The organism is Micromonospora sp. CA-240977, from assembly GCF_050942285.1.
GTDB lineage: Bacteria > Actinomycetota > Actinomycetes > Mycobacteriales > Micromonosporaceae > Micromonospora.
Genome location: NZ_CP192055.1, coordinates 5751919 through 5976465, shown reverse-complemented (window position 1 = coordinate 5976465; position 224547 = coordinate 5751919). Strand labels below are relative to the sequence as shown.

At 71.9% G+C, this 224547-nt stretch carries 220 protein-coding genes, 3 tRNA genes, 1 other RNA gene, 1 pseudogene and 1 riboswitch (2 of these 226 cut by a window edge); of the genes and pseudogenes, 126 read left to right on the top strand and 99 right to left on the bottom strand.

Going from position 1 to position 224547, the window contains the following annotated elements:
- From ACQPWW_RS26975 to ACQPWW_RS26930, 10 genes are all read left to right on the top strand, one after another.
- Window positions 1-856, top strand: the 3' portion of a protein-coding gene (locus tag ACQPWW_RS26975; RefSeq protein ID WP_433126403.1) for a sugar phosphate isomerase/epimerase family protein. It extends 47 nt beyond the left edge of the window; only the last 856 of its 903 coding nucleotides appear in the window; its start codon lies beyond the left edge, outside the window; the stop codon is at window positions 854-856.
- Between the two features lie 55 nt (window positions 857-911).
- Window positions 912-1520, top strand: a complete 609-nt coding sequence (locus tag ACQPWW_RS26970; RefSeq protein ID WP_433126401.1) for an EboA domain-containing protein — start codon at window positions 912-914, stop codon at window positions 1518-1520.
- 1 nt (window position 1521) lies between these two features.
- Window positions 1522-2379, top strand: a complete 858-nt coding sequence (locus ACQPWW_RS26965; protein WP_433126399.1) for a TatD family hydrolase — start codon at window positions 1522-1524, stop codon at window positions 2377-2379.
- Window positions 2379-3578: a metabolite traffic protein EboE gene (eboE, locus tag ACQPWW_RS26960; RefSeq protein ID WP_433126398.1), complete on the top strand. Its 1200-nt coding sequence runs from the start codon at window positions 2379-2381 to the stop codon at window positions 3576-3578. Before ACQPWW_RS26965 ends, eboE begins: the two co-directional genes overlap by 1 nt.
- On the top strand, window positions 3575-4981 hold the full coding sequence (locus ACQPWW_RS26955; RefSeq protein ID WP_433126396.1) for an alkaline phosphatase family protein: 1407 nt from the start codon (window positions 3575-3577) through the stop codon (window positions 4979-4981). Before eboE ends, ACQPWW_RS26955 begins: the two co-directional genes overlap by 4 nt.
- Window positions 4978-6045 (top strand): polyprenyl synthetase family protein, encoded by a 1068-nt coding sequence (locus ACQPWW_RS26950; RefSeq protein ID WP_433126394.1) that lies wholly within the window; start codon window positions 4978-4980, stop codon window positions 6043-6045. The genes ACQPWW_RS26955 and ACQPWW_RS26950 overlap by 4 nt, the downstream gene beginning before the upstream one ends.
- A 220-nt stretch (window positions 6046-6265) precedes the next feature.
- Window positions 6266-9118 (top strand): PQQ-dependent sugar dehydrogenase, encoded by a 2853-nt coding sequence (locus tag ACQPWW_RS26945; RefSeq protein WP_433126392.1) that lies wholly within the window; start codon window positions 6266-6268, stop codon window positions 9116-9118.
- 75 nt (window positions 9119-9193) lie between these two features.
- A complete protein-coding gene (locus ACQPWW_RS26940) occupies window positions 9194-11302 on the top strand; it encodes a ThuA domain-containing protein (protein WP_433126391.1) in 2109 nt (702 codons plus the stop codon).
- A 205-nt stretch (window positions 11303-11507) separates the two neighbouring features.
- Window positions 11508-12011, top strand: a complete 504-nt coding sequence (locus ACQPWW_RS26935) for a sensor histidine kinase (RefSeq protein ID WP_433126389.1) — start codon at window positions 11508-11510, stop codon at window positions 12009-12011.
- Between the two features lie 211 nt (window positions 12012-12222).
- Entirely contained in the window at window positions 12223-13230 is a 1008-nt protein-coding gene (locus tag ACQPWW_RS26930) for a sugar phosphate isomerase/epimerase family protein (RefSeq protein WP_357815653.1), read from the top strand.
- Between the two features lie 64 nt (window positions 13231-13294).
- On the opposite strand, the gene ACQPWW_RS26925 is transcribed toward ACQPWW_RS26930, so the two are convergent.
- Window positions 13295-13702 (bottom strand): hypothetical protein, encoded by a 408-nt coding sequence (locus tag ACQPWW_RS26925; RefSeq protein ID WP_433126388.1) that lies wholly within the window; start codon window positions 13700-13702, stop codon window positions 13295-13297.
- Between the two features lie 294 nt (window positions 13703-13996).
- Here ACQPWW_RS26925 and ACQPWW_RS26920 point away from each other — a divergent pair.
- The 4 genes from ACQPWW_RS26920 (at window position 13997) to ACQPWW_RS26905 (ending at window position 17771) form a co-directional block, all read left to right on the top strand.
- Window positions 13997-14069: transfer RNA gene (locus ACQPWW_RS26920), tRNA-Asn, on the top strand.
- A 156-nt stretch (window positions 14070-14225) separates the two neighbouring features.
- Window positions 14226-16337, top strand: a complete 2112-nt coding sequence (locus tag ACQPWW_RS26915) for an MMPL family transporter (protein WP_433126386.1) — start codon at window positions 14226-14228, stop codon at window positions 16335-16337.
- Window positions 16327-17565: an NAD(P)/FAD-dependent oxidoreductase gene (locus tag ACQPWW_RS26910; protein ID WP_433126385.1), complete on the top strand. Its 1239-nt coding sequence runs from the start codon at window positions 16327-16329 to the stop codon at window positions 17563-17565. Before ACQPWW_RS26915 ends, ACQPWW_RS26910 begins: the two co-directional genes overlap by 11 nt.
- A gap of 132 nt (window positions 17566-17697) precedes the next feature.
- Window positions 17698-17771 (top strand) — tRNA-Ile (locus tag ACQPWW_RS26905).
- Window positions 17772-17788: 17 nt separating this feature from the next.
- Here the strand turns inward: ACQPWW_RS26905 and ACQPWW_RS26900 are convergent.
- Entirely contained in the window at window positions 17789-17992 is a 204-nt protein-coding gene (locus ACQPWW_RS26900) for a hypothetical protein (protein WP_433126384.1), read from the bottom strand.
- A complete protein-coding gene (locus ACQPWW_RS26895) occupies window positions 17989-18135 on the bottom strand; it encodes a hypothetical protein (RefSeq protein WP_433126382.1) in 147 nt (48 codons plus the stop codon). Before ACQPWW_RS26895 ends, ACQPWW_RS26900 begins: the two co-directional genes overlap by 4 nt.
- A 207-nt stretch (window positions 18136-18342) precedes the next feature.
- Here ACQPWW_RS26895 and ACQPWW_RS26890 point away from each other — a divergent pair, with 207 nt between their 5' ends.
- The 4 genes from ACQPWW_RS26890 to ACQPWW_RS26875 all read left to right on the top strand — a co-directional run bounded on the left by ACQPWW_RS26890 (window position 18343) and on the right by ACQPWW_RS26875 (window position 21907).
- Window positions 18343-18753: a hypothetical protein gene (locus tag ACQPWW_RS26890; protein ID WP_433126381.1), complete on the top strand. Its 411-nt coding sequence runs from the start codon at window positions 18343-18345 to the stop codon at window positions 18751-18753.
- Between the two features lie 191 nt (window positions 18754-18944).
- Window positions 18945-19583 (top strand): VOC family protein, encoded by a 639-nt coding sequence (locus tag ACQPWW_RS26885; protein ID WP_433126379.1) that lies wholly within the window; start codon window positions 18945-18947, stop codon window positions 19581-19583.
- A 236-nt stretch (window positions 19584-19819) separates the two neighbouring features.
- Entirely contained in the window at window positions 19820-20518 is a 699-nt protein-coding gene (locus tag ACQPWW_RS26880) for a hypothetical protein (RefSeq protein WP_433126378.1), read from the top strand.
- Between the two features lie 228 nt (window positions 20519-20746).
- Entirely contained in the window at window positions 20747-21907 is a 1161-nt protein-coding gene (locus ACQPWW_RS26875) for a radical SAM protein (RefSeq protein WP_433126376.1), read from the top strand.
- Here the strand turns inward: ACQPWW_RS26875 and ACQPWW_RS26870 are convergent.
- The 9 genes from ACQPWW_RS26870 to ACQPWW_RS26830 all read right to left on the bottom strand — a co-directional run bounded on the left by ACQPWW_RS26870 (window position 21888) and on the right by ACQPWW_RS26830 (window position 31495).
- Window positions 21888-22775 carry a PfkB family carbohydrate kinase gene (locus ACQPWW_RS26870; RefSeq protein ID WP_433126374.1) on the bottom strand — a complete coding sequence of 296 codons (888 nt, stop codon included), beginning with the start codon at window positions 22773-22775 and terminating at the stop codon, window positions 21888-21890. The genes ACQPWW_RS26875 and ACQPWW_RS26870 overlap by 20 nt on opposite strands.
- Entirely contained in the window at window positions 22772-23212 is a 441-nt protein-coding gene (locus ACQPWW_RS26865; protein WP_355028206.1) for an NUDIX hydrolase, read from the bottom strand. The genes ACQPWW_RS26870 and ACQPWW_RS26865 overlap by 4 nt, the downstream gene beginning before the upstream one ends.
- A gap of 9 nt (window positions 23213-23221) precedes the next feature.
- Window positions 23222-25762, bottom strand: a complete 2541-nt coding sequence (locus ACQPWW_RS26860; RefSeq protein ID WP_433126372.1) for a phosphotransferase — start codon at window positions 25760-25762, stop codon at window positions 23222-23224.
- A gap of 49 nt (window positions 25763-25811) precedes the next feature.
- Complete coding sequence (locus ACQPWW_RS26855) at window positions 25812-25958, bottom strand: hypothetical protein (protein WP_433126370.1); 147 nt, start codon at window positions 25956-25958, stop codon at window positions 25812-25814.
- A 148-nt stretch (window positions 25959-26106) separates the two neighbouring features.
- Window positions 26107-27291, bottom strand: coding sequence for a methionine adenosyltransferase (gene metK, locus ACQPWW_RS26850; RefSeq protein WP_433126368.1), 1185 nt, complete (start codon window positions 27289-27291; stop codon window positions 26107-26109).
- Window positions 27292-27359: 68 nt separating this feature from the next.
- On the bottom strand, window positions 27360-28415 hold the full coding sequence (locus tag ACQPWW_RS26845) for a methyltransferase (RefSeq protein WP_433126367.1): 1056 nt from the start codon (window positions 28413-28415) through the stop codon (window positions 27360-27362).
- Window positions 28412-29101, bottom strand: a complete 690-nt coding sequence (locus ACQPWW_RS26840; RefSeq protein ID WP_433126365.1) for an HAD family hydrolase — start codon at window positions 29099-29101, stop codon at window positions 28412-28414. Before ACQPWW_RS26840 ends, ACQPWW_RS26845 begins: the two co-directional genes overlap by 4 nt.
- Window positions 29102-29105: 4 nt before the next feature.
- Window positions 29106-30023, bottom strand: coding sequence for a pseudouridine-5'-phosphate glycosidase (locus tag ACQPWW_RS26835; RefSeq protein ID WP_433126364.1), 918 nt, complete (start codon window positions 30021-30023; stop codon window positions 29106-29108).
- 41 nt (window positions 30024-30064) lie between these two features.
- Window positions 30065-31495 (bottom strand): hypothetical protein, encoded by a 1431-nt coding sequence (locus ACQPWW_RS26830; protein WP_433126363.1) that lies wholly within the window; start codon window positions 31493-31495, stop codon window positions 30065-30067.
- A gap of 125 nt (window positions 31496-31620) precedes the next feature.
- On the opposite strand from ACQPWW_RS26830, the gene ACQPWW_RS26825 reads away from it, so the two are divergent.
- The 6 genes from ACQPWW_RS26825 to ACQPWW_RS26800 all read left to right on the top strand — a co-directional run bounded on the left by ACQPWW_RS26825 (window position 31621) and on the right by ACQPWW_RS26800 (window position 40903).
- Window positions 31621-32661, top strand: a complete 1041-nt coding sequence (locus tag ACQPWW_RS26825; protein WP_433126362.1) for an aldo/keto reductase — start codon at window positions 31621-31623, stop codon at window positions 32659-32661.
- Window positions 32658-34028 (top strand): FAD-binding oxidoreductase, encoded by a 1371-nt coding sequence (locus tag ACQPWW_RS26820; protein WP_433126361.1) that lies wholly within the window; start codon window positions 32658-32660, stop codon window positions 34026-34028. The genes ACQPWW_RS26825 and ACQPWW_RS26820 overlap by 4 nt, the downstream gene beginning before the upstream one ends.
- A gap of 30 nt (window positions 34029-34058) precedes the next feature.
- Window positions 34059-36023 (top strand): anthranilate synthase family protein, encoded by a 1965-nt coding sequence (locus ACQPWW_RS26815; protein ID WP_433126360.1) that lies wholly within the window; start codon window positions 34059-34061, stop codon window positions 36021-36023.
- Window positions 36020-36703 carry a DsbA family protein gene (locus ACQPWW_RS26810; RefSeq protein ID WP_433126358.1) on the top strand — a complete coding sequence of 228 codons (684 nt, stop codon included), beginning with the start codon at window positions 36020-36022 and terminating at the stop codon, window positions 36701-36703. Before ACQPWW_RS26815 ends, ACQPWW_RS26810 begins: the two co-directional genes overlap by 4 nt.
- 266 nt (window positions 36704-36969) lie before the next feature.
- Window positions 36970-39684, top strand: coding sequence for an AAA family ATPase (locus tag ACQPWW_RS26805; RefSeq protein ID WP_433126357.1), 2715 nt, complete (start codon window positions 36970-36972; stop codon window positions 39682-39684).
- Window positions 39685-39754: 70 nt separating this feature from the next.
- Window positions 39755-40903, top strand: a complete 1149-nt coding sequence (locus ACQPWW_RS26800; RefSeq protein WP_433126355.1) for a 3-deoxy-7-phosphoheptulonate synthase — start codon at window positions 39755-39757, stop codon at window positions 40901-40903.
- A 64-nt stretch (window positions 40904-40967) separates the two neighbouring features.
- On the opposite strand, the gene ACQPWW_RS26795 is transcribed toward ACQPWW_RS26800, so the two are convergent.
- The 3 genes from ACQPWW_RS26795 to ACQPWW_RS26785 are packed head-to-tail and all read right to left on the bottom strand — an operon-like array spanning window position 40968 to window position 44805.
- Window positions 40968-42665 (bottom strand): non-oxidative hydroxyarylic acid decarboxylases subunit C, encoded by a 1698-nt coding sequence (locus ACQPWW_RS26795; protein ID WP_433126353.1) that lies wholly within the window; start codon window positions 42663-42665, stop codon window positions 40968-40970.
- Between the two features lie 26 nt (window positions 42666-42691).
- The gene (locus ACQPWW_RS26790; protein ID WP_433126351.1) at window positions 42692-43291 is read right to left on the bottom strand and encodes a UbiX family flavin prenyltransferase; all 600 of its coding nucleotides are present in this window, start codon (window positions 43289-43291) and stop codon (window positions 42692-42694) included.
- On the bottom strand, window positions 43288-44805 hold the full coding sequence (locus tag ACQPWW_RS26785; RefSeq protein ID WP_433126350.1) for an FAD-binding oxidoreductase: 1518 nt from the start codon (window positions 44803-44805) through the stop codon (window positions 43288-43290). Before ACQPWW_RS26785 ends, ACQPWW_RS26790 begins: the two co-directional genes overlap by 4 nt.
- A gap of 131 nt (window positions 44806-44936) precedes the next feature.
- Between ACQPWW_RS26785 and ACQPWW_RS26780 the strand changes: the two genes are divergently transcribed.
- From ACQPWW_RS26780 to ACQPWW_RS26745, 8 genes are all read left to right on the top strand, one after another.
- Window positions 44937-46529, top strand: a complete 1593-nt coding sequence (locus tag ACQPWW_RS26780) for an FAD-dependent monooxygenase (protein ID WP_433126348.1) — start codon at window positions 44937-44939, stop codon at window positions 46527-46529.
- A 119-nt stretch (window positions 46530-46648) separates the two neighbouring features.
- The gene (locus tag ACQPWW_RS26775) at window positions 46649-47881 is read left to right on the top strand and encodes an aspartate kinase (RefSeq protein ID WP_433126346.1); all 1233 of its coding nucleotides are present in this window, start codon (window positions 46649-46651) and stop codon (window positions 47879-47881) included.
- 26 nt (window positions 47882-47907) lie between these two features.
- Window positions 47908-48768 (top strand): 2-amino-3,7-dideoxy-D-threo-hept-6-ulosonate synthase, encoded by an 861-nt coding sequence (locus ACQPWW_RS26770; RefSeq protein ID WP_433126344.1) that lies wholly within the window; start codon window positions 47908-47910, stop codon window positions 48766-48768.
- A gap of 25 nt (window positions 48769-48793) precedes the next feature.
- Window positions 48794-49894 carry a 3-dehydroquinate synthase II family protein gene (locus tag ACQPWW_RS26765; protein WP_433126342.1) on the top strand — a complete coding sequence of 367 codons (1101 nt, stop codon included), beginning with the start codon at window positions 48794-48796 and terminating at the stop codon, window positions 49892-49894.
- A gap of 74 nt (window positions 49895-49968) precedes the next feature.
- A complete protein-coding gene (locus ACQPWW_RS26760; RefSeq protein WP_433126340.1) occupies window positions 49969-50736 on the top strand; it encodes an amidohydrolase family protein in 768 nt (255 codons plus the stop codon).
- On the top strand, window positions 50699-51997 hold the full coding sequence (locus ACQPWW_RS26755; protein WP_433126339.1) for an AMP-binding protein: 1299 nt from the start codon (window positions 50699-50701) through the stop codon (window positions 51995-51997). The genes ACQPWW_RS26760 and ACQPWW_RS26755 overlap by 38 nt, the downstream gene beginning before the upstream one ends.
- A 12-nt stretch (window positions 51998-52009) precedes the next feature.
- Window positions 52010-52786 (top strand): 2,3-dihydro-2,3-dihydroxybenzoate dehydrogenase, encoded by a 777-nt coding sequence (locus ACQPWW_RS26750; protein ID WP_433126337.1) that lies wholly within the window; start codon window positions 52010-52012, stop codon window positions 52784-52786.
- A 33-nt stretch (window positions 52787-52819) separates the two neighbouring features.
- The gene (locus ACQPWW_RS26745) at window positions 52820-53467 is read left to right on the top strand and encodes an isochorismatase family protein (protein WP_433126335.1); all 648 of its coding nucleotides are present in this window, start codon (window positions 52820-52822) and stop codon (window positions 53465-53467) included.
- Window positions 53468-53510: 43 nt separating this feature from the next.
- Here the strand turns inward: ACQPWW_RS26745 and ACQPWW_RS26740 are convergent, their stop codons facing one another.
- Window positions 53511-53999, bottom strand: coding sequence for a MarR family winged helix-turn-helix transcriptional regulator (locus tag ACQPWW_RS26740; protein WP_433126333.1), 489 nt, complete (start codon window positions 53997-53999; stop codon window positions 53511-53513).
- Between the two features lie 119 nt (window positions 54000-54118).
- On the opposite strand from ACQPWW_RS26740, the gene ACQPWW_RS26735 reads away from it, so the two are divergent.
- Window positions 54119-55549 (top strand): MFS transporter, encoded by a 1431-nt coding sequence (locus ACQPWW_RS26735; RefSeq protein WP_433126331.1) that lies wholly within the window; start codon window positions 54119-54121, stop codon window positions 55547-55549.
- Window positions 55550-55741: 192 nt separating this feature from the next.
- On the opposite strand, the gene ACQPWW_RS26730 is transcribed toward ACQPWW_RS26735, so the two are convergent.
- The 6 genes from ACQPWW_RS26730 to ACQPWW_RS26705 form a co-directional block, all read right to left on the bottom strand.
- The gene (locus ACQPWW_RS26730) at window positions 55742-56062 is read right to left on the bottom strand and encodes a DUF6331 family protein (RefSeq protein ID WP_433126329.1); all 321 of its coding nucleotides are present in this window, start codon (window positions 56060-56062) and stop codon (window positions 55742-55744) included.
- A 108-nt stretch (window positions 56063-56170) separates the two neighbouring features.
- Window positions 56171-56626 carry a hypothetical protein gene (locus ACQPWW_RS26725; protein WP_433126327.1) on the bottom strand — a complete coding sequence of 152 codons (456 nt, stop codon included), beginning with the start codon at window positions 56624-56626 and terminating at the stop codon, window positions 56171-56173.
- A gap of 56 nt (window positions 56627-56682) precedes the next feature.
- Window positions 56683-57534, bottom strand: coding sequence for a PhzF family phenazine biosynthesis protein (locus ACQPWW_RS26720; RefSeq protein WP_433126325.1), 852 nt, complete (start codon window positions 57532-57534; stop codon window positions 56683-56685).
- 23 nt (window positions 57535-57557) lie between these two features.
- A complete protein-coding gene (locus tag ACQPWW_RS26715; RefSeq protein WP_433126324.1) occupies window positions 57558-58121 on the bottom strand; it encodes a carboxymuconolactone decarboxylase family protein in 564 nt (187 codons plus the stop codon).
- 77 nt (window positions 58122-58198) lie between these two features.
- Window positions 58199-58543: a winged helix-turn-helix transcriptional regulator gene (locus ACQPWW_RS26710; protein ID WP_433126321.1), complete on the bottom strand. Its 345-nt coding sequence runs from the start codon at window positions 58541-58543 to the stop codon at window positions 58199-58201.
- 110 nt (window positions 58544-58653) lie between these two features.
- Window positions 58654-59412 carry a TetR/AcrR family transcriptional regulator gene (locus ACQPWW_RS26705; protein ID WP_433126320.1) on the bottom strand — a complete coding sequence of 253 codons (759 nt, stop codon included), beginning with the start codon at window positions 59410-59412 and terminating at the stop codon, window positions 58654-58656.
- A 112-nt stretch (window positions 59413-59524) separates the two neighbouring features.
- Between ACQPWW_RS26705 and ACQPWW_RS26700 the strand changes: the two genes are divergently transcribed.
- Together ACQPWW_RS26700 and ACQPWW_RS26695 are read left to right on the top strand one after the other, a co-directional pair.
- Window positions 59525-60724, top strand: a complete 1200-nt coding sequence (locus tag ACQPWW_RS26700; protein WP_433126318.1) for a DUF418 domain-containing protein — start codon at window positions 59525-59527, stop codon at window positions 60722-60724.
- A gap of 149 nt (window positions 60725-60873) precedes the next feature.
- Entirely contained in the window at window positions 60874-61569 is a 696-nt protein-coding gene (locus ACQPWW_RS26695; RefSeq protein WP_433126317.1) for a cytidylate kinase family protein, read from the top strand.
- On the opposite strand, the gene ACQPWW_RS26690 is transcribed toward ACQPWW_RS26695, so the two are convergent.
- Both ACQPWW_RS26690 and ACQPWW_RS26685 read right to left on the bottom strand, forming a co-directional pair.
- Window positions 61554-62258 carry a TMEM175 family protein gene (locus ACQPWW_RS26690; RefSeq protein WP_433126316.1) on the bottom strand — a complete coding sequence of 235 codons (705 nt, stop codon included), beginning with the start codon at window positions 62256-62258 and terminating at the stop codon, window positions 61554-61556. The genes ACQPWW_RS26695 and ACQPWW_RS26690 overlap by 16 nt on opposite strands.
- Window positions 62259-62387: 129 nt before the next feature.
- Window positions 62388-63008: a dihydrofolate reductase family protein gene (locus ACQPWW_RS26685; RefSeq protein ID WP_433126315.1), complete on the bottom strand. Its 621-nt coding sequence runs from the start codon at window positions 63006-63008 to the stop codon at window positions 62388-62390.
- A gap of 137 nt (window positions 63009-63145) precedes the next feature.
- On the opposite strand from ACQPWW_RS26685, the gene ACQPWW_RS26680 reads away from it, so the two are divergent.
- Together ACQPWW_RS26680 and ACQPWW_RS26675 are read left to right on the top strand one after the other, a co-directional pair.
- Entirely contained in the window at window positions 63146-63706 is a 561-nt protein-coding gene (locus ACQPWW_RS26680; protein WP_433126314.1) for a hypothetical protein, read from the top strand.
- Window positions 63707-63836: 130 nt separating this feature from the next.
- The gene (locus tag ACQPWW_RS26675) at window positions 63837-64211 is read left to right on the top strand and encodes a YciI family protein (protein WP_433126313.1); all 375 of its coding nucleotides are present in this window, start codon (window positions 63837-63839) and stop codon (window positions 64209-64211) included.
- Between the two features lie 150 nt (window positions 64212-64361).
- Here the strand turns inward: ACQPWW_RS26675 and ACQPWW_RS26670 are convergent, their stop codons facing one another.
- The gene (locus tag ACQPWW_RS26670) at window positions 64362-67460 is read right to left on the bottom strand and encodes a BTAD domain-containing putative transcriptional regulator (RefSeq protein ID WP_433126312.1); all 3099 of its coding nucleotides are present in this window, start codon (window positions 67458-67460) and stop codon (window positions 64362-64364) included.
- A gap of 215 nt (window positions 67461-67675) precedes the next feature.
- Here ACQPWW_RS26670 and ACQPWW_RS26665 point away from each other — a divergent pair, with 215 nt between their 5' ends.
- The 5 genes from ACQPWW_RS26665 to ACQPWW_RS26645 all read left to right on the top strand — a co-directional run bounded on the left by ACQPWW_RS26665 (window position 67676) and on the right by ACQPWW_RS26645 (window position 73750).
- Entirely contained in the window at window positions 67676-68470 is a 795-nt protein-coding gene (locus ACQPWW_RS26665) for a hypothetical protein (protein ID WP_433126311.1), read from the top strand.
- Window positions 68471-68550: 80 nt separating this feature from the next.
- Window positions 68551-71331: a BTAD domain-containing putative transcriptional regulator gene (locus tag ACQPWW_RS26660; protein WP_433126310.1), complete on the top strand. Its 2781-nt coding sequence runs from the start codon at window positions 68551-68553 to the stop codon at window positions 71329-71331.
- A 92-nt stretch (window positions 71332-71423) separates the two neighbouring features.
- On the top strand, window positions 71424-72143 hold the full coding sequence (locus tag ACQPWW_RS26655; RefSeq protein ID WP_433126308.1) for a hypothetical protein: 720 nt from the start codon (window positions 71424-71426) through the stop codon (window positions 72141-72143).
- A gap of 43 nt (window positions 72144-72186) precedes the next feature.
- Window positions 72187-73074: a hypothetical protein gene (locus ACQPWW_RS26650; RefSeq protein ID WP_433126307.1), complete on the top strand. Its 888-nt coding sequence runs from the start codon at window positions 72187-72189 to the stop codon at window positions 73072-73074.
- A 277-nt stretch (window positions 73075-73351) separates the two neighbouring features.
- Window positions 73352-73750 carry a lasso peptide biosynthesis protein gene (locus tag ACQPWW_RS26645; protein ID WP_433126306.1) on the top strand — a complete coding sequence of 133 codons (399 nt, stop codon included), beginning with the start codon at window positions 73352-73354 and terminating at the stop codon, window positions 73748-73750.
- 100 nt (window positions 73751-73850) lie between these two features.
- On the opposite strand, the gene ACQPWW_RS26640 is transcribed toward ACQPWW_RS26645, so the two are convergent.
- From ACQPWW_RS26640 to ACQPWW_RS26630, 3 genes are all read right to left on the bottom strand, one after another.
- Entirely contained in the window at window positions 73851-74441 is a 591-nt protein-coding gene (locus ACQPWW_RS26640) for a DinB family protein (RefSeq protein WP_433126305.1), read from the bottom strand.
- A gap of 82 nt (window positions 74442-74523) precedes the next feature.
- Window positions 74524-75834: a vanadium-dependent haloperoxidase gene (locus tag ACQPWW_RS26635; RefSeq protein ID WP_433126304.1), complete on the bottom strand. Its 1311-nt coding sequence runs from the start codon at window positions 75832-75834 to the stop codon at window positions 74524-74526.
- A gap of 112 nt (window positions 75835-75946) precedes the next feature.
- On the bottom strand, window positions 75947-76408 hold the full coding sequence (locus ACQPWW_RS26630; RefSeq protein ID WP_433126303.1) for a GNAT family N-acetyltransferase: 462 nt from the start codon (window positions 76406-76408) through the stop codon (window positions 75947-75949).
- 33 nt (window positions 76409-76441) lie between these two features.
- On the opposite strand from ACQPWW_RS26630, the gene ACQPWW_RS26625 reads away from it, so the two are divergent.
- Complete coding sequence (locus ACQPWW_RS26625) at window positions 76442-76933, top strand: YcxB family protein (protein WP_433126302.1); 492 nt, start codon at window positions 76442-76444, stop codon at window positions 76931-76933.
- A 47-nt stretch (window positions 76934-76980) separates the two neighbouring features.
- A complete protein-coding gene (locus ACQPWW_RS26620) occupies window positions 76981-77379 on the top strand; it encodes a hypothetical protein (protein ID WP_433126301.1) in 399 nt (132 codons plus the stop codon).
- Window positions 77380-77401: 22 nt separating this feature from the next.
- On the opposite strand, the gene ACQPWW_RS26615 is transcribed toward ACQPWW_RS26620, so the two are convergent.
- A complete protein-coding gene (locus ACQPWW_RS26615; RefSeq protein ID WP_433126300.1) occupies window positions 77402-78346 on the bottom strand; it encodes a GlxA family transcriptional regulator in 945 nt (314 codons plus the stop codon).
- Between the two features lie 53 nt (window positions 78347-78399).
- On the opposite strand from ACQPWW_RS26615, the gene ACQPWW_RS26610 reads away from it, so the two are divergent.
- Genes ACQPWW_RS26610 through ACQPWW_RS26600 form a run of 3 tightly spaced genes read left to right on the top strand, consistent with a single transcriptional unit; the run spans window position 78400 to window position 79451 of the window.
- Window positions 78400-78987 (top strand): DJ-1/PfpI family protein, encoded by a 588-nt coding sequence (locus ACQPWW_RS26610; RefSeq protein WP_433126299.1) that lies wholly within the window; start codon window positions 78400-78402, stop codon window positions 78985-78987.
- Window positions 78988-79034: 47 nt separating this feature from the next.
- On the top strand, window positions 79035-79235 hold the full coding sequence (locus tag ACQPWW_RS26605; RefSeq protein WP_433126298.1) for a Scr1 family TA system antitoxin-like transcriptional regulator: 201 nt from the start codon (window positions 79035-79037) through the stop codon (window positions 79233-79235).
- Between the two features lie 24 nt (window positions 79236-79259).
- On the top strand, window positions 79260-79451 hold the full coding sequence (locus tag ACQPWW_RS26600) for a DUF397 domain-containing protein (RefSeq protein ID WP_433126296.1): 192 nt from the start codon (window positions 79260-79262) through the stop codon (window positions 79449-79451).
- Between the two features lie 105 nt (window positions 79452-79556).
- On the opposite strand, the gene ACQPWW_RS26595 is transcribed toward ACQPWW_RS26600, so the two are convergent.
- The 10 genes from ACQPWW_RS26595 to ACQPWW_RS26550 all read right to left on the bottom strand — a co-directional run bounded on the left by ACQPWW_RS26595 (window position 79557) and on the right by ACQPWW_RS26550 (window position 86476).
- Window positions 79557-79985 (bottom strand): hypothetical protein, encoded by a 429-nt coding sequence (locus ACQPWW_RS26595; RefSeq protein ID WP_433126295.1) that lies wholly within the window; start codon window positions 79983-79985, stop codon window positions 79557-79559.
- Window positions 79936-80631 (bottom strand): hypothetical protein, encoded by a 696-nt coding sequence (locus ACQPWW_RS26590; protein ID WP_433126293.1) that lies wholly within the window; start codon window positions 80629-80631, stop codon window positions 79936-79938. Before ACQPWW_RS26590 ends, ACQPWW_RS26595 begins: the two co-directional genes overlap by 50 nt.
- Window positions 80628-80888, bottom strand: a complete 261-nt coding sequence (locus tag ACQPWW_RS26585; protein WP_433126292.1) for a hypothetical protein — start codon at window positions 80886-80888, stop codon at window positions 80628-80630. The genes ACQPWW_RS26590 and ACQPWW_RS26585 overlap by 4 nt, the downstream gene beginning before the upstream one ends.
- 3 nt (window positions 80889-80891) lie before the next feature.
- Entirely contained in the window at window positions 80892-81155 is a 264-nt protein-coding gene (locus ACQPWW_RS26580) for a hypothetical protein (RefSeq protein WP_433126291.1), read from the bottom strand.
- Between the two features lie 128 nt (window positions 81156-81283).
- Window positions 81284-82459: an NAD(P)/FAD-dependent oxidoreductase gene (locus ACQPWW_RS26575; RefSeq protein WP_433126289.1), complete on the bottom strand. Its 1176-nt coding sequence runs from the start codon at window positions 82457-82459 to the stop codon at window positions 81284-81286.
- Window positions 82460-82541: 82 nt separating this feature from the next.
- Complete coding sequence (locus ACQPWW_RS26570) at window positions 82542-83486, bottom strand: RNA polymerase sigma-70 factor (protein WP_433126287.1); 945 nt, start codon at window positions 83484-83486, stop codon at window positions 82542-82544.
- 54 nt (window positions 83487-83540) lie between these two features.
- Window positions 83541-84758, bottom strand: a complete 1218-nt coding sequence (locus tag ACQPWW_RS26565) for an MFS transporter (RefSeq protein WP_433126286.1) — start codon at window positions 84756-84758, stop codon at window positions 83541-83543.
- Window positions 84759-84833: 75 nt separating this feature from the next.
- Window positions 84834-85313 (bottom strand): hypothetical protein, encoded by a 480-nt coding sequence (locus ACQPWW_RS26560; RefSeq protein ID WP_433126285.1) that lies wholly within the window; start codon window positions 85311-85313, stop codon window positions 84834-84836.
- 3 nt (window positions 85314-85316) lie between these two features.
- Entirely contained in the window at window positions 85317-85778 is a 462-nt protein-coding gene (locus tag ACQPWW_RS26555; protein ID WP_433126284.1) for an N-acetyltransferase family protein, read from the bottom strand.
- A 104-nt stretch (window positions 85779-85882) separates the two neighbouring features.
- The gene (locus ACQPWW_RS26550; RefSeq protein ID WP_433134585.1) at window positions 85883-86476 is read right to left on the bottom strand and encodes a TetR/AcrR family transcriptional regulator; all 594 of its coding nucleotides are present in this window, start codon (window positions 86474-86476) and stop codon (window positions 85883-85885) included.
- Window positions 86477-86628: 152 nt separating this feature from the next.
- Between ACQPWW_RS26550 and ACQPWW_RS26545 the strand changes: the two genes are divergently transcribed.
- The 5 genes from ACQPWW_RS26545 to ACQPWW_RS26525 all read left to right on the top strand — a co-directional run bounded on the left by ACQPWW_RS26545 (window position 86629) and on the right by ACQPWW_RS26525 (window position 90621).
- A complete protein-coding gene (locus ACQPWW_RS26545; RefSeq protein WP_433126282.1) occupies window positions 86629-87648 on the top strand; it encodes an aldo/keto reductase in 1020 nt (339 codons plus the stop codon).
- A gap of 170 nt (window positions 87649-87818) precedes the next feature.
- Window positions 87819-88025 (top strand): hypothetical protein, encoded by a 207-nt coding sequence (locus ACQPWW_RS26540; RefSeq protein ID WP_433126280.1) that lies wholly within the window; start codon window positions 87819-87821, stop codon window positions 88023-88025.
- A 289-nt stretch (window positions 88026-88314) separates the two neighbouring features.
- Window positions 88315-88584 (top strand): hypothetical protein, encoded by a 270-nt coding sequence (locus ACQPWW_RS26535; protein ID WP_433126279.1) that lies wholly within the window; start codon window positions 88315-88317, stop codon window positions 88582-88584.
- Window positions 88584-89624, top strand: a complete 1041-nt coding sequence (locus ACQPWW_RS26530; RefSeq protein ID WP_433126278.1) for a hypothetical protein — start codon at window positions 88584-88586, stop codon at window positions 89622-89624. The genes ACQPWW_RS26535 and ACQPWW_RS26530 overlap by 1 nt, the downstream gene beginning before the upstream one ends.
- 67 nt (window positions 89625-89691) lie before the next feature.
- On the top strand, window positions 89692-90621 hold the full coding sequence (locus ACQPWW_RS26525) for an LLM class F420-dependent oxidoreductase (RefSeq protein ID WP_433126277.1): 930 nt from the start codon (window positions 89692-89694) through the stop codon (window positions 90619-90621).
- A 31-nt stretch (window positions 90622-90652) separates the two neighbouring features.
- Here the strand turns inward: ACQPWW_RS26525 and ACQPWW_RS26520 are convergent, their stop codons facing one another.
- Window positions 90653-91090, bottom strand: a complete 438-nt coding sequence (locus ACQPWW_RS26520; protein WP_433126276.1) for a hypothetical protein — start codon at window positions 91088-91090, stop codon at window positions 90653-90655.
- Between the two features lie 119 nt (window positions 91091-91209).
- Here ACQPWW_RS26520 and ACQPWW_RS26515 point away from each other — a divergent pair, with 119 nt between their 5' ends.
- Window positions 91210-91962, top strand: a complete 753-nt coding sequence (locus ACQPWW_RS26515) for a hypothetical protein (protein ID WP_433126275.1) — start codon at window positions 91210-91212, stop codon at window positions 91960-91962.
- Complete coding sequence (locus ACQPWW_RS26510) at window positions 91959-93233, top strand: FAD-binding protein (protein ID WP_433126274.1); 1275 nt, start codon at window positions 91959-91961, stop codon at window positions 93231-93233. Before ACQPWW_RS26515 ends, ACQPWW_RS26510 begins: the two co-directional genes overlap by 4 nt.
- Here ACQPWW_RS26510 and ACQPWW_RS26505 read toward each other — a convergent pair.
- Window positions 93218-94360 (bottom strand): site-2 protease family protein, encoded by a 1143-nt coding sequence (locus ACQPWW_RS26505; RefSeq protein WP_433126273.1) that lies wholly within the window; start codon window positions 94358-94360, stop codon window positions 93218-93220. The two genes, ACQPWW_RS26510 and ACQPWW_RS26505, sit on opposite strands and share 16 nt — an antisense overlap.
- 78 nt (window positions 94361-94438) lie before the next feature.
- Window positions 94439-95236 (bottom strand): alpha/beta hydrolase, encoded by a 798-nt coding sequence (locus tag ACQPWW_RS26500; protein WP_433126272.1) that lies wholly within the window; start codon window positions 95234-95236, stop codon window positions 94439-94441.
- Window positions 95237-95455: 219 nt separating this feature from the next.
- On the opposite strand from ACQPWW_RS26500, the gene ACQPWW_RS26495 reads away from it, so the two are divergent.
- The 4 genes from ACQPWW_RS26495 to ACQPWW_RS26480 are packed head-to-tail and all read left to right on the top strand — an operon-like array spanning window position 95456 to window position 98961.
- Entirely contained in the window at window positions 95456-96355 is a 900-nt protein-coding gene (locus tag ACQPWW_RS26495) for an ABC transporter ATP-binding protein (RefSeq protein ID WP_433126270.1), read from the top strand.
- A gap of 1 nt (window position 96356) precedes the next feature.
- On the top strand, window positions 96357-97163 hold the full coding sequence (locus ACQPWW_RS26490) for an ABC transporter permease (RefSeq protein ID WP_433126269.1): 807 nt from the start codon (window positions 96357-96359) through the stop codon (window positions 97161-97163).
- Window positions 97164-97189: 26 nt separating this feature from the next.
- On the top strand, window positions 97190-98320 hold the full coding sequence (locus ACQPWW_RS26485) for a sensor histidine kinase (protein ID WP_433126268.1): 1131 nt from the start codon (window positions 97190-97192) through the stop codon (window positions 98318-98320).
- Window positions 98317-98961, top strand: coding sequence for a response regulator transcription factor (locus tag ACQPWW_RS26480; protein WP_433126267.1), 645 nt, complete (start codon window positions 98317-98319; stop codon window positions 98959-98961). Before ACQPWW_RS26485 ends, ACQPWW_RS26480 begins: the two co-directional genes overlap by 4 nt.
- Window positions 98962-98971: 10 nt before the next feature.
- Here the strand turns inward: ACQPWW_RS26480 and ACQPWW_RS26475 are convergent, their stop codons facing one another.
- Entirely contained in the window at window positions 98972-99880 is a 909-nt protein-coding gene (locus ACQPWW_RS26475) for a L,D-transpeptidase (RefSeq protein WP_433126265.1), read from the bottom strand.
- Window positions 99881-100088: 208 nt separating this feature from the next.
- Between ACQPWW_RS26475 and ACQPWW_RS26470 the strand changes: the two genes are divergently transcribed.
- The 5 genes from ACQPWW_RS26470 (at window position 100089) to ACQPWW_RS26450 (ending at window position 108002) form a co-directional block, all read left to right on the top strand.
- On the top strand, window positions 100089-101735 hold the full coding sequence (locus tag ACQPWW_RS26470) for a hypothetical protein (RefSeq protein WP_433126264.1): 1647 nt from the start codon (window positions 100089-100091) through the stop codon (window positions 101733-101735).
- Window positions 101732-103198, top strand: coding sequence for an NADH-ubiquinone oxidoreductase-F iron-sulfur binding region domain-containing protein (locus tag ACQPWW_RS26465; protein ID WP_433126263.1), 1467 nt, complete (start codon window positions 101732-101734; stop codon window positions 103196-103198). The genes ACQPWW_RS26470 and ACQPWW_RS26465 overlap by 4 nt, the downstream gene beginning before the upstream one ends.
- A gap of 37 nt (window positions 103199-103235) precedes the next feature.
- Window positions 103236-103856 (top strand): TlpA family protein disulfide reductase, encoded by a 621-nt coding sequence (locus ACQPWW_RS26460; protein WP_433126261.1) that lies wholly within the window; start codon window positions 103236-103238, stop codon window positions 103854-103856.
- Window positions 103853-104743, top strand: a complete 891-nt coding sequence (locus ACQPWW_RS26455; protein WP_433126260.1) for a cytochrome c biogenesis CcdA family protein — start codon at window positions 103853-103855, stop codon at window positions 104741-104743. Before ACQPWW_RS26460 ends, ACQPWW_RS26455 begins: the two co-directional genes overlap by 4 nt.
- Window positions 104744-104858: 115 nt before the next feature.
- Entirely contained in the window at window positions 104859-108002 is a 3144-nt protein-coding gene (locus ACQPWW_RS26450) for a discoidin domain-containing protein (RefSeq protein WP_433126259.1), read from the top strand.
- Between the two features lie 113 nt (window positions 108003-108115).
- On the opposite strand, the gene serS is transcribed toward ACQPWW_RS26450, so the two are convergent.
- From serS to ACQPWW_RS26425, 5 genes are all read right to left on the bottom strand, one after another.
- Window positions 108116-109399, bottom strand: a complete 1284-nt coding sequence (gene serS / locus ACQPWW_RS26445; RefSeq protein ID WP_433134583.1) for a serine--tRNA ligase — start codon at window positions 109397-109399, stop codon at window positions 108116-108118.
- A gap of 96 nt (window positions 109400-109495) precedes the next feature.
- Window positions 109496-110560, bottom strand: coding sequence for a MerR family transcriptional regulator (locus tag ACQPWW_RS26440; protein WP_433134581.1), 1065 nt, complete (start codon window positions 110558-110560; stop codon window positions 109496-109498).
- Window positions 110561-110603: 43 nt separating this feature from the next.
- Window positions 110604-111800 (bottom strand): saccharopine dehydrogenase family protein, encoded by a 1197-nt coding sequence (locus tag ACQPWW_RS26435; RefSeq protein ID WP_433126258.1) that lies wholly within the window; start codon window positions 111798-111800, stop codon window positions 110604-110606.
- Window positions 111801-111850: 50 nt separating this feature from the next.
- Complete coding sequence (locus tag ACQPWW_RS26430) at window positions 111851-112984, bottom strand: alcohol dehydrogenase catalytic domain-containing protein (protein ID WP_433126256.1); 1134 nt, start codon at window positions 112982-112984, stop codon at window positions 111851-111853.
- Entirely contained in the window at window positions 112981-113418 is a 438-nt protein-coding gene (locus ACQPWW_RS26425; RefSeq protein ID WP_433134579.1) for a hypothetical protein, read from the bottom strand. Before ACQPWW_RS26425 ends, ACQPWW_RS26430 begins: the two co-directional genes overlap by 4 nt.
- An 83-nt stretch (window positions 113419-113501) precedes the next feature.
- Here ACQPWW_RS26425 and ACQPWW_RS26420 point away from each other — a divergent pair, with 83 nt between their 5' ends.
- Window positions 113502-116441, top strand: coding sequence for a LuxR C-terminal-related transcriptional regulator (locus ACQPWW_RS26420; protein ID WP_433134577.1), 2940 nt, complete (start codon window positions 113502-113504; stop codon window positions 116439-116441).
- A gap of 16 nt (window positions 116442-116457) precedes the next feature.
- Here ACQPWW_RS26420 and ACQPWW_RS26415 read toward each other — a convergent pair whose 3' ends face one another.
- From ACQPWW_RS26415 to ACQPWW_RS26395, 5 genes are all read right to left on the bottom strand, one after another.
- Window positions 116458-117006: a DsbA family protein gene (locus ACQPWW_RS26415; protein WP_433126255.1), complete on the bottom strand. Its 549-nt coding sequence runs from the start codon at window positions 117004-117006 to the stop codon at window positions 116458-116460.
- Complete coding sequence (locus ACQPWW_RS26410) at window positions 117003-117500, bottom strand: redoxin domain-containing protein (protein ID WP_433126254.1); 498 nt, start codon at window positions 117498-117500, stop codon at window positions 117003-117005. The genes ACQPWW_RS26415 and ACQPWW_RS26410 overlap by 4 nt, the downstream gene beginning before the upstream one ends.
- Window positions 117501-117564: 64 nt before the next feature.
- On the bottom strand, window positions 117565-118251 hold the full coding sequence (locus ACQPWW_RS26405) for a BON domain-containing protein (protein WP_433126253.1): 687 nt from the start codon (window positions 118249-118251) through the stop codon (window positions 117565-117567).
- A gap of 599 nt (window positions 118252-118850) precedes the next feature.
- Window positions 118851-119249, bottom strand: coding sequence for a hypothetical protein (locus ACQPWW_RS26400; protein WP_433126252.1), 399 nt, complete (start codon window positions 119247-119249; stop codon window positions 118851-118853).
- Window positions 119250-119390: 141 nt separating this feature from the next.
- Window positions 119391-119531: a hypothetical protein gene (locus tag ACQPWW_RS26395; protein ID WP_204941479.1), complete on the bottom strand. Its 141-nt coding sequence runs from the start codon at window positions 119529-119531 to the stop codon at window positions 119391-119393.
- A gap of 383 nt (window positions 119532-119914) precedes the next feature.
- Between ACQPWW_RS26395 and ACQPWW_RS26390 the strand changes: the two genes are divergently transcribed.
- Window positions 119915-120277, top strand: a complete 363-nt coding sequence (locus ACQPWW_RS26390) for an STAS domain-containing protein (protein WP_357244821.1) — start codon at window positions 119915-119917, stop codon at window positions 120275-120277.
- A gap of 19 nt (window positions 120278-120296) precedes the next feature.
- On the opposite strand, the gene surE is transcribed toward ACQPWW_RS26390, so the two are convergent.
- Together surE and ACQPWW_RS26380 are read right to left on the bottom strand one after the other, a co-directional pair.
- On the bottom strand, window positions 120297-121124 hold the full coding sequence (surE, locus tag ACQPWW_RS26385; protein WP_433126251.1) for a 5'/3'-nucleotidase SurE: 828 nt from the start codon (window positions 121122-121124) through the stop codon (window positions 120297-120299).
- Entirely contained in the window at window positions 121121-122098 is a 978-nt protein-coding gene (locus tag ACQPWW_RS26380; RefSeq protein ID WP_433126249.1) for a PfkB family carbohydrate kinase, read from the bottom strand. Before ACQPWW_RS26380 ends, surE begins: the two co-directional genes overlap by 4 nt.
- A 188-nt stretch (window positions 122099-122286) precedes the next feature.
- Between ACQPWW_RS26380 and ACQPWW_RS26375 the strand changes: the two genes are divergently transcribed.
- Complete coding sequence (locus ACQPWW_RS26375) at window positions 122287-122754, top strand: SRPBCC family protein (protein ID WP_433126248.1); 468 nt, start codon at window positions 122287-122289, stop codon at window positions 122752-122754.
- Between the two features lie 194 nt (window positions 122755-122948).
- On the opposite strand, the gene ACQPWW_RS26370 is transcribed toward ACQPWW_RS26375, so the two are convergent.
- The 5 genes from ACQPWW_RS26370 to ACQPWW_RS26350 all read right to left on the bottom strand — a co-directional run bounded on the left by ACQPWW_RS26370 (window position 122949) and on the right by ACQPWW_RS26350 (window position 129150).
- Complete coding sequence (locus ACQPWW_RS26370; RefSeq protein WP_433126247.1) at window positions 122949-123449, bottom strand: hypothetical protein; 501 nt, start codon at window positions 123447-123449, stop codon at window positions 122949-122951.
- A gap of 189 nt (window positions 123450-123638) precedes the next feature.
- Window positions 123639-124706 (bottom strand): coiled-coil domain-containing protein, encoded by a 1068-nt coding sequence (locus tag ACQPWW_RS26365; protein WP_433126246.1) that lies wholly within the window; start codon window positions 124704-124706, stop codon window positions 123639-123641.
- Window positions 124707-124711: 5 nt separating this feature from the next.
- A riboswitch (cyclic di-AMP (ydaO/yuaA leader) is annotated at window positions 124712-124843 on the bottom strand.
- 111 nt (window positions 124844-124954) lie between these two features.
- The gene (locus ACQPWW_RS26360; RefSeq protein ID WP_433126245.1) at window positions 124955-125872 is read right to left on the bottom strand and encodes a cation diffusion facilitator family transporter; all 918 of its coding nucleotides are present in this window, start codon (window positions 125870-125872) and stop codon (window positions 124955-124957) included.
- Between the two features lie 107 nt (window positions 125873-125979).
- On the bottom strand, window positions 125980-128094 hold the full coding sequence (locus tag ACQPWW_RS26355; protein WP_433126244.1) for a HelD family protein: 2115 nt from the start codon (window positions 128092-128094) through the stop codon (window positions 125980-125982).
- A 108-nt stretch (window positions 128095-128202) separates the two neighbouring features.
- Window positions 128203-129150 (bottom strand): alpha/beta fold hydrolase, encoded by a 948-nt coding sequence (locus tag ACQPWW_RS26350; RefSeq protein WP_433134575.1) that lies wholly within the window; start codon window positions 129148-129150, stop codon window positions 128203-128205.
- A 170-nt stretch (window positions 129151-129320) separates the two neighbouring features.
- Here ACQPWW_RS26350 and ACQPWW_RS26345 point away from each other — a divergent pair, with 170 nt between their 5' ends.
- Window positions 129321-129947 (top strand): carbonic anhydrase, encoded by a 627-nt coding sequence (locus tag ACQPWW_RS26345; protein ID WP_433126243.1) that lies wholly within the window; start codon window positions 129321-129323, stop codon window positions 129945-129947.
- A 175-nt stretch (window positions 129948-130122) separates the two neighbouring features.
- Here the strand turns inward: ACQPWW_RS26345 and ACQPWW_RS26340 are convergent, their stop codons facing one another.
- Window positions 130123-130452 (bottom strand): hypothetical protein, encoded by a 330-nt coding sequence (locus tag ACQPWW_RS26340; RefSeq protein ID WP_030330285.1) that lies wholly within the window; start codon window positions 130450-130452, stop codon window positions 130123-130125.
- 308 nt (window positions 130453-130760) lie between these two features.
- Here ACQPWW_RS26340 and ACQPWW_RS26335 point away from each other — a divergent pair, with 308 nt between their 5' ends.
- Together ACQPWW_RS26335 and ACQPWW_RS26330 are read left to right on the top strand one after the other, a co-directional pair.
- Window positions 130761-131252 (top strand): DUF3145 domain-containing protein, encoded by a 492-nt coding sequence (locus ACQPWW_RS26335; RefSeq protein ID WP_112700027.1) that lies wholly within the window; start codon window positions 130761-130763, stop codon window positions 131250-131252.
- Between the two features lie 87 nt (window positions 131253-131339).
- Window positions 131340-133076: a glycoside hydrolase family 3 protein gene (locus ACQPWW_RS26330; protein ID WP_433126242.1), complete on the top strand. Its 1737-nt coding sequence runs from the start codon at window positions 131340-131342 to the stop codon at window positions 133074-133076.
- Window positions 133077-133080: 4 nt separating this feature from the next.
- Here ACQPWW_RS26330 and ACQPWW_RS26325 read toward each other — a convergent pair whose 3' ends face one another.
- Window positions 133081-134967, bottom strand: coding sequence for a potassium channel family protein (locus tag ACQPWW_RS26325; protein ID WP_433126241.1), 1887 nt, complete (start codon window positions 134965-134967; stop codon window positions 133081-133083).
- A 127-nt stretch (window positions 134968-135094) separates the two neighbouring features.
- On the opposite strand from ACQPWW_RS26325, the gene ACQPWW_RS26320 reads away from it, so the two are divergent.
- On the top strand, window positions 135095-135313 hold the full coding sequence (locus ACQPWW_RS26320) for a hypothetical protein (RefSeq protein WP_433126240.1): 219 nt from the start codon (window positions 135095-135097) through the stop codon (window positions 135311-135313).
- A gap of 78 nt (window positions 135314-135391) precedes the next feature.
- Here the strand turns inward: ACQPWW_RS26320 and fabF are convergent, their stop codons facing one another.
- The 8 genes from fabF to ACQPWW_RS26280 all read right to left on the bottom strand — a co-directional run bounded on the left by fabF (window position 135392) and on the right by ACQPWW_RS26280 (window position 143023).
- Window positions 135392-136618, bottom strand: coding sequence for a beta-ketoacyl-ACP synthase II (fabF, locus tag ACQPWW_RS26315; RefSeq protein ID WP_433126238.1), 1227 nt, complete (start codon window positions 136616-136618; stop codon window positions 135392-135394).
- 2 nt (window positions 136619-136620) lie between these two features.
- The gene (locus ACQPWW_RS26310) at window positions 136621-136860 is read right to left on the bottom strand and encodes an acyl carrier protein (RefSeq protein WP_030330276.1); all 240 of its coding nucleotides are present in this window, start codon (window positions 136858-136860) and stop codon (window positions 136621-136623) included.
- Window positions 136861-136945: 85 nt separating this feature from the next.
- Window positions 136946-137890, bottom strand: coding sequence for a beta-ketoacyl-ACP synthase III (locus tag ACQPWW_RS26305; RefSeq protein WP_110565639.1), 945 nt, complete (start codon window positions 137888-137890; stop codon window positions 136946-136948).
- On the bottom strand, window positions 137887-138813 hold the full coding sequence (locus ACQPWW_RS26300; RefSeq protein WP_433126235.1) for an ACP S-malonyltransferase: 927 nt from the start codon (window positions 138811-138813) through the stop codon (window positions 137887-137889). The genes ACQPWW_RS26305 and ACQPWW_RS26300 overlap by 4 nt, the downstream gene beginning before the upstream one ends.
- A gap of 78 nt (window positions 138814-138891) precedes the next feature.
- Window positions 138892-140193: a PucR family transcriptional regulator gene (locus tag ACQPWW_RS26295; RefSeq protein WP_433126234.1), complete on the bottom strand. Its 1302-nt coding sequence runs from the start codon at window positions 140191-140193 to the stop codon at window positions 138892-138894.
- 11 nt (window positions 140194-140204) lie between these two features.
- Window positions 140205-141053 carry a septum formation family protein gene (locus tag ACQPWW_RS26290; protein ID WP_433126233.1) on the bottom strand — a complete coding sequence of 283 codons (849 nt, stop codon included), beginning with the start codon at window positions 141051-141053 and terminating at the stop codon, window positions 140205-140207.
- Between the two features lie 84 nt (window positions 141054-141137).
- Entirely contained in the window at window positions 141138-141821 is a 684-nt protein-coding gene (locus ACQPWW_RS26285) for a response regulator (protein ID WP_433126232.1), read from the bottom strand.
- Window positions 141818-143023 (bottom strand): sensor histidine kinase, encoded by a 1206-nt coding sequence (locus ACQPWW_RS26280; RefSeq protein WP_433126230.1) that lies wholly within the window; start codon window positions 143021-143023, stop codon window positions 141818-141820. Before ACQPWW_RS26280 ends, ACQPWW_RS26285 begins: the two co-directional genes overlap by 4 nt.
- A 120-nt stretch (window positions 143024-143143) precedes the next feature.
- Between ACQPWW_RS26280 and ACQPWW_RS26275 the strand changes: the two genes are divergently transcribed.
- Both ACQPWW_RS26275 and ACQPWW_RS26270 read left to right on the top strand, forming a co-directional pair.
- The gene (locus ACQPWW_RS26275; protein ID WP_433126228.1) at window positions 143144-143686 is read left to right on the top strand and encodes an orotate phosphoribosyltransferase; all 543 of its coding nucleotides are present in this window, start codon (window positions 143144-143146) and stop codon (window positions 143684-143686) included.
- A gap of 212 nt (window positions 143687-143898) precedes the next feature.
- A complete protein-coding gene (locus ACQPWW_RS26270) occupies window positions 143899-144219 on the top strand; it encodes a hypothetical protein (RefSeq protein WP_433126227.1) in 321 nt (106 codons plus the stop codon).
- Between the two features lie 31 nt (window positions 144220-144250).
- On the opposite strand, the gene ACQPWW_RS26265 is transcribed toward ACQPWW_RS26270, so the two are convergent.
- Window positions 144251-144901, bottom strand: coding sequence for a hypothetical protein (locus tag ACQPWW_RS26265; RefSeq protein WP_433126225.1), 651 nt, complete (start codon window positions 144899-144901; stop codon window positions 144251-144253).
- Between the two features lie 252 nt (window positions 144902-145153).
- On the opposite strand from ACQPWW_RS26265, the gene ACQPWW_RS26260 reads away from it, so the two are divergent.
- Window positions 145154-145768 carry a copper resistance CopC family protein gene (locus ACQPWW_RS26260; RefSeq protein ID WP_433126224.1) on the top strand — a complete coding sequence of 205 codons (615 nt, stop codon included), beginning with the start codon at window positions 145154-145156 and terminating at the stop codon, window positions 145766-145768.
- A 69-nt stretch (window positions 145769-145837) separates the two neighbouring features.
- On the opposite strand, the gene gltX is transcribed toward ACQPWW_RS26260, so the two are convergent.
- The 3 genes from gltX to ACQPWW_RS26245 form a co-directional block, all read right to left on the bottom strand.
- Window positions 145838-147208: a glutamate--tRNA ligase gene (gene gltX / locus ACQPWW_RS26255; protein WP_433134573.1), complete on the bottom strand. Its 1371-nt coding sequence runs from the start codon at window positions 147206-147208 to the stop codon at window positions 145838-145840.
- A gap of 90 nt (window positions 147209-147298) precedes the next feature.
- Window positions 147299-148576, bottom strand: a complete 1278-nt coding sequence (locus ACQPWW_RS26250) for an MFS transporter (protein WP_433126222.1) — start codon at window positions 148574-148576, stop codon at window positions 147299-147301.
- Window positions 148573-149922 carry a GH1 family beta-glucosidase gene (locus tag ACQPWW_RS26245; RefSeq protein WP_433126220.1) on the bottom strand — a complete coding sequence of 450 codons (1350 nt, stop codon included), beginning with the start codon at window positions 149920-149922 and terminating at the stop codon, window positions 148573-148575. Before ACQPWW_RS26245 ends, ACQPWW_RS26250 begins: the two co-directional genes overlap by 4 nt.
- Window positions 149923-150110: 188 nt before the next feature.
- Here ACQPWW_RS26245 and ACQPWW_RS26240 point away from each other — a divergent pair, with 188 nt between their 5' ends.
- Entirely contained in the window at window positions 150111-150557 is a 447-nt protein-coding gene (locus ACQPWW_RS26240) for an SRPBCC family protein (RefSeq protein WP_433126218.1), read from the top strand.
- Between the two features lie 155 nt (window positions 150558-150712).
- Here the strand turns inward: ACQPWW_RS26240 and aceE are convergent, their stop codons facing one another.
- On the bottom strand, window positions 150713-153451 hold the full coding sequence (gene aceE / locus ACQPWW_RS26235; RefSeq protein WP_433126216.1) for a pyruvate dehydrogenase (acetyl-transferring), homodimeric type: 2739 nt from the start codon (window positions 153449-153451) through the stop codon (window positions 150713-150715).
- Between the two features lie 170 nt (window positions 153452-153621).
- On the opposite strand from aceE, the gene ACQPWW_RS26230 reads away from it, so the two are divergent.
- The 7 genes from ACQPWW_RS26230 (at window position 153622) to ACQPWW_RS26200 (ending at window position 159646) form a co-directional block, all read left to right on the top strand.
- The gene (locus ACQPWW_RS26230; RefSeq protein ID WP_433126215.1) at window positions 153622-154131 is read left to right on the top strand and encodes a hypothetical protein; all 510 of its coding nucleotides are present in this window, start codon (window positions 153622-153624) and stop codon (window positions 154129-154131) included.
- A 26-nt stretch (window positions 154132-154157) separates the two neighbouring features.
- Window positions 154158-154562, top strand: coding sequence for a YjbQ family protein (locus tag ACQPWW_RS26225; protein WP_433126213.1), 405 nt, complete (start codon window positions 154158-154160; stop codon window positions 154560-154562).
- Between the two features lie 656 nt (window positions 154563-155218).
- The gene (locus tag ACQPWW_RS26220; protein ID WP_433134571.1) at window positions 155219-155623 is read left to right on the top strand and encodes a MarR family winged helix-turn-helix transcriptional regulator; all 405 of its coding nucleotides are present in this window, start codon (window positions 155219-155221) and stop codon (window positions 155621-155623) included.
- Between the two features lie 210 nt (window positions 155624-155833).
- Entirely contained in the window at window positions 155834-158398 is a 2565-nt protein-coding gene (locus tag ACQPWW_RS26215) for a thiamine pyrophosphate-dependent enzyme (RefSeq protein WP_433134569.1), read from the top strand.
- 112 nt (window positions 158399-158510) lie between these two features.
- On the top strand, window positions 158511-158948 hold the full coding sequence (locus tag ACQPWW_RS26210; protein ID WP_110565654.1) for a DUF3052 domain-containing protein: 438 nt from the start codon (window positions 158511-158513) through the stop codon (window positions 158946-158948).
- An 84-nt stretch (window positions 158949-159032) separates the two neighbouring features.
- On the top strand, window positions 159033-159497 hold the full coding sequence (locus ACQPWW_RS26205) for a peroxiredoxin (protein WP_433126212.1): 465 nt from the start codon (window positions 159033-159035) through the stop codon (window positions 159495-159497).
- A gap of 77 nt (window positions 159498-159574) precedes the next feature.
- Window positions 159575-159646 (top strand) — tRNA-Val (locus tag ACQPWW_RS26200).
- Between the two features lie 32 nt (window positions 159647-159678).
- Here the strand turns inward: ACQPWW_RS26200 and ACQPWW_RS26195 are convergent.
- The 5 genes from ACQPWW_RS26195 to ACQPWW_RS26175 all read right to left on the bottom strand — a co-directional run bounded on the left by ACQPWW_RS26195 (window position 159679) and on the right by ACQPWW_RS26175 (window position 163774).
- Window positions 159679-161094, bottom strand: a complete 1416-nt coding sequence (locus tag ACQPWW_RS26195; RefSeq protein WP_433126211.1) for an RICIN domain-containing protein — start codon at window positions 161092-161094, stop codon at window positions 159679-159681.
- 787 nt (window positions 161095-161881) lie between these two features.
- A complete protein-coding gene (locus ACQPWW_RS26190; RefSeq protein ID WP_433126210.1) occupies window positions 161882-162454 on the bottom strand; it encodes a GNAT family N-acetyltransferase in 573 nt (190 codons plus the stop codon).
- 139 nt (window positions 162455-162593) lie between these two features.
- The gene (locus ACQPWW_RS26185; protein WP_433126209.1) at window positions 162594-162995 is read right to left on the bottom strand and encodes a hypothetical protein; all 402 of its coding nucleotides are present in this window, start codon (window positions 162993-162995) and stop codon (window positions 162594-162596) included.
- Entirely contained in the window at window positions 162995-163168 is a 174-nt protein-coding gene (locus tag ACQPWW_RS26180) for a hypothetical protein (protein ID WP_433126207.1), read from the bottom strand. The genes ACQPWW_RS26185 and ACQPWW_RS26180 overlap by 1 nt, the downstream gene beginning before the upstream one ends.
- Before the next feature lie 15 nt (window positions 163169-163183).
- Window positions 163184-163774, bottom strand: a complete 591-nt coding sequence (locus tag ACQPWW_RS26175; protein ID WP_433126206.1) for a TetR/AcrR family transcriptional regulator — start codon at window positions 163772-163774, stop codon at window positions 163184-163186.
- Between the two features lie 88 nt (window positions 163775-163862).
- On the opposite strand from ACQPWW_RS26175, the gene ACQPWW_RS26170 reads away from it, so the two are divergent.
- Genes ACQPWW_RS26170 through ACQPWW_RS26160 form a run of 3 tightly spaced genes read left to right on the top strand, consistent with a single transcriptional unit; the run spans window position 163863 to window position 165116 of the window.
- On the top strand, window positions 163863-164306 hold the full coding sequence (locus tag ACQPWW_RS26170) for a nuclear transport factor 2 family protein (protein ID WP_433126205.1): 444 nt from the start codon (window positions 163863-163865) through the stop codon (window positions 164304-164306).
- A complete protein-coding gene (locus ACQPWW_RS26165) occupies window positions 164303-164506 on the top strand; it encodes a heavy-metal-associated domain-containing protein (RefSeq protein ID WP_433126204.1) in 204 nt (67 codons plus the stop codon). Before ACQPWW_RS26170 ends, ACQPWW_RS26165 begins: the two co-directional genes overlap by 4 nt.
- 58 nt (window positions 164507-164564) lie before the next feature.
- On the top strand, window positions 164565-165116 hold the full coding sequence (locus ACQPWW_RS26160) for a DinB family protein (protein WP_433126203.1): 552 nt from the start codon (window positions 164565-164567) through the stop codon (window positions 165114-165116).
- Window positions 165117-165152: 36 nt separating this feature from the next.
- Here ACQPWW_RS26160 and ACQPWW_RS26155 read toward each other — a convergent pair whose 3' ends face one another.
- Window positions 165153-165893, bottom strand: coding sequence for an SDR family NAD(P)-dependent oxidoreductase (locus tag ACQPWW_RS26155; protein WP_433126201.1), 741 nt, complete (start codon window positions 165891-165893; stop codon window positions 165153-165155).
- Between the two features lie 234 nt (window positions 165894-166127).
- Here ACQPWW_RS26155 and ACQPWW_RS26150 point away from each other — a divergent pair, with 234 nt between their 5' ends.
- The 3 genes from ACQPWW_RS26150 (at window position 166128) to ACQPWW_RS26140 (ending at window position 168556) form a co-directional block, all read left to right on the top strand.
- Complete coding sequence (locus ACQPWW_RS26150; RefSeq protein WP_433126200.1) at window positions 166128-166763, top strand: HAD-IA family hydrolase; 636 nt, start codon at window positions 166128-166130, stop codon at window positions 166761-166763.
- Window positions 166764-166830: 67 nt separating this feature from the next.
- Window positions 166831-167310 carry a GNAT family N-acetyltransferase gene (locus ACQPWW_RS26145; protein WP_433126198.1) on the top strand — a complete coding sequence of 160 codons (480 nt, stop codon included), beginning with the start codon at window positions 166831-166833 and terminating at the stop codon, window positions 167308-167310.
- Between the two features lie 103 nt (window positions 167311-167413).
- Window positions 167414-168556, top strand: a complete 1143-nt coding sequence (locus tag ACQPWW_RS26140) for a polysaccharide pyruvyl transferase family protein (RefSeq protein ID WP_433126196.1) — start codon at window positions 167414-167416, stop codon at window positions 168554-168556.
- A gap of 8 nt (window positions 168557-168564) precedes the next feature.
- Here ACQPWW_RS26140 and ACQPWW_RS26135 read toward each other — a convergent pair whose 3' ends face one another.
- Complete coding sequence (locus ACQPWW_RS26135; RefSeq protein WP_355028066.1) at window positions 168565-168771, bottom strand: hypothetical protein; 207 nt, start codon at window positions 168769-168771, stop codon at window positions 168565-168567.
- Between the two features lie 82 nt (window positions 168772-168853).
- On the opposite strand from ACQPWW_RS26135, the gene ACQPWW_RS26130 reads away from it, so the two are divergent.
- From ACQPWW_RS26130 to ACQPWW_RS26120, 3 genes are all read left to right on the top strand, one after another.
- Window positions 168854-169372, top strand: a complete 519-nt coding sequence (locus ACQPWW_RS26130) for a DinB family protein (RefSeq protein ID WP_433126194.1) — start codon at window positions 168854-168856, stop codon at window positions 169370-169372.
- 157 nt (window positions 169373-169529) lie between these two features.
- The gene (locus tag ACQPWW_RS26125; protein ID WP_433126192.1) at window positions 169530-173183 is read left to right on the top strand and encodes an SNF2-related protein; all 3654 of its coding nucleotides are present in this window, start codon (window positions 169530-169532) and stop codon (window positions 173181-173183) included.
- Entirely contained in the window at window positions 173183-174112 is a 930-nt protein-coding gene (locus ACQPWW_RS26120) for an SWIM zinc finger family protein (protein WP_433126191.1), read from the top strand. The genes ACQPWW_RS26125 and ACQPWW_RS26120 overlap by 1 nt, the downstream gene beginning before the upstream one ends.
- 4 nt (window positions 174113-174116) lie before the next feature.
- Here the strand turns inward: ACQPWW_RS26120 and ACQPWW_RS26115 are convergent, their stop codons facing one another.
- Window positions 174117-174374: a DUF3040 domain-containing protein gene (locus tag ACQPWW_RS26115; protein WP_355028062.1), complete on the bottom strand. Its 258-nt coding sequence runs from the start codon at window positions 174372-174374 to the stop codon at window positions 174117-174119.
- A gap of 431 nt (window positions 174375-174805) precedes the next feature.
- Between ACQPWW_RS26115 and ACQPWW_RS26110 the strand changes: the two genes are divergently transcribed.
- From ACQPWW_RS26110 to ACQPWW_RS26090, 5 genes are read left to right on the top strand one after another with little or no spacing between them, the layout of a single operon-like run.
- Complete coding sequence (locus ACQPWW_RS26110) at window positions 174806-176905, top strand: DUF1800 family protein (RefSeq protein WP_433126189.1); 2100 nt, start codon at window positions 174806-174808, stop codon at window positions 176903-176905.
- Window positions 176906-176913: 8 nt separating this feature from the next.
- A complete protein-coding gene (locus ACQPWW_RS26105) occupies window positions 176914-178296 on the top strand; it encodes a DUF1501 domain-containing protein (RefSeq protein WP_433126188.1) in 1383 nt (460 codons plus the stop codon).
- Window positions 178293-179711 carry a ferredoxin reductase family protein gene (locus tag ACQPWW_RS26100; RefSeq protein ID WP_433126185.1) on the top strand — a complete coding sequence of 473 codons (1419 nt, stop codon included), beginning with the start codon at window positions 178293-178295 and terminating at the stop codon, window positions 179709-179711. The genes ACQPWW_RS26105 and ACQPWW_RS26100 overlap by 4 nt, the downstream gene beginning before the upstream one ends.
- A 12-nt stretch (window positions 179712-179723) precedes the next feature.
- Complete coding sequence (locus ACQPWW_RS26095; protein ID WP_433126183.1) at window positions 179724-180323, top strand: FMN-binding protein; 600 nt, start codon at window positions 179724-179726, stop codon at window positions 180321-180323.
- A gap of 49 nt (window positions 180324-180372) precedes the next feature.
- Window positions 180373-181098, top strand: coding sequence for an FAD:protein FMN transferase (locus tag ACQPWW_RS26090; RefSeq protein ID WP_433134567.1), 726 nt, complete (start codon window positions 180373-180375; stop codon window positions 181096-181098).
- Window positions 181099-181363: 265 nt separating this feature from the next.
- Here the strand turns inward: ACQPWW_RS26090 and ACQPWW_RS26085 are convergent, their stop codons facing one another.
- Window positions 181364-182035 (bottom strand): bifunctional DNA primase/polymerase, encoded by a 672-nt coding sequence (locus ACQPWW_RS26085; protein WP_433126181.1) that lies wholly within the window; start codon window positions 182033-182035, stop codon window positions 181364-181366.
- 248 nt (window positions 182036-182283) lie between these two features.
- Here ACQPWW_RS26085 and ACQPWW_RS26080 point away from each other — a divergent pair, with 248 nt between their 5' ends.
- The 7 genes from ACQPWW_RS26080 to mctP all read left to right on the top strand — a co-directional run bounded on the left by ACQPWW_RS26080 (window position 182284) and on the right by mctP (window position 188979).
- Window positions 182284-183513: a helix-turn-helix domain-containing protein gene (locus ACQPWW_RS26080; protein WP_433126179.1), complete on the top strand. Its 1230-nt coding sequence runs from the start codon at window positions 182284-182286 to the stop codon at window positions 183511-183513.
- Between the two features lie 16 nt (window positions 183514-183529).
- Window positions 183530-184102 (top strand): flavoprotein, encoded by a 573-nt coding sequence (locus ACQPWW_RS26075; RefSeq protein WP_433126177.1) that lies wholly within the window; start codon window positions 183530-183532, stop codon window positions 184100-184102.
- A gap of 119 nt (window positions 184103-184221) precedes the next feature.
- Window positions 184222-185058 carry a Nif3-like dinuclear metal center hexameric protein gene (locus tag ACQPWW_RS26070; protein ID WP_387201307.1) on the top strand — a complete coding sequence of 279 codons (837 nt, stop codon included), beginning with the start codon at window positions 184222-184224 and terminating at the stop codon, window positions 185056-185058.
- Entirely contained in the window at window positions 185048-185785 is a 738-nt protein-coding gene (locus ACQPWW_RS26065) for a zinc ribbon domain-containing protein (protein ID WP_433126175.1), read from the top strand. Before ACQPWW_RS26070 ends, ACQPWW_RS26065 begins: the two co-directional genes overlap by 11 nt.
- 3 nt (window positions 185786-185788) lie before the next feature.
- Window positions 185789-186931, top strand: a complete 1143-nt coding sequence (locus tag ACQPWW_RS26060) for a bifunctional RNase H/acid phosphatase (protein WP_433126172.1) — start codon at window positions 185789-185791, stop codon at window positions 186929-186931.
- A gap of 156 nt (window positions 186932-187087) precedes the next feature.
- Window positions 187088-187330, top strand: coding sequence for a DUF3311 domain-containing protein (locus ACQPWW_RS26055; protein WP_357809713.1), 243 nt, complete (start codon window positions 187088-187090; stop codon window positions 187328-187330).
- Window positions 187330-188979, top strand: a complete 1650-nt coding sequence (gene mctP, locus ACQPWW_RS26050) for a monocarboxylate uptake permease MctP (RefSeq protein ID WP_433126169.1) — start codon at window positions 187330-187332, stop codon at window positions 188977-188979. Before ACQPWW_RS26055 ends, mctP begins: the two co-directional genes overlap by 1 nt.
- Window positions 188980-189168: 189 nt before the next feature.
- Here mctP and ACQPWW_RS26045 read toward each other — a convergent pair whose 3' ends face one another.
- Window positions 189169-189630, bottom strand: coding sequence for a MarR family winged helix-turn-helix transcriptional regulator (locus ACQPWW_RS26045; protein WP_433126167.1), 462 nt, complete (start codon window positions 189628-189630; stop codon window positions 189169-189171).
- A 54-nt stretch (window positions 189631-189684) separates the two neighbouring features.
- Between ACQPWW_RS26045 and ACQPWW_RS26040 the strand changes: the two genes are divergently transcribed.
- Entirely contained in the window at window positions 189685-190917 is a 1233-nt protein-coding gene (locus ACQPWW_RS26040; RefSeq protein WP_433126166.1) for an MFS transporter, read from the top strand.
- Between the two features lie 109 nt (window positions 190918-191026).
- On the opposite strand, the gene ACQPWW_RS26035 is transcribed toward ACQPWW_RS26040, so the two are convergent.
- Window positions 191027-191788 carry a sulfite exporter TauE/SafE family protein gene (locus tag ACQPWW_RS26035; protein WP_433126165.1) on the bottom strand — a complete coding sequence of 254 codons (762 nt, stop codon included), beginning with the start codon at window positions 191786-191788 and terminating at the stop codon, window positions 191027-191029.
- A gap of 208 nt (window positions 191789-191996) precedes the next feature.
- Between ACQPWW_RS26035 and ACQPWW_RS26030 the strand changes: the two genes are divergently transcribed.
- Window positions 191997-192953 (top strand): threonine ammonia-lyase, encoded by a 957-nt coding sequence (locus ACQPWW_RS26030; protein ID WP_433126163.1) that lies wholly within the window; start codon window positions 191997-191999, stop codon window positions 192951-192953.
- A gap of 110 nt (window positions 192954-193063) precedes the next feature.
- Window positions 193064-193479, top strand: an RNA gene (gene rnpB / locus ACQPWW_RS26025) — RNase P RNA component class A.
- Between the two features lie 195 nt (window positions 193480-193674).
- Here rnpB and ACQPWW_RS26020 read toward each other — a convergent pair.
- The gene (locus tag ACQPWW_RS26020) at window positions 193675-194013 is read right to left on the bottom strand and encodes a hypothetical protein (RefSeq protein ID WP_433126161.1); all 339 of its coding nucleotides are present in this window, start codon (window positions 194011-194013) and stop codon (window positions 193675-193677) included.
- Between the two features lie 284 nt (window positions 194014-194297).
- Between ACQPWW_RS26020 and ACQPWW_RS26015 the strand changes: the two genes are divergently transcribed.
- Entirely contained in the window at window positions 194298-194552 is a 255-nt protein-coding gene (locus ACQPWW_RS26015) for a hypothetical protein (protein ID WP_433126159.1), read from the top strand.
- Window positions 194553-195484: 932 nt separating this feature from the next.
- Here the strand turns inward: ACQPWW_RS26015 and ACQPWW_RS26010 are convergent.
- Window positions 195485-195782 (bottom strand): annotated as a pseudogene (locus ACQPWW_RS26010) (transposase); the annotation flags it as partial.
- Between the two features lie 63 nt (window positions 195783-195845).
- On the opposite strand from ACQPWW_RS26010, the gene ACQPWW_RS26005 reads away from it, so the two are divergent.
- Complete coding sequence (locus ACQPWW_RS26005) at window positions 195846-196385, top strand: RBBP9/YdeN family alpha/beta hydrolase (RefSeq protein WP_433126158.1); 540 nt, start codon at window positions 195846-195848, stop codon at window positions 196383-196385.
- A gap of 339 nt (window positions 196386-196724) precedes the next feature.
- Here the strand turns inward: ACQPWW_RS26005 and ACQPWW_RS26000 are convergent, their stop codons facing one another.
- A complete protein-coding gene (locus ACQPWW_RS26000) occupies window positions 196725-196916 on the bottom strand; it encodes a DUF397 domain-containing protein (RefSeq protein ID WP_433126157.1) in 192 nt (63 codons plus the stop codon).
- Window positions 196903-197709 carry a helix-turn-helix domain-containing protein gene (locus tag ACQPWW_RS25995; RefSeq protein WP_433126156.1) on the bottom strand — a complete coding sequence of 269 codons (807 nt, stop codon included), beginning with the start codon at window positions 197707-197709 and terminating at the stop codon, window positions 196903-196905. The genes ACQPWW_RS26000 and ACQPWW_RS25995 overlap by 14 nt, the downstream gene beginning before the upstream one ends.
- A gap of 328 nt (window positions 197710-198037) precedes the next feature.
- Here ACQPWW_RS25995 and ACQPWW_RS25990 point away from each other — a divergent pair, with 328 nt between their 5' ends.
- The gene (locus ACQPWW_RS25990; RefSeq protein WP_433126155.1) at window positions 198038-198304 is read left to right on the top strand and encodes a hypothetical protein; all 267 of its coding nucleotides are present in this window, start codon (window positions 198038-198040) and stop codon (window positions 198302-198304) included.
- Window positions 198301-198564 (top strand): hypothetical protein, encoded by a 264-nt coding sequence (locus ACQPWW_RS25985; RefSeq protein ID WP_433126154.1) that lies wholly within the window; start codon window positions 198301-198303, stop codon window positions 198562-198564. Before ACQPWW_RS25990 ends, ACQPWW_RS25985 begins: the two co-directional genes overlap by 4 nt.
- Before the next feature lie 61 nt (window positions 198565-198625).
- Here the strand turns inward: ACQPWW_RS25985 and ACQPWW_RS25980 are convergent, their stop codons facing one another.
- A complete protein-coding gene (locus ACQPWW_RS25980) occupies window positions 198626-201265 on the bottom strand; it encodes a TIM-barrel domain-containing protein (RefSeq protein ID WP_433126152.1) in 2640 nt (879 codons plus the stop codon).
- A gap of 435 nt (window positions 201266-201700) precedes the next feature.
- On the opposite strand from ACQPWW_RS25980, the gene ACQPWW_RS25975 reads away from it, so the two are divergent.
- Genes ACQPWW_RS25975 through ACQPWW_RS25965 form a run of 3 tightly spaced genes read left to right on the top strand, consistent with a single transcriptional unit; the run spans window position 201701 to window position 203126 of the window.
- Window positions 201701-202057 (top strand): hypothetical protein, encoded by a 357-nt coding sequence (locus ACQPWW_RS25975; protein WP_433126151.1) that lies wholly within the window; start codon window positions 201701-201703, stop codon window positions 202055-202057.
- On the top strand, window positions 202054-202491 hold the full coding sequence (locus ACQPWW_RS25970; protein WP_433126150.1) for a MerR family transcriptional regulator: 438 nt from the start codon (window positions 202054-202056) through the stop codon (window positions 202489-202491). Before ACQPWW_RS25975 ends, ACQPWW_RS25970 begins: the two co-directional genes overlap by 4 nt.
- Window positions 202488-203126: an SAM-dependent methyltransferase gene (locus tag ACQPWW_RS25965; RefSeq protein WP_433126149.1), complete on the top strand. Its 639-nt coding sequence runs from the start codon at window positions 202488-202490 to the stop codon at window positions 203124-203126. The genes ACQPWW_RS25970 and ACQPWW_RS25965 overlap by 4 nt, the downstream gene beginning before the upstream one ends.
- 188 nt (window positions 203127-203314) lie before the next feature.
- Here the strand turns inward: ACQPWW_RS25965 and ACQPWW_RS25960 are convergent, their stop codons facing one another.
- The 3 genes from ACQPWW_RS25960 to ACQPWW_RS25950 all read right to left on the bottom strand — a co-directional run bounded on the left by ACQPWW_RS25960 (window position 203315) and on the right by ACQPWW_RS25950 (window position 205654).
- Entirely contained in the window at window positions 203315-203809 is a 495-nt protein-coding gene (locus ACQPWW_RS25960) for a nuclear transport factor 2 family protein (RefSeq protein WP_433126148.1), read from the bottom strand.
- A 214-nt stretch (window positions 203810-204023) separates the two neighbouring features.
- Entirely contained in the window at window positions 204024-204944 is a 921-nt protein-coding gene (locus ACQPWW_RS25955; protein ID WP_433126147.1) for an expansin EXLX1 family cellulose-binding protein, read from the bottom strand.
- Between the two features lie 116 nt (window positions 204945-205060).
- Window positions 205061-205654: a TetR/AcrR family transcriptional regulator gene (locus ACQPWW_RS25950; RefSeq protein ID WP_433126145.1), complete on the bottom strand. Its 594-nt coding sequence runs from the start codon at window positions 205652-205654 to the stop codon at window positions 205061-205063.
- Between the two features lie 109 nt (window positions 205655-205763).
- Here ACQPWW_RS25950 and ACQPWW_RS25945 point away from each other — a divergent pair, with 109 nt between their 5' ends.
- The 4 genes from ACQPWW_RS25945 (at window position 205764) to ACQPWW_RS25930 (ending at window position 209650) form a co-directional block, all read left to right on the top strand.
- A complete protein-coding gene (locus ACQPWW_RS25945) occupies window positions 205764-206612 on the top strand; it encodes an SDR family oxidoreductase (protein ID WP_433126144.1) in 849 nt (282 codons plus the stop codon).
- A 159-nt stretch (window positions 206613-206771) separates the two neighbouring features.
- Entirely contained in the window at window positions 206772-207995 is a 1224-nt protein-coding gene (locus tag ACQPWW_RS25940; RefSeq protein WP_433126143.1) for an epoxide hydrolase family protein, read from the top strand.
- Window positions 207996-208937 (top strand): redoxin domain-containing protein, encoded by a 942-nt coding sequence (locus tag ACQPWW_RS25935; RefSeq protein ID WP_433126142.1) that lies wholly within the window; start codon window positions 207996-207998, stop codon window positions 208935-208937.
- Window positions 208938-209038: 101 nt separating this feature from the next.
- Window positions 209039-209650 (top strand): GNAT family N-acetyltransferase, encoded by a 612-nt coding sequence (locus tag ACQPWW_RS25930; protein WP_433126140.1) that lies wholly within the window; start codon window positions 209039-209041, stop codon window positions 209648-209650.
- Between the two features lie 42 nt (window positions 209651-209692).
- Here ACQPWW_RS25930 and ACQPWW_RS25925 read toward each other — a convergent pair whose 3' ends face one another.
- Complete coding sequence (locus ACQPWW_RS25925) at window positions 209693-210283, bottom strand: GrpB family protein (protein WP_433126138.1); 591 nt, start codon at window positions 210281-210283, stop codon at window positions 209693-209695.
- Window positions 210284-210425: 142 nt separating this feature from the next.
- Between ACQPWW_RS25925 and ACQPWW_RS25920 the strand changes: the two genes are divergently transcribed.
- From ACQPWW_RS25920 to ACQPWW_RS25910, 3 genes are read left to right on the top strand one after another with little or no spacing between them, the layout of a single operon-like run.
- Window positions 210426-211298 carry an AraC family transcriptional regulator gene (locus ACQPWW_RS25920; protein ID WP_433126137.1) on the top strand — a complete coding sequence of 291 codons (873 nt, stop codon included), beginning with the start codon at window positions 210426-210428 and terminating at the stop codon, window positions 211296-211298.
- Between the two features lie 20 nt (window positions 211299-211318).
- Window positions 211319-211651: a PadR family transcriptional regulator gene (locus ACQPWW_RS25915; protein ID WP_433126135.1), complete on the top strand. Its 333-nt coding sequence runs from the start codon at window positions 211319-211321 to the stop codon at window positions 211649-211651.
- Window positions 211645-212625, top strand: coding sequence for a hypothetical protein (locus ACQPWW_RS25910; protein WP_433126133.1), 981 nt, complete (start codon window positions 211645-211647; stop codon window positions 212623-212625). The genes ACQPWW_RS25915 and ACQPWW_RS25910 overlap by 7 nt, the downstream gene beginning before the upstream one ends.
- A gap of 10 nt (window positions 212626-212635) precedes the next feature.
- On the opposite strand, the gene ACQPWW_RS25905 is transcribed toward ACQPWW_RS25910, so the two are convergent.
- The gene (locus ACQPWW_RS25905; protein ID WP_433126132.1) at window positions 212636-213133 is read right to left on the bottom strand and encodes an NUDIX hydrolase; all 498 of its coding nucleotides are present in this window, start codon (window positions 213131-213133) and stop codon (window positions 212636-212638) included.
- 318 nt (window positions 213134-213451) lie between these two features.
- On the opposite strand from ACQPWW_RS25905, the gene ACQPWW_RS25900 reads away from it, so the two are divergent.
- The 4 genes from ACQPWW_RS25900 (at window position 213452) to npdG (ending at window position 217118) form a co-directional block, all read left to right on the top strand.
- Window positions 213452-213655, top strand: a complete 204-nt coding sequence (locus tag ACQPWW_RS25900) for a hypothetical protein (RefSeq protein ID WP_238647524.1) — start codon at window positions 213452-213454, stop codon at window positions 213653-213655.
- Between the two features lie 82 nt (window positions 213656-213737).
- Window positions 213738-214580 carry a histone gene (locus ACQPWW_RS25895; protein WP_433126130.1) on the top strand — a complete coding sequence of 281 codons (843 nt, stop codon included), beginning with the start codon at window positions 213738-213740 and terminating at the stop codon, window positions 214578-214580.
- Between the two features lie 306 nt (window positions 214581-214886).
- The gene (locus tag ACQPWW_RS25890; RefSeq protein ID WP_433126129.1) at window positions 214887-216317 is read left to right on the top strand and encodes an RNB domain-containing ribonuclease; all 1431 of its coding nucleotides are present in this window, start codon (window positions 214887-214889) and stop codon (window positions 216315-216317) included.
- 102 nt (window positions 216318-216419) lie between these two features.
- Entirely contained in the window at window positions 216420-217118 is a 699-nt protein-coding gene (npdG, locus tag ACQPWW_RS25885; protein WP_433126128.1) for an NADPH-dependent F420 reductase, read from the top strand.
- Between the two features lie 377 nt (window positions 217119-217495).
- Here the strand turns inward: npdG and ACQPWW_RS25880 are convergent, their stop codons facing one another.
- From ACQPWW_RS25880 to ACQPWW_RS25870, 3 genes are all read right to left on the bottom strand, one after another.
- Window positions 217496-218746, bottom strand: a complete 1251-nt coding sequence (locus ACQPWW_RS25880; RefSeq protein ID WP_433126126.1) for a DUF222 domain-containing protein — start codon at window positions 218744-218746, stop codon at window positions 217496-217498.
- A gap of 176 nt (window positions 218747-218922) precedes the next feature.
- The gene (gene panB / locus ACQPWW_RS25875) at window positions 218923-219768 is read right to left on the bottom strand and encodes a 3-methyl-2-oxobutanoate hydroxymethyltransferase (RefSeq protein WP_433126125.1); all 846 of its coding nucleotides are present in this window, start codon (window positions 219766-219768) and stop codon (window positions 218923-218925) included.
- A gap of 273 nt (window positions 219769-220041) precedes the next feature.
- Window positions 220042-221799 (bottom strand): NAD+ synthase, encoded by a 1758-nt coding sequence (locus tag ACQPWW_RS25870; RefSeq protein WP_433126123.1) that lies wholly within the window; start codon window positions 221797-221799, stop codon window positions 220042-220044.
- 259 nt (window positions 221800-222058) lie between these two features.
- On the opposite strand from ACQPWW_RS25870, the gene glnA reads away from it, so the two are divergent.
- From glnA to ACQPWW_RS25855, 3 genes are all read left to right on the top strand, one after another.
- Complete coding sequence (gene glnA / locus ACQPWW_RS25865) at window positions 222059-223408, top strand: type I glutamate--ammonia ligase (protein ID WP_393324420.1); 1350 nt, start codon at window positions 222059-222061, stop codon at window positions 223406-223408.
- A 60-nt stretch (window positions 223409-223468) separates the two neighbouring features.
- Complete coding sequence (locus ACQPWW_RS25860; protein ID WP_433126122.1) at window positions 223469-224161, top strand: helix-turn-helix transcriptional regulator; 693 nt, start codon at window positions 223469-223471, stop codon at window positions 224159-224161.
- Between the two features lie 148 nt (window positions 224162-224309).
- A protein-coding gene (locus tag ACQPWW_RS25855) for a VOC family protein (protein WP_433126121.1) crosses the window boundary here: on the top strand, window positions 224310-224547 show its 5' portion. 134 nt of this gene lie beyond the right edge of the window; the window shows 238 of its 372 coding nt (coding positions 1-238); the start codon lies at window positions 224310-224312; the stop codon falls past the right edge of the window.

Genomic DNA, 224547 nt, shown 5'->3' with positions numbered 1-224547 from the left:
GACGTTGCGCCTCGGGTACGGCACGAACGGCTTCGCCAACCACCGACTCGACGACGCGCTCGCCGTCCTCGCCGACCTCGGTTACGACGGGGTGGCGCTCACCCTCGACCACGACCACCTGGACCCGTTCGCGCCCGGGCTCGCGCGCCGGGTCGCCGTCCTCGGCCGGCGGTTGGACGAGCTGGGCCTGGCGGTGGTGATCGAGACCGGGGCCCGGTACCTGCTCGACCCGTGGCACAAGCACGCCCCGACGTTGCTGCACGACGACCCGACGCGGCGGATCGAGTTCCTGCGCCGGGCCGTCCGGATCGGCGCCGACCTGGGCGCGGAGGCGGTCTCGTTCTGGGCCGGTGTCCGACCCGAGACGGTGTCGCCGCAGGGCGCCTGGGACCGGCTGGTCGCCGGCTGCGCCACAGTGGTCGACGCGGCCGACGCCGCCGACGTCACCCTCGGCTTCGAGCCCGAGCCGGGCATGCTGGTGCAGGACATCGCCGACTGGCGGCGGCTGCGCACGGCCCTCGGCGACCCGGCCCGCTTCGGCATCACCCTCGACATCGGCCACTGCCGCTGCCTGGAGCCGTGGCCGGTGCCGCAGTGCGTCGCCGAGGTGGCCGAGCACCTGGTCAACGTGCAGATCGACGACATGCGCCGAGGCGTGCACGAACACCTGGAGTTCGGTGTTGGCGAGATCGACTTTCCGCCGGTGCTGAGCGCCCTGGCCGAGGCCGGCTACCGCGGCCTGGTCGCCGTGGAACTGCCCCGCGACTCGCACGCCGCGCCGGACGTGGCCGCGCGGTCCATCGAGTTCCTGCGCGCCGCGGCGACATCCGTCCAAGAGGCCCCGGCGCACAGATAGGTGCAGAGCACAGGGTGTGACGGGCGCCTGGGAGCAGCACGAGGGAGGAGACGGGATGACACCGGATTCACTACGGGCCGCGCTGCGGGGCGTACCCGATCCCGATTGGTTGGACACGGCGCTGCGCCGGGTCACGACCGAGCCGACCGCGATCACCCGGCTCTTTCCCGCCGCCGGTCGGCGGTGCGGTCGGGCCGCGCTGCCCGACGCCCCCGGCTGGACCGCCGACGACGCGGCCCGGGTGCTGCTGCTCACCAGCCTGCCCGGCGACCACGCGGCGTACGCCGAGAGCCTCTACCAGCACGGCGACGCGGCCGAGCGGCGAGCCGTGCTGCGGGCCCTGCCGCTGCTGCCGATCGGCGCCGCCGGGGTGCCGCTGCTGCACGACGCGATTCGCACCAACGACACCCGGCTGGTCGGCGCGGCCCTCGGCCCGTACGCCCGGCACCTCGACCCGGCCGCCTGGCGGCAGGCGGTGCTCAAGTGCGTGTTCAGCGGTGTGCCGTTGGCCGTGGTCGCCGACCTGGAGACCCGCGCCGACGGGGAGTTGGCCGCGATGCTGGCGGCGCTGGCCGCCGAGCGGCACGCCGCCGGCCGGGAGTTGCCCGCCGACGCCACCGACCTGCTCGACCGGCTCACCGCCGCACTGCCCCGAGAGGCGTGACATGCGTATCTTCGACCCGCACATCCACATGACCTCCCGCACCACCGACGACTACGAACGGATGGCCGCCGCCGGCGTACGCGCCGTGGTGGAGCCGGCGTTCTGGCTGGGTCAGCCGCGCACCAGCGCCGCCTCGTTCACCGACTACTTCGACTCGCTGATCGGCTGGGAGCCGTTCCGGGCCGGGCAGTTCGGGGTGCGGCACTTCGCGACGATCGCGCTGAACCCCAAGGAGGCCAACGACCCGCGCTGCCGGCCGGTGCTCGACCTGCTGCCCCGCTACCTGGACAAGGACGCGGTGGTGGCGGTCGGCGAGATCGGGTACGACTCGATGACGCCGGAGGAGGACGAGGCGTTCGCCGCGCAGCTCGCCCTCGCCGTGGCGTACGACCTGCCGGCGCTTGTGCACACCCCGCACCGGGACAAGGCGCGCGGATGCGAGCGGACCCTCGCCGTGGTCGCCGAGTCCGGCATCGAGGCCGGTCGCGTGGTGGTCGACCACCTCAACGAGGTGACCGTCAAGCTGGTCCGGGACAGCGGCTGCTGGCTGGGTTTCTCGATCTACCCGGACACCAAGATGACGCCGTCGCGGATGGTCGAGCTGCTGCGGGAGTACGGCACGGAACGGATGCTCGTCAACTCGGCGGCCGACTGGGGGCGCTCCGACCCGCTGCTGACCCGGGCGACCGGTGAGGCGATGCTGCTGGCCGGGTTCAGCGACGACGACGTCGACAAGGTGCTGTGGCGCAACCCGGTGGAGTTCTACGGGCAGTCCGGCCGGCTCGACCTCAGCGACCTGGACGTCGCCGCCACTGTGGACCCGCAGACGGGCAACTCGATCCTGCGCGGCGGCAGCTGATGCGGCTGCGACACGCGAGCGGCGACACCGTCCACCTCGGCTACTGCACAAACGTGCATCCCGCCGAGGACCTCGCCGGCATCCTCGGTCAACTGGACACCTACGCCGTGCCGGTCCGCGAGGCCCTCGGCAGTGACCTGCTCGGCCTCGGCCTGTGGCTGGCCGCCCCGGTCGCCGCCGAGCTGGCCGCCGACCCGACCCTGCGTCGCCGGCTGCGCACCGAGCTGACCGCGCGCGGGCTGGAGGTGGTCACCCTCAACGGCTTCCCGTACGCGGCCTTCCAGGCCCCGGTGGTCAAGCAGGACGTCTACCACCCGGACTGGACCACCGAGCGGCGCCTCGCGTACACCCTCGACCTGGCCCGGGTGCTCGCCGACCTGCTGCCCGACGACGCCGCCCGGGGCTCGATCTCCACCCTGCCACTGGCCTGGCGTGAACCCTGGGACACCGCTCGGGCCGACGCGGCCCGGGGCCGGTTGGACCAGCTGGCCGCCGGCCTGGCCGCCGTGCAGAGCGACACCGGCCGCGAGGTGCGGGTGGCCTTCGAACCGGAGCCCGGCTGCGTCGTGGAGAGCACCGGCCAGGCGGCCGAGCTGCTGTCCGGGATGGACACCGAGCGGCTGGGCGTCTGCGTCGACCTGGCCCACCTGGCCTGCGCCTGGGAGGAGCCGGCCGAGGCGTTGGAACGACTGCGGGTGGCCGGGCTGCCCGTGGTGAAGGTGCAGGTCTCCGCCGCCGTCGAGGCGGCCGACCCGGCCGGCGGCGCCGACGCGTTGCGCCGCTGGGTGGAGCCGCGCTTCCTGCACCAGACCCGGGGCGCCGGCTGCGCGGGTCTGGGTGACCCGGCCGACCCGGCGTACGCCGCCGACGACCTGGACGAGGCGCTGGACCGGGCACTGCCCGGCCCGTGGCGGGTGCACTACCACGTGCCCCTGCACGCCCCACCCGAGGAGCCGCTCGGCTCCACACTGCCGGTGCTGCGCGCCGCGTTGAGAGCGCTCTTCGACGGCCCGGCCGCCGGCTGCGACCACCTCGACGTCGAGACGTACACCTGGGGGGTGCTGCCGGCCGCACGACGGCCCGGCACCGACGCGGAGCTGGCCGCCGGCATCGCCGCGGAGCTGGCCTTCGCCCGAGACGAACTGGTCGGCCTCGGCCTGACCGCAGAGCGAACCGTGAGCATGGGGGTGACGCGATGAGCCGGCGACTGGTGGTCCTCGACGTGGTGGGGCTTACCCCACGACTACTGGCGCACATGCCCCGGCTGCGCGGGGTCGCCGACGGCGGCTTCCGGGCCGAGTTGGGCACCGTGCTGCCCGCGGTGACCTGCTCGGTGCAGTCCACCTTCCTCACCGGCGAGCCGCCCAGCGGGCACGGGATCGTCGGCAACGGGTGGTACTTCCGGGAACTGGGCGAGGTGCTGCTGTGGCGGCAGCACAACGCGCTTGTCGGTGGGGAGAAGCTCTGGCAGGCGGCCCGCCGGGCCGAGCCCGGCTACACCGTCGCCAACGTCTGCTGGTGGTACGCCATGGGCGCGGACGTCGACTGGACGGTCACCCCGCGCCCGGTGTACTACGCCGACGGGCGCAAGGAGCCGGACTGCTACACCGACCCGCCGGAGCTGCACGACGCGCTCACCGGGCGGTTGGGCACCTTCCCGCTGTTCACCTACTGGGGGCCGACGGCCGGGCTGCCGTCGTCGCGGTGGATCTGCCAGGCGGCCGAGCAGATCCTGGCCGACGTGTCACCCGACCTCACCCTGGTCTACGTCCCCCACCTGGACTACGACCTGCAACGGTTCGGCCCGTCCTCGGCCCAGGCCGCCGCCGCCGCGGCCGAGCTGGACACGGTGCTCGGGCCCCTGCTGGACGCCGCCCGCGCCCGGGACGCCACGGTGGTGGTGCTCTCGGAGTACGGCATCACCGACGTGTCCCGGCCGGTGGACGTCAACCGGCTGCTGCGCGCCGAGGGGCTGCTGCGGGTGCACACGCAGGCCGGCATGGAATACCTCGACCCGTGGACGTCGAAGGCGTTCGCGGTCGCCGACCACCAGGTCGCGCACGTCTACGTCAAGGACCCGGCCGACGTGCCGGCGGTGGCGAAGCTCTGCGCCGGTCTGCCCGGCGTGGCCGAGGTGCTCGACGCCGACGGCAAGGCCGCGCACGGGCTGGACCACCCGCGCGCCGGTGAGCTGGTGCTGGTGGCCGAGCCGGACGCCTGGTTCACGTACTACTACTGGCTGGACGACGCCAACGCACCGGACTTCGCCCGGCTTGTGGAAATTCATCGGAAGCCGGGTTACGACCCGGCGGAGCTGTTCTTCGACCCGGCCAACCCGGGTGCCGCGAAGGCCCGCGCCGGGGTGGCCCTGGCCCGCAAGAAACTCGGCATGCGGTACCTGATGAGCGCGGTCGGCCTGGACGCCGGAGCGCGGGCGGTGCGCGGGTCGCACGGGCGGCTGCCGGACGACCCGGCGGACGCCCCGGTGCTGCTCTGCTCCGACCCGGCCGCGGCTCGGGACAAGATCGCGGCGACCGAGGTCAAGGCGTTGCTGCTGGAGTTGGCCGGGCTGTCTGGCGGCGGGCCGGGGGAGGGGTCGTGACGGTGACCGTCGCGCCCGCCGATGCCAGCGGGCTGCGGGCACGGTTCGACGCGGAGTTGGCGGGGTTCCTCGAACGGCAGGGCCCGGACTGGCCGGACGGCGCGCCGCGCGGGGTGTTCACCGCCCTGCAACGGTTCGTGCTGGCCGGCGGGAAGCGGTTACGTCCGCTGTTCTGCTACTGGGGCTGGCGCGGCGCGGGGGCGGCCGACGGCACGCCGATCGTGGTGGCCGCGGCGGCGCTGGAGCTGTTCCACGCGTTCGCGCTGATCCACGACGACATCCTGGACGGCAGTGACCGCCGCCGGGGCGAGCCGTCGGTGCACCGCCTCTTCGCCGACCTGCACGCCCGCTCGGCGTGGCGCGGTGACCCGGAGGCGTACGGGCGCAACACCGCACTGCTCTGTGGGGACCTCTGCGCGGCCTGGTCGGATCAGATGTTCCACGAGTGCGGGCTGAGCACCGAACAGGTGCACCGGGGGTACGGCGTGTTCGCGCTGATGCGGACCGAGGTGATCGCGGGGGAGTACCTGGACCTGGTCTCGGGGGTGGGGGACGGCTCGGTGGCCAGCGCGCTCACCGTGATCCGGATGAAGGCTGCCCGCTACACGGTGACCAGGCCGTTGCAGATCGGGGCGGCCCTGGCCGGCGCGGAGCCGGAGTTGATCGCCGCGCTTGGCGAGTTCGGCGACCCGTTGGGCGACGCGTTCCAGCTCCGCGACGACGTGCTTGGTGTCTTCGGTGACCCGGCGATCACCGGTAAGTCGGTCCTGGACGACCTGCGTGAGGGCAAGCCCACGGTGATGATGGCGTTGGCCCGCAGTGCCGCCGACCGGTCGCAGACCACCCGGCTGCGGGAGTTGTTCGGCAACCCGGCGTTGGACTCCGACGGCGCGGCGGAGCTGCGCGAGATCATCGAGGCGACCGGCGCCCTGGAACGGATCGAGCAGATGATCCGGGTCCGCACCGAGGCCGCGCTGGGCGCCCTCCAGAACGCCATGGTGGCGGACGAGGCGCGCGCGGCGCTTGTCGCGCTGGCCGGGCAGGCGATCGACCGCCACGCGTGATCGCCAACTTTCGAACGGATCGACGAAAGTTGGCGCTGAATCACCGGAAGGTGTAGACACATCGACACCTGCAACTTAGTGTCGTGACCAACACGACAATGTTTCGTCGAGGTGAACCGGCGGCGCGGTAACCCATCGACCCCCACCATCACCGCTACGGCATCCGGCGCGACGGCGCGCGCCCGCCTGGCAGTCACACGTCAGGAAGGGGCAGCACAACATGTCCATGAAGGACGCTCCACAACATCGATCCCGACGATGGTCCTCCGCCGGATCGGCGCTGCTGCTGGCGGTCGCCGCCGGCACTGTCGCATTCGCCGCCGGCTCGGCCCCCGCACAGGCGCACACGATCGTCGCCACCGACTTCCAGCAGGTCGAACTCGCCCGCGGCGTCACCGACATGGGCGAGCCGATGTCACTGGCCGTGCTGCCGGACCGCTCCGTCCTGCACACCGCCCGCAACGGCACCCTGCGCCGCACCGACGCGAGCGGCACCACCTCCGTGATCGGCACCCTGTCGGTCTACAACCACGACGAGGAGGGCTTGCAGGGCGTCGGGGTCGACCCCAACTTCGCCAGCAACCGGCAGATCTTCCTCTACTACGCGCCGCCGCTCTCCACCCCCGCCGGTGACGCGCCGGCCACCGGCACCGACTTCTCCGCCTGGCAGGGAGTGAACCGCCTCTCCCGGTTCACCCTCAACTCGGACTTCACAGTCAACCAGTCGAGCAAGGTCGACGTGCTCGACGTGCCTGCCAACCGCGGCCTGTGCTGCCACGTCGGCGGGGACATCGACTTCGACGCCGCCGGCAACCTCTACCTCTCCACCGGCGACGACACCAACCCGTTCGAGTCCGCCGGCTACTCGCCGCTGGACGAGCGGACCAACCGCAACCCGGCGTACGACGCACAGCGCAGCGCCGGCAACACCAACGACCTGCGCGGCAAGATCCTGCGGATCAAGGTGAACGCCGACGGCACGTACTCCATCCCCTCGGGCAACCTGTTCGCGCCCGGCACGGCCAAGACCCGGCCGGAGATCTACGCGATGGGGTTCCGCAACCCGTTCCGGATCAGCGTGGACAAGGCCACCGGTGTCGTCTACGTCGGTGACTACGGGCCGGACGCCGGCACCACAAGCTCCACCCGCGGACCGTCCGGCCAGGTGGAGTTCAACCGGGTCGCGGCACCGGGCAACTTCGGCTGGCCGTACTGCACCGGCACCAACACCAGCACCGAGACGTACAACGAGTGGGACTTCGCCACCAACGCCAGCGGGGCGAAGTACAACTGCGCCGGCGGGCCGACGAACAACTCGTTCCGCAACACCGGCCTGACCACCCTGCCGCCGGCCCAGCCGGCCTGGATCCGGTACGCCGGCGACGCCGGCACCCCGACCGAGTTCGGCGGCGGCTCCGAGTCGCCGATGGGCGGCCCGGTCTACCGGTACAACGCCTCGTCGACCTCCACCACCAAGTTCCCGCAGTCCTTCGACGGGCAGTTCTTCGCCACCGAGTTCGGCCGGGGCTGGATCAAGCCGATCCACGTCAACTCCGACGGCTCCCGAGGCACCATCGACACCTTCCCCTGGGTCGGCAAGCAGGTGATGGACTCGGCGTTCGGCCCGGACGGCGCGTACTACGTGCTCGACTACGGCACCGGCTACTTCAACGGCGACGCCAACTCGGCGCTCTACCGCTTCGACTACGTCGGCAGCGGCAACCGGGCACCGACGGCGGCGGCCAGCGCCAACCGGACCTCCGGTGCCGCGCCGCTCGCTGTGACCTTCTCCTCGGCGGGCTCGTCCGACCCCGAGGGCGGCGCGCTGACGTACTCGTGGGCCTTCGGTGACGGGACCACCTCGACCGCCGCCAACCCGACGAAGACGTACTCCACTAACGGCACCTACACCGCCACGTTGACGGTGCGCGACCTGCAGGGCGCCACCGGCAGCAGCAGCGTCCGGATCAGTGTCGGCAACACCGCGCCCACCGTCACCATCAACAACCCCGGCAACGGCCAGCTGTTCAGCTTCGGCGACACGGTGCCGTACAGCATCACGGTGACCGACCCGGAGGACGGCACCATCGACTGCGCGAAGGTCAAGATGACCTACGTGCTCGGGCACGACCAGCACGGGCACCAGATCACCTCGAAGACCGGGTGCTCCGGCTCGATCACCATCCCGGTCGACGGTGAGCACGACGACGCGGCGAACATCTTCGCGATCTTCGACGCCGAGTACACCGACGCCGGTGGCCTGACCACCCACACCCAGCACACGCTGCCGCCGCGGCACCGGCAGGCCGAGTTCTTCGGCACCTCGTCCGGGATCAACGTGTTCAGCAAGACCACGGCCGAGGGCGGCAAGACCGTCGGCGACATCAACAACGGCGACTGGATCGCGTTCCAGCCGTACCGGCTGGGCAACGTGACATCGTTCAACGCCCGGGTCTCCTCGGCGGGCGCCGGTGGCACCCTCCAGGTGCGGGCCGGCTCGGCCACCGGCACGGTGCTCGGCTCGGCCACGGTCCCGGTGACCGGCGGCTGGGAGACCTTCGCCACGGTGACCGGCACGATCACCAGCCCGCCGACCGGCACGACCACGCTGTACCTGACCTTCGCCGGGTCGGGCACCGGGGCGCTCTACGACCTGGACGCGTTCACGTTCGTCACCGGCACCGCCACCAGCGGAACTGGCCCGATCAAGGGGCTGGGTGGCAAGTGCCTGGACGTCCGCAACGCCGCCACCGCCGACGGCACGCAGATCCAGATCTACACCTGCAACGGCAGTGCGGCGCAGACCTGGGCGGTCACCCCGAACTCCACGATCAAGTCGTTGGGTAAGTGCCTGGACGTCTCCGGTGCCGGCACCGCCGACGGCACCAAGATCCAGCTCTACACCTGCAACGGGACCGGGGCGCAGAACTGGGCCGGGCAGGCCGACGGCACGGTACGCAACGCGGCGTCCAGCAAGTGCCTGGACGTCTCCGGCAACAGTTCCGCCGACAGCACCGTGGTCCACCTCTGGACCTGCAACGCCGCCGCCAACCAACAGTGGATCCTGCCCTGAGTTGACAGGTGGGGGCCCCTCGCAACGCCTACGGTTGGGCTTGGGGCCCCTCCTAACCGCAGTTAGGAGAGCGATATGCGCAGACTCCTGCGACCCGTCCTCGGTGCGGGCCTGGCCGCCCTCGCCGTCATCGCCTGCACCACCCCGGCCAGCCCGGCCAGCGCCGCCGACGCCCCGTACGACGTGCTGGTCTTCTCCAAGACCGCCGGTTTCCGGCACGACGCGATCCCGGTCGGCATCCAGACCATCCGGGACCTGGGCGCGGCGAACAACTTCACAGTCACCGCCACGGAGGACGCTAACGCGTTCACCACCTCCAACCTCGCCCAGTACGAGGCTGTCGTCTTCCTCAACACCACAGGCGACGTGCTCAACGCCAGCCAGCAGACCGCCTTCGAGTCGTACATCGGCTCGGGTCGCGGGTACGTGGGTGTGCACGCGGCCGCGGACACCGAGTACGACTGGCCGTTCTACGGCAACCTGGTGGGCGCGTGGTTCGCCTCGCACCCGGCGATCCAGCAGGCCAACATGAAGGTGGAGGACCGGGGGCACGCCGCGACCGGCCACCTGCCGCAGACCTGGACCCGCACCGACGAGTGGTACAACTACCGGACCAACGCCCGGTCGACCGCCCACGTGCTGGCCACGCTCGACGAGTCGTCGTACTCCGGTGGCGGCATGGGCGCCGACCACCCGCTGAGCTGGTGCAAGAGCTACAGCGGTGGCCGGTCCTTCTACACCGGCGCCGGGCACACCCAGGCGTCGTACGCGGAGCCGGCGTTCCGGTCCCACCTGCTCGGTGGCATCCGGTACGCCTCCGGCCGGAGCAAGGCCGACTGCCGGCCGGAGACCGGGTACACCCCGCTCTACAACGGCTCGACGACCGGTTGGTCGCAGGCGGGTCCGGGCAGCTTCACCAACTCCGACGCCACCCTGACGTCGGTGGGTGGCATGGGGCTGTTCTGGTACAACGCCAAGCAGTTCACCAACTACTCGCTGAAGATGGACTGGAAGCTGGCCGGGGACGACAACTCCGGCATCTTCATCGGCTTCCCGCCGTCCAGTGATCCGTGGTCGGCGGTGGACAACGGCTACGAGATCCAGATCGACGCCACCGACGCGGCCGACCGCACCACCGGCTCGGTCTACACGTTCAAGTCGGCCGACACCGCGGCCCGCGACGCGGCGTTGAACGCGCCGGGGGAGTGGAACACCTACGAGCTGCTTGTCGAGGGCGAGCGGCTGCAGATCTTCCTCAACGGGGTGAAGATCAACGACTTCACCAACACGAACCCGGTCCGCTCGCTGGCCGGCCACATCGGCATCCAGAACCACGGCACCGGTGACGACGCCTCGTTCCGCAACATCCGGATCAAGGAGTTGGGCACCACCCCGCCACCCACCGGCACGATCCAGGCCGAGGCGTTCAGCTCGGCCAACGGGGTGTCCGCGTTCACCAAGGCGGGCGCCAACGGTGGGCAGACCGTCGGCTACATCGACCCGGGCGACTGGGCGGCGTACAACGGCGTCGACCTGACCGGGGTCACCTCCTTCACGGCCCGGGTCGTCTCCGGCGGGGCGGGTGGCACCATCCAGGTGCGCACCGGCTCGGCAACCGGCCCGGTGCTCGGCTCGGTCGCGGTGCCGAACACCGGCAGTTGGACCACGTTCGCCAACGTCTCCACCGCCCTGTCCGGCGTCCCTTCCGGCACCCAGAACCTCTATCTCACCTTCACCGGTAGTGGCACCGGGCTCTTCGACCTGGACGACTTCACACTGGTCAAGGGCGGTGGCGGCACTCCCGGGGTCGGCCCGATCAAGGGGCTGGCCGGCAAGTGCCTGGACGTGCGCAACAGTGGCACCGCCGACGGCACCCAGATCCAGATCTACACCTGCAACGGCAGTACGGCGCAGACCTGGACCGTGACGTCCGGCTCGACGATCAGGGCGCTCGGCAAGTGCCTGGACGTCAACGGCGGCGGCACCGCCGACGGCACCAAGATCCAACTCTGGACCTGCAACGGCACTGGCGCGCAGAACTGGGCGGCCCAGTCCGACGGCAGCCTGCGCAACACGTCGTCGGGCAAGTGCCTCGACGTCTCCGGCAACAACTCGGCGGACAGCACCGTCGTGCACCTCTGGACCTGCCTCGGCGCGGCCAACCAGAAGTGGACCCTGCCCTGACCGACTGAGCCTGGAGGGGTCGACGCCCACGGCGTGGGCCCCTCCAGATCCGGCGCCGACCCTGCCGGGCCGGGTGTGCCCGACTCGGGGATCTCGCCGTCGTCCGCGGCCCGTCGACGCCCTGCCGTCGAGAGCGCTGACCGGGTGGCCGCGTTCCGGTGACGCCGCGGACCGGCGCGCAGCCGACTGCCGTACCTTGACCTGCATGGGGCGGTTCGCGCAGTGGCGCGAGATGGTGCTGGCGCAGGGGCACCGGCTGGGTGATGCGCTGCGTCGGCCCGACGATCCGGACGACCCGTTCGAGCCGACGGGCAGTCTGAACCGGCTCGACGCGCTGGTGGAGGGCTTCGCCGCCGGTCAGCCGGTGCGGTGGAGCCTGGCCGGTCAACCCCGGCCGCTGCCGGGCCCGGTCGACGCGGTGGCGTACCGGATCATCGAGGAATCGCTTACCAACGCGTGCCGGCACGCCCCGGGCGCGCCGGTCGCGGTCCGGCTGCGCTACGACGCCACGGGCATCACCATCGAGGTCCGCGACGAGGGCGGTGGCCCGCTGCCGTCAGGCGGTGGCACCCAGGGTGCCGGGCGGGGTCTGCTCGGGGTACGCCGGCGCGCGGAACGCCTCGGCGGCACCCTTTCCGCCGGCCCGCGCGCCGGTGGCGGCTACACCGTGTCGGCCGCCCTGCCGGCGCCCGAGGAGGTGGCCGAATGATCATCGGCCCGCAGGGCTTTCGCAATGGGGTGCCCCGGAAATAGGGTGGGGGCGGCGACCGTGCTGGTGGCCGGTGACCCGGTGGGAGGCGCAACCCGCCGGGCCCAGGTGTGCTCCGCACCCACCGGTGACCGCTCGGTGCCGCGTACGTCCGGTCACCCTCGCCCCGGTCCGCACCTGGAATCCCCCATGACAACAGGGGAGAAGAACAATGGCGCGACCCATCACGCTCTTCACCGGCCAGTGGGCCGACCTACCTTTCGAGGAGGTCTGCCGGCTCGCCTCCGAGTGGGGCTACGACGGTCTGGAGATCGCCTGCTGGGGCGACCACTTCGAGGTCGACAAGGCGCTCGCCGACGACTCGTACGTCGAGCGCAAGCGGGAGACCCTCGCGAAGCACAACCTTGAGGTCTTCACGATCTCCAACCACCTGGTCGGTCAGGCGGTCTGCGACCACCCGATCGACGAGCGGCACCAGGACATCCTGCCCGCCCGGATCTGGGGCGACGGGGAGCCCGAGGGGGTCCGCCAGCGGGCCGCCGAGGAGATCAAGGACACCGCGCGGGCGGCGGCGAAGCTCGGAGTGAAGACGGTCGTCGGCTTCACCGGCTCGTCGATCTGGCACACCCTGGCGATGTTCCCGCCGGTGCCGCCGTCGATGATCGAGCGCGGTTACCAGGACTTCGCCGACCGGTGGAACCCGATCCTCGACGTGTTCGACGAGGTGGGGGTGCGGTTCGCGCACGAGGTCCACCCCAGCGAGATCGCGTACGACTACTGGACGACGAAGCGGACGCTGGAGGCGATCGGCAACCGGCCCGCGTTCGGGCTGAACTGGGACCCGTCGCACTTCGTCTGGCAGGAGCTGGACCCGGTGAACTTCATCTTCGACTTCGCCGACCGGATCTACCACGTGGACTGCAAGGACGCCAAGGTGCGCACCGGCGACGGCCGGCGTGGCCGGCTCGCCTCGCACCTGCCCTGGGCCGACCTGCGCCGCGGGTGGGACTTCGTCTCCACCGGGCACGGCGACGTGCCCTGGGAGGACTGCTTCCGCGCGTTGAACGCGATCGGCTACACCGGCCCGATCTCGGTCGAGTGGGAGGACGCCGGGATGGACCGGCTCGTTGGCGCCCCGGAGGCGTTGCAGTTCGTCCGCCGGCTGGCCTTCGACGCGCCGAGCGCGGCCTTCGACGCGGCGTTCAGCAGCAAGGACTGACCGCAGCTCGGACAGACCACGGGCCGGTCGCCCTGCGGCGACCGGCCCGTCGACGTGCGATTGGTCAGAGCGTGCTGGCGTTCGTGCCCGAGCCGGACGGCTTGGTGCGGGGGGTGTTGGTGGACGACGGCGACCCGGAGGTCGTGCCGACCGTGCTGGTGCCCGCCTTGGCGCCCACTGTGGCGGGCGTGCCGGCGAAGGCGTCGTCGGCGGCGGTCAGCTCCTGCTTGCCGGTGCTGCCGTTACCGCTGCCCAGCTTCTCGCCCAGCCTGGTCTGGCCGAGCTTGTCCTTGCCCTCGCTGTAGAGCTTGTTGGCCTGGGCCTGCGCGACCCCGGCCGCCTCCTGGACGGTCGGGTGGTCGAGCACCTTGCGGCCCTGGACCACGAGCTCCTCGTACTTTTCCCGGCCGGCACGGGCGCCCAGGACGAATCCCGCAGCCAGCCCGCCAAGAAACATGATCTTTCCGCGCATGGCGGCTCCTTCCGTACCTGACGCGCCGTCACCCCGGCGAGTTGCCCCGTCGGAAGGCGACCTGTTCGCGCCTGCGTCCTCTGTCCGCAGCTAACTACCCATCCTGCTCTCCGCTCAAGCATGCTTGTGCCGGGATGGCGATTTACCCTAATTGTCGATGTGTTGCGGACCCTGACCTGCGGGCCTTGATCATCGGTGGTTGGGGCGGAACCCACTGGACCGCCACCGGGGGATGTCCTGTATTCTTTTCCCGTCGCACGGCACCGGCGTGATCCGGGGGCGCGCGATGCACGATCCCCTGTAGCTCAATTGGCAGAGCAGCCGGCTGTTAACCGGCAGGTTATTGGTTCGAGTCCAATCGGGGGAGCTTCTCCACCCAGCGCCCGTCGGCCACTCGCCGACGGGCGTTTTCGTGTGCCTGCCACCGGTTTCGCCCTCCCTCGGCCGGCTCGCCCGGCAGGATGGTCGATGTCGACCTGGACTCCCGCTGCGTCGATTGATGCGTCGATTGGGGTGAGAGCGGATGTCGGGACGCAGGGCCACGCTGATCGCGGTGGCGGTCGTGCTGGCCTGGCTGGTGATCGGCGGCGTGGCCGGGCCGTACGCCGGGCGGCTCAGCGAGGTCGCCACCAACGACAACGCCGCCTTCCTGCCCACCGACGCCGAGGCGACCCGCGCCCAGGACCTCACCGGCGACTTCGTCGACCGACAGACCATCCCGGCCCTTGTCGTCTACGAGCGGCCAGCCGGAATCACCGACGCCGACCGGCAGCGGGTCAGCGCCGACGCCGCCCGGTTCGCCCAGGTGCCCGGCGTACTCACCCCGCTGCCCCCACCCATTCCGAGCGCGGACGGCCAGGCCCTCCAGGTCGTCGTGCCGGTGGACGACGCCGAGGGAGAGCAGATCGGCTCGGTCGTCGAACAACTACGCGACATCACCGGCGGTGACCGGGACGGGCTCACCGTGGACGTCTCCGGACCCGCCGGCCTGCTCGCCGACCTGATCGAGGTCTTCTCCGCCATCGACGGACCACTGCTGCTCGTCACACTGGTGGTGGTGCTGATCATCCTGCTGGTGGTCTACCGCAGCCCGGTGCTCTGGATCTTCCCGCTGCTCGCCGCCGGCATGTCGTACGCCCTGGCCTCGGTCTTCGTCTACCTGCTCGCCGACGCCGACGTGGTGAAGCTCAACGGACAGGCCCAGGGCATCCTCACCGTGCTGGTCTTCGGCGCCGGCACCGACTACGCGCTGCTGATGATCGCCCGCTACCGGGAGGAGCTGCACCGCCACGATCGACAGTGGGACGCCATGCGGACCGCGTGGAAGGGCGCCGCGCCCGCCATCATCGCCTCCGGCGGCACTGTCATCGTCAGCCTGCTCTGCCTGCTGCTGTCGAGCCTCAACTCCAACCGGGCCCTCGGCCCGGTCGCCGCCATCGGCATCGCCGCCACCCTGCTGGTGATGCTCACCTTCCTGCCCGCGCTGCTGGTGCTCGGCGGCCGGTGGGCGTTCTGGCCCCGACGGCCCCGGGCGGACCAGGCCGACCCCCGCGCCGAGCACGGCATCTGGAGCCGCATCGCCGGTTTCGTGGCCCGCCACGCCCGACCGATCTGGCTGACCACCGCCGCCGTGCTGGCCCTCCTCACGCTGGGCCTCACCCAGCTCGGCGCCACCACCCTCGGGCAGTCCGACCTGTTCACCAAGCGCACCGACTCGGTGGACGGCCAGGAGGTGATCTCCCGGCACTTCCCGGCCGGCACGGGCAGCCCGGCCACCATCTTCACCACCCAGCAGACCGCCCGGCAGGTCGCCCAGGTGGCGAAGGACGTGCCCGGCGTCGCCGACGTCCGACCCCTCACCGCCGGCCCGCAGACCGGCCCACCCGACCCGAACGCCCCACCCAAGGTCGTCGACGGGCGGGTGCAACTGGACGCCACCCTGGCCGACCCGCCCGACAGCGACGGCGCCGAGCGGACCATCCGGGAGCTGCGGGTGGCCGTACACCGGGTGCCCGGCGCGGACGCGGTGGTCGGCGGCTTCACGGCGATCAACGTGGACACCTCCGACGCCGCGAAGCGCGACCAGAACGTCATCATCCCGGTGGTGCTGGTGGTCATCGCTGTCATCCTGGCCCTGCTGCTGAGAGCGCTGCTCGCCCCGATCCTGCTGATCGGCACCGTGCTGCTCAGCTTCGCGGCCACCCTCGGGCTCTGCGCGCTGCTGTTCCGGTACGTGTTCGACTTTCCCGGGGTGGACTCGTCGTTCCCGCTGTTCGCGTTCGTCTTCCTGGTCGCCCTCGGCATCGACTACAACATCTTCCTGATGAGCCGGGTGCGGGAGGAGTCGGTCAGGCGCGGCACCCGCGCCGGGGTGCTCGTCGGCCTCGCCGTCACCGGCGGGGTGATCACCTCCGCCGGCATCGTGCTCGCCGCGACCTTCTCCGCCCTCGCCGTGCTGCCACTCGTGGTGCTCGTCGAGTTGGGTACGGCTGTCGCGATCGGGGTACTGATCGACACCATCATCGTCCGGTCGCTGCTGGTGCCCGCCCTCGCGTACGACATCGGGCCGAAAATCTGGTGGCCCGGCCGGTTGTCCCGGGCGAACGGTGAGCGGGAGGCGCGCGATGCTGGCTGAGACGGACGTGGTCATCGTCGGCGGTGGCCTGGCCGGCCTCGCCGCCGCGCGCCGGCTGCACCGCGCCGGCGTGCCCTGGCGGCTGCTGGAGGCCAGCGGCCGACCCGGCGGCCGGGTCGCCACCGACGTCGTCGACGGCTACCTCATCGACCGCGGCTTCCAGGTGCTCAACACCGCCTACCCGCAGCTCGGCACGCTGCTCGACACCGACCGGCTGCACCTCGGGTACTTCACCTCCGGCGTCCTGGTGCGAAAGGGCGACGACCTGCTGCGGCTGGTCAACCCGTTGCGCGAGCCGACCGGCGGTCCGCGCACCGCCCTCGCCGGCATCGGCACCCTGCTCGACCGGCTGCGCTTCGCCGCGCTCGCCACCGGCTGCGCCACCCTGCCGGTGTCCCGGCTGCTCACCGCGCCGGAGACCACCGCCGAGACCGCGCTACGCCGGGCGGGCCTCTCCGACGCGATCATCGAGGAACTGCTGCGGCCCTTCCTCTCCGGTGTGTTCATCGACCGGGAGCTGGCCACCTCCAGCCACGTACTCGCGATGGTGTTGAGATCCTTCGCCCGCGGCCGGATCGGGCTGCCCGCCGAAGGCATGGCCGCGCTGCCCCGGGCCATCGCCGCCCCACTCCCCGCCGACCTGCTCGACCTGGACACCCCGGTCGCGGAGGTCGCGCCCGGCCGGGTCCGCACCCAGGCCGGCGACATCCGCTGCCGGGCCGTCGTGGTCGCCGTCGACCCACCCGCCGCGCCCGCGCTGCTGCCGGCCCTGACGACGGTACGCATGCACAGCTACACCACCTACTACCACAGCGCGCCGGAACCGCCGCTCACCGAACCGATCCTGCTCGTCGACGGCGACCGGCGGGAGATCGTGGCGAACACGGTGGTGCTCAGCAACGCCGTCTCGACGTACGCCCCGACCGGACGGCACCTGATCGCCACCTCCGTGGTCGGCCCGACCGCGCCACCCGAGCCGACCATCCGGACCGAGTTGACCCGGCTGTACGGCCGATCCACCGCCGACTGGACCCACCTCACCACGGTGGCCGTGCCGCAGGCGCTGCCCGCCGCACCGCCGCCGCAGGGACGGCTGCAAAAGCCCGTGTCGTTGGGAGAGGGCCTGTTCGTGGCCGGTGACCACCGGGACAGCCCATCGATCCAGGGCGCTCTCGCCAGCGGATGGCGCACGGCCGGGACGGTGCTGGAGGAGCTGCGCGCCGGCTGACCGCCGTCCCCGAGCCGACCGGAGCGCGCTGTTATATTCCTGTAGCCCATCGTGCTGGTGCAGACGTGGGCGCCGGCCGGCGCGGTGCTGGCTGCTGATCGCCGAGCGGGATAAGATCCGGCGCGGTGTTTCGGGGCGGTAGCTCAGCCGGTTAGAGCAGGGGACTCATAATCCCTCGGTCGCGGGTTCGAGTCCCGCCCGCCCCACAAGCCATTTTCCCTGGTCAGCCATGCTGCCGGTGGCCAGGGCGGACCGCGTCGAGGTCTGGACCGACGCTCTCAGTCCGCACTGAGTCCGCAGCAGCACGACCCGCCGCCCGGTCAAGGCGGTCCGCCACCTGGTCCAGGTCGTCCTCGAACAGGTCCGCGTACACGTCCAGCGTCATGGCCGCCGAGGCGTGCCCGAGCATCCGCTGCACCGCCTTCACGTTGGCACCGTCAGACTGGCTGCCGTGTGCCGCAGCTCGTGCGGCGTCAGGCCGGCGAGCCCGATCGACTCCGCAGCCCGGTCGAACACCCGGCGACGGAAGTTGTTGTTGCGCAGCACCTCGCCGGCCGGGGAGGTGAACATCAGCTCGTCACCGGAACGGCCGGCGATCTGCGCGGCGATCGGCTCGACCAGGAACCGGGGGAGCAGGCCCGTTCCACGATGTGCGGACTCACGGCGGAGATGGGCTTGAGGCAGAGGAACGGTTGGCGGCAGTGCCGCCTACGCTGCCGGGATGAACGCGGACAGGGTGCCGGCCAAGCTGACGGTGGACATCGACAGGAGACGGGCATGAGTAGGCGAAAGATCGTGCTTGTGACCGTCGGCCTCCTGATAGCGCTGTTGCCAGGTGCCCTTGCCTGGCGCGCACTGTGGCCGGTTCGCATCGACGCTCTGTGCGGCGTCTTCCAGTCCCGGCAAGGTGGGGTCATCAAGATCGCGCCAGATCACGCCTTCACGGTGTCTGAGGCCATGTTCGGTTTCAACGCGGACGGATCTACGGACACGGTTTCCGGGAGCGGCCAGCTGCGCCCGGGCGACTTGGCAGCGGACGGACAGCTAGTCCTGAGCATGAAGGATGCCAAAGCAAGCCTTGAGTTGAACACTCAGCGCAGCTGGCGGGGGGACGTGAGCCTGTGGCAGTGGGCCGACGACTCGGACACCGGGGAACGCGAGACCTTCGTCCAGAAGTCTGCCTGCTAGCTGTGGACGGTCCGCATCTAGTCCGCAAGAGGTCCACCGAAGGTAGGGGAGTGGTGAGAGATATCGGAAGGGTATTTCCGCTGCTAGGAGCCCACTCGGGCTGGTCGCCGGGCCGCCCATCTTGATCTCATAATCCCTCGGTCGCGGGTTCGAGTCCCGCCCGCCCCACCAACCGTTTTGCCTGGTCAAGCATGCTGCCGACGATCCGGGCGCACCGCGTCGAGGTCCGGACTGACGCCCTCAGTCCGCAGCAGCACGACCCGCCGCCCGGACGGGTCTTCCGGCAGCTCTACGACGAGTACATCGGTGCGGACAACGAGACGCCGCCGACACCGCGCAGCCGGGCCGATCATCTACTTCGCCATGCGGTACAGCATGTGCGACGAGGTATCCGCCGAGGCAGCGAAGATGGCGGCGGAGCCGTACAAGACGGGGCAGGCCTGGTCGACGAGGCTGCCGCGAGGCACCATGCCCTCATGGCCATAAAGCGCACAGTGCCCAATCTTGCAACCGAAGACATCGCGGCGGCCACCGCCTTTTACGTCGAGGTACTTGGCTTCGAGGTCGTCATGGACATGGGCTGGATCGTCACCCTGAGCGATCGCGCCAACCCGAAGGCCCAGCTGAGTCTCATGACCCACGACGCCACCGCACCGGTCGTCCCCGACGTGTCCGTGGAGGTCGATGATGTCGACGCCGCGCATCAGGCCGCCCGAAACGCCGGCGCTGAGATCGTGCACCCACTCACCGACGAACCATGGGGAGTCCGACGCTTCTTCATGCGTGACCCCAGCGGCAGGGTCATCAACGTCCTCACCCACAGGACCTGACGGCTCTTGAGCGATGCCCGTCCGCCGACGTCTCTGCGACCGGGCTGACAGCAACCGTTGACAGCAACAGCCTTGGACCATGAGGTACGGGCAGAGACACCTAAAGGAGCAGGGCCAGCCACGGACGCCGGGGGGCGCCACCGCAGGGATACTCGGAACCGGAGTCGGGTCGGCACCGCCGATTAAACTCGCGAGGCATAGACCCGAAACGAAGTGCCGCGTCTCGTCGCCTGTCGGTGACGATCTTCGTCGCTGTCCTGGTCAGCCTCGCGCTGGCGGCCGTGCTGGTGCTGCGGCACGATGCCGCGACTCGGGTGGTGGGCGTGGAGGCCTACAAGATCCTGCTGCAGTTCATCCTGGTCGCCGTTCTGGGTGGCGCGGTGTCCCTCACTTACCAGGCGTTCAACCGGGACGCCGACCAGCGCGCCCAGGATGTCCGCCGCGCGGAGGACCTGACCCTCGCCCGCCGGGAAGCCCGGCAGCGGTACCTGCGCGATCTCGTCGAGCAGTACAACGCGGTCAAGCGTGCTCGGCGGATGCTGCGTGCCCAGGCGCTGGTGCGCCGGCCTGGCAACGAGAACGCGCCGCGGCTGCGTGCCGGCCGATACGACGAGTTCCTTCAGGTGGTTCTCGACGCGCAGCTGTCATTGGAGGCGCACTCCTTCGCGGTGCGCGCCGACAACGAGCTGTTCCCGGAGCGGGAGCAGCTGGCCGTGGCCATCAGTCGTGCCGAGACCTACCTGCGCGAGCTGGTGACCGAGTACGAGGAGACGATGCCCGCGCTGGAGGACGAGCAGGCGCTCGTCGAGCTGTCGGCACTGCCGTTGGTCGCGAGCTTCATCGGTCCGTACGGGGAGGCCGCCGACTTTCGGGAGCGATTCGTCGCGCCGATGCAGCAGGCGTTGAGCACGATTCAGCGGCTTCTGCTGATCTAAGCCGAGATTGACATCTGTGAAAGTCGGCGTAACGCTGGGCCGGTGATCCCTCCGGTGGCGCCGACAGCACCACCGTATGCCGTGTTGGCCGAGAACCGTGGTGGCCACAGCTTTCTGATCCGGCCCCCGGGCGGCGGGGAACCGGTCGACCTGGGGTCGGGACGGGTGGTCGAAGGCAACGACAACGTGACCTTTGGCCACTGGACCGCACTGGTGGCGTGGTCACCCATGACCCGGTCGTTCCGGATGATCCCGGCGCACGGCGGCGAGATCGTGCCGGGCCGACTGGCCGACCACATCGCGGCGCTGTCGGCGGGCATCCGGGACGGCAGGCCGCACCCGGTCCAACTGGACCTGGACATCACGATGGCGTGCGCGTCGGCGTGCACCTTCTGCTTCTCCGCCGATTACCGCGCGGTCGGTGGCTCGGGCCTGCACCTGTCCTGGCCCGCCCTCGAACGCACCCTGCGGTCGGCGGCCGGGATGGGTGTGCGCGTGGTCCGCTTCGACGGCGGCGGTGATCCGCTCGTCAGCCCGCACTTCGCCGCGGCCGTCGACCTGTGCCGGCAGCTCGGCCTGACCTCCGCCGTGTTGACCGCCGGCGACCTGCTGCGGCCCGAGCTGCTGCTGACGCTGGTGCGGGCCGGCACCTATGTGCGGGTCAGCCTCAACGCGGCCACCGACCAGACGAGGATGCTCCTGCACCGGACCCCGCGACTGGGCGTGACGTCCCTGCTGCGGACGCTCGCCGAGCTCGACCGGCTGCGCCGTGCCGAACACGGCCCCGCTCCGCTGGCGGTGATGCCACTCGGCGGCACGTCGATGATCCATCCGACGAACGTCGCGGAGGTGTACGCCATCGCCGCGGCCGCCAAGACCGCCGGGCTGGACCACGTGTCCTTCCGGGTGGTCCTCGGCGACCGCCTGCGGGTGGCGTTCACTGCCGAGCAGGAGGACGACTACCGCCGCCAGGTCGACCGGGTACGCACCGAACTGCTCGACGACGAGTTCCAGGCGTTCTTCCCGACCCGGTCGCTCACCGACACCGGTTACGTCCCGCGCGAGTACTTCTCGACCTGCCTGGCGTCGACCCACCGGGCACTGGTCGAGGTCGGGTCGTCCCCGTCCGAGCCGGCCCTGGTGCCCTGCGGACGCTACCGGGGGCAGGGCTTCGCCGGCGGCGCGGAAGGCACTGTGTTCGGCCGGATGACCGGCGACGACGGCCTGGACGACATCTGGTGGACACCCCGGATGACGTCTCTGGTCCAGCGATTCCCCGGCGCATGCGGTGACTGCATCGACCGGTCGGCGAACATCATGTTCAACGGCATCCACGAGGCGCTGACCGCCGACCCCGACACGGCGTTCTTCAGGTTCGCCGACCCCTGAGCAACGTAGCCAACTCGGAGGCCAGCAGCCGGTCGCCGAAGCCACGCGGCTCGTCGCTCTCCGCGTAACCCGTCGCCATGATCTCCACATCGCCGTCCGGCGACAGCGTCAGGGTACGGTCGGCGTTGCCGAGGCCGAACCGGACGTGCAGGCGGCGACCCGGAAACGTTCGGGCGCCGAACGTCGCGGCCCGGTGTGCGGCCTGTTCGCCGGTGTCCGCGTCGGTCCAGTCCTCGCCGGCCAGGGCGTTCAACGTCCGGGCCTCGGCGACGATGATTGTCGCCGACCGGCCGTATCGCCGGACCTCGGCGATGCCTGTGGACCGGAACACGTCGTGCGGGACGATGTCGTAGACGACCTCGGCACCCGAGGCGCGGGCCTGTGCCATGAGAGTGAGCGTGGCGGCCCGGCGCGGCTCGGCCCGAAGCGCGTAACCGTCGACGACCAGGACGTCGGCGTCGACGAGCTCGGATCGCAGGGTCTCCGCGTCCCCGGTGTCCCACTGCCCCAGTGCGGCCGGCTCCCCGACCAGCAAAAGGCGAGCGCCCTTGGCCCGGTGCTCGGCCTCGTCCCGGACATAGATCGCAACGGCCGACGGAAGGTCCGGTTTCACCGCCAGCCGGGCGCGGACGCCGCGGTGCTCGAGTTGCGCGCGGATCACCTCGCCCACCGCGTCGCCGCCCACCGCGGCTACCGCGACGACCTCGTCGAACAGTGCCGTGGCCGCCAACGCGAAGTTAGCCGCCGAGCCGCCGACCACGGCGGCGACATCACCGTAGAAGAGCCGGTCCGTGAGGAGGGACGGAAACGTCGCCCGAAGATGTCCGTTCACCTCGAAGAGGACATCTCCCGCGACGACCGCCTTCACTGGAGGATGAAGTCGCTGTGCGGGTAGGTGTCCAGTAGCCGCCGGGTCTCCTCGTTGGCGAGCGAGACGGTGTACTTGTTGGTGTCGTACTCCTCGCGGGTGACCCAGCAGTGGCCGGCGTGTTCCGTCGAGAGCTGCACCGAGCTCGATGCCGCCTGAGCCACATAGAACGCCACCAGGATGGGCTGGCCGCTGTCGTGCACATCGTATTTCAGGTGGCAGAGTGGGGAGACGCCACCGATCTCGATGCCGGTTTCCTCCCGCACCTCGCGGCGCAGTCCCGCGATCGGGTCCTCGAACGGCTGTAGCGTGCCGCCCGGCAGGTCGAACATGTATTTCCGCCGGTCGGCCCGCTCCTCCAGCAACAGGAAGCGGCCGGATTGGTCGAAGAGGAACGCGAAAGCTCCCGCGAGGTACTGGCCGCGTTCTTCGGGCACGGCGGACTCCTAGATGAGAGGGGTGAGGGCGTCGGGATCCACTCGGCCCAGCGGATCGGCCGTCAACGCCCCGATCGACGACTGGATCGCCATGAGCTTGCGGTACTCGAAGCGGGGACCCAGCTCCACCCGACTGACATAGGCCGCCAGCACGACGGAGAGCGCCTTCTCGGCCTCGCGCAGGCACTCCTGCATCTGCTGCGGCCAGTGGTCCGGCTGCAACACGGCCAGCCAGCGCGCCTGCGCCAACTTGACCGAGGCGAGAGCGGCGCGCCCGGCGATGACGCCCACCGGCTTACGGTCGAACTCGGGCTCGAAACCATGCCGAGCGTCGGCGGCGGCCCTGGACCACGCCTCGTCGTCGAGCGTCGCCGGCTCGACAACGGAGCGCACCACCGTCATGTACGCCATTGTGCCAGCCAATCGGCCCTCGTAGTGGGACGGTCGGCCACCACTGCGCCAGTACTCCTCATAGGACTGCCGCGCCGATTCCAGCGCGGAGAGGGTGAGGCGCACGGTGGCCTGACGAGCGACCAGCCCGGCCTCGGGCGCGACCGCGTTGTCGAAACGCGGGTGCGCGCTCAACACGTACGCGTCGGCGAGGGCGAGGTGGACGAGGGCCGACTCGGAACGCGAGGCGAGCAGCGCGAGCTGTGCCACGGCGTCGTCCAGGCATGCCTGCGCAAGGCTGAGCTCGCCGCGGTGCCGGTGGGCCACCCCGGCGATGAGGAGCCGCTCCGCCTCCAACTCCGGGCAGACGTCGACGCAGAAGACGCGGTACGGACCGTCGAGGAGCCGGTTGAGGCTGCTGTACATGTTCAGCTTCAGCAGGCACTTGGACAGGAAGTAGAAGAACAGCGTGAGCTCGCTGCGTGTGATCGACAGATCGCCGCTCAACCGGGCCGCCAGCCGACGGAACTGCGTCAGAGAGGCCTGGTAGGAACCGGCCTCGTAAAGGTCGCAGGCGGCGCGTAGCAACGGCTCGAAGATCTGCAACTCGCGCGTCGAGTGCGACAGCAGGGCGGCCACGTCGGGGATCTGGATCACCAATGCCTCGCCCTGTCGCACCACCCGAGCCTCGATCATGCGGTTGGTGTCCGCCCGGGCCAGCACGTGATTGACCATCTCCGGATCGGTGTCCGGATCGGGCAGCGGCTCCGGGTACACGTCGGTCAAGGCCCGGAACACCTCCGCGAGGCGACGTTCCCGCTCCGGCAGCCGTCGCCGTACCTCCTCGGCGATCGCCGGCAACTCGGCTTCGATCGCGCCGATCGCGGTGGGCCGCCAGGATTCGGACAGTTGCCCGAGGACCACCTCGACCTCGGACTCCAGATCGAGGTAGGCGGCCACCGGCTCCTCAGCCGGCGGCCCGGGCACCCGTTCGCGGACCTGGTCGCCGCTCACCGGCATCGGCAGCTCCGCCGAGCGCCCGCCGCGGGCCAGCTCGGCGGTCTGTGCCGACACCAGACGGGCGGCGATCCAGCGCTGGAAGTCTGTCAGGCGGCTGTCGCCACGTACGACCATTTTGACCATGCGGCGGATCACGGCGATGAGGTAGCCGGGTATCTGCTCCGCGTCGTGCTCGGACCGGCCCCAGACCGCCGACCGCAGGCAGCGCACCACGTTCTGCAGTGGCAACCACGCCCCCTGTCCCAGGGCATCGTGCTGTGCGGACGTGGTGAACGCCGCCGTCGTGTAGTACGGCTCCAGCAGGGCCACCAGCCGCTGGGCCTGCTCCGCCGTCGCCTCCGGCGGACAGAGCACCCGCAGGACCAGGTCGGCTTCGAGCGTCGCCAGGTCACGCAGGAAGTGGTGCCTGCCGGTGTGCAGAAAGTCGATGATGCCGAACGAGCCGTTCGGCCCCACCAGTACGTTGTCGGCGTGCAGATCGCCGTGTCCGATGGTGGTGAGCTGCGGCTTGCGCAGGCTCTCCGGCGGTTGTGACCAGACGTCGCGGACGAGCTTCGGCTCGGCGATCTCACCCCACTGACGCTTGACGGCGGCGTACTGCTCGAAGCGCTCCAGGGTCTCCGCCTCGAGCGGGTACTCCTCGGCGATCAGGTCGAAGTAGGTCGAGGACCGAGAACGATGCCACACGTGCACGATGGTCAGCAGGGTCTGCACCGCGTCCACGATGCCGATCGAGTCGTCGGCCCCCGCCAGATCCCGGATCATGTCGGCAAGCGTCCGGGCGGCGTAGAACTTGTAGACCAGCGCCGCGTGGTTGCCGACGATCACCGCGGTGGAGAGCACGTCCGGCATCTCCCCGTGGCCCAGGTACGGCTGCACATACTGCTGCCACCGCTCGTACTCGGTGTGAATGTCGCCGACCGGCCCAATCTTCACGACGCACGGATGCTGGGCCGAGCCGTCCTGCTCCGGTCGTACGTGGAGGACCGCGGCACCGGAGATTCCTGGGGTGAGGGCGCCGACGTGCAGCACGGTCCGCCGGGGAAAGGCACGCCGGAGCAGTTCGTCGAGAGCGTCGGCGCCGAAGGCTTCCCGTACCCGCGACACCAGGTCGTCGTTCTTCTGCCACAGGATGTCCACGGGGTGCTCCCAGTGCAGTCGCGCCGGTCGATGACCGTTTCGATTCAGCCTACGTCGACCTTCGTGAGCCCACCTCGATTACGGTGCGGGGGTTGCGCCGAGTCAATGGGTACGGCACCACCCCGACGATCACCCGTGCCTTGCGCGCCACCTGACCCAGCTCGTCGAGCATCACCAGCAGCTCGTTCTGCGGCACGACCGGTGCACCCCGTGTCCCGCCCGCCCGGCACACCCCGGGCCAACGGCGGCACCGTCGCCGCGGGCGGCCGTCGGCCGGAGCCGAGTCGCCCAGTGGAACCGGTCGGCAGACCGCTGACCCCTTGACGAACCCACCGGGCAAACGGTTAGACCAGGTTTCGCAGGTCCGTGGCCCGGTCGGTGTTCTCCCAGCGCAGGTCGGGCACGTCGCGGCCGAAGTGGCCGTAGGCGGCGGTCTGCTGGTAGATGGGTCGGAGCAGATCGAGGTCGCGGATGATCGCGGCCGGCCGCAGGTCGAAGACCTCCTTGATCAGTTTCTCGATCTTGTCGACGGGGATGGTCTCGGTGCCGAACGTCTCCACGAACAGCGACACCGGGTGGGCCTTGCCGATCGCGTAGGCGACCTGGATCTCGCAGCGTTCGGCGAGGCCGGCGGCGACGACGTTCTTGGCGACCCAGCGCGTGGCGTACGCGCCGGAGCGGTCGACTTTGGACGGGTCCTTGCCGGAGAAGGCGCCGCCGCCGTGGCGGGCGTAGCCGCCGTAGGTGTCAACGATGATCTTGCGGCCGGTGAGGCCGGCGTCGCCCATCGGGCCGCCGATCTCGAAGCGGCCGGTCGGGTTGACGAGCAGCCGGTATCCGTCGGTGCTCAGACCGAGGTCGGCGAGTTCCGGTTCGACAACGTGCTCCCGGATGTCCGGGGCCAGCAGGTTCTCCAGGGAGATGTCGGCGGCGTGCTGCGACGAGATCACCACCGTGTCGAGACGGGCGGGACGCAGGCCGTCGTACTCGATGGTGACCTGGGTTTTGCCGTCGGGGCGCAGGTACGGGATGGTCAGATCCTTGCGGACGGCGGCCAGCCGCCGGGCCAGCCGGTGGGCCAGCGCGATCGGCAGCGGCATCAGCTCGGGCGTTTCCGAGCAGGCGAAACCGAACATCATGCCCTGGTCACCAGCGCCCTGCTGGTCGAGGAGATGGCCGGAGTCGCCGTTACGGAGCTCGAGGGCCGTGTCGACGCCCTGGGCGATGTCCGGCGACTGGGACCCGATCGACACGCTGACGCCACAGGACGCGCCGTCGAAGCCCTTCTTCGACGAGTCGTAGCCGATCCCCAGGATGGTGTCCCGCACGATGGCGGGGATGTCCGCGTAGGTGTTGGTGGTGACCTCACCCGCGACGTGCACCTGCCCGGTGGTGATCAGGGTTTCCACGGCGACGCGGCTGCCCGGATCCTGGGCGAGCAGGGCGTCGAGCACAGCGTCGCTGATCTGGTCAGCGATCTTGTCGGGGTGGCCTTCGGTGACCGACTCCGAGGTGAACAACCGTTTCATCGCAGCATCCTTGGACGCGTAGGGCAGGCCCGTGGCGGCCGGGGGGTGCCGCCACGGGCCTGGGAGGGTCAGATCGGTTCGGCCTCGATCACGCGGAAGTCGGTCGCGGCGATGGTCGCGGAGATCGCGCCCAGCGTGTAGCCCGCGGCGTCGAGGATTCGGCGGAAGGTGTCCTCGGTACGCTCGAACCCGCCGGCCGTCAGCGCGAGCATGTTGATGTCGCTGAGCACGGACTCCACACACGTCTGCGACTGCATCGGCGTCGGCAGGACCGGCTCCAGCAGCAGCAGCCGACCACCCGGACGGATCGCCGGACGGCAGTTGCGCAGGATCGTGACACAGCGCTCGTCGTCCCAGTTGTGCATGACGCTCTTGAGCAGGACCGCGTCGGCTTGCGCCGGCACCCCGACGAAGAAGTCGCCCTCGATCACCCGGCAGCGCTCCGCCAGCCCGGCCGTCACTGTCGCGGCCCGGGCCTGCTCGGCCACCGTCGGGGTCTCGAAGATGATGCCCCGGCTGTCCGGGTGGGCCGCGAGGATCGCGTGCAGCAGCGCGCCGTTGCCGCCACCGACGTCGAGAAGCTCCGGGTAGCGGCCGAAGTCGTACCCGGACACGAAGCGGGGCGCCTCGAACCGGGCGTTCTCCGCCATCGCCTCGTTGAACACCTCCAGCAGGGCCGGGTGCTCGTCGAGGTACGCGAAGAAGGGGCGGCCGTGCACGTTGTCGAACGCGGCCCTGCCGGTCCGGATGCTGTGTTCCAGGTTCTGCCAGGAGTCCCAGAACTCGGCGGACAGGAACAGTTCGGTCAGCGCCGTGGTGCGGTGCTCGGCTCGGCGGGACAACGGCGCGCCCAGCGTCGCCAGGCGGAACCGGCCCGGCTCGGTCTCGGCCAGCAGGCCGAGGCCGGCCAGCGCACGCAGCAACCGGTGCAGCGAGGGCGCGTGGGCGCCGATCCGCTCGGCGAGCTCCACACTGTCGCGGGCGACGCCGTCGAGCAGGTCCGGCAGCCCCAGCCGCACCGCGGTGTGGATCATGCGGGACGCCATGTAGCCGTACGTGAGGCGGATGAGCTGCGCCCTGGTCTCCGGCTCGATCCGGACGGCCGGCTCGGCAGCGGCGGTCATCGGGCCACCACGCTGCCGTGCAACCGCTGCACCACGAGGTCGACGGCCTCGGTGAAGGAGTCCGCGACCAGGTCGGCGCCGGCCGCGCGCAACTCGTCGGCGCTGCCCACCCCGTACGTGACGGCGATGTTCAGCATCCCGGCGGCGCGTCCCATCGCCATGTCGCCGGGCCCGTCACCGATGTTCACGCAGATATCCGGCGGCACGCCCAGCAGCTCGGCCGCGTGTAGCGCGAGGTCGGGCGCGGGTTTGCCGTTCGCCACCGAGTCGTGCCCGGCGACCGCGTCGAACAGGTCGGCGATGCCGGTGGCGGTGACCGTCTTCACCGCTGCCTCCTGCACCTTCGAGGTGGCGATGGCCAGCGGCAGGCCGCGTTCCCGCAGCGTCCGCAGCCCGGTCAGGACGCCGGGGTAGAGCAGGTCCGGGCCGTGTTCCTTCACGTGCTTGCCGAACCGCTGCTTGTACAGCCCGATCGCGGTGGCAACGTCCGCGTGGTCGGCGGGGACGTCGAGCAGTTCGGCGAAGTTGCTGTCCAGCGGCCGGCCCACCAGCGGCCGGATCCGCTCCGGCGGCGCCGGCCGGCCGAGTTCGGCCAGGATGTCCGCGGTGATCGCGGCGATGGCCTGCGGGGTATCGACAAGGGTGCCGTCCAGGTCGAGGACGACGGCTTCGATCATCTCGGTCATCGCGTCACTCCGCCCGTAGTGCGGTCATCGCGACCGCGAACTCGCCGGCCAGCGCGGCCGTGCTGATCAGCACCGAGCGGGTCGCCGCGCCGCTGCGCCCCTTGGTGGCCGCGCCGACCGCCTTCATCAGGAACGGGCTGACCGCGTTGCCGGTGACCCCGGCCCGCTTGGCCTCGGCGATCGCGGCCTCGATGGCGGCGTCGATCTCCGCGCCGTCGAGCGCGTCCTCCTCGTTGATCGGCGCGGTGAGCAGGACGGTGCCGCCGTTGGTGAGCTGCCAGTGCAGGTCCACCGCGCGGGCCGCCTCGGTGAGGTCGTCGACGCGGGGCACCGGGATTCCCGAGGTGCGGGCGTAGAAGGCGGGCAACTCGTCGCAGCGGTACCCGAGGATCGGCACGCCTGCGGTCTCCAGATACTCGGCGGTCCGGTTCAGGTCCAGGATGCTCTTCGCGCCGGCGCACACCACGGTGATCCGTGTCCGGGTGAACTGGAGCAGGTCCGGCGAGATGTCGAAGGACTCCTCGGCGCCGCGGTGCACGCCGCCGATCCCGGCGGTCGAGAAGACCCGGATGCCGGCGAGCTCGGCCGCCACGATGGTGGAGGCGACAGTGGTCGCGCCGGGTCCGCCGCCGGCCACCACCCGGCCGAGGTCGCGGGCGCTGACCTTCGGGATGCCGCGCTGCTCACCGAAGCGGGCCACCTCGGCCTCGTCCAACCCGATGACGATCCGGCCGTCGATGATGCCGATGGTGGCCGGCACCGCGCCGGCGTCCCGGACCGCCTTCTCGATCGCCGTCGCGATCTCCACGTTCATCGGGTACGCCGGTCCGTGTGCGATCAGCGAGGACTCCAGCGCCACCACCGGCCGGTGGTCGGCCAGCGCCGCGGCGACCTCGTCACTGAGCCTCAGAAGGTCTTCCATGACAGGGTTTCCTTTCTGCGTTGGGCATTGCGGTGCGTCCGTCAGCCACGAGCAGCGTGTCCGCGCATGATCACCACGTCGCCCTCGGTGCCGTAGCCGAGCACGTCCTCGTGGAACTGCACGTTGGCGAAGGTGACAAGCAGCCAGTCGCGGCCGTCGTCATCGAGCGGGACGACCTGGGGGTGCGGGCCGCCCGGCAGGAACGGGGCGGCCAGGGTGCCGACCTGGCGCAGCGCCAGGTCGTAGACGCGGTACTCGCGCTGGGCGTCGTCGGTGGCCAGCAGGTGCCAGCCGGTGGCGAAACGGTGCAGCACGCAGCCCTCGGTACGTCGCACGTCCGGGTCGGCGGCCCGGACGGTCAACCCCTCGTGGTAGTCGCCATCCTCGGCCGCTGCCACCAGCACCGGGTGGAACTCCAGCTCCGGGCTGAGCTGGACCACGTTGGCGTACGCGATGTGCCAGCGCCCGTCGACAAGGCCGATCGCCGGCTCCCACGAGCTGAGGTCGACAGGCGCGGCCAGCTGCTCGTTGGCGATGACGTGGACGCCGGAGAGGATGTCCGCGCCGGTCTGGGCGTGCCGGACGTAGACGCCGGGCTCCGGCAGGTTGCCGCCGCAGACCACGAGGACGAACCGGTCGCGGTCCTCGTCGTAGACGATCTGCCCGGCGTTGTCGCCGGTGACCAGCCCGTCGTGGGTGAAGAAGAGCTTGGCGACCTGCTCCATCCGCTCCGGCGCGTCCGGGTCGAGCGCCCACACCGACCAGTGCGCCTCCTGGGAGAAGCCCATGCCGGCGGCGCCGAAGGTGAACAGCAGCCGGCCGTCGCGACGGTACGGCCGCCCGTCCGCATAGGTCACCAGGTGCCCGTCCCGGAGCCCGACCTGGCCGAAGTATCCGGCGCGGACCCGGGAGAGGCGGGCGCTGCGGCCGCCGTACGTGTGCCGGTAGCCGCGCAGCGTCTCCGGCCGGCGCGGGTCGACGAGCGGAAGCGAGTCCCCGGTGACCAGCGGTCGCCAGCCCTCGGTGCCGTCGTCGGCGGCCACCGCGGTGACACGGGTCCCGGTCAGGGTCGCGGCGAGGCGGTACGGCGTCCGCAGCGTGACAGGCGTGCGCGCCACCACTTCGGTGACGCCCTCGGTCGTGACAGTGATGGTGACCTCGCGCTGGAAGGCGTCGTAGTGGACCATCAGCGCGTCGCCGTCGGCGGTGCTCCACCCGGCGCTGACCGCGCTGTCCGCCTGCTGCTCGGCGACCTCGCAGACGACCGCGCCGAACGGCGCGACCAGGCCCTGACCGGTCCGGAAGCACTCGTGGACCGGGGGTAGCGGGCTCGGCAGCGGAGGCTCGTCCGCCGTCTCGCCGGCGGAGTCGAACTGCGTGAAGCGGGGCGCGATCATGTCGACCGGGCGGAACTGCTGAGCCACGGTGAACCGCAGGTCGAGTGGGCCCACTGCGGTGCCGGTGCTGCTCATCGGGCCTCCCTTGGGCTGACTGACCGGCACAGGCTGACATGGCCGCGGCGGCCCGGTCATGGCGCGATCACGCCACGGGTTCACGTGATGTGCGGGTCGCGGCGACGCTGCCACTGTCGGGCGTCATGGAGCTACGAAACCTGGGACGCACCGGAATGAAGGTGAGCCCGCTCTGCCTGGGCACGATGATGTTCGGCGCCTGGGGGGAGTGCGGCTACGACGAGTCCGCTCCGGTGATCTCCGCAGCCCTGGACGCGGGGATCAACTTCGTGGACACGGCCGACGTGTACTCGTGGGGCGGGTGTGAGGAGATCGTCGGGCGGGCACTGGAGAAGCGGCGTGACGAGGTCATCCTCGCCTCGAAGGCGCACTATCCGATGCACCCCTCGGGGCACGCGCCGAACCGGTCGGGCAACTCGCGCCGTTGGATCATGCGGGCCGTCGAGGACAGCCTGCGCCGGTTGCGCACCGACTATCTGGACATCTATCAGGTGCACCGGCCGGATCCGGACACCGACCTGGAAGAAACCCTGCAGGCCATGTCGGATCTGGTCCGGTCCGGCAAGGTCCGCGTCGTCGGCACCTCCACCTTCCCGGCGGACCACCTGGTGGAGGCACAGTGGATCGCCGAGCGCCACGGCCTGGTGCGGCCGCGGACCGAGCAGCCGCCGTACTCGATCCTCAACCGGTCCGCCGAGGCCGCGGTCCTGCCCACCTGCGTGAAGTACGGCATCGGTGTGATGACCTGGAGCCCGCTCAGTGAGGGCTGGCTGACCGGCCGCTACCAGGGTGACATCGACCTGACCGCGGGACGGCAGCGCGCCCACCGTGCGCAGTTCGACCCGGCGCTGGCCGGCAACATCCGCAAGCGGGAGGCTGTGGAGCAGCTCACCAAGCTGGCCGCGGAGACCGGTTGCTCGCTGACGCACCTGGCGCTCGCGTTCGCCCGCAACCACCCCGCGGTCACCTCGGTGATCATCGGACCACGCCGGCTCGACCAGCTCGAGGACCTGCTGGCCGGCGCGGACCTGCGTCTGGAGGACTCGGTGCTGGACCGGATCGACGAGATCGTCGCCCCGGGCACGATGCTGAACCACGAGGACTCGCACTACCTGCCGCCGGCGCTCACCGATCCCGCGCTGCGCCGGCGCGGTGCCGCGGCATGACCGCCGCCGGGACGACGACGATCCGGTCCCTGCGGGACCACCTGCACGGGGCGCTGCACCTGCCCGGCGAGCCAGAATACGACCGGATTCGGCTGCCGTGGCGGCGCAACGTGGATCCCCGGCCGCTGGCTGTCGCCGAGGCGGTCGACGTCACCGACGTGCGCCGGATCCTGTCCGCGGCCCGGGAGTTGGACGTGCCGCTGGCGGTCCAGGCGACCGGGCACGGCGCGCTCACCCCGGCCGACGGTGGGCTGATCCTGAGCACGGCCCGGCTGCGCGGGGTCGAGGTGGACCCGGTCCGGCGGACGGTACGGGCCGGCGGGGGAGCGGTCTGGGGTGACGTGGTGGCGGCTGCGGCCGAGCACGGCCTGGCGCCGCTCTCCGGCTCGTCCGGGGAGGTGGGCGTCGCCGGCTACACCCTGGGCGGCGGCCTCGGCTGGCTGTCGCGGCGACACGGGTACGCCGCGAACAGCCTGCTGCGCGCCGAGGTGGTCACCGCGGACGGAGCGCACGTGGTCGCCGGGCCGGACGACGACGCGCGCCTGTGGTGGGCGCTACGCGGCGGCAGCGGCAACTTCGGCGTGGTCACCGAGCTCGAGCTGGCGCTGTTCCCGGTGACCGAGGTGTTCGGCGGGGTGGTGTTCTTCCCCGGTGAGCGGGCCGCGGACGTGCTGCGGGCCTACGGGGAGTTCGCCGCGTCCGAGCCGGACGCGCTGACCACCGTCTGCATCCTGCTGCGCCTGCCGCCCGTGCCCGAGGTCCCGGAGCCGCTGCGCGACCGGGTCGTGCTCGCGGTGCGCGCGGTGTACGTCGGCCCGGCGGAGGACGGCGCCCGGGCGCTGGCACCGTTGCTGGCCACGGGCGGGACGCCGCTGCTCGGCGGGTTCGGCCCGATGCCCTTTGCGCACACGCCGCGGCTCAACGATCCACAGCCGGGCGCGCAGGTCAGCGAGGAGCACACCGACCTCTTCCGCACTGTCGAGGCCGGCCTCGTCGACGTGCTGCTCGACGAGGTGGCCGCCGGGGAGGCGGTCCGCGTCATCGAGCTGCGGCACTGGGGTGGCGCGGTGGCCGTACGCCCGGAGTCGGGTGGCCCGGCCGGTCCGGACGACCCCGAGTTCTCGCTTATCGCGATCGCGCCCGAGCTGGACGAGGAGAGTCTGCCCGGCGCGCGGGCGCAGATGCGGCGGCTGGCTGGACGGCTGCGGCCGTACGCCACAGGTGGGGTTTTCCTGAACTTCCTCAGCGATCCGGGCCGGACGGCGGCGGCGTACACGCCGGCCGACCACGCCCGGCTGCGCGAGCTGAAGCGGGTCTACGACCCGGAGAACGTGTTCCGGCAGAACCATCACATCCCGGCGGCGTGAGCTGCTGTCCGCACTGAGGGGAGGTCCTCGATGGGGGACTGGTACGAGAGGGTGACCGGACCTGATCCGGCGCCGTTCGCGTTGCTGGCCCGCCCGGACGCTGGCGGGCCCGACGTCGAGCTGCTGGAGGGCCGGATCCGGCTGACCGACACCCTGGCCGGGCTGCCGCTGCCGGCGGACGGCCCGCCGGGCGCGCACGAGGTGCTGGCGTTGCTGCCGTACCGGCAGCTCACCGAGCGGGGCTTCGCCTGCGTCGACGACGGCGAGCCGATCCGGGCGCTGATCGTGGACCGGCACCGGGGGCTGTCGCTGCCGGAGGTGCTGCGCCGGCTGCCCGCGGAGCCGGTCGCGTGGACCGAGGCCGGCTTCGACGTCGACGACGACCGTTACGGGGAGATGGCGGCGAGTGTGATCGCGGAGGAGATCGGGTCCGGCGCCGGCTCGAACTTCGTGCTCCGGCGCGACTTCCGGGCCCGCGTCGAGGGGGGTCCGGTTCCGGCGGCGCTGGCCCTGTTCGCGCGGCTGCTGCGCGCCGAGGCGGGCGCGTACTGGACGTTCCTGGTGCACTGCGGCGACCGGACGCTTGTCGGCGCCACCCCGGAGCGGCACGTCAGCCTGGACGCGGGCCGGGTCGCGATGACCCCGATCAGCGGCACGTACCGCTATCAGGCCGGCGGCGCGGAGGTGTCCGGGCTGCTCGGCTTCCTCGCCGACACGAAGGAGACCGACGAGCTGTACATGGTGGTGGACGAGGAACTGAAGATGATGGCCCGGCTCTGCCCCGACGGCGGCCGGGTGGTCGGCCCGTTCCTGCGCGAGATGGCCCACCTCGCGCACACCGAGTACCGGATCGAGGGGGACGGGCCGGAGGACGTGCGGCGGATCCTGCGGGAGACGATGTTCGCGCCGACGGTCACCGGCAGCCCGCTGGAGAACGCCTGCCGGGTCATCGCGGCCCGGGAGGCCAGCGGGCGCGGCTACTACGCCGGGGTGGCCGCGCTGATCGGACGGGACGACGCGGGGCGGCATCGGATGGACTCGGCGATCCTGATCCGGACCGCCGACCTGGACCGGACCGGCGGGGTGCGGATCGGGGTGGGGGCCACGCTCGTGCGGCACTCGGATCCGGCGGCGGAGGCCGCGGAGACCCGGGCGAAGGTGTCCGGCCTGCTGGGCGCGGCCACCACCACCACCGCCGCGGGCGCGGGTGCCGGGCCGGGCGGGCGGGGCGCGGCACGCTCCGGTCTGGCCGAGGATTCCCGGGTACGGGCCAGCCTGCGCGCGCGTAACAGCGGGCTGAGCGACTTCTGGTTCGCCGGGCCGTCCCGCCGGGAGCTGTCACGCCCGGCGCTGACCGGGATGCCGACGCTGGTGGTCGACGCCGAGGACACGTTCACGGCGATGCTGGCGACGCAGTTGCGGTCGCTGGGTCTGCGGGTCCGGCTCCGGTCCTGCGAGCGGGTCGACGACGACGTGCTGCGGGACTCGGCGTTCGTGGTGCTCGGGCCGGGTCCCGGCGACCCGCGCGACAGTCGCGACCCCCGGATCGTGTGGATGCGTCACCTGACCCGGCGGGTCTTCGACTCCGGCCGGCCGTTCCTGTCGGTCTGCCTGAGCCACCAGCTCGTCGCCGGGATCCTGGGCCTGCCGCTGGCCCGCGGGCAGAGGCCGGACCAGGGCCGGCGCCGCACCGTGGACCTGTTCGGGCGGGACCGTCGGGTCGGTTTCTACAACACGTTCGCCGCGTACGCCGATGCCGACCTGCTGCCCGGCGTCACCCGGCGAGGTGCGGTCCTGGTCAGCCGGGACGCCGGCACCGGCCGGGTGCACGCGCTGCGCGGCAGGGGTTTCACGTCGTTGCAGTTCCATCCGGAGTCGCTGCTGACCGAGGACGGGCCGGACATCCTCGCCGAGTCGGTGGAGTGGGCGATCAGTCGTGCGGCGGTCCGTCCCGGCGTGCCGGCGGCCGCCCGGAACGTGGAGGTGACGCGGTGACGGCGATCGTGACGGTCTGGTCGGACGTGCACTGCCCGTGGGCGCTGGTGGCCGTGCACCGGCTGCGGGCCGCGCGGGCGGCGCGCGGCCTGGACGTGGTCCTCGACCAGCGCGCCTGGCCGCTGGAGCTGATCAACAAGGGCGGCATCCCGCGGCACATCGTGCAGCCGGAGATGGCGGTGCTGTCCAATCACGAGCCGGACCTGTTCGGGGTGTACGACGCGCCGTCGTACCCGTCGACGTCGATGCCGGCGTTCGAGCTTGTCGCGGCGGCGCGCCGGGCCGGTGGCCCGGCGGTCGCGGAGGAGGTGGACTACCAGGTACGGCTGGCGTTCTTCCGGGACTCGGTCGACATCAGTGTGCGGTCCGGGCTGGAGCGGGTGCTCGACGCGGCGGCCGAGGCGCTTCCGGCGGTGGACCCGGCGAAGATCTTCGAGGTGTGGGAGTCCGAGCCGGTGCGTGCCGACGTGCTGGCCGACTACCGGCGCAGCAGGGACCTGCCGATCCAGGGCAGCCCGCAGATTTTCTGGCCGGACCGGACGACGACACACAATCCCGGTATGACCGATCACGAATGGTTGCGGGGCATTCCCCGGCTGCGCTCGGCCGACCCCGGCGCCGCCGGGCGGCTGCTCGACGCGAGTGTGACTCGCGTCACTTCCGGGCGGCTCGACGCCTGAATGCCCACGTCGACGCCGGCCCGCCCACCAGGGGCGGAGCCGGCGCTTCGGCATGTCCGCACTCGATGAGCAGCGGTTTCGCTGGGTAGTCGCGCAATCACAGTATTCGTCTAATGTTCCCTGTGGGACAGCGGAGGCCGCCGCAATACGTCGATTAGCATCGATGAGCCGGGCAATGCCGCGCGTGCTCGCCAGTGGCCCGTCGTGCTGCCCGTGAACGTCTGACAACCGTCATCGGATCTGCAACGGGGGCAGATGTGGATCGAGTGTTGGTAGGCCGTGACCATGAACTGTCGATCGTCCGCGCGGCCACCGCCGCCGTGGCCGCCGGCGACAGTCGGTGCCTGATCGTCGAAGGGGTCGCCGGCTCCGGCAAGAGCGCGATGGTGGCCGCCGCCGCCCGCACCGGCCGCGCTGGCGGTCTGGTCGTCGCGGCCGGCGAGGTCACCCTCGCCGACCAGGTGGCGCCGCTCGGTGGCCTGCTCACAGCCCTGCGCGCCGACATTCCCGACATCGCCATCGACCACCTGATGGCCGCCGACCCGGCCCGGCTCAATTTCGTGGAGCGGCTGCGTGACCGGCTCGCCGAGCTTGCCCGGCAGCGGCCCGTCATGATCGCCCTGGACGACGTGCACCGCGCCGGCGACCTCACCGCGCTCGCCCTGCGCCTGCTCGTCCCGTCCCTCGCCGACAGCCCGATCCTGTGGCTGCTCACCCGGCGCTCCCGGCGCGGCGGGACCGGAGTGCGCGAGCTGCTTGCCGACCTCGGCCGCGCCGGGGCGGAGACGCTGACGCTCGGCCCGCTCGACGATGACGCGGCGCTCACCATCTGCGTCGGCCTGCTCGGCGGGCGGCCGGACGCCGCGTTGCGTCGGGCGGTGCTGCGCTGTGAGGGCGATCCCGCGTTGCTCTCCGGTCACCTCAGCGCGGTACGCGAGGTCGCGGCGGTCGAGGTCCGCGACGGCGTCGCCGCGCTGACCGACGCGATGCTGCCCCGGCCCTTCCTGGACGCGGTCGAGCGACAGCTCGCCGCGCTGCCCGCGGAGACCCGCCGGCTCATCGAGGCCGCGTCGATCCTGCCGCGGCCGTGCACGGCGTACGAGCTCGCGGCCATCCAGGGCCGCAACGTGACAGAGCTGCTGCCGGCCGTGGCCTCCGTGCTGGACGAGGAGATCCTCGTCGAGGTCGGCGCGGCGCTGTCGTTCCGGCACGAGCTGTTCCGCGAGGCGGTGCACGAGAGGCTGCCCGGGCCGGCGCGCGTGGTCCTGCACCGGGAGGCCGCCACCGTCCTCAAGCACGCCCCGCCGGTCACCGCCGAGGAACTGGCCGGGCACATCCTGGAGGGCGGCTGGTCCGGCGAGGAACTCAGCTGCCGCCTGCTCGACCTGATCACCGCCGACGAGCAGGAGGCGCCGCACGGGCTCATCACCCGAATCTTCCGGCAGCTCATCGTCCGCGGCCAGTACAGCGAGGCCCGCCGGATCGTGGACCGCACCTCCACCCTGCGACTGGACGCGTACCGGCGGGCCGGGCTGCTGATGGAGCTCGCCGAGGCGGTGACGCACGCCGGCCTCGACATCGACCTGAACAATTCGATCATGGCGGCGCGCAACACCGGCCAGGTGACCGAGCCGACGCTGGCCCGACTGCTCGCCGCGCAGGCGCACGCCCTGCTCCAGGCGCACAACTTCGTGGCGGCCGAGAGCGCCGCCATTGAGGCGATCGAGGTGGCCGACCGGCACGGCGAGCGGGCCGCGCACGCCGTCGCCGCCCTGGCCCGGGCCGTGATGGCCAGCGCCGACGGCGAACTCGACAACGCGGTTCGCCACGCCCGCGAGGCGGTCGCCGCACTCGACGGGGTCGACCCGAACCAGCACCCGCACCGACCGCAACTCTGGCTGGCCCGCACGCTGATCGCGGTGGACCGGCTGGCCGAGGCGGAGGAGGTGCTCGACGCCGGCAACCGCGCCGACCGGCTGCGGCCGGGCGCCTGGTCCGGCCCCCTCTGGCAGTACAACCGAGCGCTGCTGCGGTTGGCGCGCGGTCAGCTCACCCAGGCCCGCGCCGAGGCGGAGGAGGTGGTGGCCGCCGCCCGGCCGCTCACCATGGCCCACGTACGCCCCCTGGCCCTGCTCGGCCACCTGGCGATGCTCTGCAACGACATGCCCGCGGCCCGCCTGCACCTGCGGCACGCCGCCGAGCTCGCGCCCGACCACGGCTGTGGCGCGCTCGAGCTGTCCTGGCGCACCGCGCTGTTGTACGACTCGGACGACCAGCCCCGGGCGGCCGTCGCCGCGCTGGAGACGATGTACCAGGTGCTGCCCGAACGGCCGCTGTTCCTGGCCGAGGAGCCGCAGGCGGCGGCCGCGCTGGTCCGCATCGCGCGTCGCGCCGACGAGCCGGACAAGGCCGCCGCGGCGGCCGCGGTGGCGCGGCGGCTGGTCAGCCGCAACCGGCCGCACCGGGCGATCGTGGCGGGCGCGCGGCACGCCGAGGCGCTGGTCCGCGGTGACGCCCGGATGCTGCGCTCGGCCGTCGAGGAATACTCCGCCACCTCCCGCCCGCTGGCCCGGGCCGCCGCGGTCGAGGACACGGCCACGGCCGAGGGCGCCCGTGGCAATCCCGCCGCGGCGGTGCCGCTGCTGCGCGAGGCGTACGACGAGTACACCGCGGCGGGCGCCAAGCGCGACGCCGCCCGGGTGAAGCTGATGCTGGACCGGTACCGGTCGACGTCCGGGCCGGCGACGCCCGCCGCGCCGGCAGTGCCGGGCTGGGCCGACCTGACCGAGTCCGAGCTGCGGGTGGTGACGCTGGTGGCCGAGGGGCTGACCAACCGGGAGGTCGCGGCGCGGCTCTTCCTCTCCCCGCACACCGTCGACAGTCACCTGCGCAGCAGCTTCGCGAAGTTGGGCGTCTGCAGCCGGGTGCAGCTCACCCGCCTGGCGATGATGCACAACGCGCGGCATCCCGAGAAGACGTGATGCGGGGCGCGGCCGGGGAGCGGCAGGCTGACACCGACGGCCCCTCTCCGGCTGTGCGAAGGGAATTCTCGTGTATGACCTGATGGCGCGGCCCGCGCCACACCAGCCACAGTGGACCGACGATCCCGACTATCCCGCCGTGCGCGGCGTGCTCGCCGCCGCGCCGCCGCTGGTCTCCGCGGCCGAGCTGTGGACGCTGCGCGCCCGGCTGGCCCGGGTGGCCGCCGGCCAGGACGTGGTGTTGCAGGCCGGCGACTGTGTGGAGACGTTCTCCGACTGCACGCCACCGGCGGTCGCCGCCAAGCTCGCCACCCTCGACGACCTGGGCGCCCGGCTGTCCCGGCGGACCGGTGCGCCGGTCGTGCGGGTGGGCCGGCTGGGCGGCCAGTTCGCCAAGCCGCGGTCCCGGCCGGCCGAGCCGTACAACGGCCGGGATCTGCCGACCTTCCGCGGTCCGATGATCAACTCGACGCTGGCGACCGAGGCCGCCCGGCGTCCCGACCCCCGACGGATGCTGCGGGCGTACGCGGCCGCCGACGAGGTGACGACGCTTGTCGGCGCGCACCGGGACACCCCCGGCGGGCCGTGGACCAGCCACGAGGCGCTCGTGCTCGACTACGAGGAGAGCCTGGCGCGCACCGACCCGGAAACCGGTGCGGCGTACCTGGCCTCCACGCACCTGCCGTGGATCGGCGAGCGCACCCGGCATCCGGACGGCGCCCACGTGGCCCTGCTCGCCGCGGTCGCCAACCCGGTGGCCTGCAAGGTCGGTCCGTCCGCGGCGGTCGAGGACGTGCTGCGCGTGTGCGACCTGCTGGATCCGGACCGGGTGCCGGGCCGACTGGTGCTGATCGCCCGGATGGGCCGCCGCCACATCGGCGCGGTGCTTCCCGGCGTGGTCAACGCGGTACGCCGGGCCGGGCATCCGGTGGTGTGGCTCAGCGACCCGATGCACGGCAACACCGTACGGACCAGCACCGGCCTCAAGACCCGGCTGCTCGTCGACGTGGTCGCCGAGGCGACCGCCTTCCGGGACATCCTGCTGCGCGAGGGCGTCCACCCCGGTGGCCTGCACCTGGAGGTGGCCGCCGGAGACGTCACCGAGTGCGTCGGCGGGCCGGTGCCGGACGAGGCCGGGCTGCGGCTGCGCTACACGAGCCTCTGCGACCCGCGGCTCAACCCCCGCCAGGCAGGCGCGCTGATCGACGCGTGGTGCTGACGGACGCCAGATCGACACCGGGGCCCGGCGCTGTCAAGCGCCGGGCCCCGCTGTCGTCTCGCGCTCAGTCGCGTCGCAGCGGTGGCAGGGGCGGCAGGACAGGCGCCTGGTCGATCTTCTCGGCCGACCAGCGCAGCGACTCCGGGAAAGCATCCGGGCGGGTACGGTGCTCCGGCTCGGTGGTGCGCCAGCCGTACCAGCAGCGGGCGCACATCTGCACCTCCCAGGCGCCCGGCACCGACGACGACGCCACGTCCAGCGGCTCGCCCGTGCCGCAGCGCGGGCACTCGGCCGACCGCACGGCGGGACGCTCCGGCCGTACCTCGGCATCGCCGGAGGCGTCCCCGTCGCGCAGCCGGCGCAGGCGGCGGGCCCACCGCCCGACCTCCGGCGAGTCCCGGACCGGGTGCCCGTGCCGGCCGCGGACGTCCGGCGCGACCGGAGTTGTCGCGTCGATCAGCAGCTTGTTGCTGATGCCCGGCGGGTCGGCGCCCGGATCCAGCGGCAGGATCGACATGGCCGGGACGTTGACCACGTCGTCCGGGCCGTTCACCTTCGTCGACAGCGCCCACATCACCTGCGGCAGGTCGAACGGGTCCACCTCGGCGTCCACCACGATGACCACCTTGCAGTAGCCGAGCCCGTGCGCGGTGGTCATGGCCCGCAGGCCGACCGCCTTGGCGAAGCCGCCGTAGCGGGCGGCGGTGGAGACGATCACCAGCAGGCCGTGTGTGTACATCGCGTTGACCGCCCGGACCTCGGGGAAGTCGGCGCGCAGCGCGGCCAGCAGGGGTACGCAGGTGGCCGGCCCCATCAGGTAGTCGATCTCGGTCCACGGCATGCCCAGGTGCAGGTGCTCGAAGATCGGCCGGCTGCGGTACGAGATCCGGTCGATGCGTACCACCGCCATCCGCCGCCCGCCCGAGTAGTGCCCGGTGAACTCACCGAACGGACCCTCGATCTCCCGGACCCGCCCCTCGATCACGCCTTCCAGCAGCACCTCGGTGCCCCACGGCACGTCCAGCCCGGTGAGCGGGGCGGTGGCGACCGGCGCCGGCGACCCGCGAAGCGCCCCGGCCATCTCGTACTCGGAGTCCTCGTAGCGCATCGGCGTCGCGGCCACGATCGACGTGATCGGGTCGGTGCCGACCGCGATCGCCACCGGCAGGTCCACGCCGCGCTCCTCGGCGTGCCGCAGGTGCCCGGCGATGTCGTGGATCGAGCCCGGCTGCATGCCCAGCCGGTTGCGGCCCTTGACCTGGAGGCGGTAGATGCCGACGTTCTGCTTCCCGAAGTGCTCCGGGTCGGCCGGGTCGCGGCTGACCACCGCGGCCTTGTCGAGGTAGAAGCCACCGTCGGCGTCGTTGAGCCGGAACAGCGGCAGCACCTGGAACAGGTCCACGTCGTCGCCGGTCAGGGTGTTCTCCAGAAACGGCGGGTCGGCGCGGCGCTCGACCGGCACCGGGAAGTCGGCCCACCGGCGGGCGAACTCGGTGACCTGGTCACGGGCCGAGGTGTCCGGCGGCAGGCCCATGGCGAGGGCGTGGTTGGCCCACGAGCCGTGCACGTTCATCGCCACCCGGGCGTCGGTGAAGCCGCGCAGCCGGTCGAAGTGCAGCGCGGGCGCCCGGTCGCCCATCCGCGCGGCAGCGGTGGCGGCCGCTGTCACATCCACGTCCGGGTCCACCTCTTCGCCGACGTGCAGCAACTGCCCGTGCTTGGCCAGGGCGTCCAGGAAGGTACGCAGGTCGTCGTAAGCCACGGGTCTCCTCGAAGAGTCGGGACGGTTCAACGGGCGGCCCGCGCCGGAACCATGCCGTTCCAGCGCGGCGCGGGCACGGACAGCCCGACCTGGTCGAGCACCCGGGCCACCAGGTGGTCGACCAGGTCGTCAAGGGTCCGCGGGTGGGTGTAGAACGACACCACGGGCGGGACGATGCTGACGCCCATCCGGGCCAGCGCCAGCAGGTTCTCCAGGTGGATCTCACTGAGCGGGGCCTCGCGTGCCACAAGCACGAGCCGGCGGCGCTCCTTGAGCACGACGTCCGCAGCGCGGCCGAGCAGGCCGTCGCCGACACCGGCGCGGATGCCCGCGGCGGTGCGCATGCTGCACGGGATGACGATCATGCCATCGGTACGGAAGGAGCCACTCGCGATCGGCGCGCCGACGTCGTCCGGCTTGTGCGCCACGTCGGCGAGCGCCGCTACCTCCGCGCCGGTACGCCCGGTCTCCAACTCAACTGTGGCCCGCGCCCAGCGGGTCATCACCAGATGGGTCTGCACGCCGGGCATCCGGCGCAGCGTCTCCAGCAGCCGGACGCCGAGGATCGCCCCGGTGGCGCCGGTCATCCCCACGATCAGCCGGCGGGGCTCCACCGGCGCGCTCATCGGCCGATCGCGTGCGGGTGGTCGAAGAAGCGCTGCGGGTCGTAGCGGCGCTTGACCCGGGTCAGCCGACCGTAGTTGCCGCCGTAGTAGGCCGACCGCCAGTCCCGCAGCTCCGGGTCGGTGTAGTTCTGGTACGCCTCACCGGAGGCCCACGGCCGCATCGCCCGCCAGGCCCGGCGCGCCCACTCGTCGACAGCGGCCTTCTGCCCGTCGCTCGCCGTGGTCGGCACCTGCGCCAGGTACTGCAACAGGAACCGCTGCCGGCGGTGCACGAACGCGGTGTGCCCCGGCGACGGCCGGTTGTACGCGCCGCCGAACGCGTGGAACTCCAGACCGCGCAGCTCGCCGGCCGGCTGGTCGGCGACGATCGCGGCGAGCAGCCGTTCGATGCCCTCGCGGGGCAGCGAGCGGGCGAAGAAGTCGGACTTGGTCAGGGCGTACTCCAGCCGCGCCAACCGGCCGTCCGGCGTCTGACCCGGCGCGTGGCACTGCGACACCGACAGCTCGGAGCAGCCCGCCCAGTACAGCACCGAGTCCAGGTAGGGCACCCTGCGGATGTCGGAGACCGTGGGGGAGTGCCCGACCCGGGCGGAGAACCGGCCCAGCACCGCGTCCAGGTCGCCGTGCGAGCCGGCCCACTGACCGAAGGCGAAGACCTGCGGCTCCGCCGACGGGTCGAAGGTGCGCACGAACAGCCCGGCGCTGAGCTCGTCCGGGGTCTCCGGCGCCCACTCCTGCCAGGCCGCGACCACGTCGGCCGCCGCCGACCAGGGGAAGAAGATCTGGAACACGGTGGGCTCGTGGGCGGCGTACGGCACGAAGTCGAACTCGGTGACGATGCCGAAACTGCCGGCGCCGCCGCCGCGCAGCGCCCAGAACAGGTCGGGGTGGTGGTGCTCGTCGCAGGTGATCAGCCGGCCGTCGGCGAGGACCAGACGCACCGCGGAGAGGCGGTCGGAGGTCAGGCCGTACCGGCGGCCGGCCATGCCGAAGCCGCCCCCCAGCGTGAGGCCGGAGACCCCGACCGTCGGGCACATCCCGCCGGTGATGGCCACCTGCTCGCGCAGCAGATCCTGCTGAAAGTCCACGATCTTGGAGCCGGCCTGGATCCGGGCGATCCCACCCGTCACCCGGGTCCGGTGCAGCGAGGACGTGTCGACCACCAGGCCGGTGCCCGTGGAGTAGCCGCCGAAGCTGTGCCCGCCGGAGCGGGCGACGGTGCGTACGCGGTGGCGCCGGGCGAACCGCACGGCCTCGGCGACGTCCTCGGCGCGGGCCGGGCGCAGCACCGCGGCGGGCCGGATCGTGTCGTAGCGGGCGAGGTAGGTGCCGTACGCGGCCTCGTACCCCGGCTCGCCGGGCAGCAGCAGGTCGCCGTCGATGCCGTCGCGCAGTGCCGACCACCGCGGCCCGCGGCGGGGCGCTCCCGCGGCCGCCGAGGCCGCGGGCGCCCCGGTCGCGGTGGCCGCGGCGGCCAGTCCGCCGAGCGCGAGGAACTTCCTGCGGTCGATCATCCGTGCCTCCTGAGCAAGGTCCATTTCGGACGGGTCCGGCGGTCCGCGGTCAAGCTACCGCCGCGCGGTGGCCCGGCGAATCACGAGAACACGTGATGAGCGGGAGGGCCGCCAATGGCGAGGGTGAAGACATGCAGACCTCGCAGGAGAACGTGGACGTGCTGGTGGTGGGCGCGGGGCCGGTCGGCACCACGCTCGCGTTGGAGCTGGTCCGGCAGGGTGTCGGCTGTCGTCTGATCGACAGGCATCGGCAGCCCTCGCCGCATCCGAAGATGGACTACCTCAACGCGCGCAGCATGGAGCTGCTGCGCCGGCTGGACGTGGTCGACGAGATCCGTCGCCGTGGCATCGGGGCCGAGCACTCGTTCAACTTCCTCTGGGCCCGGTCGCTTGCCGAGGCCCCGCTTGCCGAGTGGAGTTCCGCCTCGGTCGCCGAGGTGGAGCGGCGGATCGCCACCGTCAACGACGGCACCAGCCCGCTCGAGCCGTACCAGCGGCTGCCCGGCAACGTGCTGGAGGAGATCCTGCGCGAGCGCGCCGCGGTGACCGAGGGCGTGGACCTGCGGCTGGGCACCGCGTTCGTCGACCTGATCAGCAACACCCCGGACGGCGTGGTGGCCCTGGTGCGCGACACCGCGACCGGCGCCGAGCAGCGGATCGCCGCCCGGCACCTGGTCGCCTGCGACGGCGCGGGCAGCGCGGTACGGGCGGCGACCGGCATCCGCGCTGTGGAGTCCGGCCCGGTCGGCGAGTTCCGCGACGTCTACTTCCGCAGCGGCGACCCGGCGCTGCGCAAGCACGGACGCTTCTTCCTGATGGTGCTGGCCAGCGGGATCACCCTGGTCTCCCGCGACGAGCACCAGGTGTGGACCGGGTTCTTCCCGCTCTTCGACGAGAGCGAGGCGGAGATCGACCCGGCCGAGCTGATGTGCCAGCGGCTCGGCACCCAGATCGCCGTGGACGAGGTGCTCAACGTGGCCCGCTGGCGGGGCGCGATGGCGGTGGCCGAGGCGTACCGCAGCGGTTCGGTGTTCCTTGCCGGCGACGCGGCGCACCAGTTCTATCCGACCGGCGGGCACGGCGCGAACACCGGCCTCGGTGACGCCGTCGACCTGGCGTGGAAGCTGGCCGCGGCGGTCCGCGGCTGGGCCGGGTCCGGGCTGCTGGACAGCTACCACGCCGAGCGCCGGCCGGTGGCGCTGTTCAACCGGGAGATGTGCTTCAACCTGCTGGAGGTGTGGCAGCGGTTCCCGCAGCTGGCGGCGGACGGCGCGTCCCGCGAGCACCTGGCCGGGTACCTGGAGCAGGACGCCTACCAGGTGGAGAACACCGGCATCCACCTCGACTACCGCTACCTCGACTCGCCGATCACGTGGGCCGAGCCCGGCGACCCGCCGCCGTGGCGCTGGAAGGCGATCACCCCCTCCACCCGGCCCGGCCACCGGGTGCCGAGCGTGCTGCTCGACGGCGGCGACGCGCTCTTCGACAGGTTCGGCACCGGCTTCACGCTCGTCGACTTCACCGGCGCGGGCGACGGTGTGGTAGCGGCGGCCGCGCAGCGCGGCATGCCGGTCGCGCACCTGCGCCTTGACGATCCGGCCGCCCGCGCGGTCTGGGGACACGACCTGGTGCTGGTCCGGCCCGACCAGCACGCGGCCTGGCGGGGCACCGCCGCACCGGAGGACTGGGGCGTGGTGCTCGACCGGGTCCGCGGCGGCCGGTGACGGCGTGACCACGCGGTCACGCCATCACGGTCCGGTCACGTGAGTTCGGGATGCCCGCACGGCCGGTGCGCGACGACGCTGGTGCACACACGACAGCACGACGGGTGAGGGAGGCGGCAGTGCCCACCACAGTGCACAAGTACGGCGGCAGCTCGCTGGCGGACATGGCCGCGCTCGAGCGGGTGGCCGCCAACGTCGCCCGCGGCCACCGTTCCGGCGAACGCACAGTGGTGGTGGTGTCGGCGCGCGGCAACACCACCGACGACCTGCTGCGGCTGGCCGGCCGCGTCCATGCCGGCGCGCCCGCCCGCGAGCTGGACCAGCTGCTGGCGACCGGGGAGAACCAGTCCGCGGCCCTGCTGGCGATGGTCCTGCACCGGCTCGGCGTGCCGGCGGTGTCGTTCACCGGGCCGCAGGCCGGGATCCGCGCCGAGGGCGTGCACGGCGCCGGCCTGGTGGCCGACGTCGACCCCGCGCCGATGCGCCGCCGCCTCGCCGCGGGTGAGGTGGTCGTCGTCGCCGGCTTCCAGGGCCTGGGCGCCGACGGCGACGTGCGCACCCTCGGGCGCGGCGGTTCGGACACCACCGCCGTGGCGCTGGCCGCGGCGCTGGCGGCCGAGCGCTGCGACATCTACACCGACGTCTCCGGCGTGCTGACCGCCGACCCGCGGGTCGTGCCACAGGCCCGGGTGCTGGCACGCGTCGATCCGGCCGTGATGGCGGAGATGGCCTTCGCCGGCGCCCGCGTCCTGCACTCGCGTGCCGTCGAGCTCGCCGCCGTGCGCGCGATCCGGGTCCGGGTGCTCAGTTCCCTGCGGCCCGGCGGGGGGACCGTCATTCCAGAAAGGTCGGATCCGCACATGCTCGAGACCAGCAGCACAGTGACCGCGATCGCCCACGACGCCGACGTCGCCCGGGTGCTCGTCGACACCCCGAGCGGTCATCCGGACCCGGCGACCGAGGTCCTGGCCGTACTCGCCGAGCACGCGGTGCCTGTCGATCTGGTCGCCCGGTCCGGGCCGCAGGAGGAGGAGTTCCGGATCGGCTTCACCGTCCGCAGCAGCGAGCTCGGCCGCCTGACCGGGCCACTGCGGGACACCGTGGCGGCGCTCGGCGGGCAGGTCCGGGTCGACGACAACGTCGGCAAGGTGTCGGTGATCGGGATGGGCCTGCTCAACCGGCCCGAGTACACCGCCCGGATGCTCGCCGCGCTGCGCGGCGCCGGCATACCCACCAGCTGGATCTCGATCTCCCAGCTCCGCACCTCGGCGGTGATCCCCCGGGACCGGCTGACCGAGGCGGTCGGCCTGCTGCACGCCGCGTTCGGACTGGCCGAACTGGTCCCCGCCTGATTCTCGCCTGACCCCGGTGGCCGTGCGTGGCCGCCACGACGAAGGGACCCGAGAACGACATGCCGCCGATCAACAACTCGTTCGCCCGCAGCGTACGGCTGCGGCGGCTCTACCGGCACGATGACGAGCGGCTGCTCGTCATCCCGATGGACCACTCGGTCACCGATGGCTCGATCAGCGGCGGCGAGCGGCTGAACCGTACGGTCGCGGCGCTGTCGGGCGCCGGCGCCGACGCGGTGGTGCTGCACAAGGGCGCGCTGCGCTACGTCGACGGCGCGGCCTTCGCCGACATGTCGCTGATCGTGCACCTCAGCGCCGGCACCACCCGCGCTCCGGACCCGGACCTGAAGTACCTGGTCACCAGCGTGGAGGAAGCGGTCCGGCTGGGCGCGGACGCGGTAAGCGTGCACGTGAACCTGGGCGCGGACGCCGAGTCCCGGCAGATCGTCGACCTGGCCGAGGTGGCCCGGGCCTGCGACGCGTGGAACGTGCCGCTGCTGGCCATGATGTACCCGCGCGGTCCCCGGATCAGCGACCCGCGTGACCCGGAGCTGATCGCGCACGCGGTCGCGCTCGCCGTGGACCTGGGCGCCGACATCGTCAAGACGGTAGCGCCGGCCACCGCCGCCGAGCTGCGCGACGTGACCCGCGGCTGCCCGGTGCCGGTGATCGTGGCCGGCGGGCCGCTGCGGGAGTCCGCCGCCGAGCTGGCCGCCTTCACCGAGCAGGTGCTCGCCGGCGGCGCGGCCGGGGTGGCGATGGGCCGCAACATCTTCCTGCACGACGACCCCGGTGCGGCGGCCCGCCAGGTCTGCCAGATCGTGCACCGTCCCGTCCTCGCTGTGCCGGCCGGTGCGGCCGGCCGGCTCGAACCGTCCGTCGCGTGAGCGCCTACCAGGCAAGGAGATCGTCATGAAGCTGTGCTGGCTGGATGTCCGGGAGAGTGGCCCGGCCCGGGACGCGATCGTGGAGGAGGCGGTACACCAGCGCGTCGACGCGATCGTCGCCGCCGACCCGGCCGAGCTGGAGGGACTGCCGCCGACCGTCCGCAAGGTGCTGTTCCCCGGCGGTGGGGACCTGCCCGCGGACCTGGGCAGTGTCGACCTGGTCGTGGTGGACGGCGACCGGGGCCGGGTGGCCGCGCTCGCTCAGGAGCACCCGGACGTGGAGTTCGGCCGCTTCGTCGAGGTGGTCGACGCGGACACCCTCGAGGAGGCCTGCACCGCGGCGCGCACCGAGCGGTGGACGGTGCTGCTGTTCCGCGACCCGACCAAGATCCCGTTGGAGATCGTGCTGGCGGCCGCGGCGCAGAGCACCGGCAACATCATCACGGTGGCACAGGACGTCACCGAGGCAGAGATCATCTTCGGCGTGCTGGAACACGGCTCGGAGGGCGTGATGCTCGCGCCGAGCGCCGTCGGCGACGCCACCGCGCTCAAGACCGCCGCCGACGACCGTCCACCCGCGCTCGACCTGGTCGAGCTGAAGGTCACCGGGATCGCGCACGTCGGCATGGGCGAGCGGGCCTGCGTGGACACCTGCACGTACTTCCGGCAGGACGAGGGCATCCTGGTCGGCTCGCACTCCAAGGGCATGGTGCTCTGCGTCAGCGAGACGCACCCGCTGCCGTACATGCCGACCCGGCCGTTCCGGGTCAACGCGGGCGCGATCATGTCGTACACGCTCGCCTCCGGGGAGCGTACGCAGTACCTGAGCGAGCTGCGGGCCGGAAGCAAGGTGCTGGCCGTCGACGTGAAGGGGCAGACCCGGGTGGCGACGGTCGGGCGGGTGAAGATCGAGAAGCGCCCGCTGCTGTCGGTCGACGCGGTGGCGCCCGACGGCACCGAGGTCAACCTGATCCTGCAGGACGACTGGCACGTGCGGGTGCTCGGCCCGGGCGGGACGGTGCTCAACAGCACCGAGCTGCGTGAGGGTGATCGGCTGCTGGGCTACCTGCCCACCGAGGACCGGCACGTCGGCTACCCCATCGACGAGTTCTGCCGGGAACAGTGAGCCTGCCGGGAACGGCGCGGCGGTCCCGCGGCCCGGTCTGCGACTTCCATGCGCGGTTCCCGCCGCGGCCGGACATGCTCGGGCGTCTGCTCTCCACGATGGACGACTGCGGCCTGGACCGGGCCGTGGTCTGCGCGGGCGGGACGCTCTCCCTCGATCAACTGTCCCGGCAGTTGATCGAGGGCGGGCACGTGGAGACCGACGCCGACAACGAGGCGGTGCTGCGGGCGGCGGACGCGGCCGACGGCCGGTTGGTGCCGTTCTACTTCGGCAACCCGCACGCGCCGGCTGCCCGCTACCGGGCCGTCGCGGACCAGTACACCGGCCTGGAGATCTCACCCGCCGTGCACGGCGTGCCGCTGACCGACGAGCGCAACCTGCGCCTGCTCGCGATCGCGGCCGAGGCCGGACACCCGGCGTACGTGGTCTGCCTGGAACGCCCCGGCGCCCGGGTGACCGACCTGGTCGAGCTGGCCCGGCGCTTTCCCGGTCTGTCCCTGGTGCTCGGGCACAGCGGCGTCGGCAACATCGACTACTACGCGGTCGACCTGATCGCGCCGTACCCGTCCATCGCGCTGGAGACCTCCGGCGGTTACAGCAGCGTGGTGCGCCGCGCCCTGGACCGGCTCGGCCCCGGCCGGGTGCTGTTCGGCAGCGAGTTCCCGTTGCAGGACCCGCGCGTCGAGCTCGCCAAGTACGCGGCCCTGGACCTGCCACCGGCCCAGTGGGCGCAGGTGGCCTGGGACAACGCCGACCGGCTGCTCGGCGGACACCCCCGTTGGCAACAGTGGAGGAGAGACGACAATGACCGCAGCACTGACCCGGCGGCCACGGCTGGGTGACTGGCGCAGCCACGAGGAACTGGCCGCGTCCCGGCGCGCCCGCCTGCCCGAGGTGCTGAGCCAGGCCGCCCGCACGCCGTTCTACGCGCGTCGGCTCACCGAGGGCGCCACGCTGGACGACCTGGCGCTGACGACCAAGCAGGACCTCCGCGACAACTATCCGTACGGGCTGCTGGCCGTCCCGAAGGAGGAGTTGGCGACCTACCACGAGTCCAGTGGAACGGCCGGTCGACCGACGGCGTCGTACTACACCGCCGACGACTGGCACGACCTCAGTGAGCGGTACGCCCGCAAGTGGGTCGGCATCACGGCCTCGGACACGTTCCTGGTACGCACCCCGTACGCCCTGATGATCACCGGCCATCTGGCGCACGCGGCGGCCCGGCTGCACGGCGCGACAGTGGTGCCCGGCGACAACCGCTCGCTGGCGATGCCGTACTCCCGGGTGGTGCGGGTGTTGCACGACCTGGGGGTGACGCTGACCTGGTCGATGCCGACCGAGACGCTGCTGTGGGCGGCCGCCGCCCGGGCGCAGGGCCACGAGCCGGGCCGCGACTTCCCGAACCTGCGCGCCCTGTTCGTCGGCGGGGAGCCGCTGAGCCCGGCCCGGCGGCGGCGGATCGCCGAGCTGTGGGGCGTGCCGGTGGTGGAGGAGTACGGGTCGACCGAGACCGGCAGCCTCGCCGGCGAGTGCGAGCACGGCCGGATGCACCTGTGGGCCGACCGCGCCGTCTTCGAGGTGTACGACCCGGCCACCGGCCGTCTCGGCGTCGAGGGCAGCGGACAACTCGTGGTCACGCCGCTGTACCGGGAGGCCATGCCACTGCTGCGCTACAACCTGGAGGACGCGGTCGAGGTGTCCTACGACGACTGCCCGTGCGGCTGGGTGCTGCCCACCGTCCGGGTGCTGGGACGCTCCGCCTTCGGCTACCCGGTCGCGGGGCGGGCCGTCACCCAGGCCGTGCTGGAGGACCTGGTCTTCCGGCTGCCGGTCGGCGACGAGGTGCTGTTCTGGCGGGCCCGCGCCCACGCCGACCTGCTGCGGGTGGAGATCGAGGTGCCGGACGCGCGACGTGAGCCGGCGACGCGCGCGCTGCGTGCCGCGATCGACGAGGTGCTGCGGGTGCCGTGCGAGGTGGCCGGGGTGAGTCCGGGCACGCTCGTGCCGCGGAGCGTGCTGACCGGCGTGCACGACGTGGTGAAGCCGCGCAGCCTGTTCGGCGCGGACGAGGACTGGGACAAGGCGCTGCTCTACTACTGAGGAGGAACACCCATGTCCGTCATGTCGAGCGATGACCGGGTCGTGCTGGTCACCGGGGCAGCGCAGGGGATCGGGGCGGCGGTGGCCCGGATGATGGCCGCCGACGGCGCGCTGGTGGCGGCGGTCGACGTCGACGCCGGCGGGCTGGCCGCGACGGTCGCGGACCTGCCCGGCGCGGCCCAGGCCTACCCGGCCGACGTGCGCGACAGCGCTGCGGTGGAGGCGCTGGTCAAGCAGGTCGAGGAGGATCTGGGCCCGGTACGGGTGCTTGTCAACGTGGCCGGGGTGCTGCGGACCGGGCCGGTGACCGAGCTGAGCGACAGTGACTGGAATGCCGTGTTCGCGGTCAACACCGACGGCGTCTTCCACTGCTGCCGCGCGGTGGCCCGGCGCATGGTGCGGCGTCGGTCCGGCACGATCGTCACGGTCAGCTCGAACGTGACAGGGGTGCCGCGGACCAGCATGGCCGCCTACGCCGCGTCGAAGGCGGCGAGTTCGCTGTTCACCAAGTGCCTGGGGCTGGAGCTGGCCGAGTTCGGGATCCGCTGCAACGTGGTCTCGCCCGGCTCCACCGACACGCCGATGCAGCGGGCGTTCTGGACCGGCGCCAGCGGCCCGGAGTTCAGCATCCGGGGCTCGCTGGACGCGTACCGCGTCGGCATCCCGCTGGGCCGGATCGGCACCCCGGAGGATGTCGCGGCGGCGGTCCGCTTCCTCGCGTCGCCCGAGGCCGGGCACATCACCATGCAGGAGCTCTTCGTCGACGGAGGCGCCGCGCTCGTCGCGTGAGCGCGGGCCGGCTCGCAGGAGGAGGACAGTCAGGTGGGTATCCCGCCGATCGTGCCGTACCCGATGCCGGGGGAGAGCGATCTGCCTCCGGCCGCAGTGCCGTGGCAGCTCGATCCGGCCCGCGCGGCGTTGCTCGTGCACGACATGCAGCGCTATTTCGTCGATTTCTTCCCGGACGCGTCACCGCGCCGCGAGCTGGTGCACAACGTGTCCCGGCTGCTCGGCTGGGCGCGCGCGGAGGGGGTGCCGGTCGCGTACACGGCGCAGCCGGGAGCGATGACCCCGGCCGAGCGAGGGCTGCTGCGTGACTTCTGGGGTCCGGGGATGAGCGCCGACCGGGACAGCCGGGAGATCATCGCGGAGCTGGCGCCGGAACCGGGGGACGAGGTGTTCACCAAGTGGCGGTACAGCGCGTTCGCCCGCACGTCCCTGGGGTCCTGGCTCGCCCGTAACGGGTGCGCCCAGCTGGTGGTCTGCGGGGTGTACGCCCACGTGGGCGTGCTGATGACCGCGGTGGACGCGTTCTCCGCCGACGTGCAGCCGTTCCTGGTGGGTGACGCGGTCGCCGACTTCACCGAGCGTGATCACCACGAGGCGTTGCGGTACGCCGCGCGCCGGTGCGCGATGACAGTGACCACCAACACCGTGCTGGCGCGGCGGCGGATGCCGGCACCGGCGTAGGAGCGGAGATCGCTGGCGGGCCCGCCAGGTGGCGGGCCCGTCGTCATGCCGGCAGCTGCTCGGCGCCCTGCAACGTGGCGGTGTGCCGGTCGAGGATCGCGGTGGAGCGGCGGGAGAACTCGGTGAGCAGACGCAGCTGCTCGTCGGAGTACTCCTCGATGAGGGCCAGGTACTCGCGGCTGAACTCGTCGAGGGTCTGTTGCAGGCGCTCGTACGCCTCGCCGCGCACCAGCTCGATTGTCACCTTCCGTCGATCGCCGGGATCGCGCTGCCGGCGCAGGAAGCCGGCCTGCTCCAGCCGGTCCAGCGCCGCGGTGATGGCGCCGCCGCGGGTGAGGCCGATCTGGCGGGCGAGGCGGCCCGCGGGCATGGGCCCGTCCTTGTCGAGCACGCCGAGGCAGCTGATGTCGGTCACGGTGATGCCGGCCCGCGCGGCGAGGGCGCCGTGGAACAGGACCGCGGCCTGGGCCGACGCGCGCTCGAGGTGGTACAGGTCGGCGACCAGCGAAACCCGTGGCAACGGCGTTGACACTCGGCATCCCTCCCCATAAAGTCTCGGAATTAGAGACAATCTAAAACCGAGCAGATCGCCGCGCGAGAAGCTCCATCTCGTGCATCTGCTCCGACCGTAGCAAAAGTCGGAGGACTGACATGATTACCGACGTCGCGCCCCGGCGGAGTGACACCCGCCCGTGGCTGGCCTTCGCCGTCGTACTCACCGCCGCCTTCATGGACCTGGTCGACGGCACGATCGTCAGCATCGCCCTGCCGCGGATCCAAGCCGACCTGGGCGCCGGCTACGCCGCCGCGCAGTGGATCCTGGTCGGCTACTCGGTCACGTTCGCCCTGGTCCTGATCCCGGGCGGGCGTCTCGGCGACATCTACGGCCGACGCCGGGTCTTCCTGATCGGCATCGCGGCGTTCACCGTCGCCTCGATCGTCTGCGGCGCCGCCACGACCGCCCCGGTCCTGGTCGTCGCGCGCCTGATCCAGGGAGTCGCCGCCGGCCTGATGGTCCCGCAGGTGATGTCCGTGGTGGTCATCCTGTTCCAGAACGCCGAACGGGCCAAGGCCTTCGCCCTGTACGGCGTCACGCTCAGCCTCGCCAACGTCAGCGGCCCGCTGCTCGGGGCGCTGTTCACCGAGTACAGCGTCTTCGACCTGGGCTGGCGGGCGATCTTCTACGTGAACGTGCCGATCGGCGTCCTCGCGCTGCTCGGCGCGCTGCGCTGGCTGCCGGAGTCGCGCTCGGAGACGCCGCTGCGCGTCGACGTGGCCGGCATCGTGCTGATCAGCCTCGCCTCGTTCGCCCTGATGTTCCCGGTGATCCAGGGCCGGGAGGCGGGCTGGCCGATCGGCATGATCGTGCTGCTGGTCGCCGCGGTGCCGCTGCTCTGGGCGTTCGGCCTTGTGGAACGGCGGCGGGACAGCCGCGACGGCTCCGCTCTGGTGCCGCCGGACCTGTTGCGGCAGCGCTCGTTCGTGATCGGCCTGATCGTGCTGCTTGTTGTCTTCTCCACGCTGGCGTCGCTGTTCCTGGTGCTCAACTACACGCTGCTGACCGGGTACGGCTGGAGCCCGATCCGTACCGCCCTGACCGGTATCGGCTTCCCCGTCGGCATCTTCCTCACCACCGGCGTGGCCCAGCGGTTCGCCACCACCCATGGCCGCAGGCTCATCCAGATCGGGCTGACCGTCATGGCTGTCGGCATGGTCCTGCTCATCCTCATGTTCACCCGCGAGGGCATGAGCGTCACCTACTGGCAGCTCGCCGCGCCGATCCTGGTGATGGGCCTGGGCATGGGCCTGTGCGTCTCCATCGTGACAACCGTCGTGCTCGCCGACGTTCCGCCGCACAATGCCGGCGCCGGCTCCGGCGTGACAAACGCGGTGCTGCAACTGGGCGCGGCCGTCGGTGTGGCCATCGTCGGTGCCATCTTCTTCTCGCTGCTCGAGTCGCGGGACTTCCCGGACTCCGCAGCAACGGCGCTGTGGTACAACGCGGCAGTCATCGCCCTTGCCGTCCTGCTCACCCCCTTCCTGCCCGCGGCCGCCCGCGCCCCGCAGGACGTGGAGGCGTAGGCGCGTCGGGATTCGTAGCGGGCCGGGGGACGGCCGGGGGAGTGGTGAGCGGCGCCGAGCCGCCCGCCCCGATCTCACCGTCCCTCGGTCCGCTCCCGTGCGTTGGCGTGCCCGTTCTGATCCGGCAGACCATGGCGGCCTCGGTGGGCAAGCCGTGCCGCGCCGGCAGCGGACCGCGGCGTCCTCGACCGCTCACGAGGCATCGCAGGCTGCCAGGCCCGCTGCGAAGGCGGCCAGGAAGTCGAGCAACTGACGCCGTGCGGCGTCATTGGGGGTGCGGTGGTTCAAGAAGGTGGACGTGACTCGATGGGAGCGGTCCTCGACCACCTCGATCAGCTCGGCGAGTTGGAGCCGGGCGTCGACCACCGCAGCCGGCCCGACGCGACGACACCACTCCTCGATGAGGGCTGGTTCGGTGGAGACGGCGTCGATCCCGCAGCACGCGCGGACACACTCGACCTCGCAGAAGATGATGGCCTTGCGCAGCGGCGACGGGACCGAAACCTCCATCATGGGCGCTCCTTCGGGCGAGCCGGGTGAGAGGGCCCTGGCCGGCCAACGACAGCACATCGTCGCCCCGGTGCGCCACCTCGATAGCTGACACCGCCCGTCGAGTCGGTCTCAGCCGAGGTGCAGCAGGAGGACCTGATCGTCGTGGAGGTCGGAGATGCTGTCGCGCAACAGCGTCAGCCCGTCCAGACCGGCCGTGCCGCTCTCCTCGAAGTCCATCCCCATCTCGTCGAAGTGGGCGGTCAACTCCTCCGCGCGGTGCCCGGCCGGGTCGAGCTGATCCAGGAACCGCCGGTGGGCCGGGGTGATGAGCACGGTCAGGCCGAGCGCGCTGTTGATGGCGTCCGACTCGGCATCGAACTCCGACTGCTGCAGGTCGACGCCGCGCTCCTCCAGGTAGGTCAGGACGTACAGCAGGCAGTACCCGGACCAGTCGTACTCCTGCCGGGCCGTGCCACCGTGCTCCGCCAGGTACGAGCGGAGCGACGATGACGACGTGGCGGCCAGGCGGGCCAACTCGGTGACGCTGTCCCTGGGGACCACTGTCAGTGACGCGATCGCAGACATCCCACACCCTCCACACGACTCCAGCGCCACACCTGTCGGTCGGCTCGCCGGGCAGGCTACGGGGAGGGGGTGACACCACTTCGGACACGGCCGAGGTGGCGCACCAGTCCGCCGATCCTGGCCGCGATGCCGTCTCGGGTCCGTGTCGCGGTGGCGAGGACGGATGACGGGCGGCCGAGCGCGTCGCCCTGGTGGACGTCGAGGTCGCTGGTGCCGGCCGTGTCGAGGAGGTGGGCGGCGAGGCAGCCGACGCTGTTGGCGTTGACGATGTCCTCGTCGACACCGATCGCGGGTGCGAACATGCGGGCGGTGGCCGGGCCTGCCGTCGGTGGGAGCGCGTAGGCGAAGCAGCCGAGATAGCCGAGCCGGCGACACTCGGCCGCCAGCCGGGCGAAGTCGGGCCGCATTGCCAACAGCGTCCGGCGTTCGCGGACCCGGACGAGGAGCCGGGGCGTGCCGGGCGAGGCGACCCGCAGGTCGTCGGCGGCGACGTCGCCGGGCGTCAGACCGAGGGCCGCGACGATGGCACCGCTGGCCGGCTCGGTGCGGTCCCGCAGCGCGATGACGCCTTGCTCGAACCAGACTTCGATGCCGTCGCGCCGGCGGGTGGCGGTCACGGCGACGGTCCGGTCGCCGGTGCGTTGGTGGCCGTGGTGCTCGGTGGCGCCGCTGCGGTGCAGCAGGACGGCCTGCGCGGCGATGGTGCCGTGGCCGCAGTTGCGGAGTTCTCCCTCGGCGGTGAAGAACCGTACGCCGGGAAGGACGCCGCTGCTGCCGTCGACGAACGCAGTGTGCGAGGTGCGGACCGTCGACGCGACAGCGCGCCGTTCGTCGTCGGTGCGGGTGGCGTCGTCGATCACGACCGCGGTGGGGCTGCCACCTCGCCCACCGCGAGTGCAGGCATCCACCACGATCACCTGCGGGCGGCGCATCAGCCCGTGGCGTCGGCGAAGCGAGGGGCGCCCGGCTCGAGGTCGACCCGGGCGGCCCGAGCGGCGAAGCTGATCGCGTGGTACCACCCGCAGAGCAGGAGCAGGTCGAGCAACTGCGGCTCGTCCAGAGCCTCCCGGGCGGACTGCCACAGACTGTCGTCGATGTCCGACGAGTCGTGCAGGGCGTCCACCACCTGGATGAGCGTTCGTTCGCGGCCGGTGGTCCAGCACGGATCGTCCGGCGTGCCGTGGGTGACCGAGGCGATCTCGGGCCGGGTGAGTCCGGCGCGGTGGGCGAAGAACATCAGATGGACGCCCCACTCGTACTCGCAGCCGCAGCGCGCGCAGGTGCGAAGGATGACGATCTCCCGCTCGCGGATCGTCAGGGACAGGTGCCGGCCGAGTTCGTAACTGCCCCAGTGACTCATCGCGGTGGTCATCGGCAGGTTCCTGGCGTACGTCCGGAACAAGCCGATCGGTGGCACGCCGCTCGGCATCATCGTGGCGAGTTGGGCTGCCACGTCCGCCGGGAACGGCGCTTCGAGCGGAGCTATGCGGGCCATTGTCGCCTCCCGTGCTGCGGGTTCCACCGCACCATAGCGATTCGGTTTTAGAAGCGCCAGGGGTACGCTGTGCTGCGCTACTGCGTACCGTCGTCGGTCAGCACGGAAGACCAGGTGTCGGACCAGCGGACGAGGGGGCGCAGGGCCTGGTGGGCACCGTGGCCGAGCTCGGTGAGAGCGTAGGTCGTGTCCGGTTGCTGTGCGACGAGCTGGGCGTCGAGCAGTTCCGTGAGCCGTTGCCGCAGGACGCTGGAGGACATGTTGTCGCAGCGCTGCTGGAGCGCGCGGAAGCCGACCGGCCCCTGCCGCAACTCCCAGATGATTCGGAGGTTCCAGCGGCGCCCGAACAGGTCGAGGGCGGCCATCAGTGGACGTCCGGTGCTCGACCCTCGTACCTGTCGACCCGGCCTGGGCGTCGTCATCGCCTGTGCCGCCCCTCTTGACGCTTCGATTTCCGACACGGTAACCCCGAGCCGTGCCGGTGCCGAGCGCGCCCACCGCCGGTGAGGTGATCGGACCCCACGGATGGGGTTCAGGAACCCGAGCGTTCGATCCGGACGGCGATTCCGTCGAGGATCAACTCCAGCCCGAGGGAGAAGTCCGCGTCGGCGATCGTCGCGTCGGGAGTGTCGGACGGTGGCGCCTCGAACAGGGGTGAGGAGAACAGGCGGGCTGTCTCGGGGAAGCGGGCGGGGTCGACGAGCCGCGCCAGCGCCCTGCCGTATTCGCGTTCGGCGTCGGCCTGCCCCTGGCCCTCGGCCCTACCCTCGGCGAGTTCGCTGTACTGGCGTACCGACTGGACCGTGTAGCCGCTGATCAGGGACAGTGCGCCGATCTTGTGGGCCCAGTCCAGGCCGGTGCCGGACATGATCGCCAGCGCGCTCTCCATCCAGGCGATCTGGTTCGGCCCGGCGGGCGGGCCGGAGGACGGCACGCGGGTCAGCCAGGGCCGACGCTGGTACACCACGCGCTGCGCGAATGCCCAACTGCGCAGCCCTTCCCGCCAGTCGCTGGTGTCGATTGTCGGTGGCTGACCCAGCGCGGCGTTGGCCATGAGGGTGAGCAGTTCGTCCTTGGACCCGACGTGCCGGTAGAGCGACATGCTCGTGAAGCCGAGGCTCTCGGCGACCTTGGGGAGCGTCACGCCGCCCAGTCCGTCGCGGTCGGCGATCTTCACGGCCGCGGCGACGACCACGTTGACGTCGAGGGTCGCGGGCCGCCCGAGACGCGACGACTCTGGCATCCCCCACAGCCGGCGCAGTGGCGCCGGGACGAAGTCCTCGCTGGTCATGGGCTCCCACGTTCGCCCCGGACAGTTACCGCACCATCATGCCAGACCCTATTAGTTTGCCTGTGATACTTTCTCTACGAAACTAAAACTGGGACAGCGGGGAGAGGCGACAATGAGCATGGACACCGCAGTGCGGACATCGAGAGGGCCGGTGCTGCGCACCGAACGCGCCCTCGCGCCGGACCTGGCCCGGGGAGCGATGTTGCTGATCATCGCGCTGGCCAACGTCGCCGGAGTCGTCTTCGCCGGCGAGCCCGGCCTCGACGCCACGCCCGAAGGCGTCGACAGGGGCCTCAACCTCCTGCTCTTCGAGCTCGTCCACGCCCGCGGCTATCCGGTCTTCGCCGTGATGTTCGGCTACGGACTCGTCCAGCTGGCCCGCCGCCAGGACGCCTCCGGTGCCACGCCCCAGCAGGTCCGGTCCGTGCTGCTCCGTCGCAACCTCTGGCTCGTCGTGTTCGGTTTCGCGCACGCCGCACTGTTGTACTACGGCGACTTCCTCGGCGCGTACGGGATCGTCGGGATCGCGATGACCCTGCTGCTCCTGCGCCGCGGCGACAGGTTCCACCGGATCGCGCTGGTGCTCTGGGCGCTAGCGACAGTCGAGGTGCTTGTCCTCGGCGCCGTCGTGGTCAGCACCATCCTCGGCGGTCCGGGCGGGTCGGTGCCGCTGCCGTCGACCCACGTCGACTCCCTCGCCGCGCCCGGGTACGCCACGTCGATGCTGGACCGCCTCGGCGAATGGCCGATGCACACGTTGACCGTCCTGCCCTTCATCATGATCGCCTGGTTGGGCATGTGGGCCGCTCGCCGCCGCGTCCTCGAAGAGCCGGCCCGCCACCGGACAGTGCTCACCTGGACCGCCGTCCTGGGCCTCGGTGTCGCCATCGCCGGAGGCCTCCCGGCCGCCCTGATCAGCGCCGGATGGCTGCACGTCGACGAGTCGACAGCCAGCCTGGCGCTGCTGCTCCACGGCGCCAGCGGCATGTTCGCCGGGCCCGGCTACGTGGCTGTCTTCGGCCTGATCGCCATGCGGGCCACGCGGTCCGGCCGTGTCGTCGGCGCACTCTCCGCCCTGGGCCAGCGCTCCCTGTCGGGATACCTGTTCCAGTCCGTGGCCTGGCTCGTCCTCCTGGCACCCTTCACGCTCGCCCTCGGCGACCGTTTCGGCAGCCCCACGGTGACCGGCCTGATCATCGCGGTGGCCGTCTGGCTCGCCACCGTGCTGATGGCCCGTCAGCTCGACAGGCGCGGCCGGCCCGGTCCCGCCGAGATCGTCCTGCGCCGCCTGACCTACGGGCCGCGGACGTGATCGCGGAGCCTCTGCCGAGGTCGGGCCGTCTGGCGCGACCGTCGGCGGCGGACGACAATCCGAGGACGCCGGCGCGGCGCCCACGCCCGACGGCCCGACCACGGAAGGCCCGTTTCGAGGGCGCCGACCCGACCCGGTAGGACTGTGACATGGTTCGAGGCACCCGCGACGAGTTGCTCGGACGCCTGGCTGAGGAGGTCGGATCCGTCGCCGTCGCGCATCCGACGCGGGTTGCCATCGACGGGCCACCCGCCGCCGGTAAGACCACCCTCGCGGACGAGTTGGCCGCCGTCCTCCGCGAACAGGGCCGCGACGTCATCCGCGCCACGATCGACGACTTCCTCTTCCCCCGCGCGCAGCGCTATCCGCGCGGCGAGTACTCGGCCGAAGGTTGTTACCACGACACCCACGACTACGACGCGCTGAACCGGGTCCTGCTCGACCCGCTCGGCCCGGGTGGAGATCGACGCTTCCAACACGCGATCTACGACCGCGTCGCGGATGCCGCTATGTCTCCGTCGGTCACGACTGCCGCGGCCGACGCCGTGCTCCTCTTCGACGGCGTCTTCCTCCTGCGTCCGGAGCTGATCGATAGGTGGGAACTGCGCGTCTTCGTGTCGATACCGCTGGAGAAGACAGTGGATCGTGCCGTGGTCCGCGAGCGCCGGGTGTCGACGCGGGCGGACGTCGAACGACGCTGGCGCGAGCGTTACATCCCGTCCCAGCAGCTCTACTTCGCCACGGTGCGCCCGACCCGGCACGCGAACATCGTCGTGCACAACGACGAGCCCGAACTGCCGGTCTGGGAGCTTCCATCCCGACCGCACGGCTACGGGTCACCCTGACCCTGCTCCCGGGTGCGTTTGATGCTGGCGACCTCGCCCTTGATCGGCAGCCAGTAGAACGGGATGAACGCGGTGACCACCACGAGGCCCACGACCGGGTGAAGGGCGCCCAGCGCGGTCCCGGCGGCGATCCAGATGGGCGCGGGGCGGAACCGGCTGCTGATCGCCCGGGCGGTGTCGTTGTCGGTGGCCGTTGTCAGCAGGCGGCGGCCATGTCTGGCGTACTCCCAGATCACATTGAAGAGGACGGCGGCCACCTCGTAGGTGGCCCCGTAGAAGATGAGGGCGGTCCGTTGGCCGTGGCCGGACTCGAACGCGCGCGCCAGCAGGGACGAGGCGAACGGCAGGAACGCGATCACCATCAGCAGCAGGGTGTTGAGCAGGAGCAGCATGCGGTCGGCGGAGCGGATGTGGTCGAACATGACGTGGTGGTTCACCCACATCTGCCCGATCAGCAGAAAGGTGATGGCGTAGGCCACGTACGAGGGCCACAGTTCGATGAGGCCGTGGAGCAGGTGCTCGGTGTCCTCCGGCGGCTGGATCTCCAGGACGAGCAGGGTGACGGCGATGGCGATGACGGCGTCGCTGAAGGTGACTGCCCGCTTCGGGTCCCGTTCCGCACCGATCGGGTCGCTGGATCTGGTGGTGTCCCTCGTGGAGGCGCCGCGGGCCGAGCGGAACCAGCGCATGAGCGTCCCCCCAACGGTGCGAGCACCCGACCCGTTGCCCGAACCCCTTCGGTGCCGTGAGTTCCCGCCGTCGCGGAAACCAAACCGCTGCCCTCGGTCGAGCCGTGGGACACCGCCTCGGGCATCGGTTCAGGACAGCACGCGGTAGGTCACATGCACCACCGAACTCGTCACCCGCGCCGCCACCTGTTCCAGGCGCAACGGCGGGACGCCCTCGAACATTCGTACCCCGGCGCCGAGAGTGACCGGCACGATGTGCAGCCGCAGCTCGGCGACCAGGCCCGCGGCGAGATACTGGTTGATGGTGGTCGCACCTCCGTGGATCAGGATGTCGCCGCCACCGGCCGCGGCTCGTGCCTGTGCGAGCGCCGACTCGATGCCGTCCGTGACGAAGTGGTACGTGGTGCCACCCCTCATCGGCTGCGGCTCGCGGGCGTGGTGGGTGAGCACGAAGACCGGGCTGTGAAACGGTGGATCCTCGCCCCACCAGCCGTTCCACTGCCGGTCCCAGGGGCCGCGCACCGGGCCGAACATGTTGCGCCCCATGATGACCACGGCGGCGGCCTTGATCTGGTCGAGCTCGGGCCGGTTCTCCTCGCCGAAGTCGAACATCCAGGCATGCAGCCGGCCGCCCCAGCCGTCACCGCCGTCGTCACCGAACGGGCGTTCCTCGGTCTGGTTGAGCCCGGCCGAGAACCCGTCGGCCGAGATCGTCTGGTCGGCGATCACCTTGCCGCCCTGTGTGGTCATCGCTCACTCCCTCGCGTCGCCTCCGACAACAGACGAGTGTCCCGTGGCATCGGCGTCCGGCACTAGGGTGCACGAGGTGTGCCGGGCGCATTGTTGGCTCTGGATCCCGGCCACAGACATCACGTGGGGAGCACACAGTGACCGACCCGTACCAGGCCCAGCAGCCGCAGTCGCCCGACCAGCCGGGCGGCCCGGTGTACCCGCCGCAGCAGTACCAGCCCCACCCGCTCGGCCAGCAGGACCCCGGTTCGGCTCAGCCCGGCCACCTGCCGCCGCCGGCAGGCATGTCAGGCCGTAAGCCGCTGCTGTTCGCCGCCGTCGCCTTCGTCGCCCTCCTGATGCTCGTGGCCACCGGATTCACCGTGTACGAGCGGTTCATCAAGGAGGACTCCGGGATCGCCGCGTGCAAGGCGCTGGCCGAGGGCAAGGACCCGGACGGCACCACGAAGGGCTCCGGCGACATCAAGCTCACCGAGGCCGAGTACCGGGAGACGCGGAAGGTGTTCGAAGACTCCCGGTACGAGGACATCCGCAAGCACGGCACCGCCCTTGTCGACATCGCCTGGCAGATCTCGCAGCTGCCGGAGGGGCAGGAGATGGGCGCGATCGCGTTGCTTGTCCCTGTGGAAACCGCGACGACGGGTCTCCAGGCGGCATGCGCCGACCAGGGTGTGACAGTCAAGCTGAACAGGAGGTAGGGACGCGCGCGACCGCCGAGCGGCGGAGATCTTTGGAATTCTTCGGTCATCGCGTCGAATCCGGGACGCGTCGTTCGTAGTACCGGCAGGAGGCGGTCGGAGGAGGCCGCCGGGACGAGGGAGTCTGGCGATGCCGCGGTACCTGATCTCGTTCAACGACGGCGCGATGGACCACATCCCCGCCGAGGAGATGGCGGACGTGGGCAAGGCCTCGCACGCGGTGGTCGAGGAGGCCGTGAACGCCGGCGTGTGGGTGTTCGGCGCCGGACTGGAGAGGCAGCGCGCGACCGTCGTGGCCACGGACGGGACGGTCACCGACGGCCCGTACCCGGAGACCAGGGAGGTCGTCGGCGGGTTCGTGGTCGTCGACGTGACCACCCGCGAGGAGGCGCAGGCGTGGGCTGCGAAGATCGCCGTCGGTTGCCGCTGCGCCCAGAAGGTGCGGGAGCTCATGCCCGACCCCGAAACCGACGCGCTGCTCCGCCAGGCCGCCGGTCGCGGATGACCAACGTGTGACCGCGCGACGGGTGTCAGCTCGACGTCCACGCGGGCGGCGGGCTCACCCGACGCCGACCGTCTGGGGACGCCGCCGAGCGGGAAGGGGATCTCGACGCCGCCCGTGGGCAGGTGTCGTTGCACGGACAACCGCGGTAGGTCACCTGCTCGACGCGAGCCGTTGCCGGTCCGCCTCGTCGCCAGCCGCGACCCGCTCGGCGTCGCACAGTTCCCCCCGCGTCCGGGCCGGTACGCCGATGAAGGACATCGCCTCCGCGTACCGTCGAAAGGCCTGGGCGGCCTCGCCGTGTCGGCCCGCGGCGGTGAGCGTCCGGATGAACTCGCCGTGCACGCCCTCGTCGTAGGGCTCCAGTTCGAGGGCGCGGCCAAGGTGGCGGACGGTCTCGTCGACGTCGGGTGCCAGCGCGGCCAGCTTGCGCACCACGCCCAGGTAGACCCGACGTGCCTCCTCGCGGGTCGGTCGGGACCAGTCGTCGTACGGCTCGTCCTCCAGGAAGTCGCCCCGGTAGCGCTGTTCGGCGAGCAGGAGCGTGGCGCGTGCGTCATCTGTCGCGCCGTGTTCCGCCAGGCGCAGGCCGTGTGCCGATTCGGCGAGGAACTCCTCGACATCCAGCTCAACGTGATCCACGTCGAGCGCCAGACTCGGGTGCGCGGCGATGATGAAGTGGTCGGTCGACGTACGGCGCTCCGGGTCGAGCACACCGCGGAGGGTGGACAGGGCCACGGACAGCCGGTGGCTGACCCGGTCCGGGTCCTGGCCGGGCCAGAGCATCTCGCCGAGCTGCTCCCGGGGCACCGCGCGACCGCGCCGGGCGGCGAGGATGCGCAGCAGGTCCCGTGCCTTACGGGACTGCCACGCGGTGGCCTGCACCTGCGCGCCGTCCACGAACACCTCGAAGCGGCCGAGGGTGCGGACGGTGACCTGGGCGACGCGGCGGGGGCGCTGCCGGTTGAGCGTGGGCACCGGTACGCCGGCGCTGGTCAGCCGCTCGGCGGCCAGCCGGGCGTCGACCCGCTCCTGGGGATCCGCTCCGGGTAGCCGGCTGAGCAGCACCGCGAGTCGGTCCGCGGCCACGGCCGACCTGATGTCGCGCAGTGTCGCCGCCGCCTCCCGCCAGGCGTGGCGGGTGTCGTCGGAGTCGAGGGCGGCGGCCCCGCGAAGCTCCAACGCCTCGGCGAGGGCCGCCCGGTCCCGATGCAGCCGGGCGGCGGTGGACGCCAGCAGCGCCACCTCGGCGGCCCGCTGGTGGTCGCCGATCTCCAGTGCCACCCAGCCGAGCGCGAGCCGGGCGGTCGCCGAGTCCGGGCCGCGTTCCAGTTCGACGGCGCGTTGGGCGAGGGCGACCGCCGTGGCGCCGTCCTCGGCGGCCAGCACGCGGGCCAGTCCGGCGAGCGCCGGCACCTGGATCTGGTGGTCGTTGACGGGTTCACTGGCGCGCAGCGCCTCCTCGTACGCCGCGCGTGCCAGGTTGGTCCGGCCCCGCAGCGCGTGGACGTCGCCGATACCCACCAAGGGGTACGCCACCTTGCGGGATCCCATGCGTTGCAGCAGCGGTACGGCCCGTTCGTAGGAGGCGGCGGCCTCGGTGAGCTGACCGAGGTGGAAATGGGCGCCGCCCTCGTTGCAGAGGGCCAGCGCGAGCATCGCGGCGTGCCCGTTGGCCTGGGCCAACTCCACCGCCGGCCGCACCTCCGCCAGCGCTTCGAGGTATCGGCCCTCGCCGACCAGGGCGGACGCGCGGTTGGCGCGGATGCGGGTCACCTGGATGGTGTCGCGGGCCGCCTCGGCGGCCCGGAGCGCCTTCTCGTGGTGTTCGTCGGCTGCCGGTCGATCACCGCGCAGCTTGGCGTCGAGGGCGAGCGCGGTGTGCGCGGCGGCGAGGGCCGCCTCGCTGCCGACCGCTGCCGCTGCCGCGAGGGCCCGTTCGGCGTTGCCCCGGCACGCCTCGGTGTCCCCGGTCGTCCACTGGGCCGAAGCGGTCCAGGCGAGCAGTCGGGCGTTGTCGGTGGACGGCTGCGGGTCGAGCACACCGCGTCGGAAGACCTCAAGGGCGGCCTGCGGTTCGCCGCGCAGGTAGTGCACGAGGCCGTACTGCCAGGCGAGCCCTGCGGCGAGGGAGCCCCGACGACTGTCCAGCGCGGCGTAGACGGCGAGTGCCGCGTCGAAGTCGCCGCGCATCTGGAGCGCCTCCCCGTGCAGCAGCCGCAGGCCGTCGGACCGGGCGTGCTCGGGGAGCGCCTGGACGGCGTCCACGACGGCCTCGGCGCCGCCCGCGGCGAGCAGCTCCGCGCCGTGGTCGGCGAGGAGCGACGCCGCCGCGGCCGGGACACCCGCTCGTCCGTACGACCGGAGGGCCGGGACCAGGTATCCGTGCTCGGCGTACCAGGCTGCCGCTCGCGCGTGCAGGCGTTGCGCCACCGCCGGGCCCAACGGGAATCGGCGACGGGCGACGCGGGCGACGACCGGCACCATCCGGTACGCGGGCCCGCCCCCCGGTACCGGGACGAGGATGCCGCCGCGGGCCAGCTGGTCCAGCCGACGGCCCCCGTGTCGGTGGCCGAGGACATCGCCCAGATCGCTGTGGACCGGGTCGAGGTGTGCCGCGTCCCGCAGCAGTCGGTGGACTTCGGGCGGCAGCTCCGCGAACACCTCCCGCACCAGGTAGGACTCCAGTGGTGTCCCCGGCCCGGCCAGGTCGTCCCGGTCCGTGCCGGTGGCGGCGGCCGTCCGCGCGGCCAGAGTGACAAGCGCCGGCCAGCCAGCGGTCTCGGCGTGGACCCGGGCCGCGAACGCCGGGTCGGTCCGGCCGTGGTCGACGGCCAGCGCTGACGCCACCTGCTCGGGCGAGAGCCGGAGATCCGCCGGCCCGTACTCGGTGAGCAGGCCCGACTGTCGGGGGGACAGGGTTGGCGGGTGGCGGGTCACCAGGACGACCCTGAGCTGCGGGGGCAGGCGTTCCAGCGTGTCCAGCAGGGTCTGGAGCCGGCGACGGGACAGTCGCGGAACGTCGTCGAGGACGAGCCAGCCCGGTTCGTCGACGCGCGCCTCGATCGCGGCGCCGAGGGTGGCGAGCCATTCCGGCCCGGCCGTCGCCAGCGCCGCGACGTCCGTCCCGGCACACCACCGCACCGAGCGGTCGCCCAGCCAGCCTCGTACGGCGACGGTCTTGCCGTACCCGGCCGCGGCGACTACGACGGTGCACCGCCGGCTCCATTCTCGATCCGTCGTGGCGTTCATCCGATGCCTTCCGGTCGACGCTGGTTCCGGTCTCATTGGGCGCCGCGCGGGTGGCAGTGCGTACGCGAGCGTCGCCGTTACGACACCGAATCCCGGCGTACTTGACGCCACTTTGACGGCGCTCTGAACACCGCCTCGAAGGATGTCCCGGGAAGACACGCAGAGGGGCGACCATCCGGGTCCGCGTCTCGCGATCGATCGAATGGGGAGTGGTGATGGCAAGAGTGCTGTCGGGACGCGTACTGCTCGCGGTGCTGGTCGTCCTGCCGACGCTGACCGCGTGGAACGCCGCGCCGGCCGGTGCCGCCGGTGGGTCAGGTCCAGGGGTGTACGCCGACGAGCCCATGGACCGCGACGTCGAGCTGGCGCGGCTGGGTTACCGCAACGGTGTGCGGGTGGTGTTCTCCCGCGACGAGCTGTCCGGCGACTGGGGGCTTCGTCAGGACGGGGAGATGGGCCGCAACGCGCCACTGGAGTACGACGACAAGCAGAGCATGCTCCAGACGTACCTGAGCATCACGCCCAGGTCCGTGCCGGTGCCGCGGGTGCTGCTGTCGGAGCCGCCGGCCGGCACGCCGACCCCACCGGAGCTGGCCTACCGGACCATCGTGGCGTCCGTTGTCGTCGCCGAGGATCTGGCCGTGCCGACGTCGAGCGCGATGTCCAGCGCGGCGGTGCTTACCTGTTGGGACCTGTACTGGAACTCGTACAACTGGGCCGAGCTGCCCGGCTACCCGAATCCGGGCACCGTGTGGCACCCGGCGAAGACGTACTACTCGTCCGACTTCGGCGGAATGAAGATGTACTCCTACAGCTACCTCGCCAACTGCGGCGGGTACGCCCGGCACCGGATCTACTACAAGTCCGCCGGTGACTACTACAAGCACCACGACTACGAGGTGGCGTACGCCCACTGGCAGGCGGTCAAGAAGGGTTCGGTGCACCGCTACCGCAAGGTGTTCTACGACGGCACGGCGGGGGACACCCGCAACGGCAAGTACACCGGCTGACGACGGGGCTCACCCGTTGATCGTGTCCAGTCCGCGACGAACAGAGCGAGGTCGCCGAGCTGCGGATTTAGCCTGACCCGGTGATCTCGACGGCTGGCACGGGCGTGCGGGTCAGGCTGCTCGGGCCGGTGGAGGTGGTCGTCGCCGACGGTCCGCAGGCGGTGAACGGCCTGCGCCGCAAGGCGATACTGGCGACGTTGGCGCTGCACGCGGGTCGGGTGGTGAGCACCGACCGGCTCATCGAGGTGGTCTGGGGCGAGCACCTGCCGGCCACCGCGGCGAACACGCTGCAGCGCCACGTCTCCTACCTGCGCGGAGTGCTCGGCGAGCCCGGGTCGATAGTGGCGCGCCCGCCCGGTTACGTGCTCGACACCGGGCCGGAGTCCACCGACGTCCAGGCCGCCGAGCGCCTCCTCGACCTGGCCCGACGGTCGTCGGACCCCAACGAGCAGGTGAACCACCTGACGGCTGCCGTGGCGTTGTGGCGTGGCCCGCCACTGGCCGACGTGGGCGGGTCCGCCTGGCTCGAGGAGCAGGCCGAACACCTGGCCCGCCTCCGGTTGGAGGCCGAACGGGCGCTCGCCGAGGCCCGGTTGTCCGTCGGCGAGCACGCTCGGCTCGTCCCCGGGTTGGAGCGGCTCGTCCGGCAGCACCCCTTCGACGAGCACCTGCACGCGCAACTGATGCTCGCCCTGTACCGCGACGGCCGACAGGGCGAGGCGGTCGCCACGTACCGGCGGCTGCGCGACACCCTCCGGGAGAACCTGGGCATCGACCCGAGTCCGCGGCTCCGGGATCTGGAGTGCGCCATCCTGCGCCAGGACAGCACGATCGCCGCACCCGCCCCGGTCACGCCGGCGCCGGCGTCGGTGGCGGCGCAGCTGCCTCCCGGCATACCGACGTTCATCGGGCGCGAGGCGGAACTCGTCGCCCTCGACGCGCTCGTCGAGCGGGGCGGCGCCGCTGTGGTGTCCGGGACCGCGGGCGTCGGCAAGACGGCGCTCGCCGTGCACTGGGCGCACCGGGCGGCCCAGCGCTTCCCCGACGGGCAGCTCTACGTCAACCTGCGCGGTTTCGACCCGGGGGCCACGCCGACCGAACCGGCGCGAGCGCTGCACGGGTTCCTGGAGGCGCTCGGCGTGCCGGCGGCACGGATGCCGAGCGATCCGGACCTGATGGTGAGCCTGTACCGCACGACGGTGGCCGGCCGCCGGCTGCTTGTCGTGCTGGACAACGCGCGCGACGCCGAACAGGTCCGGCCACTGCTGCCCGGCTCACCCGACTGCCTCACGATCGTCACCAGCCGCGACCAGCTCAATCCGCTGGTCGTCACCGAGAGCGCCCAACCTGTCCTCCTCGACCTGCTCAGCCCTGGCGAGGCCCGCGACATGCTGGTCCGCCGGCTCGGGGAGGGCCAGGTCGACGCCGAACCCGCGGCGGCTGACCACATCGCCGACCGGTGCGCGCGGCTGCCCATCGCCCTGGCCATCGTCGCGGCCAGAGCCGCCACCAACCGGCACGTCACGTTGGGTGTGATCGCCGGCGAGCTGGACGACCTGGACGCCTTCCACGGCGGTGACGAGGCCACCGACGTGCGGGCGGTCTTCTCCTGGTCCTGCCGCACACTGAGCCCGGCCGCGCTCCGGCTGTTCCGGCTGCTGAGCCTGCATCCCGGCCCGGACGTCTCCGCCCCGGCCGTGGCCAGCCTGGCCGGCGGCACCCCGCAGTCGACTGGTCCGCTGCTTACCGAGTTGAGCCGGGCGAACCTCCTCACCGAGCACACGTACGGGCGCTACGGGTTCCACGACCTGCTGCGCGCGTACGCCGCCGGCCTCGCCGACGAGACCGAGCCACCGGCCGACCGCCGTGCCGCCGTCCACCGGCTGCTCGACCACTGCCTGCACACCGCACACGCCGCCGACCTCGTGCTGCACCCGCACTTCAGCGCGATCAGCCTCCCGCCGCCGGGTGCCGACGTGACACCGGAGAATCCCCGGAGCAGGTCGGCCGCCACGGCGTGGTTCACCGCCGAACTTCCCGTCCTGCTCGCCGCGGTACCGCTCGCGGCGCGGCTCGGCTTCGAGGGACACGCCTGGCGGCTCGCCTGGACCCTGGCCGGCTTCCTGCACCGGCAGGGGCACTGGCAGGACTGGCTCGGCACGCAACGCGTCGCGCTCGCCGCCGCGTCCCGGATCGGGGACCAGAGCGGGCAGGGCCAGGCACACCGCAGCCTCGGTCTCGCCTGCTCCCGCCTGCGCCGCTACGACGAGGCCGACGACCACCTGCGGCGCGCGTTCGACCTCTTCACCGAGGTCGGCGACGATGCCGGGCGGGCACACACCTGCCTGAACCTTGGTCAGCTGGCCGAGCGGCGGGGGCAGCACCACGAGGCGCTGCACCATTCCCGGCGGGCGCTGACCCTGTTCCGGCGGGCCGGGAACCAGGCCGGGCAGGGCTACACCCTGAACGCGGTCGGTTGGCAGGAAGGGCTGCTCGGTAACCACCACAGTGCCCTCCGATCGTGCGGCGAGGCGCTGCGGATGTTGCAGGAGGTGGGCGACGTCCAGGGCCAGGCCGACACCTGGGACAGCCTCGGCCACGCCCACCACCAGCTCGGCGACGACCGGCGCGCGATCGCCTGCTACGAGCACGCGCTCGACCTCTTCACCCAGGTCAACGACCGGTACGCCGAGGCGAGCACGTACGTCAATCTTGGTGGCAGCCACCGGGCCCTCGCCGACCTCGACGCCACCCGTGCCGCGTGGAGCCGGGCCCTGACCATCCTCGACGAGCTCGGCGATGCCGACGCCGACGCGATCCGCGCCGACCTCGCCCGGCTCGACGCCAGTCGGCTCCCCTGACGCACAGCGCTTTCCGCGCCGTTTCCGGGCCGCTTCAGCGCGGCCCGGCACTCTTCGGAGACCAGTTTCTGGCACGAGGAATGGAGCGTTCGATGAGTCGCTTGGCACACCGCCTCGCGGTGATCGGGGTGGTCAGCGGGACGGTGCTGGCCATGTCCACCGCAGCAGTGGCAAAGACCGACAAGCCGCCGACGAAGGGTACCGACTGTGTGGTCCAGCACGTCGACGAGCGCGGCGGGATCGTCCGTACCGAGACCGCGCCGGAGGGCCGGGAGTACGGCCAGTTCCGGTGCGTCGGTGGGCGGTGGACGTTCGCCTGGGATCCGTTCGGAGCGGACGACCTGATCACGGCCGACGAGATCTTCATCGACCCGGCCGGTGCCGTCTCGGTCCGCCGGTTCACCGGTCCCGCGCTCGGCAACGACCTCACGGTGGGCGAGATCGCCGGCATCGCCCGAGCCGTCAGCGGCAGTCGAGAAATCATGATCGACCGCGCGATCGTGGCGGTCGACGACGGCAAGGAGCGGACCCCGGAGCAGATCGAGGCGCTGCTGGCCGGCAAGGACACCACCGGGGTACGGGTGCTCGACATCGTCGAGAAGCCGAACGTCGCCATGTCGACGAAGGACGTCATCGACGAGGCCGGCGGCACCCCTGAAACGACAGTCGTCTACTTCAGCCTCTGGGGCGCGATCAAGTCGGTGTTCGCGTGGATCGTGGACACGATCGGCGAGATCGGCGAGTGGATCGACGACCACTGCGACTGGGGATCCCCGAACACCGTTGGCGACGTGGTCACGTGTCGCTGGTAGCCCGTCCGACCCCGCCGACACCGAGCACCGAGACGAGGACACCATGACAACTCTGCGGGACATCGCCAGGCGCGTCTCAGTCATCACGACGGTCCTGATCGTCGGGCTGACAGCGTCGTACGCTCCGTCGCAGGCCGCCGACGACGAGGCCCGGACGACGGTCACCGACCACCCCGGCGCGCCGGGGACGATGCTGCAACGGTTCGCCGACCTGACCGGCCGGCCCGTCGGCGACCTGGAGACGGTGCTGGCCGTGGACGCCGGAGGCCGCGATCTCACCGGCGACCAGCTGGCGGCGCTCGTGGCCGGTGAGCAGGTGGACGGCGTCAAGGTCGTGGGCACGATGCCGGGTAGCCGGGACCTGCTCGGCACGACAATGGCCGACCTCGCCGACGGCGCGTACGACGGCAGGGGTGACGGCGGGACGGCGACCTCCCTGCTGTTCGCCTCGTCCACGCCCGACGGCCGGGAGTGGTGCCTGACCATGTGCATCGCGTCGGGGAAAACCGTCTGGGAGTGCATCCTGTCGCGGCGGGGGACCGACCAGATCCTCACCCTCGACCTTGCCGGCGACACCACGGTGGGCGGGATGAGGGCGGACTTCGAGAAGGCCAACGGTGTCGCCGTCGACGGCCCGTACACGGTGGACACGTTGATCGGCGACGGTGAGCCCTCGGCGGAGGAGGTCGAGATGCTCATCGACGGCAAGGACGTCGACTCGCTGCGCCGGGTGGCGACACGTGACGCACCGGACTCCGGGTGGGCGTTGGGCGACGTCGCCGAGAAGTCCGGCGTCCCGTACGCGAAGAAGACGACGATCCACATCTTCACCTTCGGGCTTCCCCTCCTCGGGAAGATCCTCGTGGTCTGCGTCTCGCACGACGGCGGAAAGACCTGGAAGTGCGGGGCCCGCCGGTGGGGCGGGTTCTAGGCGAGTCCCGCCAGGTCGATGTGCTGGTGAGCGGTATACCGCAGCGGTATACCGCGCACCACCGCGTCCGCCCCCACGGAGGGTAAGTTTGAGATCGCCCTCCGTCTCGTCTCGGCTCCGTACGGCAACGGTGGGAGGGAGCACAGCACCACCGGCGTCGTCCGCGCGCCCGAGCCACACCAGGAGACACACCGATGAGAAGCGCCGCTGGGCCGCCGCTCACCCACCCGTACCTCGTCCCGGTTGCCTTCGTCCACACCGGGTCCGGGCCGCTGCCGTGACGGCCAGCCTCAAGGCGCTGGCCCGGCTGCTCCGTAACCACGGGCCACGGGGGGTGGCCCTGGTGGCCTGGACGATGCTGGCGTGTCGGCGAGTGCGTCGCCAACTCGCGCGCGGCGGGCTGATCGCTGTGCACCTCACCGCGCCCCCGTCGGGCGGTACCGACACGGTGGTCCAGGGGGCGCTGCGGCGCAGCGGCGGCAACTGTCTGGAGAGCGCCCTGGTGCGGCAGCGCTGGTTCGCCGACCGGGGGGTGCCGCGCACCGTGGTGATCGGGGTCAGCGCGCCGGCCGCGGGGTTCCACGCCCACGCCTGGCTCGACGGCGACCCGGACCCGCACCGGCACGGGCTGGCCGAGATCCTGCGGCATCCGGCCCCGCCGGCCTGGCTGCGCTGACCGGCACCGGTTGTGCCGCAACCACCCAACAGGAACGACGGACCGGCACGGGTCCGGCCGACCGTGCCGGCGGACAGTCGCCGGTGGTGGCCGCCCCCGGCTACTCGAACCGGTTGGCGATCTTCGTCAGCTTGCTGACGTACGCCGGCCAGTCGTACCCGTCGGGGAGGCCGGCGGTCTCCCGCCGCAGACCGACCGCCTCGTCGTGCTGCTCGCGCATGATGTCGGCGTGACCGGCATGGCGGGCGAGGTCGGCGGTCACGTGGACGAGGATCTGCTGCAACGTCGCGTCCTGGTGGCCCGGCCGCCACCAGGGCACCCGCCCCGGTGCGTCGAGGGGAAGCTTGTCGATCGTCTCATCGGCGAAGACCCCCACCCGGCGGTACAGGTCGATCAGCCCGTCCTTCGTCTCATCCTCGGTGGCGTACCAGTCGGCCTGCGGGTCCTCGTCGACCGCCGACAGGGGGACCAGCTCCTCAGGTGTCGGGAACTCGCGCCCGAATGCGAGCCCGAAGTAGCCGGCCTCGACATTGAGGCAGTGTTTGACGACGCCCAGCAGGTTGTTGCCGGTCGCGGTGCGGGGCAACCTGGCCTCGCGCTCGCTGAGCCCGTCGAGCTTCCAGATCAGGTTGTCGCGGGTCAGCCGGAGATAGCGGTGCAGCGCGGTCTTCGTCTCGCCCAGATCAGCCATGCGGGCCAGTATTCCTCAGCCGCCCGACCGCCATGGGGTGCCGGCCACAGGATCGGCGCGCTCGTGGACGGCGACGCCGTACTCACCGCCGTTGTCGCAGCGGGCGGAAGTAGTGGCGGACCGCGTAGCGGGAGACCTCCGCACCCAGTTTCGCGCCCTCGACGTCGGCGGTGCGGAAGTGGACGCCACCCCAGACCCGCGCGCCGATGAGCTCGTCGAGCGCTTGCGAGAAGCTGGTGAAGTGCCGGGTCGTGCCGGAGTCGACGCTGGATCCGCTGAACGCGACGTCGTCCCGGCCGAAGAAGTATCGGTACAGCGACATCCGCGCGCCGGTGCCGCAGGCGTGGCCGGAGGGGTACTCCGGGAAGGGGGGCGTGCCGAGCAACGACTGCCAGCCCGGGTCGGCGGCCGTCCTCGGGTTGCCGTCCGTGTCGGCCAACTGGATCGCGGTGACCGGACGCCAGTAGCTCCAGACGTCCTTCTGACTGAAGCACGCCACCCCGGAGTCGGCCACGATGAGGTCGGTCATCGCGAAGAAGCGCGCGGTGTGCAGGGCGTCCAGCCGGTGGGTGGTGGCGAGTTGTCGCTTGATCTCCCACGAGGCGGACCGCCGGTCGTGCCACCAGAGCGCGGCCTCGGTCTGGTCCTGGGTGCGCACCGTGCTCGTCGCACCGCCGACTGCCCGCACCTCGTTGAGGTCGCGGGCGTAGGCGCTGCTGGTCAGGCGGGGCGGCTCGGGGGCGCGGAACGTCGACGCGCGGGGGAGGAGGAACGGGCGCATGTGCCCGGTCCAGGCGCCCTGCGACAGGAACAGCGGCGGTGTGGGTCGCCACTGGCCGGGCACCGTTCCGGTGCGCCACTGCTGGTCCCCGAACGCGCCGTCGTCCTGCCGCGCCGCGACCATCGCGGCCGCCGCTCGCGCCCCGACCGCCACGCCGCCGTGCTTCGACCGCCCATCGGGAATCGCGGCGATCGCCGCGTCGTACTGGGCCCGAAGCCGCTCCTGCTGGGCGGGGAAGAGGGCGGCGAGCACGTCGTGGGCGGCGGTGGCGACGGCGGCGTCCGCCGACTCCGTCCCGCTCGACGGCGGTGCCACGAGATACGGCTGGTACGGGGTGCCGGCGATCGCGTTGAGCGCGTCGTAGACGGCTCCGCTCACCATCGCGAAGCTGCGCACCTGCTCGTTCGGTTGCTGAGCCGCGACGTCCCAGATCGCCGTCTGGGCGTTGAGGTCCCAGGTGACCACCGGGTTGACCGGGCTACGGTCGGCGATCGCGGCAGCGGCGCTCGATGCCGGCGCGGTCAACGTGGCGGCGACCAGCGAGCCGAGCGCGATGGCCGCGGGAACGACGCGTGACCGGATCGTCCGACGTGCGGGGGTGCGGCTCGTCATGATCTCCCCGTCGGTAGGTCGGCGAGGCATGCTGTCGACAGCACGCGGCGCGCGATCGGGATTCGATGGCTACCGACGATGGTATCGCCAGATCTCGATATCTATGACGAGATCAGCCGGCGGGCTCGGCCAACCGAAGGTCGACGAACGGGATCGTGTCACCGTCGAGCAGGTACCTGTCGATCTCGACATAACCGTGCCGTTCGGCGAACCGCAGCCCGTCCTGGTTGGCGGCCAGGACAACGGTCTCGATGACTCGGGCGCCGACCTCGTAGGCCGCGCCCAGCGCCTCGTCGTACAGTCGCCCACCGAAACCCCGACCGCGATGTTCCGGCAGCACGCGGACGATTACCGTCGCCGTCGCCTGGTCGTCCATCGGCGGCCGAACCGTCGAGCAGCCCACGAGCGTGTCGCCGTGATAGGTGACGGTCAGGCGGTTGCGATCGGCACGGGCGCGGATCTCGCCGACCGAGAGCGGGCTGGTCGGGATGATCAGGTTGTGGACGTACTGCCAGTCGGAGCAGACGCCGTCGTCGCTGTCCGGCCGCACCGCCTCGAAGCGAAGATCAGGCATCCGGACAGGCTAGCCGGGCACTATCGTTCTGGCGTGCACATCCGTTTCGACATTCCCGCCGACCCCGCCTACCCGGGCCGGGTGGCCGCCGCGCTCAGCCGCGTACGCCTGCGCAGGTACGGCTACATCGGCGCGGTGCTGGTGGCGGTGGGGGTGATCGGTCTCGCCGTCGCGCGCGGGTCCGCCCGAGCCGACCAGTTCTCGCCGCTCTACACGGCCATGGTCGTGGCCGGTCTGCTGTCGATGCTGTATTCGCCGTGGGTGCGGTGGCGCGCCCGACGCCGCTCCGGTGACTACGCGGTCGAGGGCGCCTACGACATCACCGACGACAACATCATGATGCGCAGCGGCTCGCAGTCCAGCGGCATCGCCTGGGACGGGGTCTCCCAGGTGAAGGACACCCCCGAGTTCTGGATCGTGTACGTCGGGCGGATGCCGGCGACAGTCATCCCACGCCGCCTGATGTCCCCCGAGGACGCCGAGACGCTGCGTGCCCATCTGACCAGACGCGGCCTGCTCGAGTGACGGCCGTCAGGTCGCGGGCGACACCGCGTACTGCGTAGATTGGTGCGGTGGAGGCGCGGTTCACGCTCCGTAAGATAGTCGCCGGGCTGGCGCACATCGCCGAGGTCGCCGCGGTCGCCGAGCCTGCCGAGCACGATCAGGTGGTCGTCTCTCCCCATGCGTTCGACTGGTTGCGCGACAGGTACGGACCGCAGGCCGTGGTCGACAGGACGACAAACGCTGAGTTGATCGCGGAGGCGTTGGCGGGGGCACGGTATGCGCTCGCACACGTACCGGGTCGCGACCGCGCCATGCGCGTGACACTGATGATGATCGGCGACTCCCCGGTCGACACATGCGACGGCGACATCAAGTTGGCCGCCGCTGAGGCGGTGGCCGCCGCGCTGGGTGGCCGCATGGACCCGGCTCCGTACCTCGGCGCCAACGGCGCTGTCTTCCCGGACTAACCACCCGATGGCCCCGCGCGCGTCAGGGGGTGAAGGCGCGGCGGTAGGCGGTGGGAGTGGTGGCGAACGCTCGGCGGAAATGGGCCCGTAGGTTCGTGGCGGTGCCCAGCCCGGTCCGTCTGGCGACTTCGTCGATCGTGATGTCGTCGCTCTCGAGCAGCCCGCAGGCCGCGCGCAGCCGTTGCTCGGTCAGCCACGCCTGCGGGCTCAGGCCGAACCGGTGTCGGAAGTTGCGGTGCAACGTACGGGTGGACTGAAGACCGTGCCGGGCCAGGTCCGCGACGGTGATCGGCAGGTGCAGGTTCGCGGTCGCCCAGGTGGTGACGGCGGCCATCTCGGCGTCCTCCCCACTCGCCTGGGCCGGGACGAACTGCGCCTGGCCGCCGGCCCGGTGCAGCGGTGTGACCATGAGACGGGCGCGTTCGATGGCCACCTGCTGGCCGTGGTCCCGGCCAACCAGATAGAGGCACAGGTCGAGGCCCGCGGCGAGCCCGGCGCTTGTCAGTACCTGCCCCTCGTCGACGTACAGCGCATTGGCATCGACGGTGACCCCGGGGTGTTCGCGGGCCAACGCCTCGGCGTGCATCCAGTGGGTGGTCGCCCGCCGACCATCGAGCAACCCGGACTGGGCCAGGGCGAACGCCCCGGTGCAGATCGAGGCGATGCGGGCGCCCCGCCGGTACGCGTGCCGCAGCGCGTCGAGTGCCCGCGCCGGCGCGGGTCCCCGGCGGAAACCGGGAACGATCACGGTGTCGGCGTCGGCGAGGGCATCGATCGTGGCATCGACGGTCAGGCCCAGCCCGGCGGTGGTGGTGGGAACCGGGCCGCCGTCCGGCGAGCAGACGGTGGTCGTGTACCGACCCTGGCCCTCGTGGCCGAAGACGTGGGTCGCGATGGTCAGGTCGAAGGCGACGACGGGTGGCAGGGCCAGTACGGCGACCCGGTGCGTGGCCGATTGCTTATGCACGGTGGCGAGGATGCCACTCGTCGTCCACGGTCGTGCGGCGGGATCCTCGTCGGATGCGGATAGAGATCGTGGTTTTCGATGGCTTTGACGAGTTGGACGTGTTCGGCCCCTTCGAGGTGCTCGCGATGGCCGGATTCGCTGTCGAGCTGGTCACTGTCGAGCGGCCGGGGCCGGTGGTCAGCATGCGGGGTGTCCAACTCCAGGTGCCCGCGGTGCTGGGTCGGCCCGACGGTGTGGTCGTGCCGGGCGGAGGGTGGTTGAACCGGGCCCCTGCTGGTGCCTGGGCCGAGGCGCAGCACGGCGTGCTCCCGGCCCGGCTGGCCGCTCTGGCCCCCTCGACCCGCTGGATGGCGTCGGTCTGCACTGGCAGTCTGTTGCTGGCGGCCGCCGGGCTGCTGGGCCAGCGGCGGGCGACCACCAACCGCAACGCGTACGAGGAGTTGCGCTCCTACGGCGTCGATGTGGTCGAGGAGCGGGTCGTCGACGACGGTGATCGCATCACCGCGGGCGCGCTCGCGGCCGGGCTGGACCTGGCCCTGTGGATCACGGAACGGGAACTCGACGCGGCCACCGCCGACCGCGTAGCGGCCACCATCGAGTACGCGCGACCGGCTCCCACCTGGCTCGCGCAGGGGAGGTAGGACCATGAGCGACCTCGCTGGGCCGGCTGCCGAACGTCACGATCCAGGTGCTGCGCTTCGAGGCCGGCGCCCACCTCGCGGACGGCAATGGTTTTGCGTTACTCGCCTTTGAGCCAGACGACCCGCCGTTGGGCTACATCGAGACTCTGGCCGCTGAATTGTTCTTAAAGTCGAGCCGTGACATGGCGCGTCTGTCGACGGCGTACGTCAATCTGGGGACGGTGGCTATGTCCGGGCCGAGTCGATGAAGTTCATCAAGGAGTGGAGCGAGAGTGCAACGTAACGCTTGGCGCAGGTCGAGCCGGTCCGGCAGTAACGGTCAGTGCGTCGAGGTGCGTGACCGGGGCGCCAAGGTGGACGTCCGTGACTCCAAGGCACCCGACGCCGGGATGCTGAGCTTCGCGCCGGCAGCCTGGGTCGCATTCATGAGCACGACAAAGGCGCAGATGATCGGCCGCCCCTGACCGGACCGCCCAGGTGTAGCGGCGAGACACCGCTGCGACACCCGCATCCATCGGCGACGAAACCGCGGGCGTGTTCGGTGGGTGACGGGCGGGATATCCCGCCCGCTAACGTTGTTCAGCAGCGAGTTGCTCTGCCTCCGCAATGAACTCGTCGAGTTCGGCCGGGGGGAGCTTGGACTCCAGGAGGATCCGCCCGAGCATGAAAAGCTCGGCTCCGAGGGCAGTTTCAGGGCTAATGCTGTCGACCAACTCCGTTTCGCCGAGAGCTGCCCGGATAAGGCCCTCCATCTCCAGAGCGGGAAGGTCATCTCCCCCCTTGTTCTGGGCGCGAACGTCGGCGACCCAGCGCGCCACGTCCGTGGGGGTGGTGTCGGGTCCGAAGCGCCGGTCGACGGCGATTGCGAAGGCAGCACCGATGACCTGGAGTCCATTCGCCAGGCCGTGCTGACCGATTTCCACAACGAGCGCGTCGACTGCATCCCAGTCAGCCTTTGCCAGAGCCCGGATCAGTGCGCTGAGCGGTTGTTCCGTCACGTCTGCTGAACCTCGCTATCCATGTGCTCACCACTGTGAGGGTCCGATGCGCCGCGACACCGGCCAACAGGCCGACGACCACAAGATTCCCGGCCGCTTCCGCGCCATCTATCTTCGGTCGTGCCGGGGGTCCAGGAACGCTGGGGGTGCCGGTGCCGGTCGAGTGGGTTCCGGAAGGGCCGTCGAAGTCGCGGAGGGCCTTCGCACCCTTCTGAAGTGCGTCGGTGCCTGCTGAAACCTGTTCCTGGATGTCATCGGCCCTTCGCGCCGAGCGTTCGAGGAAACTCCGCCGCTTCAGGGCACGTCGGTCGCTGTCCGTCAGGAGGTCCTCGCCAGACGGTGGCCCGGAGGCGGCTGCCGCCGATTGCGGTGCTGAACCGGGAGCGATGGCGTTCAGAAAGTCCGCGACGTTTCTGGCGGCGTCGCTGCTCAACCGGGCAATCCGGTGGGCCTTGTCCGCCCCGGTCCGACTCTGACTCACCGCCGCACGCAGCTTTGGATGATCGGTGCCCCTGCCAACAGCGGCGTAGCGGGCGTTTCCCTCAGCGACATCCGCGGCGACACGGTTCGCCTGGACCGCGACCGCGTCCAAACGCTCAATCGTGGACCTGAGTTGGGCCACCACCTGAGCAAGCACGCTGCTCACCCCAACGCCTTTCCGAACTCGTTGCCACTCTCCTGTGCGGCGGTGATGGCCCGGAGGGTCAGCTTGACCTCGCGTACCGCCTCGGCGACGGCCTTGCGGGCCTTCTCTGCCTCTTCCCGCCGACTGTCATGCAAGGTCGCGAGCATGAGCCCAGCGGCCTCGTCCAGGGAATCGTCGATACCTTCGACCGTCGTCCTGCCCTGGTCGAGTAGTTGGTTCGCTTCCTCGAGGGCCGCCTTGACCTCGCCGATACTCACGGGTCAGCCAAGGATGCTGATGTACTGCCGGGCCGCCGCGGTGCTGCCCTGGAGAGTGGTGGCTGCTTCGATCAGGCGTTGCTTGGTCTGCTCCGCTCGGGCGATCGCCTCGGAGAGGGCAGGGTGCCCGGTGCCGGCGGCGACCGTGCGCAGTTGGGTAAGCACCTGCTCGGTGCTCTCGATGGTGGCCCGGATCTGGCTCGTCGTCGTGTTGCTCTGCTCGGCTGCCTGGGCGAGCGCGGCTTTGACTTGCTCGATGCTGGCCATGCCGTCCTTCCGGTCGACTGGGGCGGCGAGGGACCCCGGTGTTCTGCACGTTCCGTAGCGACGCCGACACTACCCAACATGAATCCCTCTCCGTGGCCCCGCCTCCTGGAGGCCATTCGTCAGTTGCGTCACGGCGTCGCCGCGAGGCTCTCCGTCCGGGTCGCGACGATGCGGTGGCGGCGCACCGGGTACGGGATCGGGCGGGAGACGCTCCAGGCCGCTCCCGCGCAGACGACCTCCTTGTAGCGGGCCGCCAGTGTGCCCTTGAGCAGGGCGGGCCTGGCCCGGTCGTCGGCGGTCACGTACTGGATGAGGCCGTCGCGGCGGCCGAGGCTGATGCACTGGTTGAAGTACCGCAGCGGAGCCTTGGGGATCTTCGTCCGGCCGGTCAGGCGGGCGGCGATGGCGTCGGCGGCCTGCCAGGCCATCGGCGTTCCCGAGGCGCAGGACATCCGCAGCGGTTTCCCGCCCGGTCCCTCGGCGATCGCGGCGTCGCCGACGGCGTACACGTCGGGGTGCGAGACCGAACGCATCGTGGCGTCGACGACGATCTGCCCGGTGCCCGCGACCGTCAGGGTCGTGGCGGCGGCGATGGGGTGGACGGCGAAGCCGGCCGTCCACACTGTCACCTGGGCCGGGATCACCTGGCCGTCGCTGGTGACCGCGCCGGTGGCGTCGACCCGGGCGATGTCGGTGTGCTCGTGGACGGTGATGCCGAGCCGGGCGCAGACCCCGCGCAGGTGCTGCTGCGCCTTCCCGGTGAGCCAGTCACCGAGAGCGCCCCGGGCGGCGAGCGCGACGTCGAGGTCCGGGCGGGCCTCCGCGATCTCGGTGGCCGCTTCGAGGCCGGTGAGGCCGCCGCCGACGACGAGCACTGTCGCGCCGGCTGGGAGCTGGGCCAGGCGGTCGCGTAACCGCAGCGCCGACGGCCTGCCGGCGATGTCGTACGCGTGCTCGGCGACGCCGGGGACGCCGTGGTCCGCGCTGGCGCTGCCGAGGGCGTAGACGAGCGTGTCGTACGCGATCTCGTCGGCGCCGAGCGCGACGGTCCTGCGGTCGGCGTCGACGGCGGTGACCCGGGCCACCCGGACCTCGACTCCGGTGCCGGCGTAGACGTCGGTAAGCGGTCGACGCTTGAGGTGCTGACCGGTGGCGAGTTGGTGCATTCGGACCCGCTCGACGAAGTCGGCGTCGGCGTTGACGACGGTGATCTGCGTGTCGTCGGGGTGCAGTCGCCTGGCGAGACGCCCGGCGGCGATGGCTCCGGCGTATCCGGCCCCGAGGACGACGATCCGGTGCTTCATGGTGGCGCTCCTGTCTCGGTGAGGGTCGCCTCCTGAACCGGACAGCGACCCGATTCCTGACAGGAGTCGGCTGAGAGCTGGGTCACCAGATGCGCAGCAGGGGCTCCCCGTGCGCGGATGCGGACCAGTGCCGGGTGGCGCGTACCAGCTTGTCGGGGTTGACCTGGGTGTGCAGGGCCGCGATGCCGTCGGACGTCACCTGCACCGACATCACCCCGACGACCTGGTCGTCGAGCACGACCACCAGCGCCGGAGCGCCGTTGACGACCTCGGCGTAGACGAGCGGGCGGCCGCCCACGAGGTCCCGCTTGGCGGTGCTGGGCGCGAACAGGCCCCGCAGGAAGCGGGCCACCGCCGGCGCGCCGACCACCGGTGTGGTCCGGGCCGGGATCTTGCCGCCGCCGTCACCGATGCTCGTCGCGTCGTCGGTGAGGAGGGTGACCAGCCGCTCGGTCTCGCCGTTCGCGGCCGCGGCGAGGAACTCCTCGACGATCCTGCGCGCGGTGGCGGCGTCGACCTCCCCGCGGGCTCGGTCGTCGGCGACGTGTTGCTTGGCCCGCCGGTAGATCTGCTGGCAGTTCGACTCGCTGACGCCGAGGATGTCGGCGATCTCCCCGTGCGCGTAGCCGAAGGCCTCGCGGAGCACGTACACCGCGCGCTCCTTGGCCGACAGCCGCTCCAGCAGGGTGAGCACCGCCATCGAGATCGACTCGCGCTGCTCGGCGGTGTCGAGTGGGCCGAGCATCCGATCCCCGGCCAGCACCGGTTCGGGCAGCCAGGTCCCCACATAGGTCTCGCGTCGGGCCCGCGCCGAGGTGAGCTGGTTGAGGCACACGTTGGTGAGCGCCTTCGTCAGCCAGGCCTCGGGCGTCTCGACCCGCTGGCGATCGGCGGACTGCCAGCGCAGGAACGTGTCCTGGACCGCGTCCTCGGCGTCACTCGCCGAGCCCAGCAGGCGGTAGGCGATCGCCCCCAGGCGTGCCCTGGCGCGTTCGAAGAGCTCGACCTCGTCCGGACTGAGCGGCATGGCTCGATAGTTAACCACGCCCGCGTGTCGGTCGACCTCGTCGGCGGGAAACCGTCACCAGGCCCGGTCCGCGTTCGGCGGAGCCTGGCCGGAGTGGTCGAGCCCGGGTGCCGGCCGAGCCGTCGTCAGCGGACGGTGGAGCGTGGCGGCCACCGCCGTCAGGCAGATCACGACAGCGGCGACGAGCGGTGGGCGGCCGCCGAGGTGGACGGCCGCCGAGCCGAGCGGGATGGCCAGCACGAGGGGGCCGAACATCGCGGTGTTCGCCGTCGCGGAGACCCGGCCCAGCAGGGCCGACGGCGTGTGCGTCTGCACGGCCGTCACCGCCGCGACCAGGGTCCAGGGCAGGCCGACGCCGGCGACCACCGCGCCGGCGACAGTGACCGGCCACCACGGCAGGCCACGGGCCAGGCAACCGACGGCGAACAGCACCGTCCCGGCGACGCCGACGGCACCCGGGCCCCGGCTGGCCAGGAGCCGGCCGACGATCAGGCCGCCGAGAATGGATCCAGCGCCCTGCGCGCTGGTCAGCACGCCCAGGAACGTCGTCGGGAGCCGGAGGTCGGTGGTCACGATCGTATAGATCGCCGCGGTCGTGAAGCCGGACATGGCGATCGACACGGCGGCGAGCACGACCGGCACACGCGTCGCCCGCTGTCGGAACAGGACCGATACCCCGGCACACAGGGCCCGGTGTCGCTGCGTCGGCTGGACCGGTGGCGTCCGGTGGAGGCGCAGCGTGGCGTACAGGATGGCGACCAGGACCGGCATGGCCGCGCTGAGCACGACGACCGCGTGGCCGCCGCGCCAGGCGTAGAGGCCCGCACCGGCCAGCGGAGCGACAAGCTTCATGCCCTCCTGTGCGCTTGACCGCCATCCGTTGACGTCGCCGAGTTCCGTTGGGGACAGCGCGGACGGCAGCAGCGCCGTCTCGCCCGCGTCGATGAGCACGTAGCTGACGCCGTAGACGGATGCGACGGCGAAGACGAGCCATGCCTGCCCTGGCCCGCGCACCGCGAAGAGGGCCAGCAGGGCGGCGGCCAACCCGAGGTTGACAGCGATGACAAGCGGCCGCCGGGGTGCCCGGTCGAGCAGACCGCCCAGCCAGGGACCGGCGAGCACCGGGGCGTACACGCACAGCCCGGTGAGGGCCGCGAGGCCGGTGGAGCCGGTCAGGTCCAGGGTCCAGATGCCGGCCACCAGGGACATGGCACTGCTGCCGAAGCCGGACAACAGTGAGATCGCCACGAACAGTCCCGCGTTGCGCCGCATGAGTCCTCCAGGTTGAGCCGGGGTGACTCATATCCTGTTTCTTGAGGCCTCCTCGCGCAATGCTGGTGATCGACGTCAACGTGGCATTGACAACGCGGAGGCGATCTTCGCCGCGGCGGCTCGGGCGGGTGCCGGCAGGCGGTCGCCCGCCTCGGCGAGGTCAGCGACGAGATGCGGGGCCAGCGCGTACAGCGACCCCGGGGCGGCGTCCACTGCCGCGTCCACAGTGCCGCGCACGAGCGCCGCCCGGCGGAATCGCGCGTCCCACCGCCGGTCCGTGTCGATCCATCGGCCGAGCTGGGCCACTGCGGCACGCAGTGCCGTGATCTGTGCCGGGTAGCGGCGGTCGCCGCGCTGCTGCCGGGACCTCCGCGCCGCCACCAGCCGCTGTCGGCGCTGCTCGGCGGCCTGCCGGCTGCCGAGGCCCAACGCCTGCGCCACCTGCGCCCACGTCGCGCCGTGGTGCCGCGCCCGGTCGATCAGGTCCAGCTCCCGCTCGTCCAGGCGGGCACGTTCGACCCGGACCTCCGCCAACTGCGCCAGCTCCGCCGTCACGTGTCAACGATACGTTGACAGTTCCCGGGTCGGTGCGCGCACCATGAAGACGTCCACCGGATCCTCGGTCTCGAGCGTGAACCCGTGCCGCTCGTACAGCCGCCGGGCCGGACTGCCCCGCAACACGTTAAGCCGGACCAGGGTGCCGTCCCGGTCGCACCGGTCCAGCAGCTCGCGCAGCACGGCCGTGCCGACGCCGCTGCCCTGCACCCGCGGGGACAGGTAGAAGTGCTCCAACCAGTGGGCGTCGTCCGCCGGGCGCAGCGCCACGCAGCCGGCGAACGTGCCGTCCACCTCGACAATCCAGGTGTACGCCGGGGCGAAGCCGTCCCGCAGGCGCTGCCGCACGCGCTGGTCGTCGTACCGCCCGAGCCGCTCCAGATCGGCGCGCAGCACCACGGCCCGCAACTCGGCCACGGCGTCGACGTCCGCCACCGAGGCCGGTCGCAGCTCCCAGTCCGCCATGATCGCCAGGTTATCGGTCCGCCGGGGCGGTGATCGACTCGGTTTCGCTGATCTCGGGGTGTCGCGGTGTCGAGGATGCCGCGACATCAAGAAGAGCGAGTCGATCAGTCGGCTGCCTCGCTCCTCCGTTGGCGCAGCCCCGCGACGAGGAGTTCGACCATGCGACGAGCGTCGTAACGGGGCTCGCCCGCGCCGATGCAGAGGTTGCCGACACCCCGCAGCACCTCGAAGGCGGTCACGTCGGGCCGGATCTCGCCCGCCGTGGCGGCGGCGTCGAGCAACTGGGCGCACACGGGCACCAGGCGGTCCAGGAAATAGGCGTGCAGAGTCTCGAAGGCGGCGTTGTCGGACTGTAGTGCCTCGGCGAGGCCGTGCTTTGTGACCAGGAAGTCGACGAAGAGACTGATCCACTGCGCGAGGGCGGCATGCGGTGTGCTGCTCGTGGCCAGCAGGGCCGGACCGGCCTCCGCGCATGCCTCGACCTGGTGTCGGTAGACGGCGACGATGAGGTCGGCGCGCGTCGGGAAGTGGCGGTAGATCGTGCCGACACCGACACCCGCCCTGGCGGCGATGTCCCGCACTGGCGCGTCCACGCCGGAGGTGACGAAGGTCGAGGCGGCGGCGTCCAGCAGTGTCGCCTCGTTGCGGCGGGCGTCAGCCCGCTTCCGTGGCACCGGCCGGCCTGACCCGCTCTCGATGTCGGGCACTGCTGTGCCACCTCCATCACGTCGTTTGGCAAACGGAACAACGTTCCGTATAGTGGTTAGCGGAACAAGGTTCCGCTTGCTTCAGCATGCCAGAGCAGGCAGTGCTGAGCCAAGTCACGCTCCCGTCTCTCGGAGGAGAAATCATGCAGTACCGCACCCTGGGTCGCACCGGCGTTCAGGTCAGCACCCTCGCGCTGGGCGCGATGAACTTCGGCACATTGGGACGCACCACCCAGGAGGAGGTGACGGCGATCGTCGACGCCGCACTGGAGGGCGGAATCAACCTGATCGACACCGCCGACATGTACGGCCAGGGCGAGTCGGAGGAGATGGTGGGCAAGGCCATCGTCGGTCGCCGCGAGGACGTCGTACTGGCCACGAAGGCGGGCATGCCAATGGGTGATGAGCGCAATCATCGGGGTGGCTCGCGCCGCTGGCTGGTCACCGAGTTGGACAACAGCCTGCGCCGCCTCGGCGTTGACCACGTCGATCTCTACCAGATCCACCGATGGGACCCGACCACCAGCGACGAGGAGACCCTGTCGGCGCTGACCGACCTGCAGCGGGCGGGGAAAATCCGCTACTTCGGCTCCTCAACCTTCCCCGCGTACCGGCTGGTGCAGGCCGAATGGGCCGCCCGGGAGCATCACCTGGGCCGTTATGTCACGGAGCAGCCCAGCTACTCGATCCTGCAACGAGGCATCGAGGGCCACATCCTGCCGGTGACCGAGCAGTACGGGATCGGCGTGCTCGCATGGAGCCCGCTCGCCTCGGGCTGGCTGTCGGGCGCGATCCGTGCCGGCCGGGAGGTCACCACCAGCCGCTCGACGATCCTCCCGGAGCGCTTCGACCTCAGCATCCCGGCCAACCGGGCCAGGCTCGACGCCGTCGAGCGGCTGGCCACCGTCGCCGAGGAGGCGGGGCTGACGCTGATCCAGCTCGCGCTCGGGTTCGTTACCGCGCACCCGGCCGTGACCAGCGCGATCATCGGCCCGCGCACCAGGGAGCACCTGCGCTCCCAGCTCGCCGCCGCGGACACCGTGCTGACCGGCGACGTGCTCGACACGATCGACACGATCGTCGCTCCCGGCGTCGACCTCGCCGCGCACGAAAAGTTCGACAGCCCGCCCGCTCTGCTCGACCCGGCGCGGCGACGTCGGTGAGCCTTGGCCGGTGCGCTGGTCCACCTCGCTGGGGGTTCGGTCGCCATGCTCGACGCACGGCCGCGGCTGTGACGCGTTTCTTCGCTGCGGTGGCAGCCCGACACGTTGCGGGCGCCCTGGGGGCCCGCCGGCCTGGGCAAGGTGTCGGTGCGGCCGGTCGACGTGTCGACGTGTCGACGGTCTTCACCGATTTCGCGGACTACTGGACGCCGTTCCTCGGTGGACAGGGCGCGGCGCCGGCCTACGTCACGATGTTTAGCGAACCGGCCCGGGAGGGGCTGCGGGAGGTGCTGGCGGTCCGGCTTCCGGTCGAAGCGGACGGGTCGATCCGCCTCGTCGCGCAGGCCCGGGCCGTCCGGGCTGTCGCGCCCGAATAGCAGCCGCGTCTCACGTTTCCGCAGCTCAGCGGGGGTCTCTGTCGGGCAACGGACAAGACAGCAGCGCCTCGGACGGAGCACTGTTGGAGCAGGTGCCGACTCCGCTGGGGGCGCCCGCAGCGGGTTCGTCCTCACCGGGACAAGGACGTCATCACCGCCGACGCCGCCGCCTGGCCGCGTCGCCTGGGCCGGTGTTCCGCCTTCCCTCTCGCACCCGTGTGCGTCCCGTCGGTCCGGCGTCGCTCAGCGCGCGCCCGGACCCGGCGACCTATCTCAGAGAGGCACCTCCATGGCCGCTCCCACCGCAACCGCAAAGCTGAACTCGCCGACCTACTCGCCGGGCGACCAGATGCTGCTGACCGTCACCTACTCCGACCCCGACACCAAGCCGTTGACCGTCACCATCGTGGTCACCGACGCGCAGGGCAACAGCAGCGCGCCCGTCAAGGTCACCGCGGTCATCGACCCGCTCACCCTGACCGTCACCGACAACTCCGGGCGTACCTGGACCCGGGTTTCCGACAACGGCTCGGTCGCCGTCTACCGGGCGGTGGCGTGATGCCTCGCGTCACCGTCCAGGTGCGCGACGTCGCCGGCAACACCGCGACGGCGAGCGCCGACTACATCGTGGGTGGCCAGCCGATACTCGGCGGCTACTACCTCTCCGGGGGCGCCGACCCGACCGCCGACATGGCCGGCGGCAACTTCCGCTCGCTCACCCAGTACCGCAGCTTCGCCGACGGCTACCTCTTCCCCGGCTACAACCGCCCCTGGCTGGTCAACCTGGGAAGGGCGGGGATACAGATGAACATGGTCCTGGAGTTGAAGCACTACGGCGCCCCGGACACCGGCCCGCAGACCTTCACCGTGGACGGCACCACCTACACCGTGCCCGCGCCGTCGATGACCATCCAGCAGCGCCCCGGCACCTCCTGCCCGAAGGCGTACGGGTACGGCCAGGTGCTCAGCGGTCAGTGTGACGGGTTGTTCGCCCGAGCGCTGGCGCAGTATCGGACGCTCGGCTTCGGCGTGAACATCCAACTCGCGTCCGAACTGGACACCGACCACGAGTTCGGCACCACCGAAGGCGGCGTCGGGTACACCTGGGCGCAGTCCGATGCCCGCGCGGTGCAGGCGCTCAACTACATGCTCACCTGGTTCAAGACGCGGACACTGCCCGGCGGGACGACCTTCTCGGTCGGGATCGCCGGCTTCGACCGGGCCTGCTTCCAGCGCATCCACCCGGAGTCACTGATGGCCCGGCTGGATTTCCTCCAGTGGAACGTCTACGGCACCAACGCCAGCCACACCGCCCTGGCCCGGTTCGGCCGCACCAAGGAGTGGGCGTTGGCCGACCTCGGCCCGGTGGCGCTGTCCCGCCCGGTGCTCATCGCCGAGTGGGGGGTACGGGTCGCCGAGATCCCCAACCAGGCCGCCTGGATCGCCACCGTCCCAGCGGCCATCGCCCAGCTCAACGCTGAGCGTGGGCCGCTGATCGTCCGGACCAACTACTTCAACTCCGGGTGGGGCACGCTGACGCCGAAGGCGACCGGACTGGCTGCGCTGCGGGCGGCCTACTCCACCCCGCCGTACGTCTGAGTCCCGGCCGGTGGCCCGGTCGGCGCGACCACCGACCGGTCCCGACCGGGGGACCTATGCTCGGATCATGGAACTGCGGATCTTCACCGAACCCCAGCAGGGGGCCAGCTACGACCAGTTGCTCGCTGTCGCCCGCTGTGCCGAGGACGCCGGCTACGGCGCGTTCTTCCGGTCCGACCACTACCTCAAGATGGGTGACGTGCCGGGCGATCCCGGCCCCACCGACGCGTGGACAACGCTGGCCGGCCTGGCCCGGGACACCAGCCGCATCCGGCTCGGCACGTTGATGACCGCTGCCACCTTCCGGCTGCCCGGCCCGCTGGCGATCACCGTGGCGCAGGTCGACCAGATGAGCGGCGGTCGGGTGGAGCTGGGCATCGGCACCGGCTGGTACGCCGAGGAGCACAGCGCGTACGGCATCCCGTTTCCGCCACTGGCCGAGCGGTTCGACCGGCTGGAGGAGCAGCTCGCGGTGATCACCGGCCTCTGGTCCACGCCGCCGGGGGAGCGGTACGAGTACGCCGGCCGGTACTACCCGGTCCGGGACTCGCCCGCACTGCCGAAGCCCGTGCAGCAGCCGCGCCCACCGATCCTGCTCGGCGGGACCGGCCCGAGGCGCACCCCCGTGCTGGCCGCCCGCTACGCCGACGAGTTCAACCTGCCGTTCGCCTCGGTGCCGGACACGGCGGCGCAGTTCGACAGGGTCCGCGCGGCATGCGGGGAGATCGGTCGGGACCCGGCCGAGCTGGTCTGGTCCAACGCTCTGGTGCTCTGCTGTGGGCGCGACGACGCCGAGGTGGCGCGTCGGGCCGCCGCGATCGGCCGCGAACCGGACGAGTTGCGGGCCAACGGCCTGGCCGGGACGCCCGGCGAGGTCCTGGACACCATCGGCCGGTACGCGGAGATCGGCAGCGAGCGGCTCTACCTCCAGGTGCTCGACCTCGGCGACCTGGCGCACCTCGAACTGGTCGCCAGCGAGGTGATGGCGAAGCTCTGAGCCAACGGGCCGCCGTGGGTGCCGCCGGCGGTCAGGCGCGGCGGTGGGCGCCCACGCCAGTCCCCGCCGCGTGCGGGTCCCCCAGCACGGTGTCCAGCCGTCCGTCCCGGTCACTGTCCACATAGGTGATGTCGGGTATTCCGTCGCCGTCGACGTCGATCTGGACGACATCGGCGACGCCGTCGCCGTCGAGGTCGGTGACCACCTCCACCGAGCCGTCCAGGTGCCGGGTCACGATCGACTGTGGCCCGGCGCCGGGCGCGCGGGGCGCCGGGCCGGGTGTGGGCACCGGGGTCGGGGCCGGCGCGGGCGCCGGGGTGGGCCGGGGACCGGGCGTGGGCGCCGGATGGCTGGGCAACCCGCCGGCCGAGGGCGCGCTGGCCTGCTCGACGCCGCTGCCGGTCGGGTCCAGCTCCTCCTCGGAGGGAAACACGTCGCCCCGTGGGGCCGGATCACGGTAGCTGCTCATGAGCGTAGGGTTCCCCGGCGATGACGAGAACAACCGTGCCCGATCGACTGGTGTCCTCGGTGGGCGGTTTGGCGGAAGATGCTGGAACCGACGCCACGGTCATGAACGGGGGTCCGAGCGTGGAACTGCGCCGGAATCGGGGGGCCCGTGCGCTCGCTCTGGTGTGCGTACTCGGTGGGGTGCTCCTGTTGGTCTATCCCAGCGACGGCGCCCTGCTACGGACGATCATCGCGGGGGGTGCCGTCGCGCTCGGCGTCGTCGCGCTGGTCAGCGCGCTGCGACCGTTCCGGTTCGGGATCGGCGCCGACGGGCTCACCATCCGACGGCCCGGCCTGCGGCGGGACATCCGCTGGGCCGAGGTCGACGTGTTGGTCCTCGACGAGCCGCCCCGCCGCGACGGCTACCGGAAACCGCCGCGGCTGCTGCTGGTGCCCGTGCCGGGGGTGCAGCTGGAGCCGGTGACCGCCCGCCACCCGCTCGACGGCCGCCCCGCCATCGAGGTGCTCGTCCTCGACCAGGTCCGCGAGCAGCCCGACCAGGTGTCCGCCGCGCTCACGCAGTACGCCGGTGACCGTTTCGTCGACCTGCTGGCGCTGCGCCGAGCCGCCTTCGCCGACCCGGACCTCCCGGTCGGCCTGCGTGGCTACCAGATGGACCGGGTCGACCGGTTGATCCGACGCGGCCAGGACGCCCTGCTGTCCGGGGACGCGCCGACCCGCCAGGCGGCCCGCGGTGAGATCGAACGCGCCACCGCGGCCGGTCTGCCGATCGCCCAGCGTGGCTACCACACGTTCCAGACGGATACGGTTCTGGACGCCCTCGCCGCCGCGTTGGCCGACCACCCGTCCACCGATCGGGAGACCGCCACATGATCGCGCACGGACCGCAGGCCGCAGCTCCCGAGGTGCCGCGCCGCAACTGGGCCGGCAACGTGCGGTACGCCGCTCGGGCGTTCCACCGCCCGACCTCCACCGACGAGCTTCTCCGACTGGTCGCCGGCAGCACCCGGATCCGGGCGGTGGGCAGCGGGCACTCCTTCAACCGCCTCGGCGACACCGACGGTGACCTGGTCACCCTCGCCGGGCTGCCCCCGGTGGTCGAGGTGGACCAGGAGCGCCGGCAGGTCACGGTGAGCGGCGCGATGCGCTACGGCGACCTGGCCCGACACCTGCACACCCAGGGGTACGCGCTGGCCAACCTCGCCTCGCTGCCCCACATCTCGGTGGCCGGCGCGGTGGCCACCGCCACCCACGGTTCGGGCCAGGCCCACGGCAACCTGGCGACCGCGGTCGCCGGTCTGGAGCTGGTCACCGCGACCGGCGACCTGCTGCGGGTCGACCGCGAGACCGACGCCGACACGTTCGCCGGCATGGTGGTCGGCCTCGGCGCGCTCGGCCTGGTCACCCGGGTCACCCTGGACGTGGTGCCGGCCTTCGAGCTGCGCCAGTACGTGTCGCTCGACCTCGACCGGGAGGCGTTGGACGAGGCGCTCGGCTCGGCGTACAGCGTGAGTGTCTTCACCGACTGGCGTACGCCCCGGCTGCGCGAGGTGTGGCGCAAGCAGGCGGCCGACCAGCCGCCGCCCTTGCCGGACTGGCTCGGCACCACCGCCGCCGACCAGCCACGGCACCCGGTGCTCGGCATGTCCCCGGAGAACTGCACGCCGCAGCTCGGCGAGCCGGGCCCGTGGCACGAGCGGCTGCCGCACTTCAAGCTCGGCTTCACCCCGAGCAGCGGCGACGAGTTGCAGTCCGAGTACCACCTGCCGCGTACGGCGGCGGCCGACGCGCTCGCCGCGCTGGACGAGGTGGCGCACCTGATCGCACCGGTGCTGCTGGTGTGCGAGCTGCGGACCGTGGCGGCGGACGAGCTGTGGCTCAGCCCGAACCACGAGCGGGACAGCTTCGTCGTGCACTTCACCTGGATCGACGACACCGAGGCCGTGCTGCCGGTGGTGGCGGCCGTGGAGGCCCGCCTGGCGCCGTTCGCGCCGCGCCCCCACTGGGGCAAGGTCTTCGTCACCGACCCGGCCGAGCTGGCCGACCGCTACCCGAGGTACGCCGACTTCGCCGGCCTGCTGCCCCGGCTCGACCCGACCGGCAAGTTCCGCACCGACCTGCTGGACCGCTACTTCCCCCGCTGACCGGCCGGAGCGGCCAGGGTGCCGCGTTGCACGGCGCGACTGATGTCGCTGGGGGAGACGATGCCGACCAGTTGGCCGTCCGTGACCACCAGGGCTCGGCCGTCGGCGCACTCACTGAGCCGGGGAAGCAGGTCGTTGAGCTGTTCACCGGGCTGGGCGAGGACCAACTGGTCGGCCCGGCAGGCCACCTCGGCCAGCGTGGTCGACGTTCGCCGCTCGGCCGGCACGCCGCGTACCCGGTCGACGGTGACCAGGCCGGTCGGCCGGCCGTCCTCGGTCAGCGGCAGCGCCGAGTGCCGGTAGGCGAACAGGTAGTGGTCGACGAAGTCGGCGACGGTCATCTCCGCCGAGGCGGTCTGCGGTTGCGGCGTCATGACGTCACCCACCCGGACCCCGCGCAGGGCGGTGCCGGTGCGGGCCTGCCGCTCCTCCTGCCCGGCGGCACCGATCAGGAACCAGCCGATCAGCGCCAGCCAGAGCCCACCGAAACCGACCCCGGACAGGAACTGCCACAACCCCAGGCCGATCAGCAGGACGCCCAGCACCCAGCCCGCCCGCGCGGCGGCCACCGACGCCCTGGTCCGGTCACCGGTGGCCTTCCACACCGCGGCGCGCAGCAACCGGCCGCCGTCCAGGGGTGCTGCCGGCAGCACGTTGAAAATGGCAAGCAGCACGTTGATGCCGGCCAACCACGCCACGGCCCCGAAGAGCAGCCCGCCCTGCCCGGCCAGCGCGAGCAGCGCGGCGATCGCGCCGAAGAACGCCCCGAGCAGCAGGCTGACCAGGGGGCCGACCCCCGCGATCCGCAGCTCCGCGCCCGGGTCGCGCGGCTCGCCCCGCAACTCCGCGACGCCGCCGAACAACCACAGCGTGATGCCGTCGACCACCAGCCCGTTGCGCTTGGCCACCACCGCGTGCGACACCTCGTGGGCGAGCAGGCCGACGAAGAAGACCACCGCCGCGGCCAGTCCGGCGAGCGTGTACGCCACCGGCGAGTGGTCGGGGTACGAGCGGGGGAACTGGTTGGCCGCCAGACCCCACGCGATCAACGCGAAGATGACCAGAACGCTCCAGTTGACACCGACCGGCACCCCCGCGATCCGACCAAGTCGGAAACTGGCCCTCATCCCACCGGGATACCCCGCCACGCCGGGGGCATGCCAATCAGGCGTAGGGCGTGATCAGTCGGCGGTGCCGCTCGCGGTTCAGCGGCGGGGGCTCTCGCTGGCGATTGTCGCCTCCCGGGGCAGGGCCGCCGCGCGCAGCGCCCAGTCCAGCGCGTAGTCGGCGACCTCCTCCCAGCCGTCCTGCCCCACCGTGAAGTGTGATCGGCCGGGGAACTCCTGGTACGCGGTGAGCGCCCTGGACTTCTGGTAGAGCGCCGCGTTGGCCCGGACCACCGACGCGGGCACCACGTGGTCCGCCCCGCCGGCCAGCAGCAGCAGCGGCGGCCGGTCGTCGCGTCCGGTGTCGACCCGGGCCGGCGAGCGCGGGTCGACGTTGGCGAAGGCGCCCTCGAAGAACACCCGGCCGGCACCGGGGACGGCGTAGCGCTGCCAGGCCCGGTCGGAGTCCTCGCGGCTCATCGTGTTGCCGAAGGTGTAGGCGAAGTCGTCCGGGGTGAACGGCACGGCCTTGCTCCGGTTGGCGGGGCTGCGCAGGATCGGGAAGCCGGAGCGCAGCTGGCTCAGCGGCACCTTGAGCACGCCCTTCACCGCCGCGGGGTGCACCCCGACCACTGCCGCGCCGAGGCCCCGGTCGGCGAGGACCTGCGCGAAGAGACCGCCGAACGAGTGGCCCATGATGATCGGTGGCCGGGGGAGCGCCCGGATGATCTTGTCGTAGTGCGCGACGATCGTGGCCATGCCCTGCTCGGCGATCGGGCCGGGGTCGTCGCGCAACTGCTCCACGGACCGGTCCATCCCGGGCCAGGCCGGGGCGATCACGTGCATGCCCCGCGCGGTGTACCGCTCGACCCACCCCTGCCAGCTCCGTGAGGTCATCCAAAGTCCGTGGATCAGCACGATCGTGTCGACCTGGCCCTGCGGCGTGGCACCCATCGCGTCCTCCCGGTGTCGCGTGTCCGGCCCGGCGGTTACCCGTTGCGGTGCGCGAAAATCCTCCACCGTCCGCGCTGGGACGGCGGCCCCTGACAAATGTCACGGTCGGGGCGTGACGGCCGCTCCAGGCATCGGGGTACGCCACGCCTGACCATTTACCCCATGACCAGTACGCATCCGGCCGTCGAGCTGAACGGCCTCACCAAGACCTTCGGCGCGGTCACCGCTGTCGACGGGCTGAGCCTGCGGGTGCAGCCCGGCGAGGTGGTGGCGTTCCTCGGCCCCAACGGGGCGGGCAAGACCACGACCATCGACATGCTGCTCGGTCTGGCCCGCCCGGACGAGGGCACGGTCCGCATCCTCGGCGGCACCCCGGACAGGGCGGTGGCCCAGGGCCGGGTCGCCGCCGTGCTCCAGACCGGCGGGCTACTCAAGGACCTCACCGTCGGCGAGACGGTCGAGCTGACCGCGCACTTCTACCGGCACACCCGTCCGACGGCCGAGGTGCTGGAACGGGCCGGTATCGCCGACATCGCCGGGCGGGTCGTCGGGCGGTGCTCCGGCGGCCAGCAGCAGCGGCTGCGCTTCGCGCTGGCCCTGTTGCCCGACCCGGACCTGATGGTGCTCGACGAGCCGACCACCGGCATGGACGTCGAGGGCCGGCGGGACTTCTGGCAGGCCCTCCGCCGGGACGCGCGGGCCGGCCGGACCATCATCTTCGCCACCCACTACCTGGACGAGGCCGACGCGTACGCCGACCGGATCGTGCTGGTCCGACAGGGGAGCATCGTCGCCGACGGCACCACCGCGGAGATCAAGAACCTGGCCGCCGGCCGCACGGTCCGGGCCACCCTGCCCGGTGCCGACCAGGCCGCGCTGGCCGCGCTGCCCGGCGTGGACGCCGTGGAGGTACGCGGCGACAGCGTGCTGGTGCGCACCGGCGACTCCGACGCGATCGCCCGGCACCTGCTCACCCGGACCGACGCCCGGGACGTGGAGATCACCTCCCGCAACCTCGAGGATGCCTTCCTCGCCCTGACCACCGCGCACACCGGAGCCTGAGATGACAACGCTCACCCCCACCCCGACCCCCGCCCGTGCCGGCGAGCCGGACCGTCGGCTGCCCGCCCTTGGCGGTTTCGCCCCGGGCGTCCTGCGCATCGAGCTGCGCCGGGTGCTGCGTAACCGCCGCACCCTCGCCTTCACGCTGATCATGCCGGGCGTCTTCTTCCTCATCTTCGGTCTGCCCCAGGGCGGGCAGTCGCTCGACAACGGCCGCCCGGTCACGGCGTACGTCATGATCAGCCTGGCCGTGTACGCGGCAATGGTGGCGACCACAAGCGCGGGCGGCGCGGTCGCCACCGAGCGGGCCCTGGGCTGGAGCCGCCAGCTACGGCTCACCCCGTTGCGCCCGACCGCGTACGTGGCGACGAAGCTGGTCACCGCGATGACCCTCGGCCTGCTCGCGGTCGGCGTCGAGTTCCTGGTGGGCGCCGCGGCCGGGGTGCGCATCCCCGCGTACGTCTGGCTGCTGTCCGGGCTCGCCGCCTGGGTCGGCTCACTTGTCTTCGCCGCGTTCGGCCTGTTCATCGGCTACCTGGTGCCGGCCGAGAACGTCATGCAGTTCATCGGCCCGATCCTGGCCGTGCTGGCCATGTTCGGCGGCCTGTTCGTCCCGGTCGAGGTGCTGCCGGAGGTGCTCCAGCAGGTCGCGAAGTTCACCCCGGTGTACGGCATGGGGGTGCTGGCCCGTGCCCCGCTGACCGGCGACGGGGTGAGCGTGGCGGCGGTGGTCAACCTCGTCGGCTGGGCGCTGGTCTTCGGTGTCGGTGCGGCCCGGCTGTTCCGCCGGGACACCGCGCGGGTCTGACCACCACGACGGCTAGCGTGGACCCGATGGACCTCTCGACGGGACGGCCCCGGCCGGTGAGCCGCCACTGGCGGATCACCGGCTGGCTGCTGGCCGCCGTGTGGCTGTTCTTCCTCAACGTGCCGCTCGCCACCGCTGTGCACCAGCCGCAGCCGTGGCGGCGGGTGCTCGGGGTGGCGGCCCTTGTCGCCTTCGGCATCGGTTACGTGCTGCTGTTCGAGTGGGCCCGCAAGCAGCGTCAGGCACTCCTGCCGATCCCGGCGGGTCGGGCGCGGGCCGGGCTGGCGCTGCTGCTCGCGGTGGGCGTGGTCAGCATCCCCGGCACGGGCGGGGACTGGCTGGCCACCCTGGTCTACGTGGCGGCGGCCGGCGTCTTCCTGCTGCCGCCGGGGGAGGCGGCGGCCACTGTGGTGCTCTGCGCGTTGACCCCCGCGCTGGCGTCCTGGCTGGTGCCGGGCTGGGAGGCGGAGAACGGCATCGTCTTCGCGGTGCTGCTCGCCTCGTTCGCGATGTTCGGGGTGTCCCGGCTGGCCCAGCGCAACAGTGAACTACAGGCCGCACAGCGGGAGATCGGGCGGCTCGCGGTCGCCGAGGAGCGGGCCCGCGCCGCCCGCGACCTGCACGACATTCTCGGGCACTCGTTGACCGTAGTGGCGATCAAGGCCGAGTTGGCGGGCCGGCTCATCCAGGTGGACCGCGAACGCGCCGCGGCCGAGATCGCCGAGGTGGAGGCGCTGGCCCGCGCGGCGCTGTCCGACGTGCGGCAGACGGTCGGGGCGTACCGCGAGGTGTCCCTCGCCGCGGAGCTGGCCGGCGCCCGTTCGGCGCTGGCCGCAGCGGGCATCGCGGCGGACCTGCCGGCCGAGGTGCCGGCGCTGCCGGACGCGTGGGACCGACTGTTCGGGTGGGCGGTACGGGAAGGGGTGACCAATGTGGTCCGGCACAGCGGGGCGCGGTGCTGCACGGTCCGGGTCCACCCGGACCGGGTCGAGGTGAGCGACGACGGTCGGGGCCTGTCCACTCCCGACGCCACCGGGCACGGGCTCGTCGGCCTGCGTGAGCGGGCGCGGGAGTTGGACGCCTCGCTGACCGTGGGTCGTCGGCCGGACGGGAGTGGCTTCCTGCTCCGGGTGCACCTCCCGGCGGAGGCCCGGTGAGTGCCTCCGGCGAGGGCCGGTCCAACCCGATCCGGCTGCTGCTCGCCGACGATCAGGCGCTGGTCCGCGGCGCGCTGGCGGCCCTGCTCTCGTTGGAGGAGGACCTGAGCGTGGTGGCCGAGGTCGGCCGGGGCGACGAGGTGGTGCCCGCGGCCCGCCGCAGCGCCCCCGACGTCGCCCTGCTGGACGTGGAGATGCCCGGTCTGGACGGGATCGCCGCCGCCGCCGCGCTACGGACCGCGCTGCCGAGCTGCCGGGTGCTGGTGGTGACCACCTTCGGTCGGCCCGGCTACCTGCGTCGGGCGATGGAGGCCGGCGCGAGCGGCTTCGTGGTCAAGGACACCCCGGCCCGGCAACTCGCCGACGCGGTCCGTCGGGTGCACGCCGGCCTGCGGGTGGTCGACCCCACGCTGGCCGCCGAGACCCTGGCCGCCGGGGTGAGCCCACTGACCGACCGGGAGACCGAGGTGCTGCGGACCGCCCGCGGTGGTGGCACTGTCGCCGACCTGGCCGGGGCGCTGCACCTGTCCGAGGGGACGGTACGCAACCACCTCTCGGCGGCGATCGGCAAGACCGGCGCCCGCAACCGGGCCGAGGCGATCCGGGTCGCCGAGCAGAACGGCTGGCTGCTCGGCGAGTGACGGCTGCCGGTCAGGCGGTCGGAGGCGGGGTGGGCAGCTTGTCGACAACCACCACGCCGCTGCCGGGGCGGACCTCGGCGAGGAGTTCCCGCTGGCCGCTGCGGGTCAGCCGGATACAGCCGTTCGTGGTGTTCTCGCCCAACTCGTCGTCGTTGTGCCAGGTGTGCAGCCCGATGTGGGCGCCCCGCAGCCCGGCCGGCACCGCCTCGGGGTCGTCGGGCACCGAGCCGAGGGCGTAGATGTCCACCCCGCCGTAGACCTCCTCGGGCGGCGGGGTGCGGCCCAGGACGAAGGTCCGCCCGAGCGGCGTCTCCTGCCCCGACTGGCCGAGGCTGACCTCCCAGGAGCGCACCGCCGCGCCGGCCCGGTACCAGGTGAGCCGGTGGACCTTGCGTTCCACAACGATCTGGTCGCGCAGCGCCACTGTGTCGAACCCGCCGGGAGGCAACCAGGCGAGCCGCCGGTTGGCGGAGGGCAGCAGGACGGCCGTCCAGCCGGCGCGCCGGTCGGCGATCGGCATGGTGAGCTCGACGCCGCTGATCGTTGGTTCCAGGAAGGCTCGCGGACGGCCGCCGGGCGCGTCGTACGCGGCGATCCGCCTGGTCGGGTGCGCACCCTCGGTCAGCGGCGTGGTGTCCATGGTGGCCGGATCCGCGGGGAAGCCTCCGGGCGCGGGGTCGTAGTCGACCACCGGCAGCCCCGCCGGGGCGGGCGCGGCCGGGGGCACCGACTCCTCGGGGCTCTGCTCGGCACTGCTCGGCGTCGGGTCGGCTTTCGCGATCCGTCTGTCGGGGGCCGTCGTGCCGGGCGTCAGGGCCTGGCCCACCAGCAGTGCGGTCACCAGCAGGGTCGGTACGGCGATGGCCGCGGCCATCCAGGGGCCACGGCGGCGGTACGGCGACTTTCGGTCAAACGACACCAAACCACTCTAAGGTGGCGGACGGCTCTGGGCCCCCGGTTCGGTGATACGCGCCGGTCGAAGGTGCCGAACGCAGCGCACGAGACAGCCGATGAGGCCCGAGACGCACGTCGCCGCGGTTCGGTTCGATCCCGACCAGAAATTTTTCCGCACGGATGATCCGCGCGCCCCGCCGGTCCGTACTGGATGGGGGAGCAGGGGTCGGCCGGTGGTACGCCGCCGCGAGACGATCGAGGAGCACATGGCCCGGGCACAGCAGAACCAGAAGGCGGCCACCGTCCGGACCAGCGCCAGCAGTCGGGGGGTGCGCACACCGTCACGATCGGCGGCCACCCTGCTGATCGCGTCGGTGCTCGCCGCGCTGTGGGCGGCGATCATGCTGACGGGCGCCGGGCAGACGGCGTACGCGTACGGATTCTTCTTCACCGAGTTCTTCGCCGGGGTGATCTCCCTGGTGGCGTTGAGCCTCACCGTGATGCTCGGCCTGCTCGCCACCGACCGGCTGGTGCTGCGCATCGCGCACCGGGTGCTCATGCAGTCGGCGCACCGGGCCACCGGTGTGCTGGGCGTGGCCGGGCTGGGCTTCCACGTCCTCACCAAGATCGCCACCGGGCGGGCCGCCGCTACCGACGCCCTGGTGCCGTTCGTCGGCGGCCGAGGGCTCTACGTCGGGCTCGGCACCGTGGCCGCTCTGCTGATGGTCAGCGTCATCTGGACCGGCATCATCCGGGCCCGCTTCGCCGGCGTCGGTCCCAAGTGGCTGTGGCGCACGCTGCACTCCACCGCCTACCTGGCCTGGCCGTTCGCCGTGTTCCACGGCCTCAACGCCGGTCGGGCCGCAGCGCCCTGGGTGATGTTCAGCTACCTCGGCTGCATCCTGCTGGTGGTGCTGACCCTGCTGGTCCGGCTCTCGGTCACCATTGGTCGGCGCAGCCGCGAACAGCACCAGGCGGCGGTGCGCAACGCGGTGATGGCCGGTCGGGCCGACGACGCGAAGACCGCTCGGTTGCTGTTGGGCGGGTTGGGTCGACGCGGCAGGTCCGCCGCGGAGAAGCGTCCCGCCTGGGCGGAGACCACCACCGCCACCTGGGCCGCACCAGCCGCGCAGCGGGACCCCGAGCGGTTCACCGTCCCGGTGGTGCCCGAACCCGGATCCCTCGCCGAGCCGACCCGGCCGAGCCGACGTCGACGTGTCGAAGAGCCCGCCGCCCGCGAGACCGAACGGCCGTCGCGGAGCCGGCGGGACGAGGCGGAGCCCGCGACCCGCCGGTCGCGCCGCAGCGTCGAGGAGACCGTCACCCGCCAGCGCGACGACGAGGAGACGGAGCCGGTGACCCGGCGGCGCGGCTCGCGGACCCGGGACGAGGCGGTGCCGACCGGACGGCGACGCGGCGAGGAACCGGCCGCCGAACGGTCCAGCCGCCGGTCCCGCGACGAGGACGAGGGCAGCCGGTACTCGGCGCCGCCACGGTCGACTGTCGAGCCCGAGGAGCCGTGGGACAGCCCGCGCCGGTGGCAGGCCGACGAGCCGATCTCCGCCGGCCCGGTCTCCGCGGAGCCGATCTCCGCCGGTCCGATCTCGGCCAGCCCCATCTCGGCGACGCCGCGCAGCGGCAGCGGCCGGCACAGCGCCGAGGACGACGTGCCGGAGGAGCCGGACTACTGGCGTCCGCCGGCGCGGTACGTGCCGGACGAGGTGGCGCCGCCCGTCGACGACACCCCGACCCTCGTCGACCTGGCGTCCCGGCGCGCTCGGCGGGCTGCCGGCGAGGGCCGGTCCGCCAAGCGCCGCAAGGCCAGCGCCGACGCGGTGGACGGGGCGTACTGGGCTGGGCTGCGGGGTGAGGCGAAGTGATGCGGACGACAGTGCCACCCGTCGCCTGCGTGGGAGAGCCCCGGCTCACCGCCGGCTTCGCCGAGTTCGGTCGGCTGGACCTGGCCGCGCACGAGGAGGTGCACGGCCCGATCGGCCCGATGGAACCGGCGCAACTGCTCCGGCTCGCCGAGGGCATGCAGCTCAAGGGCAAGGGCGGCGCGGGTTTTCCGTTCGCCCGCAAACTGCGCGCGGTGCTGGAGTCCTGCGAACGGCAGGACCTCGCCGCCGTCGTGGTGGTCAACGCCACCGAGGGGGAGCCGGCCAGCTGGAAGGACAAGGTGCTGCTCACCCGTGCCCCGCACCTGATCCTGGACGGCGCGGCGCTTGCCGCGTACGCGTTGGACGCCGACGAGATCGTGATCGGCGTGGCCGACGACGGGGTTGGCCGGGACTCGCTGATGGAGGCCCTCGAAGAGCGCCGGATGCCGGTGCTGACCACCATCGTCACGGTGCCGCACCGCTTCATCTCCGGCGAGGGCGGCGCACTCGTCAACGGGATCAACGGACTGCCGCACATCCCGCCCGGCACCAAGAAGCGCTCCAGCGACTCCGGGGTCAGCGGCCTGCCCACCCTGCTGTCCAACGCCGAGACGTACGCGCAGCTCGCCGTCGGCGCGCGCCTCGGCCCGTACGAGTACGCGGCCCTCGGCACCGACGACGAGCCGGGCACCGTGCTGCTCACCGTGACCGGCGCGGCGGGTCGCCCGGCCGTTGTGGAGTGCACCGCCGGGATGCCGCTGCGCGACGTCCTCGACCTCTGCGAGGTCCCGGACGTGCAGGGCATCCTGATGGGCGGCTACCACGGAAAGTGGATCACCCCGGAGGCGGCGGAGACGGCCGAGGTGTCCCGCAAGGGCCTGGCCGCCGTCGGCGGCACCCTCGGCGCGGGCATCATCATCCCGCTCGGCGTCGACACGTGCCCGCTCGGTGAGGCCGCCCAGGTGGTGCGCTACCTCGCCGGCGAGTCCGCCGGCCAGTGCGGACCGTGCAAGATGGGCCTACCGGACCTGGCCCGCGCGGTGGACCTGGCCGTGGCCGGGAGTCAGCCGGCCGACGTGGTGCGGGCCGCCGCCGGTGAGGTGAGGGGTCGCGGCGCGTGCAGCCACCCGGACGGCACCGCCCGGTTCGCTCTCTCCGCGATCGAGGTCTTCGCCGACGACCTGCGGCTGCACAGCACCGGTGACGGCTGTGGCCGGCGGGTCAAGGGTGTGATGGGGCTGCCCGGCGCACCCGATGCGAACCCGCAGAAACTCACCCTGGACTGGTCGCGCTGCGACGGGCACGGCCTGTGCGCGCACGTCGTCCCGGACTTCATCCGGCTCGACGCGAACGGATATCCCGCCTTCCCGCCCACCCCCGTGCCGACCTGGCTGCGAGAGGGTGCGCTGAAGGCGGTCAAGGTGTGCCCCGAGCTGGCTCTCCGCCTCGCCAAGGCCGAGTAGGGAAGGGCACCTTCTCGCCGAACGAACGGAGACGCGCATGCCCAGCTGGCCCGCACGGAGGCGACAGTCAGGGGTGGGTGCGGCCCGCCGTGCCGGCACCGCCGCGGCGCTGGTCGCCGCTCTCCTCGGCGCGGTCTCCTGCACCGGCACGGCCAGCCCGCCACCGGCAGTCGCCGGTACCGCGCCGGCCACCGCCGGTGCCGCGGCAACCCCCACCGCCACCGCGACCGGCTCGCCGCCCCCGGCGCAGGTTCCGGACGTGCTGCGCTTCACCGGCACCACCCTCGGCGGGGCGGCGTTCGACGCGGCGCAACTCGCCGGGAAACCGGTGGTGCTGTGGTTCTGGGCGCCGTGGTGCGCCACCTGCGCCAGCCAGGCCTGGACGGTGGCCGAGGTCGCGCCCCGCTACCGCGACACAGTGCCGATCGTCGGCGTCGCCGGGCTGGGCGAGCGGAAAGCCATGAAGGAGTTCGTCACCGAGTTCGACCTCGGCGACACACCACAGATCGAGGACGGCAAGGGCGTGCTCTGGAAGCGGTTCAAGGTGACCGAGCAGAGCATCTTCGTGATCATCGACCGGAACGGCGCGATCGTCCACCAGGGCTTCCTGGACGGTGAGGCGCTCACCGCCCGGGTCGCCGCGCTGGCCGGGGCGTGACCACCCCCCTGCTGCTCGCGCTGACCGCCGGCATGCTCGGCGCGGTCAACCCGTGCGGCTTCGCGTTGCTGCCCGCGTACCTCTCGTTGCTTGTCGCCGGGGCGTCGGACGTCCGCGGCGCGGTCGGCCGCGCGCTCACCGCGGCGGCCGGGCTGACAGTGGGATACGTGCTGGTCTTCGGCGCGTTCGGCCTGGCGCTCGCGCCGCTGGCCGGCTGGCTGCGGCCCCGGCTGCCCTGGCTGACAGTGGCGCTCGGCCTGCTGCTGGCGGTGGCCGGCTGCTGGCTGCTCGCCGGCCGGCGGCTGCCCGCGCCCGGCTGGTCCACCCGCGCGCCCCGGCTCACCCGCTCCTGGCCGTCGATGGCGCTGTTCGGCGCGGCGTACGCGCTGGCGTCGCTCGGCTGCGCCATCGCGCCGTTCCTGGCCATCGTGGTGACCAGCCTCCAGGCCGGCTCGACCGGGCGCGGGTTGGCGCTGTTCGGCGCGTACGCCCTCGGGATGGGCCTGGTGGTCGCTGTCGCCGCGCTCGGTGTGGCGCTGCTGCGCGACGGCCTGGTGGCCCGGCTGCGCGTCGCCGGCGCGCTGGTGCCCCGCCTCAGCGGCCTGGTGCTGCTGCTCGCCGGCGGGTACGTCGCCTGGTACGGCTGGTACGAGCTACGGCTCGCCGCCGGCCGCCGAGACGCCCTGCCGGACCCGGTGATCCAGGTGGCGTCCCGGGTCCAGCACGCCCTAACCGACGCCCTGGACCGGATCGGCCCGGCGGTGTTGCTGGCCACCCTGCTCACCCTGCTCCTGACCGCCCTCCTCCTCAAGCGTGCCCGCCGCCCACTGCCCACCCCCGTTGATCATGAAGTTGTTGCCACGACGCGCCGAGGCGAGGGGCAATAACTTCATGATCAACCGTGCGGGTGGGGCGGGAGCCTGAGGCTTGCGGAGTTGGTCTTGACATCCGGAAACGATCGTCGGAGTCTGTCTGACAACGTTGTCACACCGAAGGGCCACCATGCGCATATCCGAATTCGAGTTGAGCAGGCGGCGGCTCCTCATCCTTGGCGGCGCCGTCGGCGCTGGACTCGCCGTCGCCCGACCCGCCGCCGCCCAGGCCGCGCCAGCCGCCACCACGTCACCGGCTGCGGCCACCGGCCCGGTTGCCAACACCTACCACGCGCTGCTGCTCGCCCACACCCGATGGGCCGAGGAGCAGTGGGATCCGGCGATCAACGCGTACCGCCTCGCGGACTTCAGGTTCGCGGTCGTCCTCGGCAACGCTGTCCTGCTCATCTCGCCCGGGTACGACCCGGCGGCCGCCGGCGTCGACCGGGACACGCTGCACGCCCGTACCGTCGCCACCATCCGCCGGTTCGCGGCCACCAACCGGCTCGCCGGCGGCACCGAGTGGGGCCGACAGCTGTTCTGGGACAGCACCTTCGAGCTGTACTTCGTCCTGGCCGCCCGACTGCTCTGGTCCGACCTGGACGAGGTGACCCGGAACAACGTCGACCGCATCGCCCGCGGGCAGGCCGCCTACGCCCATTCCCTCGGCACCGGTGACGACCCGCTGAGTGGCAGTTGGACGCCGAACGGCCTCACCGGCGGCTGGATCGGTGACACCAAGCTCGAGGAGATGGGGGTCTACGCCCAGGCGATCGCCCCCGGCCTGGCCTGGGCGGCGGACGACCCCGCAGCTGCGGCGTGGCGCGAGCGGTTCCTGACATGGACGCTCAACGCGACCGGACTACCGGCAGCCGACCGCGCCAACCCCGCCGTCGTCGACGGGCGGACGGTCGCGGACTGGAACACCGCCCACAACATCCACGACTCGTTCCTCGTCGAGAATCACGGCTCCTTCGGCCCGCACTACCAGGAGGAGTTGTGGCGCACCGCGGGTCGTACCGCGGCGCACTTCCTGACCGCCGGTCAACCGCTCCCCGAGGCACTCACCCGGCAGCCCAGCGGCGACCAACTGTGGCGGACCATGCGGCTGATGGCCAGCGATGCCGGCGAACCCTTCATGCCGATGGTCGCGGACCGCTACCACCTGTACGGCCGTGATGTCCTGCCGCTCGCCTTCCTCGCGCAGGTCCAGGGCGACCGGCACGCCGCCCGGGCCGAGGCGGACCTCGCCGAGCGGCTCATGCCCTACCTGAACTACCCGCCCGAGAATCGGCTCACCAAGTTCAGCGGTGAGCCGAAGTACGAGCCCGAAGCCCGAGCCGAAGTCGCCATCAGTTACCTCTTCCACGCCTGGCGGGCAGCCAACGGCGGCGTGGTCGAGCCGGTCGCCAGCACCACGTTCTTCGCGGCGGCGGCGGGCACCCGGGATTTCGGGGAGCAGGCCGGGCTGACCGCCCAGCAGAGCGCGACCGCCTTCGCCGCGGCGGTCAGCAAGACCGGATTCGTCTCGTTCCAGTGGGCCCCCGCCCACGACAACTGGTTGTTCGACACCCGGGCCGCCTCGCTGCTGCCGAGGCAGTCCGCGCCGGTCCTCGCCCGCACCTCCGCCGCGTACACCGTGGCCCGGGACGGTGTCGACGCCACGGCGACGGTGCTCCGCGTCGCCGGCGGCACCGCCGGGTACGTCACGCTGCCCACCGGTACGGTCGTCTACGCCACCACCGGCACCGGTGCAGACGAGGGCGCGCTCACCCTGTTCAACCTGGACATGCCCGGCGTACCCGGGCTCACTGGCACCCGTACCTTCACCGGTGAACAGGGGTCGGTCACCCTGGCCGGACAATCGGGCGTCGGCGACGGCGGAACCGACCAGATCAGCTTCGCTCCTCGTGCAGCCAGGTACGTGCGGATGCTCGGCCGATCCCCCGCCAACCAGTACGGCTACTCGCTGTTCGCCTTCGCCGTGCTCGACGCCAGCGGGGTCGACCGCGCCATCGGCCGGCCCACCACGGCCTCGTCCGCAGACCCCGCCTACCCCGCGGCGCGCGCGACCGACGGCAACCCCGGCACCCGCTGGGCGGTCGCCCGGGAGGAACGCGGCCGCGCGGACAGTTGGCTCGCCGTCGACCTCGGCGAGGCCATCGACATCAGCGGCGTACGCCTGGACTGGGAGGCCGCGTACGGCACCCGCTACGTCATCCAGACCTCGCTCGACGGCACCAGCTGGAGCGACGCGGTGGTCGTGCCGGACAGCCCGACCATCTCCGGCTCCTGGCTGGACGTCGACGGACGAGCGGGCCTGGTGGTCCACAACGCCCAGAACCCGATCACCGTGACCGCCACCACCGTCACCCTGTCCAGCGGACCGGCCACCGGCAGCACTCGGCTGATCATCGAGGGGTACGCGGGCGCGAACAGGTCGGCCCTGGCCGCCGCGGCGTCTCGAACCCTGCCCATCGGCGGTCCGGAGGCGTTGCGGGTGAGCGACGCGGACGGATACCTGAGCCTGTTCAACCTCTCTGGCGACGACATCACGACGGCGTCCGTCACGCTGTCGCAGCGCGCGACGCTGCGGCTGTACCACGGAAGCCAGGTCACCGGATCGGGGACCACCACCTACCAGGTCGACCTTGCCGCCGCCACCGCACGCGTCGAGCCGCCCCGGTTCACCGCGATCGCGGCACAGCCGGAGGGGGCGATTCCCGCCGGTACCCGGTTCGACGTCATCGACTCGCACCACCTCCGAGTCACCGCACCCACCGGGCACATCGTGATGGTGCAGCTGGAGTCCGCGGCCGGCGGCGCCCGACGGCGAGTGACGGTCCCCGCTGGACGCAGCCGGGACATCGCGTTTGCGGGTGGGACGGTGACGCCGACCAGCGACCTGGCCCGGTCTCGGACGACCTACCCGACGTCACCGCTCCCGGCTGGCATGACCGACCCGTCGGCCGCCGTCGACGGCGACCCGGGGACCGCCTGGCAACCCGGCCCGAACGGCCGAATGGTGATCGACCTCGGATCGCTTGAGGATCTGGCCTCGGTCCGACTGACCTGGACTCCCGGTCGGCGGCGGCCGATCACCGTAGCCACGTCTGCCGACGGACTCGGCTACGTGGCGGTCGCCTCGGTCCCGAAGCCGCGACCCGAGACCACCATCTCGACCAGGTCCTCCGGGCGGTACGTGGCGATCGCGGTCGCCGACTGGCAGCCCGGTGACGCCCGGCTGACCCACGCGGAGGTGTTCGGTGCCTGAACCGTCGGAATCGACAACGGTGTCACACCCGTAGCCCGAATGGACGGCGGCGGGACTGGTGCGGACGTTCGGACGCATCAGTCCCGCCACCGCCGACCAATTCGGGAAGCTGGCTAGCGCGGGGTCAGGCGGTCGGTGCCCAGGCGGTCCTGGAGGACCGCGGGGATCAGGACGCTGCCGTCGGCCTGCTGGTTCTGCTCGAGGATGGCCGGGAAGAGCCGGCTGGTGGCCAACGCCGAGCCGTTGAGGGTGTGCACGAAGCGGGTCTGCTTGCCACCCGGCTCGCGGTAGCGGATGGCCGCCCGGCGGGCCTGGTAGTCGCCGGCCCAGGAGACCGACGACACCTCCTTGTACTTGCCGGTGCTCGGCATCCACACCTCGATGTCGAGGGTCTTCTTCATCGACGCGCTGGCGTCACCGGCGGAGAGCAGGCTGCGCTGGTAGTGCAGGCCCAGCCCCTCGACCAGGCTCTCCGCGTGGGCGAGCATCTCCTCCAGCGCGGCGTCGGCCTGCTCGGGCAGGGTGAACTGGAAGATCTCCACCTTGTTGAACTGGTGCCCGCGCACCGTGCCGCGCTCGTCGGAGTGCGAGCCGGCCGACTCCCGCCGGTAGCACGGCGTGTACGCGAAGGCCTTCAGCGGCAGCTTCGGGGTCTCCAGGATCTCGTCCTGGTACGCGCCGAGGATCGCCGTCTCCGAGGTGGGCAACAGGAACTGCCCGCGCGGGGCGGACTCGGCGTCCAGGTGGTAGACGTCGTCGTAGAACTTGGGGAACTGCCCGGCGGCGAAGCCGGCCGAGTCGAGCAGCAGGTGCGGCGGGAGCAGGAACTCGTACCCGGCCTTGACGTGCTGGTCGATGAAGTAGTTGAGCAGCGCCCACTCCAGGCGCGCACCGATGCCCGTGTAGATCCAGAAGCCGGAGCCGCCGAGCTTGACCCCGCGCTCGTAGTCGACAAGGCCCAGCGCGCGGCTCAACTCCACGTGGTCGCGGACCTTGTCGATCACCGGCGGCTCGCCGAAGGTCTTCACGACCCGGTTGGCTTCCTTGCCGCCGGCCACGACGTCGTCGGCAGGCAGGTTGGGCAGCTCACTCATCGCCGTGCGCAGCCGGGCCTGCACCTCGTCCAGCTGGGACTCCAGCTCGGCGAGCTGCTTGCGCTCGGCCTCCGGCGCGGCGGCCTGCGGCTCCTCGCCGGCCCGCTTCGCCTGCGCGTACGCCCGGGCCTCCGCCTTACGGCGCTGCCTCTCGGCGTCGATTTCCGTGATCAGGGCGCGGCGTTCCTGGTCGAGCCGCTGGATCTCGTCCAGCGCCCGGGTGACCTCGGCGGGATCCAGACGCTTCGCCAGCGCGGTCGCCACCGCCTCGCGATCCTTCCGGATCAACTCCATGTCGAGCATGCTGCTCCGTACGCCTCCGTCCGGGGTCACAGGTGAACCACCAGATGCTACCGTCGCGGGCTTTTCCTCCCGGAACGGGGAGTGCGGGCGCTCCGGTCAGAGCCGGATCGGCATCAACACCGAGTAGGTGTCCGCGTCGTCGGTGCGGCGGACGGCCAACGGGGCGATCGGTCCGTCCAGCTCCAACACGAGCTGCGCCGCGCCGGCCGCGGTCAACGCGTCGAGCAGGTAGCCGCCGTCCACCCCGACCCGCAGCGCGTCGGTGCCCAGGTCGGCGGCGGGGAGCAGCCGCAGCCCGCCCTGGTCGTCGACGCCGAGCACCGTGACCTCCCGGGTCGTGCCGTCGTGGTCGCGGGCGACAGTGGGGGCCGCCGGGTCGGCAAGTGCGGCGCGCAACGCCGCCACGTCCACCGGGATCCGGCGCGCGGTGGGCCGCTCGCCGACGGCCTTGCGCAGCAGCCGGCGGTAGTCCGGGAAGTCGTACGGAAGGGCGGTGCCGGTCACCGTCCGACCGGCCACCAGCACCCGCAGCTCCGCGCCGGTCACGCTCCACCACACCGGCCGGGCGTCGGTGGCGTCGAGCAGCGGCCGGAGCCGGTCGACGAGGTCCACCGGGACGAACACCCGGGTCGGCGGACCGTCGACGTCGGCCGTGGCGCGGGCGAGCGCGAGCCGGTACCGGTCGGTGGCGACGAGCCGGACGCCGTCCGGCTCCACGTCCAGCAGTACGCCGGAGAGCATCGGCAGCTCGGGGTCGACGCCGACGGCGAAGCGCACCGCGTCGAGCGCGGCGGCCAGGTCGGCGGGGGAGAGCAGCAGCGTGGTGGTGACCGGCTGGGCCGGGTCGACAAGGGCCCGGAGTCGGGCGGCCTCCCGGCGGGCGTCGGTGAGCCCGTCGGCCAACCGGCGCAGGTGCGTGTCGAGCAACTGGTGCACCGCCGCCGGCTCGGCGCGGACCGCGGCGGCGATCTCCGGGACCGGCATGCCGATGCGGCGCAGCCCGGCCACCAACCGGGCCGGCGTGATCTGCTCGTCGGTGTACCAGCGGTAGCCGGTCACCGGGTCGACAAGGGCCGGCTCCAGCACCCCCGCCGAGTCGTAGAAGCGCAGCGCGCTGACGGTCAGGCCGCTGGCCCGGGCCAACTCGCCGATGCTGTGCAGGTCACTCACGCACGGCATCCTGCCCCCTCGACCCGGTCGAGGGTCAAGCCGAGGGCGTCAACGTCTGCTGCGTGAGCACCCGGAAGGTGAGCCCGGCCCGGATCAGCCGGTCCAGCAGCGCGTCACCCATCGCGGCGACCGGGGTGAGCTGACCGGCGGTCGGCGGCAGCTCGTCGAGCGCCAGGCACAGCGCCGACTCGGCGAGCATCTTCGCCGTCTCGTCGTACCCCGGGTCGCCGCCGGCCACCTCGGTGACCACCCGCTGCCCGCCGCCGGTGCCCACGAACCGGACCCGGAACCAGGACGCCGCCCGTTGCTCGGCGGTGGGCCCCTGCCCGGAGGCGAGCCGGCCGAGCAGCCAGCGTCGGCTGGGCGGCAGCTTCACCAGCCCGGCCAGCGCGCCGAGCCCGACCGCGCCGGCCAGCACGGTGGGCAACCGCTTCACGGCGGCGAAGTGCCGGTACCGGAAGTCCGGGCCGTACTCCGGTCGGGCCGCCGCCGAGCGACGCACCACCTGCGGGTCGATCGTCGGCAGCGGCACGGTCCAGATGCCCAGCGCGGCGGAGCGGGCCAGCCGGCCGGGCACCGCGCGGACCCGGCGGTCGGTGGGGCGCGGCTCGACCGCCCGGCGCTCCCGGGCGGCCTGGCTGGCCTGCCCGGTACGGGAGAACGCGGTGAGCGCCGAGTGGTAGGTGCCGGCGGAGAACCGGCCACCGGCGCGGACGTAACCGTCAACGGTGAGCGGACCGTCGGCGGGCAGCTGCTTGACGGTGAACCAGACGCCGAGGTCGTGCGGCACGGAGTCGAACCCGCAGGCGTGCACCAGCCGCGCGCCGGTGCGGACCGCCTCGGCGTGGTGGCGCACGTACATCAGGTCGACGAACTCCGGCTCGCCGGTGATGTCGAGATAGTCGGTGCCGGCCGTCGCGCAGGCCGCGACCAGCGGCTCCCCGTGGTGGATGTACGGGCCGACGGTGCTGGCCACGACCCGGGCGCTCTCCGCAACGGCCCGCAGCGAGTCGGCGTCGGTCACGTCGGCGGTGAGCAGCGGCAGGTCGGCGAGCGTCGGGTCGATCGCGGCCAGCCGGTCCCGGACGGCGGCGAGGCGGTCCGGGTTACGCCCGGCCAGCGCCCAGCGCAGTCCGGCCGGGGCGTGTCGGGCCAGGTATTCGGCGGTCAGGCCGCCGGTGAACCCGGTCGCCCCGAACAGCACCACGTCGTACGTCCGCTCCCCAGCCATGCCCAGAGTGTGCCATTCGCGGGTCCCGATGGCAGCTCACGAGGAGGGCGTCAGGGCGTGAACACGGCTCGCACGCAGCCGTCGGCCCGGTCCCGGAACAGCGCGTACCCCTGCGGGCCGTGCGCCAACGGCAGTCGGTGGGTGGCCAGGTGTTCGGTGCGCAGCTCACCGCGGGCCATCCGGTCCAGCAGCATCGGCACGTCCCGCAGGTCCGGCCGACCGGCCCCGCGCAGCGTCAGCCGTCGGTCGGTCACCGCGCCCAGCGGGAACGCGTCGACGAACCCGTCCGCCCCGCCCAGCAGCACCACCACCCCGCCCTTGCGGCACGCGTGCACGGCCTCGCGTCCCGCGTCCGGCCGGTCGGCGTGGCCGCCGAACCGCTCGGGCGGCGGCGCGTCGACCGCCACCACGCACACGTCCGGACCCCGCCCACCGCTGCGGTCGCGCAACTCCGCAGCGACGTCGGTGCGCAGGTAGTCCAGCGGCTCCGCGCCGACGTGCCGCTCGACCATCCGCAACCGCTCCTCGTACCGGTCGACGACAAGCACCAGGGCGGCGCCGCGCAGCACCGCCGACCGAGCGGTCAACTGGCCCACCGCCCCGGCGCCCCAGATCGCCACCACGTCGCCGGGACGCACCGCGCCCAACTCGGCGGCCAGCCACCCGGTCGGCGCCGCGTCGGCGGCGAACAGCGCCCGGTCGTCCTCGACCGCGTCCGGTACCGGAAACGCGCCGACGTCGGCGTACGGCACCCGCACGTACTCGGCGTGGCCGCCCGCGAACCCGCCCGCCGCCCGGGGACGGCCGAAGCCGCCGGCGTCCGGGCGCCCCCATCCGGGCTCCGCGCTCGCCGGGTCGGCGCTGCCGTTGTCGCAGCAGGAGTGCAGACCCTGGCGGCAGTACCAGCAGCCGCCGCAGGCGACGCTCGCGCCGACGACCACCCGATCGCCGCTGCGGTGCCGGCGGACCCCGGGACCGACCTCGACCACCTCGCCCAGGAACTCGGCCCCGAGCACGTCACCGGCCCGCAGCAGCGGGTTCCGGCCGGCCAACAGCGGCAGGTCCGCGCCGGAGGTGGCGCTGCGGCGGACCCGGACGATGACGTCCCGCTCGTTGCGCAGCTCCGGGTCGGGCACCTCGCGTACCGCCAGCTCGTCGGCGGCCACCCAGCACAGCGCCCTCACCCGCGGACCTCGGGGCGGTCCAGCGCGGACCGGTCGGCGCGCAGCACCTCGCCGGCCTCCACCCGCTGCTTGATCTGGCGCAGGGCCCGGCGGACCAGCAGACCCGGGTCGTCGCCGACCAGGTGCGCGGCCAGCCCGACCGGCGGGGTGACGCCGGCCAGCGGCCGGGCGGCCAGCTCGGTGCCCCGGTCGCCGGGCGCCGGCCGCATCCGCACCTCGACCGCGCCGTCCAGGCGGCGCAGCGGTTCCGGCCACCGACCAGCGGGAAGCACCTGCTCGGGCGGCCGGTCGACGGTCACCACCTCCCACCGGGGCGGGCCGACCGGGTCGCGGTCCGCGCCGCTCCGGCCGCGCCATTGGGGTACGCGTCGCCGGCGCCACCCGGTCAGCACCGCGCCGCCGAGGGCCGGTCCCGCCCGTGCCAGCCGTCCCATCGCTCCCACCGGTCCCACGTCCTCCCCGTCCACGTCCCCCGATCGTCGGTCGCGGTCGGGTGAAGCGTGCTCGCCCGGAAGGGGTGAACCGGCCCGCGCCGGGTAACCGCTCGCCGACCGGGGGCGGAGCGTGGTGGGGGTGGGGCCGAGTGCCAGAGCAGCGGAGTCTTGTGCGCGTCGACAGCGCAGCGGGGCACCCGGTGGAGCCACCGCTGCTGGCGTCCCGGCTGACCCCGGCCGTGCCACCGGAGCCGGTGCTGGCCCGGCCCCGGCTGCTGCGCCGACTGGACGAGGGCGCCGCCGGACCGGTCACAGTGGTCGCCGCCCCCGCCGGCTGGGGCAAGACCACACTGCTCGCCACCTGGGCCCGGCTCGACGGCGGGACGCCCGACGTCGAGCCGGGAGCGGTCGTGCCCGACTCCGGCGACCTGTCGGTGTCGCCCGCGGCCAGTCCGGTCCCGGCCTGGGTGTCGGTGGAGGGCGGCGACGACACCGACCGGCTCTGGGCGTACCTCGCGGCGGCCTTGCGGACGGCGACCGGGTCGGCCGAGGGTGGCCCGGTGCCCGACCGGCCGCCCCGCCCCGAGCAACTGGAGGTGTTGGCCGCGACCCTCGCCGCCGCGGACCGGCCGGTGCTGCTGATCCTGGACGACCTGCACCGGGTCGCCGACCCGGCGGCGCTGAGCGGCGTGGAGTTCCTGCTGCGGCATGCCGGGCAGCGACTGCGCCTGGTGATCGGGGCGCGGGCCGGGCTGCACCTGCCCCTGCACCGGCTCCGCCTCGCGGGCGAGCTGACCGAGATCGGCCCGGACGAGCTGGCGTTCACCGACGACGAGGTGGCCGACCTGCTCACCGCGCACGGCGCGGCCCTGCCGGCGGCCGACGTGCGCCAGTTGCGCGAGCGCACCGGCGGCTGGCCGGCGGCGCTGCGCATCGCCGCCCTGGCGGTCCGCGGGCAGCCCGACCCCGGGCGCTGGGTGGGGCAGTTCGGGGGTGACCAACCGGAGATCGCCGGGTACCTGCGCGAGGAGGTGCTGGCGACGCTGGACGCGGCCGAGGAGGACCTGCTGCGCCGGACCGCCGTCGTCGACGCCGTCTGCGCCGACCTGGCCGGGGCGCTGACCGGCCGTGCCGACGCCGGGCAGGCGCTGGCCGACCTGGCCGGGACCGGTGGTCTGCTGCACCGGGAGGACACCCGGCCGCCGTGGTACCGCTGCCACCCCCTGCTCGCCGACCTGCTCCGCGCCGACCTGGCCCGGCTGCCCGACCCCGAGGTGCGCGAACTGCACGTGCGGGCGGCCGACTGGTACGCGGGCGACGGACGGCCCGCCGACGCCCTCCGGCACGCGTTGACAGCAAGCCGGTGGGACCTCGCCGGCGACCTGTTCGTCGCGCACTGGCCGGAGCTGACGCGCTACGACCGCGATCCGGTGCCCACCCCGGCCCCGGTGGCCCCGCCGACGGAGGTGATCCGGGCCGACCCGGAGGTGGCTCTGGCCTACGCCGCCGAGCGCGCGTACGCCGGCGATCTCCCGGCCGCCACCGGTCACCTGCGCGCCGCCGCCGGGCACGCCGCGGGCCTGCCGGTGCCTCGCCGGGAACGGTTCCTGCGGTTGGTCACCGCCCTGGAGTTGACAGTGGCCCGGCTCGCCGACGACCCGGTGGAGGTGCGGGCCGCCGCCGCCCGGCTGCTGCGGACCCGTCCGCCGGGCGCCACGCCGACCCGGCCGCCGGACTACTCCGCGTCCACCACCGGTTCCGCGCCGACGTCCGGTGGGGGTGGCGCCGCCGACGACGCCGACCTGCGGGCGTTCACCGGCACCGCGCTGGGGCTCGTCGAGTTGGCCGGCGGCGCGCTGCCGACCGCCCGGTTCGTCCGCGCCCGAGCGGCCGCTCGGGAGGCGGGCCGGCCCCGTACCGAGCTGGTCGGGGCCAGCCGCGCCGCGCTGCTGCTCGCGGTCCGCGGTGAACTACGGGCGGCCGAGCAGGCGGCCCGGGACGCGCTGGGCACGCCGCCCTGTCGGGGCTGGTCCAGTCGGCTCGACTGCGCCTACGCGTACCTGGCGTTGGCCCAGGTGGCGCTGCTGCGCGACCAGCCCGACGAGGCCACGGCGAACCTCAACCTCGCCGGCCCGGCACTCGGCGTCACCGGCGGCCGGGCCGGCGGTTCCGCGGCGGACGCGGGCGACGGCTGGCATGCCGCCGCTTCCGGCGAACCGGTGGCCGCGGCGGTCGCCGCGCTGTGCCGGGCGCAGCTGCACCGCGACTCCGGTGACCCGGCGGCCGGGCAACGACTGCTCGTCCGGGTCCGGGAAGCGCTTGTCGACAAGCCGTCCGCCGCCGAGTTGGCCGGCCTGCTGCGGGCCGCCGAGGCCGAACTGCGCGCCGAGCGGGGTGACCTGGACGCGGCCCGGGACCTGCTGGGCGCCGCCGACGCGGGCACCGATCCGGTGCTCGCGGTGACGGCGGCGAAGGTGGAGTTGCTGGCCGGCGACGCCGCTGCCGCCGGCCGTGCGCTGCCGGCCTGGCAGGCGCCGCCGGCCACGGCCTGGCCCCTGCCGGTACGCCTGGACGCGGGCCTGCTGGACGCGGTGCTGGCCGAGCGGGCCGGGGACGGGCGTCGGGCGGGCCGGCTCCTGGAGCAGGTGCTGGATCTGGCCGGGCCGCAGGGTTGCCGGCGGGTCTTCACCCACGCCGGCCCGCCGGTCCGGGACCTGCTGGCCGCGCACCTGGACGCGGGCACCGCCCACTTCGCACTGGTCAGTGACCTGGTGCGCGGGGCCGGCCCGAGCAGCGCCCGTCCGGCGGCCGAGCCGAGGGGCGCGCTCGACGAGCCACTCACCGAGCGGGAGCTGACCATCCTGCGCTATCTGCAGAGCATCCTGTCCAACGTGGAGATCGCCAGCGAGCTGTCCCTCTCGGTGAACACTGTGAAGACCCACGTGCGCAACATCTACCGCAAACTCGACGCGACCCGCCGGCGCGAGGCGGTCCGGCGGGCGCGCGAGTTGCGGCTGATCTGAGCGGGCGGGTCGACGGTCAGGCGTTGCCCGCCGCGTCCACGGCCGCCAGCAGGTCGGGCAGGTCGTACCCGCCCTCGTGGCGGACGCCGTTGACGAACAGGGTGGGGGTGCCGTTCACTCCGCTGCGGATGCCACCCACGAAGTCGCGGCGCACCCGGTCCGCGTGCGCCCGGTTCTCCACCTCGGCGTTCAGCTCGTCCGGCGGCAGGCCGACCTGCTCGACACCGAGCGAGAGGTGCACCGGGTCGAGTTGGTCCTGGTGCTCGTAGAGCCAGTCGTGCATCTCCCAGAACCGGCCCCGGACCCCGGCGGCCTCGGCCGTCTCGGCGGCGCGTTCGGCGTACGGGTGCACGTTGGCGATGGGGAAGTAGCGGTAGACCAGCCGAACGGAGTCGGCCCGCTGCCGCAGCAGTTCGTGCAGGTTCGGATAGGCCGCACCGCAGAACTGGCACTGGAAGTCGCCGTACTCGACGACCGTCACCGCCGCGTCGGCCGGCCCCCGGATGTGGTCCTCGGTGGTGACGGGGTCCCGGAGTCGGGCGGTCACCTGCAGTGGCGTGGTCATCCGGTCATCACCTTCCGATCGGCGGCGAGTTGGTCGAGCGCGTCGAAGATGCCGTCGGCGCCCGGGTTGACGTCGGGCGGCGAGACGTAGCTCCAGGTCACCTGCCCTGCCGGGTCGAGCACCACCAGGGCGCGGTCCGCCTCACCCCGCGCGTTGTACGCCCCGTAGCGGCGGGCCACCTCGCCCTTCGGCTCGAAGTCGGCAAGCAGCGGAAACTCGATGCCCCGGCTCTCCGCGAACGCCCGGTGTGACCAGATGCTGTCCACCGAGATGCCGAGCACCACCGCCCGGTACTGGGCGAAGACGGGTGCCGCCGACTGGTAGAGCGCCATCTGGTCTCCGCACACCGGGCTCCAGTCGGCGGGATAGAAGGCGAGCACTACCGGTCGTCCGCGGAACTGCTCGGGCCCGGTCAGGGCCCCGTCCGGGGTGGCCGGCAGGGTGAAACCGGGCGCGGGGCGCCCGGGTTGGATCAGCCCGTTCGGATCACTCATGCCGCCAGCCTGCTCCCGGGGTGGGTGAGTTCGGCTCACCCACCCCGGGTGGTTTCGCGCTCGCTCAGCGCAGCACCGGCGCGACAGCGATGTGGTTCTGCACCTCCCGGATACCGGGGGCGGACCAGGCCACCTGCTCGACCTCGGCCCGTTCGGGCATCGAGTGCACCAGTCCGGCGAGCACAGCTGTGTCGCCGTGCACCCGGACGCTGATCCGTTCTGCCTCGGTCGCTCCGGCGCGGGCGAGGGCGTCGACGATCCGATCGGCCAGGTCGCGGCCGTCCGGCGCGGCCGCCGGCCGCACGGTGATGCCGTTGCTCAACCCGCGTACGCCGGTGAGTCGTCCCACCGCCCGCTCCGCGGCTCGGCGCTGGTACTCCCACTCGACCTCGCCGTGCAGCGTCACCCAGCCGGCCGAGACGGTGACCTGGAGCTTCTCGATGGGCACGAACGCGTCCCACTCCAGCGTGTGGCTGGCCGCGGCGGCCAGGTCGGGATCGGCGCGCTCGGCGGCGCCGGCCAGGTGCACGGCCAGGTCGTTGGCGACCGCCCGGACCCGGGCGACCCGGTGGGCGGCCCGTTCGGCGGCCCACTTCTTGGCGTAGCTGTCCACCCGGCCGGTCAGCGTGACGACGCCCTCGGCGACGGTCACGCCGATCTCGTGCGGTTGCACCCTCGGTTCCCAGGTCAGCTCGTCGAGGACGGCGGACTGGATGTCCTGGTCGGTGCGGTCGATGTCGGCGATCGCCATCTGGGCCTCCTCCCTGCGTGGGTGGCGGACCGGTAGCGGCTGCGGCCGGAGGTCCGCCGGGGTCCGAGCGTGCCGCCGGCCCGGGTGAACCGTCGTCACCCGCACCGGGTGAGGCGTCGCAGGTCCGGGTGCCGCGAACGGTTGCCGAGGGAGATGATGGGAGCGCTTCCAAAGCGAGCGGGTTTCGGTTACCGTAATCGCAGTTCTCGATCGCGGGAGCCGTCGCGTCGGGTGGTGGAAGCCAGGGCAGCTCCACCTCGTCCCCGTCGTCGTGCTCGTCCCCCGGGCCACGACGTCACCACCGGATCAGCCCCGTCCCCCGGGGCTTCATCCCGCGAGGAAACCACCGATGCCCGGAAGTCTCGCGGGCATGGTCCGGTCCGTGCTGGTCGCCGGCGCCAGCCGGCGAGCAGCCGATCCTGGGCGGCGCTGCGGACCACCCACCCGAACACCGGTCCGCCGGGCTGCCTGAGGGGTCCGGCACCCGGCGGACCGGCCCACCCCGACACAACTTCATCACCGGTACGGCACCGCACGACGACAGACCCCGCTCGACCAGGGGTGAGCGGGGCCCGTGATGGTGCCGGTGGCTCGGTGGTTCAGACCGCCGGCGTGTTGGGCCGGTCGACGTCGACGAACTCCACGTCGTCGACGGCGCGGTCGTCCCGGCTGCCGGCGGCGCGCGCGGCGGAGCCGACGGCCCAGCCGACGGCGGCGCCGACCAGCGCGGCGCCGATCAGCAGCGTCCAGGGCAGCGCCGGCTGTCGACCGGCGAGCGCGTCGAAGGCCAACGAGGCGCGGCGTCGCGCCTCCTCGGCGGCGGAGCCCACCAGGTCACCCGCACCGTCGGCGAGGTCGCCGCTGTTGCGACGGGCCGAGCGGGCGGTGTCCCGCACGCTGTCTCCGGCCGAGTTGACGGCGGAGAGCAGGTGCTCCCAGGCATGGTCCGCAATCCGCTCCGGCTTGCTGCGGCGGTCCAGCACGTTGGTTCCGAACATCGTGGTTACCTCCTCGGGTGCCGAAGCCGGCGGCCACTTCGGACTTCGGCGTCTGTTCAGCGCGTCACGGTTCGCCTACCCCGCCAGTGCCCAGGGCCGCCCGGGCGCAAACCCGGCCGGCTCTGGGCCGCCGCCGGGAACTCAGCGCACCACCACCACTGCCACACCGCGGGCGAAGTCGTCGTCATCGTCGTCATCGTCGTCTCCACCGCCGAAACCGCAGGCCAGTACGAGAGCGAGCAGCACGCCGACGCCAGCCAGACCGGCAAGTCGTTTGATCATCGAAGGTCCTCTCCGTAACGGGGTGTCCCGGCCCGATGCTAGGTGGCATCGGCAACGGGTGGGCCCGGGTCGGGCCGGTGTTCGCAGGCGACACGCCGGTGGCACCGGGCAGGCCGTCGGTCGGGGCCGGTTGTCGGGCGCGTCGGGCCCGGACCGCTACCCTGGTTCGCGGCGCGTCGGTCACGACCGGTCGTCGGAGGTCAAATAACAAAAAGTCTTGAGCAATCAGATACTCAAAAGTGCGGATATGGGTGCCTTTGTGGGTCCGGATCCGTGAATTGCTCATCCCGAGGGGTGGCGACCGAGGCTGTCAGAGGAATACTCTCGGTCGCGGCCCGCGTACTGATGAGGCGCCCGGGGGACGGGCGGGTGGAGGTGCTCGCGTGAGCCTGTCGATCGTGAAGTCGGTTTTGTCCGGTGGAGTCGTGGAGATCGCCCCCCGGGGCGAGATCGACGTCGACACAGCGTACGAGGTGCGCGAGGCGATCGCGGAGGTGCTGGCCAAAGGCCGGCCACTCCGCATCGAGCTCAACATGAGGCTGGTCACCTTCATCGACTCCGTCGGCATCAGCGCCATGGTTGCCGGCTTCCAGACGGCCGAGGTCAGCAACGTCAAGCTGGTGGTCACCGAGCCGAGCCGGTTCGTGCACCGGCAGCTCTGGGTGACCGGCCTGCTCGGCCTGTTCGGCGCCCCGGAGCCCTACTTCGCCGGCGCTGCCACCCCCGAGGTGCTGCCCGGCGCCTGAGCGCCACCAGGCACGCACCTCAGGGCTGGTCGTCCAGTCCGGTCAGGTCGACGTCCGTCGCTTCGGTGACTGCTCGGAGGGCGGTCACCGACGCGTACCCGGCGGCCAGCAACGCCACGTCCGTGCCGGGCTGCGCGGCCTGCCCCGGCTCCTCCAGCGAGGTGCGGACGAAACCGTGCCCGGATTCGGCCACCGTCATCTGCACCTGACCGAAGCTGGCCAGCGTGCCGCGTCGCACTCCGCGCAGCCGCCCGTGCGGCAGATCCGGGGCGTTCACGTTGAGCACGCTCTCCATCGGCCCGGAGGTCAACCGGGGGAGCAGGTCCAGGGCGACCCGCGCGGCGGTGCTCCAGTGCCGCTCCGCGTCGCGTACCCGGGCGGCGGCGTCCACCGCGGCGCCACCGCTGGCGGCCGTCGCCTCGCCCGCGGAGAGCACGTCGAGGGAGACCGCCATCGCCCGGCAACCGTTCGTGGCGGCGGTGAACGCGGCACCCACCGTTCCGGAGTGCAGCACGGCCCGGCCCGCGTTGGCGCCCCGGTTGATGCCGGAGAGCACCACCGACGGCGGTGGGCCGAACGCGCCGTGCAGCGCGATCAGGGTGATGAAGCCGGGGGAGCCACCCACCCCGTACGCCGGCACACCCGCCAGGTCCGGCAGCGGATGGTCGTTCACGACGACCCGCCCGTCGCGCTCCACGGCGCTCATCGCGGCGCTGGTGCCGCTCGCCTCCTCCAGCGGCGCGGCGACCACCACGTCCAGGCCCCGCTGTGCCGCGGCCCAGGCCAGCGCCTGAATGCCGGGCGCAGCGATCCCGTCGTCGTTGGTGATCAGCACGCGCAGCGTCATCGCTCGACCGCCCGGTCGGCCAACTCGTCCGGTGTGGTCCGCTCCTGTGGCCGGCTGTCCGCAGGAACCAGCCGGACCCGTTCGACCAGGCCGGTGATCGAATCCAGTCGTCCGGTGCCCAGGCCGTGCCGGGTCACGTTCATCGCGCCGGCGGCGGCGCCGGTGCGGATGGCGGTCCGGATGTCCCCGCCGCGGGCCACGACCGCGGCCACCCCGGCGGTCATCGAGTCGCCCGCGCCGCGCGGATCGGCGGCCTCCAACCGGGGCATCTCGACCTCGAACAGCTCCCCGTCGACGAGCGCCAGCGCCGGCTGGTCGGCCCGGCTCACCACCACCGTCTCGGCGCCGGCGGCGTGCAGCTCGTACATGGTCCGGGTCAGCTCCAGGCTGTCGTCGCTGCGGGCGCGACCGTCGCGGATCAGCTCCTCGTGGCTCACCTTGAGGAAGAACACGCCGCTCTCCAGCACCGCCGCGAGGTGATCGCCGGACAGGTCGACCACCACCCGGCCGCCGTTGGCGGCGAGGTCGGCGGCGAAGCGCCGGTACAGGTCGGCCGGGACCAACCACGGCTCGTTCGGCCCACTGAGGACGCTCACCGCGGCCCGGAGTCCCTCGCCGAGCGCCAGGTTGTACAGCTCGTCCAGCTCGTGCCGGCTCAGCGGCTGCCCGGGCACGTCGGCGATCTCCTGCCGTGAGCCGCCCCGGCGGTCGTGCACGTACCCGCCGCTGCCGGAGTCCCGGACCACCACCTTGAGGTCCACGCCCTCGCTGACCAGGAGCGGCTCCAGCACCTGGCCGATCTCGCCGCCGAGGGCGGCGCAGAGCACCACGTCGACACCGAGCGACAGCACCATCCGGGCCTGCCAGACGCCCTGCCCGCCGGGGTGCAGATGCAGCTCCGGGTGCTCGTTCGGCTGGTCCACGGTGACCGTGAGCTGCGGGGTGGGTGCGAAGACCATCACGTGCCCGCTCATCCGTCGTCGCCGCTCATGATGCCGCCCTTCAGCACGGTCGGGTGATTCCCCACGAACCGACCCTAATAGGGCAACTGGTGATGCGGCATCCCATCGCCCGGGCTGCGCCCCGACATCGGCGGCCGTCGGGCGTTGCCAGCCGGACATCGGTACGGGACGATCGTGCGACAAACGACGGTGGGAGACGCGTGCGCAGCAGCGATACCTTCAGCTACACCGTCCAGGCCCGGTGCTCGCCGGCCGAGGCAGCGGCGCTGCTCAGTGACCTGACCCGACAGGGCGAGCTGCATCCGCTGATTGTCCGGGTCCGCCAAGTGCCGCCCCGACCCGGCGCCCGGGCCAGCTACACGATCAACGACCGGCTGGTGGCCGGCCCGCTGCGCTTCCGGACCACGTACCACGCGGACGTGCTGATCAGCGAGGACGACGAGATCGTCATGGTGGCCCGCCAGTGGCCCGCCACGACGGTCCGCAACCACACGCGACTGCGCGCCGAGCCGGAGGGCCTGGTCCGGATCGACGTCGAGATCACCCTGACCGCGCCGACGCCGCTGTTCCGGTACGCGTTCCGCCAGGCACGGGCCGCTCACCTCGCCCTCGCCGCCCGTCTCGGCCCGGCCCTCGACCGCACCGGCGACTCCCCACCCCCGGCCTGACCGGCCCACACCCGCCGGCACCCGGCCCCCGTCCCGCCTTTGTGGCCCCAGCCCATGATCGTGCTCGATCGTGGATGTAGTGGCCTGCGGGCGCGAGGATGCCACTACATCCTGGTTCCAGCGCGATCACCGCGGCGCGGTCACGGCGGCGCGATCACCGCGGCGCGGTCACGGCAGCGCGGTCACGGCAGCGGTCACGGATTGCCGCCACGGCCGGCGCGGGCGGGTTGGGCGGCGGGACGTCGGCCCCACGGCTTGTACGTGGACAGCACCGTCGCGATGATCATCAGGCTGGTCGACACCGCGGGTGCGATCACCAGGTCGGCGCGGTCCCGGGCGGGGAGGGCGGCGCCCACCACGCCGGCGTGCCGCAGGTTCGGCGTGAGCAGGAACAGCACCAGCCCGACCATCACCGTGGTGAGCACGAGCTTGGCCACTACCCAGCGATAGCGCCACAGGCCCCACGGGGTGAGGAGCGCGCTGGCGACCCCGATCAGCCAGACCAGAACGCTCAGCGGCGCGAACAGCACAGTGCCGACCAGCGCCGTGACCGGGTAGACCACCGCCGGGTCGGCGCCGCGCTGCACGGCGATGCCCAGGGTGAGGAGCACGAGGTCGGCGCCGAGCCAGCCGAGCGAGGTGACCAGATGCAGGGTGAGGAGCCCTTTGCGGGCGGTGGGTGGGATCCGACGCATACCGCGATGCTGCCCGCGGACCCCGTCCGGGTCGTCCGACCGCCGACGACATCCGGGGTACGCCCGGCGACGTAGCCCGGCCGGGCGACCGCATCGCCGACTCCGGGGTGTCCCGTCGCGGGAAATGCCCCGGAGTCGGCGAACGCGAGTGGATCATCCCCGGAGCGATTCCGGGGACTGTCGGGTGGGTCAGTAGACCGACAGGTGGACGTGGTTGGTGTGGTCGGTGGACGGGGTGCCGCCCGCGCCGCTGTACGACTTCCACCCGCTGCTGGGCAGCCAGATCTGCCGGTACCAGATCACGTACAGCACGGCGAGCTGGTCGGCGTTGCGGATGAAGTACGCGGCCAGGTTGTTGCCGTACGTCTTGTCGCCGCCTGTGGCGTTGCCGCCGAAGCCGTCCTTCTGGGCGGCGAAGTCGCAGGCCCGGCCCTTGGGGTGTTCACCGGAGCCGCTGGGGCGGTGGCAGGAGACGTACCGGGTGAACCCGGCGGCCTTTGCCTGGTTGAGCGCGTGCAGGGTGCGCGGCGTGATGCAGCCGCTGGCGGGCGTGGGGTCGTTGACGCTGCACGATTCGGCTGGCCAGGAGCCGTCGGAGTTGCGGGGCGCCGCCTTCGCGTTGGCGGTGGAGGTGCCCCGGTTGGAGCCGCCGTCGGCGGTGGTCTGCGGCTTGGGGGTGGTGGCCACGGTCAGGGCCCGTTCGGCCTGGTCCTTGCGCTTGGCCATCACCGCGACCTGCTTGCGTTGTTCGATGATCTCGCCGTTCAGGGCGGCCCGGGTGCGACTGGCCTGGTCCTTGGTGGCAAGCAGATCGCGCAGCACCCGGTCCTCGTTGGCGGCCACCGCCTCCAGGGCGGCGGCCCGGTCCATGAAGCCCTCCGGGCTGCTGCTGTTGAGCAGCGCCGACACCGCGCCGAGCCGGCCTGTGCGGTACGCCACGCCGGCGATCTGGCCGACCTTGCCGTCGCGCTGGGCGAGTTCGACCTCGATGCCCTTCAGCTGGGTGGCGAGTTGTTGCTGTCGTTGCACGGAGGTGTCCAGAGCGCGTTTCGCGTCCAGGTAGCCCTTGCTGGCGGCCTCGAGTTGGGCGCGTAGCGAAGGGGTGCCGCCCTCTTCGTCGGAGTCGGGTGCGGCGGCGGCCCGGAGGCCGGTCGGGGGAGCGGCCGAGGCGGTGCCGGCCGGAAGCGCGACGCCGAGGGCGAACATCGCGACGATCAGGGCCGCCAGTCGGGCGGCGGGTGGTCGTGCTGGTGCCACTGCGCATGTCCTTCCGTCAGCCGCCGACCGGGTTAGCTGACGGGTTCGGGACGGAAGATCCCTACCGCTGACGCGGATGCACCCCAGGAACGTGGTTCCCCGGTTCGCCCAGGTGGGCGATTAGGCGGCGACCGCCACCGGCGCCTGGAGGGCGCCGCCTGGTGGAGGCCGGGACCGAGCTTACCGGTGCCGGTGGGGCTGGTGCAGCCGTTGTGACGGACGGTGCGTGCGTCGTCACGAGAAGCCTGTCACCACTCGATGGAGCCGCAGGCTCCGGAGGCGGCACCGGGTTCGATCTGCAACGTCGCGTGTTCGATCCGGAAGTCGTCGTGCAGCGCGGTGCGCGCCGCGGTCAGCACCGCGCCGACCTCCGCGCCGGGCGCCATGGTCAGGTGGGCGGAGGCCACCTCCATGCCCGAGGTGAGCGTCCAAACGTGCAGGTCGTGCACCTCGACCACCCCGGGGACGGCGGCCAGCCGGTCGTGCACGGCGGTCACCTGGAGGTGTTCCGGGGCGGCCTGCACCAGGATGCGGACGGCGGCACGGGCCAGCCGCCAGGTGCGGGGCAGGATGAACGCGCCGATGGCGACCGCGACGAGTGGGTCGGCCCACCACCAGTCGGTGACGGCGATGAGCAACGCCGCGCCGATCACGCCGAGCGAGCCGAGCAGGTCGCCGAGCACCTCCAGGTAGGCGCCCTGAAGGTTGATGCTCTCCCGGGCTCCGGCGCGGAGCAGGGCGAAGGCGGCGATGTTCGCGAGCAGGCCGAGCACCGCCACCGCGAGCATCGGACCGGCGATGACCTCGTGCGGGTCGCCGAAGCGGCGGATCGCCGCGATCACCACGTAGATCGCGACGCCGGAGAGCAGGACGGCGTTGGCCAGCGCGGCGAGGACCTCGAGTCGGTAGAGCCCGAAGGTGCGTTGCGGGTCGGCGGTGGCCCGCCGGGTCGCGGTGATGGCGGCGAGCGCCATCCCGATGCCGAGCACGTCGGTGAACATGTGCCCGGCGTCGGAGAGCAGGGCGAGCGAGCCGGTGTGCAGGGCGGCCACCGCCTCGACCACCATCAGGGTGGCGAGCAGCCCGAACGCCGCCCAGAGTCGGCCCCTGTGCTGGTGTGCGGCATTGGCGACCGACCCATGGTGGTGGTCATGACCTGCGCCCACGAGATCCACCTTCCGTCGCCGGTCGGGGCCCGGTCAAATGTATGCTCACATCGCTATGTATGCAAGTATGGGGCAGGCCACCGGCCCACCAGGCAGTTTGCTCCAGATCAGCCGGTTGGATCGATGGTGGTGAGTCGCTGCGTGGCCCGGGAGAGCGCCACGTACAGGGTGCGTACCCCCGCACCCGGATCGGCCCGGATCTCGCTCGGAGCGACGAGCACTACCCCGTCGTACTCCATGCCCTTGGCCTCCAGGCTGGTCACCACCTGTAGGCGCGGCGCGTCGAGCGCGTCGAGCCAACCGGCGACCTCGTCGCGGCGGGGGACCGGCGTGATCACCCCGACCGTGCCCTCCACCTCGGCCAGCAGCCCGGCGGCCGCGTTCACGACGGCGGTCGCCAACCCGGTCGCGGGCACCACGAGCTCGACCGGATCGACCCCGGTGGAGCGCACGGCGGTGGGCAACGGCAGGTCAGGGTAGAGCCGGCGGATCTCCGCCGCCGCCACCGCGAAGATCTCCGCCGAGTTGCGGTAGTTGGTGGTGAGGGTGAAGTCGTGTCGCTTCCGCCGGCCCAGCGCCTGGTCCCGGGCCCGGGTCAGCTCCTCGGGATCACCTGTCCACGCGGTCTGCGCGGGGTCACCCACCACCGTCCAGGAGGCCAGGTGGCCACGGCGCCCGACCATCCGCCACTGCATCGGCGAGACGTCCTGTGCCTCGTCCACCACCACGTGCGCGTAGTCCCGGTAGTCCTCCGGACGCTCCCGGGCCGCCGCCCGGGCCGCCCGCTGCCGCTCGCTGGCGGTGCTCAGCTCGCGTACGCCGCCAGCGAGCTGGAACGGGTCGCGGCGGGCCTTGGCCGGCTGCGCCGGCTTGCCGAGCAGGGCGTCCAACTCGTCGAGCAGCGCGATGTCGGCGATCGTCAACCCGTCCGAGTCCAGGTTCCGGTACGCGGCGCTGAGCAGTCGGATCTCCGCGGTGGAGAGGATCTGACCGGCGTACCGGCGCAGCCGTTCCGGCCGGGCCAGCCAACCGAGCACGTGCCGCGGGTGCAGCCGGGGCCACCACGCCTTGAGGAACTCCCGGAACTCGGCCCGCTCGGCGATCTCCGCCTCGAAGGTGCGTTGCTCCGGCAGTCGGATGCCCACTTCGCGGGCCTGCGCCCAGAGCGCGGCGAACACCCCGTCGAAGCCGGCCCGGCGCACCTCGTTGCGGCGGGCGCCGCGGTGCAGCGCGCGGTCCCGGATCCGGTCCAGCTCGGCCCGGTCCAGCCGCAGCAGCGTGCCCCGGTAGAGCAACCGCAGCTCACCCGGGCCGCCCGGCACCGCGTCGCGGACCGCGCGCTCCAACACCCGGCGCATCCGCAGCGAGCCCTTCACCGCCGCCACCTCGGGCGGGTCGGTGCGGGTGGCGGTCATCCCCGGGAAGAGAGTGCCGAGCGAGTGCAGGGTGGCGGTGTCCTCACCGAGCGAGGGCAGCACCGAGGCGATGTACTCGACGAAGACCGACGACGGGCCGACCACCAGGATGCCGCCGCCGGCGTACCGGCTGCGGTCGGAATAGAGCAGGAACGCCGCCCGGTGCAGGGCGACAGCGGTCTTGCCGGTGCCCGGGCCGCCCGCGACGATCGTCACCCCGGAGCCGGGCGAACGGATCGCCTCGTCCTGCTCCCGTTGGATGGTCGCCACGATGTCGCGCATGCCCCGGCCGGTCGCCTTGGACAGGGTGGCCAGCAGGGCGCCGTCCCCGACGACAGTCATCCCCTCCGGGGCGGCGGTCGGGTCCAGCAGGTCGTCCTCGATGCGGGTGACCCGTTCGGCGCGGGACTGGATCGTGCGGCGACGCACCACGTCCAGCGGCTGCGCCGGCGTGGCCTGGTAGAAGGCGGCGGCGGCCGGCGCCCGCCAGTCGACGACAAGCGTGGTGGTGTCCTCGTCCCGGATCCCGAGTCGCCCCACGTGCAGCACCTGCTGGTCACGCAGGTCCAGCCGGCCGAAGACCAGCCCCTCGTACTCGGCGTCCAGGGCGTGCCGCCGCTGCGCCGCGTGGAAGACCATCGCGTCGCGCTCGACAAGCGCGCCGAACGTGCCCACCCGGGCCATCCGGTAGCCGTCACGCTCGGCGCGGACCGCCGAGCGCCGCAGTTCGGCCAGTCGGGCGTACACCCGGTCGAGGTGTCGTTGCTCGACGGCAATCTCCTGCTCCAGGCCGGTCTGGTCGGTCAACGCACGCTCCTTCGACTGTCGCCGGCGGGCGGCGGAAACCGCGCAGGCCAACCGCAGAAGGGTACGGCCCCGGGCCAGGCCCGCCGCGCCCGAGGTGCGAGAACGCGCTCAGACACCCGTCGCGGCGGAGGCCGCGCGGTGAGTTCGGGGCGTCGGTTCGGCGAGCACCCGGCGCAGCACGCCGGTGAGCGCGGCGTTGACCTCGTCCGGGCGCTCCATCATCAACATGTGCCCGGCGCCCGGGCAGACGGTCAGCTCGGTGGCCGGCAGGGCCGCCGCGATCGACTCCGCGCACGGCGGCGGGGTGAGCCGGTCCCGGTCGCCGACCAGGGCGGCGGCCGGCAGATGCGCCAACGCGGCGAGGGTGTCCAGTCGGTGCTGGGTGCCGATGGAGGCCCGGAAGCCGCCGATCGACCGCAGCGAGGCACGAGCCACCGCCGACGTCACCAGCCGGATGTCGGCCGGTTCGCAGCGGTCACCGAAGAGCATCCACCGGATGCTCGGTCGCAGCGCGTTCAGCAGCGCCCGGGGCGCTCGCCACGAGCCGCAGCGGGCCAGCACGCCGGCACCGGCCGTCTCGGCCAGCCGGATCAGTCGGGCGATCCGCGGCGAGAGCCCGTAGACGGTGTGGGCGTGCCCCTCGGCGGTGGTCGACACGAAGACCAGACCGGCCGTGCGGGCGGCGAAGTGCGCGGGGTGGCGGTGGGCGTACTCCATGATCGTCATGCCGCCCATCGAGTGCCCGACCAGGACCACCGGCCCGACCGGCGCCACCGTGTCGAGCACCGCGGCCAGGTCGTCGCCGAGTTGGGCCAGGGTGGCGGTGGGCAACGCCATGCAGCTGGATCGGCCGTGCCCCCGCGCGTCGTAGGTGACCACCCGCACCGGCCCGCCGACCGACGCCGCGGTGAGCGCGTCGACCTGCCGGTGCCAGGCGCGCCCGTCCAACGTCCAGCCATGCAGCAGGATGGCGGTGACCTGGGCGTCCGCCGGCCCGGTCACCTCGACGTTGAGCCGTACGCCGTCGGGCAGAGCGACCTCGAACCGGTCCGGCATCGCCACCTCCCCAGGGTCGCCCGACACCACCCGCACCTCCGATACCCGGTGGTAACACCGGCTACCCAGCAGGACAGCACGCCAATCGCGCCGCGGCCAACATTCCCGAGCCGACCCGTGGTGGCCGGCGGCGGGCCAAGCTGGACGGCATGGGGTCGTCGGGAGCGCCGATGGGCGAGGCGTCGGGGCAGCGGCGACAGGCCGGCGGCACTCCGCGCGCCGCGCTGGCCGACCTGCTCGCCGGCAACCGGCGGTTCGTCAGCGGGCAGCCGATCCACGGGCACGACGTCACGGCCGCCGCGGCGGCCGCCTCGGGCGACCAGCAGCCGTACGCCGTGGTGCTCGGCTGCATCGACTCGCGGGTGCCGCTGGAGGCGATCTTCGACCAGACCTTCGGCGCGATCTGCGTGATCCGTACCGGTGGGCACGTCCTCGATCGGGCGGTGTGCGGGTCGATCGAGTACGTGGTCGGCCAGCTCGGCGTACCGCTGGTGATGGTCCTCGGGCACGAGCGGTGCGGGGCCGTCGACGCCACCGTGGACGCGGTGCGCGGCGGACAGCGTCCCGCTGGCTCAATGGCGTACCTGGTGGATGAGATCGCCCCGGCGGTGACCGGGGTGGGGATCGACGACCCGGCGGTGCTGCCGCTCGCGATCCGCCGGCACGTCCGGCGGACGGTGCGCGCGCTGCGCGAGGACGACCTGCTGGCCGGGCCGGTCGCCGCCGGTCGGGTGGCAGTGGTCGGCGGTCTCTACGACCTGGCCACCGGCGAGGTCGCGGTGCTCGATCCGGGCTGACCGGGCCCGACGCGCGCGACCGATCCCCCTTCGAGCGCATGATCGACCCGGGTTTCGTGCTGTCGGAGTGTCCGGCCTGCCGGGACACCCCGGTTTCTGCGAAGTCGTGCCAGACACGCGAAAGCGCCCGCCGGGACCCCGGCGGGCGCTTTCACGTGGTGCGGTGGGGGAGAGCTCAGCCCTCGAAGACGCCGGCCGCGACCAGGCGCTTCTCGGTGGCCTCCCAGCCGTCACCCGGGTGGGTGGCAGCGAGGTTGTTGATCTCGGCCCGGATCTTGGCGGCGTGGCCGGCGGCGGCCAGCACGCGGATCTCCTCGACGAAGGCGTCGGAGTCCGTGCGCAGGTGCGCGGTCTTGCCGTTGGTCAGGTTCCGCACGTAGGCGTGCTTGCCGCCGTTGAGCGGGATGAGGTACTTGAACTCACCCAGCACGCTGAGGGCGCCACCCTGGCCAGCCTGGCCGGCCCGGACGGACGCGCGCGCGGTCTTAGAGGTGTTGCTCGCCACGGAGGTACTCCTTGCAAGACGTACGGGAGGACTGGACGTCCGGGGGCTGTGTGCGGGCCACACTGCGCTCGGCCCGCGAAGATGTAACGCGGCATAAGCCGCCGGTGGAACTGTACATGACCACGACACCATGCTGGTCGTCGCGGTGTCCTGAGAGGTAACCGCAGCCACCCGTCCGGCTATTCCACCCGGCGTTTTTTCCGATTCCCTGGCGCACCACTGGCCACACGAGTCATCATGTGTTGCAGCAACCACCTGGGTGGACGAGGTCGTAGGGGAAGACGCACCTCGCTCTCCGGGAGGTCACCGTGCCAACGCGTGGCGTCGTATACGTCCACTCGACCCCGCTCGCCGTGTGCTCACACGTCGAGTGGGCGATCGCGCGCGTCCTAGCCGCGCCGGTCAACCTGCAGTGGACGGCTCAGCCCGTCGACCCCGGCGCACGCCGGGCCGAGTGCGGGTGGACCGGTCGTCCGGGGACGGGCGCCGAGCTGGCTGCTGCCCTACGGCAGTGGCCCATGATCCGTTTCGAGGTCACCGAGGAGCCGAGTCCCGGTGCCGACGGCGAGCGGTTCATGTACGTGCCGGCCCGGGGCCTGTTCCGGGCCACCGTCGGCGTGGCCGGCGACATCCAGCTCGGCGAGGACCGGCTCCGCGCCCTGATGGTCGCCTCCCGGGCGCCCGAGGCACTGGCGCACGCCCTGGACAAGGCCCTCGGCACCGCGTGGGACGCCGACCTGGAGCCCTACCGGTACGCCGGCGACGGCGCCCCGGTGACCTTGCTCACCCGCGTCGGCTGACCCGGTCGCCGGTCCGCTGGCCGTACGCCGTCGGGCCGGCCGCGACCGGTAAGGTCAAGTTGCCCCGATAAGGGGGAAGCTGGTGGGATGGGCGGCGTGTCGAATCGCCCGTGGCGCGCCACTGTCGCAGTCGCCGCCCTGACCGCCCTGCTCGTCTCCGGCTGCTCCGGCGGCGGCCCCGAGCGGCCTACGCCGACGACCAGCCCGGTCGGCGCGTCCGCCGCCCCGAGCGTCCCCGCCCCGACGCCGGCCAGCGACCCCGCCGCCCGTGCCGTGGCCCTGGTCGCCACGCTCTCCGACGAGGATCTTGTCGGCCAGGTGCTGATGCCGTACGCGTACGGCGACTCGGCGACGAAGGTCTCCGCCGGCTCGGCCGCCGGCAACCAGGCGCTGGCCGGGGTCGACACCCCCGCCGACATGATCACCAAGTACCGGCTGGGTGGCCTGATCCTGGTCGGGTTCAGCGCCGACGACCCGACAAAGGGCAACCAGGAGACCACGAACGTCGACAACCCGAAGCAGGTGCACGACCTCACCAGCGGGCTGCGTGCCACCGCCGGTCGGCTCGCCGCCGGCCCCGCGCCGCTGCTGATCGGCACCGACCAGGAGTACGGCGTCGTCACCCGGGTGACCGACGGGGTCACCGTGCTGCCCAGCGCCCTCGCGGCGGGCGCGGCCGGCGACCCGAAGCTGACCGAGGCCGCCTGGCGGGCCGCCGGCGCCGAGCTGGCGGCGATGGGAATCAACGTCGACTTCGCCCCGGTGGCCGACGTGCTGGCCACCCGCAGCACCGTGATCGGCTCCCGCTCGTACGGCGCCGACCCGAAGCAGGCCGCCGCGCAGGTGGGCGGCGCCGTCCGTGGCCTACAGGCGGAGGGCGTCGCGGCCACCCTGAAGCACTTCCCCGGGCACGGTCACAGCGCCGACGACTCGCACCAGGATCTGCCGGTGCTCACCCAGTCGGCCGCGGCGTTGCAGAGCGGCGCCTGGCCGCCGTTCACCGCCGGCATCGACGCCGGCGCGATGGCGGTGATGTCCGGGCACCTGGACGCGCGCGCGATCGACCCGGGGACCCCGGCGACCTTCTCGCACAAGCTGCTCACCGATGTGCTGCGCGGTCAGCTCGGCTTCCAGGGCGTGGTGATCACCGACGGGATGAACATGCCGCCCGCGAAGCGGTGGGCTCCCGGCGAGGCGGCGGTCCGGGCGCTGAACGCCGGCAACGACCTCATCCTGATGACCCCGAACGTCGGTCAGGCGTACGACGGGCTGCTCGCCGCGCTGCGCGGCGGGTCGCTGCCCCGCGCCCGGCTGGTCGAGGCGGTCACCCGGGTGCTGACCATGAAGTTCCGGCTCGCGGAGACCCCGGCCGCGCAGATGTCCACGCTCAACGCCCCGGCTCACCGGGCCGCCGCCGACGCGCTGGCCGCCGCCGCCGTCACCGTGCTGCGCGGCACCTGCGGCGGCGCGGTACGCGGGCCGGTCACCGTCACCTCCTCCGGTGGTCGGGACGGCACCCGGGCCGCGCTCACCGCCGCGCTGACCGCCGCCGGGGTGCCGGTCAAGGCCAGCGGGGGCACGATCGTGCACCTGGTGGGCTACGGCGACGACGCCAAGGACCTGCGCGCCGACGCGGCGGTCACTGTCGCCATGGACACCCCGTACGTGCTGAGCGGGGCGAAGTCAGCGACGTTGCTGGCCACGTACTCCTCCAGCCGGGCGTCGATGACCGCGCTGGCCGCCGTGCTGGCCGGCAAGGCCCGGCCGGGCGGCCGGTCCCCGGTGGCCGTGCCCGGCCTGCCCGCCACCACCTGCGCGAGCTGACCGGTCAGCGTCCACCCTCGGCCGTCGGCTGACCGGTGGCGTCTGTCCCAAAGGGCTCAGGGTGCGGCGGCGCTGTCGCTTCCGGTGGGTCGGCCGGGTGGCGCGTCGCGGGTGGGCGCAGCAACCGCAGTGGCGTCCCGCCGATCGTGGCCGGCGACATCGGCGGCGGGTCGGCGCTGGCCACCGTGCGGGCGAGCAGCGCGGCCAGCCCGGCCCGGGTGGCGACGACCAACAGCCGATCGGTACGCACCAGGGGCCGCCGTTGCGGCAGCGACCAGATGGTCTGCCCAGCCCGCCCGGTCCGCATCGCTATCACCCGGGCCTCGCGCGGACGAACGCTGACCTCCGGACCGGAGCGGCCTTCCAGATCCGAGCCGGCCCCGACCGGCAACTCGGCCACCAGCAGGACCCGCCGACCCACCGAGATCGTGTCGATCACCTCGCGGCCCATCATCGCCGCGGCGAACGCCGGCGCGGCGAGGTACGAGACGCTGCGCGAGTGGTTGATCCCGAAGGCGCGCTGCACCCGCTGCGCGAACCCCTCGTCGAACAGCCGCAGCACCACCCGCAGGGGAGCCGCCGCACCGCCTGTCGCCCTCCTGTGCAGCGATCGCCCGAGCAGCGCGGTCTCCAGGTTCGTCACGTCATCCGCGCAGAGCACCACAAGGGCGCGGCAGGTCGACACGGACGCCGCTCGCAGTGTCTCCGGGCTGGTCGCGTCGCCGATGAGGAACGGCACGCCCAGGTCGCGGGCCACCGCCACCCCACGGGCGGTCGACGCCCGGTCCACCGCCACCACTGGCACACCGAACGAATGCAGTTCCTGCACCACCCGGGTGCCGACGTTGCCCAGCCCGACCACGATCACGTGGTCGTCGAGCGGGTCGGTGAGTCGACCGGCCGCGACTGCCAGCCGGGCCTGCACCACCGAATCGACCACCAGCGCGGTCACCGTAGGGACCAGGGCCACGCCGGTGATCACCAGCAGCAGGGCGGTGAGCTTCTCCACGAGCGACCCGGCCGGGTCCGCCTCCGCGCTGCCCAGTGCGGTGAGCAACGTCAGGTAACCCGCCTGCACCGGGTCCAGGTCCCGGGCCTGCCCGAGCAGGACGCTGCCGACGGCCAGCAGCGCGGCCGAGGCGCCCAGCGCCCAGCGCAGGCGTCTGCCGAGGACCAGCCGGGCGGTCCGCACCAGACGGCGGCGGGGTCGGGTCCGGACCGGAGGCCGTCGGCCGTACGCCCGCACCAGCACCAGATCGGCGGAATCCTCGTCCTCCGGCAGCGTGATCGGCTCGGGGCCGCTGGTGTCGGCCAGGGCGCAGACCACGTCCGTGGTCGCCGGGTCGATCGCGTCCCGGCTCGCCGTGCGCAGCAACTCGTCGTCGGGCAGCCGGAGGAAGGTTGGCGTGTCGTCGCCCAGCGTGGCCGCGACGAACGCGGGAGCGGCGATCTCCGAACCGGACAGAACCGCGCAGTCGCCGAGCATGGTGGCCACGCCCTCGCCGAGCACCGGGTTGAACAAGCGGACCACGATCCGGACGTTCGGATCGAACTCCCGAATGATCAACGCGGCGTCCACGTTCGCCACATCGTCGGCGCTGACCAGCGCGACCGCCGCCGCAGCCCGTACGCCGACCCGGTCCAGGACCTCGGCGGTCAGCCGGCGGGCCACCACCACCTCGGGACGTGGCCCCGTCGCCTCGGCGTCCGACGCGAGATCGGCGATGTCCGGCGCGTGGTTGTCGGTCAACGACGGCAGCAGGACGGTGACCGCGACGCCGTACCTGTCGACCAGCTCGGTGATCAGTCGGCGGGCCAGAGCGTTGTCACCACAGACCACGAACCGCCGGCCGGGTTCCGGGTCGATGCCGTCCGCGCTGTCTTCGGACACGCCCGCATGGTAGCCGTCGTCGACCAGGCAGCCGATGCCGCGCGGATCGGCGTCCGCAGGCTCGGCGGTCGCGCCACGCGTCGAGAATCGAGTCGCTTCCGCTCGACCGGGCTGACAACCTCCCGGCATGGGAACAGCAGAGGGATTCCGGTACGTCCAACGGGCTGACGGCACGATCGTGATCACCCACCACGGGCGGGTGGCGGGCACCCTGCGTGGTGGCCGCGCGGCGCAGTTCCTCGCCGAGGTCGACGACGACCCGCAGTTGGTGATGGCCCGCTGGACCGGCAACTACCGCCACGGCAACGAACGCACCGCGAAGCGGCACCCCCGCAACCGGGCGTGAAACGAAGCGAAGGCCCCTCCTCGTCGCCAGGCGACAAGAAGGAGCCTTCCCCACGTCAGAGCGGGACCGTGCCGCCGGTCAGGGGCGCGCGAAGACGAGCGCCACGTTGTGGCCGCCGAAGCCGAACGCGTTGTTCAACGCGGCGGGGATCTCCATGTGGCGGGCCTTGTGCGCGGCGACATCCAGCGTGAGACCGGGCTCCGGGTCGTCGAGGTTGATCGTCGGAGGGACCACACTGTCGCGGATGGCCAGGATGGTGGCGATCGACTCCAGCGCGCCGGCCGCACCGAGCAGGTGACCGGTCATCGACTTCGTCGCGGACAACACCGGGTGGTCGCCGAGCGCCTTGTGCAGCCCGCCGATCTCCAGCATGTCACCGACCGGCGTCGACGTGGCGTGCGCGTTGACGTGCACGATGTCCCGCTTGGCCACGCCCGCGTCCGCGATCGCCTTGGCGATGGCCCGGATGGCGCCCTCGCCCTCGGCGTGCGGCTGCACGATGTCGTACGCGTCGGACGTGATGCCGGCGCCGGCGAGGCGCGCGTACACCCGGGCGCCCCGGGCCGCGGCGTGCTCGGCCCGTTCCAGCACGATGATGCCGGCGCCCTCGCCGAGGACGAAGCCGTCCCGGCCCCGGTCCCACGGGCGGGAGGCGCGCTCCGGGTCGTCGTTGCGGGTGGACATGGCCCGCATCGAGCTGAAACCGGCGATCGGCAGCGGGTGGATGACCGCCTCGGTGCCACCGGCCACCACCACGTCGGCCCGGCCGGAGCGGATGATGTCCAGGCCGAGCGCGATGGCCTCGGCGCCGGTGGCGCAGGCGCTGGCCACCGCGTGCACCCCGGCCTTGGCGCCCAACTCCAGCCCGACCCAGGCGGCCGGACCGTTCGGCATCAGCATCGGGATGGTGTGCGGGGAGACCCGCCGCGGCCCGGACGCTTCGAGGATGTCGTCCTGCGCGAGCAGGGTGGTGGCACCACCGATGCCGGAGCCGACGCTGACGGCCAGCCGCTCCCCGTCGAGGTCGGACCCGGCGAGGCCGGCATCCGCCCAGGCCTGCTGCGCCGCGATGATCGCGATCGCCTCGGAGCGGTCCAGTCGGCGCAGTCGGACCCGGTCCAGCACCTCGGACGGTTCCACCGCCAACTGGGCGGCGATCCGGACCGGCAGTTGCGCGGCCCACTCCTGGGTGAGGGCACTCACCCCGGAGCGGCCGGCGAGCATGGCGTCCCAGGTCGACGCGACGTCCCCGCCAAGCGGGGTCGTCGCGCCGAGCCCGGTGACGACGACGTCGGGACGACTCATGATCAGGACTGGGCCGCGATGTAGCTGACGGCGTCACCGACGGTCTTGAGGTTCTGCACCTCGTTGTCCGGGATCTTGACGCCGAACTTCTCCTCGGCGGCCACCACGACCTCCACCATGGAGAGCGAGTCGACGTCGAGGTCGTCGGTGAAGGACTTCCCCTCGGCCACGTCGTCCGGGTTCACTCCGGCAACCTCTTCGAGGATCTCGGCGAGGCCGGTGGTGATCTCGTCACGGGTCATTGCGGTTGGTTCCTTTCATCGGGGTTGTCCGACGGACGGCGTCGCCGACCGCCATTCCTCGGCGCGTACGCGCCGAAGGGGGTCTTCAGGGGCAGCGGACGACCTGACCGGCGTAGGTCAGGCCGCCGCCGAAGCCGAACAGCAGCACCGGCGCGCCCGAGGGCACCTCCCGGCGCTCGACAAGCTTGGACAGGGCCAGCGGCACGCTCGCGGCGGAGGTGTTGCCGGACTCGACGATGTCCTTCGCGATGATCGCGTTGGGGATGTTGAGCCGCTTGGCGATGCCGTCGATGATCCGGGCGTTGGCCTGGTGCGGCACGAACGCGGCCAGCTCCGACGGGTCGACCCCGGCCCGCTCGCAGGCCTGCAGGGCGAGCGGCGCCAGCTCGGTGGTGGCCCAGCGGAACACCGCCTGCCCCTCCTGCTGGACGTACGGGCGCCAGCCCTCGATGCGGACCGCGTCGCTCTTCTCCGGCACCGAACCCCAGACCACCGGGCCGATCCCGGCCGGCTCGTCGTCGGCGGTGGCGGTGACCACCGCCGCACCGGCGCCGTCGGCGAAGATGATGCAGGTGGAGCGGTCGGTCCAGTCGGTGAAGTCGGACAGCTTCTCCGCGCCGATGACTATCGCGTTGCGCGACGCGCCGGCCCGAATGGCGTGGTCGACGGTGCCCAGCGCGTACGCGAAGCCCGAGCAGGCGGTGTTCACGTCGTACGCGCCGGGGGCGGTGATGCCCAGCTTGGCGGCGACCCGGCAGGCCACGTTGGGGCTGCGGTCGATCGACGTGCAGGTGGCGACCACTACCAGGTCGATGTCGGCGGCGGTCAGGCCCGAGTTGGCAAGCGCCTTGCCGGCGGCGGCAGCGGCCATGTCGGCCACCGTCTCGGTGTCGGCGATCCGCCGGCTGACGATGCCGACGCGGTCGCGGATCCACTCGTCGTTGGTGTCGACGAGCTGGGCGATGTCGTCGTTTGTCACCACTCGCGAGGGCTGGTAGTGCCCCATCGAGACGATGCGACTGCCAGTCATGAACGACCTCCGATGCGGGCGATCAGGTCCCGTGCGGCCGGCAGGTCGTCCGGGGTGTTCAGGGTGACGATCTCCGGGGCGCCCTCGCCCTTGAGCTCCCGCTTGACCAGCCCGGCAAGGGTGCCGGCGGGCGGCAGCTCGATCACGCCGGTGACTCCGAGGTCGGCCAGCGTACGCATGCACAGGTCCCAGCGCACCGGCGCGGTGACCTGGCGGACGAGGCGCTGCACCAGCTCCTGGCCGTTGTCGACAGCGGTGCCGTCGAGGTTCGACAGCAGGGTCCGGACCGGGTCGGCGGGGGTGATCTGGGCGGCGACCGCGGTGAGCGCGCTCGCGGCCGGGGCCATGTACGGGGTGTGGAACGCGCCGGCCACCTTGAGTCGGATGACCCGGGTCCGGGCGGGCGGCTCGGCGACGAGCTTGTCGAGCCCGTCCAGCGAGCCGGCGGCGACGGTCTGCCCGGCGCCGTTGCGGTTGGCCGGATGCAGCCCGTGTGCCGCGATGGCGCTGAGCACCTCGTCCGGGTCGCCGCCCAGCATCGCGGCCATCCCGGTCGGCTCCAGCGCGCACGCGGCGGCCATCTCCCGGCCGCGTGCGCTGGCGAAGGTGATCGCGGCTTCGGGGGTCAGCACACCGGCGAGGGCGGCCGCGCCCAACTCGCCGACGCTGTGCCCGGCGGTGAGTCCGACGCTGTCCAGTGGCAGGTGCTCGGCCGCGAGCAACGCCGCGGCGACAAGGAGCGGCTGGGTGCGGGCGGTGTCCATGATCTCGTCCGCGTCGGCGGCGGTGCCCAGGTGCACCAGGTCGACCCCGGCCAGCGCCGACCACTCGCGCAGCCGCGCCTCGGTGCCGGTCAGGTCGAGCCAGGGGGTCAGGAAGCCGGGTTTCTGAGAACCCTGGCCGGGACTAAGTACGGCGAGCACGCCTATGACTCTCCTGGATTCGCGCGGGTAACGCTGTGCCGCCTCCGACCAAACCACACTAGAACGTTTGGAGGTTTCCTACAAAAATCGGCGGGGATCATCCTCGTTCTGTGCCGATTTCCGGTTGGTCGGGGTCATTGTCTGAGTCGGCACGGTCGAGGAGAGCGGGACGACCGGATCCAAACGACCCACGGTCAGCGCCACCTGGAGCGCGAACGCGTCCCGGGGCGACAGCGGCGAGAAGCCGGTCACCTCGGCGATCCGGCGCAGCCGGTAACGAACCGTGTTCGGATGGACGAACAACGCGCGGGCGGCGCTCTCCAGCGTGCCTCCGGCGGCCAGGAAGGCGTCCAGGGTCGCCAGCAACTCGCCGCCGGCGCGCACCAACGTCGCGTACACGTCGTGGCGTAACCGCCGCCGAGCCTCCGCGTCGCCAGCGAGTGCCCGCTCCGGCAGCAGATCCGCGGCCGGCACCGGACGGGGAGCGGCGGGCCAGGCCGGCGCTGCCCGGAAACCGGACAGCGCGGCCCGCGCCGACTCGGTCGCCTCGTCCAGGCTCGGCACGGCCGGACCGACCACCACCGGCCCGTCGCCGAACGCGCTGAGCAGCTTGGCGGTGGCGGTGAGCGGGTCCGCAGCGCCGCCCAACACGATCACCAGGCGGTCGCCGTGCACCCCGCCGATCACCTCCACACCGATCCGGCGGGCCTGCCGGTAGACCACGTGCAGCACCGCGGAGACCTCCCCGCCCGGCGATCGACCGACCGCCACCGCCACCGGCGGCGCGTCCGCCCAGCCGAGCGCGGCGGCCCGACTGGCCAGCACATCGGGCGAGTCACCACGCAACAGCGCGTCCACGAGCAGGGCCTGCAACCGCGCGTCCCACGCGCCGCGGGACTCGGCCGCCCGCGCGTACACCCGGGCGGCAGCGAACGCGATCTCCCGGGAGAAGCGCAGCACCGCTTCGCGCAGTTGCTGCTCCTCGCCCTCGGCGGCCAGGTGCGACACCTGCTCCTCGACCACGTCGATGGTTACCTTGATCAACGCGACGGTCTGCTGGAGGGTGATCGACCGGGCCAGCGCCTGCGGTGCGGCGGCGAAGACCTCGTCCGAGACCTCCTGGGTGCTGTCGGCGGTGCCGCCACCCTCGCTCAACCACTCCACCAGCGACCGGGCGCCCGCCTGGGCCACCAGCATCACCCAGGAGCGCTGGTCGGCAGGCAGCGCCCGGAACCACGGCAGCGTCTCGTCCATCCGAGCCACGCTGGAGGTGGCCAACGCCCCCGCCGAACGCTCGATCCGGCGCAGCGTGGCCGCCAGCTCTCCACCCCCCGGCGTACTCACCGCCCTAGCCTGACACGTCGTGAGCAGGCCAACCACGTCGGCACCGGTCAGCGGGCCGCCGGAAGCACCTTTCGACCGGCGCCCCGTGCCGTCGCGTTGAGCACCTGACCGGGGCTGTGCAGGAAGCACCACACCCCGAGCGTGCCCGCCTGCCACTCCGGCTCGCCCTCCGGCATCAACGCCAACACCTCGAATCGGCGTCCCAGGGTCCGCTCCGGCAACCCGACGAAACCGGCGATGACCGACAGGCAACCCGCGTCCACCATCTCGTCGGTGAGTTCCTCGACCTCCGTCCCGGCCCGCCAGAGGCCGGCGAACTCGGTGGCGTGCGGCCCGGTGCAGGAGGTGGGCGGCAGGTTGACGGCGTCGTCGGACCCGGTTGGTTCGGTGAAACAGCTGTACCGCAGCGTCGAATCACCGGTCAGCGCGCCGCTCAGGCTGTTTGCCCGGGGGTTCGGAAACCACCGGTCCACCGCATTCATCTCCAGCAGGTCGCAGCGGTACCACCGCTCACCCGCCTGCCAGCGTGCCGCCGACGGGATCAGCACCCGCATCGCCAGCCGCGCGTCGCGCCACTCGCCACCCAGGAAGAGATCAGCCTCGGCGTCGCAGGACTGGTAAGCCCGCCCGATGCCCTCGGTGTCGGCGGCCGGCGGCGCCGACGCGGCGGCGCCCGCGCCGCCGAACAGGCCCACCAGGAAGGTCTCCGTCTCGTGCTTCGACGAGCAGGGGATCGGCGTGTACGCCTCGGGGCTGCGCTCGTCGGAGGCGACGGCGTGACACACCCCTGCCTCGGGCGTGAAGGACGAGGCCTCCTCGCCGACGAGGAGGCTGTCACAACCGCCCGCCCCCATGGCCAGCGCCACCAGGAGTGCCGTCCCGTACCACCGTCGCATGTCGTCTCCGTCCCGGGCCGCCACCGTCGGCGTGAATGCCGGGAAGCGTACGGCAGCCGGTGTCCAGAGTGGACCGGAGCGTGCTCACGGGTGCGGGGGAGCGGGCAGCCCCAGCTCCTGGGCCAGGATGGCGGCCTGCACCCGGCTGCGCAGCCCCAGTTTCGCCAGGATCCGGCTCACGTGCGTCTTGGTGGTGCTCTCCGCCAGCACCAGCCGGTCGGCGATCTGCTGGTTGGACAGGCCCAGGCCGAGACAGGCCAACACGTCGCGTTCCCGCGGCGTGAGGGTGCCCAGCGCGGCCCGGGTGGCCGCCGACGCGCCGGGCGCGGTCGCCGCGAAGGCGGTGATCAACCGGCGGGTCACCGCGGGAGCGATGAACCCGTCGCCACGCGCCACCGTCCGCACCGCGGTCACCAGCCCCTCGGCGTCGGTGTCCTTGAGCAGGAACCCGGCCGCGCCGGCGCGCAGCGCGCCGAAGACGTACTCGTCCAGGTCGAAGGTGGTGAGCACCAGCACGTCGGCGAGCCGGTCGGTGACGATCGCCCGGGTCGCGGAGATCCCGTCCCGACGGGGCATGCGGACGTCCAGCACCGCCACGTCCGGGCGCACCTCCCGGCACAGCCGCACCGCCTCGTCGCCGTCGGCCGCCTCGCCGACCACCGCCAGACCGGGGGCGGCGCCCAGGATCAGGGCCAGTCCGGCGCGTACCGCCGGCTGGTCGTCGGCAAGCACCACCCGCACGATCCCGTCGTCCGCCGGCCCGGTCACCCGCCCTCCCCGGTGGGCAGCGCGGCCCGGACCTGCCAGCGCCCGTCCCGCGGCCCGGCGGTGAACCGCCCGGACAGCAGCGTGGCCCGCTCCCGCATGCCGATCAGCCCGGCCCCGGCGCCCGGCCACCCGGCCCCGGGCGAGCGCACCGGATTTTCCACAGTCACCACCACCTCCGCCGGCCGGTACGCGATGGTCAACTCCGCCTCACCCGTGCCGTGCTTGAGCGCGTTGGTCAGCGACTCCTGCACGATCCGGTACGCGGCGAGGTCCACCCCCACGGGCAGCGGGCCCGGTGTGCCGTCGGTGCGTACCCGCACCGCGAGGCCGGCGGACCGGATCCGCTCGACCAACCCGTCCGCCTCGGCGAGCCGCGCGGTGACCACCTCCGGCAGCGCCGGGCCGTCGCCGGCCGGACCCGAACCGCCACCGGTCGCCGGCTCGCGCAGCAACTCGATCATCTGCCGCATCTCGGCCAGGCCCTGCACGCTGCTCTCCCGGATCACGCGCAACGCCGAGGAGACCTGACCGCGGTCCAGGCCGGGTACGGAGAGCACGGCGGTGGCGTGGATGGCGACAGCGCTGAGGTGGTTGGCGACGACGTCGTGCAACTCCCGGGCCATCCGGGCCCGTTCGGCGCTGACCGCCTGCTGGCGGTCCAACTCGACAAGCCGGGCGGTCTGCTCGGCCCGCGCCCGCTCGGCGGCGGCCTGGTCGCGGTACTGCCGCACGCTGATGCCGGTCAGGACCGGCAGCAGCCCGGCGAGCACCAGCGGCACCCCGACGGCAGCTCCGCGCCACTGACCGAACCCGAGGACGCCGACCACCACCCCGACCAGGCTCAGCGCCACAGTGATCCGCAGCAGCCAGCGCCACAGTCGGGGCGGACCGTACACGCAGGCGTCGTAGAGCACCTGCGTGTAGACCACGACAGTGCCCAGCGAGTTGCCCAGCGCCGTGTCGACGAGCAGCGCCCCGGTCCCCACGGCCAGGCTGGCGCGGGGTGCCACCCTCCGCAGCCCGACGGCGACGCACACCGCCAGCAGGGGCGGCAGGAACAGTGCCGGCGGCACGTCCGGGTGCGGGACGATCTGCGGTTGCATGCCCAGGCCATAGAGCACCAGACCGCCGGCCAACGACACGCCGGCGAGCGCCAGGTCCCTGCCGGGGGTGCCGGAGCCGAGCCACGGTGGCGGTCGCATGTCACCGATCCCACCACAGCCGCCGACGCTCGGACACCGCCCGGAGGAGGAGCCCGACCGCGCCGACATGCGCCGAAAGGGGTACGCGGAGCACGGCCCGACAGCGCAAGAATGATCATCATGACTGATCGGGAGAACCTGGCCGCGCTGGCGCGGGAGATCGACAGCACCTGCCGGCTGACTGGCACGTTCGTGCTCCGCTCCGGGCGCACCGCCGACGAGTATTTCGACAAGTACCGCTTCGAGGCCGACCCCCGCCTGCTGGACCGGGTGGCAGCCCAGCTTGCGCACCTGGTGCCGACCGACACCGAGGTGCTGGCGGGGTTGGAGATGGGCGGCATCCCGGTGGTGACCGCGCTCGGCCGGCACACCGGGCTGCCCTGCGCGTTCGTCCGCAAGAGCGCGAAGCAGTACGGGACGGCAAGGCTTGCCGAGGGGGCCGACCTGGCCGGGCGGCAGGTGCTGGTGGTCGAGGACGTCGTCACCTCCGGCGGGCAGGTGGTCATCTCCACCGGCCAACTACGCGAGCTGGGTGCCCGGGTGGAGCACGCCCTCTGCGTCATCGACCGCGCCGAGGGTGGGGCCGAGGCGCTCGCCGGTCACGGCGTGGCGCTGCGCGCGCTCCTGCGCCGGGCCGACCTGGAGGCGCACCGCCTCCGCTGAGCGCCGGTCCGTTCCGGCTGCGGCCTCTGGGTGAACGGCGCGAAAAGAAGCTGTGAACTGCGCGACCAGCTTCCGCGTTCACCGTCGTCGTCGGGAGCTGGCCGGTGCCGACCCCGGGTACGCTGCGCGCGGCCCGTCGGTCCCGGCCAGTACGGTGACAGGGGCACGTCGGGGGAGTACCGGCGGGTGAGGCGAGCGTGAGGAGACCGGGAATGGCGCACGGGGAGGCCGAGTACGGCTGCGCCCAGGGCGAGCCCGGCCGGCCGGGGCACCACGACCCGCAGGCGGCTGGCAAGCACCGTCGGCCGGCCGCTGGCGCGCCGTCGCACCCGGTGGATCCGCGGCCCGACGACGAGACCGTGCTCCCGCGCCAGCGCTCCGCCGAGGCCTCCGCCTGGACCGAGCCCGACGCCGACGTCCCCGCTGGTTGCCTCAGCGAACTTCCCGGCTGGGCCGGGGCGCATCGGCACGGCCCGGTCCGGCCGCGCCCACGGGCCACCCGCCGGGAGCGCCCGCCACGCCGCTGGTGCTGAAACCCCGGCGCCTTCGCACGGCGGCCAGGAGTCAGCGGGTACGGCGCCGGATCAGCAGGGCGATCCCGGCGAGGCCGACCGTGATCGTCAGCATCACCCCGACGTTGAGCAGCAGCAGGCGCTGGAGGTCGCCCAGCGCGTCATCGAGGTCCTTCGCCGGGTCGAGCGTGTCCTCCGGGAGCACCCGTTCGCCACCGCCCGCACCACCGCTGACCGTGTCGAACTGCCGCTCCAGCGGCACACCGGCGGTGCGCAGGGTCTCGGACATGCTGAGCCGACCCAGGAACCAACCAGCGCTGATCTTGCGGGCGTCCGGCTGCTTCGCCGGCCGGTAGACCCGCGGACCGCCGACCGCCCGGGGATAGAGGTCGTACGTCTGCTGCGGCGTCTCACCGGCGAACACCACGACCGTGTACTTCGGACCGAGGTCGGCCGGCTTCGGGCCGGTCGGCATGCCGGTGCGTCCGAGGAAGTTGACCTGGTCGATGACCGCGCCCACGTGGGCGGGCTGCGTGTCCGCGCGCAACCGCAGGGGCGCGGCGAGCCCCACGCCGGTGATGTCCACCCCGGCTGGTGCCGGGTTCGGCGCCGCCGAGGCCGGGCCGGCGGTGCCGAGCGACAGCAGAGCCGCCGCAAGCGCGCCCGCCACCACGGCGGCCAACCGCCTCATGTGTCGGACCATCCCGCCTCCTCGCCCCGTTCGATGGATGGCTTCGGTGTGACGCGTGGAGCGGTCTGCCGATGCGACGCCGACCAGAGGGTTGGGTCTACACCTACAGACTCCGCAAAACGTCGATGAGTTGCAGCTTCTGGAACAGTATTTGGAACTATCTGCGATCTCTGCTCGACTAATGAGGAGCTGTTTGATCAGCGGGCGGATCGTACCCTTACGGAGGGGTTCATGGGGGGCAGGGTTACACGTACGGCGCGGGTTGTGCCAGTGGTGCTCGGCGTGGCGTTCGGTGTGTCGTTTCTGGCGCCGCCAACTCCGGCCGCCGCGCACAACTCGCTGACCGGCAGCGATCCGCGCGACGGTGCCCGAGTGGCGACCGCCCCGGCCCGGATCGAGCTGCGGTTCCTCGCCAAGCCGGCACCGGCTACGACGAAGATCACAATAACGGGACCGGACAATGTGGTCGCTGGCGGCCCACCCGTCTTCGACGGCAGCCGCGTGCGGGTGCCGTTCACACCGGCCGCCGCGGGGCTCTACGTCGTCGGCTACCAGCTCGCGTCCGGCGACGGGCACCCGGTGAAGGGCGAGGTGCGGTTCACCCTCACGACAGGGACCGCCGCCGACCCGTCCGCGAGCCCGTCCGCCCTGCCGTCGGCCGACGGTGGCACCGCCGTGCCGCCGGGTGCCGCGGTCGCTTCGCCGTCGGCCGGGTCGGCCTCGACCGCGCCGGGCGTCACCCCGACGGCGGTCGTGCCGCTGGCGCAGGAGCGCGCCAACTCGGCCCAGCGCCTGTGGCTCTGGGCGCTCGGCGCGTTGGTGCTGCTCGCGGCCCTGGTGAGCGGCCTGCTGATCCGCCGCCGGGCCACCCGCGGCTGAGTCCGATCCAACGCCCGCGCAACCCCGGGCACCCGCCTTGCGGTCGTCGAGCGGGGCGGCGCGGCGGGGTCAGACCAGGCGGAGTCGGGCGGCGCGCATCCGGGTCAGGGTGCGCTCGCGACCGAGTACCTCCAGCGACTCGAACAGCGGCAGGCCCACGGTGCGGCCGGTGACCGCGACCCGTACCGGCGCCTGCGTCTTGCCGAGCTTCAGGCCGCGCTCGGCGCCGACCGCCTCCAGCGTCGACTTCAGCGCTTCGGCGTCCCACGACCCCAGCGTCTCGAACGCCGCGATGGCGTCGTCCAGCAGCTCCGCCGAGCCGTCCTTCATCGTCTTGGCCCAGGCGGCCTCGTCGATCATCGGCGAGGCGAGGAACAGGAAGTCGACGTTCGGCACGATCTCGCTGAGCAGCGCGAGCCGGGTCTGGGCCAGCGGGGCGACAGCGGCGAACGCGTCGGCGTCGAACTCCTCCGGCTGCCAGGGCGGCGGCGCGATGGTCCCGGTGCCGGTCAGCCATGGCTGGCAGGCGTCGATGAAGTCGGGCACGGACAGCGCCCGAATGTACTCGCCGTTGAACGCGCGCAGCTTCTTCTCGTCGAAGAACGCGGGGGAGGGGTTGACCTCCTCCAGCCGGAACTCGTCCTCGATGACCGGCCAGGGGACGATCTCCCGGTCGCCGGAGGGCGCCCAGCCGAGCAGCATCAGGTAGTTGCGCATCGCGCCGGCGAGGTAGCCCTCCTCGCGGTACGCCTCCAGGGCGACCTTGTCCCGGCGCTTGGAGAGCTTCTGCCGCTTCTCGTTGACCACCACCGGCACGTGCGCCCAGATCGGCGGCTTGACCCCGAGCGCGTCCCAGAGCAGCTGCTGCTTGGGCGTGTTGGGCAGGTGCTCCTCGGCCCGGATCACGTGGGTGATCCCCATCGTCATGTCGTCGACGACGTTGGCCAGCAGGAAGACCGGCGAGCCGTCGCCCCGGGCGATGACGAAGTCCTCGATGAGCTTGTTCTCGAAGGTGGGCTCACCGCGGATCAGGTCGATCACCACAGTCGTGCCCTCGTCGGGCGTCCGGAAGCGCAGCGCGCGCCCCGGACCCGGGCCGAGGCCGAGATCACGGTGGTAGCCGTCGTAGCCCTGGTACTGGGAGCCGGTGCGGGCCTGCACGTCCTCGCGGGTGCAGTCGCAGTAGTAGGCGCGGCCGGAGTCGTAGAGCCGGGCCGCGGCGGCCCGGTGCTCGCCGGCGTTCTCCGACTGGAAGTACGGACCCTCGTAGCTGCCCCGGGAGATGCCGATCCAGTCCAGCGCGGAGAGGATGCCCTCGGTCCACTCGGGCTTGTTGCGCGCCGCGTCGGTGTCCTCGACGCGCAGCACGAACACCCCGCCCTGCTGCTTGGCGTAAATCCAGTTCTGCAGCGCCGAGCGGGCACCGCCGACGTGGAACATACCGGTCGGGGAGGGGGCGAAGCGCACACGTACCGTCACGTCCCCCAGCCTACGGCGGCCGGCGACCGCTTCCGGCCACGGCCCCCTGACTCACGGCACCGAGCGGATCTTCACCACCAGGGCGCTACCGACCAGGGTGACCACCGCGGTGACGGCGTAGAGCGTGGGATAACCGCCCAGGTACACCACGAGCGGCGCGGACAGCGCCGGGCCGAGCACCTGCGGCGCGGAGTTGGCGATGTTTATGACACCGAGGTCCTTGGCCCGGTCGGTGGCCCGGGGCAGCACCTGGGTGATCAACGCGGCGTCCACCGAGAGGTAGACGCCATAGCCGGCGCCGAGCAGCAGCGCGGCGACGATCGCCATCGGCCAGACCGGCACGACAGCGAGCAGCAGCGCGGCCACCGCCATGATCAGCCCGGACACGATGACGTAGATCTTGCGGCGGCCGGAACGGTCCGACAGGCGGCCGGCGACCACCGCGGTCAGCATCATGCCGAGCGTGTAGAGCAGGATCAGCACCAGCAGCCCACCCTCGGGGTCGGGGTGGCGCACCCCGTCGGTGAGGAAGTACAGCAGGTAGAGGGTGCCCAGCGCGTTGCCGAGCTGGACCAGGAACCGGGTGATCCAGGCCCAGGCGAAGTCCGGGTGCCGGCGGGGGCTGATCCACATCGAGGCCAGCAGTGCCCGCGTGCGCAGCACGGGCCGATGCGTACGGGGCAGGGGTTCGTCGGGAGTGAGCAGCGCGAACGGCAGCGACAGCACCAGGATGGCCACCGCGATGGCCAGGTAGCCGGCCGCGTTGCCGGTGACCACGGCGGTGACCAGCACCGCGCCGAGCACCAGCCCGAGCGCCTGCGGAATGCCCACCCACCCCGAGACACCGCCGCGCTGCGTGACCGGCACCCGGTCCGGGATGGCCGCGCTGAGGCTGGCCAGCATCGCGTTGAAGCAGACCTGCGCGGCCACCCAGCCGAGGGCCACCCCGAGGATGGTCCGCTGCTGGGCCAGCAGCACCAGGGCCGCCGCGCCGAGCAGCGCCCCGCCGGCGGTCCAGACGTGCCGACGGCCGAACTCCCGGCCGGCCACCCGCAGGCAGGTCCGGTCGGAGAACGCGCCCGCGAGGGGGTTGGCGAGCACCGCGGCCAGGGCGCCGAGACCGGTGACCACCGCCAGCATGTTCTCCTTGTCGCCGGGCGCGATCTGCTCGATCTGTTGCGGCAGCAGCACCTGGATCGGCGTGAAGAACGCCATCCAGACCCCGAGGTTGGCCGCGAAGATCAACCCGATCCAACCCCGCCGCACCGGCACTGTCGGCTCGGCGAGCGCGGCCGGCAGCGACACCGGCGTCGGGTCGAGGGTGGTCACCGCGCCGACCCGCCCCGGGAGGCCGCGATCACGTCCCGCAACCAGGTGTACGACGACTTCGGCGTACGCGTCTGGGTGGCGTAGTCGACGTGCACCAACCCGAATCGCTTGGTGAACCCCTCGGCCCACTCCCAGTTGTCAAGCAGCGACCAGACGAAGTACCCGCGCACGTCCACCCCGTCGTCGATGGCGGCCCGGACCGCCCGCAGGTGCCCGTCGAGGTACGCGACGCGCTCCGGATCCGCCACCTGCCCGCCCGCGTCCGGTGCGTCGTCGTACGCGCAGCCGCTCTCGGTGATCTCGATGGGCGGCAGGGCGTCGCCGTAGGTGTCGCGGAGCCAGCCGAGCAGTTCGCGCAGCCCGTCGGGGGCGACCGGCCAGTCGAAGGCGGTCCGGGGGTAGCCGTCCAGCGGCACCAGGTCGAACGGCAGTGGCGAATCCGCCTCGGCGGCCCGTACGCCGGTGGGGTTGTAGTAGTTGACCCCGAGCACGTCGATCGGCGCGGCGATGGTGTCGAGGTCGCCGGGGCGGATGACCCCCGGGTCGAAGCCGGGCAGCTCGGGGTAGCCGCGGCCGAGCAGCGGATCGGTGAAGAGCCGGTTGTGCAGCGCCTCGTACGCCGCCCCGGCGGCCCGGTCGGCGTCGCGGTCACCGAGCACCCGCACCGGCGAGTAGTTGTTGGCGATCGCCACCGGGCTGGTGGTGTGGGCGCGTAGCGCGGCGACCGCGAGCCCGTGCCCGAGCAGTTGGTGGTGGGCGACCGGGAAGGCGTCGAAGAGCAGCGTCCGGCCGGGCGCGTGCTCGCCCATGCCGTACCCGAGGCTCATGTGGATGAACGGCTCGTTCAGGGTGATCCAGAGCCGGACCCGGTCGCCGAGTCGGGCAGCGGTCAGGTCGGCGTACTCGGCGAACCGGGCGGCGGTGTCGCGGTGCAGCCAGCCGCCGGCGTCCTCGAGAGGTTGCGGCAGGTCCCAGTGGTAGAGGGTCGCCACCGGGTCGACGCCGGCGGCCAGCAACTCGTCCACCAGCCGGTCGTAGAAGTCCAGGCCGGCCGGGTTGGCCGGGCCGGCGCCGGTGGGCCGTACCCGGGGCCAGGCGATGGAGAAGCGGTACGAGTCGACGCCGAGGCCGGCCATCAGCGCGACGTCCTCGGCATGGCGGTGGTAGTGGTCGCAGGCGACCGCACCGCTGCTGCCGTCGCTGATCCGTCCAGGGGACTGCGCGAACGTGTCCCAGATGGACGGACCGCGCCCGTCGGCCGTGGCGGCGCCCTCGACCTGGTGCGCCGAGGTGGAGACGCCCCAGCGGAAGCCAGCGGGGAACTGGGGCATCGGTGCTGTCGACATGCGCCCTCCCGGTCAACGTGAAACGTGCTCGGGACTTTAGGGGGCTCTCCATCAATGCGCCATAGGCCGGCCTGGCGCAATCCGCAATGGTTGATCGGCGTGTCTTTTTCCAAACCCGTCCTGGTAAGTCCGATTTAACGCATAGAGTGCCGATATCGTGTGATGTCCTCACCGGAGGAAAGACGGAAATGATCCTCGTGGAACGCAGTGCGCACGTGGCGGCGCCAATTGAAGTGGTCTGGGATGTCGTGCAGCGGGCCGAGCAGTTGCCGGCCTGGCTGGCCGGCGTCCGCGCGGCCGAAGTGCTCTCGGGAGAGGGCTTCGGCCGGCGACAACTGGTCCAGGCGGGACGCGGCGCGGCGCATGAGGCCGAGGTGATCGCCTACCAGGAGCCGACGCTGATCGGCTGGCGGGAACGGGCCAAGGGCGCGGGCTCTCGGGCGGAGGCACGCACCGAGATCTACGTCCAGCTCACCACCGACGAGGAGGAGGGCGGGACCATCGTGCGGCTCATCGTGGTCCGCTGGCCGGCCGGCCCGGTCAAGGCGGCCCTGCTGCGACTCGGACTGCGTCGGGTCGGCGCCGACCTGGAGGACTCGCTGGCCCGGCTCACCGACCTGGCCGCCGTCGGCTGACGAGCGCCCATCCTCCCGGCGTCACCCGCGACGGCGGTGGTCCGGATCCCCGCCAGGGACCCCGGACCACCGCCGCTTCCGCCCTCGGGCCGGGTGTGGCCGTACCAGAAAGGGCCCGACGCGGGTGCGCCGGGCCCTTTCTGGATGGTGCTCGATCAGCTGTCGCCGCCGGTCTCGCCGACCGGGGCGGCGTTGACGTCGTCGATCGCGTACTTCTTGGCGGCCTCGGCCGGCACCGTGGTCGCCACCGCGCCGCCGCGGGCGAGCTGCCGCAGCGTGGCCACCACAATCGACTCCGCGTCGACGTGGAAGTGCCGGCGCAGCGCGTGCCGGGTGTCCGACATGCCGAAACCGTCGGTGCCGAGCGACGTGTAGTCGCCGGGTACCCAGCGGGCGATCAGATCCGGTACCGCACGCATGAAGTCGCTGACCGCGACCTTCGGCCCGTCCGCGTCGGCCAGCTTCTGCTGGATGTACGGAACCTTCGCCTCGGCGCCCGGGTTGAGCAGGTTGTACTCCTCGGTCTCCACCGCGTCGCGGCGCAGCTCGGTCCAGGAGGTCACCGACCAGACGTCGGCGCCGACCCCCCAGTCCTGGGCGAGCAGCTGCTGCGCCTTGAGCGCCCACTGCATGCCGGTGCCCGAGGCGAGCAGGTTGGCCTTCGGGCCGTCGACCTGCGGGGCCGGCGAGTAGCGGTAGATGCCCTTGAGCAGGCCCTCCACGTCCACGTCGGCCGGCTCGGCCGGCTGCAGGGTCGGCTCGTTGTAGACCGTCAGGTAGTAGAAGACGTTCTCCTGCGCGTCCCCGTACATCCGGTGCAGACCCTGCTCCAGGATGTGCGCGATCTCGTACGCGAACGCCGGGTCGTACGCCACCACTGCCGGGTTGGTGGCCGCGATCAGCAGCGAGTGCCCGTCCTCGTGCTGGAGGCCCTCACCGTTGAGAGTGGTCCGACCCGCGGTGGCGCCGAGCAGGAAGCCCCGGGCCATCTGGTCGGCCGCGGCCCACAGTCCGTCGGCGGTCCGCTGGAACCCGAACATCGAGTAGAAGATGTACATCGGGATCATCGGCTCGTCGTGCGTGGCGTACGCCGAACCGGCAGCGGTGAACGAGGCCACCGAACCGGCTTCGTTGATCCCCTCGTGCAGGATCTGCCCGGAGGTCGACTCCTTGTACGACAGGAACAGCTCGCGGTCGACCGAGGTGTAGCGCTGGCCGTGCGGCGAGTAGATCTTCGCGGTCGGGAAGATCGAGTCGAGACCGAAGGTGCGGGCCTCGTCCGGGATGATCGGCACCCAGCGCTTGCCGAACTCCTTGTCCTTCATCACGTCCTTGAGCAGACGGACGAAGGCCTGCGTGGTGGCCACCTTCTGCTTGCCCGAGCCGCGCTTGATGTCGGCGAACCGCTCCGGGCCGGGGATGGCCAGCCGCTTGGTGCTGGTCCGCCGGGACGGCAGGTACCCGCCGAGCTGCTCGCGCCGCTCCTTCAGGTACTGGATCTCGTCCGACTTCTCACCCGGGTTGTAGTACGGCGGCAGGTAGGGGTTGTCCTCCAGCGCCTTGTCCGGGATGTCCAGGTAGAGGCGGTCGCGGAAGGTCTTCAGATCCTCCAGCGTCAGCTTCTTCATCTGGTGGGTCGCGTTGCGGCCCTCGAAGTGCGAGCCGAGCGTCCAGCCCTTGATCGTCTTCGCCAGGATGACGGTGGGCTGACCGGTGTGCTCGGTGGCCGCCTTGTAGGCCGCGTAGAGCTTGCGGTAGTCGTGCCCACCCCGCTTGAGGTTCCAGATTTCGTCGTCGCTCAGCGGGTCGACCATCTTGCGGGTCCGCGCGTCGCGGCCGAAGAAGTGCTCCCGCACGTACGCGCCGGACTCGGCCTTGTACGTCTGGTAGTCACCGTCGGTCGTGGTGTTCATGAGGTTGACCAGCGCGCCGTCGGTGTCCGCGGCGAGCAGCGGGTCCCACTCGCGGCCCCAGACCACCTTGATGACGTTCCAACCGGCGCCCCGGAAGAACGCCTCCAACTCCTGCATGACCTTGCCGTTGCCCCGGACCGGGCCGTCCAGCCGCTGGAGGTTGCAGTTGATCACGAAGGTGAGGTTGTCCAGCTCCTCGCGGGCGGCCACGCCGATGGCGCCCAGCGTCTCCGGCTCGTCCATCTCGCCGTCGCCGAGGAACGCCCAGACGTGCTGCTGCGAGGTGTCCTTGATGCCGCGGTGCTGCAGGTACCTGTTGAACCGGGCCTGGTAGATCGCGTTCAGACCGCCGAGGCCCATCGAGACGGTGGGGAACTCCCAGAAGTCCGGCATCAGCCGCGGGTGCGGGTACGACGGCAGCCCGCCACCGGGGTGCGACAGCTCCTGGCGGAACCCGTCGAGCTGGTGCTCGCTGAGCCGCCCCTCCAGGAACGCCCGCGCGTACATGCCGGGGGAGGCGTGGCCCTGGTAGAAGATCTGGTCGCCACCGCCCGGGTGGTTCTTGCCCCGGAAGAAGTGGTTGAAGCCCACCTCGTAGAGCGACGCGGAGCTGGCGAAGGTGGAGATGTGCCCGCCGACGCCGATCTCCGGGCGCTGCGCCCGGTGCACAAGCATTGCGGCGTTCCACCGGACGTACGCCCGGATCCGCCGCTCGACGTGCTCGTCACCCGGGAACCACGGCTCGCGCTCCGACGGGATGGTGTTGATGTAGTCGGTGGTGGTCAGGGGCGGAACCCCGACCTGACGCTCACGGGCGCGCTCCAGCAGGCGCAGCATGACGTACCGGGCGCGTTTGGCACCGCGTTCGTCGATGACACCGTCAAGCGACTCGACCCATTCGCTTGTCTCTTCAGGGTCGATGTCCGGAAGCTGGCTCGGTAGGCCGTCGCTGATCACCGGGCGCTTGCGTTCCGTAGCCACAGGCGTTCCCTCGGTTGTGTGTGGGATAGGTCTCTAGCGCCATCCTGCCCCCTGGTGGCACCCCTCGTCACGTCTAGGTGCCCCGGACGCGATGCTGAACACAGGTACCCGCCGGTAACTTAGCGCGACGGAGGCCCCTGGACCTTGTTCTGGCTTCCTACCGTGACGGTGTGAACGGGCGACGAGTGGCTGTCGGCGGTGTGCTTCTGGCGATTGGGGCGCTCGCGGCGATCCCCGGGACACGGGTGCTGCTGACGGGTGATCCCGCCGCGCTTCCGGTCGTGATCTTCGGCCTGGCCGCCGTGGTGTTCGGCGCGGTCCAGGCACGCGACGGCCTACGGCCTTCGGCCGCCGGGCGGACGCGGCCGGTGCCCGGTCCGCGCCGCCGGCACGCGAGGACCGGCATCCCGCCGACCTACTACGGGAGCGACCCGGACGGTGGGTACGGGTCGGACGGCGGTGGCTCGTCCGACGGCGGTGGCTCGTCCGACGGCGGTGGCTCGTCCGACGGCGGTGGCTCGTCCGACGGTGGCGGCTGGTCCGGAGTCGGCGGCGACTCGGGTGGTAGCGGCTGGTCTGGAGGTGGTGGCTGGTCCGACGGTGGTGGCTGGTCCGGAGGAGGTGGCTGGTCCGGAGGGGGCGGCGACTCGGGCGGTGGTGGCGGTGGCGGCGGCTCCTGACCCGTGTCTGCGGCAGAATGCGACGTATGCGCAGCGACGTGATCACCGTCCAGACCGGGTCCCGCCCGACCGTCCGAGACATCACCGCGGAGGCCCAGCAGTTCGTCTCCAACGAGGGCGACGGCCTGCTGCACGTGTTCGTGCCGCACGCCACCGCCGGCCTGGCGATCATCGAAACCGGGTCGGGCTCCGACGACGACCTGCTCAGCGCGCTGAACGACCTGCTGCCCACGACAGATCGCTGGCGACACCGACACGGCTCGCCCGGCCACGGCCGTGACCACGTGCTGCCGGCGTTCGTCCCCCCGTACGCCACGCTGCCGGTGCTCGGCGGACGACTGGTGCTCGGCACCTGGCAGTCCATCTGCCTGGTCGACACCAACGGCGACAACCCCACCCGCCAGGTCCGTTTCTCCTTCCTCCCCGGCTGACCACAGCCCACCCCCGTCGCCTCGCCGCCGGTCGCCTCGCCGTTCGTCGCCTCAGCGCCCCGCGTCCAGCGCCAGCGCCAGCCCAGTGCCCAGCGCCGATGTCCAGCGCCCGGCGCGTGGCACCGGCCGAGCGGCAGTGCCCGGTGCCGGGGGCGGCAGTGCCTGGTGCCGAGCGGCCACCGCCAGCGCCCAGCGCCAGCGCCAGCGCCCTGTCCAGCGCCCAAGATCGTGCTTGATCCTGGATCTAGGTGTGTCCGGCTCCGGGGATGCCACTACATCCACGATGTTGCGCGAGTGGACACCCGGCGCCGGGTCGGCCGTGATCCTTGGTCTCGAGTCCCGGCTGGGTCAGCACTCCCAGGACGGCAAATCCGCCCAAAGTTGGGCACCGTCTTGTCGCGGGGTGACCGCTGGACGCGTGAACCACTCGGCTTTACGGAAGTCGCGGTGTCCGGGGGCGTCTGATACCCCGACATCACTGACTCCGAGTCGACCATGAACGCGCGGGGATGTCCGTCCGGCCGGTAGGCCCGAACCTGAGCGCTGAGCTGGCGGAACGGCGCGCTGCGTACGATGTGGCAGTGACTCAGGAGGTGTTCTCCGCAGCGGGTGGACCGGTGGATCGGGCTGGTCTCGCCGACGATGTGGTGCGCCGGATGGCCCACGTGACCACCGCGCTGCGACACCGGCAGGGTGCCGCGTTCGCCCAGTTGGGGCTCACCCCCGCCACGGCCCGGGCGTTGCACGAGCTGGACCCGGACCACCCGCTGCCGGCCCGCGATCTCGCCGAGCGGTTGGGTTGCGACAGGTCGAACGTGACGGTGCTGGTGGACAAGCTGGAGCAGGCCGGGTTGGTCCAGCGCCACACCGACCCGTCGGACCGTCGGCAGAAGACGCTTGTGGTGACCGGGGAGGGCCGTGGTGTGCGGGACCGGGTGACCGAGGTGATGTCCGACTCCCGACTCCTGTCCGGGCTGACCGATCGGGAGCTGAGCACCCTTCGTGACCTGGTCCGGAAGATGTCCGGGGGTGACGGTTTGGAGCCGTGTGGGCCGGAGTGAGTCAACCCGCGCCGACCGTGTCCCACTGGGCGACCAGGGCTCCCGTCGGTAATGCTGTCCCTCGTGACAACCCCGCAAGATCTCGACGACCGGTTCCGGGAGACGCTGGCGGCGCTGCCCGCCGCGGGGCGGCGGTGTGACCCCGCCGACCCGATCAACGACGACGCCCCACTGACCGGCGCACAGGTGCTGGACCTGTTCGACGCGCAGGTGACCAGCCGGCAGCTCGACCTGGCCGGCCGGTGGCTGCGCAGCTTCGGGGAGGGTTTCTACACCATCGGCTCGGCGGGGCACGAGGGCAACGCCGCGGTCGCCGCCGCGCTGCGCCCCACCGATCCGGCGCTGTTGCACTACCGCTCCGGCGCCTTCTACTGCGTCCGCGCCGCGCAGGCCGCCGCCGGCTCCGCACCAAACGCCAACGCGGCGCCGCCCGGCTCCGTGCCGCCGAGGTCCGAGCCGCCCAGCTCCGTGCCGGCCGGGTCCGTGCCTTCCGGCGACGTGCCGCCGGGGTCGGAGCCGCCCGGGTCCGCGCGGCCCGGGTCCGCGCGGCCCGGGTCCGTGCCGCCCGGGTCCGTGCCGGCTGGTTCCGTTTCAGCTGGGTCCGAGCCATCCTGGTCCGTGCGGCCCGGGTCCCAGCTGGCTGGGTCCGAGCCGGCCGTCCTCGAACGGCCGACCGAGCGGTCGACCGACCCCGAGGCGCTGATCGATCCCGAGGCGCTGATCGACCCTGATCACCTGGCCGACTCCGACTCGACCGACCCCCAGCCCGCCGGGTCCGAGCCGCCCACCGGCGGGTTCGCGCCGTACGCGGACGCGGCCCGGGACGTGCTGCGCGGGATGGTCGCCTCCAGCCAGGAGCCGATCGCCGGCGGCCGGCACAAGGTGTTCGGCCGGGCCGACCTGGCCATCGTGCCGACCACCTCCACCATCGCCTCGCACCTGCCCCGCGCGGTCGGGATGGGACTGGCCGTGGAACGGCTGCGCCGGCTGGACAGCGCCGGGCGGCGTACCGGGGCGGGGGTGCGGGTTGGCAGCGGCGCGGGCGCCGCAGCCAACCCGTGGCCACCGGACGCGATAGTGGTCTGTTCCTTCGGTGACGCCTCGGTCAACCACGCCAGCGCCACCGCCGCGTTCAACACCGCCGGCTGGTACGACCACGCCGGGCTGCGCATTCCGGTGCTCTTCGTCTGCGAGGACAACGGGCTGGGCATCAGCGTGCGCTCGCCGGAGGGCTGGGTCGAGGCGACCCTGCGGGCCCGGCCGGGCATCCGCTACTTCAGCGCGGACGGGGCCGACCCGGTGCGGACGTACGCGGTGGCGGAGGAGGCCGCGGCCTGGGTGCGCCGGAACCGGCGTCCCGCCGTGCTGCACCTGCGCACGGTACGGCTGATGGGTCACGCCGGGGCGGACGCCGAGTCGGCGTACCGGAGCCCGGCCGAGCTGGCCGAGGACCTGGACCGGGACCCGGTGGTCGCCACCGCGCGGCTGCTCGTCGAGGCCGGGGTGGCCACCGGCGAGGAGTTGCTGGCCCGGTACGACGAGACCGGCTGGCAGGTCCGCCGGCTGGCCGAGGAGGTGCTGGGCGAGCCGAAGCTGGCCTCCGCGGCCGACGTGGTGTCGGCGCTGGCGCCCCGCCGCCCGGTGCGGGTGGCGCGGGCGGTGGGTGACGCCGCGGCGCGGGCCGGCGGTCCGGGCGCCGGTGCCCGGGCGGAGGCGTTCGGGGGCAAGCCGCCGGAGCTGGCCGGCCCGATGACCCTGGCGCAGAGCATCAACGCTGCGCTCGCCGACGGGATGCTCGACCACCCGCAGATGGCGATCTTCGGTGAGGACGTGGCCGCCAAGGGTGGCGTGTACGGGGTGACGAAGGGGCTGCGTGACCGTTTCGGGGCGGCCCGGGTCTTCGACACGTTGCTCGACGAGACGTCGGTGCTCGGGTTGGGCCTCGGCGCGGGGTTGGCCGGGATGCTGCCGGTGCCGGAGATCCAGTACCTGGCGTACCTGCACAACGCGGAGGACCAACTGCGCGGCGAGGCGGCCACGATGCAGTTCTTCTCGCGGGGGGCGTTCCGCAACCCGATGGTGGTCCGGGTGGCCGGGCTCGCGTACCAGGAGGGGTTCGGCGGGCACTTCCACAACGACAACTCGGTGGCCGTACTCCGGGATGTGCCCGGTCTGGTGGTCGCGGTGCCGGCGCGGCCGGACGACGCGGCGCCGATGCTGCGGACCTGCCTGGCCAGCGCGGCGGTGGACGGCAGTGTGTGCGTGTTCGTGGAGCCGATCGCGCTCTACCACACCCGGGACCTGTACGCGGATGGCGACGGGGAGTGGCTGGCCGGCTATCCGGAGCCGGGCGCGTGGGTGTCCGGGCACGTGCCGATCGGCCGGGCCCGGGTCTACCGGGTCGGCTCGGCCGACGACCTGACCATCATCACCTTCGGTAACGGGGTGCGGATGTCGCTGCGGGCCGCGGCGGTCCTCGCCGAGGAGGGCGTGGGCACCCGGGTGGTGGACCTGCGCTGGCTGGCGCCGCTGCCGGTGGCCGACATCATCAGGGAGTCCTCGGCGACCGGCCGGGTGCTGGTGGTGGACGAGACGCGCCGCTCCGGCGGGGTGGGGGAGGGGGTCATCGCCGCCCTGGTCGACGCCGGATATGTCGGTGCCGCACGGCGCGTGGCGGGAGTTGACTCGTTTGTACCATTAGGTCCGGCAGCACGTCAGGTTCTGGTCTCCGCGGAAGCCATTACCGACGGTGCCCGTACGCTGCTGGCACGGTAAATTCCGTTCCACCCGGTGCGCCACTTGCGCGCGGACGCACAACTGTGTGGACTTTGCCTGACGGCGTCGCACCGACGCCGCGAGCAGGGACGAGATGAGGAGGCACGCGACAGTGAGCGCGACCGCTGGTCAGGCCGCCGACGGGGTACGCAGCCTGGCGGACCGGTTCGGGATCGAACCGGGGATGGTCGTCATGGAGATGGGGTACGACGACGACGTCGACCAGGATCTCCGGGACGCCCTGACCGACCGCTGTGGAGAGCTTGTCGACGAGGACACCGACGAGGTGGTCGACGCGGTGCTGGTCTGGTACCGAGACGGCGACGGTGACCTTTTCGAACTTCTCGTCGATGCCCTCGGCCCGCTGGCCGACAACGGGGTCGTGTGGCTACTCACCCCGAAGGCGGGGCGTGACGGGCACGTCGAGCCGAGCGAGGTCGCGGAGTCCGCGCCCACCGCCGGCCTTCAGCAGACCTCGACCGTCAACGCCGGCCGGGACTGGAGCGGCGCACGGCTGGTGCTGCGCCGAGGGGCCAAGGCCAAGAAGTAGCCCGCGCCGCTTCGCAGGCCCGGCGGTCCACCGTCGGGTCGCAGGCCGGCGCGGTTTCCCCGACTCGACCCGAGGAGAGTTCGCATGCCCATCGAGGTTGGTGCCGAGGCGCCGGACTTCGTCCTGAAGGACCAGAACAACCAGGAAGTCCGACTCTCGGACTTTCGGGGCAGGCGCGCCGTCCTGCTGGTCTTCTACCCGTTCGCCTTCACCGGCACCTGCCAGGGTGAGCTGTGCGAGGTGCGGGACAACCTCGACGCGTACGTGAACGACGACGTCCAGGTGTTGACGATCAGTGTCGACTCGGTCTTCAGCCACAAGGTCTGGGCCGACCGTGAGGGTTACCAGTTCCCGATGCTTGCCGACTTCTGGCCGCACGGCGCCGTCGCCCAGGCGTACGGGGTCTTCAACGACACTGCCGGCTTCGCCAACCGGGGCACCTTCGTCATCGACAAGACCGGCGTGGTCCGCTTCGCCGAGATGAACGGTCCGGGCGAGGCCCGCGACCAGCAGGGCTGGCGCAAGGCCATCGCCGAAGCGACCGGCTGACCGGAGTACGCCGTGCGCCGGTGCCGGCGGCGAGCAGGGTAAGCTTGCCAGCCACCGGCCCGCCGCACTGGCGATCCGGGCGCGTAGCTCAGTGGGAGAGCACCCGCCTTACAAGCGGGGGGTCGCAGGTTCGAAACCTGCCGCGCCCACCCTTGACCAGCCCGCACCGCCCCGAGAGACGTCAGGACTGGCTGCGGGTCCACTGCTGGTTGGTGCCGCTTCCGCAGGTGTACTGAGTGATGTCGGTGCCGTCCGCGGTGCCGCCGCTCACCACGTCCAGGCACTTGCCGCTGTGTCGGGCGCGCAGCTGGTAGTAGTTGCCGGTGGCGACCCACTGCCACTGCTGGTTGGTGCCCCCGCCGCAGCTGTACTGGACGACGTTGGCGTTGTTGGCGGTGGAGGCGTCGGCGACGTCGAGGCACTTGCCGCTGTTCTGGTTGACGATCCGGAAGTAGCCGCTACCGGCGTCGCGGAACTCCCACTTCTGGTTCGCGCCGCCGTTCCAGGACCATTGTTTGACCTCGGCGTTGTCGGTGGTGGCCTGGTCCAGCACGTCGACCACCTTGCCGCTGTTGCGGTTGGTGATGCGGTAGTAGAGCGGCGCCTCTCCGGTGACGGTGCCCGTGGCGGCGTCGATGGTGATGGTGGGATACCAGGTCAGACTCATGGTCGTGGCGGAGGGGAAGGCGATCGGCAACCACACGTACTGGGAATCGTTCACCGGCCCGCCCCAGCCGCCGGCCCAGCGGTCGCCGAGGTAGAGGTAGCTCGTCGTCGACGTGCCCTGGATGGGGAGCACGAAGGCCGATTGGGAGCGGAAGGTGGTCGAGTCGGCGACGTTCGTCATGCCGGTCCACGGACCGGAGATGCTGGACGCCGTGGCGTACCTGGCCTGGTTCGGGCTCCAGCCGGTCAGGCCCGAGGTGAGCAGGAAGTAGGTGCTACCGCGCTTGAACAGAGCCGGTGCCTCACGGTTGGCGTCGTTCCAGAAGTTGCCGACCAGCGTGGCCGGGGTGAGGTAGTCGGCGGTGAGGCGGTAGATGAGTAGGTCGCGGTTCTCGTCGCCGGCGGAGATCATGTAGGCGGTACCGCCGTCGTTGTAGAGCGTGATGTCCCGCGACATGTTTCCCAACGGCCGGAAGCTGCCGTGGTAGGTGTAGGTGCCGTCCACGGTGGCCGAGGAGGCGACGGCGGCCCTGGCCTCGCCGTAGTCGCTGCCGTTCTCCTTGTGCATCCACATCACGTACCGGTTGGTGCTGGCGTTGTAGATGACCTTCGGCCGCTCGATGTTTGCCGATTGCAGCTCCGCCGCCGACGACTGGGTCAGCACGTTGTTGCGGAACTCCCAGTCGCGCAGGTTGGTGGAGCGGTAGACGGAGACGGCCCGGAACGTGTTGTTGGCGTTGCGGTTCTCGCCGAACCAGTAGTAGTAGTCGGCGACCTTGAGCACCCCACCGCCGTGCGCGTGCAGCACGTTGCCGTTGGTGTCGGTGAACTGCGTGCCGTTGGGGATCGTGACCGGCGCGGCCTGGGCCGGGGCGGCGGCCACTGTGGTGACCGCCACGATCGCCGTTCCGACCAGGGTGAGCGCTGCCATCAGGGATAGAAGCCGTCGTCTCACTACGTTCGTCCTTCCGTGGGCGGGCGGTGACCGCCGCCAGCATCGGAGCGACACCCTCGGACTCCGGTGCCATCCACCGCTGACCGGTGACGTTCACACCGGGGTGACACCTTGCCAACCGACTGGGGACCCGGCGCCACCGTCCGAACCAATTCATTGATGAATGTACATCTCTGGTCGTCGTCGACGGCCGCATCCTTCGGCCAGTGCCGTTGTGGAAGCCAGTGCGGATTCGCGGACGACGAGGTCGGGGGTGACCGGCACTCGGTCGGTGGCCAGCGGTCACCGTCGAGTAGTCGGGAGACCATGAGTCCGACGGCAAGGCCGCCGACGTGGCTCTTCGACGGCCGGACGGTGGTGATCGCGGGGTCGGCAGCCAAGCCTGGCGAGTAGGTCCGGACTCGACGGCTCACAGCACCAGCCCGGCGTTGACCGCACCCGTTAGCCTTCGCGGCTATGGGCGCAATCAAGCCGTGGCACCTCGTACTCCTCAGTCTTTGTTGTCTGCTGCCGACGGCGGCGGCGATCGCCGGTGGTGTCTGGGCCGTACGCCGAAAGCGCACCCGGCGCTGAGGCCCTAGTCCCACGCGGGGTCAGGCGCGATCCCGATGCGGTCCTGGGACGGGCAGGCGTCGAGGGCTATGTTCGGGCGTTTCTGGGGCGCGACACGATCGCACCAGCAGTCGAGCAGCTGACCCTACCGACCACCGAAACAGCGTTGCAGCACGACCGCCCTTAGCGCCCGTGTCGAAGTCACAGGCGGTCACGCCGCGTCGTGTACGGCAGTCCGGCCGGAGTTGACGAGGTCGATGCGCCAGTCATTGCTGCGCATCAGGGAGCCGCTGCCCGGCGGGTACTCGAAATCGCAGGGTCCGAGGAGAGTGAAGCCAAGGCGGTGGCAGAGTGCGTTGGAGGGGGCGTTCTCGACTGAGGGAAACGCGTGCAGGCTGTTGGGCGTGTCGGAATGACGAGCAACCTCACGGACGATGGTGATCAGGGCGGTACCGGCAGCGGAGGCAATGCCTCGGCCCTGGTAGGGCGGTAGGACGTTCCAGCCGGTCTCGTAGATCTGCTCGTTCTGCCAGTCACGCTGGTGGTAGGCGATGCTGCCAACCATCTCGTCGCCGAGCAGTACGGCGAACATGCAGCCGCGGCCAGTCGCCGGCATGGCAAGGTATCGGCGGTGCCGAGCAAGCAGCTGTTCCTCCGGCTCGGGACCGCTGACGTGTCGACGCATCTGTGGGGTGTTGATCCGGCGCAGAAGGTCGAGCGCGGGGTCCGACCAAGGCTCAAGACGAACGTCCATGCCGCGCAGCCTGGCAGGCTTCGGGATCATCAAGCACCCTCATTTCGACCGGGTGCGGCTCCCGCCCGCCTGTGCAACTCGGGCCTGCGCCGGAGTCGGCGGTGACGGGGCGACGAGAACCCGGCCCGTAGGTGATCGATAGATGGCGATGCGGCGAGCTCCCGCTGAGCTACTCCGGTCCCGGGGCAACGAGCGCGAAGTGTCGCGAGAACTCGACGGCTTCGTCCAGGTGGAGAGTGGCAACGGACGATTCCGCAAGCGGTGGGGTGTCCGGGCGGACCGCGAAGCGGGTCCGTATCAGCGTGTCGTCCGGGCCCTCCTCGTCGATGGCCACCAGCTCGGGCGGCGTGCCCGGACGACCGGTGCCCGACGCGGTCCAGCGGTATCGCACCTCCAACTCGCCGTCCTCGACGCACGTCCAGGTCAGTTGGCTCACCGATGCGCCACCGGCGGCGTTGGCCCACGCGCTCCAGCCGGTGCCGTCGCTCTGGAGACACACCCAGCTGGACTCCATCGCTGCGTAGTCGTAGGGGCCGCTGTCCCACAGCCCGACGAGGTTCTCGTCCCGCATCAGAGGCTGCCCAGGTTGAGTCGTAGGGCGTGCATCGCCACCTCCTCGAACGACTTGTCGAACAGCTCGACGCGTACGTCGTCGGCGAGGACCTCGACGAGGTCTTCGTGGCACACCACGAGGAAGTGGCGCAGCTCTGCGCGATGGTAGCCCTCGTCATCGCCGCCGGTCACTGTGGAACCCGGGGCTCAGCTCTGCGGGCGCAGCGCCCGGAGCAGGACGGTGCGTAGCGCGTCGGCGGCTTCGGCCGGCGGCATCCGACCGGCGTCCACCTCCTCGCCAGCGGCGTGCCCGATCTTGATGGTGACCGCGGCGAGCCACTCGGCCGGGAGGTCCTTGTCGAACTCGCCGCTCGCCTGACCACGCCGGATCACCCGGCTGATCCGATCGGCGATCGGTGCGTGGCGTTCCTGGTCGGCCTGCGGGCTCACCGGGACCGACGCGATCTGCTGGACGAGGACCGGATGGCGCCCCGCGATCCCGCTGCCGGCCCGCAGGACGCGGATCAGCGCCTCGGCGGCCGGTCCGGTGTCCGGCTCGGCGGCGTCCATGGCGGCGACTGCCTCATCGGTGATCCGGTCGACGACTGCTGCCAGCAGGTGTTCGCGGGACGGGAAGTGGGCGTAGACGGTCTGCCGGGTCACCCCGGCGGCGCTGGCGATGGCGTCGAGGCTGGCGTCCGGCTGCGCGTCGAGCAGACGCAGTGCCGCGTCGACGATCGCGCCGTTGTTGCGGCGGGCGTCGGCACGGCGGTGGTGGCGCTCCGCTGGACCACTCATCTTTTACACCTTGCCAAGGTTTCTCGGACGTCGATATATTACAGCCCGTAAAGTTTCGTTCAGAGATCACGGGCTGGCGGTGGGTAGTATGCGCGCTCTCGATGGCACCGATCCCAGGCAGTTCATCGCCGACTTCTTCACCTCCTTCATGGCCGACCTGGTCCGCGGAGACGAAGACGTGGCGCTGGTCGTCGACAGGTACCACACACCCGACATCGTGCAGATCGCCGATGGCAGCCGGATGGACCGCGCCAAGCTCATCGCGCACGCCCGGCCGGCTCAGAAACACCAACCCGACGCCAGTTGGGAGGTGCACGAGGCGCTGGCCGACGGCGACCGGATCGCCGCCCGCTACACCCTGCACTTCCAGAACCGGAAGCGCGAGGGCAGCGTGGAGGTGCACTTCTTCGGGCAGTTCGCCGACGACGGGCGGATGCGGCGGGCGCACCTGCTCACCCGGCCCCTTCCCGTCCGGGCCGGCGCGGCACCACCGCCGCCGGAAGCGCCCGCCGGCCGCCAGGTCCCGGCATGACCATCGGCGTCTACCGCGTTCTGGGCATGGCATGCGGCCACTGTGAACGCTTCGTCACCGAGGAGATCGAACGAATCCCCGGCGTTACCGGCGTGGCCGTCGATGTCGAACTCGACACCGTCACGGTGACCAGTGACCGGCCACTCGACATCGACGAGGTGCGCGCCGCCGTCGAGGAAGCCGGCTACGAACTTCCCTGACGCGGTCCGACATCGGCTACCTGGACCGGCCTCGGTCGCCCCGATAGCCTCGATCACCATGACCAACGCCGAGGAGTACGGTCACCCCGAGCCGCCGATCGCGGGCGACGAGACCGCCACCCTGTTGGGCTCCCTGGACCGCCAGCGCGCCACCCTGGCGTGGAAGGCCGGCGGGCTCGACGCCGCCGGTCTGCGGGCGACTCTCGGCCCGTCGTCGATCACCCTGGGCGGGCTGCTCAAGCACCTGGCGCTTGTCGAGGACCTCTACTTCTCGTTCAAGCTGGCCGGACGCTCACCCGGACCACCGTGGGACACCGTCGACTGGGACGCCAACCCCGGCTGGGAGTGGCGCTCCGCCGCCGAGGACACCCCCGACCAGCTCTACACGCTGTGGCGGGAGGCGGTGGCCCGCTCCCGGGCCACCGTCGCCGAGTTGCTGGCCGACGGCGGCCCGGAGCAGTTGGCCCGGGGCGAGTGGCCCGACGGCCGGGTGCCCAGCCTGCGCCGGGTCCTTGTCGACCTCATCGAGGAGTACGCGCGGCACGTCGGTCACGCCGACCTGATCCGGGAGTCGGTGGACGGGCTCACCGGCGAGGACCCGCCCCGCTGACGGTTCACCTCCGGGTGGCTGCGCCGCCCGGGTTCCTCAGCTGGTGAAGCCACCGTCCACATTGATGACCGCGCCGGTGACGAAGCCGGCCTCGGGACTGGCCAGGTGCGCGACGGTGGCGGCGATGTCGGCGGGCTGAGCGTAGCGGCCGACGGCGGTGAATCCGCTGATGGCTGCCGCGTTCGGTCCGTCCGCCGGGTTGGCGTCGGTGTCCGTCGGCCCGGGGTTGACCAGGTTGACGGTGATGTCCCGTGGGCCCAGCTCGCGGGCCAGGCCACGGGTCAACCCGACCAGAGCGGTCTTGCTCATCGAGTAGAGCGTCAGCCCGGGGAAGACGGCCCGCTCACCGACGTTGCTGCCGATGCTGATGATCCGTCCGCCCTCGCCCAGGTGCCGCAGCGCCGCCTGCACGGCGACGTACGGCGCCCGGATGTTCACCGCGATCGTCCGCTCCATCTCCGCCGTGCCCAGTTCGTCCATGGCGCCGACCAGGAAGACCGCCGCGTTGTTCACCAGGATGTCCAGCCGGCCCAGCTCGGCGGCCACCTGGTCGACCGCGCCCCGCACGGCACCCGGGTCGGCGCCGTCGGCCCGCACAGCCAGCGCCCGCCGGCCCAGCGCCTCGATCTGCCGCACCACTGTCGCGGCGCGCTCCGCGTCCTGCCGGTAGGTCAGCGCCACGTCGGCCCCGTCCTGGGCCAGTCGGAGGGCGATGCCCGCCCCGATGCCGCGGGACCCGCCGGTCACCAGGGCGACCTTGTCCTTCAGTGTCATCATGCAAACGATCATGTGGCCGGGCCGACCTCACCGTCTGGCGGCAATCGGACCCCTCGTTCCCACCCCCAAGTCCGATACCCGCGCCCCGCCGCCCCGCCCCCGCCGACCCGCAAGATCCGCGCAACTTCAGGGATCCTGCTGCCTCAAGAGTTGGCGAGACAGCAGGATCACCGAGGTTGCGCGGATCTTGGGCGTGGGGGAGGGTTGTCTTGAGGGACCGGGCGGCTGGGGAGGGTGATCGTGGGGCTGGGCGGCATTGGCGCGGTGTTGTTCGACATGGACGGCACCCTTGTCGACTCCGACGCCGCCGTCGAGCGAGCCTGGGAGCGCTGGGCCGCCGAGTACGGGGTCGATCCCGCAGCCGCGTTGGCGATCGCCCATGGCAGCCCCGCGGACCGGACCATCCGCCACCTGTTGCCCGCGCTCGACGACACCACTGTCGCCGCGGCGGCGGCGCGGCAACTCGCGTTGCAGTACGACGACCTGTCCGACGTGGTGGCCACCCCCGGGGCGCACGAACTGCTGATCGAGCTGGCCCGGCTGGGGCTGCCCTGGGCGGTGGTGACAAGCGCCGACACGCGGCTGGCCGAGGCTCGGCTCGGTGCCGCCGGCATCACCGCTCCGGTGCTCGTCACTGTGGAGGACGTGCGCGTCGGCAAGCCGGACCCGGAGGGTTACCGGCGGGCCGCCGACCTGTTGGGCGTACCCGTGACGCGGTGCCTTGTCGTCGAGGACGCCGAGGTCGGCCTGCGGGCCGGGCGGGCGGCCGGCGCGATGACCGCCGCGCTGAAGGGGCTCGACGGCGACCTGCGCCTCGACGACCTGACGCAGTTGGCGCGCCAGCTGGACCCGTCGCCGACCGCGCGCTGACCGGTCAACCCGGTGGCGTACCCGGGTGGGATCTGCTGCACTCGGCAACGACGGAGGGGAGGATTCGGTGGAGTTGACGTTGACGCCGATGACGGAGCAGGAACTGGCCCGGTTGCAGGAGCCGCTGGAACAGGGGTACGCGGAGGACCTGGTGGCGCACCGGGGGATGACCCCGGAGGCGGCCCTGGAGCGCTCGGTCAGCCAGATCCGGGAGTCGCTGCCGGCGGGCGCGGCGACCGAGGGGGCGCTGCTGCGGGTGGGCCGCGTCGACGACACCGAGGTCGGTTGGATCTGGGTGACCCTGCCGACGTCGGCCGCCCCGAGGCAGGCCTGGATCCAGAACATCGAGGTGCATCCGGCGCACCGGGCCCGCGGCCACGCGCGGCGGATGATTCAGCTCATCGAGGCCGAACTCGCCAAGCTCAGGGTGCCCGAGTTGGGGCTGAACGTCTTCGGTACGAACGCTGTCGCGATCGGGCTCTACCAGAGCCTGGGCTTCGAGGTCACCTCGCAGCAGATGGCGAAGCGGATCGCCCCGGAGGACTGAGCGGGCGTCGCCGGTCCGGAGCGACCCAGGACGGTCCCCCGGCAGGACTGTTCACCTGCCCAGCGGGAACCCGGCGCGGACCGCACCTGGGGAGGAGCGACGGATGACGCACGGTGCCGGACTGACCATCGGTGTGCTCGGCTCGTACGGTGGGCGGAACCTCGGCGACGAGGCGATCCTCACCGGCCTGCTCGCCGACCTGCGTATGCAGGAACCAAACGCCCGGATCATCGTCTTCTCCCGTAACCCCGAGCACACCCGGGCCGCCCACCCGGACGTCGAGGCCGTGCCCTGGGAGGGCGTCAGCCGCACCGACTCGGCCCTGGTCCTGGCCCAGCTCGACCTGCTCATCCTGGGCGGCGGCGGCATCCTCTACGACCGGGAGGCCCGCCGGTACCTGCGGGTGGTCCGGGTCGCCCAGGAGCGCGGCCTGCCCCTGATCACGTACGCGGTGGGGGTCGGGCCGCTCAGCGACGGGGTGGACACCGGCATGGTCCGGGAGACGCTCGCCGGCGCGACCCAGGTGACGGTCCGTGACCAGGAGTCCCGGATGGTGCTGGAGGAGGCGGGTCTGCTCAATCCCATCACGGTCACCGCCGACCCGGCGTTCCTGCTGCAACCCGAGGACTTCCCGGCCCACCTGCTCGCCGAGGAGGGTGTGCCGGTCGGTAAGCGGCTGGTCGGGATCAGCGTGCGGGAACCGGGGCGGGCCGCCGAGCGGCTCGACGTGGACGGCTACCACCGGCTGCTGGCCCAGATCGGTGACTTCCTGGTGCACCGGATCGACGCGTACGTGCTGTTCGTGCCGATGGAACGCGACGACATCCGGCACGCCCACGGGGTGCTGTCCCACATGGTCGCCGCCGATCGGGGTCGGATCCTGCACGGCACCTACTCGCCGCAGCAGGTGCTCGGGCTGATGCGCCACTTCGACCTGGCCGTCGGCATGCGCCTGCACTTCCTGATCTTCGCGGCGATGGTCGGTACGCCATTCCTGCCCCTGCCGTACGCCGGCAAGGTCTTCGACCTGGCCCAGCGGCTCGGCGTGCCGGCGCTACGCGGCGTGGAGCGGGAGGTCGAGGGGCCACTGCTGGCCGAGGTGGACCGGCTGTGGGACGAGCGCGAGCAACGCGCGGAGGCCACCGCCCGACGGGTGGCGGAGGTGTGCGAGCAGGCGCGGGGCACCTCGGAGGTGACCCGCGGCGTGCTGGAGGGCCTCCGCACCCAGGCTCTCACCCGGGTCTGAGTGGGCGCTCACACCGCAGGACCGGTCCACCGGTACCGCCACTCGCGGGCTTCTTCGTGGGCGGTCTCCAGCTCGTAGATCTGTGCCTCCGCCAGCCCACCCGAGCCGAGGTGATGGTGGGTCAGCGGCGGACGACCGTTGCTGTCCAGTTCGACGGTGATGGTCTGCCCGTCCGCCGTGCCGCCGACGAGAAGGATCCGCACGGATGAAGCCATGCGCCCATCCTGCCCGTCGTGCCGCCCGCCCGCAGCGGATAGCGGGGCAGCGGGATGTCCGCCTCGTGGCTAGGGTCGGCGGATGGAGCAGACAATCGATCCGACGCTCGGTCCGGTGCTCGCCCGCACCGGTGACGAGCGCGCCGTCCTGGGCTCGTTCCTCGACTTCCACCGTGGCGTGCTCCTGCGCAAGCTGCGCGGTCTCTCCGACGCCGACGCCAGCCGCCGGCTGGTGCCCTCCGCGACCACGCTCGCCGGGCTGGTCAAGCACCTGACCCTGGTCGAGCGGAACTGGTTCCCGACCCTGCTGGCACCCGAGCCGGGCGACGTCTACCTCACCTCGCCGGAGGACGCGCTGGCGAGCTTCACGCTCGGCGACCAGGACACCGTCGCCGGGCTGACCGAGGCGTACGAGCGGGCCTGCGCCCGGTCCCGGGAGGTCGCCGCCCGCTTCGACCTCGACCACGTGGTGCCGCACCCGCAGCTCGGCGAGGTGTCGCTGCGCTGGATCCTGGTGCACCTGATCGAGGAGACGGCCCGGCACGCCGGTCACGCCGACATCCTGCGCGAGCTGACCGACGGAGAGTCCGGCGCGATCTGACCCTCGTTGATCAAATGATGAAAAGTAGGTCAGGAACCGATCCCGAACCTACTTTTCATCACCTGATCTTGGTGGAGCCGGTGCCGGGGGCGGTGGGGCGGGTGATCGCCCAGCGGGGCCGCCTATCCTGGTCGCGGGCGGCGACGAGGGGGAGCAGGTGCTGGTCATCCACGGGCTGTGGCTGCCCGGCGACGGCTCGACCGGCGGCCTCGCCGTCTGGGCCGAGGACAGCAGCGCCCCGCCCCCGCCGGCCCGCCCCGGCCGACCGCCCCGGGAACGTCCGCACCCCTTCGCCGCCGGGCACGCCGACCTGATCGCCGTCCTCGCCGACGCCGCCGAACCAGCCCACCCCGGCGCCGCGCTGCTCACCCTGCCCACCCGGGCGGGCACGCCGGTCGACTCGCCCGAGCTGATCCGGACCACCGTCGCACCCCCGGCCCGCGGCCGGCTCACCCTGGCCGGGTGGCGGGTGCCCGTCCTGGTGTACGCCCCGGACGACGCGCTGTCGCTGCTGCGCGCCCTGGACGATCTCCCGGCGGTAGCGGGGGCGACCCTGCGCCACCTCGCCGAGTTGGCCGACTTCGCCGCCGACCTGGTGACCCGTGGCCGCGTCCTGCCCGGCGTCAGCACGACGGCGGTGAGCACGACGGCGGCGAGCACGACGGCGGCGAGCACGACGGCGGTGAGCACGACGGCGGCGAGCACGACGGCGGCGAGCACGACGGCGGCGAGCACGACGGCGGTGAGCACGACGGCGGCGAGCGTCACCGCGCGGGCGGTGTGGCGGCCGCTGCTGACCGGCACCGACGCCGCCTGGGCGCGATCGCTGGCGCTGGCCCTGCCGCCAGCCGCCCGAGCCGCCGCCGTCCCGCCGACGCCCACCGCCCCCGCTCTGCCATCCACCCCGAGCACAACCCCGGCCACCACGCCCCCCACCCCGTCCGGCGCGAGCCCGTCCGACCCGGCCCTGTCCGACCCGAGCCTGTCCGGCGCGAGCCTGTCCGACCCGAGTCCGTCCGGCGCGAGCCTGTCCGGCGCGAGCCTGTCCGATCCGAGCCCGTCCGATCCGAGCCTGGTTGGCGTGAACCCGGTCGCCGCGAGCCCGGTAGCCCTGAACCCCGCCATCGTCAGCCTGGACGGCACTGCCGGGGTGGGCAGCGGTTCGGGCGGGAGTGAGCTGACCACGGCTGACGTGGTCGCCGGTGCGCTCGACGCGCTGACCGACTCCGCCGCGCGGGCTGCTCTGGCGACCACCACACTGGCCCGGGGGCTGCGGCCGGGTGGTCCGGCACCGGCCTGGTTGGCGGCGCTCGCCGGCCCGCAGCGTGAGTTCACAGTCGATCCCGCGGCGCTGGCCACGCTGCGCGAGGAGTTGGACCTCTGGCAGCGGGACGCCGCCGGTGGCCCGGTGCGCGCCAGTTTCCGACTGGTGGAGCCGGCCCCGGACGAGGTCACCGAACCGATCCTGGCAACCCGCCCAGCGCCGCCCAAAAACACAGCAGCGCCGACCGAGAGTACGGCAGCGCCGGCCGTGAGCACGGCAGCGCCGACCGAGAGCACGGCAGCGGCGACCGAGAGCACGGTAGCGCCGACCGAGAGCACGGCAGCGCCGGTAAGGAACGCGGCAGCGCCGGTGGAGTCGTCCGGCGGGGGGCGCTGGCGGCTGGAGTTCGGGTTGCAGGCGGCGGACGAGCCGGGCCTGCACGTCGACGCCGGGCAGGTCTGGCGGGCGCCGCAGACGCTCGGCGGCCTGGCCGGCCGGACGACCAGCCCACAGGAGACCCTGCTCGCCGAGCTGGGCCGGGCCAGCCGACTCTGGCCGGACCTGGACGCCGCGTTGCGCACCGCCGCCCCGGAGGCGATGGAGCTCGACGTGGAGGGGGCGCACCGGTTCCTCAGCGAGGGCGCCCCGGTGCTGCACGCTGCCGGTTTCGGGGTGCTGCTGCCGTCCTGGTGGCAGCGGCCGTCGGCGCGGCTCGGCGCCCGGCTACGGGCCCGCAGTCGCACCGCGCCGGGCACTGTGGGTGGCACCGAAGCCGGTGTCGGTCTCGATGCCCTTGTCGACTACCGCTGGGAGATCGCCCTCGGCGACCAGCCGCTGTCCGCCGAGGAGTTGGCGGCGTTGGCGGAGATGAAGACTCCGCTGGTGCGGCTGCGCGGCCGGTGGGTCGAGTTGGACCCGGGTCGGCTCGCCGCCGGTCTGCGGCTGCTCCGATCGGCGGGCGAGCTGACCGTCGCCGACCTGCTCCGCCTCGGGCTGGCGGACGGCGAGGCCACCGGGGCGCTGCCGGTGCTGGAGGTGACCGCCGACGGGGCGCTTGGTGACCTGCTCGCCGGGGCGGTCGAGCGCCGGCTCACGCCGCTGGACCCGCCGCCGGGTTTTCAGGGGACGCTGCGGCCGTACCAACAGCGCGGACTGGCCTGGCTGGCGTTCCTGCGCTCGCTCGGCCTTGGTGGCGTGCTCGCCGACGACATGGGGCTGGGCAAGACCGTGCAGCTGCTCGCACTGCTCGCCGGGGACCCGCCGGAGGCCGGACCGACCCTGCTGGTCTGTCCGATGTCGCTGGTCGGCAACTGGCAGCGGGAGGCGGCACGGTTCACCCCGGGGCTGCGGGTGCACGTACACCATGGGGCGGAGCGGGCGCGGGGGGCGGAGTTCACAGCGGCCGCGCACGGCGCGGACCTGGTCCTCACCACCTACTCGGTGGCCGCCCGCGATGCCGTCGACCTGGCCGGCATCGACTGGCACCGGGTGGTGGTGGACGAGGCGCAGGCGATCAAGAACGCGTCGACCCGGCAGGCCGAGGCGGTCCGCGCGCTGCCAGCACGGCAGCGGGTGGCGGTGACCGGTACGCCGGTGGAGAACCGGCTCGCCGACCTCTGGTCGATCATGCAGTTCGCCAACCCGGGGCTGTTGGGTCCGGCGGCGACGTTCCGCAAACGGTTCGCCGAGCCGATCGAACGGCACGGGGACGCCGAGGCCGCCGAGCGGCTCCGCCGGATCACCGGCCCGTTCGTGTTGCGCCGGCTCAAGACCGACTCGTCGATCATCTCGGATCTGCCGGAGAAGCTCGAGATGGAGGTGCTCTGCAACCTCACCGCCGAACAGGCCGCCCTGTACCGGGTGGTGGTCGACGACATGCTGGCCCGGATCGAGACGAGCGACGGCATCGAGCGACGTGGCCTGGTGCTGGCCACCATGACCCGGCTGAAGCAGGTCTGCAACCACCCGGCCCAACTGCTGCGGGACGGCTCGCCGCTGGAGGGCCGCTCCGGCAAGCTGGCCCGGCTGACCGAGATTACCGAGGAGGTGCTGGCGGCGGGGGAGCGGGCGCTGCTGTTCACCCAGTACGCGGAGTTCGGCGCGATGCTGCGGGGGCACCTGTCGGCGCGGTTCGGCCGGGAGGTGCTGTTCCTGCACGGCGGCCTCGGCAAGGCCGAACGGGACGCCATGGTGCAGCGCTTCCAGTCCGCGGACGGTCCGCCGCTGTTCGTCCTCTCCCTCAAGGCCGGCGGCACCGGGCTCACCCTGACCGCCGCGAACCACGTGGTGCACGTGGACCGGTGGTGGAACCCGGCGGTCGAGGACCAGGCCACCGACCGGGCGTTCCGGATCGGGCAGCGCCGACGGGTGCAGGTCCGCAAGTTCGTCTGCGCCGGCACTGTGGAGGAGAAGGTGGCCGCGATGATCGCGGACAAGCGCAACCTCGCCGAGCGGGTGGTCGGCACCGGCGAGCAGTGGATCACCGAGCTGTCCACCGGCCAGTTGCGGGACCTGTTCGCCCTGGAGGCCGGGGCGGTGGTGGAGTAGTGAGCGAGCCGAGCGCTGGCGTGGGCACTGACCGGTTCGCCGACTACGGACGCCCCCGCAAGGTCGACGGGGGACTGCGGGCGCGCAGCGCCCGGGGAGCGATCGGCCGCTCCTGGTGGTCGCGGCGTTTCCTGGAGGTGCTGGAGTCGTTCGCGCTCGGCACCCGGCTGACCCGCGGTCGGTCGTACGCGCGGGCCGGTCAGGTGCTCACCCTCGACATCGCGCCCGGACGGGTCAGCGCGGTGGTGCAGGGCTCCCGGCCGCAGCCGTACCAGGTGTCCATCGCGCTGAAGCCGTTCCCGGCCGCGCTCTGGTCCCGCATCGAGGCGGAGCTGGCCGGCCAGGCGTTCTTCAGCGCCCGGCTGCTCGCCGGGGATCTTCCCGACGAGTTGGAGGAGCTGTTCGTCGCCGCTGGCGCGCCGCTCTTCCCGGCCGGCGTGGACGAGTTGACCCAGCGGTGCAACTGCCCCGACTTCGCGGTGCCGTGCAAGCACCTCGCGGCAACGTTCTACCTGCTGGCCGAGGCGTTCGACGCGGACCCGTTCGAGCTGCTGCACTGGCGCGGCCGATCCCGTGCGGAGTTGCTGGCCGAGCTGCGCGCCCGACGGGTCGAGGCCACCGGAGCGGCAGTTCCCCCCGCGTCGACCGATCCACCGTCCGAACCGGACGGCCAGGTGTCGACTGTGGACGTTCCGACACCCGTCGGCGCGGCCCGCGCGCTCGCCGGGCTGCCGGCGACGCCGCTTGCCGAATCCGCGGACCGGTTCTGGATGCCGCCGGTGCCGCTGCCCGATCGGCCACCCCGACTGGCCACCGGCCCCGATCTCCTGCTGCGCCAGCTCGGAGCGCCAGCGCCGGCCATCGGCGGGCCGGGACTTCTCGAACGGTTGCGCCGCGCGTACCGGGCGTTCGACCCGGCCGACCGGTGAGCAGTCACGTCCACCGGCGGCGGAACCGCCACATGATGGCGGCGTTGGCCACCAGCACCACCGCGCAGATCGCACCGGTCAACCGACCGGCGAACACGGCTATCGCCGGAAGCGACGCCCACAGCACGATGGTCAACAACATCAGGTAGCGGCCCCTTCGGGCCCGAGCCCGGTGGTCCAACCGGGCGAAGAAGGCCGGGTCACTCTCCCGGAGCTGACGGGTGATCTGGTCGAACCTGCGCTGATCCTCTTTGCTGAGCATGGCGCTGCCTTCCCCTCACGCGTTCAGCGGTTCGGCGGCATACCCGCTGCTGCGGCGGCTCACGCTCGCCCGCCACCGCTACTTTTCCCTCACGCGAGGCCACCTCACGTACGGCTTACCCGAACCTTAAGTTTGCCTGTGGTGGTGAACGGCGTGGAACGTGTCGCGTATGGCGGCGCGGTCCGGTCTGTGCCCGGCTGCCGCGCGTACGCCCTGCTGGGAAGGTCTGCGCTCGACGCCGGCGTGGCGCCTGCCCGCGTTGTCGCACTGAGCGCTGTCTTAAGTGCCCTCCCGAGGCTGTTCAGCCCGCCTTGAAGGCACCTGAGGGCTTGGTTACCTTGCCGTAGCAACCCCCTCAGGCAACAGTCGCCGCACCTGCCGCACCTGCCCGGTCGCAGCTTCCGGCGCTCATCAGAAATCGGGATTGGTACATGGCCGACCAGAATGTGCCACCACGTCGACCGCGGGACGACCGCGGTTGGGACGGACGCCAGCACCACAGCGCGGACGGCTACGGCGACCCCAGCACGCCCGCGCCCTACGGGTACGACTCGCCCCACCCCTACCAGGGCGGCTACCCCGCGCAGGCCGACCCGCGCGAGCAGTACGGCGACGCTTACGCCCACACCGGACACCCGGCCCCCGGCCCGCGCGGACCGCAGTGGGTCGGCCCGGAGGGTCTGGGCCGGCCGGCGCCGGCGCGACCGGCCGGTGCCGGACTGCCAGCGCTTGACGATGACGACGACTCGGGTCGCAAGGTGGGCCGGCGCAAGGCCATTGTCGCCCTCGGTGGCACCGCTGCCGTCGTCGCCGGTGGCGCGGCGCTCGCCATGACCCCGCAGTTCCGTGGCCTCTTCGGCGACGAGGCGGCGGCCGGCGACGCGACCGCCAGCACGGTGACCGACGGCACCGCGGCGCGGCCCAGTGGCCAACAGCCCAGCACGGTGCGTACGTACACCGAGCAGAACGAGAGCTACATGGGCTCCCGGGCCGGTGAGGCGCTGAAGAAGAACGCGCCAACCACCGGACGGACCCTGTCCGGTCCGGCCGCCGCCGCGGCGGCGACCAAGGTGACGGTCAAGACGGTGCTGGCCAAGGACCCGATCCTGCACCTGGCCCGGCGCGCCTCCTTCGGGCCGACGCCCGCGCTGATCGCCGACATCAAGAGCCAGGGCATCGACGCCTGGATCCGCGGCCAGTTCGAGCCGGACAAGATTGCGCCGAGCAAGGCCGAGCTGAAGCTCTCCGAGCTGCCCACCCTGAAGCTCGACCCCCAGCAGTTGCGCGCCCAGCGGGACCAGCTCAACGAGCAGGGCGCCCAGCCGGAGCGGGAGATGGTCGACGCCACCATCGCCCGGCAGATCTGGTCCAAGCGCCAACTGTTCGAGGTGATGGTCGACTTCTGGAACGACTTCCTGCACGTCGCCGCCGACTTCGACGGCGGTGAGGCCTACCGCAACTCGTTCGACCAGGACGTGGTGCGCAAGCACGCGCTGGGCAGCTACCCGGAGATGCTTGTCGCCGCGAACAAGCACCCCGCGCTGCTGATCTACCTGAACCAGAAGGACTCCCGCAAGGACGCCATCAACGAGAACCTCGCCCGGGAGAACCTCGAGCTCTACTCGGTCGGCGTGGACGGTGGTTACGGGGAGCAGGATGTCCGGCAGGCGGCGCTGCTGCAGACCGGCCGCGGCATCGACCGGGACGGCAAGTACGCCTTCAAGCCGGAGCAGCACTACACCGGCAAGGTGAAGATCCTCGGCTTCACCCACGCCAACGACTCCGTGGACCCGAAGAAGGCCGACGCGGCGATCGACGCGTACATCGCCTACATCGCGCTGCACCCGTCGACCGCGAAGTACGTGGCGCAGAGCCTGGCGACCCGGTTCGTCTCGGACACCCCGCCGAAGTCCCTTGTGGACCGGCTGGCCAAGACGTACACCACGAACAACGGCCTGATCAAGCCGGTGTTGATGGCGCTGTTCAGCTCCTCCGAGTTCTGGGCCGGCGTGGGCCAGAAGGTGCGCCGGCCGATGGAGTACCTGGTCGCCACGTACCGCACCCTGGGTGTCGCACCGGAGGCGTCGCCGAAGCACAACAACGGCGACAACAAGCGCACCCCGTACGCGCGGGGCCTGCGGCAGATCCACGACAAGCTGCGCGAGCTGGGCCAGTTCCCGATGGGTCAGCCCACCCCGGACGGCTACCCGGACGTCTACGTCGCCTGGACGTCGGCCGGCACCATGGTCAACGGCTGGAACGAGGCGGGCGAGATCATCGCCGGTTACCGCACCACCTTCACGTACACGGCGCCGGAGAAGCTGGTCGCCAAGCCGCCGGCCACCGCCGGGGCGTACGTGGACGCGCTCTCCCAGCGGCTGGTGGGTCAGAAGCTGAGCACGCGGGAGAAGAACCTGATCCTCGGTGTGGCCGGTGTGCCGGCGACTGCCAAGGTCGACGCCACGTTCAACGGGGCCATCACCGCCGTCGCGCGGGCGATCCTCGCTTCCCCCCAGCACCACCTCCGGTGAGGCACCCGATGGAGAAGACTGTGTACAACTCTTTCCCCCTGCACCCCGAATGCCCCGACGTGCGACGGCTGGCCGACAACCCGGCCGAGGCGTTGCTGCGCGCGGAGGCCGACATCGTCGCCGCCGAGAGCGCTGCCGAGCGGGACCGCTACCGCACCCTGGAGAACCTGGAGGAGGCCCAGCAGGACGGTCGTGGCGTCACCCGCCGGACCTTCGTGGCGGGTGCCGCGGCCACCGCCACCGCCCTGGCCACCGCCCAGTTCGTCACCACGTCGGCGTCGTTCGCGGCGACCCCGACCGGCACCCTGATTCACGTCTTCCTCTACGGCGGCCTGGACGGGCTGAGCCTTGTCGCGCCGGACAACGACCCAGTGCTCGCCAAGGACCGTCCCGACCTGCTGCTCGGCAACGACTCGCTGGCCCTGGACCGTGGCTTCAAGCTGACAAGCGCGTTCAAGCCGCTGGAGAAGTGGCTCACGGCCGGTCAGTTGGGCTTCGTCCCGGGGACCTCGGACCCGCGGCTGTCCCGCAGCCACTTCCAGGCCGCGGACGCCTGCAACCTGGGTGGCCTGCCCAACGAGACCGGCGGCCGGGGCTGGCTCGACGGTCTCGTCGACCACCTGGGCAAGGGCACCGCGTTCCGCAGCGTCGGCATCGGCAGCACGCTGCCCCGCTCCCTGGTGGGCACCAACGGCGCACTGTCGCTGAACAACGTGGGGTCGCTGCGGCTCAACGGCGACCAGCGGTTCCGGGCCGCCACCGAGGCGGCCATCAAGGGGCTCTTCACCGGGATCAACCACCCGGTGGAGGAGGCCGTGCAGGAGGGCATGGGGGCACTGGCCACCGCCCAGCAGTTGGCCGCCAAGCCGTACGAGCCCGTCGAGGGCGTCACGTACGAGGGCGTCGGCAACTCGTTCAAGCAACTCGCCCAGCTGATCAAGGGCGGGGCGAACGTCCGGGTCGCCACCGTCGGGATGGGCGGTTACGACACCCACGAGAACCAGGGCACCCAGGCGGGCGGCCAGCTGCACCGCCGGCTGAACGAGCTGGCCAGCGCGATGGCGGCCTTCTTCACCGACCTCGGCCCGCAGGCCGCCAACGTGACCATCATGGTGTCCAGCGAGTTCGGTCGCCGGATCCGCTCCAACACCGGCGGCAGCGACCACGGGCACGGTGGGGTGGTCACCATCCTCTCCGGCAAGAAGCTGGCCGGGTCGCTGCTCGGCGACTGGAACGGTCTGGACAAGCCGGACTCCGGTGACGTGCCGGAGTACAACAACATGTTCAACGTGTACGGGGCCGTGGCCCAGGGCCGGTTCGGGCTCACCAACGCGGAGGTCCAGAAGGTCTTCCCCCGCCAGAAGTACGCCCCGATGAAGCTGTACGCGTGACGTACCCGCACACCCACGCCGCCGGCCGTCGTACCGGGACCTCGTCCCGGCACGGCGGCCGGTCGGCTGCGCCCGTACCCCCGCAGATCCCGGACCGGCGCGGACCCGGCGGCCGACGGCTGCTGGGCCTGCTGCTCCTGGTCGGCCTGCTCGCCAGCGTGCTGCCGTGGTGGCTGGGCACCCCCGCCGGCTCGCTGCGCAGCAGCGCGGCCACCCTCACCGCGGCGGGCCGGATCACGGGCCTGATCGCCGGTTACCTGCTGCTCGTGCAGGTGCTGATGATGAGCCGGCTGCCGGTGCTGGAGCGGTGGATCGGCGGCGAGCAGATCGCCCGCTGGCACCGCGACGTCGGGGCCACCCTGCTTGTCGCCGTGCTGGCGCACCTGTCGCTGATTCTTGTCGGCTACGCGGACCTGCGGAACCAGTCGATCCTCGCCGAGGTCGGCACGCTGCTCGGCGACTACGAGGACATGGTCTCGGCGTTCGTCGCCACCGGCATCATGCTGCTGGTCGGGCTGAGCAGCGTTCGGGCGATCCGCAGGGCGCTGCCCTACGAGCTGTGGCACCTGCTGCACCTGTCCAGCTACCTGATCCTGCTGCTCGGTTACGGCCACCAGTTCACCCACGGCGCGCAGCTGTACAAGCCCGGCCCGGTCCGCACCGGTTGGATCGCGCTCTACCTGCTTGTGGTCGCCGCCCTGCTCTGGGGTCGGGTGCTCGCGCCGCTGACGTTCAACCTGCGTTACCGGCTCCAGGTCGCCGACGTGGTGGCCGAGAGTCCCGACACCATCTCCATCTACCTCACCGGCGAGCGGCTCGGCCGGCTGGCGATGCTCGGTGGCCAGTACTTCCGCTGGCGTTTCCTCACCCGGGGCTGCTGGTGGCAGTCGCACCCGTTCTCCGTCTCCGCCGCCGCGAACGGTCGCTGGTTGCGGCTCACCGTCAAGGTCGTCGGCGCGCACACCGCGGACCTGCGCGACCTGACCCCGGGCACCCGGGTCTGGGCGGAAGGCCCGTCGGGCACCTTCACGGCCGCGCACCGGGTCCGTGAGCGGGCTCTGCTGATCGCGGGCGGCAGCGGCATCACGCCGATCCGGGCGATGCTTGAGGAGTTGCCGCCGGGCGCGGCCCTGATCTACCGGGCCCGTACCCCCGCCGACGTGCTGCTCAGCCGCGAGCTGGACTGGCTGGCGCAGGAACGCGACACCTCGGTCTGGTACGTCATCGGCTCCCGCGACGACCCCGGCCCCCGGCAGCTGATGAGTCCGGACGGGTTGCGCCAGCTGGTGCCCGACGTGGCCCGGCGCGACGTCTACCTGTGTGGGCCACCCGGCCTGGTGGAGCAGTCGGTCCGGGCGTTGCGCCGCGCCGGCGTGCCCCGACGGCAGATCCACCTGGCCACGTTCGAGTTGTAGGAAGGCATCCCCATGCGTCGCGCGTTGCTCGCGATCACCGGCCTGGCCGCCAGCACCACCGCGCTCGTGGTGTTCAAGGGCTCGCCGGCCGCCACCCAGGTCGCCCAGAACCTGCCGACCGCCCAGCCGGTCAACCCCACCCCGCAGGAGGTCGACCCGGCTGCCGGTCCCGCCGCCGACCCGGTGGCCGGGGCGCCGACGCCCTCGGTGGCGCCCAACGCGCCGTCGTCGCCCAAACCCAGCAAGACCACCGCCCGGCCGCCCGGCAGCCCCCGCACCACCACGAAGGCTCCCTCCGCGCCGCGGACCACCACCAAGGCGCCGCAGTCGACCACCCGGCGGGTCACCGGGCCGGGCGTGGACAACGAGTACGGGTTCGTGCAGGTGCAGATCGTGGTCTCCGGCAAGCGGATCGTCGAGGCCGTCTCGCTGTCGCTGCCCAGCGGCGGCGAGTCCGACATCCACAGCGACGACGTCAGCAGCCGGTACGACGGCAGCGGCGGCGAGGTGGTGCAGAAGCAGAGCGCCAACGTCAACACCGTCTCCGGGGCCACCGAGACCAGCAACTCCTACAAGCAGTCCCTGCGGGGCGCGATCGAGCAGGCGTTCTGACGTGCCGGCCGCGATGGTCCGACCCGGGCTGTGCCGGGTCGAGCAGATCATGGGTACGGCGATCACAGTGGACCTGACCGACGACCTGCCGCCGACGACCCTGCACGAGTTGGCCGACGAGGTCTTCGCCTGGATGCGCGAGGTGGACGCCCGGTTCAGCACGTACCGGGCGGACAGCGAGGTGAGCCGCTTCGACCGGGGCGAGGTACTGCTCTCCGAGGCGTCGGCGGAGCTGCGGTTCGTGCTGGAGGCCTGCGCCGACCTGTGGGGCGCCACCGACGGGTTCTTCGACGCGTACGCCACCGGGCGGCTCGACCCGTCCGGCTTCGTCAAGGGCTGGGCCGCCCAGGTCGCCTCGGATCGCCTGCTCGCCGCCGGTGCCGCGAACCACTGCGTGAACGCCGGCGGTGACGTGCGGGTGCGCGGCTTCTCCTCGGCCGGGGCGCCGTGGCGCGTCGGCATCCGGCACCCCTGGGACGCCATGGCGACCTGCCTGGTGCTGACCGGCACCGACCTGGCCGTGGCCACGTCCGGTGTCTACGAGCGGGGCCGACACGTGCTGGACCCGCGCCGGGGCGCCCCGGCCAGCGGGTTGCGCTCGGTGACAGTGGTCGGCACCGACCTCGGCGTGGCCGACGCGTACGCCACCGCCGCCCTCGCCATGGGAGCCACCGGTCTCGGCTGGTTGAACGGCCTCGACGACGGCCACACCCACGCGGTGGTGACCGACGACGCCCGCCAGTACCACTCCGCCGGCCTCCCTGTTACCGACTAGCGGAGCGGGCGGTGGGTGCCGGCCGGACGGGTGCCGGTGGGGCGTGGGCGGCCGGGGCGCGAGCCGGACGGCCGGGTGCCGGCCCACCGGTGGCGTGGGTGGCTGCGTCGGGGCGGTTCGGTGCCGCCGGGATGAGGCGCCCTGTCGTTCGTGGACATCGTTCCCCCGTTCGTGGTGCGCGTTCGCGCCGTCCCCCTGTCAACGAGGACCGGCGCCCCGGCGACGCTGTCGGGCACCGGATGGAATCGTCGGCCGGGCCGGTGGCTCACATGCCTCGTCGGGGCAGTGGCAGGTGACCGGGGAGCAGGTCGGGGGCGAGGGTCACCCCGGTCGCGCGCAGCGCCCCGATCACCGTGTTCTGCACGAGGTACGAATCCGGAAGTTGCCAGCGGGCCTGCTCGGGGGCGACCGCCCAGCGGACCGTGCCCTCCGGCAGCCGGGTGGGCGGCGCGGGAACCCACGAGCCCGGCCCGTGCCGGACCACGTGGAAGCAGTGCTCCAACTCCGGCCGGAGCGGGTCGCCGGGGCGGACCAGGAACATCCACCGCCCGGTGGGGGTGACGAGCACCGGTCCGCGTACGCCGGTGCCGGCCGGGTGGATCTGCACCGCGTCGAGCACGTGCCGACCCAGGTGGGCGGGCACCTCCAGCACGTCGAAGGCCCGGCCGGTGGGCAGCAGCACCCCGTGGGGGCGGTTCCGCCACCAGGTGGCCACCCGGGCCGGGTCGGCGCTGGCGGCCAGCTCCCAGTTCTCCAGGGCGGGGTGGCAACCCACAGTGGGACAGCCGGCCCGGCCGCAGACGAAGCGGCTGCGGGCCAGGCAGGCACCCGGGGTGACCTCCCAGCCGTGCGCGGCGTACCGCATGGCGACCCGGCGCAGCCGGACTCGTTCCAGCGGCGACAGTTCGGCGACGCGCGGTCCGACGTTCCCCCACATGTGTGCCATCTCCCCTCGTCGGGCCCGGCGGTCGCCAGGTCGCATGTCGAGCACCGTCACTGCCGTAACCCACGATCGTTGAGGTTGACGAACGGCTCGTGCAACTTGCACGAAAAGTACGAGGACTGGCTGTACGGCTGACGTACATCGTGTGCGACCAGCGAAAACCTGAAAGTGAACGACAGTCGCCGTACCCGCGGACATCGCCCCGGCTCGATCGGTCGGCGGCGGCAGGGGAGGATGGGCAGATGGACGAGCTACCCATAGGACGGCGAGTGGCTTACTGGCGGGGGCGCCGCAAGATGTCGCAGCAGGTCTTCGCCGACCGGCTGGGCAAGTCCAAGAGCTGGGTGGACAAGGTCGAGCGCGGTGTCCGCCGGTTGGACAAGTTCTCAGTGCTCTACGAGATCGCCGACATCCTCCAGGTCGATGTGCAGCTCCTCCTCGGCAAGGACCCGGAGCGCCGTACCGACGCGCTGAACTGCATCGACCAGGTCGAGGTGCAGGAGATCCGGGCGGCGCTGGAACGCTACGACTCGATGAGCGCGTACTTCGACGCGGTGCCGTGTCCGCCGCCGCTGGAGGACCTGCGCAAGGCCGTCAACCACGCCTGGCTGACCTACCAGTACGGTCGCTACGGCATGCTCACCCGGGCGCTGCCCAAGCTGCTGCGCGACGCTCAGGCCGCCGACGCCGCCTACGGCGGTGACCGCGCCCCCGAGGCGGCCCACCTGCTCGGGCAGGTCTACCAGATCGCCTCCTCGGTGCTGCGCAAGCTCGGCGAGTGCGAGCTCGCCTGGTTGGCCGCCGACCGGTCGATGGCGGTGGCCCAGCGGGCCGACGACCCCCTGCTGGCCGGCATCGCGACCACCCGGGTCTGCAACGCGCTTGTCGCGATGGGCCGGGCCCGCCCCGCGCTGGAGCTGAACGTCCAGATCGCCAACCGGCTGGCCCCGGGCGGGAGCAACGAGGTCACCCCGGCCCGCCTCTCCGTCTACGGGATGCTGCTGCTCCAGGGTGCGATGGCCGCGTCGCGCATCGGTGACACCGCAAGCGTCGACGACCTGATCAACTGCGCGCAGGAGGCCGCCACGCTGCTCGGCGGCGACCACAACCACTACTGGACGTCGTTCGGCCCGACGAACGTCGAACTGCACCGGGCCGCCGCCGCGGTGGAGCTGGGGGACGGGGGTCGGGCCGTGGAGGTGCACCAACTGCGCATCGAGGAGCCCTCCTTCAACGCGCTGCTGCCCGAACGCCGCGCCCATCACCTGCTCGACATCGCCCGCGGGTACGCCCAACTGGGCGACGTGGCGAACGCCGGCGAGATGCTGCTGCTCGGTGACCGACTCGCTCCGTCGGAGATCCGCTGCCGGCCGATCGCCCACGAGGTGATGTCGGACATCCTTCGTCGCACACGTGGTGCGCCGCCTTCTCCGGTAGCGGAGTTGGCTGAGCACATGGGAGTAGGGGTATGAGCGCGGAGCCGGTGTGATGGCCGGTTCGCCACCTTGCAGCGGGCACCGGCAGGTGCTCTACGTCATCGCCTGCGGTTCACCGCTGGCCCGGCACGTCGGCCGTCTGGTCGACCTTGCCCAGCAGGATGGTTGGGACGTCTGCGTGGTCACCACGCCGGACGGGGCCAAGTTCGTCGACCAGGCCGCACTGGTTCGGCAGACCGGCCACCCGGTGCGGACGCACTACAAGAACCCCGGCGACCCGGACGTGTTGCCACCCGCCGACGCCATGATCGTCTGCCCGGCCACCGTCAACACGGTAAACAAGTGGGCGGCCGGGATCACCGACACCCTGGCGCTCGGGCTGCTCGTCGAGGCGCAGGGCAAGGGCGTCCCCATCGTCGCGGTGCCGTACACCAACGCCGCGATGGCCGCCCACCCCGCGTTCCGTACCGGGGTGGCCCGGCTGGCCGAGTGGGGCGTCACTGTGCTCTTCGGTGACCACGTGATCGCCCTGCATCCGCCCGGCATGGGGGAGCAGCACCTGCACGCCTTCCCGTGGGCGATGCCGCTCACCGCGTTGCACGCCGTCTCCGCGAGCGCTGCCTAGCGCTCGCCAGCGCGGCCGGCCCGCGACGCGACCGGGCCGGGTGTCACCGCTGGACCGCCCCCGCGCCGGTAAGCTGGCCCGCCGTGAGCACTAGCAGATCCGCCCCCACGGTTACCGACGTGGTGGCCGAGCTGGAACGGCGCTATCCACCGGCCTGGGCCGAGGAATGGGACCGGGTGGGCCTGGTGCTCGGCGAGCCCGCCGCCCCGGTCCGCCGGGTGCTCTGCGTGGTCGACGTGGTGCCCGAGACGGTCGCCGAAGCGCTGGCGGCCGACGTCGACATGATCGTCGCGCATCATCCGCTGCTGCTTCGCGGGGTCTCGTCGGTGGCGCCGACGACCTTCAAGGGCCGGATCATCCACCAGCTGATCCGGGCCGGGGTGGCGCTCTACGCCGCGCACACGAACGCCGATGTGGCCGCCCCGGGCGTCTCCGACGCCCTCGCCGCCCGATTCGGGCTGACCGGGTTGCGTCCGCTCCAGCGGCCCGCGCCCGGCTCGGCCGCCCACGGCGACGACCGGGGCTTCGGCCGGATCGGGGAGCTGCCCCAGCCGATGACTCTCGCCGAGCTGACCCGGCACGCGGCCGCCGTGCTCCCCGTCACGTCCTGGGGAGTTCGCGCGGCGGGGGATCCCGGGCGTATGGTTCGTACCCTCGCCGTCAGCGGCGGGTCGGGGGACAGCTTCCTCGGCGCCGCGACCGCCGCCGGGGTGGACGCGTTCCTCACCGCCGACCTGCGGCACCACCCGGCCGGCGAGCACCTCGCCGCCGATGGTCCCGCCCTGATCGACGCCGCCCACTGGGCGACCGAACGACCGTGGCTGGACGACCTGGCCGCCCTCCTGCGGGAGGCGCTGGGCGTCGAGACGCTGGTGTCCGACCTGGACACCGATCCGTGGACCGTGCACGCCGCCGCACCCGCTGTGGACGACAAGGAGCCCGACCGTGAAGGCTGACCCTCAGGTGCAGCGCCGCCTGCTCGACCTCCAGGCGATCGACACCAACCTCGCCCAGCTCGCCCACCGCCGGCGGACGCTGCCGGAGCGGGCCGAGCTGGAGTCGCTGGCCCGGGAGTTGTCGTCGTTGGAGGACGAGCGGGTCCGCGCCCAGGTGGCGGTCGACGACCTGGACCGGGACATCGCCCGGCTGGAGAAGGACGTCGAGCAGGTCCGCGCCCGTAAGGAGAAGGACGAGAACCGGCTGGCCGCCGGCACCGGCCCGGCCCGCGAGCTGGAGGCGCTCCAGCACGAGCTGGTCTCGCTGAACCGGCGCCAGGGCGACCTGGAGGACGCCGAGCTGGAGCTGATGGAGCAGCGCGAAACCGCGCAGGGCGTCCTGGACGGCGTGGAGCACCGGCTGGCCGAGACCCGGGAGAAGCGGGCCGCGACCGAGCAGCGCCGCGACGACGCGCTTTCGGAGATCACCAAGGAGGAGGAGTTCAAGCGGGGGGCCCGTCAGCCGCTCGCCGCCGACCTTCCGGCCGACCTGGTCACCCTCTACGACAAGATCCGCGCGGACACCGGGTTGGGCGCCGCGCTGCTCACCGCGGGCCGCTGCGGCGGCTGCCGGCTGGAGCTGTCCGGGGCCGACCTGGCCCGGATCCGCAAGGCCGCCCCGGACGACGTGGTCCGCTGCGAGGACTGCCGGCGGATCATGGTCCGCACCAACGAGTCGGGTCTGTAGGTCGTGGCGCCGCGGGTGGTCAGCGTCGAGGCCGACGGCGGATCCCGGGGCAATCCCGGTCCCGCCGGTTACGGCGCTGTGGTGCGTGACGCGGAGACCGGCGAGGTGCTCGCGGAGCGCTCCGAGTCGCTCGGCACGGCGACAAACAACGTCGCGGAGTACCAGGGGCTGATCGCCGGGCTGACCGCCGCCGCCGAGCTGGGCGCCGCCGAGGTGGACGTCCGGATGGACTCCAAGCTGGTGGTCGAGCAGATGTGCGGCCGGTGGCAGATCAAGCACCCCGGCCTGCGACCCCTCGCCGCCGAGGCCGCCGGGCTGGTGGGCCGGTTCACGGCGGTCCGGTTCGCGTGGATCCCGCGCGAGCAGAACCGGCACGCCGACGCGCTCGCCAACGCGGCAATGGACGCCGCCGCCGGCCGACCCGCGCGGACCCCGACAACGGGCCAACCCCCGGCGACGCCCGCGACGGGCAGCGACCCGGCGACCGCGCCGGCCTCGTGGGAGCCACGGCCGACCTTCACCGCCACCCGGCTGATCCTGGTCCGGCACGGCGAGACCGAGTACACCGAGCAGCGGCGCTACTCCGGCCGCGGCGACGTGCCGCTCTCCGCGAAGGGCCGGGACCAGGCCCTGGCCACCGGCGCCCGGGTGGCCGCGCTGGCCCCGTCCGTCGCGGCAGTGCTCAGCTCACCGCTGTCCCGGTGTACGGCCACCGCGGCGGCGATCACCGCAGCGCTCGGCGGCGACGTGCCGGTCCGCACCGAGGACGACCTGATCGAGTGCGACTTCGGCCAGTGGGAGGGGCGGACCTTCGCCGAGGTGCGCCAGCAGTGGCCGGGGGAGATGGACGCCTGGCTCGCCTCACCCCGGATCGCCCCGCCGGGCGGTGAGTCGTTCACCCACGTCGCCGAACGCGCGCACCGCGTCGTCGCCGGGCTGCTCACCGCGTACCCCGGGGAGACCGTGGTGGTCGTTTCGCACGTCTCCCCGATCAAGCTGGTGCTGCGCGACGCGCTCGCGGCCGGCGACGGGTTCCTGCATCGGCTCTTCCTGGACGCGGCCGGCATCTCGGTGCTCGACATGTGGCCCGACGGCGGCGTGGCCGTCCGTACCGTCAACGACACCGCCCACCTCGCCGCGCTCTGATCACCGCCGGCGGGGTCCGGTGCGGGCGGCCGTCATTCGGCGCACCGCACTCGCCGCTCGGCGCACGATTCGCCTCGCGGGGCGCGTGACGGCCATCACAGAGTCGTAGCCTCCGGCCGTTACATCGAGAGCCTCGACTCCCCGGAGGTGTGTCAGATGGCTGCACCGGAACCGGAGGCGCCCACCACGGCGCCAACCAGGGCGAAGGACCACAGCCCCTGGAACTGGTTGCTCTTCATCCCGATCGTGGTGCCGCTGATCCCGGTCTTCTTCAATGGCGACTCGCCCCGGGTCTTCGGCTTCCCGCGCTTCTACTGGCTGCAACTGGCCTTCATCCTGCTCGGCGTCGGCACCACCACGTTGGTCTACCAGATGACGAAGAAGCGGGGAGGCCGCTGATGTGGCGCGACCATCTCACCGAGATCATCGTCTTCTCGTTCCTCTTCCTGCTGGTGAGCGCGATGGGCTTCGTGGCCGCCCGGTGGCGGGCACCGAAGGACATGGCGCACCTGGACGAGTGGGGGCTGGGCGGGCGCAGCTTCGGCGGCTGGATCACCTGGTTCCTGGTCGGCGGTGACCTCTACACCGCGTACACGTTCGTGGCGGTGCCGGCCCTGATGTTCGGCGCCGGAGCGGCCGGGTTCTTCGCCGTGCCGTACACCATCGTGATCTACCCGATGGTCTTCCTGGTGCTGGTCCGGCTCTGGTCGGTGTCGCACCGGCACGGGTTCGTGACTCCTGCCGACTTCGTCCGCAACCGGTTCGACTCGCCGGTGCTGGCCCTGCTGATCGCGATCACCGGCATCGTGGCCACCATGCCGTACATCGCGTTGCAGTTGATCGGCATCGAGGCCGTGCTCAAGACGATGGGGGTCACCGGCGACAACGCGGTGGCCCGGCACCTGCCGATCATCATCGCGTTCGCGATCCTGGCCGCGTACACGTACCAGTCGGGGCTGCGCGCGCCGGCGCTCATCGCGTTCGTCAAGGACAGCCTGATCTACATCGTCATCCTGGTGGCGATCGTCTACCTGCCGTACAAGCTGGGCGGCTGGGGGGACATCTTCGCCGCCGCCGACGCGAAGTTCGACGCCTCACCCAACCCGAACGACGGCATCCTGCTCAACGGCAACAACCAGCTTCAGTACGTGACGCTGGCGCTCGGTTCGGCGTTGGCGCTCTTCCTCTACCCGCACAGCATCACCGGTGTGCTGGCCAGCCGGAACCGCGACGTGATCAAGCGGAACATGTCGGCGCTGCCCGCGTACAGCCTGCTGCTCGGGCTGATCGCGCTGCTCGGTTACATGGCCATCGCGGCGGGGGTGAAGCCACTGCCCGGGGCGTCGGCCGGCAGCGTGGACAACAACACCATCGTGCCGCTGCTGTTCGACCAGCAGTTCCCGGACTGGTTCGCCGGTGTGGCGTACGCGGCGATCGGCATCGGTGCGCTCGTGCCCGCGGCGATCATGTCGATCGCGGCGGCGAACCTGTTCACCCGCAACATCTACAAGGAGTACCTGAAGCGGGACGCCTCCCCGGCCCAGGAGGCGAACGTCTCGAAGATCACCTCGCTGGTGGTGAAGGTCGGCGCGGTGGCCTGCATCGTGTTCCTCGACCCGCAGTTCTCCATCGACCTCCAGCTGATCGGTGGCGTGATCATCCTGCAGACGCTGCCGGCGGTGGCGCTGGGCCTCTACACCCGCTGGTTCCACCGCACCGGCCTGATCGTCGGCTGGGCGGCCGGCATGGGGATGGGCATGTGGATGCTCTACCAGGTCGCCAGCCCGACGAAGAAGCACTTCGGCGGCTCGGCGTTCCCGCTGTCCGAGTTCGGGTTCGACACCACCAGGACGATCTACGTCGGCATCGTGGCGGTCCTTGTCAACCTGGCCGTCGCGGCACTTGTGACGCTGGCGCTGCGGGCCGCCAAGGTGGCGGAGGGGGTCGACGGCACTACGCCGGACGACTACTTCGCCGACGAGGGTGACCCCCGGCTCACCCCGGGCACCGAGAGCGACGCCAACCCGGCCCGCGAGCCGGTCGCCTGACCCGCGGCTACGCCCGGGTGCCGACGTCGGTCGGTGCCCGGGCGTATCCGTGTCTCGGGGTCGTCGTCGCGGGCCCGTGGCCCCGAAGATCGTGCTCGATCATTGTTGTAGTGCTGTCGGACCGCACGCGATGCCACTACAACCAGGATCTTGCGCGATCTTGGCGGTGGCGGAGGTGTCGCGGGTCGGTCAGCGGCGGCGGTTGCGGTTCAGCAGGGCCTGGTTGAGGCGGCCCAGCAGGGTCGCCAGGGTGGCCCGGTCCTCGATGCTCCAGTCGGCGAGCATGTCGCCGTAGAGCCGGGTGCGGGCGGCCTGCACGGCGGCCATCCGTTGTAGGCCGGCGGGGGTGGGGGAGATGACGGTGCCCCGGCCGTCGGACGGATCCGGGGTGCGCGTGATCAGGCCGTCGCGTTGCAGAGCGGAGACCTGTCGGGTCACCGTCGAGCCGTCCAGGTTGAGTCGGGCGGCGAGCGCTGAGACGTTCTGCGGGCCGGCGTCGGCCAGGTGGCGCAGGATGACGTACGCCGCGCGGTCCAGCACCCGGTGCTCGGCGGTGCCGGTGGCCCGCCGGGTGGCCTCACCGAAGCGCATCAGCAGGGCCACCTCGGTCTCGATCTGGCCGAGGGTGCTCTCGTCATGGTCGTCGCTCATAGCTGTATGATACAGGATAAGTACCTGTAAGATACAGCTATCTGAGGAGTCCGAGTGGATCGGCGTACCGAACCGAACCGCAGTGCCATCTACGCCACCACACTGGTGGCCTTCCTCGCCATCGCCGGCATCGCCGTCGTCGACCCGATCCTGCCGGCCATCGGTGAGGCGATCGGCGTCACCGCCTGGCAGGTCGAGCTGCTGTTCACCGCGTACATCGCGGTCATGGCCCTTGGCATGATCCCGGCGACGCTGGCCAGCGGCCGGTTCGGCTTCAAGCCGGTGCTCATCACCGGCGTCTCCGTGGTCGGCCTCGCCGCGATCCTCGCCTCGTTCAGCGACAACATCGTGCAACTCTCCGTGCTGCGCGGTGTCTGGGGGCTGGGTAACGCGATGTTCTTCGCCACCGCCATGGTGGTGCTTGTCAACCTGGCGGTCGACAGGGAATGGGTGGTCGGCCTCTTCGAAACCGCGCTGGGCCTCGGCTTCGCCGTCGGACCGCTGATCGGCGGCCTGCTCGGCCAGGTCAGCTGGCGGCTGCCGTTCTTCGTCTGCGGCGTCTTCATGGTCCTCGCCCTCGGCGTGGCCTCCCGCAAACTCCGCGAACCCACAAACCGGCGGGCCCCGGTACGCGTCGGCCAGATCTTCGCCACCTACCGCCGGCCGGCGTTCATCGCCCTCTGTGTGGTCACCGCCGCGTACAACTTCGTGTTCTTCGTGGTCCTCGGCTACACGCCGCTCTTCCTCGGCCTGGACATCGTCCCGCTGGGCCTCGCGTTCACCGGCTGGGGTCTCGGCCTGGCCACCGGCATCCTGGTCATCGGCCACCGACTGGCCCACCGCATCGGCGCGGTGCAGACCGTGGGTGTCGCCATCGCCGGCCTGCTGGTCTGCATGGTCCTCTTCGCCACCTCCACAAGCACCGCCGAGGCGCTCGTGGTGCTTGTGCTCGCCGGACTCTGCATGGGGCTGGCCAACGCCAACCTCACCGACCTGGCGCTCGGCCTCGGCTCCAGCGACCGACGGGTCGCCACCGGCGCGTTCAACCTGGTCCGCTGGGGCGCCGCCGCCCCGGCACCGATCATCTCCGGCAAGCTCGCCGAGCAGTCGCTGTCGCTGCCGTTCTGGGTCGGCTTCGGGGTCCTCGCCGTCGGCGTGCTCGTCTACCTGGCCTTCGCGCACCTGATGGCCGCCGGCTACGGCGAACGGGTCCTCTGGTCCCGCTGGAACCGCAGCGCCGCGAGCGCCGAGAACACCGCCGAAGAGCCGGTAGGCGAGGCGTACTGACCCCGGTTCGCTTTCAAGATCGACACGCTTTACCGGGAAATCGCTGCTTCAACGCGCGCCGACGCAGCGGTTTCCCGGTAAGTCGGGCGGATCTTGGCGTCGGACGGCGTCAGTTCAGGGCGCGCCAGAGCAGGTACAGGCCGATCGTCGTGCCGAACACCACGATCAGCGCCTTGAGCAGCACCGACGGCAGCCGGCGTACCAGCCGGGCGCCCGCGTACCCGCCGATCAGGGTGGCCGGGGCGACCACCGCGACGGCCGTCCAGTTGACCGGGCCGAACAGGGCGAAGACCACGAGCGTGGTCAACCCCACCAGCGCGGAGAGCAGATTCTTGATCGCGCTGACCCGCGCCAGGGTCGCGTCCAGCACCAGGGCCAGCCCGGCGACCAGCATCACCCCGAGCGCCGCACCGAAGTAACCGCCGTACACCGCACCCAGCGCGACCATCGTCTGCACCGTGACCGTGCGCCGGCGTGGCGACAGGTCCCGAGGATGACCGACCAGCCGGCGCAGCGGATCCTGGAAGGCCAGGACCGCTGTCGCGCCGAGGACCAGGAAGGGTACGACCAACTCGAACGCGCGGGCCGGGGTGGCCAGCAGCAGCAGCGCGCCGAGAATCGTGCCGACGATCGTGGTGGGCAGCAGCGTGGCCAGGGCACGGGGGCGCGGCAGGTCCATCCGGCTGCCCGCCACGCTGGCCAGGTAACCGGGGAACACCGCGATGGAGTTGCTGACGTTCGCCGCGACCGGAGGCAACCCGATCGCGATCATCGCCGGAAAGGTGATCAGCGAACCACCACCGGCCACCGCGTTGACCGTGCCGGCGGAGAGACCGGCGGCGAGCAGCAGCGCGGCGTGGGAGAGATCCATAGCTCCACGAGGCTAGCCCGGCCGATCGGACTCCCGCACGACCGGCTGGCCAATCGCCCGCGCCCCGACACCGAACGTCAGTGGGTGGTCGGCGTCACGATGGGGGAGTATGTCGTCTGCTCCTGATCCGCGGGCAGCGGCGCCACGATTGACCGTGGCGCCGCTGCCCTCGGACTGGCCCGTGCCGCTGCTGTGGCACGCTTCGGTAATGATCGAGCTCGCGGACATCGAGGCGGCCGTCGACCGGATCGCCGGCCATGTGGTCCACACACCCACCGTGCCCAGCCCCGGCCTGTCCGAGCTGCTCGGCGTGCCCGTCACCGCCAAGCTGGAGCTGCTGCAACGTACGGGGTCGTTCAAGGCGCGTGGCGCGGCGGCGAAGCTGCTCGTCCTGGACGACGCCGAGCGGGCGGCGGGCGTGGTCGCGGTCAGTGGCGGCAACCACGGCATCGCGGTCGCGGTGATGGCCGGCGCCCTGGGCGTGGCGGCGACCGTGGTGATGCCCCGGACGGCGCCGGCGCGTGCCGTCGAGGTGGCCCGCGCGGCCGGTGCCGACGTCCATCTGACCGACAGCATGTCCGCTGCGTTCGCGCTCATGTCCCAGTTGCGGGAGGACGGCCTGACCCTGCTGCACCCGTTCGACGACCCGGTGGTGCTCGCCGGGCAGGGCACTGTCGGATTGGAGTTCGCCGACGACGCCGGTGAGTTGACCGACGTGCTGGTCAGCGTCGGCGGCGGGGCGCTGATCTCCGGGGTGGCCGCGGCGCTGCGGGCACGCCGGCCGGGGGTACGGGTCTGGGGCGTGGAGACCGAGGGCGCGCAGGCGATGTCGCAGGCCCTGGCCAAGGGTGGGCCGGTCGAGGTGCCGCTGTCGTCGATCGTCACCACGCTCAGCGCACCGACCGTCTCGCGGCTCACCTACGACCACGTGACCGCACTGGTCAGCGACGTGCTCGTCGTCTCCGACGCCGAGGCGGTGCGGGGGACGGTGGAGTTGGCCGAACATGCGAAGGTCTGGGCCGAGCCGGCCGCCGGATGCCTGCTGCCGGCCGCCCGCCGGGTACGGGAGCGGGTGGGTGACGATGCCCGGTTGGGTCTCGTGCTCTGCGGCGGCAACTCCACGGTCGCCGACGTGGCGTCGTGGACGGCGCGGCTGGAGGCCTGAGCGCCCTCGGGCGTCTGCCGGTCGCGCCGGTCCGCCATCGTCGTCGGCTGAACCGAGCCGGGGCGGAATGGGGCATCCCCACCACGCCGTTAGGATGGAGGCGCGACGGACGAGTCGACCGGGCGGCCGCGTCGGCGGGCTACGGCCCGCCGCCGAGGAACGTCCGGACTCCACAGGGCAGGGTGGTTGTTAACGGCAACCCGGGGTGACCCGCGGGACAGTGCCACAGAAAACAGACCGCCGACCCCAACGGGGACGGTAAGGGTGAAACGGTGGGGTAAGAGCCCACCAGCACCCCGGGTGACCGGGGTGGCTCGGTAAACCCCACCCGGAGCAAGGCCAAGCAAGGGCCGTCACCGCAAGATGACGACCCGGCGCAGACGCTTGAGGGCTGCCCGCCCGATGTCTGCGGGTAGGCCGCTGGAGCCTGCCGGCAACGGCAGGCCGAGATGGATGGCCGCCGCCGGCGCAAACCCCTCGGGGTACGCGCCGCGCACAGAATCCGGCGTACAGGTCGACTCGTCCGTCGCCCACCAGCTCAGAGATCTGATCAGGGCTCTGGGCTGGTTCTAGTTCGGGCGTCGATGGTCGTCCATGGTCAACTTTGGTCGGCGTATGACGCCCTGAGGACGCCCTGACGCCCTGGAGACGCCCTGAGCGGTGGCTCAGCCAGCCTCCTGCCGGCTTGGCTATGCGCCGGAGCGATTCGCCAGAGCTGTCACTACAACTCGCGCCAATCACCTGCGCGATCAGGGTCACCCGTGCGAACGAAGTCCTCGACAACCTGCCAGGCGCGTTCGAGGTTCAGAACGAAGTCCGCGGTGAACTCGACCGGGTCGTCCAGCACCAGTACTTTCGCATCCGCGCTCGCAGGCTCATCGGCGGCCAGCAGGGACATGGCGTCCTCGTCCGTTATTAGATGGACGACCGCCACAGACCCAGTGAACCCGAGCGTCAGCACAGGTAATGCGGCACCGGCCCGCACTTCGAGGTAGCCGCGCCCCTGGGCACGCAGCTCATCGAACCGCTCGATGAGGCCAGCGACGTCGGATCGCTCCACCGGAGCGAACCTTCCTGACGTCGGAGACGTAGCACCCCACGAAATGTTCACTCGGCAACCTCCTCGGCGATCACGAGACTATGGCTTCGGAGTACCCCCATCCCGGAGCAGCATCGGGCCGGACACGTCCTGGCATTGTTTCCGCGCCCCGGTGACACGGTGACAAGCCGGTCCCGGGGTTGGACTGGGGCGGCAGGCGGAAGCTTGGACGCACGACCAGGGCGACCCGCTCGCTTCCGTGGTGGCCTCCGTGATCCCATCGATGCATGGGATGGAGCGAGCGCGTGCCGGAGCTGCTGGCGCACCTGGGGGAGATGGGACTGATCGGGCTCGTCAAGGTTGACGGCGAGCGGGAGCACAAGCCCTGGACGGTGGTGATCGCGGGCCAGCGAATCGATGGCGCGTCGATCAGGGTCGAGGGGAACAGCCTTGAGTACTGCCTGAGCCATGCGGTCGCCGCGCTTGGTCAGCGTTTCCCGGGTGACCTCGCTCTGGACTTCGGTCCGACCGTGGGGCGGTATCCCGGCGGCGCGCATTGAGAGCACGGGCACGGCGACCGCCTCGGTCTGAACCTGGGAGATTTCAGCGTCCACAGAGACCGTCCAGCCGTGTCACTCCCACAGATCGGCACCCTCGTCGCCGGACGGGTCCGTCTCCCCCAGAGACTCATGGAGTCCCCTGATCTCGCGGCCCGTCGGGTTGCACTCCGCGTCCGTCTCGATAAGGTGCCAGCCAGGGTCGCTCTCGCGCGCGCTCGGGTCCCCGCCCCCGTCGAGGATGCACACTGCGGCGACGACCGCCTCGTATGCCCCAGCTCGCGCGACCAGCAGCACATCGTGGAGATCGACCCCAGCGCCGGCCCGGTGTCCCTGAATGCCGTCAAGAGACCACGTGCCGGAAACCGATCGCTTGGGTGTGAAGGAGATATCACACGGTGCTGAGCTGCGGTGTTGGCGGCGGTGAGTTGATTCAACGGTCCGCGAGTGTCCACAGGCGTCCACCCCTGTCCGCGTCGATCGGCAGTCAGTTGGTCACCCAGCATCGACTGTCGGGTGCTCACCATCTGCGGAAATCGCACACGTCCCTGAACGCCTGCTGGATCAGATCCCAGGGCTTCTCAATTTCGACTCTCCCGCTTGCGGCACCCGAATAGCGCGAAGTGTCTCGCATTAGGAAAACCGCGCCAATCCACGCCGTCATTACACCCAACACCATGGCAGCAAACAACATTACGATGATTGGCGCAAGAACATTCGGCGCAACACCGAGTCGAGCAAGCACCATCAGCGCCAGCGTTACCGGAAAGAGTAGGGCGAGGCGCATCCCTCTCACAAAAGCGGTATCGGTACGACTGCACTATTGCAGACATATTGGGACTATCCAAGGGGATCTCCATTCCGGTCCCAAGCGCTCGCAAATACAGTCGCACGCCGAGTCAACCGGATGTGCCATCCCGATGCTCCTATGGAGGTCAAGGGGCGAGGGCGGCGAAGTCGGCCTGTAAGGGCGGTGTAGACGTCGCGAACGATGTAGCGCTTGAGGCAGCGTAGGATTTCCTGCTTGCTGAGGCCTTAGGTGATGCGTCGTTGCTGGTAGGCGCGGGTGCGTGGGTCATGGCGCAGGCGGCAGAGCGCGATGGTGTGAAGGGCGTGGTTGGCTCCGCGGTCGCCTCCTCGGTGGAGACGGTGGCAGTGCACCGGTCCGGAGCTGGCGGGGATGGGTGCACCGCCGCAGAGGTGGGCGAGTGCTGCTTCTGACCGCGGCCGGTCGCATTCTGGCGGTTCGGTACGCGCTCCGCCCGGGCCCCGGGATCGGCGCACTATCCTCCCAGGATGACGCGTTATCTTGTCGTGCCCGGTCGAGGAATTCCGTCCCCCGACCACTGGTCGCGCGGCTGGGTCAGGGACTATCCGAAGTGCCAGTGGGCGCCCGAACCCCCCGGGCCACCGTACGTCGCCGCCGAACGGGTCGCGGCCCTGCACGCTGCGATCAGCGCCGACAGTGAGCCGGTCATTCTCTTGGCGCACAGTGCGGGTTGCCTGGCCGTCGCCCTCTGGGCCAGCCAGCACGTCGGTCCCGTCCGTGCCGCCCTGCTGGTCACACCGCCGTACCTGGATCCAGACTGGACTCCCGACCCTCGCGAAGCTGTCGATGTATTCATCGACGATGTGCCACGAGAGCCACTGCCCTTCCGCTCGATCCTGGTCGCCAGTCGCAACGACCCATCCGCAACTTTGGAGCAGTTCGAAGCGTACGCGCGGGACTGGGGCTCGGAACTGTTCGACGCGGGCGCGGTCGGGCACCTGGACTCCAAGACCGGCTTCGGCGCGTGGCCCGACGGCCAGAACCTGGTCCGATCGCTGGCTATCTAGGCGCGGCACGCGGCATGATGTGCCGTTCCCCGGTGTCGCCCATCGAGTTCAACATCGGGTCGGACGATCCCGTGGATTCGATCATGTTGCACGTACGCGGCGGCGACGTCCTGGCCGTTGTCGCACGGATCGTCGCCGTGATCGGTGGTCGCGCCCTCGACATTTCGACTGGCGAATTCGTGACCGGCGATTTCACTCAAACCGCAGGGTGGCACGGCTTCCAGCAGTACCGGGACCAGATCCTCCGTCGTAGCAGACGTCTGTCACCGGCTGGTATCGCGACGGCTGCGTCGCACGCGCCCCGTCCTGGGCGCGGGCGCTGTCGCACGTCGGCCTCGCTTACGGCCGCTCCGACACCTGTGCGATGAACGCGGCCCAGACTGTTGGGGCGAAGACCAATGCCGGTCCGGTGACGTCCTTCGAGTCACGGACAGCCACAACTCCGGGCAGATTGCTCGCCACCTCGACGCAGTTCCCGCCGCTCGCGCCGCTACGGGTGGACTTGCGCCACCGCGCGTTACTGAGGTCCATGATGGCTCTCAACTTCCTTCAGCAGGTCGATGGACTGCCGGCGCGGTAGAGCCTCGTTGCGGACGCTCTCCCACCGTGCCTGAAGCGTAGCCACATCATCGTCCTTGTCGATGACGTCACCGCCAAGCTGGTTTTCGAGGTGACCTACCCATCCGCCCTCCTTAGAGCGGGCCAGCGCGAACGGTCCGGACAGCCCGATGTGCAGGCCGCTGGCGGCCGGTACGACGTGGACGTGAACGTGTGGAAGCTCGGCCATCGCGATGAGATGGGCGATCTGCTGAGCCATGATTCCGCCGAGATCATGACCGGTACGCCGTATCGCGCCTTCGTCCAGCACGGCGACGAACTGCGGCCGGTGCTCTCCGGTGAGGATTGCTTGCCGGCTCATGCGCGCCTGCACGCGCTGCTCAACCTCGTCGTCGGTGAGGCTTTCGTCTGTCCGCAGGACGGTGCGGGCGTAGTGCTCAACCTGTAGCAGGCCGGGGATCAGGTTGGGCTCGAAGTAGCGAAGCTGTATCGCCTCGCGCTCGGCGTCCAACCAGGGCAGGAACCACGACGGGGTGCCGAACTTCGTCGCCAGGCGCTCGAAGAGTCCGCCGCTCTTCAGCGCCCGGTCCGCGCCCTTGATGAAATCCATCGTCAGTGCTCGGGTGCCGCTCTCCACGGCGCTGACGTGTGAGGCGCTGAAGCCCGCTGCCCGGCCGAACGACTCTTGCGTCATCCCGGACGCTCCGCGAGCACGGCGGATCTCGCTCACGATGAAGTCCGCAAGGGGACTCGGCACGTCAGCCATTCAACGCTCCTCAAATCGGAGATCGACTACCCGAGGTGCCACACGTCGGGTCCCCGTTAGGCCAGGTCAGCCCGGACGACGGAAGCACCTTCCGAGCGTAGTGGCCTCCACAGCAGAGTGTCACCAGGCGACGCGGCTGGTAGGGATCACGAGACCCGGCGGTCGCGTTCGTAGCGGGGCCGCTCCCGACGGGCGAGCACTCACGGGAGCGGCCCCTTCCCAACGGCACCAAGGGGGAGACCGTGCCCGACGACAAACCCGAGAAGCCCAACCCGGAGTTGGCGAGCCCGCCGGGGGCGTACCCGTGGGGTTTGTGGTGATCGAAAAGATGACGGCCGGGGATGTGGTCTGTCTGACCACCGCGGCGAGCGTGCAGTTCCTGCGCCCGATCTTCGTACGCGTCATCCGGGAGTTGCCCGAGCGGCACACGTACCACGGGTGGGTCTGGATCGAGGGTTACGAGCTGAACGCGGCGGGCGACGCGGTGGCGCACCGCGAGCTGTACGTGATGCGCGCGGGCGTGCGGTTGCAGGCCCTGCCCGTCGCACCGACCAGGCCGGCCAAACGCCGGCGACGTCCGGTGCCTGTCGGATGACCGCCCGCCCTCGCCCGCACCTGCCGATGCGCCCGGCGTGGTTGTGCCGCAACTGCGCCGCTCCCTGGCCGTGCGGTCCCGCTCAGCTCGCCCTCGCTACCGAGTTCTGCGGTCACTCGATCGCGCTGGCGTTCTACCTCGCCGCGTCGATGCAGGAGGCGATCGACGACGTGTACGGCCTGGGGCTGCGCCCGGATCTGCCGGCGATGCACGCCAGGTTCCTCGGCTGGTTGTCGCTGGCCCGACGGTCACACGGATAGCCAGCAAACGAACCGGCCGGGTGGGTTGCCCCACCCGGCCGGTGTCCGGATCTCTGGACCGTCAGTGCTTCTTGAACACCGGCATGGTGTCCAGCGTGGTGGTGATGTTCTCCGTGGTGCCGCCCCGGTACGTCTTCCCGGTGAAGATGTCGGTCCAGCTGTTGCCCGGCGGGAACCACACCGACGTCGTGGCGGTGGTGCCCGGCGTCGTCACCGGTGCCACCAGGTAGTCCGGGCCGTAGAGGTACTCGGATCCGGCGGTGGCGTAGGCGGCCTGCTCATTCGGGTACGCCAGGTACATCGACCGGACGATTGGCGTGCCCGTGCGGGTGGCCTCCTGAGCGGCGGCGTAGGTGTAGGGCTGCAGTTCCTTCCGCAGGTTCAGGAACTTCTTGGCCGACGCGTTCGCCGCCGGGCCGTACTGCCAGGGCAGCCTGTCGCTGTGGTTGGAGTGCAGCCTGTCGATCGGCTGGAACGTGCCGAACTGGACCCACCGGGCGTAGAGGTCGTCGGGCAGCTTGGTGCTGCCCGGCTCGGTGCCCGGCTCCTTCAGGCCGCCGGTGTGCCCACCGATGTCGTGGCTGACCGCGGCCAGCCCGGTCGCGGCCGACTCGCCGGGCGTGTAGCCGACCTCCATCTGGAGGGTCGACCAGTCGGAGGTGGTGTCGCCGGTGAAGTGGAGCGTGGTGCGCTTGTCGGCCCACGGGCCCGTCGACACCGGGGTCGGGCTGCCGTAGCCGCCGGCCTGCAACGAGCCGTACGCGCGGGAGAAGGCGAAGCCGTTCTTGTCGGCGTACTGCTTGTTGATCCAGGCGTCCGCTGTCACCCCGGTGAGCGAGGACCTGGTGTTGTCGCAGCACCAGTCCAACCACCAGAGGTCCGGACCCTTGGTGCCCTTGGGCAGCATCTCGTCGTGGAGCTGGAGGTACGCCTTGAGCTGGTCCGGGTCGCCGAAGTCGAAGGCGTAGCAGTCGGGACCGCCGTTGCAGCCGACGCGCTGGAGCTTGCCCTTGGCGGTGGCCTGTGCCTGGGCGAACTTCGGGTCCGAGCCGAGGATGCTCGGGTGGATGTTGATGCCGGTGCGCAGGCCCTGCTTCTTGGCCCAGTCGAAGAACGCCTTCGGGTCGGGGATCCGGGTGGGGTCGATGCTCCAGCCGTTCCACTTGTCCGGCGCCTTGATGTCGGTGTCGAGGACAAGAACATCCATGGGTACGCCCTCAGCCCGGGCCCGGGCCACCAGCGCCTGGAATTCGGTCGCGGTGCGGTCGTAGTACTCGGAGTACCACACCCCGTACGCCCACTTGGGCAGCAGCTTTGTGGGCCCGGTCAGGGTCGACAGGTCCTTCAGCGCACGGGTGAAGTCCTGGCCGTACGCGAAGACGTAGCCGTCCTGCTCGGGGGCGGGCCGGGGCTTGGTGGTGCTCAGCGCCGAGGCCGAGTCGTCGAGCAGGTACCAGCCGTCCTGGTAGAGCAGGCCCGGAGCGGTGAGCGCGGCACCTGTCACGCCGTCCAGGCCCCGGCGGTAACCGCCGAGCGGCGCGTGCGGGGCGAGCAGCGGGGAGCTCTTGCTTGTGACGGCGACCGTGTCGACGTTGACGTTGCAACTGGCGTCGGTGGGGCACCCAAGGGTCACGGTGTTGGTGCCGGGGTTGAGGTGGACCGGCACGGAAACGGTGTTCCAGTAGTCCCATCCGCTGGTCGGCGGAAGGGTCGCCGTGACCGGCGCCGCCGTCCCGGCCGTGACCGACATGGTGCGCGCCTGGCTCGGCTGTGCGCCGGCCTGTCCGTTGGCGTAGCGGATCTGCACCTGGTAGTCGCCCGTGGACGGAACATCCGTCACGGTGAGCGCGACGGCGGACGTCGTGCTCTCCAGGCCGGCCAGGAATCCCGTACCGGAAGCGCCGTTGTGGTCGTTCGCGGGCTTCGCACCGCCGGCCAGCGCGCCGGTCTCGGCCTCGCCCAGCGTGCCGAAGCGCAGGGGCTGCGGCTGGGGCGCGGCCGGGGCCGGGAACGGGTCACCCGGGTTGACCACCGCGAGGCTGTCGACGTTCACGTTGCCGGAGTCGTTGGGACCCCGCACGACGCTGATCTCGTGCCGACCCGCGGTGAGGTCGACGGGCACGCTGGCCAGGCCCCAGGTGTCCCAGTTCGCGGTGGGCGGCAGCGTCAGCGTGTGGCCGGCGTCGCCGTCGACCTGGACCGTCAGGGTGCGGGCCACGTTCTGGCCGTCGCCGCCGGTGCTGTTGGCGTAGCGGACGGAGAGCTGCTTCGTGCCGGCTGCCGGCGCGTCGAGAGCGAACGTGACCGAGTCGCCGGACGAGGCGAAACCGGCCGCGAAGCCGCGCCCGGTGTATCCCCGGTGGTCGGTGGCCACGCCGGGCCCGCTCAGTTGCAGTGACTCGGCCTCGCAGAGCGCGCCGAACGCGCAGGCCGGGGCGGTGTGGCCGGCCCAGGGTTGCCCCTGCACGAGCTGCCTACCGGCCTTGAGCTGGACTGTGAGGTTGTCGGCGGTGAACGCGCCCGAGCCGACCTGGTAGCGCAGCGTCATCTCACCGGTGTCGATGGTGAGCCAACCGTGGTCGACGTGCTTGGTGAACCGCGTACGGGGGAAGTCGTCGCGCCCGATGGCGTTGAACGTGGCGGCGTCGGTGAACGTGCCGTCCTTCTGGTACTCGGTGCGGATCAGGGTCGGGGACAGCACCTCGAAACGCGCGTCGCCCGACCGTACGGCTCCGTCTTGCGCCTTGTGACGGCTGGCCTGGGCTGGCGCGGACGGAGCGAGTGCCAGCCCCGTGATGAGAATGCCGGCCGCGGCGGCTGCTGTCGCCCGGCGGCCCGGTGAGTTCCGATAGAGCAAGATGCGCTCCTCGTCTCATATGGAGGAAATAAGTCGATGACAACGCTGTCACTCCACCGAAACGCCTGTCAACGGACCGTGAAGGGTGTCCCTTCTCTCTTTCGCGGCGGTCGTCCTCGTACCGGCAGGTGGGCCGTGTCGGTGATGCCCTGGCCGCCAACGTCCATGGCGTGGCGGAGCGGACACATGCGGCGGTCGATGGCCGCCGCGAGCGGGTAGGAGGAGGGGCGCACCGAAGGGCTTGCATCCGATACGTAGGTACAGGCTTACCGTCGGGTTATGAGTGACCACCACCGCACGACGGACGACGCCTGGGCGCCGGAGGCCTGCACCCTCCCGAGGGCTGAACGGCCGCTGCGGCTCGCCGAGTTCGACAAGTTCTTCACCGATGCGGTGCGGGGCCTCGACCGACTGTCGGCCCAGCATCTGCGGTTACAACTCGACGGCAGCCCGCAGGTCGAAGAGGCGGCGCGGAACCTGACGGCCCGGGAGTCGTCCTGCTGCTCCTTCTTCACCTTCGGCCTCTCCCGGCCTGACGCGGATTCGTTGGCGCTGGATGTTCGGGTACCAGCGGCCCACGTCCACGTGCTCGACGCCCTCGTCGAGCGGGCCGTGTCCGCTCGGAGGCGTCGGTGACCAGGTCGGAACTGCGCACCGGGCAACTGGCCGGCGCGGCCGGAGTCAACAAGCAGACGTTGCGCTACTACGAGCGTCTGGGCCTGCTCGACCCGCCGCAGCGGTCGCCCGGCGGGCACCGGCTCTATCCGGCCGAGACGGTCACCCTGCTGCGCGTCATCAAGACCGCGCAACGACTGGGCTTCACTCTCAACGAGGTCGCCGACCTGCTCGACACCTGTCGGCACCAGCACAGTGGTCGACCCGGTGCCGGCCTCCAGGCACGTGCCAGTGAGAAGCTGATCGAGGTCGAGCAGAAGCTGGCCGACCTGACCGTTATCCGCGACACCCTGGGGGCCGCCATCTCGGCCGGTTGCGACGACCTTGTCGCCTGCGCCGAGGACTCCCGCTGCCCACTGCCCTTCGCAGACCGGATGGCAGCATGGCTTCGGTGACCGCTGCTACCGACTGGCACGACTGGCACCTGCCCTACGACGACGACACGTCGCCGCTGTCGCGGCGGCTTCGGCTCGTTCAGCGGCACATCGACGCCTGGCTCGATGAACGGCCGGACCCCTCGCTCCGGGTGGTCAGCGTCTGCGCGGGGCAGGGGCGTGACCTCATCGGCGCTCTCGCGCCGCGGCCGGACGCCGATCGGGTACGCGCGGAACTGATCGAGTACGACCCGCGCAACGTTGCCGCCGCCCGGAGGGGCATCGCCGCCGCCAGGCTCACCGGGTTCACCGCCACCGAAGCCGATGCGGGTGACTTCGCCGCGTACCGGACGGCCGTCCCTGCCGACCTGGTCGTTCTCGCCGGGGTGCTGGGCAACATCAGTGCGGGAGACGTGCGGGCAACTGTCGACGCCCTGCCTCGGCTGTGCGCCTCCGGTGCCACGGTGATCTGGACCAGGACCCGCCGCGCCCCCGATCTCACCCCGGCGATCCGCGGCTGGTTCGCCGCCGCCGGCTTCGCCGAGGAAGCCTTTCACGCACCGTCCGACGTGCTGTTCTCGGTAGGCGTCCATCGGTTCCACGGACAACCGCAGCAGGCGCCACCGAGCGGCAGAATCTTCACGTTTGCCGTGTGAGGCCTATGTGCCCGGCGTGGACGCCCCCCGTAGCTCACTCAGAGGGAGCGGGTTTCCTCGAGGATGACCCGAGCTGGTTCCCGTATCGACCGCCGGGACCGCAGAACACCCGAAGTACGTGGACTTCTGTCACACGCGATGCTATCCACAGCAGGTCTTTCGGGCGGACACCCGGGCGTCGGGGGCCGCTATCGAGGCGCGGCGCGCGGCATGATGTGCCGTTCCCCGGTGTCGGCCATCGAGTGCAACATGCCGGCGGCGAGCGGGATGAGCCGGGCGAGCCCGGGTTGTCTGTTGCGCCGGGCCAGTTCCGGTCCGAGCCTTGTCATCAGCAGGGTCAGCGCCGGCAGGGGGCGGATGAAGAGCGTGATCTCGCTGATCAGGCCATCGGCGCGCAGGCGTAGGCGCTGCGCCTCACCGAGACGCCGGCCGCCGACCTGGGCCTCGTAGAACAGCGCCACGGTACGGCCCTCGGCGACCTGGTCGGTGTAGGTGATGCCGTCGATCGCGGCCAGGGCCACCTCGAGCAGGTCGCGTACCTGTTGGCGACCCTGGAAGGTGAACCGCTCGGTGATCGGCGAGAGCAGCGTGACCCCGGGGCTGAGTGCGGCGACCGCCGCTTCGGCGTCACCTGCCTCGCCGGCGGCACGCCAGGCGGCGACGGCGGGATACGGCTGATTCACCGGTGCCTCGTGCGGGTGGGCGGCGTTGCTCGAACCATGAACCTGGCGATGACGATCCTCCGATCCTGCGGACAACTCGACTGATCGAGCATCGCCGTCGAAGACGCGGGGGAGGATCCCGCCATCGGGCCAGCCGCATCCCCCGGCGGAGTGAGTGCCGCTGCCCGTCATCACCTGGCACGACGGCACGGCGGGTCGGCGTCGGTGGGGTGGGTCAGCAGCGAGGGGCGTTGAGCGGAGCGGCACCGGCGAGGGCTTCGACGGTCGCCGTCGGTGCCACCGATTCGGACGGGGTCGGGGAGGGCGCGATGCTGGGGGACGGCGGGGCCGAGGGCGAACTGCTGGGCGTGGGGGAGGCGAGGGTGGCCGTGCTGCGCTGGACCTGCTTCGTGACCATGCGGATGGTGGTGGCGGTCGCCTGGCGTCCGTACACATCGGTGACCCTGATGCGGTAGGGCCCGGGTCCCAGCCCGCCCTCGACGGTCCAGTAGTTGTCGCTCTGGCGGGCCGCCTTGCGGAAGCCGCCGCCGGGCCCGGTCGCCTCCACCGAGCGCAGCGGGTTGCCGTGGTTGCCGACCTGGACGGCAAACCAGTACTGCGAGGCGCCGCCCTTCATCCGGAAGGTGAGCCCGCCGTCGAGCGGCGGGTTCACCACCGCCCGGTACGTCACGGAGGCGATGCCCTGCGCCCGGTCGGCAATCTTGGCGAACGCCTCGTCGGAGAGGTCGATCTTGCCGGACCCGCACCCGCCGCACTGGTCCATGACCATGACCCGGACGGTGCCCTTCGGGCCGGTCACGTCCAGGTAGCTGCCGCAGGCCGCGGCCCCGGAGTACGTCGACGAGCCGACGGCCACGTAGAGCCGGTCCGCCGGTGGGCCCGGGAAGGAACAGTTGCCGCCCGAGCGGCCGGCGTCGTAGAAGCTGGCCTTTGCCTTGTGGACGGTGTTCCCCGTCGGTGGCGCGGCGCAGGCCGGGGTGGCGCCGCCGCGGACGGCGAGGGTGATGCCGAGTACGGCGGCCAGGGCGGTGACCCCGGCGCCGGCCCACCAGTGTCTGACCCGCCGACTCGACCGGAGTGTGCCGTTGGTGCCGTCCGGGGTGTCGTTCTCGGGGTCCGTGCCTGGTGCCGTCACGGCGCCTGATGTTGCCGCACCAGCTCGCGGCGGTGCAACTAGATCCACTCGGCTTCAAGAAAGGCGGGGTGTCCTGTGGCCCGGGATGGACCGGTTTCGAGGAAGCCGAGCGGTTCTCATTGGCGGGGGCGCAACCCGTCGAGGGCGGTGGTGACGACGCGGTCGGCGTACTCGGCGGTGAGCGGTCCGCTGCGTTGCAGCCATCGGCTGAACAACGGTCCCCAGATCAGGTCCACCGCCACGTCGAGGTCGATGTCCTCGGCGAGTTGTCCGGCCTGTTGGGCGCTGCGCAGGCGCTGCCGTTTGGCCTCCTTCAACGGCCCGTCAAGGCGTTCGGCGTAGGCCGCCGCCAGCTCGGGGTCGAGCGCGATCTCGGTGGCCAGCGCGCGCATCGGCTGCTCGTACCGCGGATCGTTCATCTCCTCGACAGTGGCGCGGAGCACCACTGTCAGGTCGGCCGCCAGGTCGCCGGTGTCCGGCAGGGCCGGTGGCCCACCCTCGGCGGTCTCGCTGAGCATGAGGAAGGCGTCGAAGATGACAGCGCCCTTGGACGGCCACCAGCGGTAGATGGTCTGTTTGCCGACGCCGGCGCGCGCGGCGATGCCCTCGATGCTGACCTTCGCGTACCCGATCTCCTGGAGCAGGTCGAAGGCCGCGGTGAGGATGGCGCGTCGGGAGGTTTCTCTCCGGCGGGCCGTGTTGGGGGTCATGGGCGCCACGATATCAGTGACGAGACGAACCGTCTCGTCTTGACGGCAGGGGTGGAGCGGCCTAATCTCCTCTCCATGACGAGACGGACCGTCTCGTCTCGCTTGAGGGATGGAGACCGCCATGCGTACCTGGTTCATCACCGGCGCCAGCCGCGGCCTGGGCCGCGCCTTTGCCGAAGCGGCGCTCGACAGTGGGGACCGCGTGGTCGCCGCCGCCCGGACCATCACGCACGACGACTTCGACGAGCGGCACGGCGACCGGGTACTGGCGCTGACCCTCGACGTGACCGACCGGGCGGCGGTCTTCGCCGCCGTGGCCACCGCCGTCGAGCACTTCGGACAGCTCGACATCGTCGTCAACAACGCCGGCACGCTGTCCATGGGAATGGTCGAGGAGTTCACCGAGGCGCAGGCGCGAGCCCAGTTCGAGGTCAACCTCTTCGGCGCGCTGTGGGTCAGTCAGGCCGTGCTGCCGCACCTGCGCGCCCAACGCTCCGGCCACATCGTGCAGGTTTCCAGCATCGCCGCGCTCGGCGGCTTTCCGAGCACCGGCATGTACAGCGCGAGCAAGTTCGCCCTGGAGGGCATGAGCGAAGCCCTCGCGATGGAGGCGGCAGCCTTCGACGTCAAACTCGGCATCGTGCAGCCGGGCGGTTACTGGACCGACCTCTACACCAGTTTGAGCGCCACCACACCGATGGAGGCGTACGCACCGCTCCGCGCCGAGCTGGAACGGCAGTGGGCGGAGGGATCGATCGACAGCGAACCCCGGCTGGCCGCCGAGGCGTTGCTGCGCCTTGTCGACAGCGACGACCCGCCGCTGCGGCTCCTGCTCGGGAGCATGGTGTACGACCTGGCGTTCGACATCGCCCGCCGGCGAATGGACACCTGGGCGGGCTGGGAGCAGGTAAGCCGAGCCGCCGAGCACGCCGTCGCCGCCCCCGCAACTGACTCATGAGAGGGCTGCGCGTATCGCCACGAGCAACCGGTGCGGCGTTCTAGGCTCCGAGATATGGCGGCGGCGTGCCCATCTCGAATTCGCACATAAGTCCGGGCAGTGCCTTCACCCCATGATTTCTCCTCGCGAGGCGCAAACCTAGACGGAGAGGAAACACGCATGGCTGTCAAAACCAAGACCCGTCCGGGTACCACGGAGATTCGGCCGTTCTCGGTAGACATCCCGCAGGCCGACCTCGATGACCTGAAGAGGCGCATCGCGGCGACTCGCTGGCCGGAAAAGGAAACGGTGCCCGACCAGTCCCAGGGTGTACAACTCGCGACCATCCAGACGCTCGCCCGCTATTGGGAGAAGGAATACGACTGGCGCAAGGTCGAGGCGAGGCTCAACGCCCTGCCGCAGTTCATGACCGAGATCGACGGCCTCGACATCCACTTCCTGCACATCCGCTCGAAGCATGAGGATGCGTTGCCGCTCGTCATCACCCACGGGTGGCCCGGCTCGGTGATCGAGCAGTTGAAAATCGTCGACCCGCTCACCAACCCCACGGCACACGGCGGCAACGCGTCGGACGCCTTCCACCTGGTAATCCCCTCGATGCCTGGCTACGGCTTCTCGGGCAAGCCGAGCAAATCGGGCTGGGACCCGGAACACATCGCCACTGCCTGGACAGAGCTGATGAAGCGCCTCGGCTACACGCGGTTCGTGGCGCAGGGCGGCGACTGGGGGTCGCTCATCTCGGAGATGATGGCGGTGCAGGCGCCTCCGGAACTGCTCGGCATCCACGTCAACATGCCGGGCGTGTTTCCGCCGGAGATCGATGCGCTGCTCCAGTCCGGTATCACCGGAGCCAACAACCCTCTGGATTCGCTCCCGGCTGATCTTTCGAACGACGAGAAGCGCGCCTGTGAGCAGGCGGACTTCTTTTGGAAGCACTCCAGCTACGCGCTTGAGATGGGTCGCGCGCAGACGTTGACCGGGCTGGCCGACTCACCCGTCGCCCTGGCGGCCTACATGCTCGACCACGACGCGGCCAGCCTGAAAATGCTCTCCGAGTCCATCGCCGGGCAGCCCAGAGGAATCACACCAGAGGATGTCCTCGACAACATCACGCTCTTCTGGTTGACGAACACGGGGGTTTCTGCGGCTCGCCTCTACGCCGAGAACACGCTCTCCTTCTTCTCCGCCAAGGGCATCTCCATCCCAGTCGCCGTGAGCGTCTTTCCCGACGAGCTGTACGAGGCACCGCAGAGCTGGGCCGAGCAGGCGTACCCGAACCTCATCTACTACAACAAGCTCGACGTGGGCGGGCACTTCGCGGCCTGGGAACAGCCGAAGATCTTCTCCGAAGAGCTTCGTACCGCCTTCCGGTCGCTGCGCTAGATGGCCGTGCACCTGCCCCCGCTCGACGGGGCGGCCGAGTGGCTCAACTCCGAGCCACTCGGCCCCGCCGACCTGGGTGGGCGCGTCGTCCTTGTCAACTTCTGGACGCTTACCTGCATCAACTGGCTGCGCCAGGAGCCGTACGTCCGGGCCTGGTCGCAGGCCTACCGCGACGACGGGCTGGTCGTCGTCGGGGTGCACACGCCGGAGTTCTCGTTCGAGCACGAGGCCGACCAGGTGCGCCGAGCGGTAGCGGCGCGATCGATCGACTACCCGGTCGCTGTCGACAACGACTTCGCGATCTGGCGCGCCTTCGACAACCAGTACTGGCCGGCGCTGTACTTCGTCGACACCAACGGGGTCATCCGGGACGAGCACTTCGGCGAGGGACGCTACGAGCAGTCCGAACGGGTTCTCCAGCAGCTGCTCGGCATCGAGCGCGACCCCGTACCCGTGCGGGGTCTCGGGCCGGAGGCGGAGGCCGACTGGGGCAACCTGCGGACGCCCGAGACGTACCTCGGTTTCCGCCGGGGCGAACACTTCGCGTCGCCGAACGGCGCCGCGCTCGACGAGCGCCGCGGCTACGACCTTCCGGAAAGCCTGGGCCTCAACCAGTGGGCCCTGGCGGGGGAGTGGACGATCGGAGCGGAGAACGTCGCCCTGGACCGGGCCGGCGGCGGCATCGCCTTCCGGTTCCACGCCCGCGACGCGCATCTCGTGCTGGCCCCTGGTGCGGGACACTCGATCCCGTTCCGGGTGCTGCTCGACGGCGCGGCCCCCGGCCCGTCGCACGGCGTCGACGTCGACGAGGACGGCAACGGCGTGCTCCAGGACGGCCGGCTCTACCAGCTCGTCCGGCAGGACGGCGCGGTCCGTGAGCGGACCCTGGAGATCACGTTCGGTGAGCCCGGCGCCGAGGCGTACGCCTTCACCTTCGGCTGACGCGCAGATCGACAACGTAATCGTGCTGCCGGCCGGGGACGAGTCTCCGGTCTGCCACCGGGTCAGGGTCAAGGCGCTTTTTCCGGCTAGTGTCGACTGCTGTGACAGCGCCTGAGATCACCGTCGCCACCCCAGCCGACCGCGATGCCGTGGTCGGTTCGCTGGTCGCCGCGTTCGTCAAGGATCCCGTGCTGCGGCACCTGTTCCCCGACGAGGACACCTATCCCCGGTACGCCGCCGCCTTCTTCGGGCGCCTCTTCGACAAGCGGGTGCACCTGTCGTCGATCTGGACGATCGGTGGGGGCGCGTCGGCCGCCCTCTGGGACCCGCCGGCCGGTCAACCGGCTGCCGGACCTGCTGTCGGACCGGCTGCCGCGCCGGCTGCCGGGCGCGGGTCGCCGGAGGAAGCTCCTTACCCGGCCGACGTGCTGGCCCGGGTGCAGAGCTACGGCGACGCCGTGTATGCCGCGCTGCCGACGTACCCGTTCTGGTACCTCGGTGTCCTGGGCACCCACCCCGACAGCGCCGGACGCGGTTGGGGCCGCGCCGTCATGCGGGCCGGGCTGGATCGGGCCGCCGCCGACGGACTGCCGGCGATCCTGGAGACCAGCAACCCGGCCAACGTGGAGTTGTACCGCCGCGCCGGCTGGGAGGTGCTGGGCTTCCTGTCGGAGCCCGTGTCCACCTGGATCATGCAGCGGCCGCCCCGCTGAGACGTCACTGTCGGCGACGGATCGCGGCCCCGCTGGCTGGCGTCATGCGGCGAAGATGCGGGCGTAGATCTCGTCGATGACGGCGTTCTTCGCCAGGCTGTAGTCACGGGGTCGGTGCGCGGTCTCCCGCGCGAGGCGGCGCTTCGTCGCGGCGTACCGCTCCCGGTCGTGCGGATGCGAGCGCAGCCAGTCGCGGAAGAGCCGGTGTCGAACGGGTTCCGGCGCACCCTGCGGCCAGACGTGCAGGTTGACGTCCTCGGCGGGGCTGAGCAGCATCCGGTGCCCGTGCCACCAGGGCTCCCGCAGGACGAGCCGGTAGCCGAGCCGTTCCAGCGCGGGAAGGTAGCCGGACTCCTCGGCGGTGTCCTCGATGACGAGGTCGACGTCGATGACGGGCTTGGCCGCGAGCTGCGGCACCGCGGTGGACCCGACGTGTTCCACTCCGATGACCAGACCACCAAGCGCCAGGGTGATCGACGAGCGGACGGCGACGAACCGCTGCGCCCAGGCCGGGTCGTACTCCTCGATGACGACGGACTCCCACATCCGTGGCGGCTCGCCCACCAGGCCGGCGTCGACCTGTTCGGGAGTGCCGTGGAAGCGCTGCACGACGTCCTGCGGATACTCGGCCACGGCAACCTCCCGAAGACGCAAAGTCCGCCAGGATACGACAGGACGAGCGGTGCGGCCCCACCCGACCATCGCGGGCACCGGATGTCGGGTGGGCCACCGGTCCTGCCGCCTAGCGTCGTGCGCGACAGGGAAGGAGATCCGGGTGCTGGAGCGGCTCAACGACGCCATGACGTACATCGAGCGGCGCCTCGATCGGCGGATCGAGGTGACCGAGCTGGCGCGGATCGCGCTGACGTCGGAGTACCACTTCCGGCGACTGTTCTCCGCGCTGGCCGGGATGCCGTTGTCGGAGTACATCCGTCGGCGTCGGCTCACCGTCGCGGCGGCGGACGTGCTGGCGGGGGAGCGGACGTTGCTCGACGTCGCGGTGCGCTACGGGTACGGGTCGACCGAGGCGTTCGCCCGGGCCTTCCACGCCATGCACGGCGTGGGGCCCGGAGAGGCTCGGCGTACGGGGGCGACGCTGCGCGCCCAACCCCGGATGTCCTTCCGACTCACCCTCGAAGGGAGCGGCAGCATGGATTACCGGATCGTCGGCAAGGACGCGTTCACGCTGGTGGGGCGCAAGGCCCGGGTCCCGCTGGTGCACGAGGGGATGAACCCGGCGATTGTCGCGTTCGTCCGGGGCATCGACACGGAGACGACCGGGCGGATCGAGGCGCTCTCCGATCAGGAGCCGGCCGGGATCGTCAACGTCAGCGACAACCTCGCCGAGCGCCGGGAGGAGGGCACCGAGCTGGACTACTGGCACGGGGTGGTGACCGGGGCCGTGCCACCGGAGGACCTGGACGCGCTGCCGGTGCAGGCCGGGACGTGGGCGGTGTTCACCGCCTCCGGAGCGTTCCCGCAGACGGTGCAGCATCTGTGGCGCGACGTGTTCACCAAGTGGTTTCCGTCCAATCCGTACCGCAGCCGACCTGGACCGGAGATCTCGCGGGTCCGGGTGTCCGCGGACGGCACCGAGGCGGACGCCGAGCTGTGGATTCCCGTCGAACGGGCACCCACCCCTATGTAGAGCAACGATATAGTGGCGGCATGCGGATCACCATTCCGGTCGCGAAGGTGCTCGGGGCACTGCTCGCCGAGCCCGACGCGCAGCGCTACGGGCTGGACCTGATGCGATTGACCGGCCTGCCCAGCGGCACCCTCTACCCGGTGCTGCACCGCCTGAGCGCGGCCGGCTGGCTGGCCGCCGACTGGGAGGCGATCGACCCGGTCGCGGCCGGCCGGCCCGCCCGCCGCTACTACCGGCTGACCGCCGTCGGGGTGGCGCAGGCCCGGCGGGCCCTCGCCGACCTGCGCGCCGCGATCCCCGACGGTCGCCCGTCGTGGGGCGGCACCGAGCCCACCGGAGCACCCGCGTGGTGACCCGCCGGGCCGCCGAGCTGCTGCTGGAGATGGCCGTACGCCGCTGGCCGGCCGACATCCGCGACGACCTGCGCCGGGAGTGGGCCGCCGAGTTGCACGTGCTCGCCGAGAGCGGTCACCGGACGAAGATGCTCGGCTTCGCGGTGAGCCTCGCCGTCAGCCGGGCCGGCGCCCCGCTCGTCGACCGCAGCCTGATGCGCGGTCGGGTCGGCCGCACCGCCGCCGCGTTGCTGCTGTCCCCACTCGCCTGCGTCGGGATCGTGGTCGTCAGTGCGTTCGTCTTCATCCCGATCGAGCGCATGCTCGCCGAGAGCTGGTCCGAGCGGGCGCAGAGACCGCTCTGGGCGGCGTTCACCGTCGGGTTGGCGCTGCTGCTTGCGGTGTTCGCCGCGCGGTGGGCCCGGTACACCGCACTTGACGGCCCGCTCCGCATTGCGCTCGGCGTGGTGCTCCCCGTCGGGGCGGCCGCCGTCGTGTTCCTGTACGTCCTCCAGCCGGACGAGCTGGCCGCCACCCTGCCCGGTCTGCTGCTCTGGTTGGCCGGTCTGACGCTGGCCCTCTGGGCCGCCGCGAGCCTCGCCGCCCGGGGTCGACTCCGTGCGGCCTGGTGGGTTGGCGTCCTCGGCGCACTCGCCGCCGCCGACCTCGCGGTGATTCTCGCTGTCGTCGACGCGATTTCGGCGGGCGATCGCGCTGGCCCGGTCATCGGTCCGACGCCAGTGGACAGCATCGACCGGATATCCGCGCCGCTGTGGCTCCTCGCCGCCTGGACAGACTGGAACATCGGCCTACCCCGACCCACGATTCCATGGGAGATCTTCGGAATCATCAGCAACCGGGTGCCGTTGGAACCCATGCTCTACCTGGCCTGCACGCCGTACGCGCTCGCGTACGCCATTCGGGCGGCGCGGTCCGGGCCCTCCGCGCCGGTCGCCCTTGCGCCGGCTCCGATACCGAAGCCGTCGTCGGTCTGATCCGCGCGGCTCAGTCGGGCACGTCGTCCCACGTCATGCCCGGCTCCAGGTAGCCGGCCGACTGGTTGTCGCGCAGGGCGTACGCGATGACAAGCAGGGCGTGCTTGTCCAGCTCGGGCAGCCGGTCCAACGGGAACCACCGCACGGCCAGCGACTCGTCGTCGTTGACCCGGGCGGTGCCCGCCACCACCCGGCACAGGAAGCCCAGGTTCAGGTATTCGCACCGATCCCCGTTGGGGTACGTGTGCGGGTGCGAGACGGCACTGGACATCCGTACCGGCGCGACGTCCAGACCCGTCTCCTCGCGGACCTCACGGACCAGCGCCGTGGCCGGCTGCTCGCCCGGCTCGACGAAACCGCTGATCACCGACCAGCGGCCGTCGTCGGCCCGCTGGCCGAGCAGCAGCTCACCGGCGTCGTTGCGGACGACGGCGCTGACGCTCGGCAGCCAGAGCAGGTCGTGACCGACGTGCTTGCGCATCCCCACGATGTAGTCCGGTATCGCCATCCGGCGATCATAGGCGCGACCGAATTCGCGTCGGCGGCGTCGCGGGTCGTCGGCGTCCAGGCGCCACTCACAGCGGGGACACCGGGGCGCCGTGTCTCGTACCGATGCCGTCTTCGCCCCACCGCCCCCGTGCCGGTCAGCGTGCCGATCACGAGCGCAGATCATGCCCCGGCGCCTGACGTGCGGAAATTGACTGTTCGTCCCGACCCTATTTCGCTGTTCGGGCCCCACGGACCCCATGCATATCTACTGTGGAGAGGGTCGGCGACTTGTGCGATCCGGTGGCGGCCTGCCGGTTCGCGGTGCACAGTGATTCCCATGAGCGACAGCGAACGTGGTGGGCAGTTCTACTGGTGCACCCGGCATCACCGGGTCGAGACGGACGCCGACGTGTGTCCGGCGAAGCACGTTCTCGGCCCGTACAACTCGGCGGCCGACGCGGAGAACGCCCTGCAACGCGTGCAGGAGCGCAACGAGGCGTGGGATGCCGAGGACGCTCGTTGGGCCGGGGAGGACAAGTAGACGGCGCGGGACGGCCCGCGCCGAGGCAGTTCGTGCTCCGCGAGGACGCACGCGAGAGCACGTCCCCAAGGAGGGAACCACGATGGCCGAAGCACAGCAGGCCACCACCCGCCCGACCGCTCGGCGCACCACCGCCAAGAAGACCGCCGCGGCGGAGCGCAACACGGCGGCGAGCCGGACCACCCCCGTGCGCAAGTCCACCGCGGGCGCGGCGGCGGCGAAGGCTCCCGCCAGGAAGGCCGCCGGCGGCGCGGGGCGCGCCCCGGCGAAGAAGACCACCACCGCGGCGAAGAAGGCCCCGGCCACGCGGACCACCACGGCGGCGAAGAAGGCCCCGGCCACGAGGACCACCACTGCGGCGAAGAAGGCCCCCGCGAAGAAGGCCGCGACGAAGACCAGCGTGGCGGCCCGGAAGGCCCCGGCGAAGACCTCGACCGCCACCCGCAAGGTGGCGGCGAAGAAGACCACCGCGGCCACGGCGACGGGTACGGCGAAGAAGACGACCAGCGCGGCGAAGAAGACGACGAGCGCCGCGAAGAAGACCACGGCGTCGGCGGCGAAGCGGACCACCGCCGCGGCGAAGGCGCCCGCTCGCAAGGCCGCGACCAAGGCGTCCGCCGTGAAGAAGACCGCCGCGAAGAAGGCCCCGGCCAAGAAGGCCCCGGCGAAGAAGACCGCTTCCACCCGCCCGAGCGTCGGCGCCCGCAAGACCGCGGCGAAGAAGGCGCCGGCCGCGAAGGCGACCGGCACGTCGTCGACCACCGCCCGCAAGGCGGCGGCGAAGAAGGCCCCGGCGAAGAAGACCACAGCGGCCAAGGCGCCGGCCCGCAAGGTGACCGCCCGCAAGTCGCCGGCCCGCCCGGTCGCCGCCCGGGCCACCACCCCCCGGGGTACGCGCAGCACCGCCCGGAAGGCGACCGGCTGAGCGCAGGCCGCCTCGGCCCGGCACCGGCTCGTTCGACGGCCTGCCGAGGCCGTTGCGGCGGACCATCACGGGCTCGTTCGACGGCCTGCTGTGGTCGTTGCGGCGGACCATCACGGCCTCGTTCGACCGACCCGCCGTGGCGGACCACCACGCCGTCCCGAGGTGGCGTGCCCTGGCGTGGCTCGTGGCCGGGCCTGCGCTGACCGGCTCCGGGCGTGGCTCGGCGAGGTGGGCCGGGGGCGGTTCGACGGAGATCTCGGCCGGTCACCGGAAGCGGATCACCGACGACGCTGTCAGGATTGACCCGTGGTCATCCGACGCGTACTCGCGCCCCGCATCGACTTCGGCGCGCTGCGCCGCGAGCTCGGCCTGCCCGAGGGCTTCCCGGCGGCCGCCCAACGGGAGGCCGACGCGGCCGCCGCCGCGCCGCCGCGGCCGTCCGTCGACCGCACCGACATACCGTTCGTCACTGTCGACCCGGCCAGCTCGCGTGACCTGGACCAGGCGATGCACCTCACCCGCCGTCGGGGCGGCGGCTACCGGGTGCGGTACGCGATCGCCGACGTCGCCGCGCACGTCCACCCGGGCGGCCCGCTCGAGGAGGAGACGTGGCGGCGCGGGCAGACGGTCTACCTGCCCGACGGTCACGTGCCGCTGCACCCGTTGACGCTCAGTGAGGGCGCGGCCAGCCTGCTGCCCGACGATGACCGGGCGGCCGTGGTGTGGACCATCGACCTGGACGCCGACGGCGGCACGGTTGCCGTCGAGCTGGAACGCGCCCTGGTGCGCAGCCGCGCCAAACTCGACTACACCGGGGTGCAGGCCGCGGCCAACGCCGGGCGGCTGCCCGAGCCCATCGCGCTGCTACCCGAGATCGGCGAACGATTGACCGCCCGGGGACTGCGTCGTGGCGCCATCAACCTGCCCCTGCCCGAGCAGGACGTGGAGCCCGACGGTGACGGCTGGCGGCTGGTGCTGCGGGGGCCCGTGCCGATGGAGGAGCACAACGCGCAGATCTCCCTGTTGACCGGCATGGCCGCCGCCGACATCATGCTGGCCGGTGGGATCGGCCTGCTGCGGACCATGCCCGCCCCGAAACCGGAGGCGGTGCAGCGGCTGCGGGCGGCTGCCGCCCCGCTGGGCGTGCACTGGCCGGACGGCGCCGGCCCCGGCGAGGTGATCGCCAGCCTGGACGCCGCACAACCACGCTCCGCCGCCTTCATCGACCAGGCAGCCGAGCTGATGCGCGGCGCGGCGTACACCGCCTTCGACGGCACGCGGCCGGAGCACCCGGAGCACGGGGGAGTGGCCGCCGCGTACGCCCACGTCACGGCGCCGTTGCGACGCCTGGCCGACCGGTACGCCACCGAGGTCTGCCTGGCCCTGCACGCGGGCCGGGAAGTGCCCGACTGGGCGCGTGCCGCGCTGCCCCGGTTGCCCGAGGTGATGGCCAACACCGACCGGACTGCCTCCGCAGCCGCCCGGGGCGCCGTCGAGCTGGCCGAGGCGGTGCTGCTGGCGGACCGGGTGGGGGAGACCTTCGACGCGGCCGTCCTCGACGTCGACGCCCCGCCCAACGGCAAGTCCCGGCCCCGCCCGCCCGGCGGAACGGTGGCCCTGGACGCCCCACCGGTCCGGTCCCGCTGCCTCGGCGCGCTGCCGCTCGGTGAGCGGGTCCGGGTCCGCCTGGTCACCGCCGATCCGGCCGCCCGTACGGTGCTGTTCGAGCTGGCCTGAACTGCCTCGCGGCCAGGTCGCCCGGGGCGGCGTCTCCGGCAGCGGGGATTGTCACAGCGTCTGGCGCTGCTGACGGACCGAGCGGTTTGCGAGGATGAGCCCATGGCATACGACGCGAGCACGCTGCCCGACGTGTCCGGGCTGACGGTCGGCATCATCGGTGGCACCGGCGACCAGGGTCGTGGCCTCGCCTACCGGCTCGCCAGGGCGGGGCAGACGGTGCTGATCGGCTCCCGGTCGGCGGAGCGGGCCGCCGAGTCCGCCGCCGAGATCGCCGCGCTGCCCCGGATGCCGGCCGACGCCCGCATCACCGGCGCGGCCAACGACGAGGTGGCCCGGCGCAGCGACGTGGTGATCATCGCGGTGCCGTGGGACGGGCACGCCGCGACGGTCGCCGCGCTCGCCGAACCGCTCGCCGGCACGATCGTCATCGACTGTGTCAACCCGCTGGGCTTCGACAAGCAGGGCCCCTACGCGCTCACCGTCGCCGAGGGCAGTGCCGTCCAGCAGGCTGCCGCACTGCTGCCCGACTCCCGCGTCTGCGCGGCGTTCAACCACGTCAGCGCCCCGCTGCTGGCCGACCCCGAGGTCGACCGGATCGACCTCGACGTGCTGATCTGCACCGAAGACCGGGAGCTCGTCGACGTCGTCGGGGCGCTCGCCGCCCGCATCCCCGGGATGCGCGGCATCTACGCCGGCCGGTTGCGCAACGCCCACCAGATCGAGGCGTTCACCGCCAACCTGATCGCGATCAACAAGCGCTACAAGGCGCACGCCGGCATCCGCGTCACCGACCTCTGAGAGCGCACCGCCTGCTCCCGGCAGGGCGGCTGGGCTCGGCTCCTGGCAGGACGGCCAGGGCCGGGGCCTTGCTCGCCGCGCCGGGGCCTTGCTTGCCGCGCCGGGGCCTTGCTTGCCGAGCCGGGGCCTTGCTTGCCGAGCCGGGGCCTTGCTTGCCGAGCCGGGGCCTTGCTTGCCGAGCCGGGCCTTGCTCGCCGAGCCGCGGCCTTGCTCGCCGTCCCATGCCCGGGCGCGCTGAGGCCGTGCGGATCGGCCCACACCCCGCCCACGTTGCGCCCCACGGCACCTTCGTCAGCTCAAAGCATGCGCAGCATTCGGCCACGAGCTGTCGAGGCTGAACGGCGGCCTGCTCGAGGTGAATGGTCGCCCCAGTCTGGTCACGTCCGTCGGTGGTAGTGGTTGCGGCGGGGGACCTGTTCGGGGTCGAGCCAGGCCGGTGGAATGAATTCGGGGTGGCCGTCGCCGCCCAACCGGACGGCCCACTCGCCGTGGTGGAGGTGCCGGTGGTGGTGACCGCAGAGCAGCACCGCGTTGGGCAGGCTGGTGTCGCCGCCGTCGGCCCAGTGGTGGATGTGGTGGGCGTCGCACCAGCGGGGTGGGCGGTCGCAGCCGGGGAAGGTGCAGCCGCGGTCGCGTAGGACGAGGGCGCGGCGGAGGGGGCCGGTGATGAGGCGGCGTTGTCGGCCGACGTCGAGTGGTTGGCCGGTGGTGCCGAGGACGGCGGGCAGGATGGCGGCGTCGCAGGCGAGGCGGCGCACGGTTGCCGGGGTGAGCTCGAAAGCGGTGTCCAGCGTGCCTGCGCCGAGTTGTCGGGTGAGGCCGTCGTAGCTGGTGGTGACGACGATCTGGGCGGCGTCGCCGCCGTGGTCGGGTAGCTCGCCGGTGCGCAGGCTGAGCCGACAGACATCGGCGAGGGCGTCGTGGCGGCGTTGCCCGGGGGACCGTTGGTCGTCGGGCCCGGTAGGAGCGGTCAGTGGGTCGATCGCGGCGCGGAGCAGGCCGGCGGTTTCGGTGTCGAGGGTGCCGGTGAGGCGGAGTCGGCCGTCGGTGAGGGTGGACAGGGTGAGGTGGCGGTCGCGGGTGGCGCGGCGAGCTTCGGCGTCGAGGGCGGCCTGGGCGGCGGCGTCGGCGATGTCGGGTGCGACGTGGTCGAGGATGCGGGTGCCGAGTTTGCGGAGCAGGGTGGGGTCGAACTGCCCGGCCCACTCGACAAGCAAGCCGACGGCCTTGTCGGCGGCCGCGGTGCCGGCGGAGGTCTGGACCGTGTCGACGGTGTCGGCGATGACCCGGGCCTGCTCGACGGTGATGTCGGCATCGGCCAGTGCCTGCCGTATCGCGGGGTTGCCGGTGTCGAGAGTGGTGGCCAGCTCGACGAGACGGCGGGCGGTGGGGACGGTGAGGTGGAGGCGTTCGCGCAGCCAGACCGCCGTGGAGGACGCGCCCTGCGCGGTGGGCGTGCCGCGACCGTCGAGTTCGCGGATCACTGCCAGTTTGACGGCGGCGAGGCGCTGCTCGATGCGGTGCGCGGCGTCGAGCGCCGCGATCAGCTCCTGCTCGGGCAGAGCCCAGGTGGCGGAGCCGGCGCAGCCCAGGACTGCTGCCTCGGCCTGCGCCAACCCCTCCACCATGACCCGAGACTAGAACACCTGTACGACACTTTCAGTTGCCATGATCGATCAATCCGGCCCGGCCACCTGTCACGGCGACGCGGCCCGCCCGCCGGCCACGCGGCCCGGCTACCGCAGGCCACGGGTCGTGACGGCCGTGGCCTGCGAGAGCCGGTAACTGGAGTTCGTGGACCGCTCTAGAAGGTGTGTTCGGCGGTCGGGAACTCGCCGCCGCGGACCTCGTCGGCGAAGCGGCGGGTGGCGTCGGTGAGGGCGCCGGCCAGGTCGGCGTACCGCTTGACGAAGCGTGGCGCCTTTCCGGTGCGCAGCCCGGCCATGTCCTGCCAGACCAGCACCTGCGCGTCGGTGTCCGGGCCGGCGCCGATGCCGACCGTGGGGATGGGCAGTTCGTGGGTGATCCGCTTGGCCACCTCACCGGGCACCATCTCCAGCACCACGGCGAACGCGCCCGCCTCCGCCACCGCCCGCGCGTCGGCGAGCACCTCGTCCGCGGTGTCGCCCCGACCCTGTACGCGGTAGCCGCCCAGTGCGTGTTCGCTCTGCGGCGTGAAGCCGATGTGCGCCATCACCGGGATGCCGGCACCGACGATCGCGGCGATCTGGGCGGCGCAGCGGCGGCCACCCTCCAGCTTCACCGCGTGGCAGCCACCCTCCTTCATGAACCGGACGGCGGTGCGCAGCGCCTGGGTCGGGCCCTCCTCGTAGGAGCCGAACGGCAGGTCACCGACGACGAGTGCCTGCCGGGTCGAGCGCACCACGGCCCGTACCAGCGGAAGCAGGTCGTCGGCGGTGACCGGCAGGGTCGTCTCGTAGCCGAACACGTTGTTCGCGGCCGAGTCGCCGACCAACAGCACCGGTACGCCGGCCTGGTCGAAGATCCCCGCGGTGTACTGGTCGTACGAGGTCAGCATCGGCCACCGTTCGCCGCGCTCCTTGGCGGCGATCAGGTCACGGGTGCGGACCCGACGGGTGGCCGGTCCGCCGTACAGCGCGGTCACCTCGTTCGGAGTGGACTCCACCATCTCTGTCTCCCTTCCTCGAGGCCGCCTGCGCGGTCCCCGGGTTCCGTCGCGATCGTCGCACCGCGAGACGGGCTGACGGCAGGGCCCAGTGCGAGATGTCACTCCACCAGCGCGGGGCCGCCCCGCCTGGCCAACCGGAACCGCGCCGCGAGGTCACCGCGCCGCGAGGTCACCGCGCCGCGAGGTCACCGCGCCGCGAGGTCACCGCGCCGCGAGGTCACCGCGCGGCGGCGCCGGGCCGCGTCACCGACCCGGCACCCCCAGGGGTACGGCTCAGCCGTGCTCGCGCCACCGGTTGGTGATCGGTAGGCGGCGGTCCCGGCCGAACGCCTTCATGGAGATCTTCGTGCCCGGTGCGGACTGGCGTCGCTTGTACTCGGCGGTATCCACCAGCCGCAGCACCTTGTCGACCACCGCCGGGTCGTGGCCCGACTCGACCAGCCCGTCGCGGCCCAGGTCGCCGTCGACGTACCCGATCAGGATCGGGTCCAGTACGTCGTAGTCGGGCAGGTTGTCGCTGTCCAGTTGGCCCGGGCTCAGCTCGGCGCTCGGTGGCTTGCCGATCGAGTTCTCCGGAATCGGGGCGGTCTCACCGCGCCGGTCCGCGTCCCTGTTGCGCCACTTCGCGAGCCGCCAGATCAGCGTCTTCCAGACGTCCTTGACCGGGTTGAAGCCGCCGACCGAGTCGCCGTACAGCGTGGAGTAGCCGACTGCCAGCTCACTCTTGTTGCCGGTGGTCAGCACCAGATGGCCCTCCTGGTTCGACAGCGCCATGAGGATCACGCCACGGACCCGGGCCTGCAGGTTCTCCACGGCCACCCCGGACAGCGACAGGTTGGCCAGGAAACCGTCCACCATCGGCTGGATCGGCTCGACGCGGTAGTCCAGGCCGGTGCGCTTGGCCAGGTCGGCGGCGTCCTCCCGGGAGTGCTCGGAAGAGTGCTGACTGGGCAGCGACACCCCGACCACCCGGTCCGGCCCCAGGGCGTCGACGGCCAGCGCGGCCACCACCGCCGAGTCGATGCCGCCGGAGAGGCCGAGCACCACCGACGGGAACCGGTTCTTGTTCACGTAGTCGCGCAGGCCGAGCACGAGCGCCTGCCACACCTCGGCCTCGTCGGCCACCGGCTCGATCAGCCCGCCGGTGGCGGCCGGGCCGGACGGCGTGGCCGGAATGCCGTCCAGCGTGTGGTGCAGGATCCGCATGCCGTCCGCCACCGTCTCCGTGGTCGGCGCTGTGGTGGCGGCCGGCAGCTCGACGTCGTGCACGAGCAGGTGCTCGACGAACTGCGGGGCCCGGGTGAGCAGGTCACCGTCGGCGCTCACGATCATCGAGTCGCCCTCGAAGACCAACTCGTCCTGGCCGCCGGTCATGTTGACGTACGCGATGGCGGCGCCCGCCTCGGCGGCCCGGCGGCGGACCAGCGGCAGCCGGATGTCGTCCTTGTTCAGCTCGTACGGGGAGCCGTTGATGTTGACCACCAGGCCGACGCCGGCCTGCCGGGCGGCGGCGAACGGCCCGCCGGACTGCCACAGGTCCTCACAGATGGTCAACGCGACGTCCACGCCGCCGATCCGCACCACGGTCAGCGCGTCGCCGGAGACGAAGTAGCGGTCCTCGTCGAAGACCCCGTAGTTGGGCAGGTGGTGCTTGAAGTAGCGGGCGGCGACGGTGCCCCGGTGCAGCAGCGCGGCGGCGTTGCGGGCGCCCCGGCCCGGCTCGGCGTCCCCGCTGACCTGCGGCGGCCCGTCGGCGTCCAGGTAGCCGACCACGACCGGCAGCTCCCCGAGGCCGTCGGCGGCGAGGTCGGCGGCGAGCCGCTCGATGGCGGCCTGGGAGGCGGCGACGAAGGAGCGCCGGAAGACCAGGTCCTCGACCGGGTACCCGGTCAACATCATCTCCGGGAAGAGCACCAACTGGGCACCGGCATCGGCGGCCTGGCGTGTCCAGCTGCGGACCAGGTCGGCGTTTCCGGCGAGGTCGCCGACGCTCGGGTTGACCTGGGACAGGGCGAGACGCAGGGTGGGCATGTCCTCATCTTGCCCCAGCCTGGACGGGACAATCCCCACCCTCCGACGAGATGGCCGCCACGCTGTGGCGGACGGGCCTGCGGAGCTGTGGCGGTTGGGCCCGTCGGCGGTGGGGCGCGCGTCCGCCGAGCGGGAGGCGAGGGGACGACGGGCGGCAGTTCGCGTAACGTCTGCGTAACCAGGCCCGGGAAGACTGGGCGATCAGGTCGGGTGCAGCCCGACCAAGGCGGACAAAACAGCGTCGCGAGGGGTTGGGGAAGTGGACCGTCAGCAGGAGTTCGTCCTCCGTACGCTGGAAGAGCGGGACATCCGGTTCGTCCGGCTGTGGTTCACGGACGTGCTGGGCACGCTCAAGAGCGTTTCGGTGGCGCCGGCCGAGTTGGAGGCCGCCTTCGAGGAGGGCATCGGCTTCGACGGCTCGGCGATCGAGGGTTTCGCCCGCGTCTTCGAATCGGACATGGTCGCCATGCCCGACCCGACGACCTTCCAGGTGTTCCCGTTCGAGGGCGGGGTCAGCGGCGAGAGCGCCCGGATGTTCTGCGACATCCTGCTGCCCGACGGCGGTCCCTCCTGGGCCGACCCCCGGCACGTGCTGCGCCGCGCGCTGTCCAAGGCCGCCGAGAAGGGCTTCACCTTCTACACCCACCCGGAAATCGAGTTCTTCCTGCTGGAGAACGGCCCCCAGGACGGCTCGGTGCCCACCCCGGTGGACACCGGCGGCTACTTCGAGCACACCACCCACGCCGTGGCGCGCGACTTCCGCCGTCAGGGCGTGCTGGCGCTGGAACGGATCGGCATCTCGGTGGAGTTCAGCCACCACGAGGTCGCGCCCGGCCAGCAGGAGATCGACCTGCGCTACGCCGACGCGCTGACCACCGCCGACAACATCATGACCTTCCGGCACGTGGTCAAGGAGGTGGCGCTCTCCACGGGTGTGCAGGCCAGCTTCATGCCGAAGCCGTTCACCGACCAGCCGGGCAGCGGGATGCACACCCACCTGTCGCTGTTCGAGGGGGAGCGCAACGCGTTCCACGACGGCGGCGACCCGATGAAGCTCTCCAAGGTGGCGAAGTCGTTCATCGCCGGCCTCCTGGTGCACGCCCGGGAATACACAGCGGTCACCAACCAGTGGGTCAACTCGTACAAGCGGCTCTTCCCGCAGGCCCTGCCGGACCGGATCACCGAGAGCCCGGCGTACGTCTGCTGGGGTCACCTCAACCGGTCCGCGCTGGTCCGGGTTCCCGCGTACGGCAAGCCGAACTCGGCCCGGGTCGAGGTCCGTTCGTTGGACTCGGCCACCAACCCGTACCTGGCCTTCGCGGTACTGCTCGGCGCCGGTCTGAAGGGCATCGAGGAGGGGTACGAGCTGCCGCCGGGCGCCGAGGACGACGTCTGGTCGCTGACCAGCGCCGAGCGGCGTGCCATGGGGTACGAGGCGCTGCCGGAGAACCTCGCCGAGGCGATCGACGTGATGGCCGAGTCCGAGTTGGTCGCCGAGGTGCTCGGCGAGCACGTCTTCGACTTCTTCCTGCGCAACAAGCGGGCCGAGTGGGAGCAGTACCGCCGGGAGGTCACCCCGTACGAGCGGCAGCGCTACCTGGCGCTGTAAGCGCGAGGCGCGCCCGCTGGTGGCTGCCGGGCGTCGTACCCCGGCCGTAGCGTGCCGGGCATGAACCGTACGGACCGGCTCTACGCGTTGGTCGAGGAGCTGCGGGCGGTGTCGCCACGGCCGCGCAGCGCGCGCTGGCTCGCGGTCCGCTTCGAGGTGAGCAGCCGGACCATCGAGCGGGACATCGGCGCGCTCCAGGAGGCTGGTGTGCCGATCTGGGCCGAGCCGGGGCGCACCGGCGGCTACGTCCTGGACCGCAGCCGCACCCTGCCGCCGGTCAACCTGACGGCGGCCGAGGCGGTGGCGATGGCCGTGGCGCTGCACCGGCTCGACGGCACGCCGTTCGCCGGGCCGGGCGCCACCGCGCTGCGCAAGCTGGTGGCGGTGCTGCCGGCCGCCGACGCCGCCGAGGCGCACCGGCTCGCCGGCCGGGTGCACCTGATCGGCGACGGGCCGGCCACGCCCGTCCCGGCCACCGTCGCCGACGCGGTCGCCGCCCGGCGGGCGCTGCGCATCCGGTACGCCGACCGCGTCGGCGCGGACTCGGTGCGCGACGTCGAACCGTTTGGCTACCTGGGCAATTCCCGGCACTGGTATCTGCTCGCCTGGTGCCGGCTCCGCGCCGAGCCGCGGTGCTTCCGGACCGACCGGATCCGGAGCGTCCAGGCGCTGCCCGACGTGGTGGTCCGGGAGTTCCGCCTGACGGATCTGGACATCCCGCACGAACGGGTCCGCCCGCTGAGCCTGGTCTGAGCCGCGCCGGTGGGCGGCCGCGGGTGGCCCGGTCGGGAGAAACCCCGTCGGGTGATCCGGAAACACCGACAGGACGGTGTCGCGGACGACCCCGAGACTGCTCCGGACGGCGGCCGGACGACCGGCACGCACAACCTGGAGGCAGCAGATGTCAACGACGCCCATCACCTGGTTCGAGATCGGCACCGACCGGCCGGAGGAGGCGGAACGCTTCTACGGGGAGATGTTCGGCTGGACCTTCGAGGAGCAGGGTTCGGCCAACGGCGGGTCCTACCGGGTGACCGGGGCCGGCGGCGACACCGGAATCGCCGGGGCGATCCGGGCGACCGACGGGACGTCGCCGAACTACGCGGTGTTCTACGCCGAGGTCGCCGACGTGGCGGAGA

Excerpts from the sequence above, each read along its gene's own strand:
- ACQPWW_RS26970 (WP_433126401.1), top strand. The coding sequence starts at position 912 with ATGACACCGGATTCACTACGGGCCGCGCTGCGGGGCGTACCCGATCCC.
- ACQPWW_RS26965 (WP_433126399.1), top strand. The coding sequence starts at position 1,522 with ATGCGTATCTTCGACCCGCACATCCACATGACCTCCCGCACCACCGAC.
- eboE (WP_433126398.1), top strand. The coding sequence starts at position 2,379 with ATGCGGCTGCGACACGCGAGCGGCGACACCGTCCACCTCGGCTACTGC.
- ACQPWW_RS26955 (WP_433126396.1), top strand. The coding sequence starts at position 3,575 with ATGAGCCGGCGACTGGTGGTCCTCGACGTGGTGGGGCTTACCCCACGA.
- ACQPWW_RS26945 (WP_433126392.1), top strand. The coding sequence starts at position 6,266 with ATGTCCATGAAGGACGCTCCACAACATCGATCCCGACGATGGTCCTCC.
- ACQPWW_RS26940 (WP_433126391.1), top strand. The coding sequence starts at position 9,194 with ATGCGCAGACTCCTGCGACCCGTCCTCGGTGCGGGCCTGGCCGCCCTC.
- ACQPWW_RS26935 (WP_433126389.1), top strand. The coding sequence starts at position 11,508 with ATGGGGCGGTTCGCGCAGTGGCGCGAGATGGTGCTGGCGCAGGGGCAC.
- ACQPWW_RS26930 (WP_357815653.1), top strand. The coding sequence starts at position 12,223 with ATGGCGCGACCCATCACGCTCTTCACCGGCCAGTGGGCCGACCTACCT.
- ACQPWW_RS26925 (WP_433126388.1), bottom strand. The coding sequence starts at position 13,702 with ATGCGCGGAAAGATCATGTTTCTTGGCGGGCTGGCTGCGGGATTCGTC.
- ACQPWW_RS26915 (WP_433126386.1), top strand. The coding sequence starts at position 14,226 with ATGTCGGGACGCAGGGCCACGCTGATCGCGGTGGCGGTCGTGCTGGCC.
- ACQPWW_RS26910 (WP_433126385.1), top strand. The coding sequence starts at position 16,327 with ATGCTGGCTGAGACGGACGTGGTCATCGTCGGCGGTGGCCTGGCCGGC.
- ACQPWW_RS26895 (WP_433126382.1), bottom strand. The coding sequence starts at position 18,135 with ATGTTCACCTCCCCGGCCGGCGAGGTGCTGCGCAACAACAACTTCCGT.
- ACQPWW_RS26890 (WP_433126381.1), top strand. The coding sequence starts at position 18,343 with ATGAGTAGGCGAAAGATCGTGCTTGTGACCGTCGGCCTCCTGATAGCG.
- ACQPWW_RS26885 (WP_433126379.1), top strand. The coding sequence starts at position 18,945 with ATGCTGCCGACGATCCGGGCGCACCGCGTCGAGGTCCGGACTGACGCC.
- ACQPWW_RS26875 (WP_433126376.1), top strand. The coding sequence starts at position 20,747 with ATGACCCGGTCGTTCCGGATGATCCCGGCGCACGGCGGCGAGATCGTG.
- metK (WP_433126368.1), bottom strand. The coding sequence starts at position 27,291 with ATGAAACGGTTGTTCACCTCGGAGTCGGTCACCGAAGGCCACCCCGAC.
- ACQPWW_RS26845 (WP_433126367.1), bottom strand. The coding sequence starts at position 28,415 with ATGACCGCCGCTGCCGAGCCGGCCGTCCGGATCGAGCCGGAGACCAGG.
- ACQPWW_RS26840 (WP_433126365.1), bottom strand. The coding sequence starts at position 29,101 with ATGACCGAGATGATCGAAGCCGTCGTCCTCGACCTGGACGGCACCCTT.
- ACQPWW_RS26835 (WP_433126364.1), bottom strand. The coding sequence starts at position 30,023 with ATGGAAGACCTTCTGAGGCTCAGTGACGAGGTCGCCGCGGCGCTGGCC.
- ACQPWW_RS26830 (WP_433126363.1), bottom strand. The coding sequence starts at position 31,495 with ATGAGCAGCACCGGCACCGCAGTGGGCCCACTCGACCTGCGGTTCACC.
- ACQPWW_RS26825 (WP_433126362.1), top strand. The coding sequence starts at position 31,621 with ATGGAGCTACGAAACCTGGGACGCACCGGAATGAAGGTGAGCCCGCTC.
- ACQPWW_RS26820 (WP_433126361.1), top strand. The coding sequence starts at position 32,658 with ATGACCGCCGCCGGGACGACGACGATCCGGTCCCTGCGGGACCACCTG.
- ACQPWW_RS26815 (WP_433126360.1), top strand. The coding sequence starts at position 34,059 with ATGGGGGACTGGTACGAGAGGGTGACCGGACCTGATCCGGCGCCGTTC.
- ACQPWW_RS26790 (WP_433126351.1), bottom strand. The coding sequence starts at position 43,291 with ATGAGCGCGCCGGTGGAGCCCCGCCGGCTGATCGTGGGGATGACCGGC.
- ACQPWW_RS26785 (WP_433126350.1), bottom strand. The coding sequence starts at position 44,805 with ATGATCGACCGCAGGAAGTTCCTCGCGCTCGGCGGACTGGCCGCCGCG.
- ACQPWW_RS26780 (WP_433126348.1), top strand. The coding sequence starts at position 44,937 with ATGCAGACCTCGCAGGAGAACGTGGACGTGCTGGTGGTGGGCGCGGGG.
- ACQPWW_RS26765 (WP_433126342.1), top strand. The coding sequence starts at position 48,794 with ATGAAGCTGTGCTGGCTGGATGTCCGGGAGAGTGGCCCGGCCCGGGAC.
- ACQPWW_RS26760 (WP_433126340.1), top strand. The coding sequence starts at position 49,969 with ATGCTCGGGCGTCTGCTCTCCACGATGGACGACTGCGGCCTGGACCGG.
- ACQPWW_RS26755 (WP_433126339.1), top strand. The coding sequence starts at position 50,699 with ATGACCGCAGCACTGACCCGGCGGCCACGGCTGGGTGACTGGCGCAGC.
- ACQPWW_RS26750 (WP_433126337.1), top strand. The coding sequence starts at position 52,010 with ATGTCCGTCATGTCGAGCGATGACCGGGTCGTGCTGGTCACCGGGGCA.
- ACQPWW_RS26735 (WP_433126331.1), top strand. The coding sequence starts at position 54,119 with ATGATTACCGACGTCGCGCCCCGGCGGAGTGACACCCGCCCGTGGCTG.
- ACQPWW_RS26730 (WP_433126329.1), bottom strand. The coding sequence starts at position 56,062 with ATGATGGAGGTTTCGGTCCCGTCGCCGCTGCGCAAGGCCATCATCTTC.
- ACQPWW_RS26725 (WP_433126327.1), bottom strand. The coding sequence starts at position 56,626 with ATGTCTGCGATCGCGTCACTGACAGTGGTCCCCAGGGACAGCGTCACC.
- ACQPWW_RS26715 (WP_433126324.1), bottom strand. The coding sequence starts at position 58,121 with ATGGCCCGCATAGCTCCGCTCGAAGCGCCGTTCCCGGCGGACGTGGCA.
- ACQPWW_RS26710 (WP_433126321.1), bottom strand. The coding sequence starts at position 58,543 with ATGACGACGCCCAGGCCGGGTCGACAGGTACGAGGGTCGAGCACCGGA.
- ACQPWW_RS26705 (WP_433126320.1), bottom strand. The coding sequence starts at position 59,412 with ATGACCAGCGAGGACTTCGTCCCGGCGCCACTGCGCCGGCTGTGGGGG.
- ACQPWW_RS26700 (WP_433126318.1), top strand. The coding sequence starts at position 59,525 with ATGAGCATGGACACCGCAGTGCGGACATCGAGAGGGCCGGTGCTGCGC.
- ACQPWW_RS26695 (WP_433126317.1), top strand. The coding sequence starts at position 60,874 with ATGGTTCGAGGCACCCGCGACGAGTTGCTCGGACGCCTGGCTGAGGAG.
- ACQPWW_RS26690 (WP_433126316.1), bottom strand. The coding sequence starts at position 62,258 with ATGCGCTGGTTCCGCTCGGCCCGCGGCGCCTCCACGAGGGACACCACC.
- ACQPWW_RS26685 (WP_433126315.1), bottom strand. The coding sequence starts at position 63,008 with ATGACCACACAGGGCGGCAAGGTGATCGCCGACCAGACGATCTCGGCC.
- ACQPWW_RS26675 (WP_433126313.1), top strand. The coding sequence starts at position 63,837 with ATGCCGCGGTACCTGATCTCGTTCAACGACGGCGCGATGGACCACATC.
- ACQPWW_RS26670 (WP_433126312.1), bottom strand. The coding sequence starts at position 67,460 with ATGAACGCCACGACGGATCGAGAATGGAGCCGGCGGTGCACCGTCGTA.
- ACQPWW_RS26665 (WP_433126311.1), top strand. The coding sequence starts at position 67,676 with ATGGCAAGAGTGCTGTCGGGACGCGTACTGCTCGCGGTGCTGGTCGTC.
- ACQPWW_RS26655 (WP_433126308.1), top strand. The coding sequence starts at position 71,424 with ATGAGTCGCTTGGCACACCGCCTCGCGGTGATCGGGGTGGTCAGCGGG.
- ACQPWW_RS26650 (WP_433126307.1), top strand. The coding sequence starts at position 72,187 with ATGACAACTCTGCGGGACATCGCCAGGCGCGTCTCAGTCATCACGACG.
- ACQPWW_RS26640 (WP_433126305.1), bottom strand. The coding sequence starts at position 74,441 with ATGGCTGATCTGGGCGAGACGAAGACCGCGCTGCACCGCTATCTCCGG.
- ACQPWW_RS26635 (WP_433126304.1), bottom strand. The coding sequence starts at position 75,834 with ATGACGAGCCGCACCCCCGCACGTCGGACGATCCGGTCACGCGTCGTT.
- ACQPWW_RS26630 (WP_433126303.1), bottom strand. The coding sequence starts at position 76,408 with ATGCCTGATCTTCGCTTCGAGGCGGTGCGGCCGGACAGCGACGACGGC.
- ACQPWW_RS26610 (WP_433126299.1), top strand. The coding sequence starts at position 78,400 with ATGCGGATAGAGATCGTGGTTTTCGATGGCTTTGACGAGTTGGACGTG.
- ACQPWW_RS26580 (WP_433126291.1), bottom strand. The coding sequence starts at position 81,155 with ATGGCCAGCATCGAGCAAGTCAAAGCCGCGCTCGCCCAGGCAGCCGAG.
- ACQPWW_RS26575 (WP_433126289.1), bottom strand. The coding sequence starts at position 82,459 with ATGAAGCACCGGATCGTCGTCCTCGGGGCCGGATACGCCGGAGCCATC.
- ACQPWW_RS26570 (WP_433126287.1), bottom strand. The coding sequence starts at position 83,486 with ATGCCGCTCAGTCCGGACGAGGTCGAGCTCTTCGAACGCGCCAGGGCA.
- ACQPWW_RS26565 (WP_433126286.1), bottom strand. The coding sequence starts at position 84,758 with ATGCGGCGCAACGCGGGACTGTTCGTGGCGATCTCACTGTTGTCCGGC.
- ACQPWW_RS26555 (WP_433126284.1), bottom strand. The coding sequence starts at position 85,778 with ATGGCGGACTGGGAGCTGCGACCGGCCTCGGTGGCGGACGTCGACGCC.
- ACQPWW_RS26545 (WP_433126282.1), top strand. The coding sequence starts at position 86,629 with ATGCAGTACCGCACCCTGGGTCGCACCGGCGTTCAGGTCAGCACCCTC.
- ACQPWW_RS26535 (WP_433126279.1), top strand. The coding sequence starts at position 88,315 with ATGGCCGCTCCCACCGCAACCGCAAAGCTGAACTCGCCGACCTACTCG.
- ACQPWW_RS26530 (WP_433126278.1), top strand. The coding sequence starts at position 88,584 with ATGCCTCGCGTCACCGTCCAGGTGCGCGACGTCGCCGGCAACACCGCG.
- ACQPWW_RS26525 (WP_433126277.1), top strand. The coding sequence starts at position 89,692 with ATGGAACTGCGGATCTTCACCGAACCCCAGCAGGGGGCCAGCTACGAC.
- ACQPWW_RS26520 (WP_433126276.1), bottom strand. The coding sequence starts at position 91,090 with ATGAGCAGCTACCGTGATCCGGCCCCACGGGGCGACGTGTTTCCCTCC.
- ACQPWW_RS26510 (WP_433126274.1), top strand. The coding sequence starts at position 91,959 with ATGATCGCGCACGGACCGCAGGCCGCAGCTCCCGAGGTGCCGCGCCGC.
- ACQPWW_RS26505 (WP_433126273.1), bottom strand. The coding sequence starts at position 94,360 with ATGAGGGCCAGTTTCCGACTTGGTCGGATCGCGGGGGTGCCGGTCGGT.
- ACQPWW_RS26500 (WP_433126272.1), bottom strand. The coding sequence starts at position 95,236 with ATGACCTCACGGAGCTGGCAGGGGTGGGTCGAGCGGTACACCGCGCGG.
- ACQPWW_RS26495 (WP_433126270.1), top strand. The coding sequence starts at position 95,456 with ATGACCAGTACGCATCCGGCCGTCGAGCTGAACGGCCTCACCAAGACC.
- ACQPWW_RS26490 (WP_433126269.1), top strand. The coding sequence starts at position 96,357 with ATGACAACGCTCACCCCCACCCCGACCCCCGCCCGTGCCGGCGAGCCG.
- ACQPWW_RS26485 (WP_433126268.1), top strand. The coding sequence starts at position 97,190 with ATGGACCTCTCGACGGGACGGCCCCGGCCGGTGAGCCGCCACTGGCGG.
- ACQPWW_RS26460 (WP_433126261.1), top strand. The coding sequence starts at position 103,236 with ATGCCCAGCTGGCCCGCACGGAGGCGACAGTCAGGGGTGGGTGCGGCC.
- ACQPWW_RS26450 (WP_433126259.1), top strand. The coding sequence starts at position 104,859 with ATGCGCATATCCGAATTCGAGTTGAGCAGGCGGCGGCTCCTCATCCTT.
- serS (WP_433134583.1), bottom strand. The coding sequence starts at position 109,399 with ATGCTCGACATGGAGTTGATCCGGAAGGATCGCGAGGCGGTGGCGACC.
- ACQPWW_RS26435 (WP_433126258.1), bottom strand. The coding sequence starts at position 111,800 with ATGGCTGGGGAGCGGACGTACGACGTGGTGCTGTTCGGGGCGACCGGG.
- ACQPWW_RS26425 (WP_433134579.1), bottom strand. The coding sequence starts at position 113,418 with ATGGGACGGCTGGCACGGGCGGGACCGGCCCTCGGCGGCGCGGTGCTG.
- ACQPWW_RS26415 (WP_433126255.1), bottom strand. The coding sequence starts at position 117,006 with ATGACCACGCCACTGCAGGTGACCGCCCGACTCCGGGACCCCGTCACC.
- ACQPWW_RS26410 (WP_433126254.1), bottom strand. The coding sequence starts at position 117,500 with ATGAGTGATCCGAACGGGCTGATCCAACCCGGGCGCCCCGCGCCCGGT.
- ACQPWW_RS26405 (WP_433126253.1), bottom strand. The coding sequence starts at position 118,251 with ATGGCGATCGCCGACATCGACCGCACCGACCAGGACATCCAGTCCGCC.
- ACQPWW_RS26400 (WP_433126252.1), bottom strand. The coding sequence starts at position 119,249 with ATGTTCGGAACCAACGTGCTGGACCGCCGCAGCAAGCCGGAGCGGATT.
- ACQPWW_RS26395 (WP_204941479.1), bottom strand. The coding sequence starts at position 119,531 with ATGATCAAACGACTTGCCGGTCTGGCTGGCGTCGGCGTGCTGCTCGCT.
- surE (WP_433126251.1), bottom strand. The coding sequence starts at position 121,124 with ATGACGCTGCGCGTGCTGATCACCAACGACGACGGGATCGCTGCGCCC.
- ACQPWW_RS26380 (WP_433126249.1), bottom strand. The coding sequence starts at position 122,098 with ATGAGCGGGCACGTGATGGTCTTCGCACCCACCCCGCAGCTCACGGTC.
- ACQPWW_RS26370 (WP_433126247.1), bottom strand. The coding sequence starts at position 123,449 with ATGCGTCGGATCCCACCCACCGCCCGCAAAGGGCTCCTCACCCTGCAT.
- ACQPWW_RS26350 (WP_433134575.1), bottom strand. The coding sequence starts at position 129,150 with ATGCCGGACCGGTTCGAGGTCGCTCTGCCCGACGGCGTACGGCTCAAC.
- ACQPWW_RS26345 (WP_433126243.1), top strand. The coding sequence starts at position 129,321 with ATGGGCGAGGCGTCGGGGCAGCGGCGACAGGCCGGCGGCACTCCGCGC.
- ACQPWW_RS26330 (WP_433126242.1), top strand. The coding sequence starts at position 131,340 with ATGGGCGGCGTGTCGAATCGCCCGTGGCGCGCCACTGTCGCAGTCGCC.
- ACQPWW_RS26320 (WP_433126240.1), top strand. The coding sequence starts at position 135,095 with ATGGGAACAGCAGAGGGATTCCGGTACGTCCAACGGGCTGACGGCACG.
- fabF (WP_433126238.1), bottom strand. The coding sequence starts at position 136,618 with ATGAGTCGTCCCGACGTCGTCGTCACCGGGCTCGGCGCGACGACCCCG.
- ACQPWW_RS26310 (WP_030330276.1), bottom strand. The coding sequence starts at position 136,860 with ATGACCCGTGACGAGATCACCACCGGCCTCGCCGAGATCCTCGAAGAG.
- ACQPWW_RS26305 (WP_110565639.1), bottom strand. The coding sequence starts at position 137,890 with ATGACTGGCAGTCGCATCGTCTCGATGGGGCACTACCAGCCCTCGCGA.
- ACQPWW_RS26290 (WP_433126233.1), bottom strand. The coding sequence starts at position 141,053 with ATGCGACGGTGGTACGGGACGGCACTCCTGGTGGCGCTGGCCATGGGG.
- ACQPWW_RS26280 (WP_433126230.1), bottom strand. The coding sequence starts at position 143,023 with ATGCGACCGCCACCGTGGCTCGGCTCCGGCACCCCCGGCAGGGACCTG.
- ACQPWW_RS26275 (WP_433126228.1), top strand. The coding sequence starts at position 143,144 with ATGACTGATCGGGAGAACCTGGCCGCGCTGGCGCGGGAGATCGACAGC.
- ACQPWW_RS26270 (WP_433126227.1), top strand. The coding sequence starts at position 143,899 with ATGGCGCACGGGGAGGCCGAGTACGGCTGCGCCCAGGGCGAGCCCGGC.
- ACQPWW_RS26265 (WP_433126225.1), bottom strand. The coding sequence starts at position 144,901 with ATGGTCCGACACATGAGGCGGTTGGCCGCCGTGGTGGCGGGCGCGCTT.
- gltX (WP_433134573.1), bottom strand. The coding sequence starts at position 147,208 with ATGTTCCACGTCGGCGGTGCCCGCTCGGCGCTGCAGAACTGGATTTAC.
- ACQPWW_RS26245 (WP_433126220.1), bottom strand. The coding sequence starts at position 149,922 with ATGTCGACAGCACCGATGCCCCAGTTCCCCGCTGGCTTCCGCTGGGGC.
- ACQPWW_RS26240 (WP_433126218.1), top strand. The coding sequence starts at position 150,111 with ATGATCCTCGTGGAACGCAGTGCGCACGTGGCGGCGCCAATTGAAGTG.
- ACQPWW_RS26225 (WP_433126213.1), top strand. The coding sequence starts at position 154,158 with ATGCGCAGCGACGTGATCACCGTCCAGACCGGGTCCCGCCCGACCGTC.
- ACQPWW_RS26220 (WP_433134571.1), top strand. The coding sequence starts at position 155,219 with ATGGCCCACGTGACCACCGCGCTGCGACACCGGCAGGGTGCCGCGTTC.
- ACQPWW_RS26205 (WP_433126212.1), top strand. The coding sequence starts at position 159,033 with ATGCCCATCGAGGTTGGTGCCGAGGCGCCGGACTTCGTCCTGAAGGAC.
- ACQPWW_RS26195 (WP_433126211.1), bottom strand. The coding sequence starts at position 161,094 with ATGGCAGCGCTCACCCTGGTCGGAACGGCGATCGTGGCGGTCACCACA.
- ACQPWW_RS26190 (WP_433126210.1), bottom strand. The coding sequence starts at position 162,454 with ATGATCCCGAAGCCTGCCAGGCTGCGCGGCATGGACGTTCGTCTTGAG.
- ACQPWW_RS26185 (WP_433126209.1), bottom strand. The coding sequence starts at position 162,995 with ATGCGGGACGAGAACCTCGTCGGGCTGTGGGACAGCGGCCCCTACGAC.
- ACQPWW_RS26175 (WP_433126206.1), bottom strand. The coding sequence starts at position 163,774 with ATGAGTGGTCCAGCGGAGCGCCACCACCGCCGTGCCGACGCCCGCCGC.
- ACQPWW_RS26170 (WP_433126205.1), top strand. The coding sequence starts at position 163,863 with ATGCGCGCTCTCGATGGCACCGATCCCAGGCAGTTCATCGCCGACTTC.
- ACQPWW_RS26165 (WP_433126204.1), top strand. The coding sequence starts at position 164,303 with ATGACCATCGGCGTCTACCGCGTTCTGGGCATGGCATGCGGCCACTGT.
- ACQPWW_RS26160 (WP_433126203.1), top strand. The coding sequence starts at position 164,565 with ATGACCAACGCCGAGGAGTACGGTCACCCCGAGCCGCCGATCGCGGGC.
- ACQPWW_RS26155 (WP_433126201.1), bottom strand. The coding sequence starts at position 165,893 with ATGATGACACTGAAGGACAAGGTCGCCCTGGTGACCGGCGGGTCCCGC.
- ACQPWW_RS26140 (WP_433126196.1), top strand. The coding sequence starts at position 167,414 with ATGACGCACGGTGCCGGACTGACCATCGGTGTGCTCGGCTCGTACGGT.
- ACQPWW_RS26135 (WP_355028066.1), bottom strand. The coding sequence starts at position 168,771 with ATGGCTTCATCCGTGCGGATCCTTCTCGTCGGCGGCACGGCGGACGGG.
- ACQPWW_RS26130 (WP_433126194.1), top strand. The coding sequence starts at position 168,854 with ATGGAGCAGACAATCGATCCGACGCTCGGTCCGGTGCTCGCCCGCACC.
- ACQPWW_RS26115 (WP_355028062.1), bottom strand. The coding sequence starts at position 174,374 with ATGCTCAGCAAAGAGGATCAGCGCAGGTTCGACCAGATCACCCGTCAG.
- ACQPWW_RS26110 (WP_433126189.1), top strand. The coding sequence starts at position 174,806 with ATGGCCGACCAGAATGTGCCACCACGTCGACCGCGGGACGACCGCGGT.
- ACQPWW_RS26105 (WP_433126188.1), top strand. The coding sequence starts at position 176,914 with ATGGAGAAGACTGTGTACAACTCTTTCCCCCTGCACCCCGAATGCCCC.
- ACQPWW_RS26095 (WP_433126183.1), top strand. The coding sequence starts at position 179,724 with ATGCGTCGCGCGTTGCTCGCGATCACCGGCCTGGCCGCCAGCACCACC.
- ACQPWW_RS26090 (WP_433134567.1), top strand. The coding sequence starts at position 180,373 with ATGGGTACGGCGATCACAGTGGACCTGACCGACGACCTGCCGCCGACG.
- ACQPWW_RS26085 (WP_433126181.1), bottom strand. The coding sequence starts at position 182,035 with ATGTGGGGGAACGTCGGACCGCGCGTCGCCGAACTGTCGCCGCTGGAA.
- ACQPWW_RS26080 (WP_433126179.1), top strand. The coding sequence starts at position 182,284 with ATGGACGAGCTACCCATAGGACGGCGAGTGGCTTACTGGCGGGGGCGC.
- ACQPWW_RS26075 (WP_433126177.1), top strand. The coding sequence starts at position 183,530 with ATGGCCGGTTCGCCACCTTGCAGCGGGCACCGGCAGGTGCTCTACGTC.
- ACQPWW_RS26055 (WP_357809713.1), top strand. The coding sequence starts at position 187,088 with ATGGCTGCACCGGAACCGGAGGCGCCCACCACGGCGCCAACCAGGGCG.
- mctP (WP_433126169.1), top strand. The coding sequence starts at position 187,330 with ATGTGGCGCGACCATCTCACCGAGATCATCGTCTTCTCGTTCCTCTTC.
- ACQPWW_RS26045 (WP_433126167.1), bottom strand. The coding sequence starts at position 189,630 with ATGAGCGACGACCATGACGAGAGCACCCTCGGCCAGATCGAGACCGAG.
- ACQPWW_RS26035 (WP_433126165.1), bottom strand. The coding sequence starts at position 191,788 with ATGGATCTCTCCCACGCCGCGCTGCTGCTCGCCGCCGGTCTCTCCGCC.
- ACQPWW_RS26030 (WP_433126163.1), top strand. The coding sequence starts at position 191,997 with ATGATCGAGCTCGCGGACATCGAGGCGGCCGTCGACCGGATCGCCGGC.
- ACQPWW_RS26005 (WP_433126158.1), top strand. The coding sequence starts at position 195,846 with ATGACGCGTTATCTTGTCGTGCCCGGTCGAGGAATTCCGTCCCCCGAC.
- ACQPWW_RS26000 (WP_433126157.1), bottom strand. The coding sequence starts at position 196,916 with ATGGACCTCAGTAACGCGCGGTGGCGCAAGTCCACCCGTAGCGGCGCG.
- ACQPWW_RS25995 (WP_433126156.1), bottom strand. The coding sequence starts at position 197,709 with ATGGCTGACGTGCCGAGTCCCCTTGCGGACTTCATCGTGAGCGAGATC.
- ACQPWW_RS25990 (WP_433126155.1), top strand. The coding sequence starts at position 198,038 with ATGACGGCCGGGGATGTGGTCTGTCTGACCACCGCGGCGAGCGTGCAG.
- ACQPWW_RS25985 (WP_433126154.1), top strand. The coding sequence starts at position 198,301 with ATGACCGCCCGCCCTCGCCCGCACCTGCCGATGCGCCCGGCGTGGTTG.
- ACQPWW_RS25975 (WP_433126151.1), top strand. The coding sequence starts at position 201,701 with ATGAGTGACCACCACCGCACGACGGACGACGCCTGGGCGCCGGAGGCC.
- ACQPWW_RS25950 (WP_433126145.1), bottom strand. The coding sequence starts at position 205,654 with ATGACCCCCAACACGGCCCGCCGGAGAGAAACCTCCCGACGCGCCATC.
- ACQPWW_RS25945 (WP_433126144.1), top strand. The coding sequence starts at position 205,764 with ATGGAGACCGCCATGCGTACCTGGTTCATCACCGGCGCCAGCCGCGGC.
- ACQPWW_RS25940 (WP_433126143.1), top strand. The coding sequence starts at position 206,772 with ATGGCTGTCAAAACCAAGACCCGTCCGGGTACCACGGAGATTCGGCCG.
- ACQPWW_RS25935 (WP_433126142.1), top strand. The coding sequence starts at position 207,996 with ATGGCCGTGCACCTGCCCCCGCTCGACGGGGCGGCCGAGTGGCTCAAC.
- ACQPWW_RS25915 (WP_433126135.1), top strand. The coding sequence starts at position 211,319 with ATGCGGATCACCATTCCGGTCGCGAAGGTGCTCGGGGCACTGCTCGCC.
- ACQPWW_RS25905 (WP_433126132.1), bottom strand. The coding sequence starts at position 213,133 with ATGGCGATACCGGACTACATCGTGGGGATGCGCAAGCACGTCGGTCAC.
- ACQPWW_RS25900 (WP_238647524.1), top strand. The coding sequence starts at position 213,452 with ATGAGCGACAGCGAACGTGGTGGGCAGTTCTACTGGTGCACCCGGCAT.
- ACQPWW_RS25895 (WP_433126130.1), top strand. The coding sequence starts at position 213,738 with ATGGCCGAAGCACAGCAGGCCACCACCCGCCCGACCGCTCGGCGCACC.
- npdG (WP_433126128.1), top strand. The coding sequence starts at position 216,420 with ATGGCATACGACGCGAGCACGCTGCCCGACGTGTCCGGGCTGACGGTC.
- ACQPWW_RS25880 (WP_433126126.1), bottom strand. The coding sequence starts at position 218,746 with ATGGTGGAGGGGTTGGCGCAGGCCGAGGCAGCAGTCCTGGGCTGCGCC.
- panB (WP_433126125.1), bottom strand. The coding sequence starts at position 219,768 with ATGGTGGAGTCCACTCCGAACGAGGTGACCGCGCTGTACGGCGGACCG.
- ACQPWW_RS25870 (WP_433126123.1), bottom strand. The coding sequence starts at position 221,799 with ATGCCCACCCTGCGTCTCGCCCTGTCCCAGGTCAACCCGAGCGTCGGC.
- ACQPWW_RS25860 (WP_433126122.1), top strand. The coding sequence starts at position 223,469 with ATGAACCGTACGGACCGGCTCTACGCGTTGGTCGAGGAGCTGCGGGCG.